This is a genomic window from Nocardioides sp. GCM10030259 (genome assembly GCF_042666375.1).
Classification (GTDB): Bacteria; Actinomycetota; Actinomycetes; order Propionibacteriales; family Nocardioidaceae; genus Nocardioides.
Genome location: NZ_JBHTDF010000008.1, coordinates 1 through 224,698 on the forward strand (window position 1 = coordinate 1; position 224,698 = coordinate 224,698).

The window sequence follows — 224,698 nt, forward strand, 5'->3', positions numbered from 1 at the left end:
TGACGGCGTCCGGGTTGGTCTTGGCGACCTCCTCGATCTCCACACCACCCTCGACCGACGCGATGCACAGGTAGCGGCGGTTGGCGCGGTCGAGCAGGAAGGAGAAGTAGTACTCCTCCTCCGGCGGCGTCGCCGGCGTGACCAGCACCCGGTTGACCGTGAGCCCCTTGATCTCCATGCCCAGGATGTTCGACGCGTACAGATGCGCCTCGTCGGCCGACCTGGCGAGCTTCACGCCACCGGCCTTGCCCCGGCCACCGGCCTTGACCTGCGCCTTCACGACCGTCACTCCGCCGAGCTTCTCGGCGGCCGAACGGGCGGCCTCCGGCGTCTCGACGACGACGCCCAGCGTCGTGGTCACACCATGCTTGGCGAAGAGCTCCTTCGCCTGGTACTCCATCAGGTCCACTGATTCAGTCCTCTAGTCGGAGCGATCGAGCGGGCACACCACTGCCAGTCTGGGGGCGCGCCACATGCTCGGGGGGTGTCCTTGGCACCTTAGACCGGCGCGACTGAGCACGGCGAGGGCGGGTCCACGTGACGTCCGGCACGGCGTACGACGCGCTCGTCCGCGACGGTCAGTCCGCGAAGTGCTCCGCGACCCAACCCGTGATCTCGGTCGTGGGCGCCCCCGGCGTGAACACCTTGGCGACGCCGATCTCCTCGAGGACGGGGATGTCCTCCTCCGGGATGATGCCGCCCCCGAAGACCACGATGTCCGACGCGTCGCGCTCGGCGAGCAGCTCGACGAGGCGCCGGAAGAGCGTCATGTGGGCGCCGGACAGCACCGAGAGGCCGATCAGGTCGGCGTCCTCCTGGATCGCGGTCTCCACGATCTGCTCGGGGGTCTGGTGCAGACCGGTGTAGACCACTTCGTGGCCGGCGTCGCGCAGCGCGCGGGCCACGATCTTCGCGCCCCGGTCGTGGCCGTCGAGACCCGGCTTGCCGACCACGATGCGGACCCGGCGGGCGACTGGGGAGCTCATGCGACGGAGGCTAGCCCAGGCGTGAGACGCGCCACGTGGCCGGGGCCACGGTAAAAACTTTCGACCGAAAGGTTTCAGGCGGGCCGAAGCAGCCGATGTCCCTTCTGGAACAAATCTGTGGGAGCGTGTGCCGACAGATTTCGTCCACAAACTTTCGGGGCGGTTTCCCCGCCCCGTGATCGGTCCGTTACAGTCGGGCCTCGCCGTCTGAACCCCGAGCAGCGGAGAAGCAAATTCATGGGTAACCACCGAGCGGAACGCCGCGGCCCCCGCCGCCGTCCCTCGGACCTCCCGACCCCGGTATCCGCTCCGGCCGCCGGCAAACGGCGGGCCGAGAAGCCCGGTCGCCGGTCCACCGACCGCTCCGTCGCTCCCGTCGCGCCGCTCGCGCCCGTCCTCCACGAGGACGAGGAGACGATCGTCCTCCCGGCCGCTCGCGACGTACCGGAGGTGCTCACCGAGCGCCCCGCCGTCTACCAGACCTCCCGCATCACCGGCGTACGCGCCGCACACACGCCGCGCACCGCGCCGTCCGCGGCCGGTGCCCGCCGCAGCTCCTCGCGCGCGCCGCTCTTCCGGGGCCTCCCGTCGGCCCCCGCCCTGCTCGGGCTCGCCGCCCTGGCCGTGTCGGTCGGCGGCGCCATGACCGCCACCGGCGGGCTCTCCGAGGACTCCGCCCGGTTCAGCCAGGCCAGCGCCCTGAGCGGTGCCAGCCAGGTCGCGAGCGCCAGCCTGCTCGACCGGCGCACCGTCAGCCGCGACTCCCGCCGCGACTCGCTCGCCGACACCGCGGACGCCAAGCTCGTCGACGAGGCCGAGGCACAGAACCGCGAGCGCAACGCCGCCCTCGCCAAGCTCGCCGAGAAGGCCGAGCAGCGGGCCGACGTCCTCCGGCTCAACCAGTGGGTGATCCCCGTCGAGGGCTACCACCTGACCGCCGAGTTCGGTGACTACGGCCTGTGGGCGCACTACCACACCGGCCTCGACTTCGCGGCGCCCAGCGGCACCGCCATCCGGGCCGTCGCCAACGGCGTGGTGACCTCCGTCGGCTACGACGGCGCCTACGGCAACAAGACCGTCATCACGCTCGATGACGGCACCGAGCTCTGGTACTGCCACCAGACCTCCTACGACGTCAACGTGGGCGACGAGGTCTCCGCCGGAGACACCATCGGCACCGTCGGCTCCACCGGCAACGTCACCGGCCCCCACCTCCACCTCGAGGTGCGCCCCGGTGGTGGCGACCCGGTCGACCCGTACGCCGCCATGGTGGTCCACGGCATCACGCCGTAGCGGCGGAGCCGCGACGGCGTGATATTGGTGGTCGAGCAAGCGCCCGGGGACGCGCCAGCGGACCCGACGGCGCGGGTCGAGACCCGGTGACGTACGCGGCTACGGGGATGTCGACATCTACGTCGACGGTCACCTCACCAGGCCTCGACACGCCGGACGCGACTTCGCAAGCTCAGTCGCGCGGCTCGCTCGACCACCATCAGAAGCTCTGACGCGCTCCGCTTGTCAGAGCTTCTCGACCGGCGCGTAGCGCAGCAGCAGCCGCTTGACGCCCTCGGACCCGAAGTCGATCGAGGCGACGGACTTCTCCCCCACGCCCTCCAGCGCCACCACGGTGCCCATGCCGAAGGAGTCGTGGAGCACCCGGTCGCCCGGCTCGAGGCTCGGGATCTCCCGGGCCGGCTTGGCGCGGGCAGCGGCATCGGCGCGCACGGCGGCGGCCGAGAAGTTGCGGCGGCCCGCGGCGGTCGGCGCGCCGAGCCCGGTCGAGCCGCCGCTGAGGTCGGGGCGGCTCCAGCGGGTCTGGGCGGCCTCGGTGCGCCGCCAGTCGACGAGGTCGACCGGGAGCTCGTCGAGGAAGCGCGAGCCGGGGTTGTGGGACGGCGCGCCCCACGCCGACCGCACCACGGCTCGCGAGATGTAGAGCCGCTCGCGGGCGCGGGTGAGGCCGACGTACGCGAGGCGGCGCTCCTCCTCGAGCTCCGGCTGGTCGCCGAGCGCCCGGGCGTGCGGGAAGACGCCGTCCTCGAGGCCGGTGAGGAAGACGACGGGGAACTCCAGGCCCTTCGCCGTGTGCAGCGTCATCAGCGTGACGACGCCCGACTCGTCGGGGTCGTCGTCGGGGATCTGGTCGGCGTCGGCGACCAGCGCCACCCGCTCCAGGAAGTCGGCCAGCCCGGGAGCCACGGTGCCCGCGTCGACGTCGGCCGGGTCGGCGGACGGCCCGGCGACCGGGTCGTCGGCGAACTCGCGGGCGACGGCGACCAGCTCGGCGAGGTTCTCGAGGCGGGTCTCGTCCTGCGGGTCGTCGCTCTCCTCCAGGGCCGTGATGTAGCCCGAGCGGGCGAGGGTGGTCTCCAGCACGACGTCGGGGCGCTCGCCCCCGTCGACCATCGACTGCAGCTCCTCGACCATCGCCACGAAGCCCTGGATCTGCGTGAGCGACCGGGTCGCCAGGCCGGGGGCGTCCTGCGCGCGGCGCAGCGCCTCCCAGAACGTGATCCGGTCGCGGTCGGCGAGCGCGTTGACGCACTCGACGGCCCGGTCGCCGATGCCGCGCTTCGGCGTGTTGAGGATCCGGCGCAGGGAGACCTGGTCGGCCGGGTTGACCAGCATCCGCAGGTAGGCCAGCGCGTCGCGCACCTCGCGCCGCTCGTAGAACCGCACGCCGCCCACGACCTTGTAGGGCATGCCGGTGCGGATGAAGATCTCCTCGAACACCCGCGACTGCGCGTTGGTGCGGTAGAAGACCGCCACGTCCCCGGGCCGGTAGGCGCCCTCGTCGGTGAGCTTGTCGATCTCCTCCGAGATGAAGCGCGCCTCGTCGTGCTCGTCGTCGGCGACGTACCCGACGATCCGCTCGCCGTCGCCGGCGTCGGACCACAGCCGCTTCTCCTTGCGGCCCTTGTTGTGGCCGATCACCGCGTTGGCGGCATTGAGGATCGTCTGGGTGGACCGGTAGTTCTGCTCCAGCAGGATCGAGGTCGCGTTCGGGAAGTCCTGCTCGAAGTCGAGGATGTTGCGGATGTTGGCTCCGCGGAAGGCGTAGATCGACTGGTCGGCGTCACCGACCACCATCAGCTCGGCCGGCTCGACGCGCTCGGCCTCCGGGTCCGGCATCTCCGGGTCGTCGGCGCAGAGCTGGTGGATGAGCGCGTACTGCGCGTGGTTGGTGTCCTGGTACTCGTCGACCAGCACGTGCCGGAACCGGCGCCGGTAGGTCTCCTTGACCTCCGGGAACTGCTGGAAGAGGTGCACCGTGCTCATGATGAGGTCGTCGAAGTCCCAGGCGTTGGCCTCGCGCAGGCGGCGCTGGTACGTCGTGTACGCCGCGGCGTACGTCTCCTCGAGGTGGTTGCGGGCGTCCTTGGTGGCGTCCTCGGGGTCGCGCAGCTCGTTCTTCTGGTTCGACACCCAGTGCAGCAGCGCCCCCGGCTGGTAGCGGCGGGGGTCGAGGTCGAGGTCGTTGCAGACCAGCGTCATCAGGCGCTTCTGGTCGGCCGCGTCGTAGATGGAGAAGTTGGACTTGTAGCCGAGCTTGTCGGACTCCTTGCGCAGGATGCGCACGCACGCCGAGTGGAAGGTCGACACCCACATGATGCGGGCGCGCCGGCCGACGAGCGCCTCGACGCGCTCCTTCATCTCGGCCGCGGCCTTGTTGGTGAAGGTGATCGCCAGGATCGAGCCGGGGTGGGCTCGGCGCTCGGAGATCAGCCAGGCGATCCGCCGGGTGAGCACCCGGGTCTTGCCCGAGCCGGCTCCGGCGACGACCAGCAGCGGGGCGCCCTCGTGGACCACGGCGGCGCGCTGCGGCTCGTTGAGGCCCTCCAGCAGCTCCTCGCGGCCCGGGCCGCGACGGGCGGGTGGGTCGGCGGGTGCGACGGACTCCAGGCCGGGCAGCGGGATCGACGTGCTCATCTCGCCGCCCAGCCTACGTGGGAGCTCCGTCAGTCCGCCCGACGGCTCGGCCGGTCTCGGCACGCCGGTCGCGGCTTCGCAGGCTCAGCCGCGCGGCTTGCTCGACCACCATCAGCGGATCCGCTGGCGCGTCTCCGCTCACACCTTCACGATGATCGACAGCTCGCCCGGTCCGTAGCCGGCGATGTCGAGCTTCACGTCCTCGCGCGCCGCGACCTGCGCCGCGACGTGCAGGACCTGCGCGGGGACCGAGTCGGACGGGGCGAACGACTCGGAGAGCCGCAGGTGCTCGCCCATCGCGTCGCCCATCGGAGCGGCGAGGATGTTGCAGATCTCGGAGGCGTTCTCGAAGAGGTTCGGCGGCAGCATCCGGTCCTCCTCGGCGACCTCGGCAGCGCCCTTGGGGATCAGCGCGATCGCCGCGCCCGAGCGAGCGGCGAGGCCGAAGGCCATCACCGCGACGGCGCGCAGGTTGTGGTGGTCGTCGATGTACGTCGCGATGACCGGCTTCGGGATGCCGATGTCGACGGGCTTGCCGTCGGTCAGGTCGACGTCGCGGCCGAGCAGGCCCTCGAAGAGGTCCTTGATGTCCTTGCGGTCGGGGAGCACGGCGGCCTCAGCCCAGCATTCCGGAGAGCTCGGACTCGAAGTGGTCGGCCGTGAAGGGCTTGGCGATGAGGAACATCGCGCCGGCGTCCTTCGCGGTCTGCCGCATGTCCTCGGAGCCCTCGGAGGTGACGAAACCGAACGGGATCGCGTTGCCCGCGCTCCGCAGCGCGCGGAGCAGCTCGATCCCGGTCTTGTTGGGCATGTTCCAGTCCGAGAGGACCAGGTCGGGAGACTCGCTCGCGACCTTGTCCAGGGCCTCGGCGCCATCCACAGCCTCCACGAAGTCGTGGTGACCGAAGCCGGCCTGGCGCAACGTGCGCAGCACGATCTGGCGCATGACCTTGCTGTCATCGGCGATGAGGATCTTCATGACCTTTCCTTACTTGCTTCTCGGGGGAGGTGGCCGGCGCCGCTCAGGCGGCGTCCGGGACGATCTGGACGTACACGGGCGCGTCGCCCCAGGAGACGACGAACGAGTCACCGCGGCTGGGCACCTCGGTGACCTCGGAGACGCCGGGGAGGCCGAGCGCCGAGGCGCCCGGCAGGGCACCCTTGACGCTGCCGCCGACGACGTTGAGCACCTCGCCCACGGCGTCGTGGACGTCGGGCTCGGCGAGCTCCTCCTCGGGGCCGAGGCCGAGCATCGCACCGGCGATCTCACCCGCGACGGCGCTGTCGCAGGTGAGCACCAGGCGGCCGTTCCAGTCGCCGCGGAGCTCGATCTGGGCCTGGAGGCCGGTGTCGAACTCGGCGGGCCGGTCGGCCGGCCAGGGCTGGGCGGACGCGAACAGCATCGAGCCCCACACCTGCTCGATGGCAGCGAGGACGAGCGCCTCGTCGGGCGCGCTGGAGATGGTCATGTCAGGCCCCCGTGGAGGTCGGGAGAAGGCCGAGCAGGTCGAGCTTCTCGAGCATGGCTTCACCCGTGAAGGGCTTGATGAGGTATTCGTGTGCGCCGGCCGCGAGGGCGCGGACGATACGGTCCTGCTCGCTCTCCGTGGTCACCATCATCAGCGTGATGGCGCGCCACTCGGGCCGCTTGCGGACCTCCGTGATGAACGTCAGTCCGTCCATCACCGGCATGTTCCAGTCGACGCAGGCGAGCTCGGGCGGGCCGTCGAGGCCCTCGAGCAGGGCGAGGGCCTCCTGGCCGTCGCCGGCCTCGAAGGTCTCGTAGCCCGCGTCCGCGAGGATGCGGCCGACGATCCGGCGCATCGCTCGGGAGTCATCGACAATCAGGGCGCGCATGTGCGTTGTTCCTCTCTGATCCGGTAGACCGAGGACCGACCCGCCGGCACCCGCTCCCATGCGTCATCGACGCCCATCGTCATCTCTGCCGCCCCCAGGAAGAGGTGGCCGTCGGGTGCCATCACCTGGCGCACCCGCTTGAGCACGTCCCGCTTGGTCGGCAGGTCGAAGTAGATGAGCACGTTGCGGAGGAACACCACGTCGAACTTCCCCATCGGCGGGAACGGCCGGGTCAGGTTCAGGTGACGGAACTCCACACGGTCCTTGATCGACTGGTTGATCCTCCAGTTGAGGCCTGCGCGCTCGAAGTGTCGGACCATGGTCGTCGCCGGGAGGCCGCGGTTGACCTCCAGCTGCGAGTACTCGCCCTTGCGGGCCCGCTCCAGCATCTCGTCGGAGAGGTCGGTGGCGACCAGGTCGACCTTCCAGCCGGCCAGCTCCGGGGTGTCGAGCGCGGTCATCACGATGCTGTACGGCTCCTGGCCGCTCGAGCACGCGCCGGCCCAGACCCGGAGGGTCCGGTTCGGGCGGGTCTTGGCGAGCGCGGGGAACACCGTCTGCCGGAGCGTGTTGAACGGGTCCGAGTCGCGGAACCACGACGTCTCGTTCGTGGTGAGCGCCTCGACGACCTGCTTGAGGCCGGCCGGGGTACGGCGCTGCGAGAGCTCGGCGACGTACGCGTCGACGTTGGGGTGCCCCCCCGCGCGAGCCAGCGGCACCAGCCGAGACTCGACGAGGTACTCCTTGCCCGTCTCGAGGACGATCGCGCTCTCGGCGCGGACCAGCTCGCGGACGAAGGAGAAGGCCTGGGGACTGATCGTCACCGGACGCCTCCTGTTGCAGTGATGGTGGTGCCGGCGGTGGTGTGCTGCACCACGCGGCGGGTGATCTCGAGGGGGATGTCGCCCAGCGGCAGCACCCGCTCGGCGAGCCCGGCGGTCGTGACCGCGCCCGGCATCCCCCAGACGACGGAGGTCGCCTGGTCCTGGGCGATGACGCTGCCGCCGCGGTCGACGATGGTCCGCGCTCCCTTGCATCCGTCGGACCCCATGCCCGTGAGCACGACGCCGAGGACGGCGGGGCCGGCGACCGCCGCAGCGCTGCGGAACAGCACGTCGACGGCGGGCCGGCAGTAGTTCTCCGGCGGCGCCTGGTTGAGCCGGGCGACGAAGGCGCGGCCGTCCGCGACGACCTCCAGGTGATAGTCGCCCGGGGCGATGCAGACCGTCCCCGGTCGAAGCACCTGGCCGTCGACGGCCTCGGTGACCTCGAACGGGAGCTGGCGGTCCAGGCGCGCCGCGAACTGGCGGGTGAAGACCGGCGGCATGTGCTGCACGATCGCGATCGGCACCGGCAGCGGCTGGAGGCCGGACAGCAGCGTGTTGAGGGCCTCGGGCCCGCCCGTGGACGACCCGATGACGAGGAGCTTGTGCCCCCCTGCGGGCAGCGGCGCGGGGGGACGCAGCGACGGTGCCGGCGCCGGCGCGGAGGCCGGCCCGGCCTGGGTCGGTCGGCCTCCGGCGCGCGGGACGAGCGACTTGATCCGCGGGATCAGCGCCTCGCGCACCTGCTCCATCGACCGGCCGACGCTGCCGACGTTCGCCGGCTTCGCGACGTAGTCGGAGGCGCCGGCGGCAAGGGCGTCGAGGGTGGCGGCCGCGCCGCGCTCGGTCAGCGTGCTGAACATGATGACCGGTACGCGGTTGCCGCTCGCGCGCAGCTGGCGGACGGCGCCGATGCCGTCGAGCTCCGGCATCTCGATGTCCATCGTGACGAGATCGGGCTTCAGGAGCGCGATCTTCTGCAGGCCCGCTTTGCCGTTGACGGCGGTGCCGACGACTTCGAGGTCGGGGTCCGCGGACAGCAGGTCCGAGACCAGCTTGCGGATCACCACCGAGTCATCGACCACGAGAACCCGGATCCGTGGCATGAAAGGCCCTTCGAGTTTCACCCTGCCCCGTTGACAGGTGAAGGGAAGATCGGCCGTGCTGCTTCGGACTTGAGAGACCGCGGCGCGCCGAGTGAGGTCAGTCCGCGGACTGCTCGCGCGCGGTGTGGACGGTCGTCCAGACCCGCATCAGGACGGCCGCGTCGTCGCCGGGGAGGAGGTCGTCCACGAGGGTCGCCTGCACAGTTCCGGACCAGGCGTTCCAGACGCCGTACGCCGCGTCGCGCGCGGTGAAGCCGGCGCTGGCGAAGGCCATCACGGCCGCGAGCTGGGCGTCGCAGGCGGGCCGCAGCCGATCGGAGAGCGAGAGCGCCCAGGTCGCCTGGTGCATCGCCGGCGCCCACTCCGCGGTGTGGACCCGATGCTGGTCGACGACCCGGCGCCAGGCGCACCGCGCGTCCTCGTCGGCGGAGGCGAACGTCGTCAGGATCTCGTCGAGCGCCGGCACCCCGGTCTCGAGGCCCGGTGCGCCCGCGAGCCCCGAGCGCACGAACGGGGCGGCCATCGCCCGGCGCAGCTCGGGCGTGAGCCGGTCGCGCAGGTAGGCGCTGGTGGCGGCGTCGGAGAGCACGTCGGCGGCGAGCGAGGCGGTGGGGTCCTGGACCGACACCGGGCCGCCGTGCAGCCAGGTCCAGTCGAGGACGTCGCGCCGGACCATCCGGTCCAGGGCGTGCACGTCGCCGAGCAGGCTGGTCTCGAGCCGGCGCAGCAGCGCGGTCTCCCCCGCTGCCGCCTCCTCGAGGGCGGCGCCGGCCAGCGGCAGCGTCGCGACCACCGAGTCGGTGTCGGCCGTGGGGACGTGGGCTCGGCGCCACTCCTCGCGGGCGCCCGCGCCCGGGTGGCACGCAGCGAGGCGGTCGAGCTCCTCGGGACCGGCGGCGAGGCCGACCCGCAGCACCGCCGCGACCTGGGCCCCGCCGGGCAGCCGCGCGAGGTCGAACCCGAGCGCCGGACCACCGACCACGGAGTACGCCACTGGCTCGCTCCCGTCCCGTTGACCGCCGGCACTCGTCCAGAGCGACCGACCCGCCCGGACATTGTCCGGACGGGGTCGATGCTAAACCCTCGCTCGGAGGGGCGGGGCTGCGTTGGCCCGGTCTTGTCCGGCCCTTGCTCAGGCCTTGAAGAAGCCGACGGCGCTGCGGAGCTCGGCCGACATGCGGGCCACCTCGCCGATCGCACCCGAGGCCTGCACCAGTGCCTGCGTCGTCGACTCGGCGGCCGCCGAGACGCCGGTGATGTTGTTCGCGATCTCGGCGGAGCCGGTCGAGGCGTCGGCGACGTTGCGCGACATCTCGTTCGTCGTGGCGGTCTGCTCCTCCACCGCCGAGGCGATGGTCAGCTGGTAGTCGTTGATGGAGGCGATGATCGTCGAGATCTCGCCCATCGCGTCGACCGCGCCGGTGGTGTCGCCCTGGATCGTCTCCACGCGCCGGGCGATGTCCTCGGTGGCCCGGGCAGTCTCCTGTGCGAGCTCCTTGACCTCGTTCGCGACGACGGCGAAGCCCTTGCCGGCCTCACCGGCGCGAGCGGCCTCGATGGTCGCGTTCAGCGCCAGCAGGTTGGTCTGCTCCGCGATGGAGGTGATCGTCTTGACCACGTTGCCGATCTCCTGGCTCGAGACACCGAGCTTGGCGACCGACTCGTTGGTCGTCTCCACGATCGCGACGGCCTGCGAGGCGACCCGGGCCGCGTCGTTCGCGGAGCTCGCGATCTCCCGGATCGACGCCCCCATCTGCTCGGCGCCGGCGGCAACTGTCTGCACGTTGCGCGAGACCTCGTCTGCGGCACCCGAGACCACGCCGGCCTGGACCGACGTCTCCTCGGCACCCGCCGAGATCTGCTGCGACGACGCCGACAGCTCCTCCGAGGCTGCCGCCACCGCGTCGGCCGAGCCGACCACGGTCCCGATCAGCTCGCGCAGGCGAGTGGTGGCGCGGTCGAGCGCGTCGCCCATCTGGCCGACCTCGTCCGCGGAGTTCAGCTCGGCCCGACGGGTGAGGTCACCCTCGGCCAGCGCCTCGACGATCTCCTTGACGGCGGTCACCCGGCGCGACGTCGCGGACGCGACCGCCCACCCGAGGAGCGCCGAGAGCCCGATGCCGACCACCAGGAGCGCGATGGCCGTGAACCGGTTGCCCTCGTAGCTGCTCCGGACGTCCTGCACGGCAGCCTCGGCCGCGGTGTCCTCCGCCTCGATGAGCGCGTCCACGTGCTCGGTCATGCCATCGGTGATGGGGGCGCCCTGAGCGGCGTTGGTCTTCCACCACTCGTCGGCCTTGCCCGCCATGGCGAGCGGGAGCAGGACGTCCTCCTGCAGGGCGAAGTAGTCGCCGACCCCGGCCGCCAGGGCGTCGAGGTGCCCCTGCTGGAAGTCGGTGACGCCGCCGGTAACGTAACGCTCGGCGGCCTCCTCGAACGCGAGGTGGTCGTCGTGCAGCTTGGTCGCCGCGCCCTGCTTGTCCGCCTGGCTCAGGCCGAGCACCGCGCTGCGGGCGTCGATCCGCATGTCCGCGATCGACGCGCGCATGTCGCCGACCGCGTCGACGCCCTCGACGTTCTCCGTGTAGATGCCCTCGGCGCTGTCGACCGAGCCGCTCAGCGACTGCAGGCCCATGATCCCGACCACGACGGCGACGAGCGCGGTGAGCCCGACGGCGGCGAGGATCTTGGTGCGGACGCCGAGGTCGCGGAACCACGCCAGCGGCGTACGGCTCGAGGTGCGGTCGGTGGTGATGGTGGTCATTCAGCTTCTCCGAGAGTGTGCGGATCGGGGTGGTCGGGGTCAGCCCACGCGGAACCGGGAGATCTCGCTCCGCAGGCTGGAGGCCATCTGGGCGAGCTCACCGATCGCGGACAGGGTCTGGTTGACGGCCTGGGTGGTGGTCGTCGACGCGGTCGCGACGCCGTTGATGTTGGTGGCGATCTCGTTGGAGCCGGTCGCGGCGTCGGTGACGTTGCGCGACATCTCGTTCGTCGTGGCGGTCTGCTCCTCCACCGCCGAGGCGATCGTGAGCTGGTAGTCGTTGATCGAGGCGATGATCGTCGAGATCTCGCCCATCGCGTTCACCGCGCCGGTGGTGTCGGCCTGGATGGCCTCGACTCGCTGGGCGATGTCCTCGGTCGCGCGAGCGGTCTCCTGCGCGAGCTCCTTGACCTCGTTGGCGACCACGGCGAAGCCCTTGCCGGCCTCGCCGGCGCGGGCGGCCTCGATGGTCGCGTTGAGGGCCAGGAGGTTGGTCTGCTCGGCGATCGAGGTGATCGTCTTGATGACGTTGCCGATCTCCTGGCTCGAGACACCGAGCTTGGCGACCGACTCGTTGGTGGTCTCGACGATGCCCACGGCCTGCGAGGCGACCCGTGCCGCGTCGTTGGCGGAGCTGGCGATCTCCCGGATCGAGGCACCCATCTGCTCGGCGCCTGCGGCGACGGTCTGCACGTTGCGCGACACCTCGTCGGCCGCACCCGAGACCACGCCGGCCTGGACCGAGGTCTCCTCGGCACCGGCGGCGATCTGCTGGGAGGACGCCGACAGCTCCTCGGACGCCGCGGCGACGGCGTCGGCCGAGCCCTGCACGGTCGTCACGATGCCCGCCACCGACTCGACCGAGCGGTTCAGCGCCCGCTCGAGGTCGCCCAGCTCGGCGGCCGACCTCTCCTCCAGGCGGGCGGTCAGGTCGCCGTCCGCGAAGTGGGTGAGCGCCTTGACGCTGGCCCGCAGGGGGCGGGTGATCGAGCGGGCGATCAGGTACGCCAGCACGGTCAGCGCCGCGAGACCGATCAGCGCCGCGAGCCCGAGAAGGAACAGCGCCTGCGAACGGGTGTCGGCCCGCTCGGCGATCGCCGCGTCCGCCTGGGCCTCGATCGACTCGATCGCACCCGAGAGCAGCTCGTCCATCTTGTCGTTGGCGGCCTGCACCTTCTCGACCTGGGCGCGTGCGGCCTCCTGGTCGGCGATGGCGCTGTCGACGTACTCCGCGATTGCCGCGATGTACGCCGTCCACGCCTGCTCGAACTGCGCGACCTGCTCCTCCGTCGCGTCCAGGTCGAGGGCGCCCAGCTCGGCCATCAGCTCCTCGACGGTGGCGGCGTCGTCGACGACGTCCTGCGCCAGCGAGGCGTTGTCCGGGTAGGTCGCCGCCTTCAGGCCGTCGACCTTGAGCTCGCTCGAACGGGTGTCGAGCGCGTGGAACAGCACGCGGGCGTCCTCGTACTTCTGCAGCTTCTCGGCGTCCGTCTCGAGGCCACGGAAGCCCGAGTAGGCGACGCCGGCGACGAGCACGGTGGTCACGGCACCGATGCCGGCCACCGCCGCGAGGCGACGACCCACGGTCCAGGAGATGGCGACAGGCATGGCGATTCCTTGGTTGCGTTGGTTGGGTGTGCGGTTGTCTCAGGCGGCCGCGGCGCGGTCGACGTCGAGGGCGAGGAGGAGCTGGTCCTCGAGCTTGTAGGCACCGAAGAGGAACTCGCGGGCCGGGCCGGCCAGCGTGTCCGGCGGCAGCTCGAACTGGTCGTCGTCGACGTCCATGACGGCGCCGATCGTGTCCACCAGCAGGGCGATGGTCTCGCCGGCGACCCGGACGACCACGAGCATCGGCTCCTGGTCCTCCTGCCGGTCGGGCAGGCCGAGGCGCGCCCGGAGCTCGACCGCGCTCATCACCTGGCCACGCAGGTTGATCAGGCCGGAGACGGTGTCGGGCGCGAGCGGGATCCGCGTCTGCGGCTGTCCGCGCAGCACCTCCTGCACCCCTGTGACGTCGACGCCGTACAGGCGCCCGTCGAGGGTGAAGGTGACAAGTCGGGCGCTCACATCGCCTCCAGGAGCTCGGGCATCTCGTGGTCGGTGTAGAAGGTCGGGTCGGCCGACATGATCGCGGCGCGTACGTCGAGCACCTCGACGATGCGGTCGCGGACCAGGGTCGAGCCGAGGACGCCGTGGTCGGTGACCTCGTCGTGGAACTCGGTGACCTCGTCGACGATGTCGACGATCTCGTCGACGACCAGCGCGACGCTGCGGTCGCCGACGGTGTAGATGACGACCACCAGCTCGTCGCTGTCGCGGTCGCTCATCACGCCGTAGTAGTTGTTCAGGCGGACGACCGGCAGGATGCTGCCGCGGTACTGGACCACCTCGCGGTTGCCGACGCGCTCGAGCGAGCTGCGGTCGAAGTTCTCGAGGCGGGTGACCGACGACAGCGGGATCGCGACCTTGCGGCCCTCGCCGAGGCCGGCGACCAGCAGCCGCAGGCTCTCGCCGGCGGCGGCGCGGGCGTCCTCGCCCCCGTCGTCGTCCTGGTCGAGCGCGTCCATGTTGAGGACGCGGCGGGCCAGGGCCTGGACGTCGAGGATCAGCGCGACGCGGCCGTCGCCGAGGATCGTGGCACCGGAGTAGGTGCCGATCGCCTTCAGCTGCGAGCCGAGCGGCTTGACCACGATCTCCTCGGTGGAGAGGACGCGGTCGATCACGAGGCCGAAGCGCTTGCCCTCCGCCTGGAGGACGGCGATCAGCACGTGGCCGTCGGAGCGGTCGGACTCGACGCCGAGGACGTCGGCGAGGCGGACCAGCGGAAGCAGGGAGCCACGCAGGCGGTAGACCGAGGCGCCGTTGACGTCCTCGACCGCGTTCGCGGCCCGGTCGGCGTCCAGCGCCACCAGCTCGAGCAGGCTCAGCTGCGGGATCGCGTAGCGGTCGCCGGCGCACTCCACGGTCAGGGCCGGGACGATCGCCAGCGTGAGGGGGATGCGCAGCCGGCAGGTGGTGCCGCGGCCGACGACGGACTCGATCTCGATCGTGCCGCCGATGCCCTCGATGTTGGTCTTCACGACGTCCATGCCGACGCCACGGCCGGACACGTTGGTCACGGCTGCCGCGGTCGAGAAGCCCGGGAGGAAGATCAGCTGGAGGATGTCGGTCTGCGTCATCTGGGCGAGCTGACCGGAGGTGCGCAGGCCGCGGTCGAGCGCCTTCGCGGCGATCGCGTCGGCGTCGATGCCGGCGCCGTCGTCGCTCACCTCGACGACCACCTGGCCGCCCTCGTGGTAGGCGCGCAGCGTGAGGACGCCCTCGGCGGACTTGCCGGCGGCCGCGCGGGCCTCGGGGGTCTCCAGGCCGTGGTCGACGGCGTTGCGGACCAGGTGGGTCAGCGGGTCCTTGACGGCCTCGAGGAGCGAGCGGTCGAGCTCGGTCTCCTTGCCGACCATCGACAGCTTGACCTGCTTGCCGCAGTGGGCGCCGAGGTCACGGACGACGCGGGGGAGCTTCGCCCACAGGTTGTCGATCGGCTGCATGCGGGTCTTCATGACCCCCTCCTGCAGCTCGGAGGCGATGAGGTTGAGGCGCTGGGCGGAGCGGGTCAGCTCGACGTCCTGCTGGTCGCCGGCCTGCCGGACGATCTGGTTGCGCGTCAGCACGAGCTCGCCGACCAGCTGCATGAGCGTGTCGAGCAGGTCCACGTCGACGCGGATCGAGGAGTCGGCGACGCTGCGGCGTGCGGCGGGCTCCTCCGGGTGGTCGGCGGCGGCCTCCACCACGGGGGCGGCCGCGCCCGGCGCTGCCTCGACGACGGGCTCGACGGCTTCGACGACGGGCTCGGCCACGGCGGCCTCGACGACGGCGGCGGGGACGACCTCCACGGCGGGCTCGTTGCCCTCGAGGAGCGCGGTGATCTGCTCGACCACAGCGCTGACGTCGGCGTCACCCTCGTTGCCCTGCTGCTCGATCGCCGAGAGCAGGTCACGGACGGTGTCCACCATCGCGAGCAGCACGTCGGTGGTGCGCGGCGTCATCGACATCTTGCCGTCGCGGAGCCGGGCGAGGAGGTTCTCGCCGACGTGGGTCACCGACTCCAGCTTGCCGAAGGCGAGGAAGCCGCTGGTGCCCTTGATCGTGTGGATCGTCCGGAAGATGCTGCCCAGCAGGTCGCGCGAGCCCGGCTCGCGTTCGAGCGCGACCAGGTCGCGGTCGAGCTGGTCGAGGTTCTCATGGCTCTCCACGAGAAACTCCTGGACGATCTCGTCCATCTCATCCACCGGCGTTGCCTTCCGTCGTCAAGGTCGTTCGACGGGGCATATCGGCCGCCGGTGGGGCGACCTGAGCAGTCGGCTCAGACGTGCACGGAGCTCCAGAAGACCGCCACGCACACGTTGGCCACGGTGAGGATCAACAGCAGCGCCCACAGGCCGGTGGCGATGCGCTCGCGGCGCAGGTTCGCCATCACCAGCACCAGGATCACGAGCCCGATGACGGCCTTCACGGCGATCTTCGTGTGGTCGGGCGACCCGTCGGCCTCGAGGACCCCGACCAGGAGCAGGCCCGCGACGAACGCCGTCCCGGCGCCGTCGCGCATCAGGGCGTTGACCGTCTTCTCCGGCGAGCGGGCCTGCACCAGCAGTCCGCCGAAGAGGGCGGCGAAGCCGAGCAGGTGGACGACGAGCAGCAGGTGCCGGACGAACTCCATGCCCGAAGCCTAGAAGGTCTAGGACTTCAGGCTGGGATCGCCCCGCTCCGCTCCCTCCGGGCGGTCCTGGGTCCCGAAGAGCAGCTCGATGACGAACAGCACGACGCCGACGCCGACGAGCGCGGCGCACCAGAGCAGCGACGTGGGGTCGTCGTACACCGACCAGCAGAAGATCGCGAGGTTGCCGAGCAGGCCGACGACCAGCAGCGGAGTGCTGGCGCGGAAGGTCCGCTCGTCCTCGTCCTGGCCCCGCAGCCGGAGGGCCGACACGATCACCAGGCCGTAGATGAAGAGGAGGAAGAGCACGGTGACGGTCGCCAGCCTGGCCACCAGGTCGAGGCCGGCGCCGGCCTGGGTGATCAGCGTGCCGACCACGAGCAGGGCGCCGACGACGATCGCGCTGAAGACGAGTCCGACCCAGGGGCTGCGCCGGTCCGGGTGCAGCCTGGCGAAGACCGACGGGACGACGTCCTCGTTGGCCATCCCGTAGAGGATGCGTGGCTGGGTGACGACGGCGACCAGCGTGGTGTTGGTGATCGCGACCATCGCGATCACCGCGAACAGGTGGGCCATGAAGTCGCTCGAGATCGGCAGGATCCCCGCCCGGACCACCTCGAGCAGCGCGGCGGACGAGCCGGCCAGGGTCTCGGTGTCGACGGTCAGCGCCGCCGCCACGGACACCAGCACGTAGACCACGCCGGCCACCACCATGCCGCCGATCAGCGCACGGGGGAACGACCGCTGCGGGTCGACGGTCTCCTCCGCGACGTTCGCGGTGTTCTCGAATCCGGTCATGGCGAAGAAGGACAGCGCGACGCCGGCGAGTACGGCGAGGGCCGGGTTGCCCTCGGCCGAGAAGTCGACGAGCGTGCCGAAGTGGGCGTTGCCCTCCAGGACGTACCAGAGGCCGATCACCATGATCAGCGCCAGGCCGGCGATCTCGACGAACGCCATCACCATGTTGATGACCACGGACTCGGTGATGCCCAGGAAGTTCACGACCGACAGGGCCGCGACGAAGAGCAGCATCACCAGCAGCGCCGGCGGTCCCGGCCAGAGCTCGGCGAAGTACTGCGCGAAGCCGCTCGCCAGCGAGCCGGCCGCCGCGAAGCTCGCCGACAGGAACGAGACGGTGACGAGGAAGCTGAGCGCCCTGCTGCCGAACGCCTTGTTCACGTAGAGGGCGGCGCCCGCGGCGCGCGGGTACTTCGTGACGAGCTCCGCGTAGGCGCTGCCCGTGATCGCCGCGATCGTGACGCCGACCGCGAAGGCGACCCAGAACGCGCCCCCGACCGCGGCCGCGACCAGTCCGATGAGGACGTAGATCCCCGATCCGAGGACGTCGCCCAGGGTGTAGAAGAAGAGCTGGCGCCCGGTGATGGTGCGCTTGAGCCCGTTGTCGGCGACGTCGGGTTGGCGTTCGGCTGCCGCGGTCATGGGTCGCGAGGTACCCGGACCCGCCTGCTCGAAACGACGTCGATCGCAGGTGCTCGGTCACGCCCCCGGCTGGACGAGCCCGGACTCGTACGCGACGACGACCAGCTGTGCCCGGTCCCGGGCGCCGAGCTTGGCCATCGCGTGGCTGACGTGGGTGCGCGCGGTGGCCGGGCTGAGGTGGAGCTCGGCGCCGATCTCGTCGTTGCTGAGCCCGCGCCCGACCAGGGCGAGCACCTGCCGCTCGCGCTCGGTGAGCACGGAGAGGAGCGCGTCGGCGTCGCGGTCCGCGGCACGACGTGCGGTGACCTGGGAGATCAGGCGGCGCGTCACGCGCGGCGCGAGCAGCGCCTCACCGGTCGCGATCACGCGGATCGCGTGCAGCAGCTCGGCGGGCCCGGCGTCCTTGAGCAGGAACCCACTGGCACCGGCCTCCAGCGCGTCGAAGACGTTCTCGTCGGTGTCGTAGGTGGTGAGGACCAGGACCCGGACCTGCTCGAGGCCGCGGGTGCTGGCGATCCGCGCCGTTGCGGTGATGCCGTCGACCTCCGGCATCCGGATGTCCATGAGCACGACGTCCGGGCGGCAGCGAAGGGCCTGCTGGATCGCCTCGTCCCCGTTGGCCGCCTCGCCGACGACGGAGATGCCCTCCTCGGTGTCGAGGAGCATCCGGAAGCCGGACCGGACCAGCCCCTCGTCGTCGACGAGGAGCACCTTCACCGGCGCGTCGGCCGGCGCCGCGGCGGTCATGCGCGCACCTCGGCCGTCGCCAGCGGCAGCGTCGCCGCGACCTGGAAGCCGCCGTCGGGGAGCGGCCCGGCATCGAGATCGCCCCCGAGCAGCCGGCAGCGCTCCCGCATGCCGGCGATCCCGTGGCCGGCGCGCTGGTCGTCCGCAGGGTCGGCGGACGGGACCGCGCCGCCGGCGTCGACCACGCGTACGACGAGCGCGGCGTCGTCGCAGGCCAGGGACACCCGGACCTGCGTGGACCCGGCATGCCGGATCACGTTGGTGAGCGACTCCTGGACGATCCGGTACGCCGCGCTGCCGACCGCTCCGGGAAGCGGTACGGCGGGAACGCCTCCCCCGTCGAGCTCGATGTCCAGGCCCGCCTGGCGCGCCTTGGCCGTCAGCTCGGCGATCTGGTCGAGCCCCGGCTGCGGGGCGCGGGGGTCGCCGTCCGATCGGAGGACGCCCAGCACGGTGCGCATCTCCTCGAGCGCATGGGAGCTGGTGCGCTCGATGGTCTCGAGGGCCTCACGGGCTCGCTCGGGACGCTTGTCGAGCACGTGGGCCGTGATGCCGGCCTGCACGTTGATGATCGCGATCGCGTGCGCGACCGTGTCGTGGACCTCCCGCGCGATCCGCAGCCGCTCCGCGTCGACCCGGGCCTGGGCCTCCATCTCCCGGGTGAGCTCGGCGCGCTCGGCGCGCTCGACGGCCTCGGCCGCGATCACCCGCCGGGAGCGGACCGACTCCCCGAGGGCGGCGCTCATGACGGACGCGCCGATGCGGAAGACGAGCCAGCCCAGCGCCTCCCGCGGCTCGACGTCGCCGCCGGTGAGGATCCAGACCACCGACAGGCCGAGGATCAGCCCGGCCGCGAGCTGGACCGAGCGGCGCCCGTCGCCGTACGCCGTCAGCGTGTAGAGCGCGACGAACAGCGACAGCCACACGGGGCCGTCGTGGAACTCCAGGCCGAAGTAGAGCGCGCTCGCCCCGGCCTCCACCAGCGCGACGGCGACCGGCCACCGGCGCCGGACGACGAGGGCCAGGCCGCTCACCAGCAGCAGGGCGAGGCCCAGGTACCCGAGGTCGTCGAGCGGTCGCCCGGCGACCTCGCTCGTCTCCGTCACCCGGCGGACGCCCAGCACCTGCACGACGGTGATGAACAGCGCCAGGGCGGCGTCCTGCGCGAGGACAGGCAGCCGGTTCGGCACCGCGTGCACGGACATGGAGCGATCCTAGGTCGCCGCGCGCCCGGGCGACTGCGTCGAGGAGCGCGGTCCACTACGTCGAGGAGCGCGGTCCGCGGCGCCCGTCGTACGCCGAGAACGGGTCCGGGCGCCGTCGCTCGCCCGACGCCGCGCGACCCGCCGGAGACCCACGATCGGTGACATCCCGACCACGGAGGAACCGATGACCGACCTGCTCGCACGCTCTCGCCCGGATGCCGCTGCCCCACCGCGTCCCGGCCCGCTCGGGCGGATCGCCCGGGCCTGCCACCGACGTCGCTGGCTGGTCGTCGTCGCCTGGCTGCTGGCCCTCGGCGCCGCGGTCGGGCTCACCAGCACCTTCGGCGGCGACCTCGCCAACGGCACCACCCTGGCGGGTTCGGACTCGGAGCGGGCGCAGGTCCTGCTCGAGGAGCGGTTCCCCGCCCGGTCCGGCGACCAGCTCGACGTCGTGGTGCGTGGCGACGACGTGAACACTCCCGAGGTGCGTGCCGCCGTCACCGACCTGCTCGACGAGCTGGCCGGAATGCCGCACGTCGCCGAGGTCGCCGACCCGTACGCGAGCCCCGGGGCGATCGCTCCCGACGGCCGGACGCTCCTGGCCCGGGTCAGCCTCGACGTCGTCAACCCGAACGACATCCCGGTCGAGGACACCGAGCGCCTGATGGACGCGGTGGCCGCCGCCGAGACCGACGGCCTCGAGACCGCGATCACCGGTGGTGCCGTGCAGATCGCCGAGATGCCCGCGCCCGGGGTCACCGAGGCCATCGGCCTGGCCGCTGCCGCGGTCATCCTCCTGCTCGTCTTCGGATCCGTGGTCGCCGCCGGCCTGCCGCTCGGTACGGCGATCGCCGGGTTGGCCGTGAGCTCGAGCCTGGTCGGCCTGGTGGCGGCGTTCCTCGACGTACCGGACTTCGCGGAGATCCTCGGCTCGATGATCGGCATCGCCGTGGGGATCGACTACGCGCTGCTGATGGTCACCCGCTTCCGCGAGTGGCGGGCCGTCGGCCTCGATCCGGAGGAGGCCACCGTCGCCACCCTCGACACCGCGGGACGCGCCGTGGTGGTGGCGGGCCTGACCGTGATGATCAGCATGGCCGGCCTGTTCGCCATGGGCATGTCGATCATGAACGGCACCGCCGTGGTGGCGATGGTCGCCGTTCTCGTCGTGATGATCGCCGCGCTCACGCTCTTCCCCGCGCTCCTCGGGTTCGCCGGGAGGTCCATCGACCGGCTCCGGATCCCGTTCCTGCGCCCGCGGACGGTCGAGCTCACGAGCGACGGGCACCTGGTGCCGGCGCCGGGCTGGCTGCGGTGGAGCCGGTTCGTCCAGCGGCACAGCGTGGCCGCGGCCGTCGGCGCCGGCGCCGTGCTGCTGCTCCTGGCGGCGCCCTTCCTGGGCGCGACGTTCGCCATCCCGGACGCCGGCAACGACCCGGAGGACTTCAACGGACGGCAGGGCCACGACATGGTCGCGGAGTCCTTCGGCCCCGGCCACAACGGCCCGCTGCTCGTCGTCGCCGACCTCGCGGCCGGCCCCGACGACCCCGACGCAGTGACGGAGCGCCTGCAGGCCGCGCTGGCGGGGACGCCCGGGGTCGCCACGGTCGCGCCGCCGCTGCTCAGCCCGGCCGGGGACGCGGCTCTCGTCACCGTGGTCCCGACGACCGGACCGCAGGACGGCGCCACGACCGACCTCACCCGCGACCTCCGCGACCGCGTCATCCCCGACGCACTGGCGGGCAGCGGTGTCGAGGCCTTCGTGGGCGGCCGGACGGCCACCGAGCTCGACATGAACGAGATCCTCATCGACCGGCTGCCGTACCTGATCGGCGGAGTCGTCGGCGTCTCGTTCCTGATCCTGCTGGTCGCGTTCCGCAGCGTCGTCATCGCCGCCACCGCGGCGCTGATGAACCTGCTGTCGGTCGCCGCGGCGTACGGCGTGACCGCGTTCTTCCTCGAGGGCGGGTGGGCCGGCGGCCTGATCGGGATCGACGAGGCCGCGCCGATCGCGGGCTACCTGCCGATGATCATGTTCGCGCTGCTGTTCGGGCTGTCGATGGACTACGAGGTGTTCCTCGTCAGCCGGATGCGGGAGGAGTGGGTCCGCACGGGCGACAACGAGCGTGCGGTGCTCGCCGGCCTGGCCGGCACCGGCCGGGTGATCACCGCGGCGGCGGCGATCATGATCGCCGTCTTCGCGGCGCTGATCGCGCTGCCCAACGTGATGATGAAGTCGTTCGGCATCGGCATGGTCGCCGCGATCCTCGTCGACGCCACCGTCGTCCGGATGCTGCTGGTGCCCGCCGTCATGCAGCTGCTCGGTCGCCGCAACTGGTGGCTGCCGAGCAGGCTCGACCGATGGCTGCCCCAGCTGCACGTCGAGGGGCGGAGCGACGTCTACCTGCCCGCGAAGGCCGAACCGGCCCCGGCACTCACAGGAGGCGGCGGTCCGACGCCCAGCGGGTGAGCTCGTGGCGCGAGGACAGCTGCAGCTTGCGCAGCACGCTCGACATGTGGGTCTCGACGGTCTTGATGGAGATGAAGAGCTCCTTCGCGACCTCCTTGTAGGCGTAGCCCCGCGCGATCAGCCGCATCACCTCGCGCTCCCGCTCGGTGAGCCGGTCGAGGTCCTCGTCGACGGCCGAGACGTCGATCGAGCCGGAGAACGCGTCGAGCACGAAGCCGGCGAGCCGCGGCGAGAACACCGCGTCGCCCTCCGCGACCCGGCCGATCGCCTGGACCAGCTCGGGCCCGGTGATCGTCTTGGTGACGTAGCCGCGGGCGCCGCCGCGGATCGTGCCGATGACGTCCTCGGCGGCGTCGCTCACCGACAGCGCGAGGTAGCGGGTGTCGGGCGCGCTGCCGGCGGCCGTCACGCGGCGCATGACCTCGGCTCCGCCGCCGCCCGGGAGGTGCACGTCGAGCAGCACGACGTCGGGGCGGTGGGCAGCGACCGCGGCGATCGCCTCGTCGACGTCCGCCGCCTCCGCGAGGATCGACACCCGGCCGCGACCGGCGCTCTCGAGCTCGGCACGGACACCGCGCCGGAACATCGCGTGGTCGTCCACGATGACGACGCTCACCTCAGCCATGGTGGTTCTCCTCCTGTCGGGCGGGTCGGGGCAGGTGCAGGCGGACCTCGGTGCCCTCCCCCGGTGTCGAGCGGATCTCGGACGACCCGCCGTGGCGCTGCATGCGGTCGACGATGCTGTGGCGTACGCCGTAGCGGTCGGTGCCGATGGTCTCGGGGTCGAAGCCGGCGCCGCGGTCGCGCACGAAGACGTCGACGGCCGCGTCGGTGATCTCGGCGTAGACGTCGACCTTGCCCGTGCCGGCGTGCTTCGCGGCGTTGGTGACGGCCTCGCCGGTCGCGTTGACGATCGGCCGGAGCAGCTCGTCGAAGTCGCCGTCGCCGACCGTGACGACGTCGACCGACACCGCGTACTCGTCCTCCACGCGCGCCGCGACCCCGCGCAGCGCGCTGGCGACGGTGCGCTCGTCGGTCGACTCGCCGGCGTACAGCCACGACCGGAGGTCGCGCTCCTGGGCGCGGGCGAGGCGGGCGACGGTGGTGGGATCGTCGGAGTTCTTCTGGATCAGCGCGAGCGTCTGGAGCACGGAGTCGTGGAGGTGCGCGGCGACGTCGGCCCGCTCCTGGGTGCGCACCCGCTCGGCGCGCTCGTCGGAGAGGTCGGTGGCCAGGCGGTGGACCCAGGGGCCGATCACGATCGCGAGGCCGACGATGGTCAGCAGGGCCGCGACGACGATGTCGCGGGCCATCGACAGCGAGCCGCCGTGGACGGAGTAGGTGACGAGCGCGATCACGATGAGGCCGAGGCCGGCGGCGACGCGGGCGTACGACGCCCAGCCGCCGCTGCCGAAGACGACCCGCATCGGGTTGATCCGGCCGGTGCTGTCGAGCCAGCGCTCGCGCTGCGCCTCGTCGGCCTGCCGCCACAGCAGGGCGATGCCGCCGAGGCCGATGAGCAGCGGCCAGAAGAACGCGCCCGCCCCGACCAGCGCCTCGAGGAGCAGGATCGCGCCGAGGCCGAGGGCGGCCAGCGCGATCGCCGGGCCGACGTCGCCCAGCCGGCGGATCCGGCCCGGGCGGCGCCCGCCCCGGGTCGCGCTCTCGATGCCGGGCGCCGCGGTCTCGAACTTCTGGTCCGACGGCAGCATCCACCACAGCGCGGCGTAGAAGATGACGCCGAAGCCGCCGAGGAACGCGGCCAGCACGAAGCCGGCCCGCACCCACAGCACCGGCACCGCGAGGTGCCGGGCCAGGCCGGAGGCGACGCCGCCGAGGATCGGCTCCTGCGTGTCGCGGGTGGCGCGGCGGGTCCCGTGCGCACCGTCGATCGCGGTGCCGTGTGTGGTGCTCATGTCGGGGTCAATCGTCACACAGCGGCAGGGCCGGGACCATGAGGGCGAACCCCGGCCCGACCCTGAGCGCCGCCCCCGCGGCGGGGGCGAGGTTCAGGGTCGTCCCCGATGGTTCCGGGGGCCCGGACGACGCAGGCTTGGTGCCATGAACACCACACCTCCCGAAGCACCACCCCCGCCGCAGCCCGGCCCGGCCGGCGGACCCCGCGTCTCCCACGAGGAGATGCGCAACCTGGGCCGCCTGCGCCGATCCATCACCGACCGCAAGGTCGCCGGCGTGGCGGGCGGCCTCGGACGCCACCTCGACGTCGACCCGCTCGTCCTGCGCGTCGCCTTCGTGGTGCTGGTGTTCTTCGGCGGTGCCGGTCTGATCCTGTACGGCGCCTGCTGGCTGCTCGTCCCCGAGGACGGCTCGGACCGCGCGCCGTTCAACCTGGACGAGAAGTCCCGCACCGTCGCGCTCGTCGTCGTCGGCGCCATCGCCGCGCTGGCCCTGGTCGGCGACAGCTGGGGCGCCTTCTGGTTCCCCTGGCCGCTCGCGATCGTCGCGCTGGTCGCGCTGTGGCTGCTGACCCGCAACAGCCCGTCACAGCAGCAAGGACCCGCGCCGACGTCGTACGCCGCGCCGTACGCGCCGACCGGGGCGCCGACGCAGACCAACCCGTACGACGTCCCAGCGACGTCCTCGTTCGCCGGGCCGGCCACCGGACCGGCGCTCGACCCGACGTACGCACCCGCCCCGCCGCCGTACGTGCCGCCGGCCGCTCCGATCACCTACCGCCCCAACCCGCGCAAGCGCGGCCCGATCCTCTTCTGGTTCACGCTCGCGCTGATCGTGCTCGCCGAAGGCGTCCTGGGCATCGTCGACCTCGCCGGCGGCAACGTCGCCGACCCGGCGTACCCCGCGCTGGCAGTGGCGATCAGCGGCGTGATGCTGCTGGTCGGCGCGTTCTACGGCCGGGCCGGCGGCATCATCCTGCTGGGGCTGCTCTCGACCATCGGCCTCGTCGGCGCGACCGCGGCCAGCGAGTGGGACGGCGACCAGGTCACCGTCCGACCGACGACCGCGGCGTCCGTCGACACCCGCTACTGGCTCGGCGCCGGCGAGCAGGTCATCGACCTGCGCGGCGTCACCGACCTCGAGGAGCTCGACGGCCGCCTCCTCGACGTGGAGGGCGGGATGGGCCGCATCGAGGTCATCATCCCCCGCGACCTCGCCGCCACGGTGACCGCCGACATCGACGGCCCCGGCCAGATCGACCTGTTCGGCGAGGGGCGCGGCGGGATCGACGTCAGCTTCTCCACGTCCCAGGGGTCCCCCACGGACCCGGAGATCATCATCCGCACCCAGCTGGGTGTCGGCCAGATCGAGGTGAACCAGCGATGAGCACGACCGACTTCGACACCAGCCGCCTCTCGGGGCGCCACCCCGTCAACGTCGGCCACCTGGTCATGGGGATCGCGTTCCTCGGCCTGGTCGGCGTGTGGGCCCTGATCCAGACCGACGTCGTCGGCGACGGCGACGTCCGGTGGCTGCTGCCGGTGCCCTGGGTGCTGGCCGGGCTCGCCGGCCTGCTCGCGCTGAGCCTGTCGTCGCGGCACAAGTGGTCGAACCGCCAGGTCGGCTGGGTCGAGCCGTCGCCGGCCCCCGAGCCCGTCGACATCTACACCTACGACACGTACGACGTCGACGACACCGACACCACCGTCGTCACCGACACCACCGACGACACCGACACTCCCGAGGAGAACCGATGAACGCCAGCACCACCCGCCGCCTGGTCCGCCGCAGCGACAACCGCATGGTCGCGGGCGTCTGCTCGGGAGTGGCCGAGTACACCGGCCTCGACCCGGCGCTGGTCCGGGTGCTGACCGTGGTCGCCGCGATCTTCAGCGCCGGCAGCGTCGCACTCGCCTACATCGCCGCGTGGATCCTGATGCCCGAGGCGTGAAGCCGCCTGGCCTCCAGGGTCGTGTCCGGCTGATCCGTGAAGAGCCCGTCCACCCCGGCGTCGAGGAACGCCTGCGTCTCCTCGATGGAGTCCCCGGGGTCGGACGGGCTCTCGCCACGTCGGTAGCCGGTCGGCAGGAAGGCGTTCTCGTCGCGCATCGTCCACACGTGGACCTTCAGGCCGGCCGCGTGCGCCGCCGCCACCAGGTCCGTCGGGTCGCCGATCGCGCCGGTCCCGGGGAGCCGCGGCAGCACGAGGTCCTTGTGCACGCCGATCGCGTCCGCCCAGGAGGCGATCCGCCGCAAGCCGGTCGAGGTCACCGGGTCGCCCAGCACACTGCTGGGACCGGTGGCCTCGACCAGCTGCACCAGCGGCAGACCGGTGCGTGACCGGAGCCACTGGAGAGTTGCCGGCTCGAAGCACTGGAGGAAGACCGGCGCGGTCGGCGCGTCGTACCCGTGGATCGACAGCGTCTCCAGCAGCAGCTCCTCCGTCGGGAGGCCTCGAGCGGTGAAGTACGACGGGTGCTTGAGCTCCGGGTAGACCCCCACCTCGCGCCCGAGCCGCTCGGACTCGGCGGCGACGAGCCCGAGGATCTCGTCGAAGGTCGGCACGTCATAGCGGCCGTCGAAGCGGGTGTTCTGCGGCCGCAGGTCCGGCAGCCGCTCGACGGCGCGCAGCGACTTGAGCTCGGCGAGCGTGAAGTCCTCGACGAACCAGCCCGTCACCCACCGGCCGTCCACCTCCCGGGTGGTGAGCCGGTCGGCGAACTCCCCGCGCCGCGCGACGTTCGTCGTCCGCCCGATCTCTGCCTCGTGCCGGGCGACGAGGACGCCGTCCCGGGTCGGCACCAGGTCGGGCTCGACGTAGTCGGCGCCCAGCGCGATCGCGAGGCGGTACGACGCGAGGGTGTGCTCGGGCCGGTAGCCCGACGCTCCGCGGTGTGCGATGACGATCGGCTCTCGCATGTGCCCAGCAGAGCCCGGCTCGGTGACGCCGCGGCGGGAGCGACGTGAACCGCCGGTGAAACCGGCAGGATGGAGACATGACCACTCCCACGCTCGGCCGCATCGAGACCGTCCCCGCACTGGACCGCCCCGACCTGCTCGCGCCGCCGGTGGAGGCGGCGCTGCGCGCGTGGCCGCACGCCGACCGCGTCGGCGTGGTGGAGATCGACCCGGAGGTCGCGGACACGGCCGCGATGGCCGCGGCGTACGACATCGGCATGGACACCGGCGCCAACTGCGTCGTGGTCGGCGGCGCCCGCGCGGGCGACGAGCGGATCGCGGCGTGCCTGGTGCGGGCCGACACCCGCGCCGACGTCAACAGCCGGGTCCGCAAGGAGCTCGACGTGCGGAAGGCGTCGTTCCTGCCGATGGATCGGGCGGTCGAGGAGACCGCGATGGAGTACGGCGGGATCACCCCGGTCGGCCTGCCGGACGGGTGGCGGCTGCTGGTGGACGCCCGGGTCGTCGAGATGGAGGTCGCGGTGATCGGGTCCGGCGTGCGCCGGTCCAAGCTGCTGCTGCCGGGCGCGCTGGTCGCCGATCTCCCGGGCGCCGAGGTGATCGAGCATCTTGCGGGTTGAGAAGGGGTAAGAATTCCGACATGAGTGAGGGAATGGGGAGCGGACGCGACGAGACCGAGGACGAGCGGCTCGACCGCAAGTTCAACGACCTGCTCCAGGAGCTGCGCGTGATGCAGACCGGGGCCCAGCTGACGGCGGGGTTCCTGCTGACCCTGCCCTTCCAGGACACGTTCGAGGACCTGGACGACTTCCAGGTCGGGCTCTACCTGGGTCTCGTGCTGCTGGCCGCCCTGAGCACCGCCCTGGTGATGGGCCCGGTCGCGGTCCACCGCCACCTCTCGGGCCGCAACGTCAAGGAGCGGGTGGTCGCCTCCGCCCACAAGATCGTCTACGGCGTCATCGCCTGCATCTCCTTCCTCGTCGCCGGCATGGTGCTGCTGATCTGGGACGTCGTCGCCGACCGGACGTGGGCCGTGATCGCCTCCGCCGCCATCGCCGTCGTGCTGCTCCTCCTGCTCGTGGTGCTGCCTCGTCGACTGGACGACGGTGCGGGCTAGCCTCGCGGGTCTGCTCCTCGCCGCACTGGCGGTGGCGGGCTGCTCCGGCGACGACGTACCGGTGGGCGCCCCCGAGCCGTCGCCGTCCCGCTCGATCCGCACGCTGACGCCGATCCCGCTGCCGCCCGAGCCGCCGCCCAGCGGCCGGCTGCGCGCTGATATGCGGCAGTCCTCGCGCGATGCGGCCGCCGGCCGCATGGAGGTCTGGATCGACAACGACACCGCCGGGCCGGTCCGGCCCGTCCGCATCACGTACGCCGATCCGCGCTACCGCGCCACGCTGTCCGGCAGCCGCCTGCGACCGATCCCGTCACAGTCGGAGCGCGGGTTCCCCCTCTACCTGCCCCGGCTGCCGGCCTGCGACCACCCGAGCGGCAGCGGCACCGTCACCGTGGAGTACGGCGACACGACGCGGACCCTGCGGGTCGCCGACTCGACCGACGTCGCCGGTCGCTACTCCCGGGCGCGCTGCCTCGAGATCGCGGTCGCTCGGGTCGCCGCGCTGTCCTGGGCCGACGACGTGCTGTCGTCGGGCGAGCGGGGCGACCCCGGCACGCTGACCCTCGTCGTACGACCGACGGGTCGGCCGGGTCCGACGCTCACCATCGACACCGTCTCCGGCACGCCCGTCCTCGCGCCCGTCGGCGCCGACGTGTGGCGACCCGAGGTGACGGTCCGCGGCACCGACGCGCCCTCGCGCGTCGACCTGCCGATCAAGCCGAACCGCTGCGACGCCCACGCGTTCGCGGAGTCCGGCGGCGCCACGGCGTTCAAGATCGGGCTGCACCTCGACGGGGAGCCCGGGCAGATCACGCTGCGGATGAGCGAGGCCGGCGCGAAGGCCGCGATCGACTTCGCCCGGGCCTCGTGCGGGATGCTCGAGGACATCACGAACCAGTAGCGCGTGAGCGCTGTCACCGCGAAAACAACTCGCTGACGAACGGGCCGGAAACCTAGCGTTGGCACAGTGCGCCAGCTGCCCCTCGACCACCCCGGCACCGCCGCCCACGGCACCCCGGGTCGGTTCCTGTGGTGGATGGCGCGCCAGCAGTGGCAGACGCTCGTCGGGGGCATGTGCTTCGGCATCGTCTGGATGAGCTGCCAGGCGGTGCTGCCCGCCGTGATCGGCCGCGCGATCGACGACGGCGTCGCCGCCAAGGACGGCACCCGCCTCCTCGAGTGGGCCGCCGTCCTCTTCGCGATCGGCCTGGTGCAGGCCGCCTCCGGCATCATGCGGCACCGCTTCGCGGTCACGAACTGGCTGACCGCGGCGTACCGCGTCGTCCAGCTCGTCACCCGCCAGACGGTCCGACTCGGCGGCACCCTGCCCCGCAAGGTCTCGACCGGAGAGGTCGTCGCGATCGGCACCAACGACCTCTCCCACATCGGCCACGTCATGGACGTCTCGGCGCGGTTCGCGGGCGCGGTCGTGTCGTTCTTCATCGTCGCGGCGATCCTGGTGCAGACGTCGGTGACGCTCGGCCTCGTCGTGCTCGTCGGCGTCCCGGTCCTGATGCTCGGCGTCGCCCCGCTCCTCGGCCCGCTGCAGCGCCGCAGCGCCCACCAGCGGCACCTGATGGGGCGACTCTCCAACACCGCCAGCGACATCGTCGGCGGGCTGCGGGTGCTACGCGGGATCGGCGGCGAGCAGGTCTTCTCCGACCGCTACCGCCGCGAGTCGCAGACCACCCGCGCCGCCGGCGTCCGGGTCGCGAGGCTCCAGTCGGTGCTCGACGCGCTCCAGGTCTTCCTGCCGGGCCTCTTCGTCGTCGTGGTGGTCTGGATCGGCGCGCGGTACGCCGTGGAGGGCACGATCACCGCCGGTGAGCTGGTCGCGTTCTACGGCTACTCGGCGTTCCTGATGATCCCGCTGCGCACGGCGACGGAGTTCGCCAACAAGGTGATCAGGGCCCGGGTCGCGGCGCACCGCATCTGCCGGGTGCTCGCGCTCGAGCCCGAGGTGGCCGCGCCGGCGCAGCCGGCACCGTCCCCGGCCGTCGGGTCCGACCTCGTCGACACCCGCACCGGGTTCGTCGCAGCCGCCGGACTGCTGACGGCGGTCGTCAGCGAGCAGCCCGACGACTCCGCCGACCTCGCCGACCGGCTCGGCATGAGCGCCGCGCCGGCCGACGACGAGGTGCGGCTCGGCGGCGTGCCCCTGACCTCGCTCGACCCGGCCGAGGTGCGCGACCGGATCGTCGTGTCCGACACCAGCGCTCTGTTCTTCTCCGGGCGGCTCGCCGACGGGCTCGACCTCACCGGCCACGGCGACGTGCGGCGCGCGCTCGAGACCGCGTCGGCCGGGGACATCCTCGAGGCGCTCGACGAGGGCCTCGACACCATGGTCGCCGAGCGCGGCCGCACCTTCTCGGGCGGCCAGCGGCAGCGACTGGTGCTCGCCCGTGCGCTCGCCCTCGACCCCGAGGTCCTCGTGCTCGTCGAGCCGACCTCGGCCGTCGACGCCCACACGGAGGCGCGCATCGCCGCACGGCTGCGCGACCACCGCGCCGGCCGGACCACGGTCGTCACCTCGTCGAGCCCGCTGATGCTCGACGCCGCCGACACGGTCGCGTTCCTCGACGGCGGCCGGGTCGTCGCGGTCGGCACCCATGCCGAGCTGCTCGACACGAGCCCGGCGTACCGCCGCGTCGTCACCCGCGAGACCGAGCCCGACCTCGCCGTCTCGGAGACGCGCCGATGATCACCCCACGGGGACCCCGATGAAGACACAGCTGCCCATCGCCGACGGCCGCGCCGTGCGCGGGTACGTCGGCTCGCTGGCCCGCCGGCACCCGCGCCTGCTGTACGGCGCGCTCGCCCTCCACCTCTCGGCGGCTCTCGCTGCGCTCGCCGCACCGCGCCTGCTGGGCGGGCTCGTCGAGGCCGTCGAGGACGGCACGACCGTCGGCCACGTCGACCGGATCGTCGCCCTGCTCGCGGCCTTCCTCGTGGCGCAGACCGTGCTGACCCGGTTCGCCCGCTACCTCAGCCAGGTGCTCGGCGAGCAGGTGCTGGCCGAGCTGCGCGAGGACTTCGTCGACAACGCGCTCGCGCTCCCGGTCGGGGTCGTCGAGGACGCCGGGTCCGGCGACCTGCTGACCCGCACCAGCCGCGACGTCGACCAGCTCGGCTGGTCGGTGCGGATGGCGCTGCCGGAGTGGACGATCGCGGTGATCACGGCGGTCGTCACGTTCATCGCGGCGCTCAGCATCGGCTGGTGGGTGGCGCTCCCCTGCCTGCTCGGCGTGCCGCCGCTGGTGATCGGCCTGCGCTGGTACCTCCGGCGCGCGAAGGACGGCTACCTGCGCGAGAGCGCGTCGTACTCACAGATCAACGCGACGCTCACCGAGACCGTCGAGGGCGCGCGCACCGTCGAGGCGCTCGGCATCGGGCAGCGGCGCATCGACGCGGTCGACGAGGACATCGCAGCGTCGTACCGCGCCGAGCGCTACACGCTGTTCCTGCGCACGGTGTTCTTCCCGAACATGGAGATCGCCTACCTGGTCCCGACGGTGCTGACGCTGCTCTTCGGCGGCTACCTCTACACGCAGGGCGAGGTCTCGCTGGGCGCGGTCACCGCGGCGACGCTCTACGTGCAGATGCTGATCGACCCCGTCGACCGGATCGTGTCGATCCTCGACGAGCTCCAGGTCGGCGCCGCGTCGCTCGCGCGCCTCCTCGGCGTCGCGCAGGTGCCCGACGACCGCTCGGTCAGCGGTCGCGAGCCCGACGGCGAGGCGATCGAGGCCGACGACGTGCGGTTCTCGTACGTCGACGGGCGCGACGTGCTCCACGGCGTCTCGCTCGACGTCGGCGTCGGCGAGCGGATCGCCATGGTCGGGCCGTCCGGCGCCGGCAAGTCGACGCTGGGCCGGCTGCTCGCGGGCATCCACCCGCCCCGCTCCGGCGACGTGACGGTGGGCGGGGTCGGCCTGGTCGAGCTGCCGCTCGACGACCTGCGCGGCCACGTCGCGCTGGTGACCCAGGAGCACCACGTCTTCGTCGGCACGGTGCGCGAGAACCTCGTCCTGGCCCGGCCCGGCTCGACCGACGACGACGTACGCAACGCGCTCGCCGCGGTCGACGCGCTCGACTGGGTCGACGCGCTGCCCGAGGGTCTCGACACCGAGGTCGGCTCGGGCGGACGAGCGGTCACCGCCGCGCAGGCCCAGCAGGTCGCCCTCGCCCGGCTCGTGCTCGCCGACCCGCACACGCTGGTGCTCGACGAGGCGACGTCGCTCATCGATCCCCGCGCCGCCCGCCACCTCGAGCGCTCGCTCGCCGCCGTCCTCGAGGGCCGCACGGTGATCGCGATCGCGCACCGCCTCTTCTCCGCCCACGACGCGGACCGGGTCGCCGTGGTCGAGGACGGCCGGATCTCCGAGCTCGGCTCCCACGACGAGCTCGTCGCCGCCGGCGGCTCCTACGCCGCGCTCTGGGACAGCTGGCACGGGCGCGGTTGAGCCGGTCCCTGCCAGATGGGGGTTGCGCACGCCGCGTGCGGCACTAGCGTGGCCTCTGTGGTGCGCGACGCCGACGTGGACGCCGGGACGATCACGGACTTCCTGGACCGTCTCGCCGCCCGCACACCGACCCCGGCAGGCGGCTCGGTCGCGGGCTTGTGCACCGCCCAGGCCGCGGCGCTCGTGGCGATGGTGGCGCGGTTCTGCGAGGCCCCGGCGCTCGTCGAGCGGGCCGAACGGCTCGTCACCCGGGCGCAGCAGGTGGTGGCCGACGACGAGCGCGCCTTCGCGGCGGTCGCCGATGCGTGGGCGCTGCCCCGAGGGGAGGGGACCGACCACGCGCAGCGGCGTGCGGCCATCGACAAGGCGCTCCTCGGAGCGTGCGAGCCGCAGGTGCAGGTCGTCGAGACCGCCATCGAGGTGCTGGTGCTGATCGACCAGCTGCGACCCTCCGCCAGGCCGGGGCTGCTGTCCGACCTGGTCGCGGCGGGGGAGGTCGCGCGGGCCGGGTGCGCCATCGCGCGGATGAACGTGGAGTCCAACGTGCGCACGGTCCCGGACTCCGAGGACCGCTCGCGGCTACTGCGGCGGATAGGCGTCGCGAAAGGGAGAACCTGAGTGCTGTCGGACATCGAGATCGCGAACGCTGCGGAGCTGTATCCCATCACCCGGGTCGCCCAGGAGGAGCTGGGGATCGAACCGGTCCACCTGGTGCCGTACGGCCACCACAAGGCGAAGGTCGACCTCGGCTACCTCCGGTCCCTCGAGGACCGGCCCCTCGGCAAGCTGATCCTGATGACGGCGATGTCGCCGACGCCGGCCGGCGAGGGCAAGACGACGACCACGGTCGGCCTGGCCGACGCGCTGCGGGGGCTGGGGCTGCGGACGATGGCCTGCCTGCGCGAGCCCTCGATGGGACCGGTCTTCGGCATGAAGGGCGGCGCGGCCGGCGGCGGCTGGGCGCAGGTGGTGCCGATGACCGACATCAACCTGCACTTCACCGGCGACTTCGCGGCGATCGCGGCGGCGAACAACCTCTTGGCAGCACTGGTGGACAACCACATCCAGCACGGCAACGCACTGGGCATCGACGTCCGGTCGGTGGACTGGAAGCGCGTGCTCGACCTCAACGACCGGGCGCTCCGCGACGTGGTGGTCGGCCTCGGCGGCATCTCGAACGGCTACCCGCGCGAGGAGGGCTTCGACATCGTGGTGGCCTCCGAGCTGATGGCCATCTTCTGCCTGACCGAGTCCTGGTCCGACCTCAAGAGCCGGATCGGTGACATCGTCGTCGGCTACACACGGGAGAAGAAGCCCGTCACCGCCCGCGAGCTAGAAGCGCACGGCGCGATGGCGGTGCTGCTGCGGGACGCCCTGGCGCCCAACCTGGTGCAGACACTGGAGCACACGCCAGCCTTCGTGCACGGCGGACCGTTCGCGAACATCGCGCACGGCTGCAGCTCGGTCGTCGCCACCCGGGCGGCGCTGCGGCTGGCCGACTACGTCGTCACGGAGGCCGGCTTCGGGGCCGACCTCGGGGCGGAGAAGTTCGTCGACATCAAGTGCCGCAAGTCCGGGCTCCGCCCGGACGCGGCGGTGGTCGTGGCGACGGTCCGGGCGCTCAAGTACCACGGCGGCGTGGACGTGCCGGATCTCGGGCGGGAGGACCTCGGCGCCGTCGAGCGGGGCATGGAGAACCTGGCGCGGCACCTGCGCAACGTCCGCGAGGTCTACGGGATCCCCTGCGTGGTCGCGCTGAACCGGTTCCCGACCGACACCGACGCCGAGGTGGCCCGGGTGGTCGAGCTGGTCGACGACCTCGGGGTCCGGACCGAGCCGGCCACGCACTTCGTCGACGGCGGGGCCGGCGCCACCGACCTCGCGAAGGGCGTGCTGGACCTCCTCGAGAGCTCCGACCCCACGACGTTCTCCTTCACCTATCCCGACGGGCTCCCGCTCAAGGAGAAGGCGGAGACGCTCGCCCACCGGCTGTACGGCGCCTCCAGCGTGACGTGGGACGGCAAGGCCAAGCGGCGGCTCGACCGACTCGAGGCCGACGGGTACGGCGGGCTGCCGGTCTGCGTCGCCAAGACGCAGTACTCGTTCTCGACCGATGCCACCCTCCGCGGCGCACCGACCGGCCACGACCTGCACGTGCGCGAGGTCCGGCTCTCCGCCGGCGCCGGCTTCGTCGTGCTCGTGTGCGGTGACGTGATGACGATGCCCGGGCTGCCGGCCACCCCGGCCGCCGCCCGGATCGATCTGCTCGACGACGGGACCATCGTCGGCCTGTCCTGACCCGGCGTCGACGCCTGGGGATCGCGGTAGCGTGCCGTCCGTGCGATTCGGACTGGTGGGCACCGGGCCCTGGGCGGACATGGCGCACGGGCCCGGGTTGCTGGCGGCCGAGGGCGTCGAGCTGGTCGGCGTCTGGGGCCGCAGCCCGGAGCGTGCCCGCGCCCTGGCGACTGGTCTCGGCGCCTCGGCCCACGATGACTACGAGGCCTTGCTCGCGGAGGTGGACGCCGTCGCCTTCGCCGTACCGCCCGAGGTCCAGGCCGAGCTCGCACTGGTGGCCGCGCGATCCGGGAAGCACCTGCTGCTGGACAAGCCGGTGGCCATGACCGTGGCCGCCGCACACGAGCTGCGGGACGCCGCCGCCTCGGCCGGCGTGGCGTCGGTGGTCTTCTTCACCGACCGCTTCGCGACCACGTCGCGGGCGTGGCTCCGGGAGGTCCGGGAGTCAGGGGGCTGGCAGGGCGGCTGGTTGCGGTTGTTCGGCTCGCTCCAGGAGCCGGGCAACCCGTTCGGCTCCTCGCCGTGGCGGCGGGAGAGCGGCGCGCTGTGGGACATCGGCCCGCACGCCCTCTCGACGTTGAGCGCCGCCCTCGGCCCGGTCCGGTCGCTCACGGCGGTCGGTGGCGAGGGCGACCTGGTGACGCTGGTGGTGCGGCACGATTCCGGCGCCACCAGCACGGCCACGCTGACCCTCTTCGCGCCCCCGGCGGCCGCGGGGTCCGAGGCCGCGGTGTGGGGCGACGCCGGCCTGTCCGCCATGCCCGCGCGCCCCGACCGCCCACCGTCGGAGCCGTTGGCGGTCGCGGCCGAGGAGCTCGTGCGGTCGGCCCGGACCGGCGAGCCGCACGAGATCGACGTCGCCTTCGGCGCCCGGATCGTGGAGCTGCTGGCCGACGCGCAGGCCCAGATCGACGCAGCCCGCCGCCGCTGACGCCACCTTCCGGTACGAACACCGGCGGCGGGTCAGGTGAGACCGTCGAAGAGGTCGGTCAACATCGGGGCGCCGGGGTCGCGCTCCGGCCACGCGAGCGCGTACCACTCCCGCCCGACGCGCCGTTCCCACTGGGCAGTGTTCGTGGGGTCGTCGGACATGACGTGCAGCTGGCTCTTGTGCTCACGGAGGCCGGCCACGATGCGGCTGACAGCGCGCCGGCAGTCGACGGTGATCGCGATGTCCTCGTCCGGGATTCCGCGCATGTGGTAGGTCCGGGTCGGGTCGAAGGTGAAGAGCCCGAGCTCGGCGCGCTGGCGGTTCCAGCGTTCGAACACCGACTGCGGGACAGCGCCGTGCGCGAGCCGCCGGAAGCCGGGCCCGGTGGCGGACCGCAGCAGGGCGAACGCCGCGTCGGTGGCGGCGCCGATCGCGATGTGGTCGGGGTGCCCGAAGATGCCGTCGGGGCCGAACGTGACGACCACAGCGGGTTCCTCCTCGTCGAGGACACGCGCCACAGCCGAGACGACGTCGTCGAACGGAACCTCCGCGACGCCACCATCGGGCAGGCCGAGCCACTCGTGCCGGTCGGGGACCCGGCCGAGGGCTCGCCACGCGGCTTCGTCCTCGCCCCGCCGGATCGCTCCGAGCGTCGCGCGGGTGGCCGGGAACCCGGGCCGAATGTCGCCGTTCCCACCATCGGTCGCGTGGACCAGGACGAATCTGAAGGCCGGGTCGTCGGCGTGGAGGGCGACGGTTCCCGCCACGCCGTACGCGTCGTCATCGGGGTGCGCGACGACGCAGGCGAGGGTCCTGGTCCGAGCCACGGGCAACACGCTATCCACGTGCGCAGCGCAGCGCCCGTGACCGGTGCGCTGCGGTGCCACCCCCCCAGGCTGGACGACCCCAGTCGGACGCCCCTCGCGTCCCGCACACCAAGGCAGGGGTCGGTGGGCAGTGACAAGATGGCTGCGTGGCATCGGATTCGCGGATGGTGGCGTTGGGCTTCGGCAAGTTCGCGCGGGCCGACCGCATCTTCGCCCTGGAGCGAATCGCCGGCGAGGAGCGTGGCGATGGTCGCCGCACCCGAGTCTGGATCGACGGGGTCACCGAGCCGCTGATCGCGTCCAGGACGGAGATGACCATTCTTCGCGACATGGGCCAGGAGTCCGCGGTCACTGCACCCGAGCTCGACGAGGCGATGGATCTTGCCGCGCGACTGGCTGCCGCCGCTGAGGAAGGTCGCGTCGACCTGAGCGACCTCGGTCGTCGAGCGCGACGCCTTCTCGCCACGACGACCTCGTCGTCGTAGGTTCGCGGAACGTTGACGGCCGGCCGCTCCGCTGGGCCGGCTGCCCGTCTCGCGGTGAGACGGCGCCCACTCTGCCTTGCGGCCACCACAACCGTGACAGTTATGCTGTCACAATGAAGCTCTCGACGCCGCTCATGTACTCGGGCAACCCACGCGAGGCCGCCGACCAGGTGGTCGGGCTGGAGAAGGCCGGGCTCGACACCGTGTGGATCGCGGAGGCCTACGGGTTCGACTCCCCCACGCTGATGGGCTACCTGGCCGCCAAGACCGAGACCGTCGAGATCGGCTCGGCGATCCTCAACGTCTTCTCGCGTACGCCGAGCGCGCTGCTCCAGACGGCGGCCGGGCTCGACAACGTGTCCGGCGGCCGCGCGGTCATCGGCCTCGGCGCGTCCGGCCCGCAGGTGATCGAGGGCTTCCACGGCCTGCCCTACGACAAGCCGCTCGGCCGCACCCGCGAGGTGATCTCGATCCTCCGTCAGGGCCTGCGCCGCGAGCGCCTCGAGCACAACGGCAAGATCTTCACCCTGCCCCTCCCCGCCGACCAGGGCCTCGGGCTCGGCAAGCCGCTCAAGCTCCTCACCAAGGTCGAGCGCAACAGCATCCCGATCTGGGTCGCCGCGCTCGGCGACGCCAACGTCGCGATGACGGCCGAGCTCGCCGACGGCTGGCTGCCCTTCCTCTTCCTGCCCGAGAAGGCCAACGACGTCTGGGGCGAGGCGCTCGCCAAGGGCGCCGCCAACCGGTCCGCCGACCTGGCCCCGCTGGAGATCTCCGCCGGCGGCATGGTCGCGATCGGCGAGGGCGAGGACACCAAGAAGCTGCTCGACTTCATGCGCCCGATGTACGCGCTCTACGTCGGCGGCATGGGCGCCCGCGGCAAGAACTTCTACAACGAGCTCGCCTGCCACTACGGCTACGAGAAGGAGGCCAAGCAGATCCAGGACCTCTACCTCGACGGCAACAAGCGCGACGCCGAGGCGATCGTGCCGACTGAGTGGCTCGAGGCGGGCAACCTGGTCGGCCCCGCGTCGTACGTGAAGGAACGCATCGCCGCCTTCCAGGAGGCCGGCGTCACCAACCTGCAGATCAGCCCGGTCACCGAGGACCCGGCTGCCACCGTCGCGCAGATCAAGGAGTGGGTCAGCTGATGACCGAGCGGCCGAGCATCTACGAGCAGGAGCACGAGGACTTCCGCGCCAGCGTGCGCGCCTTCATGGAGAAGGAGGTCGTCCCCCACCACGACCAGTGGGAGAAGGACGGCCAGGTCAGCAGGGAGGTCTGGCTCAAGGCCGGCGAGGCCGGGCTGCTGTGCTTCGACGTCGAGGAGGAGTACGGCGGCGCCGGGGTCAAGGACTTCCGCTACAACACGATCGTGGCCGAGGAGCTCGCCCGGGTCGGCGCGAGCGGCCCCGGCTTCCCGGTGCACAGCGACATCATCGTCCCCTACATCTCCTCGCTCGGGACGCCGGAGCAGAAGCAGCGCTGGCTGCCCGGGCTGGTCAGCGGCGAGCTGATCTCCGCGATCGCGATGACCGAGCCCGGCGCCGGCAGCGACCTGCAGGGCGTCCGCACCAGTGCGGTCGACAAGGGCGACCGCTACGTGCTCAACGGCTCCAAGACGTTCATCAGCAACGGCATCCTGTCCGACCTGGTGGTCGTGGTCTGCCGCACCGACCCCGACGCCGGCCACAAGGGCATCAGCCTGCTGGTCGTGGAGCGCGGGATGCAGGGCTTCGAGCGCGGCCGCAACCTCGACAAGGTCGGCATGAAGGCCCAGGACACCGCGGAGCTGTTCTTCGACAACGTCGAGGTGCCCAAGGAGAACCTGCTCGGCGAGGAGGGCTCCGGCTTCATCTCGCTGATGATGAACCTGCCGCAGGAGCGCATCTCCATCGCCGCCATGGCCGTCGCCGCCATCGAGCAGGTGCTGGACATGTCGCTCGCCTACGCCAAGGAGCGGCAGGCCTTCGGCAAGCCGATCGGCTCCTTCCAGCACAACCGGTTCGTGCTCGCCGAGATGGCCACCCACGCCCACGTGGCGCGGGTCTTCGTCAACGACTGCATCCTCAAGCTCAACGCCGGCGAGGTCGACACGACGCTCGCGTCGATGGCGAAGTGGTGGACGACCGAGCTCCAGAAGCAGGTCGTCGACGCCGGCGTCCAGCTGCACGGCGGCTACGGCTACATGATGGAGTACCCCATCGCCAAGGCCTTCACGGACAGCCGGATCCAGACGATCTATGGCGGCACCACCGAGATCCAGAAGGAGATCATCGGGCGCTCACTGGGCGTGTGAGCGTCCCCTCGGACGTGTCGAGGTCGGACCGGAAGCCGCACACGGTGCGCAGTGCGGCCCGAGCGCCGTCGGTGAGCTCGATCGACCACGGCTGCCTGGCCTGACCCGGGCAGGCGATCCGCTGGCTGTAGCCCGCGCCGGCGGGCAGGTCGGTCATCTCCTCCATCAGCCGTCGGCACGCCGGGGTGGTCCCGAAGTCGGCGTCGGCCTGCACCCCCCACGCGTCGACCTCGTCCGGGGCCTCGACGCCCATGGGCAGGCGGGTGACCGGGCCGACCAGGGCCCCGGTCAGCTGCTCGCTGGTCAGGTTGCGGACCTCCGACAGGTCGGCGCCGCGCAGGTTCGCGCCGGTGAGGTCAGTGCCGGCCAGGTCCGCCGTACCCAGGTCCGAGGTCTGCATGTTGGCGCAGGTGAAGAACGCGTTGCTGAGGTCTGCGGACGTGCCGGTGAGGTCCCAGCCGGTGGCGTTGACCGACCGGAAGTCGGCGCCGACGGCCACGAACGCCCCCAGGGGAACGACGTCGGCGACGTTGACCCCGTGGAAGTTCCCGCGACTGAGGTCGATGTTGACCGTCGCGAATCCGTCCTTCGTCAGCTGGACCAGCTGCCCGAGCGCTCGCGAGACGACGATCGGCTGCGGGTCGCGGTAGCTGGTGAGCCCCTCGTGGCCCGGCACCGTGCTCTCGTCGGTGATGAACGTCGACAGCGTCTGGGCGGCGTCCACGGCGGCGGCGCGCTGGGCGGCGCCGTCCTCGAAGTTGTCCTCGGTCGTGACGTAGCGGACCAGACGACGCAGCGAGCTGACCTGGACGCCGACGGAGTCGCTGGCCAGTCCGTCGACGATGTCCGAGTACTGGTTGGCCTTCAGGGTGCGCTCGAACTGGTCCGACGAGCTCTTCAGCTGCAGGGCGGAGAAGACGATCGTGGCGAGGATCGTCAGCGTGCTGACCGCGATCGCCGCCGGCGTCCGCCACTTCTCCCAGCGGTCGGTCGCCGCCTCGGCGCGGGCGTTCGCCTCGCCCTCGAGCGCCTCGACGAGACGTCGCAGCAGGGCGAGCTCCTCGGTCCCGAGCTCGGCACGTCCGGCCATGTCGACCACCTCCCGAGTCCGTCGGAGGCCGCGTCGCCGCTCACCACGGTCCGCTCACACCCGCCACCCGGCCATGGCACGGACGGGTCATCCGGGCCGCCTCTGGCGCCCGTGCGAATCTTCGGCGAGGCTGTGACCCTCGTTACTTCGACTCCGTCCCCGAGGAGCAGCCGAATGTTCGACGACGTACTCACCGAGCGCGCCCGCATCCAGTCCCAGGTCGAGGGGCGCACCCTCGTCGACGCCCTCGCCGACACCGTCCGCGAGCACGGCGACCAGCCGGCGTACTCCGACCGCCACCACGTGCCCGAGGGCGAGTCCTGGCGCACGCTGACCTGGACCGAGACCCGCGAGCGCGCGCTCGACGTCGCCGCGGCGCTGATGGAGATCGGCGTCGAGAAGGGCGACACGGTCGCGATCATGGCGACCAACCGGGTCGAGCACTTCGTCGCCGACATGGGTGCGATGCACGCCGGGGCGACGCCGATGTCGATCTACAACACGCTGTCGCCGGAGCAGGTGGCGTACGTCGCCGGGCACTCCCGGCCGACCGTCGCCTTCCTGGAGACCGCCGACCACCGGACCCGGTGGACGCGGGCGCTCGAGGAGGTCGACAGCGTCCGCAAGGTCGTCATGCTCGACGAGGACTGGGACGCGCTGGTGGCCGCGGGCGCGGCGTACCGCGTCGCCAACCCGGGCGCGGTCGAGGCCCGTGCCGCCGAGCTCACGCCCGACGACCCCGCGACGATCCTCTACACCTCCGGCACGACCGGGAACCCGAAGGGCGTGGTGCTCACGCACCACAACGTGCTCTACGAGGCGATCTCCACGCAGGAGAAGGCCGGGCTTGTCGACCCGCAGCGGGCAGTCAGCTACCTCCCGCTCGCACACATCGCGGAGCGGGTGCTCGGCCTCTACGGGCCACAGATCCAGGGCAGCCACCTGCACGCGATCGGCGACCCCGCGGAGCTGCTCGGCGCGCTCGGCGACGTGCACCCGACGGCGTTCTTCGGCGTCCCGCGCGTGTGGGAGAAGATCAAGACCGGCATCTCCGCCAAGCTCGCCGCCGACCCCGATCCGGCCAACCGCGAGATGGTCCAGAGGTCGATGGCCGCGGGTCTCGCCTGGGTGCAGGCCCAGGAGGTCGGCGGCACCATGACACCGGAGATCGAGGAGGCCTACCGCCAGGCCGACGAGCAGATCCTCGGCTTCCTCAAGCTGCTGCTCGGCCTCGACCAGGTCACCTGGGCGGGCTCGGCCGCGGCCCCGATGCCGCTGGACGTCGCGCAGTTCATGGCCGGGCTCGGCCTCAAGGTCTTCGACGTGTACGGCATGACCGAGACCTGCGGCGCCGTCACCGCCAACGGGCCGAGCGGCTTCAAGCTCGGCACGGTCGGCCGGGCCAACCCGGGCATGGAGGTCACGCTCGGCGAGGACGGCGAGATCCTGGTGCGCGGCCCCGTCAACACCCCCGGCTACCACCAACAGCAGGACGCGACCCGCGCGCTCATCGACGAGGACGGCTGGCTCCACACCGGCGACATCGGGACGCTCGACGACGACGGGTTCTTCGCGGTCGTCGACCGCAAGAAGGAGCTGATCATCACCTCGGCCGGCAAGAACGTCGCGCCGTCCAACATCGAGAACTACCTCAAGGAGTCGCCGCTCATCGGCCACGCGATGGCGATCGGCGACAACCGGCCGTACGTCGTCGCGATCCTCACCCTCGACGGCGAGATCGCCCCGCTGATGGCGCAGCAGATGGGCATCGAGTTCACCGACCTCGCCGACCTCGCGGAGAAGCCGCAGATCCGCGCGATCGTGCAGCAGGCCGTCGACACGGCCAACGAGCGCCTCTCGCGGCCGGAGCAGGTGAAGTCGTTCGAGCTGCTCCCCGTCGAGTGGACCGCCGAGTCCGAGGAGCTCACGCCCACGCTCAAGCTGAAGCGCCGGGTCGTGAACACCAAGTACTCCGACGTCGTGGACCGCCTCTACAGCTGAGCCGACCTGGCTGAACCGACGAGACGGGCAACGGGTGAGGCCGAGCGCGGAGGGGTACCCGGGCGCATCGGCCTCACCCGCCGTCATCAGCGGCGCTTGCGCTTGGGCAGCTGCGCCGGGTTGGTGCCCTCCCTGATCTCCCGCTTGTCACCGATCTTGCCCCGGTCGGTGTTCCAGTCCAGCGGGTTGGTGGGCATCTTCTTGAACTTCGCGTTCTTCTTGCCCGTCACCTCGGCGCGGTCGCGCAGGCCGTCGCGGTCGGAGTCCTTGCGGCGCGGGTTGCTCACGAGCTTGACGTCGTAGCGCTTGTTCTTGAACCCGCGGATCTCCTTGCGGTCCCGGATCCGGTCACGGTCGGAGTCGGCCCGCCGCGGGTCGGTGCGCACGAGGCCGATCCTGTGGACCTTCTTCCCGCGGACCACGACCTTCTTCCTGATCTTGGTCCCGCGGACCTCCTTGCGGTCCTTGATCCCGTCGCGGTCGGTGTCGGCGCGACGCGGGTTGGTCTTCACGACGCCCAGCGTCTTGACCTTGAACCCGTTGTACTCGCGGCCGTCGCCGATCTTGTCGCCGTCGGTGTCCTTCTTCAGCGCCTCGGTCCCGATCAGCACCTCGCGGCCGTCGCCGAGCTCGTCGCCGTCGGTGTCGGCCTTCAACGGGTCGGTGCCGTGCTTGCCCTCGTTGCCGTCGGAGAGCAGGTCGCCGTCCGTGTCGGGATTCAGCGGGTCGGTGCCGGCCTGGGCCTCCTGGCGGTCGCCCACGCCGTCGCCGTCCGTGTCCGCACCGGGCACGCCCGGGCCGGGCGATGCCGGGTCGAGCGGGTCGGAGCCGTTGACGACCTCGTAGCCGTCGCCGTACCCGTCGCCGTCGGTGTCGGCGTTGCCGGGATCGGTTCCGTGCTCGGCCTCCTCGTCCTTGGTCAGGCCGTCACCGTCGGCGTCGTCGGCGATGCCGCCACCGGCACCACCGCCGGCACCCTTGGCGCAGTCGACGCCGCCCGCCGGCGCGGAGGCGCTGGCACTGAGCGGGATCAGGTCGAGGCCGAGGACGGTGGTCCCGGACGTGCTGTCTCCGACCTTCAGGTGGAGCACGGTGGCCGCACCCTGGGCCGACGTGCCGTCGGCCGCGACGTTGTCGGTGCGCAGGCCGGGTGCGGACAGCTCCAGGACGAACGGCGCCGGGACGCCCGGGACTGCCAGCGGGGCGCCGGTAGCCGGCACCTCGAAGGTCTGCCCGTTGGCGAGGACCGTGACGGCCGGAGCGTCGTAGGTGACCGAGGCGTCACCGGGCTTGCCGCCCGCGACGGCAGTCAGCTTCGGGACCGAGGCGATCTTGACCTGCACCGCCCCGCCGAAGAGCCGGAGGTCGACGCCGGACGCCCAGCTGGTCGCTTGTACGGCGTCGCCACCGGCGCGGCCGACGAGCTCGGTGCGCTGGGCGGTCGCGGCGTTGCCCGGCAGGGTGATCAGGTCGCCCACGCCGGGGATCCCGTTCGGCAGGACCGCGGCGTCCGCGGTGTCCGCCACGGACGCCGCGGAGGGCTCCCCCTGCGGCAGGCACGAGCCGTTGGCCTTGGTGCCCGCCTGGGCGGTCGAGGTCGAGACGCCCAGGTCGAGGAGCGGTGCGGCGTTGCCCGGGATCGTCGTCTGCGTCGACAGCCCCGGGTCGGGTGCGGTCGGCGTCGCCTCGCTGTGAGCGACGGAGAGCAGGGGGCTCAGCGGTGTGTTGCCGATCCCGGAGCCCCCGAGGTTGCGGGCGTCGGCGACCGCGCGTGGGTTCGCGGTCGAGCCGGTGGCGCCCGTGACCGCGGCCAGGGCCAGGTCGGCCAGCGTGGGCCCGACCGGCCCGCCGACGGCGGTCACGTCGCGATCTCGCCGCCCGTCGCCGCGGAGTACGGGCCGGGATCCGCGGCCGCGGATCCGGCCACCGACGGCGTCGCGCTTCCGGCGCCGACCAGGAGCCCGGTACACCCGACCGCGAGTGCGGTCGTGACAGCGGTGGTCCTCTTCCTTGTCCTTCCAGTCATCGTCATCCCCATGTGTTCCGATGCCGGCACGGCAGCTCCGTGCCGTTGCAGGCCCGGTGACCGATGGATCCCAGCCGAAACGGGGGCGGCGCAAACCCGCACGTGACCGGCGACGACGCCGTACTCTCGCCGTCATGACGTCCGACGACCAGTGGCTCGCCCGGGCGGTCGAGCTCGCCGTCGAGAACGTGGCCGCGGGTGGTGGGCCGTTCGGCGCCGTGGTGGTCCGCGACGGCGTGATCGTCTCCACCGGGCAGAACCGGGTCACCCGCGACCTCGACCCCACTGCGCACGCCGAGGTGCAGGCGATCCGCGCCGCCTGCGCGACGCTCCGCGACTTCTCGCTGGCCGGCTGCGAGCTCTACACGTCGTGCGAGCCGTGCCCGTTGTGCGTCGCCGCCTGCCTGTGGGCGCGCATCGACCGGGTCGTGTACGCCGCCGACCGCAACGACGCCGCGCGCGGGGGCTTCGACGACCGTGAGTTCTACGAGATGTTCTCCCGCGATCCCGCCACGTGGCCGACCCCGGTCCGGCCCGGCGCCCATCCGACGCCGTTCGCGCCGTTCGACGCCTGGTTGAGCAAGGGCGACCGGCTCGAGTACTGACCGTCCGCGGTCATCGCGCGGCCAGCGCCTGGGCGGCCCGCGCGAGGTCGTCGACACCCCGGGCGAGCTCGTCCGGACGGTCGGTGGCGAGGTCGAGGTGGAAGCCGTAGAGCGCGGAGTCGACGAGCGTGACGATGCGCCGGGCGCGGCGGGCCGGGGCACCGCTGCGCACGAGGTACGCGCCCAGCGCCCTCGCCCAGCGCTCGTTGCTGGCCCGGGCCTCGCTGAGGTAGGGCTCGCCGCCGAAGAGACCGGTCGCCGCGGCCTGGACGTAGATGTGCATGCAGCCGGCGAGCGGCTCCTCGCCGTACGCCGCCCAGAGCCGGTTGACCGCCGCCCGGACCGTCGGCGCCGCGGGCAGGCCGTCGATCGCGGCGACGCTGCGCTCCCCCACCCGGGCGACCACCGCGGAGACCAGGCCGTCGCGGCTGCCGAAGTGGTAGATCAGCATCCGGTCGCTGGTACCGATCGCCGCCGCGACCGGGCGCAGCGTCAGCCCGACCAGTCCGTGCTCCAGCACGTGGTCGGTGACCTGGTCGAGCAGCTCCGCGCGACGACTCATGGGCTCAGCGTAGCGAGTGCTACAGTTTGTAGCGTTCGCTACACACGAAAGGATCGGTCATGCTCGCCGGGATCCTGTTGGCCCTCGCCATCGGCCTGGAGGTGGCGGCCAGCGCGCTGCTGCCGAAGGCAGACGGCTTCACCCACATCCCGTGGACGCTCGTGGTCGTCAGCGGGTACGCCGCAGCCATCTTCCTGCTCACCGTGATCGTCCGGACCGTCCCGGTGTCGGTCGCCTACGCCATCTGGGCCGGCGCCGGCACCGCCCTCGTCGCGGTGGTCGGCTACCTGTTCCTCGGCGAGTCGATGGACTGGGTCAAGTTCGCGTCACTGGCGATGATCGTCGCCGGCGTGGTCGGCCTGAACCTGACCGGCGCCCACTGACGCTGGCCCCTAGACCGAGCGCGCCGCGGCCCGGCCCGCCGTACGGCCGGAGAAGAGGCAGCCGCCGAGGAACGTGCCCTCGAGGGCGTTGTAGCCCATCATCCCGCCACCGCCGAAGCCGTTGACCTCGCCCGCGGCGTAGAGGCCGGGCAGTGGCTCGCCGGACGAGGTGAGGCACCGCCCGTACAGGTCGGTCTCGAGGCCGCCGAGCGTCTTGCGGGTCAGGATGTTGAGGCGTACGGCGATGAGCGGGCCGGCCTTCGGGTCGAGCAGCTTGTGCGGCGAGGCGACGCGGATCAGCTTGTCGCCGCGGTACTGCCGGGCGCCGCGGATCGCGGTGACCTGGGCGTCCTTGGTGAACGCGTTGTCCATCTCACGGTCGCGCTGCTCGATGAGCTCGCGGAGCTCGGCCTCGACGATCAGCGCTTCGTCCCCCACCCGGTTCATGCCGCGCACCAGCTCAGTGAGCGAGTCGGCGACGACGAAGTCCGCGCCGTGCTGTTTGAACGCCTCGATCGGGCCGGGCGCACCCTTCCTGACCCGCGACAGCAGCAGCTTGATGTCCTTGCCGGTCAGGTCGGGGTTCTGCTCGGACCCGGAGAGAGCGAACTCCTTCTCGATGATCTTCTGCGTGAGCACGAACCACGAGTAGTCGTAGCCGGTCTTCCGCAGGTGCGTGAGGGTGCCGAGGGTGTCGAAGCCCGGGAAGTACGGCGCGGGCAGCCGCTTGCCCGTCGCGTCGAGCCAGAGCGACGAGGGCCCGGGGAGGATGCGGATGCCGTGGTTGTCCCAGATCGGGTCCCAGTTGCGCAGACCCTCGACGTAGTGCCACATCCGGTCGGGGTTGATGACGTGGGCGCCGGCGTCCTGCGTGATCCCCAGCATCCGCCCGTCGACGTGTGCCGGCACCCCGGCCACCATCGTCTTCGGCGGCGCGCCCAGCCGGGCCGGCCAGGTCTTGCGCACCAGGTCGTGGTTGCCGCCGATGCCGCCGCTGGTCACGATCACGGCCTGCGCGCGCAGCTCGAACTCCCCCACCGAGGTCCGGCTGGACGCCGTGCCGCGCTCGGCCGCGCTGGGCTCGAGCACCGTGCCGCGGACGCCGACCACCGCGCCGCCCTCGACGAGCAGCTCGTCGACCTGGTGGCGGAAGGCGAACCGCAGCCGACCCGACGCCGCGTGCTCGCGGCAGCGCCGCTCGAAGGGCTCGACGACCCCGGGGCCGGTGCCCCACGTGATGTGGAACCGCGGCACCGAGTTGCCGTGCCCGTCGGCGCGGCCGTCGCCGCGCTCGGCCCAGCCGACGACCGGGAAGACCCGGTGGCCCATCTCGCGCAGCCAGGCCCGCTTCTCGCCGGCGGCGAAGTCGACGTACGCCTCCGCCCACCGCCGCGGCCAGCGGTCCTCCGCGCGGTCGAACTGGGCGCTGCCGAGCCAGTCCTGCATCGCGAGCTCGCGCGAGTCCTTGATGCCCATCCGCCGCTGCTCGGGGCTGTCCACGAGGAAGAGACCGCCGAGGCTCCAGAAGGCCTGCCCGCCGAGCGACTGCTCGGGCTCCTGGTCCAGGAGCACGACGCGCTTGCCGGCGTCGGCGACCTCGGCGGCAGCGGTCAGGCCGGCGAGGCCGGCACCCACGACGATGACGTCAGCGATCTCGTCCACGGCGGGATCCTCGCACGTCAGGCGATCCCGACGAGCCGGAGGTACGCCGTGGCGAGCGGCTGGCCCGCGACCAGGCCGAGCAGCGCGCCGCTGAGCAGGAACGGCCCGTGCGGCACCTTCGACCCGCGGCGCGCCACACCCGTGGCGATCAGGGCGACGCCGACGACCGCTCCGAGGACGAAGCCCGCGGCCAGGCCGACCAGCGACGTGCCCCAGCCGTGCCAGCCGAGCGCGAGGCCGAGCACGGGCGCGAGCGCCACGTCGCCCAGGCCCATCCCGCGGCCGCCGGTCACCATCCAGACGCCGCCGTAGACCGCCAGCCAGACGAGCACCGACAGCAGGGCGACGGGCACCGGGCCGGCGCCGTGGAGCACGACGTCGATCGCGAGCGCGACGACGGTGCCGACCGCCATCGCCCCGGTCACGGGGAAGGGCAGCCGCCGGTGGTCGAGGTCGATCATCGCCAGCGCGACTCCGGCGGCGACGACGACCAGCACGGCCGCGGCGTACGGCGTCGCGCCGAACCGCCAGCCCGCGACCACGAACAGCAGCCCGGTGGCGGCCTCCACGAGCGGGTAGCGCCCCGCGATCGGCGCCGCGCAGTCCCGGCAGCGGCCGCGCAGCAGCAGCCACGAGAGCACGGGCACGTTGTCGACCGGGCGCACCGGGTGCGCGCACGCCGGACACGCCGATCCCGGCGAGACGATCGACAGTCCCGCCGGCACGCGGTGGATGACCACGTTGAGGAACGACCCGACCAGCAGCCCGAGCAGGCCGAGGGCGGCGAGGTACGCCGGGGTCACCGCACCCCGCCCGGCAGGCGGCGCAGGAGCTGGTCGCGCTCGGCGGCGCCCACCACGGCCGTGAGCCGCTTGCGGCGCTCGGCGCCGGTCCGGTGCGTGCCGGCCACGAGCGCCCAGCGCAGGTCGACGGTGGCCAGCGACTCGTCGCCGGCGCGGGCGGCGGCGGTGCGCAGGTAGGACTCGAACGCCGCGGCGTCGGCCCGCGTCGAGAGCAGTTCGGCGCCCTCGGCGTCGCCGTCGGCGGCGAGGGCCGCGGCGGCCGCGGCGAAGTCGCCGGCCTCGACGGCCAGCCGCTGCGGGACTTCCAGGTCCGGCGCCTGCCGCGGGGCCGACGGCCGGGAGTCGAGGCCGTCCAGGTGGTCGAGGCTCGGCAGCCGGGCGGCGAGCAGGTCGTGGACCGATGCGTCGAAGGCGTGCACCAGCGCCCGCCGTGCGATCTCGACGACCTCGCGGGCTCCGGACCGGGCACCCGGCGGGAGGTCGCGGGCGACGTCCTCCAGGGAGCCGGCCACCGAGTCGCCGACCGCGGCGAGCTCGGCCGCCGGGTCGGGGGCCAGGTCGAGGCCGTTCTCCATCAGCAGGTCCTCGAGGGCGTGCACGTCGGCGAGCCACGCGGCGAGCTGCGCACGGCGTACGTCGCCCTGGTGCGCGCACGCCCGCGACAGCGCGGCGTACTCCTGGGACAGCGCCATCGCCGTGTTCATGCGGCACTCCCACGCAGCCGACGGCGGTGGCGCCGCGGCGCGGGGTCGGCCGGCGGCGGGACCGGCAGCACGACCTCGGGGCCGTCGACGGCCGCGAGCGTGGGCGCGGTCTCGGAGTCGACGACGACGAGTGTCGCGGCGACGTCCTCGAGCACCGGCGCCTCGGCCGGGGGCTCCTCGCCGGCCACGCGCGGCCGGGTCAGGCCGGGCGCGGCGGACAGCTGCTCCAGGCAGGCAACCACCCGCTCCGCCGCGAGGCGCGGGTCGTCGTCGGGCGCGACCCGCGCGGCGACGGCTCGCGCCACGAGCGCAGCCCGGCGCAGGCCGAGACCGGGATCGGCGACGGTCGTGGGCGCGGGCTCCGGCACGGGTGCGGGCTCGGGGGCCGGCGGGTCGATGACAGCGGCCAGCGCCTGCTCGAGCGCTCGCACGTGGGCGCGCAGCACCCGCGCCTGGGCCTCCGGGTCCAGGTCCGCGATCTGCTCCTCGGTCAGCTCGATCTGCTCCGGTGCCGGCTCGGCAGCCCGGGTACGGCGGGATCGCAGGCCCATCTCAGTCCTCCTCCGGGGTCGCGCTCACGAGGTCGACGACCTCGCCGGGATCCGGCACCGGCGGCATCACGAACATGTCGCCGGTCACGGTGGTCGTGTAGCTGCCGACCTCGGACGCCGCGAGGTCGAGCCCGGTGACGAGGTAGGCGCGGTCCATGTGCTCGAGGTTGTCGAGCAGCTTGCGGGTCTGGTCGTAGCTCCCCGTGACCGAGACCGTCACCGTCTGGCGGGCCAGCCCGGCCGGGACCGGTGTCGCGGGGTCCGACGTCGCCCCGTCGCCGAGGGCGGCGTCGCCGACGACCGGCGGGGTGGGCGTCAGGGTGGTGACCCCGTCGGGCCCGATGCCCGCGTCGACCGCGGCCGCGGTGACCTGCTGGAACAGGCCCGGCTGGTCGGCGGTGGCCGGGAACCTCTTCGCGAGCTTGCGCGCCACCTTCCGCGTCTCGTCGAGGTCGGCCTGCTGCCGGCGCAGCTGCGCGAGCTGCAGGCCGAGCAGGGCGTTCTGGTCCTGGGTGGTGGTGATCTGCTCACGGACCGCCGCGAGGTCGTCGGTCTTCGGGCCGACCGCCACGAGCCACCCGAGTGCCGCGAGCACGACCATCGCGAGGGCGCCGACGACCTTGGTCGCGGTGGGACTGCGCAGGTCCATCACTTGCCACCCTTCGTGAGGTCGGCGTAGCGCCCGCTGTAGAGGTGGTCGGAGAGCCCGACGGAGCCGCTGAACGTGACCTCGGACGTGTCCGCCGTCGTGGTCGTCGAGATGAAGGGCTCGACGAAGAGCTTCGACTCCCCGAGCGCGATGACGAGCTCGCCGACGTCGGCCCGGCTGGGCGCCGTGCCGGACAGCATCACGCAGCCGATCACCGGGTGCGTGGCGAACGGGTCGGGCCCGGGACAGCCGGTGGTGGTCGCGTCGGGCGTCGCGGGCGGCGTACCCGCGGCGGGGTCGGCGGCGACGACCGGCGGCGCGACGGTGACCGACACCGTGGTGAGCTGCGCACCGTCGGGAGCAGCCTCCAGGATGCCCCGGAGCAGGTCGGAGAGGTAGACGTCGCCCGCCATCGCGGCCGCGGCGAGCACCTGCTGCGCCGCGACGCCGTTCACGAACGTGCGCACGGGCGCCAGGCGCTCGGTCTCGACCGTCAGGCGGTCGGTCTCGGCCTGCTCGACCGCGAGCTCGTCCTCGGCGTTCTGCACGCGCAGGTGCTGCCCGCCCCAGGCGAGCCCGATGGCCAGCAGCACGGCGAGCCCGCCCGCCACGAACCACCGCCGGAGCCGGCGCGCGGCCAGGCGGGCGAACGCCGACTCGGAGAGCAGGTTGACCGACGGCAGCGTCGGGCGCGGAGCGGTGGTGCGCTTCATCGGGTCACCCCCAGGGCGAGGCCGGCGGCGACGGTCAGCGCGGGGCCGTCGGCCTCGGAGATCCGGAGCCGGCCCGGGATGCGCAGGCCCGGGCGTACGTCGAGGTGCTCGACGGGCAGGTCGAGCATCGACCCGAGGTGCTCGGCGAAGCCGCCGAGCCGCGACCCGGCGCCGGTGAGCACGATCCGCTCGATGCCGGCGGCACCGGCCTCGGCGCTCTCGCGGTAGAAGTCCAGGGTGGTGCCGATCTCGGCGAGCAGCCGGTCGACGGTGCCGGCGACGACCTGCTGGGCCGCGTGGTCGAGCCCGTCGCGGCGCTCGCCCAGGGCGCTGCGCTGCGAGTGGTCGAGCCGCGCGTGACCGGGGAGGCCGACGTACACCTTGGTCCGCTCGGCGTCCTCCCAGGCCCACTCGTACTTCTCCTGGATGGCGCGCGTGACGGACTCGCCGCCGACGCCCGGGATGATCCGGGCGTAGTGCGGGACGCCGTCGGTGTGCACGACCACGGCGATGACGTCGGACCCGACGTCGACGAGTGCCTCGGGCCGGTCGGCGGTCGGGCCGAGGTGGTGCCGGGCGCGCAGCGCGGCGAACGGCACCAGGTCGACCCCGCTGACCCGCAGCCCGGCGCTCTCGGCGACGGACACGAGCCCGTCGACCATGTCGCGGGACGCGGCGACCAGCAGGATCCGCGCCACCCGGCGGGTCGTGCCGTCCGCGCCGACGACCTCGCGCTCCGAGACCAGGTGGTAGTCGAGGTTCGCCTCGTCGACCGAGAACGGCAGCACGTCCTGCACCTGGTAGCGCAGGGCCTTGCGGAAGTCGGCGGGCGGCATCCAGTCGAGGTCGAGCTGGCGCACCAGCACGGCGCCGTTGGCGACGCCGAGGCGCACGTCCTTCGACGTGAGCTTGCCGCGGGACCACAGCTCCCGCATCGCGTCGGCGAGCGCTTCGGGGTCCCCCACGGTCCCTCCGCGCACGATCCCGGGCCGCAGCGGCACCTGCGCGAACCGGCGCAGCTGCGGGCGGCGACCGGCGGCCATCTCGGCGGCACGGACGCCGGAGCCACCGACGTCGAGACCGATCAGAGTCCGGCTCATGGATTCCTCGTGTTCCGGCCTTTCGGGCCGATGGGGGACACGTGACATCTCTCCTATCGCCCGCTCCGGTCCGGACCTGACCCGCCCCAGCGAGAAATCTGATGACCCTCCAGATCACCCCCCTGCTCCAGGCAGTCGTCACCCATGAGGGCTCCGACCTGCACCTGAAGGCCGGTGTCGCGCCGCGGGTCCGCATCTCGGGGACCCTCGTCCCGCTCCAGTGCGACCCGCTCGGCGCCGACCAGCTCGAGGCGCTCGTGCGGGAGACCATGCCGGCCGACGTCGCGGACGGCTTCGCCGCCACCAACGAGGCCGACTACGCCCTGCACGTCGACGGGGTGGGCCGGTTCCGGGTCAACGCGTTCCGGGCCCGGGGCGGCGTCGGGTGCGTGCTGCGCTCGGTCGGCAGCGAGCCGCGGACCCTGGCGGAGCTCGCGATGCCCGACGTCGTGCACCGGCTGGCCCTCGAGCACCGCGGCCTGGTGCTGGTCACCGGGCCCACCGGCTCCGGCAAGTCCACCACCCTCGCCGCGATGATCGACGCGGTCAACGAGACCCGCCCGGCGCACATCCTCACCGTCGAGGACCCCATCGAGGTCGTGCACCGGGACAAGCGGGCGAGCATCAGCCAGCGGGAGCTGGGCACGGACACGGCGAGCTGGTCGGTGGCGCTGCGCGCGGCGATGCGCCAGGACCCCGACGTGATCCTGATCGGCGAGATGCGCGACGCCGACACGGTCCGGGCGGCGGTCTCCGCCGCGGAGACCGGTCACCTGGTGCTGTCGACGCTGCACACGACCGACGCCCGGGAGACCGTCAGCCGCGTGGTCGACTTCTTCCCGCCGTACGAGCAGAAGCAGGTCCGCCTCGCCCTCGCCGCGTCGCTGCGGGGCATCGTCTGCCAGCGGCTCGTACGTCGTGCCGACGGCGCCGGCCGCGTGGCGACCCTGGAGATCGCGGTCAACACGCCGCGCCTGGCCGAGGCCATCGCGGCCCCCGACCTGACCGAGACCATCCCCACCCTCATCGCGGAGGGCGGCTACTCCGGGATGCAGACCTTCGACGAGCATCTGGTGCGCCTGGTGCTCGACGGCACGGTCACCATCCGGGACGCCAAGGCGGCGTCCTCCAACCCGCACGACTTCACCGTGCTGCTCAAGCGCGCCGGGGTGGACCCGACGCTCGTGGACCAGGAGTGACGAGGAGTGCTGCCATGACGATCCGCGCGAACCCGTCGGTCGACACCGTGCGCGCCCTGCTCGAGAACGGCCTGATCACGCAGGGGCAGCTGGAGCAGGCGGAGGCCCGGGCGTCCGAGCAGCGCCAGCCGGTGCTCGAGGTGCTGCTGGAGAGCGGCTGGGTGGACCGGGCGAGCGTGCTGGCCCTGGCCGCCGCGGCGGTGGGGCTCGACTACGTCGACCTGTCGGACTTCATCGTCGACATGGCCGCCGTGAGCCTGCTGCCGGCGGACTTCGCCCGGCGGGCCCGGGTGCTGCCGATCTCCCGCGAGGACGGCGAGCTCGTCGTGGCGGTCGGCATCCGGCAGGCCGGCGACATCGACCTCAAGGACGACCTGTCCCGGCTGACCCGCTGCCGGGTCCGCTTCGCGATCTCCACCCGCGCCGAGATCGACGCCCGGATCAACCAGGTCTACCGGGCCGAGGGCGAGCTCGACGACCTCACCTCCGACCTGACCCTCGAGGAGGAGGTCGACGACCTCTCGACGCTGACCCAGGTCTCCGACGAGGCGCCGGTGGTGCGGTTCGTGAACCTGCTGATCAGCCAGGCGATCAGCGATCGTGCCTCCGACATCCACATCGAGCCGACCGAGCGGGACATGCGGGTCCGCTACCGCATCGACGGGGTGCTCCACGACGCCCACCGCTCCCCCAAGAACATCCAGAACGGCGTGGTCTCCCGGCTGAAGATCATGGCCGACATGAACATCGCCGAGCGCCGGCTGCCCCAGGACGGGCGGCTCTCGGTCACCCACGAGGGCCGCCGCGTCGACCTCCGCGTGGCCACGCTGCCGACCGTGTGGGGCGAGAAGGTCGTGGCGCGGATCCTGGACACCGAGCACGCCCACCTCGGGCTCGACGACCTCGGCTTCAGCCAGGACAACTTCGAGCGCTACCAGGCGGCGTACACCAAGCCCTACGGGATGATCCTCGCCACCGGCCCCACCGGCTCGGGCAAGTCGACCACGCTCTACGCCACGCTGAACCTGCTCAACCGCTCCGACGTCAACGTCATCACGGTCGAGGACCCGGTCGAGTACCGGCTGCCCGGCGCCAACCAGGTGCAGACGAACACCAAGGCCGGCCTCACGTTCGCGTCGGCGCTGCGCTCGATCCTCCGCTCCGACCCCGACATCGTGCTGATCGGCGAGATCCGCGACCGCGAGACCGCGCAGATCGCCGTCGAGGCGGCGCTGACCGGCCACCTGGTGCTCTCCACGCTGCACACCAACGACGCGCCGTCGGCGCTGACGCGCCTCGTCGAGATGGGCATCGAGCCGTTCCTGGTCGGCTCGGCGCTCGACGCCGTACTCGCGCAGCGGCTGTGCCGCGCGCTGTGCGAGCGCTGCCGGGAGCCGTACCTGCCCGAGCCTGCCGAGCTGCTGCGCGTCGGCTACCCGTGGCTCGAGGGCCAGCCGCTGCCCACGCTCTACCGACCGGGCGCCTGCTCGGCCTGCTCGGGCACCGGCTACCGCGGGCGCATGGCACTCCACGAGGTGATGACCGTCAACGAGGAGATCTCCCGGCTCGCCGTCGCGCGGGTCTCGACCGACGAGGTCGCGCACGCGGCGCGGGCCCACGGGATGGCCACGCTCAAGCAGGACGGCTGGCTGAAGGTCGCCCAGGGCCGCACCTCGATCGAGGAGATCCTCCGGGTCGTCGCGTGACGCCTCAGGTGGGTGGGGTGCCCTGCCGATGAGGAGTACGAGCACTGCCGTCCTGCCCGGAGGAGACCCGTGACCGACCAGGCCCACAGCGGATTCGGACTCCCGCTCGCCGGCGCGCGCCGCGCCGAGCCGGCGCCTGCCGCCGCTCCCGTCACGACGGCTCCCCCGCTCGCCGTCGCCCCCGTCGCCCCTGTCGCGGCCACCGAGCGTCCGCTGGTCCTCGACGACCTGCTCGGACAGGTGCTCGACCTGGGTGCCTCCGACCTGCACCTCACCGTCGGCGTACCCCCGTCGGTGCGTCGCCTCGGCGAGATGGAGCCGCTCCCGGGCTACGCCCCGCTGGGCGCCGAGCAGCTGCGCAGCACGCTGTACGGCGTACTCACCGAGCGGCAGCGCAAGACCTTCGAGGAGGAGCTCGAGTTCGACCTGGCGTACGCCGTGCCGGGGCGGGCCCGCTTCCGCGTCAACCTCTTCCGCCAGCGTGAGGCGGTCGGCGCGGTGCTCCGCACGATCCCGTGGAAGATCGTGCCGCTCGAGGACCTCGGCATGCCCGACGTCGTCTCGTCGTTCGCCGCGCTGAAGCGCGGGCTGGTGCTCGTGACCGGGCCGACCGGCTCGGGCAAGTCCACGACCCTCGCGGCGGTCATCGACCAGATCAACCGGTCCCGGCGCGGCCACATCGTGACCATCGAGGACCCGATCGAGTTCCTGCACGAGCACCGTGGCTGCGTCGTCAACCAGCGCGAGATCGGCAGCGACACCCACGACTTCCGCGCCGCGCTCAAGCACGTGCTGCGCCAGGACCCCGACGTGATCCTGGTCGGCGAGCTGCGCGACCTCGACACGATCTCGGTGGCCCTCACAGCGGCCGAGACCGGCCACCTCGTGCTCGCGACGCTGCACACGCAGTCGGCGCAGGACACGGTCAGCCGTGTGGTCGACGTCTTCCCCGCCGACCAGCAGCAGCAGGTGCGCACCCAGCTCGCCGCGACCCTGCAGGGCGTCGTCTGCCAGACGCTGGTGCCCACCGTCGACGGCGCCGGCCGGGTCGCCGCCGTCGAGGTGATGGTGTGCAACCCCGGCATCCGCGCGATGATCCGCGACGACAAGCTGCAGCAGATCCAGGGCTCGCTCCAGGCCGGCGCCAAGGACGGCATGCAGACCCTCAACGCCCACCTCGCCGCCCTGGTCCGGGCCGGCCGGATCACCTTCGCCGCCGGCCTCGAGCACTGCTCGAACCGCGACGACTTCGAGACCCTCGTCGGGCCCGCCGTGACGCGGTCCCCGTCCTCCTGGGAGTGACCATGGCCGCCGCGACGACGTACAGCTACAAGGTCCGCGACGTCCACGGGCGATTCGTGGAGGGCAAGGTCGAGGCCGCCTCGGAGGCCGCGGTCGCGGACCGGCTGCGGTCGATGGGCTACGTGCCCCTCGAGGTGCGCCCGGCCAACGTCGGCCTCCAGCGCGAGATCCGCCTGGGGATGCGCAAGCGCATCAAGACCAAGGACCTCGCGATCTTCTCCCGGCAGTTCGCCACGATGATCGACGCCGGCCTGACGATGCTGCGGGCGCTGACGATCATGGCCGACCAGGTCGACAACCCGGAGCTGCGCCGCGTCCTGCGCGGCGTCAAGGAGGAGGTCGAGGCCGGGCACAGCCTGTCCTCCGCGCTCGCCCGCGAGCCCGTCTTCCCTCCGCTGATGGTGAGCATGGTGCGGGCCGGCGAGGCCGGCGGCTTCCTCGACAAGGCGCTGCGCCAGATCGCGGACAACTTCGAGGCCGAGGTGAAGCTCCGCGGCAAGATCAAGGCCGCGCTCACCTACCCCACGGTCGTGTTCGTCCTCGCGCTGCTGATGTGCGTCGGCCTGCTGGTCTTCGTCGTCCCGGTCTTCGAGGGGATGTTCGAGGACCTCGGCGGCGAGCTGCCGCTGCCGACCAAGATCCTGGTGCTGCTCTCCGAGGCGATGCGGTTCCTGCTGCCACTGGTGGCGGTCGCGATCGTCGCGACCGTCGCGTGGTGGCGCAAGTACGGCCGCACCCCGCGCGTGCGCAACGTCGTCGACCCGCTCAAGCTGCGGCTCCCGGTCTTCGGCAAGCTCGTGCACAAGCTCGCGCTCGCCCGCTTCGCGCGCAACCTGAGCACGCTGCTGTCCTCCGGCGTACCCATCCTCCAGTCGCTCGACATCGTCTCCGAGACCACCGGCTCCGTCGTGATCTCCCGGGCGCTCGACGAGGTCAAGGAGTCGGTACGCCGCGGCGAGTCCGTCGCCGGCCCGCTCGCGCAGCACGACGTCTTCCCGACGATGGTCGTGCAGATGATCGCCTCGGGCGAGGAGTCCGGCTCCGTCGACCAGATGCTCGCCAAGATCGCGGAGGCCTACGACCAGGAGGTCGAGGCCACCACCGAGGCCCTCACCGCCATGATCGAGCCGCTGATGATCGCGGTCCTCGGCGGGCTCGTCGGGTCGATGATCGTCGCGCTCTACATGCCGATGTTCAAGATCTTCGACATGATCGGCTGACCCGCCGCCTGGCCAGGTCGTCGGCGATCAGTTCAGCGCCCGGTCGGCCTCGTGGTAGACGCCGACCTCGAAGTCCAGCAGGTACGGACTGGGGTTGTTCACGAAGCAGTCGTCGAGCGAGAGGTTCGTGGTGCCGACGAGGTTGATCTTGTCGGCGTAGATCGTGCCGAGGTAGTCCGAGGTGCCGTTGGCCTTCACGACCTCCCCGTTCGGCGCGCGCGAGGTGAGGAACAGCGCCGCCGCCAGGTCCTGGTTGGAGTTGAGCTTGGCGTTGCCGCCCTCGATCACGACGACCAGCGACTTCGTGCAGGTCGTGGCTGACGTGAAGCCCTGGATGCTGTTGAGGGTGACCGTGTCACCCACGCTCGCACCGGTGAGGTCGAAGAACATCACCGCGTGGGCCTCGTCGGGGCTCCAGTCGGGCGGAGTCGTGGTGTTCGTGTAGTTGCCCTGCGCCCTCGCGACCGCCCGCAGCTGGTCGAGCTGGTCAGCGGTGAAGGGCTCGTCCCGGAAGCCGAACAGCTCCATGAGCGCCGCGTCGTCGGGGATGCGGGAGCCGACGACGCCGAGGGCGGGCACGTTGTAGTACTGCGGGTACGACGTCTGCACGCTCGCGCACCCCGTCGACGCGAGGCTGGCTCCGAGCCGGTCCTGGTCGTTCGGGTACGCCGTGTTGCACGGCCCGTCGTCGTGGATCAGCTTCTTCTCCGACGGTGTGCAGTGCGTGGAGTTCACGTTCTGCTCGGTGATGTAGTCGGAGGTGTGCACGCCGACCGGGATCTCGTAGGCGAGGTCGATCTCGGTCGGGATCATCTTGATCTGGTCGCGCCGTGCGACACATCCGGTCGAGAAGACGCTCTGGTGGGTCACGCTCGCGTTGCCGCCACCGCTGACGCTGCGCGCGAAGATCCCGCGCGGGTAGGTCGTCGCCGTGACGTCGACCTGGACGCTCACCGTACGGCGGGCCTCGCCGCCCGCGGTGCCGGTCGAGTGGACGACGTAGCGGCCCGGGTCGTGGTCGGGGTAGGCACGCACCTTCTCGATCCAGACGCGGTAGGTCTCCCCCGCCCCTCCGTCGTTGGCGACGTCGACGCTCATCGGTGCGCTGTCGTCGCCCCACGGGAGGGCCGATCCGCAGTCCGGGGAGCACTGGTTGAGGGCGCGCACGCCGTTCGAGCGCAGGTAGCCGATCGCCTGCGCGACGCCGGCGTCGGCGGCGTTGACCGCGGAACCCGCCTGCTGCGCGCGCAGGGAGCCACGCAGGTTGTCGATGGTGAGCACGGCGACGGTCGTCGACAGCACCAGGACCAGCGACATGACCATCAGGGTGATCACCATCGCCGAGCCACGGTCGTCGCGGCGCGCTCCGGCTGAGCGAGTCCAGCGCATCTCAGCTCCTGTTCCGCAGGTCGATCCGGGTGTGGTAGGTCTGCGTGCCGGCGCCGTCCTCGACGGTCATCGTCACGCCGAGCAGGTCGACGTGGGCGAGCTCGGGGGCGTTGGCGACGCCGTCGCCGTTGCCGACCGGCGCTCCGCGTGCGTCCAGCTCGCGCCAGGTCGTGACCCCGTCACCGTCGGTGTCGTAGGCCCACTGGCTGCTGTCGAAGTCGAGGACGAGGTCGGTCACCTTCGCGGCGAGCACCGGCTGCGCGGCGTCGCAGTCGGACTGCGCGCCGAGCGTGAGCCGGTCTGTGTCGGGGTTCCAGCAGTAGGTCAGCACCTCGGGGTCGGCCGCGCTGCTCGAGCGGTGGCCGTCGCCGTCGAAGTCCGCCCAGAAGGTGAACGCCGTCGCTCCGCCCCCGGGCGTGGCGGGCAGGGTCACCTGGTCGATCGCGGCCGCCTGCCGGAGCTCGCGGGTCAGCCGCTCCATCGCGGTGCGCGCCTCCTCGGCGACGCCGGCGCGGTCGCGGGTGTCCTCGGTGACGGCGTTGGTCGAGATGGCCAGGCCGAGCAGCAGCGTGGACAGCACGCCGAAGAGCACCATCCCCACCAGCACCTCGACCATCGAGACGCCCGCGTCGCGCTTCATCGGGCGTCCTGGGCGGAGCAGCCGACGAGGCCGGCGGTGAACGTGAACGCGGAGGTCGGGTCGACGGTCTCGACCGGCTCCACCGTGGGCGACGGGCTCTCCGTCGGCGACGGGCTCTCCGTCGGCGACGGGCTGGTCGTCGCGGACGGGCTCGTCGTCCCCGACGGGTCAGCGGTGGCCGAGGGATCCGCGGTCGGGCTCGGCGACGGGGTGGGAGTCGGAGTCGGGTCAGGGGTCGGCGTCGTCTCCGTGCCACGCATCGGCACGCTGGTCACGTGCACGACGCCCGGCAGCCGGACCGACGAGACGCCGCCGGTGCTGGTCCGCTCGATGTCGTCGCTGTCGAGGTTGGACCACGAAGCGACGTAGTCGCCGAGGGTCCGGTCGCCCGCCGTGCCGTCGACGTCCACCGACAGGGGCGCCGCGGCCAGCAGGTCGGTCGCCGTCGCCGACGTGATCGTCGCGGCCGTCTGGTAGGTGTTGGGGTCGGTCCCGACGTGGTAGCGCACGACCGCCTGGTAGTCGACGACCGGTGCCTGCGCGGTGTGCCCGACGCCGCTCACCACGCAGCGGGCGGAGGCGCGCACGAGGTCGACCTGCACCACGCCGTTCGGCGCGAACGTCGTCGGGAAGAGCGCCATCGTCGTCGCGCTGCTCAGGGCGCACGCCTCGACCGTCGAGGCCGCGGTCGTGGTGAGGTAACCCGTCGAGCGCACGTACGCCGACCCGCCGCTGCCCGGCGTGCACGTGGACGTGACGCCGGAGGCCGCCGGGGTCGCCGTGCCGGCGACCCGGACCAGCGGTCCGTCGATGCCGAGCTTCGGCCGGTAGTCGGAGGGGGCTCCGTTGTGGAAGCTGAGCTCCGCGCTCGTCAGCCGCGCCTGCACCGGGGTGGTCGGCGACCCGACGGTCGGCAGGCCCCCGGACGCCGACGTTGGGCCGTGGTCGACCTGGGTGTTGCCCCAGCACGCGAGGGCGAGGAGGCACCCGGGGCTACCGAGCGCGGTCCCCGCGGCCGAGGGCGCGGTGAGGGTCGTGGCGGCGCCCGCGTCCTGCTCGCCGGTCGCGAGCCCGGCCGACACGGCGGCGACGTCGGCGCCCGCCTCGCTGGCGAAGGCCAGCGACCCACTGAGGTCGAGCAGGCCCGCCTCGAGCGAGACGGCGCCCTGCGCGTCGAGCACCGAGCCGATCTCGACCGCCCGGGCGTCGGCCGTCACCTTGACCCGGCTGACCTCCTCCGGGAGGTCCGCGATCTGGGTGTACGTCGTGACCGGCCGGAGCGAGCCGTGGCGGCTGTAGAGCACCGTGACGGTGACGCCGATCTGCGACGCGGGCGGCCGGTCCGAGCCGGCGGTCTGGGTGTTGTAGCCACTCGGCGCCGGGACCGGCGCCGGCGGCGTGGCGCCGTCGAGGAACTGGGTGTCGACGACGACCTGGAACCCCTCGTTCGGGTCGGTCCCGCTCGACGGGTGCGGCACGACGTACCGGTAGAACGCGCCGGTCGCCGGCTCGTAGTCGCACCGTGCGGCGCCGTCGACGTAGCCGCTCCAGGCCGTCGTGGGCGCGACGTACTTGGCGCCCTGCTTGCAGGTGATCGCCCCCGGTGCCGTGCGGTCGGTGTAGTACCGGTCGAGGACGTCGAGGTAGGGCCCGGACTGGCGCGCCACGTGGTAGGGCATGTTGCGCATGCGCTCGAGCTGGCCCTGCGCGACGCCCTTCGCGCGGGTGATCCCGGCCGCGGTGTCGCTGGAGCGGATGCCGATGACGAGCTGCGGCAGCATCGCGACCATCACGACCATGAGGATGCCGAGGGCGACCATGATCTCGATCAGGGCGAAGCCCTCGTCCTCGTGATTCCGCCGGCGGCGGTCAGCTGAGAGAGACACGGCCGGTCAGCCCTTCCACGGCGACGGTGTAGACCTTCGTCGACCCGGCCCGCGTGACCCGGACGCTGCCGGGGGTGGCGGTGCCGCGCGCGTAGAACGTGACGCCGTCGGAGCCGCCGAACGACGGCGCGTCCAGCTCGACCAGGTCGTCGGTGTCGTGGAACGGGCCCTCGACCGTGCCCCCCGGGCTCGCGCAGGTGCCGGCCAGCACCGTGTAGGTGTCGGCCGCGGTGTCGAACCGCACGCACAGCGCGTTGCCCTCGGTGACCGCGCGCTGGTGGGTGATCCGGAGCAGGGACTGGAGCTCGCGGGCGGTGCCCCGGTGCTCGCTCGCCCGGTTCCAGCGCTGGTAGCCGGCCACGGTGATCGCCATGAGCACGCAGAGGAGACCGATGGTGACGATCACCTCGGTCAGTGTCACTCCCTCGTCGCGGGGTGGCGACACCGGCGCTCCTCCGGCAGTCGTGGCGGACCGCCCACGGGCGTCCCTGTACACCCGTCACATCGGCCGTGTGCGCGATGCCCTGAGGAAGACCGGCCGGACGCGGTGCAATTTTCTTGCAGGGAAATTCCTCAGCCCCGCAGCGCGCGTCGCCGATAGGGCCTTCAAGCGCCAACCCCCGGGTGGACCGGAGGTGCGACACCCCCAGGAGAAACAATGCTTGCACGGATGCAGAAGTCCCAGGAGGAGAAGGACCAGGGGTTCACCCTGATCGAGCTCCTCGTCGTCGTCGTGATCATCGGCATCCTCGCCGCGATCGCGATCCCCCTCTTCCTCAACCAGCAGAAGAAGGGCGTCGACGCCAGCCTCAAGACCGACCTGAAGAACGCGGCCACCACGGTCGAGACCTGGGTTGTCGACAACCCGACGACCGCGATCACGGGCGAGACCGTCAGCGACACCACCGCGGGCACGACGGAGCTCAAGGACTTCAGCGTGAGCGACGGCAACACCGTTGTGCTGCTCAAGTCGACCGCGACCGCCGGGGGCTACTGCCTGTACGCCTACAACACCAAGGCGTCGAAGGCGACGACCAGCTCGATGGCCTACATCTACAACTCGCTCGAGGGCGGACTGCAGGACGCTCCTGCCGCTCCTTCCTGCCCCTGATGCCAGTACCCGGCCCGGGGCCCGTTCGCGGGTCCCGGGCCGGACCCATCCCAGGAGCTCACATGACCGACGACGCCCGCACCCGCCTGATGGAGCTGGCCGCGGTGGCGCGCACCGTGTTCGCCGTACCCGCGCCGACCCCGGTCGAGCCCGCACTCGCGACACCCGCGCCGGTGCCCGTGGCACCGGTCGAGGCGGCCATCCCGCTCGCCACTCCGCTCGCCGCTCCACTCACGGCGGAGCCGCCGCCGCTGGCGCTGCTCCAGGAGATCGCCTTCCTCGACGACTGACCCCGCGTTCAGCCGAGCGCGGCCCGCTGCGACGCGACGACCGCGGCCATCGCGGGGCGCGCGGCGTGGGAGAAGTACGGGAAGCTCAGGAACCCGTGCGGCATCTGGTGGAAGTCCTCCACCCGCACGGTGTTCCCCGCGTCGGCGAGCGCCTGCGCGTAGCGCACCCCGCTGTCGTGCAGCGGGTCCAGCCCGGCCACGACCACGACCGCCGGTGGCAGGTCCGCGAGGTCCGCGCGGATCGGCGACAGCCGCGTGTCCGCGCGGTCGTCGTCGACGCCGAGGTAGTGGTCGCGGAAGATCTCGATGTCCTCGTTGCTGAGCACGATGCCGCGCGTGTTGGCGGCGTACGACGCGTCCTCCAGCGCCGCGTCGGTCATGTCGGTCGCCGGGTAGATCAGCGTCTGGTGGCGGATCGCCGGGCCGTGCTCGTCGCGCGCGATGATCGAGACCACCGCGGCGAGGTTGCCCCCCGCGCTGTCGCCCATCACGCCGATGCGGCCGGGGTCCCCACCGAGGTCGCCCGCGTGGGCGGCGGTCCACAGCAGCGCGTCGTAGCAGTCCTCGACGGCGGCGGGGTACTTGTACGCCGGCGCCAGCCGGTAGTCGACCGACACCACGATCGCGTCGAGATCGGCGGCGACCGTGCTGCAGATCCAGTCGCCCTGGCGGGCGCTGCCGAGCACGAACCCGCCCCCGTGGAAGTTGAGCACGACCGGGCGCGGCGTCCTCGACCACGCCCGGGGCGTGTAGATCCGCAGCGGCAGGTCGCCGTGCCGAGCCGGGAAGCCGCCCATCCGGATCTCGACTCCGGCGCGCGGGCGACCGAGCAGGAGCGCGGCCGGCCCGCCGTCGGGGATGACGGTGCTCTGCACCTTCGCCAGCCGCTCCGGTGTCATCCGGGCGACGGACATCGAAGGAATCGACTTCATCAGCCGATCTAGGAAGCGGATGCCCGGACGAAGCGCGGGCTCGGACGTGCTGATCACACGTCGATGCTAGAAGGTGACCGACGCTGCGTCGGCCGTTCCCCGAGGGAGAGAGCGTGACGATGACGCGGCGGGCTTCGGCGCTTCCGGCGCTCCTGCTCCTGGCCGCCCTGCTGGCCCTCGTGCTGGTCCACGTCCGGTCGGCGACCGGTCCCGTCGCCGACGCGACGTACCTCCTCGGCATCTGGGCCGGCCCCGTCCTCGCCTGGTGCGGCACGAGCCGCGCCGCGCCGGAGCGACGACTCGTGCCCGGCCTGGTCGCGACCGGCCTCACCCTGTCGGCGGTCGGCGACGTGGGGTGGCTCGCCTACTCCTGGGCCGGACTGGAGCCCGACGTCGCCCTGCCGGACGTCCCCTTCCTCCTGAGCTATCCGTTCCTGGCCGCCGCGCTGCTGGTCGCCACCGTCCGACGAGGCGACGGCACCCGCGCCACCCGGATCGACCCCGACCCGCTCATCGACGCGTTCACCATCGTCGTGGTGTGCCTCCTGGTCTTCTGGAGCTTCTCGATCGGCGCCCTGATGGCGGACCAGTCGGTCGCCACCTCCACCCGCGTCGTCCTCGCCGCCTATCCGGTCGCGGATGCCGTGCTGCTCGCGCTGGTCCTCCGCCTGGCCGCCGTACGACGTGCGCGGGGCAAGCTGGGGCTCGGGTTCCTGCTCGGCGTCTGCTGCTGGCTGGCGGCGGACCTGGCGTACTACGTGCTGACCCTGGAGGGCGTGGTCGCGCCGGTCATGGACGCCGGCTGGATGATCGGCTCGGTGCTGATGGGTGCCGCGACGCTGCGCCCGTTGACGACGCCGGTGCTGCAGCCCGTCGCCCCTCGCGACATCGGCGCGGCGTACCGCAGGCTCGGCCTCGCCCTGCTGCCCCTCCTCGCCCCGCCCGGCCTGCTGCTCCTCGACTCCGTGATCGGCCAACCGGCCCGCCCCACCGCGGCCCTGGTCGGCATGGTCGCCCTCGTCGCCCTGACCTTCGCCCGGATGGCTCGCCTGCTGCGGTCCGAGAGCCGGACCCGCGCCGAGCTGGCGACCGCGCGAGACGCTGCGCTCGCGGCATCGCGCGCCAAGTCCGAGTTCCTCGCGATGATGAGCCACGAGATCCGCACGCCGATGAACGGCGTCGTCGGCCTCACCGAGCTGCTGCTCGCGACGGACCTCGACCGGCGGCAGCGCGAGTACGCCGAAGGCCTCCGCACCGCAGGCTCCGCCCTGCTCACCGTGATCACCGACGTCCTCGACTTCTCCAAGATCGAGGCCGGCCACCTCGAGCTCGAGACGATCGACTTCGACCCGGAGCAGGTGCTGGAGGAGGTCGTCGGGCTCACCTCCGAGACCGCGCAGGAGAAGCACCTGCTGCTGCGGGTCGACTGCTCGCGCGACGTCCCCGCCGCGCTCCGCGGCGACCCGGCCCGGCTGCGGCAGGTGCTGCTCAACCTCGCCGTGAACGCGGTGAAGTTCACCGAGTCCGGCGAGGTGGTCGTGCGCGCCCGGCTCGAGTCGCGCTCGCCCGACCGGGTCGTGGTCCGCTTCGAGGTCTCCGACACCGGCATCGGGATCGACCACGAGACCCGTGGCCGCCTCTTCGAGCCGTTCTCCCAGGCCGACTCGTCGACGACCCGCCGCTTCGGAGGCACCGGTCTCGGGCTCGCCATCTGCCGCCAGCTGATCGACGCGATGGGCGGGACGATCGGGGTCGAGAGCGAGCCGGGCAGCGGCAGCACCTTCTGGTTCGCGGTGCCCTTCCAGGTGGCCGCCGGTGCCGGCGCACGGCCCGAGCCGCCGCCGGCGGTCGACCCGCCGGCTCCCCCGGCCGACGACGTGACGCCGCGACGCGGGCGGGTGCTCGTCGTCGAGGACGGCGAGATCAACCAGATCGTCGCGGAGGGCGTCCTGACCCGGCTCGGGTTCGAGGTGGACCTCGCCGACGACGGGCTCGCCGGGCTCGAGGCGCTGGAGCGCACGACGTACGACGCGGTGCTGATGGACGTGCAGATGCCGGTGATGGACGGCTACGAGGCCACGCGAGAGCTGCGGAAGCGGGAGGGCGCGCTGCGGCACACCCCCGTGATCGCGATGACGGCCGGCGCGCTCCCGGGCGACCGCGAGCGCAGCCTCGACGCGGGGATGGACGACTACGTCACCAAGCCGATCTCGCCGAGCGGGCTTGCCGATACGCTCGACCGATGGCTGCCCGTGCGCTGACGACCGGTGTCGTCTTCCGGCCCCAGTCGCCGCCCGAGGACCTGCGGGCGGTCGTCGAGGCGATCGACGCCTCCGGGGTCGACGAGCTGTGGCTCTGGGAGGACTGCTTCCTCGAGGGCGGTCTGACCACGGCCGCGGCGGCCCTCGCCTGGTCGTCGCGCGTGCACGTCGGCGTCGGGCTGCTGCCGGTGCCGTTGCGCAACCCGGCCGTCGCCGCGATGGAGATCGCCACCCTGGCCCGGTTGTTCCCGGGACGGCTCACGATCGCGCTCGGCCACGGCGTCCAGCGCTGGATGGCGCAGGTCGGTGCCCGGGCCGACTCGCCGATGACGCTGCTCCGCGAGCACACCGAGGCGGTCCGCGACCTGCTGCGCGGCGAGACCGTGTCGGTGTCCGGGCGCTACGTCGACCTCGACGCCGTCGCGCTCGACTGGCCGCCGGTGGAGCCGCCGCGGCTCCTCGTGGGCGCCCGCGGACCGCGCACCGTCACCCTCGCCGGCGAGGTCGCCGACGGCGTGCTGCTCGACTCGGTGACCGACCCCGACGTCGTACGTCGTGCGCGCGACGCGATCGGGCCGGCCGCCCACCTCGCGGCCTACACCGAGGTGGCTCCGGACGCCGACGACGTGCCCGGCTGGATCGAGCGGCTCGGCGCCGCCGGAGCCGACGCCGTGGTGCTGCAGGCGCCCGGCGACGCCCCCGACCCGCGGCCGCTGCTCGACCTGCTCGGCTGAGCCGGATCAAGGCCGGTCGATGTCGGTGGTCGGTCGTACGGTCTTCCCATGACTGAGACGAGGACGGGCAAGAAGACGGCGTTCCTGGTGGTCGACCTCCAGCGCGGGGTGCTGGCCGACGACGGCACCTGGGACGCCGAGGGCGTGGTCACGCGGACGGCCGGGCTGGTCGACAAGGCGCGCGCGGCCGAGGTGCCGATCGTGTGGGTGCAGCACAACAGCGAGGAGCTCCAGAGCGGCGCCGAGCCGTGGCAGCTCGCCACCGGGCTGGAGCCGGCCGGCGAGGAGCCGGTCGTGCAGAAGCGCTACGGCGACTCCTTCGAGGAGACCGACCTCACGGACGTGCTGACCCGGCTCGGCGTCGAGCACCTGGTGGTCGCCGGAGCGCAGACCGATGCGTGCATCCGGTCGACGATCCACGGGGCGGTGACGCGGGGCTACGACGTGACCCTGGTGTCCGACTGCCACACGACCGGCGAGTTCCCGGCGGAGTACACCGGCGGCGAGCTGATCTCGGCGCGCACCAAGATCAACTTCACCAACTCCTACGCCGCGTGGGGGCTCCGGACGGCGCGCGCGTCGGGCTCGGCCGAGGCATCGGACGCGATCGAGTTCTGAACGCTCAAGCAGGCGCGGAAGTCGCCGATGGGTGATGCATGACCATCTCCGTCGAGACCCAGACCTCGATCGCCGCCTGGCTCGACGACTTCCGCGCCTGCCTCACCGGCACCCACGGTGCCGCTTGGCGCGCCCGCGCCGAGCAGGAGCTCCGCTCGACCAGCACCGCCCTCGCCAGCGACGTCCAGCGCGCCGCCTCCTGGCGGCGTACCCGCGAGGAGATCCTCGGGTCCACCGCGGCCTGAAGTCACCGCCGGGCGAGCAGTGCGAACGCCGGGCCGTTCGGGTGGTCAGGCTGGTCGAAGGCGGTCTCGCACTCGTACCCGAGCGCACCCAGGAAGCCCAGGATGTCGTCGCGCTCGATCCAGTTCGCGTACGGCGCACCGCCGCCGCAGAAGCCGCCCCAGCCCAGCGCCTCCAGGTAGTCCCGGCGATGGAGCAGGTAGGTCCGCCCGCCACGCACCACCGGTTCGGGGTCCCGGGTGAACATCCGCGCGAAGGGCTCGACCGCAAGCACCTCGGCGTCGAAGTAGTGCGTCCACAGCATCAGCGTGTCGGCGGCTGACGCCATCAGCTCCAGCAGGCGGAACGGGTCGAGCATGTGGTAGAGCACCCCGCTCGCCACGACGAGGTCGTACGACGGTCGCTCGCGCTCGAGGTAGGCGATGAAGTCGCCGCGCAGGAAGGTGCTCCGCCGCAGGCCCATGACCTCCTTGCTGACCAGGCACTTGAGGTAGGCCCTGCTGTTGGACTCGACCGCCGTGACGGTCGCACCGGCGCGCTCGAGCATCGTCGTGTGGCCGCCTTCGAGCGGTCCCAGCTCCAGGACCGACGCGCCCTCGACGCCACCGATTCGCTCGACCAGCCAGGTGATCCGTTGGTCCTCGAAGAGCGGGACCTTCCCGCCCGAGTCGCCGTACCCGGCAGGGAACGTCGACGACCACTCGCCGGCGAAGACGTCGATCGCGAGCTGGGCCGAGGGTGCCTCGGTGGTGTAGCCGTCCAGGATCGGAGGCACCCCGGGCGGCGCGGCGACCGGCGCGGCGACCGTCTTGGGGGCCGGCGGCAGCGGTGGGGCGGCAGCAGTCGTCGATCGCGGCGCACTCCGCGCCATCCGCCGGACCCGCCGTGCTCTGGGCATCCTCAACCCTCCCCGTGCGCCTGATCGTGGCACACCGGATGCCGACCGGCAACGAACGACGGCGGCGCGCGAGTCGCTCAGGAGCCGGTGGACGCCGCATCCGAGGTCGCCCTAGCGTGGCGCCGTGAGGCGGGACTTCGTCAGCTCCCGGGGGCTCGCGGGCTGGGTCACGGGATCCGGGCCGGAGGTGCTCCTCCTGCACGGCGGGCCGGGCATGACCGACTACATGGAGAGCCTGCTCCCGGAGCTCGACGGCCACCGGGTGGCGTCGTTCCAGCAGCGGGGCGTGGCCCCGTCGACGCTGGCCGGGCCGCTCGACGTACCGACGCTGCGCGACGACGTCCTCGACGTCCTCGACACGCTCGGTTGGCGGGCGCCGGCGATCATCGGCCACTCGTGGGGCGGCCACCTCGTGCTCCACCTGCTGGCGGAGGCCCCGGCCCGGGTCGGGGCCGCCCTCCTCGTGGACGCGCTGGGTGCGTACGGCGACGGCGGCGTCGGCGCCCTCGAGGCCGAGATGTTCCGGCGGCTCCCGGGTCCGTCGGCGGCCCGCCTGCACGAGCTCGGCGCGCTCGAGGAGAAGCGGCCGCTGACGCACGAGGAGGCGCTCGAGTCGATGGAGCTCGCGTGGCCGGCGTACTTCTCCAGCCTGGACGCCGCGCAGCCCATCCCCCAGACCGACCACGCGCAGAGTGCCGAGACCTGGGCCTCGATCCGCACCGAGATGCCCGCACTCCCCGGCCGGCTCCGTGGCTGCGCCGTCCCGGCCCGCCTCGTGCACGGCGCCCGCGACCCGCTGCCGGTGTCCGTCAGCGAGGAGCTCGCCGAGCTCCTGGGCGCAGCCGTGGACGTCCTCCCGGACAACGGTCACTTCCCCTGGCTCGAGGACCCCGGCTGCGTACGCCGCAGCCTCGACCGGCTGCTACGGCTCCAGGGTGTAGCCCAGCCCGGGTGAGGTGACGAGGTGGCGGGGGTGCGCCGGGTCCGCCTCGAGCTTGCGCCGCAGCTGGGCGGCGTACACGCGGAGGTAGTGGGACTCGTGCTCGTACCCCGGGCCCCACACCTCCCTCAGGATCTGCTCCCGGTTGACCAGCCGCCCGACGTTGCGGGCGAGCAGCTCCAGGAACGCCCACTCGGTGGGGGTGAGGCGCACCTCGGTGCCGGCACGGGTGACCTTCTTGCGCGCCAGGTCGACGACCAGGTCACCGGCCTCGACGACGGCCCCGTCGGGCGGCACCACCTGACCGCGGCGGACGGCCGCGCGCAGCCGGGCCATGAGCTCGTTCATCGCGAACGGCTTCGTCACGTAGTCGTCGGCCCCGAGGTCGAGGGCCTCCACCTTGTCCTCGCCGTGCTGGCGGGCTGAGAGCACGACGATCGGCACCGAGGTCCAGCCGCGCAGGCCGGCGATGACCTCGGTGCCGTCGAGGTCCGGCAGTCCGAGGTCCAGCACGACGACGTCCGGGTGCTCGGAGGCGGCGGCCTCGAGCGCGGACCTGCCGTCGGCGGCGGTGACCACCTCCCAGCCGTGCGCGCGCAGGTTGATCGCGAGCGCCCGCGCCAGGGCGGGCTCGTCGTCGACCACCAGGACCTTGCTCATGCCCTCGGCACCGCCAGCACCATCGTCAGCCCGCCTCCCGGCGTGTCCTCCGCGGACAGCGTCCCACCCAGCGCCGCCGTCAGTCCCCGGGCGACCGCAAGGCCGAGGCCCAGCCCACCGGTCGAGGTGTCGTCGAGGCGCTGGAACGGCTCGAACATCCGCTCGCGCTGCTCGGGAGGTACGCCGGGGCCGCGGTCGACGACGAGCACCTCCACGACATCCGGCAGGACATGGGCGAGCACCCGCACCGGCGCGCCACCGGACACCCGGACTGCGTTGCCGACCAGGTTGGCGACGACGCGCTCGAGGAGCCCCGCGTCGGTCCGCACCATCGGCAGCGACTCGTCCACCTCCAGCGCGACCGCGCCCGGGGCGTGGCCGGCCACGGCGAGGGGCAGCACCTCCTCGAGGCTGCGCTCGTGCAGCACGGGGTGGAGCAGCCCGGACTCGATCCGGGAGAGGTCGAGCAGGTTGTCGATGAGCCGCTCGAGCTGGTCGGTCGACGACTCGACCGCCGCGACCAGCTCCTTCTGGTCGGCGGGCTCGAGTGCCCCGGAGACGAGCCCGTCGACGGCGGTGCGCATCGTCGCGAGCGGCGTGCGCAGGTCGTGGGAGACCGCGCGCAGGATCGCGGTGCTCGTGGCCTCGGCCTGCTCCAGGGTCGCCGCGCGTTCGTCGCGCTCGCGGAGGCGGCGGTACTCCATCACCAGCCCGGTCTGCACGGCGAACGCCTCCAGCACGCGCTGGTCCGAGGCGCGAAGGGGCTCGCCGCACAGCACGATCACGTGGTCGTCGTCGACCTGCACCCGGGTGTCGGCCTCCTCCGGTGCGCACGCGGGCGCGGCGCCGCTGGACGCGATCACGGTCCAGCCGGTGGGCCCCCGCTCCAGCAGCGACGCGGACCGCTGCGCGAACGTCTCCCGCAGCCGAGACACCACGGCGTCGGCCGTGTCCTGCCCGGTCAGCACCGACCGCGACAGCGCGCCCATCGTGGCCGCCTCGGTCCGGGCGCGTACGGCGTCCGACGCCCGCCGCGACGCCCGGTCGACGACGCTCGCGACGCCGATGGCGACCGCGACGAAGACCACGAGCGCCACGAGGTTCGCCGGCTCGGAGACCGTGAACCGGTTGAGGGGCGGCGTGAAGAACCAGTTCATCAGCAGGAAGCCGCCGAGGGCGGCCACCAGCGCCGGGAGCATCCCGCCGACCAGGGCGACCAGCACGGTGACGGCCAGGAACAGCAGCACGTCGAGCGGCAGCTGGTCGGGGTCGGACGAGAGCTGCAGGACGGAGGTCAGCAGCACCGGCAGCAGCACGGACAGCGCGAGCCCCGCGACCTGCCGGCGGCGGCTCAGCGGGGAGGCGTACCAGCGCGGCCGGCCGACCGCCGCCCCCTGCTCGTGCGTGACGAGGTGGACGTCGATCGTGCCGGCGAGCGACGCGATCCGCTCACCGGTCGTCCCGGTGAAGAGGCGCCGCAGCCGGCCGTGGCGGGAGATGCCGACGATGATCATCGTGGCGTTGGCGCCGGTGGCGAAGTCGACCACCGCCTGCGAGACGTCCTCGCCCGAGACCGAGTGGAAGCTGCTGCCGAGCGACGCGGCGAGCTGCTGCGCGCGGCCGATCCGGTCCTCGTCGCGGTTGGCGATGCCGTCGTCGGAGATCACGTGCAGCGTGAGCAGCTCCGACCCGGCCGCGCGCTGGGCCAGCCGGGCGCCGCGGCGGAGCAGGGTCTCGCTCTCGGGGCCGCCGGTGACCGCGACGACGATCCGCTCCTTGGCCGGCCAGGGCTGCTCGATCCGGTGGGCGCGGCGGTAGTCGTCGAGCGCGTCGTCGACCCGGTCGGCCAGCCAGAGCAGCGCCAGCTCGCGCAGCGCGGTCAGGTTGCCGACCCGGAAGTACGACGTGAGCGACGCGTCGATCTGGTCTGCCCGGTAGATGTTGCCGTGCGCCATCCGGCGCCGCAGCGCGTCGGGTGACATGTCGACGAGCTGGATCTGGTCGGCGGTGCGGACCACCTCGTCGGGCACGGTCTCGCGCTGGCGGACGCCGGTGATCCCCTCGACCGCGTCGTTGAGCGACTCCAGGTGCTGGATGTTGACCGTCGTGATCACGTCGATGCCGGCCCGCCGGATCAGCTCGACGTCCTCGGCCCGCTTCTGACGCGGGCTCCCCGGCACGTTGGTGTGGGCGAGCTCGTCGACGCAGACCACCGCGGGGCGCCGCGCGATCACCGCGTCGGTGTCCATCTCGGTGAACGTGGCGCCGCGGTAGGAGAGCTCCGCCCGCGGGACCACCTCGAGTCCCTCGATCATCTCGGCCGTGTGCTCGCGCCCGTGCGTCTCGACGTACCCGACCACCACGTCGGTGCCCCGGTCGTGGCGCCGGCGGGCCTCGCCGAGCATGGCGTACGTCTTCCCGACACCGGGTGCGGCGCCGAGGTAGACGGTGAGCCGTCCCCGGCGGGGTTCTTCCACGATCACGAGTCTGCCAGTCCCCTCACGGCGATGTTGAGCGCCAGCACGTTGACCCGCGGCTCGCCCAGCACACCCACGGTGCGACCCGAGGTGTGCTCGTCGACCAGGTCGCGCACCTCGTCCTCGGAGAGGCCGTTGGCGGCCGCCACCCGCGGCACCTGGAGCTCGGCGTACGCCGGCGAGATGTCCGGGTCGATGCCCGAGGCCGAGGCCGTGACCGCGTCCGGCGGCACCTCGGAGGGATCGACACCCTCGCGGTCGGCGATCTCGGCCCGGCGCTCCTCGATCGAGGCGACGAGGCCGGCGTTGTTCGGTCCCAGGTTGGAGCCGTAGGTGCTGAGCATGTCGTAGCCGTCACCGGCCGCGGACGGGCGGTTCTGGAAGAGGTCGTCGCTGTCGACGGCCTGGCCCACGATCGCCGAGCCGACGGCCTCGTCCGCGTCGCTGGTGTGCGCGCCGGTCGACGTGACCAGCGAACCGTCGGCCTGCCACGGGAAGACCGCCTGGGCGATGCCGGTGACCACCAGCGGGTAGGCGAGTCCGAGCAGCAGCGTCATCGCGACGAGCATCCGGAGCCCCGCGAGGCTGTGGCGGAAGAGTGCGTGGATGTCCTTCATGTCAGATCCCCGGAATCAGTGAGATGACGAGGTCGAGCAGCTTGATGCCCAGGAAGGGGGCCACCAGGCCGCCGACGCCGTAGATGAGGAGGTTGCGGCGCAGCAGGTCCGTGGCCGACGACGGCCGATAGCGCACGCCGCGCAGCGACAGCGGGATCAGCGCCACGATGATCAGTGCGTTGAAGACCACCGCGGAGACGATCGCCGACTCGGGCGACGACAGCCGCATCACGTTGAGCACGTCCAGGTCCGGGAAGGCCACGACGAACATCGCCGGCAGGATCGCGAAGTACTTCGCGACGTCGTTGGCGACCGAGAACGTCGTGAGTGCACCCCGCGTGATCAGCAGCTGCTTGCCGATCTCGACGACGTCGATGAGCTTCGTCGGGTCGGAGTCGAGGTCGACCATGTTGCCGGCCTCCTTCGCCGCGGACGTGCCGGTGTTCATCGCGACGCCGACGTCGGCCTGGGCGAGCGCCGGGGCGTCGTTCGTCCCGTCCCCGCACATCGCGACCATCCGGCCGCCCTCCTGCTCCCGCCGGATCAGCGCCATCTTGTCCTCGGGCGTGGCCTCGGCGAGGAAGTCGTCGACACCTGCCTCCCGCGCAATGGCGGCCGCGGTGACCGCGTTGTCGCCGGTGATCATCACGGTCCGGATGCCCATCGCCCGCAGCTCGTCGAACCGCTCGCGGATGCCGTCCTTCACGACGTCCTTGAGGTGGATGACCCCGAGGAGGCGACCGTTCTCGGCGACCACGAGAGGCGTGCCACCGGTGGTGCTCACCTGCTCGACCAGCCGCTCCAGCTCGGGGCTGTTGCGTCCGGCCCACTTCGTGACCGCCGACGCCGCGCCCTTGCGGACCTCACGGCCGTCGATGTCGATGCCGCTCATCCGCGTGCTCGCGCTGAACGTCACCAGCTCGGCGCCGGCCGGCACCTGCCGGTCCCCGTCGACCAGCGCGACGATCGAGCGCCCTTCGGGCGTCTCGTCGGCGAGGGAGGACAGCAGGGACGCCTCGGCCAGCTCCTGGGGCGAGACACCGGGCAGCGGCAGCAGCTCGGAGGCCTGCCGGTTCCCATGCGTGATGGTGCCGGTCTTGTCCAGGAGGAGTACGTCGACGTCGCCCGCTGCCTCGACCGCGCGGCCGGACATCGCCAGCACGTTGCGGCGTACCAGCCGGTCCATGCCCGCGATGCCGATCGCGGAGAGCAGCGCACCGATCGTGGTCGGGATCAGGCAGACCAGCAGCGCGGTCAGCACGATCAGCGACTGGCGGGCGTCGCTGTAGTCGGCCACGAAGTGGAGCGACCCGACCACGACCACGAAGATCACCGTGAGCGTGGAGAGCAGCACGTTGAGCGCGATCTCGTTCGGCGTGCGCTGCCGCTCGGAGCCCTCGACCAGCGCGATCATCCGGTCCACGAATGACTGCCCCGGGTCGGAGGTGATGCGCACGACGATCCGGTCGGAGAGCACCACGGTGCCGCCGGTGACGGCCGACCGGTCGCCGCCCGACTCGCGGATCACCGGCGCGGACTCGCCGGTCACGGCCGACTCGTCGACCGAGGCGACGCCCTCGATCACGTCGCCGTCGCCCGGGATCCGCTCCCCCGCCGCCACGAGGACGACGTCCCCGACCCGCAGCGCGGTGCTCGGCACCTCGTCGTACCCACCGTCGGAGCGGCGGCGTCGGGCGGTGGTCTCCTGCTGGAGTGCCCGCAGGCTGGCCGCCTGGGCCTTGCCGCGGCCCTCGGCGACGGACTCGGCGAGGGTGCCGAAGAGGACGGTCAGCCAGAGCCAGACCGTGACGATCCAGCCCATGGTGCTCGGCTCGAGCGCCGCCAGCACCGTCGTCGCGACCGCGCCGATCTCGACGACGAGCATGACTGGGGTCTTCCAGAGCTCGCGCGGGTCGAGCTTGCGTACGGCGCCGGGTAGCGCCTGTCGGATCTTCAGGTTCACGAGAGGGACTCCGCGATCGGGCCGAGGGCGAGCACGGGCACGTAGGTCAGACCGACCACGACCAGGGCGACGCCCGAGAGGAGCGCCACGAACAGTGGCTTGGTGGTGGGGAGGGTGCCGGCGCTCGGCGGCAGCTGCTGCTGGGCGGCGAACCGCCCGGCGAGGGCGAGGACGAGGACCATCGGCAGGAAGCGGCCGATCAGCATCAGCAGCCCGAGCAGCGTGTTCCAGAACGGCGTACCCGAGGTCAGTCCGCCGAACGCCGAGCCGTTGTTGTTCGCAGCCGACGTGACGGCGTACAACGCCTCGGAGAGCCCGTGTGGTCCGCTCTCCTGGAGGCCGGCGAGTCCGTCCTGCGCCGTGATCGCGACCGCGATGCCGGTCAGCACGAGCACGGGCGTGGCCAGCACGTAGAGGGCGACGAGCACGATCTCGCGCTGGCCGATCTTCTTGCCGAGGTACTCCGGCGTGCGCCCGACCATCAGACCGGACAGGAAGACCGTGACGATCGCCAGCATCAGCATGCCGTAGAGGCCGGAGCCCACGCCGCCGGGCGCGATCTCGCCCAGCATCATGTTGAACATCGCGACGCCGCCTCCGGGTGCCGTCAGCGAGTCGTGCATGGAGTTCACCGCGCCCGTCGAGGTGCCGGTGGTCGCCGCGGCGTACAACGCCGATGCGGCGGTGCCGAAGCGGACCTCCTTGCCCTCCATCGCGCCGCCGGCGGCGGCCGGTGCGAGCCCGGGTCCGGCCATCTCCGCCCAGGTCAGCAGCGAGATCGCGACGCCGAGCAGCAGCGCCATCACCGACAGCACGGCGATGCCCTGCCGGCGGTCCCTGACGATGAGGCCGAACGCCCACGCCATCGCGAACGGGATCACCAGCATCAGGAAGATCTGGAGGAGATCGGTGAACGGCGTCGGGTTCTTGAACGGGTGGGCGGCGTTGACGTTGTAGAAGCCGCCGCCGTTGGTGCCGAGCTGCTTGATCACCTCCTGGCTCGCGACCGGCCCGCCGGTGATCTGCTGGGTCCCGCCGGTGAGCGCCTCGACGGTGCGGGTGCCCATCAGGTTCTGGATCGCACCGCACGCGACCAGCAGCACCGCCGAGACGACCGCGATCGGCAGCAGCACCCGGATCACGCCGCGGACCAGGTCCGCCCAGAAGTTGCCGACCCGTCCCCCGGCCAGGTTGCGGGCGAGGCCTCGAGCGAAGGCCGCCGCGACGGCCATGCCGACGGCCGCCGAGACGAAGTTCTGCACGGTCAGGCCGGACATCTGGAAGAGGTGGCCGACGGTCGACTCGCCGGAGTACCACTGCCAGTTCGTGTTCGTGACGAAGGAGACCGCGGTGTTCCACGCGCCGTCGGCCGGCAGCGCGGCGTACCCGAGGCTCAGCGGCAGGTGGGCCTGGAGCCGACCGAGCGCGTAGAGCACCAGGAGGCTCGCGAGCGAAAACCCCAGCACCGACATGGCGTAGGCCTTCCAGTGCTGGTCGGCGTCGGGGTCGACGCGCAGCAGCCGGTACGACGCGCGCTCGACCGTGAGGTGCCTGCGCGAGGTGTAGACGTGGGCGAGGTACCGCCCGAGGAATGGGACCGCGACGGCGAGCGCGATGACGAGCACCGCGATCTGGCCGAGGGCGGGAGCGAGGCTGCTCACTTCGAGAGCCTCCGATCCAGGACGCCCACCGAGACGGCGAGCAGCCCGAAGACCAGGAGGGTCAGCAGCACGTAGATGACATCGGACACGCCTCAGTCATAGGTCTGCCGATGGCGCTGATCCCGCTCTCTTGCCGACTTCTTGATGCCCGGGCGACCAGCCTTGACGGAACCCTGACGCCGCCCGGCCCGGATCAGGCCGGTCGCTCCAGGCGGCCGAAGCCGCTGCGGTGGAAGACGAGCGGCGTGGTGGCGCTCTCGTGGTCGACGTGCTCGACCGCGTGCAGCTCGAGGAGGACGAGGAGGTGGTCGCCGGCGTCGACCTCCCGGTAGATCGTGCAGTCGAATCGGGCGAGGCCCTCGTCGAGGGTGACCGCGCCCTCCTCGCTCACCACGTGGGCAACGCCGGCGAAGCGGTCGTCGACCGGACCGGCGAGCTGCCGGCAGACCACGTCCTGGCTGTCGGCGAGCACGGTCACCCCCAGGTGCCGGGCCCGGCGCAGGTCCGGCCAGGTCCGCGAGGTGCGCGCCAGGTTCACCGAGATCAGCGGCGGGTCGAGGCTGACCGAGGTGAACGAGCTCGCGGCCAGGCCGACCAGCGAGCCGTCGACCTCGGCGGCGACCGCGACCACCCCCGTCGGGAAGATCCCGAACGCCGCGCGCAGGCGGGTCGGGTCGAGGTCCTGGTTGGTGGTCAGGTGGGTGCTCGACGCGGTCACGCATTCCTGCCCTTCAGGTTGAATGCCATTTGTCGATCAACTTAGTTGACAAAGGACGCGGACTCCAACCGGGCTCGCCCGGAGCGCGTCAGGCGCGGATGATCCGGCGCTCGATCGCGGCGGCGACCGCGCCAGCGCGGGTGTCGACGCCGAGCTTCGTGTAGATGTGCGAGAGGTGGGACTTCACGGTCGCCTCGGAGACGAACAGCTCGCGGGCCATCTCCTTGTTGCCGAGCCCGCGGGAGAGGAGCTCGAGGACCTCGACCTCGCGGTCCGTGATGCTGCTCGCACCGGGCCTCGAACGGCGTACCAGGGTCGCGGCCACCGACGGCGCGAGCACGGTCTCGCCCCGCGCGGTCGCCCGGATGCCGCCGAACAGCTCCTCGGGCGGGGAGTCCTTGAGCAGGTAGCCGCGCGCTCCCGCCTCGAGCGCCCGCAGGATGTCGGACTCGGTGTCGTACGTCGTGAGCACGAGCACCTCCGGCGGCGCGTCGAGGGCACGCAGGGCGGCAGTCACCTCCGCGCCGCCGGGGCGTCCCGCGCCGAGACTGAGGTCCATCAGGACGACGTCCGGCGGGTCCGCGGCCACCACGGCCACGGCCTGGTCGAGCCCGTCGGCCTCGCCGACCACGGTCAGGTCGTCCTGTCCGTCGACCAGCGCGCGGAGCCCGGCGCGCACCACCGGGTGGTCGTCGACCAGCACGATGCGGATCACGGCGTCACCTCCACGGGGAAGCGCACCGAGATCGTGGTGCCCTCCCCCGGCGCGCTCTCGACGTCGGCGCGGCCGCCGAGCGCCTGCGCGCGGTCCCGGATGCCGGCCAGGCCGCGGCCCCGCGAGCCGCGCGGCCGGACCTCGCCGGGCTCGAACCCGCGCCCGTCGTCGCGCACGTCCAGCACCACGACGTCGCCCTGGTAGGTCAGCGTCATCACCACCCTCTCGGCAGCCGCGTGCTCGACCACGTTGGCCAGCGCACCCCGCGCAGTGCGGACGAGGGCCTCGGCGACGTCGGGCGGTACGGCGACCGGGTCGCCGTCGACACGCACCTCCACGCCGATGCCCGGTGCGGCCCGCTCGGCCACTCGGCGCAGCGCGGCGGAGAGGTCGACGAGGTCCGCGGGCGCCAGGTCGCGCACGACGCGTCGTACCTCCTCGAGGCCGTCGCGGGCCGTCGCAGCGGCGGTGCGGACGTGCCCGCGGGCGGCGTCCGGCCGGGCGTCCCACACCTGCTCGGCCGCCTGGAGGAGCAGGTTGATGCTGGACAGCCCCTGCCCGACGGAGTCGTGGATCTCGCGGGACAGCCGCGTGCGCTCGGCGAGGGCACCGGTGCGCTGCTGTTCGTCCGCCAGCCGGTCGAGGAGGTCCTGGCGGGCCTGCGACTCCAGGTCGAGCGCGCGGTAGGCGAGCACCGTCACCAGGGCGATCGCGATCGGCCCGGCCACCTGCACCGGGTCGACGCCGTCGGTGATCCGCAGCCAGGAGGCAGTGACCACGACGGTCATCGCGACCACCGTGGCGACCGCCCAGCCGAACGGCAGCACCCGCAGCACCGCGAACGCCACGGGCACCGCGCACCACGCGAACGACGGGGCGACGATCGTGAGCGTCGCCCAGAGCAGCACCATCGCGGTGACCCAGACCGTCGGCCACCAGGACCGGCCGGGCAGCAGCCCGCGCGTCGCATGGGCGAGCCCGAGCAGCAGGGCGCCGAGGAGCACGGCGATCCCGGTCGCGTCGAGGCCGTGGCGGTCGACGTACCGAGCGGCGCTGGTGATCAGCAGGACCACGAGCACGGCGAGCAGCCAGCGGTCGAGTCGAGCCGCGGGAGCGAGGATCCCGCGGACGCCGGTCGTGGTCATGGTCGGTCCAGCGTAGGGAAACGAGGTCCGGGCGGCATCAACCGATCGGCTATTCAGGCATGGCCGACTGCCTGACGTCCGGAGCGATCGAAGCGCGAACGATGGAGCCATGAACCGCATCGCACCGATCACCAGCACCCTGCTCGCCGCCGCCGTCCTCGGCACGACGCTGGGCGCCGTCCCAGCCGTCGCCGACGGCCGACCGGCGACCTACCAGCTCACCGGCGACGCCTCCGGCTCGAAGTTCGAGGGCATCGGAGCCGACGAGCGCCGCGGCCTGTTCTACGTCAGCGAGGTGACCGGCGGCGAGATCCACCGTGGCTCCGCCGGCGACGCCGCGACCGAGCAGTGGCTCGCCGGCGACGGCACCGACGGCCGCTTCACGGCGCGCGGAATCACCGTCGACGACGCCGGGCGCGTGTACGTCGCCGGCGGCCCGAACGGCATCGGCACCGGTCGACCCGACCTCTGGGTCTACGCCGCCGACGGCACCCTGCTCGCGGCGCTGCGGGCGCCCGGCACCGACGTCTTCCTCAACGACGTCGCGATCGGACCTGACGGCGCGGCGTACTTCACCAACTCCAACGACGCCCAGGTGTTCCGGGTCGCGGACGACGGCGCCGGCTGGCAGGCGTCCCTCTGGGCCGACGCGACCGGCACGATCGTGCGCCAGGAGGGCTTCAACCTCGGTGGCATCGTGCTCACCGCCGACCGTCGCGCCTTCGTCGTCGCGCAGGGCAACACCGGCCGGCTCTGGCGCTTCTCGACCCGCACCGGCTCGGTGAGCCCGGTCGACACCGGCGACGCCGACCTGGTCAACGCCGACGGCCTGGTCCGCCAGGGCAACCGGCTCTCCGTCGTCCGCAACTTCAGCCGGATGATCGCGACGCTGCGCCTGGCCGACGACGGCCGCCGGACCGTGCTCCTCGACCAGCGGGCGAGCTCGGCGGACCGCGTGCTCACCACCGCCAAGGTGCTGCGCGGCCGGGTCCTGTACGTCGACAGCAAGTTCGACGAGGCCGTGGCGTCCGGTCCGTACGAGGTCGTCACCGACCCGACCCGATGAGACGCGTGATCCTCGCGGCGCTGCCGCTCGCGCTCGTCGCGTGCGCGGGCAGCGACCGGAACAGCGACCCCGGCCCGACGCCCGCGCCGACGAGCAGCCCGTCGCAGGCGGTGCGGACCCCGGCGGCGATGAAGCAGGAAGTGCTCGACCGCAGGCTGCGCGACGCCGCGTGGGCGAACGACGTCGCCCGGGCCCGTCGGCTCGTCCGGCACGGTGCGGACGTCAATGCCAAGGACGAGACCCAGCAGTCGGCGTACCTGGTCGCGACCAGCGAGGGCTACCTCGACCTGCTGCGGCTCACGCTCCGCGCCGGCGCGAGGATCGACGACAAGGACAGCTGGAACGGCACCGGCCTCATCCGCGCCGCCGAGCGCGGCCACGGCCTCGTGGTCGGCGAGCTGCTGCGCGCCGGGATCGACCGCGACCACGTCAACCGGATCGGCTACCAGGCGATCCACGAGGCGGTGTGGCTCGGCCAGGACACGGCGCCGTACGCCACCACCGTCCGGGTGCTGGCCGCCGGTGGCGTCCGGCTCGCGGACCGGTCGCCGTCGGCCGGGCTGACCCCACTGGAGATGGCCCGCGAGCGCGGGTACGACGGGCTGGAGAGGATCCTGACCACCATGACGACAACCGATCGACCCGCCGACCCCGACGCCGCGCTGCTGCGCGCGGCCGCCGACGGAGACGCCGACGCCGTGGCCCTCGCCCTGCGGTTGGGCGCCGACATCGAGACCCGGGACGACCACGACCGCACGGCGTTGCTGCTCGCCGCGACGTACGACCGCGTGCCGGTCGCCGAGGTGCTGGTGGCGATGGGCGCGAACCCCGACGCCCTCGACGACCGTCACGACACCCCGTGGCTGGTCACCGGCGTCACCGGCAGCGTCGCGATGCTCGAGGCGCTGCTGCCGGCCGACCCGGACCTCACCATCCGCAACCGCTTCGGCGGGCTGTCGCCGATCCCCGCCAGCGAGCGCGGCCACGTCGACTACGTGCGTCGGGTCGTGCAGACCGACGTCGACATCGACCACGTCAACGACCTCGGCTGGACGGCACTGCTGGAGGCGGTCATCCTCGGCGACGGCGGACCGGCCCACCAGGACGTCGTACGGATCCTGCTGGCCGCCGGCGCCGACCGGGCCATCGCCGACAAGGACGGCGTCACGCCGTTGGCGCACGCCGAGCAGCGGGGGTTCGACGAGATCGCGACCCTGCTGCGCCGCGAGCCGTAGCCCGAAGGGACGGTCACCCGGTCTGTGTGGCGGGGAGGCATTTCCTCGACGCGACGAACGCCGGTCACCGTGCTGCGTAGACGGGAGCACCTTCCCATTCGCTGTCACGATGAGCGACACTGCCGAGGTCGCCATGTCGAGGAGGCACGATGACCGCCGCGGCCGCGCCGTCCGGACTGGCGGTCCCTCCTCCCGCGGGCCCGGTCACCCTCGAGGGGCGGGCCCGGATCCTCGCCTTCGCGACGATCGCGCTCGGCATGCTGCTGGCCGCCCTCGACGGCACCATCGTCTCGACGGCCCTGCCCACCATCGTCGGCGACCTGGGCGGTGGCAACCACGTCTCCTGGGTCGTCACGTCCTACCTGTTGGCGCAGACCGCCATCACCGCGGTCGTCGGCAAGTTCGGCGACCAGTTCGGCCGGAAGCGCATCTTCCAGATCAGCGTCACCGTCTTCATCGTCGGGTCGATGCTGTGCGGGCTCGCCGAGGGGATGACCTGGCTGATCGTCTCGCGCGCCATCCAGGGCCTCGGCGCCGGAGGCCTGACGGTCACCGCGACGGCACTGATCGCCGACATCATCCCGCTGCGCGAACGTGGGAAGTTCCAAGGATCGTTGGGCGCGGTCTTCGGTGTCGCCACCGTGATCGGTCCCCTCCTGGGCGGCTTGCTGACCGACAACGCGAGCTGGCGCTGGTGCTTCTACATCAACGTCCCGATCGCCGCGATCGTCATCGTCGCCGCCCGGTTCACCATCCCTCAGGTGCCCGGGGGCGCGAAGCCGCGCATCGACTACGCGGGCATGGTCGCGGTCGCGCTCGGGGCATCCATGCTGGTGCTCGCGACCAGCTTCGGCGGCACGACGTATGCATGGGGGTCGTGGCAGATCATCGGCCTGCTGGTGGGCGGAGTCACGGTCCTCGGAGCCTTCGTGCTGATCGAGTCCCGGGCGACCGAACCGATCCTGCCGCTCCGGCTGTTCAGGTCGAGGGTCTTCGCCGACTGCTGCGCGCTCAGCTTCGTGGTCGGCTTCACGATGCTGGGCGCGATGACCTTCCTGCCGACGTTCTTCCAGTACGTCGAAGGCGTGACCGCGACGAACTCCGGCTTCCGGATGCTGCCCCTGGTCATCGGGCTCCTGATCACGGCGACCACCAGCGGAAACATCGTCAGCAAGACCGGCCGCTACAAGGTCTTCCCCGTCGTCGGCGGGTTGGTGATGGCGCTCGGCCTCTTCCTCCTGTCGCTGATGGACCCGTCGACCTCGGTCTGGGAGTCCTCGCTGTTCCTGTTCGTGCTCGGCCTGGGCATCGGGCTCAGCATGCAGGTGCTGACGATCATCGTGCAGAGCTCGGAGCCCTATTCCGACCTCGGCGTCGCGACCTCCGGTGTGACCTTCTTCCGCACCATGGGCAGCGCGTTCGGTGCCTCGATCTTCGGAACGCTCTACGCCAACTTCCTCAGCGACCGGCTGCCGGCGGCCGTCGCGCAGTCCCCCGGGGTCACGCCCGCGGACCTGCAGACCCCGGCCACCCTCCACGCGCTCGACGACGCCGTCATCGCACCGATCGTCAACGCGTACTCCGAGTCGCTGAGCCAGGTGTTCCTGTGGGCGGTGCCGGTCGCACTCGTGGCGTTCGTGCTCGCGCTGATGCTCCCCCAGGTGCAGCTGGGCGATGGTCTCGCTCCGGCAGCGAGCGACCTGGGCGGTGGTTTCGGTGCGCCGGAGTCGCTCTCCAACGACGAGGTGCTGGCGCGACGCATCGCCAACCTGCTCTACGGCCGCCGTCGCGACCTGGTGCTCGACCTGCTCGGCGACGACACCGACGGGCTGGACGCGGCCCGCATCTGGGCGCTGGTCCAGGTCCACGGCCTGACCGTCGCGGAACGGAAGGCGGACGTCACACAGATCGCCCACGCTCGGGCACTCCCGTCGGCCGTCCTCGAGCCGGTCTTCGCGGACCTGGTCGTGGACGGCTACGCGGAGGGGTCGCTGCACGACCTGGGGCTGACCCCGGCGGGACACGCGGCGATCGCGGTGCTCCGGGTCAAGCTCCGCGACTGGGTGCTCGAGCACATCGAGATGGACGAGCCCGATCCCGAGGCCGTCTCGGCGGCCATCAGTCGCGTGGTGCGGCGCATCGTGATCGAGCGGGCCGACAGCAAGGAGCCGCTGCCGAGCATCCTGCCGAGCGCCTAGACGTACTCGGTCAGGACTCCATCGCCTCGGGAAGGCTGACGGCGACCTCGTCGCCGAGCAAGGTCAGATAGGTGAGTCCCGCGATGAGTCCGCCCGCGATCGGGGCGACGATGAAGAGCCACAGCTGGGCGATCGCATCTCCACCGGCGAACAGCCCGACCCCGATCGAGCGCGCGGGATTCACCGAGGTGTTGGTGACCGGGATGCTGATCAGGTGGATCAGCGTGAGCGACAGGCCGATGGCCAGCGGCGCGAGACCCTTGGGCGCACGGCTGTCGGTGGCGCCGAGGATGACCCAGAGGAAGACGGCGGTGAGCAGGACCTCGATGACCAGGCAGGCCAGCAGGTTGTAGCCCATCGGCGAGCGGTCGCCGTAGCCGTTCGAGGCGAACCCGCTGTCCGTGGCGGAGAAGCCGTCCAGGCCGTTGGCGACGACGAGCAGGACCGCGCCCGCGGCGATGCCGGCCACGACCTGGGTGGCTATGTAGCCCGGTACGTCCTTCCACGCGATCCTTCCGCCGGCCGCGGCCCCGAGGGTGACCGCGGGGTTGAAGTGACCACCGGAGATGTGGCCGACGGCGTAGGCCATGGTGAGGACGGTCAGGCCGAACGCGAGCGCGACGCCGAGCCATCCGACGCCGACGTCCGGGTTGGTCGTGGCCATGACCGCCGTACCGCATCCTCCGAAGACGAGCACGAAGGTGCCGAGGAACTCCGCGGCGAGACGCTTGCTGGTGCTTGGTAGGACTGCCATGACGAACCTCCCGAGCGGCTGACGGACACCCAGCACACCCTGCCTGCGTCGGCCAACGCCTCACCCGTGATGGGTGAGGTCAGGCGCCACGTCGATCATCTGTTCCGGAGAGGCTGTCGGTGCCTGGTGCCACGATCCACGGGTGACGATCACCGTTGACGAGCTCCGCAGACACTTCCTCGCCGCGTGGGGCCCCGACACCTGCTACCCCCACATGAGTGCGGAATGGACCCCCGAGAGCCCTTCCCGTGACCAGTGCGGCATGACGGCTCTCGTCGTGCAGGACATCCTCGGCGGTGACCTGATCCTCGCCGAGGTCCACGTCGAGGGAGCCCAGATCGGCCACCACTACTGGAACCGACTGCCCGACGGCTCGGAGGTCGACCTCACCGGGGACCAGTTCCGGCCGGAGGAGACGGTCGTCGGCGGCACGGTCATCGTCCGTCCGCCGGACGCGCCCCGTTACCACCGCGAGCAGTACGAGCTCCTCCGCGAGCGCGTCCTCGAAGCGCTGGCCGCAGACGCGGGGCACGCACACGTCCGAGACGACGGCGAGCCCCTTCCGACCTGATCTCGACCCCGATGCTCGGATCGCTACGCGATCCGCCTGCGGTTGACAGCGGCAAGACTCGGGGACGTCGTGCCATCGGGCCGCGGGAACGACAATCGATTGCGACTCCCATTGCAACCCTCTTGACGTCGAACGAGCAGGACGCTTAGCGTAGGATCCTGCAAAGGATTGCAGTCGTCAGGAGGAGCAAGTCGTGACTCATCAGCGCATCCAGCCGGCAGACGTGTTCGAACCGGTGACCGGGCTGTACAGCCAGGTGATCGCCATCGCCGACGGCCCCCGCTTCGAGATCGCCGGGACACTGCCGTACCACTCGGACGGCTCGCTCGACGAGGACCTGTCAACCCAGGCCGCGGTCGTCATGGACAACCTCGGCCGCTCCCTCGACGCCGCCGACCTGCGCCGCACCGACGTGGTGCGGATCCAGATCTACACGACCCGCATGGACGAGTTCCTCCGCACCGCCCTCGAGACCGTCTTCGGCTGGTTCGGCGACGAGCGGCCGACCTCGACCCTGCTGGAGGTGTCTCGGCTGGCGAACCCGAAGGTGCTGGTCGAGATCGACGCGAGCGCCGTCCGCGCGACCGGGAACCTCTGAGCATGGGGTCGCTCCTCGTCCGCGGCGGTCGCCTGCTGGTGTCCGACGTGTCGGAGGCGATCGTCGCGGACGTCCTGGTCCGCGACGGCATCGTCGCCGCCATCGGGGAGTCCGTCGATCCCGACGGCGCCGAAGCAGTCGAGGTGGTCGACGCCACCGGATGCTTGGTCACACCGGGTCTCGTCGATACCCATCTGCACCTGTGGCAGACGCCGCTTCGTGGCATGACCGCCGACCTGTGGGCGCGCGAGTACTTCCACACGGTGCACCCCATGTCGGAGTACTACACGCCCGACGACATCTACTGGGCGACGTACGGCGGCGCGCTCGAGGCCCTCTCGCACGGAGTGACCCAGGTCTTCGACTACTGCCACAGTGCGAACTCCCCCGAGCATGTCGACGCCTCGCTCCGCGGACTGCGCGACGCCGGGATCCGCGCCACCTTCGGATGCGGACTCTTCGAGCGCGACGGGGCGACCTACGACAGTCGCAGCCACCGGCTCGACGACCTCGGCCGGATCGCCGCCGAGCACGCCGGCCACCCGCTGGTCGGCGTGGCCCTCGCCCTCGATCACGCCTACGACGAGACCGCCGTACGAACCGCCCGCGACCTGGGCCTCGGCATCTCCGTGCACGGCAACCCGGTCGGCCTGCTCGAGCAGTTCGGAGCAGCCGACGCGCTCGGCTCCGACGTGCTGTGGGTGCACGGCAACTACGCATCCGAGCGCGAGCTCGCCGCGCTCGCCGCGTCGGGCGGCTGGCTGTCCCTGACTCCGGACATCGAGATGGGGATGGGCAAGCCGACGGCGATCTTCGACCGCGCCGTTCGCGCAGGCATCCCGATCACCCTCGGCGTGGACGTGGTCTCCTACGCCTGCGCCGACCTGATCACCCAGATGCGGCTGGCCTACGCGCTGCATCGGGTCATCGACGGCGAGAAGGAGCGCGCACGCGGCCACGTGCCACCGCACCGCGACTCCGATGTCCCGCTGGTGTCCACGCGCGACGTGGTCCGATGGGCCACCGACAACGGCGCCCGGGCCCTGGGCGCCACCACGGCGGGCCTTCGGGTCGGCGCCCCCGGCGACCTGGTCCTCGTGCAGACCGAGCCGTTCGGGCTGTCCATGGGCGATCCCGCCGGCCACCTCGTCCTGCAGACCACCTCCCGCGACATCGCCACGGTCATCGTCGCCGGCGAGGTCCGGTACGCCGACGGCCGACTCGTCGGTGTCGACACGACCGAGCTGTCCGCCCGTCTCGCCGAGACCCGGCAGCGGCTCCTCGCGACCCGCGACCGCGGCCTCGAGACCACCTGACCACCCACTACCGCGACCGCCAGCGACCAAGGAGCCACCGTGCGCATCGACGTCCACGCCCACTACTTCCCCACCGAGTACCTCGACCTGCTGCAGCGCTACGGCAGTGGCGACACCGACGTCGCCCGTGGGCTGTGCGCCGGCAACGACGAGGGCGACATCGACAAGCGGCTGGCGATGATGGACGCCGCCGGCGTGGACATGCAGGTCCTCTCCGCGACGCCTCAGCTGCCGACCTTCGACAACGAGAGCCACGCGGTGGAGGCCGCCCAGCTCGCGAACAACCTCTACGCCGAGATCATCGAGCAGCACCCGGACCGGTTCGCGGGCTTCGCGGCGACCCCGCTGCCGCATGGCGAGGCCGCGGCCAAGGAGATCGCGCGCGCCATGGACGACCTCGGGCTGCTCGGCGCGACCATCGGCACCTCGGTCCTCGACCGCACCTTGGCGGACCCCGAGTTCGAGCCGCTCTGGGCGGCCCTCGACGAGCGCTCGGCACCGCTGTTCATCCACGCGTCTGGCAAGGATGCGCACTCGCCGCTGATCTCCGAGCACGGCCTCACGTGGATCGTCGGGGCGCCGTTCGAGGACACCATCGGCGTCCTGCACTTCGTCCGGGCCGGGATCACCGCGCGCTACCCCAACATCAAGGTCGTGGTCGCCCACCTCGGCGGCCCGATCCCGTTCCTGGCCCAGCGCATCGACGACAACTTCACGCACTGGAAGCAAGGCTTCCCCGAGCTGCCGAGCGACACCTGGAAGAAGATGTGGTGGGACACGGCGAACTTCCACGCGCCCTCGCTCCGGTGCAGCGTCGACACCTTCGGCGCCGACCGCATCGTCCTCGGCAGCGACTTCCCGTACTTCCAGAACGACCTCTACACCCGGGCCGTGACCTACGTCGAGGGCAGCGACCTCGGCGACGGCGTGGTCGCCCAGGTCCTCGACGAGAACGCGCCTCACCTGCTCGGGATCGATCCGGCCTGACCGGCCGGGCAACCGCCCACGCCTCCACGGCAGACCCACTCTCCACAGCCACCACCCACGACCGGTCCCGAACCTGGCCCACCGGATCGACCCCTCACACCCAGTACAGCAAACGATTGCGAGAGATCGATGACTGAGCTCACCACCACCACCGTCGGATGGATCGGCTGCGGCCGGATGGGCGCGGCGATGGCCGGCCGCCTGGCCAGGGCCGGGGTCCCGCTCACCGCCTGGAACCGCACGCGCAGCAAGGCCGAGGCGCTCGCACCGCTGGGCGCATCCGTGGCTGACACGATCTCCGACCTGCGGGACCGGCAGGTGGTCTTCACCATGGTGTCCACCCCGGCCGACCTGGTGGAGGTGCTGCTCGGCGAGGCCGGTCTGCTCAGCGGGAACGGCCCGCTGCCGGAGGTCGTGGTCGACTGCTCCACGGTCTCGATGGAGGCTTCGGCAGAGGTGCGTGCGGCGTGCAGCAAGCTCGGTGTCCAGTTCCTCGCCGCTCCCGTCAGCGGCAACGGCAAGGTGGCCGAGACCGGCGGTCTCACCCTCGTCGCGTCCGGCCCCGCTGAGACCTACGACCGCGTGGAGCCGCTGCTCGCGGCCATCGGCAAGCACGTGACCTACGCCGGCGAGGGCGAGACGGCCCGGCTGGTGAAGATCGCCCACAACCTCTTCCTGGGCGTCGTGACGCAGTCGCTCGCCGAGATCGTGGTGCTGGCCGAGAAGGGTGGTGTCCGGCGCTCGGCGTTCCTGGACTTCCTCAACTCCAGCGTCATGGGCTCGGTGTTCACCCGCTACAAGTCGCCGGCCCTCATCAACCTGGACTACACGCCGACCTTCACCCCCATCCTGCTCCGCAAGGACTTCGACCTCGGCCTGGCCGCTGCCCGCCAGCTGGACGTCCCCATGCCGCTGGCGGCAGCGACCGCGCAGCTGGTGCAGTCGTCGGTGGGCACCGGCCGTACCGACGAGGACTTCGCGATCCTGCTCGATCTGCAGGCCGCCGCCTCCGGCCTGCAGATGGAGCCCGAGGACGTCGTCGTCGACGACGGCCTCGGCGCGCCGGCCGAGTGACGCGCCATGACCATCGGGCAACTCTCCGCCCCGGGGCACATGGGGGTCGACTACGAGGAGCGCGTCGACTTCGACCGGCTGCGCCGGTACCGCCTCGACCGGGCCGAGGCCGCGCTGGAGAGCAGTGAGTGCGGGGCGTTCCTGCTCTTCGACTTCTACAACATCCGGTACACGACGCAGACCTGGATCGGCGGCGCCCTCGGCGACAAGATGATCCGCTACGCGCTGTTCGCGCGTGGCAAGGAACCCGTGCTCTGGGACTTCGGGTCCGCCGTGAAGCATCACCAGAAGCACAGCCGGTGGGTCCCGGAGGAGAACTACCGACCCGGCTTCCTCGGCTTCCGCGGCGCCGTTGCGCCGTCCGTCGGACTCATGGCCGACGCCGTCGCGGAGATCAAGTCGCTGCTCGTCGAGGCGGGTGTCGCTGACCTCCCGGTCGGCATGGACCTCGTCGAGCCGCCGTTCCTCTTCGAGATGGAGCGTCAAGGGTTGCGTGTCGTCGACGCGCAACAGCTGATGCTCGACGCCCGCTGCATCAAGAACCAGGACGAGATCACCCTCCTCAACCAGGCGGCCGCGATGGTCGACGGCGTCTACCAGGACATCGTCGAGGCGCTCAAGCCCGGCATCCGGGAGAACCAGATCGTGGCGCTGGCCAACAAGCGCCTCTACGAGATGGGGTCCGACCAGGTCGAGGCCGTCAACGCGATCTCCGGTGAGCGCTGCAACCCGCACCCCCACAACTTCACCGATCGCCTGATCCGCCCGGGCGACCAGGCCTTCTTCGACATCATCCACTCGTTCAACGGCTACCGGACCTGCTACTACCGCACCTTCGCGGTCGGTAGCTCCACGCCCGCCCAGCGCGATGCGTACACGAAGGCGCGCGAGTGGATGGACCGCGGCATCGAGGGCATCAGGGCCGGCGTCGGCACCGACGAGGTCGCCGCGTTGCTGCCGGCTGCCGAGGAGTTCGGGTTCGGCAGCGAGATGGAGGCGTTCGGCCTCCAGTTCGCCCACGGCCTCGGCCTCGGCCTGCACGAGCGACCGATCATCTCCCGGCTCAACTCGATGAAGGAGCCGGTCGAGCTCCAGGTCGGCATGGTCTTCGCCCTCGAGACCTATTGCCCTGCTGCTGATGGGATCTCGGCCGCACGCATCGAGGAAGAGATCGTCGTCACCGAGGACGGTCCCCGCATCCTCACGCTGTTCCCCGCCCAGGAACTCGTCGTCGCCAACCCGTACTGACCATCACCGAGACCACGGAGCACCATGAGCACGCCCACTGACCTCTTCATCGACGGACGCTTCGTCACTGCCGCTTCCGGCAGTCGGTTCGAGGTGCGCGATCCCGCCACCGGTGCGGTCATCACCACCGTCGCCGACGCTGACATCTCGGACGCGCTGGCCGCCGTCGACGCTGCGGACAAGGCAGCCGTCGCCTGGGCAGGGACCTCCCCCCGCGAGCGCAGCCGGATCCTGCTGCGCGCCTTCGACCTGATGACCGCCCGCTCCGAGGAGCTGGCCCGATTCGTCTCCCAGGAGAACGGCAAGGCCATGGCCGACGCTCGCGGCGAGGTCGCGTACGCCGCCGAGTTCCTGCGCTGGTACGGCGAGGAGGCGGTCCGCGTGCAGGGCTCCGTGGGGACCGCGCCCGGTGGCGGCAACCAGATCATGGTCCTTCAACAGCCTGTCGGGATCTGCGTACTGGTCACGCCGTGGAACTTCCCCGCCGCAATGGCGACGCGGAAGATCGGTCCCGCGCTCGCGGCCGGGTGCACCGTCGTACTGAAGCCGGCGAGCGACACTCCCCTGACAGCGCTGGTGATGGCGGAGATCTTCGCCGAGGCCGGCGTGCCCGCCGGCGTGGTGAACGTCGTGACCAGCCGGCGCTCCGGCGCCGTCGTCTCGGCCATGCTGCATGACGCCAGGGTCCGCAAGCTCTCCTTCACCGGTTCGACCGAGGTCGGCCGGGTGCTGCTGCACGAGGCGGCGGACCAGGTCGTCAACACGTCGATGGAGCTCGGAGGGAACGCGCCGTTCCTGGTCTTCGCCGATGCCGACCTCGACGCCGCCGTCGAAGGCGCCATGGTCGCGAAGATGCGCAACGGCGGCTCGGCCTGCACTGCGGCCAACCGGTTCTACGTCGAGGCGCCGGTCGCGGCAGAGTTCGCGGCCCGCCTGGCCGAACGGATGGCTGCCCTGGTCGTCGGACCCGGGACCGATCCCGAGACGCAGGTCGGACCTCTGGTCAACGAGGACACGGTCGGGAAGGTGGCCGAGCTCGTCACCGCGGCCGTCGCCGACGGTGCGACCGTGCGCACCGGCGGGCGCCGGCCGGACCGGGCAGGCTGCTACTACGAGCCGACCGTGCTGGTCGACGTACCTGCCGATGCCCCGATCCTGCGTGAGGAGATCTTCGGTCCGGTCGCGCCCATCGTCACCTTCACCTCGGAGGCGGAGGCGATCGCTGCCGCGAACGACACGGAGCTCGGTCTGGTGTCCTACGTGTACACGGGAGATCTCGCCCGCGGGCTGCGCATCAGCGAGGCCCTCGAGTCCGGGATGGTCGGACTCAACCGCGGCATCGTGAGCGACCCCGCCGCCCCGTTCGGCGGGATGAAGCAGAGCGGCATCGGTCGTGAAGGAGGCCACGAGGGGATCCTCGACTACCTCGAGTCGAAGTACGTGGCGGTGACGTGGTGAGCGGGCTGCCCGGCCTCCGCGGGGTCGACCACGTCGGGATCACGGTCCCCGACCTCGAGGCAGCGCGCCGCTGGCTGATCGACGTGCTCGGGTGCGAGTACATGTACACACTCGGGCCGTACCGCGACGACGACGGCACGTGGATGACCGACCACCTCAACGTCGACCGTCGCGCGGTCATGGAGCAGCTGCACTTCCTGCGCTGCGGGAACGTGACTCTCGAGGTCTTCCAGTACGCCGCCCCCGAGCAGAGGACCGCCGTTCCCCGCAACAGCGACGTCGGCGGCCACCACGTGGCCCTGTACGTCGACGACCTCGATGACGCGCTGGCCCATCTGCGCAAGCACGACGTCGTGGTGCTCGGCGAGCCGACCGCGAGCTCGGGTCCGAGCTCCGGGCAGCGCTGGGTCTACTTCCTCGCCCCCTGGGGGATGCAGTTCGAGCTCGTGTCCTACCCGGACGGCAAGGCCTTCGACCGCAACCGGACCGAGGAGAAGCGATGAGCACCGAGGCGCAGCTCACCCCCGCCGCCCCGTGGCGCCAGATCCAGACCACTGACGAGGACTGGGACGCCGCGGATCCTGCTCTGCTGCGCACGATGCTCGACCAGATGGTGCTGATCCGCACCTTCGAGGAGTACGTCCTCGAGCTCGCCGGCGCCGGGCTGGTCCACGGGCCCGCGCACTCGAGCATCGGCCAGGAGGCGGGCGCCGTCGGCAGCGTGCTCGCCCTGACGAGCATCGACACGGTCAACGGATCGCACCGCGGTCACCATCAGTTCCTCGCCAAGGCCCTGCACCACATCGCTCCCGACCTGGACCTGCTCGCTCCCGTCGGCCGCGACGTCCGGGACACCCTGCTGAGAACGCTCGCCGAGATCTGCGGTCTCGCCCGCGGGTTCAGCGGCGGACGTGGCGGTTCGATGCACCTCCAGTGGCTCGAGGCCGGTGCGACCGGCACCAACGCCATCGTCGGCGGTGGTGTCCCGGTCGCCGCCGGCTACGCCTGGGCACATCGAGCCGCCGGCACGGACGCGGTAGGGGTGACCTACTTCGGCGACGGCGCCGTCAACATCGGCTCCACGCTGGAGACCATGAACCTGGCGGGGGCCTGGTCCGTGCCGCTCTGCTTCTTCATCGAGAACAACCAGTACGCCGTCTCGACCCACGTCGCGGAGGTGACGGCCGAGCCTCGGCTGTCGGCCCGCGGACTGGCCTTCAACATCGCCAGCTGGAAGGTCGACGGCATGGACCCGCTCGCCGTCTACCTGACCATGCAGGCAGCGGTCGCCCACATGCGTGGGGGCGGCGGCCCGACCGTGGTCGAGGCCGACGTCTACCGCTACTTCCACCAGAACGGCGGCTTCCCGGGGAGCGCATTCGGCTACCGCTCCAAGGACGAGGAGGCGCACTGGCGCGCGCGTGACCCGATCGCCCAGGTCGCCAGCCACCTGGTCCGTCGCGGCATCCTCGCCGAGGACCAGGTCGCTGCGGTGACCACCGCCGCGAAGGAGCTGCTCGCCGACATCGGCGCAGAGCTGCTCGAGCCCGTGGCCGGAGGCAAGCCGGGCGAGCGGCGGATCCGTCCCGAGGAGTGGCCGGACGAGGCCAGGGTCGACGCCGGAGTACGCGGCGACCTGACCGAGTTCGCGGACGCACGAACCACCGACGTCGACACCTTCGACGGCAAGCTCGAGAGCCAGAAGTTCATCAACGCGGTCGCCGGCGTCATGCTGCGCCGGATGGAGACGGATCCGACCATCGTCGTCATGGGCGAGGACGTGCACCAGCTCAACGGCGGGACCAACGGAGCCACCCGCGGGATCAAGGCGAGGTTCCCCGACCGCCTGCTCGGGACACCGATCAGCGAGAACGCGTTCGCCGGGCTCGCCGGCGGCATCGCTCTGGACGGACGTTTCACCCCGGTCATCGAGTTCATGTACGCCGACTTCATGTGGGTGGCCGCCGACCAGCTGTTCAACCAGATCGGCAAGGCACGCCACATGTTCGGCGGGCACTCCCCCGTGCCGCTCGTGCTTCGCAGCAAGGTCGCGATGGGCACTGGCTACGGATCGCAGCACTCGATGGATCCCGCGGGGGTCCTTGCGACCGCACCCGGCTGGCGGATCGTCGCCCCGTCGACGCCGTTCGACTACGTGGGGCTGATGAACGCCGCGCTGCGCTGCCAGGATCCGGTCGTCGTGCTCGAGCACGTCGACCTCTACACGAGCGAGGGGCCGGCCCCGACCGAAGACCTCGACTACTGCCTGCCGGTAGGCAAGGCTGCGGTGCGACGCACCGGTGCCGACCTCACGGTGATCAGCTACCTGCACGGCACCAACCTCGCGCTCGCCGCGCTCGAGGAGGTGCCCGGCGTTGATGCGGAGATCGTCGACCTGCGCTGGCTCGACCGAGCCAGCCTCGACTGGGAGACGATCAGCGCGAGCGTCCGCAAGACCGGCAACGTCCTGATCGTCGAGCAAGGCGCGCGCGGCACGTCGTACGGCGGCTGGCTCGCCGACGAGATCCAGCGCGAGCTCTTCGACTGGCTGGACTCCCCGGTCATGCGGGTCACCGGCGCCGAGGCATCCCCCAGCATCAGCAAGGTCCTCGAGCGCGCGGCCATCGCGCACACCGACGAGATCGTCGCCGCGCTCACGCGCTTCGAGGCCGAGCATGGCTGAGGTGCTCCGGATGCCGGAGGTCCTCGCCAACTCGGTCGAGGCCATCCTCCAGAGCTGGGCCGTCCCGGCAGGTGCCGCCTTCCGTTCCGGCGAGGTCATCGCGACCGTCGAGACCGAGAAGGCCGTCGTCGACGTGGAGGCCGAGCGCGACGGCGTGCTGCTGACCGCGCTGGTCGCCGATGGCGGCACCGTTGCGGTCGGCACCCCGATCGCCGTGATCGGCGACCCCGGGGAGCAGGTCGAGGCAGCCGAGGCCCTGTTGCGCGACCTGGGGGTGGACGCCGAGCCCGCCGTCGAGTCACCGACTCCCTCGGCAGCGGCCGCGTCGCCGCCGACCGAGGATCCGTCCGGCCCGCCGCCCGCCCGGGTGTTCGCGAGCCCGCTCGCTCGCAGGATCGCGCGCGAGAACGACGTCCGGCTCGAGGAGCTCGGCGGGACCGGCCCGCACGGCAGGATCCGCCGGCGTGACGTCGAGGAGGCGATCGCGCGACGCCGCGACGCCGCCTCGGAGCCTGCCCCTGCACCCGCCCCCGTGCTGGTTGACGCGCCGGGTGACGAGCAGCGAGCTGCGTACGTCGACGAGCCCCACTCCCGACTGCGCCGAGCGATCGCGCGGCGGCTGACCGAGAGCAAGCAGGAGGTGCCGCACTTCTACCTGCGCGCCACCTGTCACGTGGACCGCCTGCTCGAGCTGCGCGCGGAGGTGAACCGGAGCGCGGAACGCCGGGTCTCGGTCAACGACCTCGTGGTCAAGGCCGCCGCCCGGGCGCTGCGGGACGTGCCGGACCTCAACGTGACCTGGACCGAGGACGCCGTGCGGCACCACGAGTCCGTCGACGTCGCCGTCGCCATGGCGAGCGACCGAGGCCTGGTGACGCCGGTGCTACGGTCCGTCGACCGGCTTCCCGTCGGCGAGGTCGCTGCCCACCTGAAGGACCTGCGTGGACGCGCCGACGACGGCCGGCTGCGCCAGGACGAGCTCGAGGGAGGCACGCTGACCATCACCAACCTCGGGATGTTCGGCACGGAGGAGTTCGCCGCGATCATCAACCCGCCCCACGCGGCGATCCTCGCCGTCGGCGCGGCCCGGGAGGAGCCGGTCGCCCGTGACGGTGAGGTCGTGGTTGCCCGCGTCCTGCGGGTCACGCTCTCTGTCGACCACCGGTCGGTCGACGGCGCGGCCGCTGCGCGCTGGCTGACTGCGTTCGTCGCCGCCGTGGAGGACCCGATCCGACTCCTCGTGTGAGGCTCGTACGAGGACCGCACGACCAGCCCCTGTCACCACAAGGTAGGAGAAACCAGCAATGACCGAGAGCACCCAGGTCGCGGACCTGGCCCGCCGAGTCGACGTCCTCGAGGCCGAGGCGGCCATCGTCAAGACGCTCTACCGGCTCGCCGTCACGCTCGACTACGGCGACCACGACGGGTGGCTCGCCTGCATCGCCGACGACATCGTCTTCGAGATGGTCGAGGTCACCGAGACGGAGCGGACCGTGCGGGTGCGCCACGAGGGCAAGGATGCCCTGGCCGCCTTCATCCCGGGGCACACCCACGCACCCGCGTACTTCCACAAGCACCTCGTGGCCGACCCGATGGTCGAGGTCGACGGCGACACCGCCGAGGCAACGGCGTACCTCACCCGGGTCGACAAGGGCGAGCAAGGCCCCTTCCTGTGGTCGTTCGGCCGGTACCTCGACTCCTTCGCGCGTGGCACGGATGGCCGGTGGCGGCTCGCCCGCCGGACCATCGAGGTCGAGTCCCGCGCCGTACCGGTGAAGTCCAGCGACATCGGCGCCAAGCACTGACGAGACCCTCGACGGACGAGGAAGGGGCCCCGGCATCCTGCCGGGGCCCTTTCTCGTCCGTCAGTGGTCAGCGCGCTGCGGCGATCCCAGCCACCTCGTGGACGAGCTCGCCATCTCGGTAGACCCGACGGATCCGGCCGGCGACCGTGTCCAGGTCGGCCAGACCGCCGGACACGACGACGAGGTCTGCGGCCTTCCCGACGGCGAGCGTGCCGCGCTCGTCGGCGACACCCATCAGCGCGGCGGCGGAGGACGTGGCGGCGACCAGGGCCTGCTCCGGCGACATGCCGCCGAGCACCATTGCCGAGAGCTCCGAGAGGTTCTCGCCCGCTCGGTTCCCGAAGTCGGTGCCCATCGCGATCCGCACTCCTGCCTCGTGCGCGCGCCGGAACGACGCGAAGGCGGTCTCAGCCTTCGCCCTCGGATCCACCCTCGCGTCGACCTGGTGCCCGATCCGGTCGCGGTGCTCGGCCGGCCCGCTTCCGTCGAGATGTGGCCGATAGAGACTCAGGGTCGGCACCAGCCAGGCGCCGGTCTCCAGGAACAGCTCGATCGCCTCGTCGTCGAGGTCGGCGACGTGCTCGATCGAGCGTGAACCGGTCCGGAGCGCGTCCTTGACGGGACCGGAGCCGTAGGCGTGCGTCGCAACCGGCACCCCTTGGGCGGCGGCCTCCTCTCCGATCGCCTGCAGCTCCGCCAGGTTGAACCGGGTCTTCTCCGACCGGGCCGAGCCCGAGTGGGTGGCAAGCACCTTGATGAAGTCCGCGCCGGCGCGGAGCGACTGCCGCACCGCCCTGCGCACGTTGGTCACGCCGTCCGCGATGGAGTCCGGGCGTCCCGGATGCGGCACGTAGTAGGGCACCACCCAGTTGGTGCTGGGAGTCATGCCGTCCATGTGGCCACCGGTCTGCGAGAGCGCGGTGATCGAGATCTGCAGGTGAGGGCCGGGGATCACGCCGTCGGCGACCGCCTGCTTCACACCGAGGTCTGCTCCCGCGCAGTCACGAGCGCTGGTGATGCCACATTCGAGCAGACGCCGCAGGTTGGCTGCGGCGTTGTAGAACTGGTAGCTGAACGGCTCATTGAGCCGGTCGAGCAGCCGCGGCTCGATGCCGAGGACGTGCACGTGGCAGTCGAACATCCCGGGGAGCAGCGTGCACCCGGCCACGTCGACGACGTCGTCGCGGTCGTCGATCTCGAGAGCGGCGGCGATGGCAACGACCCGCCCGGCCTCGACGGCCACGTCGGCCGGGAACGGCTCAGCACCGGTGCCGTCGAACACCCTGCCTCCGCGGAGCACGAGCCTCGTCCGGTCGGTCATCTCGCAATCCCCTCTTGCGGCTCGGCGCCGCTCGTCACTTCACCGTCTTGGTAGACCGTCACGATCCGATCGCGCAGGCCGCGGAACGGCACCGCCTCGCCCGCCAGGACGACGAGGTCGGCGCGCAGTCCCGGCCGGACGGACCCGATCTCGTCCGCCAGGCCGAGCAGCTCGGCCGCGACCGAGGTCGAGGCCGCGATCACCTGCTCCGCCGACAGGCCCCCGTCGTGCATGTAGTGCAGCTCGTCCAGCAGCTCACCTCCGTGCATGTCGGTGCCCATGGCGATCCGCACTCCCGCCTCGACCGCGCGCTGGAACGACGTCATGTTCGCTTCCGCGATCCGCTTGGCGTGCTCCAACCGCTCCGCGCCGATCCTGGCGGCGGCAGCGGGGTTGTCCAACGGCCCGAACGATCGGGACAGCGTGGGTACCAGGTACGTCCCGCGGTCCGCCATCATCGCCACCGCCTCGTCGTCGAGGTAGGTGCCGTGCTCGATGGAGTCGACCCCGGCCCGGACCGCGTTCTTCACTCCCTCGACCCCGTGCGCGTGGGAGGCAACCGGCCGCCCGGCGTTGCGCGCTTCCTCCATCACGGCGGCGAGCTCGTCGTCCCGGAAGTGCGCCGGGAGGTAGTCCTTGCGGGGGTAGAGCCCCCCGTTGGTGGTGCAGATCTTGATGACGTCGGCACCGGCTCGGGTCAGCTCACGGACGGCGACGCGGATCTCGTCCGGGCCGTCGACGACGCCGTGCGGCCGCCCCGGGTGTGCGATGTAGTACTCGAACGCATCGACGCCGCTGGGGAGCCACGCGTCGATGTGTCCCCCCGTCGGCGACAGGCACTGGACGGCGATCTGCAGCCGGGGCCCAGGAAGCAGACCGCGCTCGACGGCCCGCTTCACGCCGAGGTCGGCCCCCGCGAGGTCACGAACGGTGGTGAAGCCACACCGGAGCAGGTTCTCCATGATGGGAATGGCGGCGAAGAACTGCGCAGAGAACGGCGTACGGAGCCGGTCCTCCAGGATCGGGCTGGTACCGACGACGTGGACGTGGGTGTTGATCAACCCGGGGATCAAGGTGTGGCCGGAGAGGTCGACACGGACGGTGCCGGTCAGTCCGTCACCGACCGCGACGATGCGTCCCTCCTCGATCGCGACGTCGGTGACCCGCGGTGGTGCCTCCGTGCCGTCGAACACCGTGGCGTTCGCCAGGACTCTTCTCATGACAGATGCTCCTCACGTGCGTCGGCGCCGTAGCCGTGGCGCGCATGGGAGTCCGCCAGCACGCGCGGGCGGGGTCGTTCGGGTTCGTCCTCCACGACGTCGCTCCGACCGTCCTCCGGCAGGTGGTGGCACGCGGCGCGGGTCCGGCCGTCCTGCAGCGCCGGGCGATGCTCGACGCAGAGCTCCCGGCCTGCCGGGTCGAGGGTCGCGAAGACGGGACACCGAGTCCGGAACCGGCAACCACTCGGTGGGTCCTGGGCCGAGGGCACCTCACCGTTCAGGCGAACCCTGGTCCGGGTGCGCTCCGCCGCCGGATCCGGCAGCGGCACGGCGGAGACGAGCGCGCGGGTGTAGGGATGGCGAGGCGCCGACAGCACCTCGTCGACCGTTCCGGTCTCGACGATCCGGCCGAGGTACATGACCGCGACCCGGTCGGCGACGTGCCGGACCACACCCAGGTCGTGGGTGACGAAGACGTAGGCGACGCCCAGCCGTCGCTGGAGGTCCCGGAGCAGCGCCAGGATGTCGGCCTGTACCGAGACGTCGAGGGCCGAGACGGGCTCGTCGAGGACCAGGACGTCGGGCTCGACGGCGAGACCGCGGGCGATCGCGACCCGCTGCCGCTGACCGCCGGACAACTCACCGGGGAAGCGGTCCGCCACCGACTCCGGCAGGTTGACCAGGCGGAGCAGCTCGGCCACGCGCCCCGGTGTGCGGCGCCGGTGGATGACGAGCGGCTCGGCGATCAGCGCGCCGACCGTGAGCTTCGGGTTGAGCGCGGCCGTCGAGTCCTGGAGCACCATCTGGAGGCGGCGCCGGTGCTCGCGCATCCGACGGGTGGACAGATCGGTGATGTCGACACCGTCGATGCTCACCGACCCCGACGTCGGCCGCTCCGCCCGCACCAGCGTGCGCATCAGCGTCGTCTTGCCGCTGCCCGACTCACCGACGATCGCCAGAGTCTCCCCCGGGCTCACCTGGAGCGAGATGTCGCAGACAGCGTGGATCACGTCTCCCCGCCGGGTCCGGAAGTGCTTGACGAGGTCTTCGACCACCAGCACGGAACCACGGTCCGGGTCCACCTCCGGCTGCGGGACATCACTGGCCGTGCTCTCGAAGAGATCCGCAGCATCCCGGCCCGCGAGCTCGTCGAGCCGCAGGCACGCTGCCGCGTGCTCGTCGCCGACGTCGACCAGCACCGGGTCGGTCGTGAGGCAGGAATCCTCGGCGACCGGGCAGCGCTCCGCGAAGGCGCACCCGTCGGTCACAGTCCGGACCGGGACGGGCGACATCCTGATCAGGGGCGCGTCGCCGGCGACGTCCAGGCGGGGGATCCCGCCGAGCAGACCGAGCGTGTAGGGCATGCGCGGCCGGCTGAACACGTCGTCCGTCGTTCCGGACTCGACGCACCGGCCCGCGTACATCACGAGCACCTTGTCCGCGCAGCGCGCGACCACGCCCATGTCATGGGTGATCAGGATGAGGCTGGCGCCCGAGAGCTCACGGGCCCGCTCGAGGGCCTCGAGGACCTGCTCCTGGACGGTGACGTCCAGCGCGCTGGTCGGCTCGTCGGCGATGATGAGCGAGGGCCGGTTGGCCAGGGCCATGGCGATCACGATCCGCTGCCGCATGCCGCCCGAGAGCTGGTGCGGGTACGCGTCGTACCGCGCCACCGGGTTGTCGATGCCGACCGCCTCGATCAGCGTCAGCGCCTCGTTGCGAGCGTCCTGCTTCGACACCTCGGGCCGGTGGGCGCGGATCGCCTCGACGATCTGGACGCCGACGCTGTAGACGGGATCCAGCGAGCCGAACGGGTTCTGAGGCACATAGGCGATCCGGCCGCCACGGACCTTCTGCATCCGTCGGTCCGAGCGGCCGATCAGCTCCTCCCCCTCGAACACCGCGCTGCCGGTCACGGCGGCGTGCTCCGGCAGCAGGCCGAGCAGGGCCAGGCCGGAGGTCGACTTGCCCGACCCGGACTCGCCGACGATCGCGACGGTCTCGCCGCGGGCGACCTCGAAGCCGAGCCCGCGGACGGCCGGCACCCGGGCGCCCGTGGAGGCAAACGACACCTCGAGATCGCGAACCACGAGCAGGGGGCCGTCCGTGGCCCCGGCGGTCAGCTGGGCGTCAGTCATGGGTCATCCTGGGGTCGAGGATCCGGTGGGCGACGTCGGCCGCCAGGTTGAGGATCGTGATCAGCACGGCGGACAGCAGCAGGAAGGCGAGCACCGTGTTGGTGTCCTGCTGCTGGACTCCCTCCACGAGCATCGTGCCGAGGCCACGCCAGCCGAAGATCGACTCGACGACGACCAGACCTCCGATCACCCACGGCAGCCGGAGCGCGATCATCGTGATCAGAGGCATCAGCGCGTTGCGCAGCCCGTGCTTGACCATCACCCGCCTGCGCGAGAGGCCCTTGGCGCGCGCCATCGTCACGTAGTCGGTGTCGATGACCTCGAGCATCGCGGAGCGCTGGTAGAGCGCCCACACGGGGAAGATGGCGAGCACCAGCACGATCGTCGGCAGCACCAGGTGGGCGGCGTAGTCGCTGATCCGGGTCGGCCACGGCATCTCGGCGACCCCGGGGGTCGAGTCGCCCACCGTGGCGATCACCGTGGAGCCGGCGGTCTCGTTGACCTTGATCGCGGCCTGCTTGGACACGACCGCGATCCAGAACTCCGGAGCGGTCAGGAGCAGGACGGTCACGATGGTGAGCAACCGGTCGAGGGGGCGGCCGCGGTTGACGGCGCTGAGGAACCCGACGACGACCGCGATCACGACCGCCAGGACGATCGCCAGCGCTACGAGACGGAAGGAGACGATCGCGCGGTCCAGCAGCTCCTGGCTGACGGGGACTCCCCGCACGTTCAGCCCGAAGTCTCCCTGGAAGGCGCCGGTGACCCACGTCCAGTAGCGCTCGATCAGAGGCTGGTCGAGACCGAGCTCGTGAGCCTTGGCGTCGAGCGTGGACTGCGGGACGTTGGGCTGCCGGTAGCGGTCGAGCGGGTCGCCGGCCACCGACACCGCGAGGAAGATCAGGATCGTCGAGGCGAACACCAGCGGGATCGCGACGAGCAGTCGGTTCCGGATCATCCGGCCCATCAGTGCGCCGCCTTCGAGCTGCGGTTGAAGGCGGCCTGGAGACCGTCGCCGATCAGGTGGACCAGGAGGACGATCGCGATGATGAAGGCACCTGGGATGTAGAACAGCCACCAGGCCGTCGTCGCGAAGCCGACGCCGTCGCCGACCAGCAGTCCGAGCGAGGTGTCGGGTGGCTGCACCCCGAGGCCGAGGAAGGACAGGGTCGACTCGAGCGCGATCGCGGCGGCGACGTACGTCGTCGTGACGACAGCGATCGGACCCACCAGGTGCGGCAGGAGGTGCTTGCCCAGGATGCGCGGCGTGCCCGCCCCGACCAGGCGCGCCGACTCGACGAAGTCGGAGTGTCGCAGCATCTGGACCTGGGTGCGGATCACCCGGGCGGTCGGCGTCCAGTAGAGCAACGAGATCGCGACGGCGACGACGAGCCAGCCACGATCTGTTCCCCCGACCCGGACGGCCACGAGGCCCAGCACCGCCAGCAGCGGCATCATCAGGATCAGGTCGACGCCGCGCATGAGGATGTTGTCGACGGACCCGCCGGCGTAGCCGGCGACCATGCCGACCAGGGTGCCGAGCAGGGTGGAGAGGACGGCGACGATGATCGCCACCGCGAGGGAACGCTGCGCACCTCGCATGACGAGCGCCAGCATGTCGTGACCGACGGGATCGGTGCCGAACGGGTGCTGGCCGCTGGGAGCACTCATGGCGTCCCTGGTGACCTCGGTGTAGTCGTAGCGCCACAGGTGCGGTCCGACGAGGACGAGCGCCACCAGGGCAAGCAGCAGCACCAGCGCGACGACCGCGACCCGGTTCCGCAGGAACCTGCGCGCGACCACCCAGCGGCGTCCGTCCCTCACCGGGGCAGCCACCGTCTCAGTCTGCAAGGACAGCTCAGCCATCGTCCGCCTCTCCCATCTGCTTGTTCACCATCTCGGCGGGATGTCCCAGGGTGCTGGTGCTGCCGCGCCGGACAGCACCAGCACCCACTCACGTCGTGCCTAGCCGATGCTCCACGTGCTTGCCGCGAGGAGCTGGTACTCCTTCGGCAGGTACGCGTCGACACCCTCCAGGTCCGGTGCGTGCACGACCAGCTGCGGCACCTCGAACAACGGGATGTTGGCGAGGTCATCCCACAGGATCGCGTCGGCCTGGTTGACCAGCTCCCCGCGCTTGTCCTCGTCGAGCTCGCCGTACGCCTGGTAGTACAGCGCGTCGAAGTCCTCGTTGCAGTAGCGAGCGAAGTTGTACCCCGCCTTGCACGGGTAGAGGCCGCCGTACCACGAGACCGGGAACGCCGATGCGGGGTAGTTGCCGAGCCCGATGTCATAGCCCGCCTGGCCGAGCGTCGGGAACCAGTCTGCGCTGGTCACGGTGTTCAGCTTCACGGCGATGCCGATCTTCTTGAGCTCGTCCTGCGCGATCACGCCGACCTGGCGAGCGAGGTCGTCCTCGGCACGAACGATGTAGTTCAGCTCGAGCCTGGTGTCGCCCTTGGCGTAGACGCCGTCGGAGCCGAGTGCGTAGCCGGCGTCGTCGAGGATCTGCTTGGCGGCGTCGACATCGCCGCTGGCGTAGCCGTCCGGCCGGTTGTCGGCGTACCACGGAGAGCTGGGCGCGAAGATGTGGTTCGTCGTGAGCAGCTCGCCGACCTCACCACCGAACGCCTTGTCCGCGATCTGCTCGGGAACCAGCACGGTGGCGATGGCCTGCCGCACCGCCAGGTCACCGACGGTCGTGCTCTCGAACTGTGTGTTGAGGAACTGCTGGTTCGTGGTCGGCACGACCTGGGAGACCAGGTCGTCGAGGCCGGCGGACTGGCTGATCATCGCTCGCGTGGCCTTGAGGTCGAGCGAGAAGTCGACCTCGCCACTGGCGAGCGCCTGGAGAACGGCCTGGTCGTCTCCGAAGAACCGAAGGGTCACCTCGTCGATGGAAGGAACCTCGCCGTACCACTCGGGGTTCGCCTCGAGCTGCAGGTACTCGCCGGTCTGGTTGTCGGCGATCGCGTACGGCCCCCCGCTGACGGGAGAGTCCTCCACCAGCCCGGTGTTCCAGGCGGCTGCGTCCTCACCGAGGGACTCCATGTGGTGCGCCGGCAGCAGCGGCGAGAACAGTGACTTCCAGTCCGCGAACTGCGACTCGAACTCGACCTTCACCTTGCTCGGGTCGCCATCGGCGGCCACGGACTTGATCTGGCTGTAGCCGATCGCGCTGGTCACCTGGAGGTCCTTCTTGCTGCCGTTCAAGTGCTCCCAGAGATAGATGAAGTCATCGGCGGTGATCGGCGTCCCGTCGGACCACTGCGCGCCTGGCTGGAGGGTGTACTCGATGATCTCGGGGTCCTCGGAGACGATCTCCGCGCTCTCGAGGAGGTCGGTGTTCAGCTCGACGGTCTGGTCGGACTGCACGTGGAAGGTCGACGGGTAGATCGCGTTGGCGATGTTGATGCCGATCGAGGTGCCCTGGTCGGGGACGTAGGGGTTGAAGCCTGCCCACGCCTGGACGGCCGCGACGGTCAGCTGACCCCCGCCTCCCCCGCCGGTGCCGCCGCTCCCCTCGCTGGTGTCGGCACTGCAGGCGGTGACGGCGGACATGCCCAGGAAGGCGGTGACCGCCAGCGCCAGACGTCGTCTGTTCATCTCTGGTCCCTTCGGTGAGGTGGTCGGGCCAGTCAACCCCAAGAGGCCGCAACCGATTGCAGTCATCCTGAGTCCCTTCTTGAGCGCAGTCAAGACCCATGTGCGAACAAACTTCGAACGAATGCGACAAACGGTTGCGTTGGCATCGCCGGACTGTCAGAGTGGAGCACCATCGCTCCGATGCCCCAGACTGGAGACCGCCATGACCGCCACCTTGCGAGACGTCGCCGACGCCGCTGCGGTCCATCCTGCGACAGCCTCACGGGCGCTCAACCCCGAGACGGCCCACCTCGTCAACTCCGTGACCGCCAAGCGGGTTCGTGAGGCGGCCACCCGCCTCGGGTACACCCCGAACCCGCTGGCTCGTAGCCTGAAGACCAACCGAACCCACTCCCTCGGCGCGGTCGTTCCCGACATCACCAACCCGCTGTTCCCGCCGATCCTGCGCGGGATCGAGGACATCGCCGAAGCGGCAGGCTTCAACGTGCTGATCGCCAACACCGACAACGAGGCCGCCCGAGAGCACTCCCAAGTCGCCTCTCTGCGAGCCCGACAGGTGGACGGCCTGATCCTCGCCTCGGCCCGGCTCGACGATCCGGTGGTCTCCTCCCTGGTGGCCGACTCCGTCCCCATCGTGCTGGTCAATCGGGCCGAGCCCGATCTCCCGGTCTCGAGCGTCGTCGGCGACGACGCGACCGGCATCCGCCAGCTGGTCCAGCACCTCGTCGGCCTGGGCCACCGCCGCATCGCTCACATCTCGGGACCCCTGACGACCTCGACCGGCGTGGTGCGCCTGCGGGCCTTTCGCCAGGAGGTGGCGGAGGCGGGCCTCGACCCGGCCGCCTGCCCGACGATCGCGGCCGAGGGCTATCACGTCGACGAGGGTGGGCGCTGCCTGACGGAGCTGCTGGACACGAACCCCGAGATCACTGCCGTGGTGGCCGCGAACGACCTCCTCGCCGTCGGCTGCTACGACGCGCTGAAGGCTCGCGGCCTCAGCTGTCCCACTGACCTGAGCGTCGTCGGCTTCAACGACATGCCGTTCGTCGATCGAGTGGCCCCGCCGCTCACGACTGTCCGGGTGCATCTCTACGACACCGGCGCCGAGGCGGCTCGACAGCTGCTGGCGCTGCTTGGCGACCGTACGCTGCCGGCGCGCTCGGTCGTCCTACCGGTCACGCTCGTCGTGCGGGGCTCGACCGCACCACCGCGCTGACAGTCATCCGAGCCTCCCGATCGAGAAGGTCGTCCGATGTCCCCTGCCCCTGCCCGCGTCCAGAAGGACCTGGAGCTCCGGCTCTCCGACGGGACCGTCCTGCGCGCTGACGTCTACCGCCCCGCGGACGACGCTCCCTCACCGGTCCTGCTCCAGCGGACGCCGTACGACAAGGCGCTCTACGGGCAGCTCGGCGCCTTCTACACCGATGCCGGCTACACGTTCGCGATCCAGGACGTCCGCGGCCAGCACTCCTCGGAAGGCACCTTCGAGCCGTTCGTGCACGAGGGGTCCGACGGCGTCGAGGCCGTCGCCTGGGCCGCCGCGCTCCCCGGTACGACCGGGCGAGTGGGGATGGTCGGCACGTCGTACCAGGCCACCTGCGCCTGGCAGGCTGCCGTCCGGCAGCCGCCGGCGCTGGCGGCGCTGGCCTGCGCCGTGACCCCCGTGGACTACCACGCCGACTGGTTCTTCCCCGGCGGCGCCTTCGCGCTGGCGTTCGCGACCACGTGGCTGCTCCACAACGTGGCCAACACCGCCGCCGCCCGCCTGTCGGACGGCCCAGCCCTCTCTGAAGGCATGAACGCCGCCTACGACTCCCTCAGCGAGCGCTGGTACTCGTACCTCCCCCTGCGCGACTTCCCGCCGCTGCTCCCCGACCGGACCGACGTGGCGCCGTACTTCTTCTCGTGGATCAACGAGCACCCGCTGCGCGACAGCTACTGGCAAGAGCTCTCGCTGCGCCCACGAATCGCCGACGTGACGATCCCCGTCCTCAACGTCGCCGGTTGGTACGACGTGTTCGTCGGCGCCGGAGCCGACGCCTTTGAACGACTCCGCTCCGCCGGCAACACCGCCTCGCGGCTGGTCGTCGGGCCATGGGGTCACAACACGTGGGCGACCTCGCTCGGTGACGTCGACTTCGGACCCGATGCGGGCTTCTCCTTCCCCGGCGCGGTGGTCGCCTGGATGGACGAGCACCTGCGGACGCCGGCCCGGAGCGTCGGGACATCCGAGCCCGTCCGCTACTTCAGCATGGGTGACCGGTCGTGGCGCACCGCCACTCAGTGGCCGCCCGCGGACTCGGCGCCCACGTCCCTGCACCTCGCCCCCGCGGGAAGGCTGAACACGGTGACGGCGGCACCGGATGTCGACGAGTTCGTCTACGACCCCGCGAACCCGGTCCCGAGCGTCGGCGGGCACAGCTGCTGCTTCGCGCCCACCTCGCCCATCGGGCCCTACGACCAGCGCGAGGTCGAGCGCAGACCGGACGTGCTGGTCTACAGCACCGGGCTCCTCACCGCGCCGGTCGAGATCGCCGGACCGGTCCGGGTCGAGCTGTACGCCGCGAGCACGGCGACCGACACCGACTTCACCGCCAAGCTCGTCGACGTCCATCCCGACGGGCGCGCGATCAACCTCGGCGAAGGAATCGTCCGCGCCCGCCACCGCGGCGGCACCGACCGCGCCGAGCCGCTCGTGCCGGGCGAGGTCACCCGGTTCGACATCGAGCTGCACCCGACCGCGAACGTCTTCGGGGCCGGCCACCGGATCCGGCTGGAGATCTCGAGCAGCAACTTCCCGGCGTACGACCGCAACCCGAACACCGGGGCGGCGTTCGGCCAGGACACCCGGCTGCGGTCGGCGCGGCAGACCGTCCATCTCGGCGGCGAGCATGCGTCCCGCTTGGTGCTTCCCGTGCTCGGCGACCTCAACGGTCTCGGCTGATCGAGGACGCCCGCACGTCCAGGCGTGCGGACTCCGCCCGGAGCCGGTCGTGCAGCGCGTTGGCGCCGGCGGACGCGGGCCTGTCGGTGGCCCAGGTGAGCCCGACCGCCTGCCGGATCGAGCTGAGGGGTGTGGCGATGAGCTCCAGGCGCTCGTCGTTGCCCGCGATCGACATCGGCACCGCTGCCAGGCAGTCGGTGCTCAGGAGCAGCTCTCGCAGCGTCGGCATCGACGTGCACTCGATCCGGTTCTCGGGCAGGCCCAGGCCGGCCCGGGCGAGGAGGTTCTCGAGCTCCGCACGCAGCGCGGTCTGTTCCACGGGAAGGATCCACGGGAACGACATCAGCCGCTCCAGGCCCGGCGACCGCATCCGGTGCACAGGGTGACCGGCCCGCGCGACCAGCCGCACCGGTTCGCGGTAGAGGAGCTCCTGGGTCAACCCGCGTGGGACCCGGGCACTCAGCCTGCCGACGACGAGGTCGCACTCCCCCGACAGGAGCGCGGTCTGGAGCACGTCGGGCGTCGCCTCCCTGACCACGACCGTGAGGCCGGGGTGCTCGTCCTTGAGCGCGGCGATCGCCCTCGGGAGCAGGAGGTTCGATCCGGCGAGGTGGATGCCCACCGTCACCGTGCCGAGGTCGGCCCGGCTCAGCAGCTGGATCTGGTCACCGGCCCGCCTGAGCTGGGCCAGCACGGCGCGAGCGTGCTCGAGGAAGCTCTCGCCGTACACCGTCGGTGCGACTCCCCGCGGCCCCCGATCGAACAGGGCGACCCCGACGATCTCCTCCAGCTCACGCAGCCCGCGGGTCACCACGGGCTGGGTGACGTGCAGCGCAGCAGCGGCCGCAACGATGCTGCCCTCCTCGGCGATCGTCGTGACGAGGTTCAGGTGTCGCAGCTTCAGCCGACCGTCGAGGAGGTGGTCACTCATCGAGTCATCCTATGCCTTTTTGGGCATAGCCCGTGAGCGAATCGGCATTGGACGGGCATGGCTTGGGTTCCTACCCTCGATGCCATGCCCAGTGCTCGACCTGACGTCGCCGTCACAACGACCGAAGCGGACCCCATCGAGGTCCGGAACATGGTCGGCGGGCGCCCGGTCGACGGGGTGAGGTCCTTCGGCAAGCTGAGCCCCGTGGACGGGACGCTCGTCGCCCGGGTCCACGAGGCCGGCGCTGAGGTCGTCGACGCCGCCGTCGCCGCGGCCCGCCGCGCCCTCGACGGGCCCTGGGGCCGCTCCAGCGTCGCCGAGCGTGCCCAGCTCCTCCGCCGCATCGCCGACCGGATCGAGGAGCGGTTCGAGGAGTTCGTCACCGCCGAGGTCCGCGACACCGGGAAGCCGGTCCGCCAGGCCCGCGAGCTCGACGTCGCCCGAGCCGTGGTCAACTTCCGCTCCTTCGCCGACACCGTCAGCTCGGCCGGGCTGGACTCGTTCCTGACCGAGCTCCCAAACGGGCGTCGGGCGCTCAACTACGCCGTCGCCAAGCCGCTCGGCGTGGTCGCGGTCGTGGTCCCGTGGAACCTCCCGCTGCTGCTGCTCACCTGGAAGGTCGCACCGGCGCTCGCGTGCGGCAACGCGGTCGTCGTGAAGCCGTCGGAGCAGACCCCGAGCACCGCGACCCTGCTCGCCGAGGTGATCGCCGAGGTCGGGGCGCCCGACGGCGTCTACAACGTCGTGCACGGCTTCGGCCCCGGCTCCGCCGGCGAGCTCCTCACCACGCACGACGGCGTCGACGGAGTCACGTTCACCGGCGAGTCCAGCACCGGCTCCGCGATCATGCGTGCCGTCGCGCCCGCCGTACGCCCGGTGTCCTTCGAGCTCGGCGGCAAGAACGCCGCACTCGTCTTCGCGGACGCCGACCTGGAACGGACCGTCGACGGCCTCGCCCGCTCCGTCTTCACCAACACCGGACAGGTGTGCCTGTGCACCGAGCGGGTCTACGTGCAGCGAGCCGTGTACGACGAGGTCGTCGCCAGCCTCGTCGAGCGGGCGGCGGGCCTGCGGCTGGGTCGTCCGGAGGACCTCGCCACGACCACCGGCCCGCTGATCTCGACCCAGCACCGCGCGAAGGTGGCCGGCTACCTGGACCTCGCCGTCGCCGAGGGCGCCGAGGTCCTGACCGGGGGCGGCGTTCCCGACCTCGGACCCGACCTCGACGGGGGCGCCTGGATCGAGCCGACGCTCTGGACCGGACTCGACCACTCCGCACGGGTGCTGCGGGAGGAGGTCTTCGGTCCAGTGGCGGCACTGGTCCCCTTCGACACCGAGGACGAAGCCGTCCGACTCGCCAACGACACGCGGTACGGGCTGGCCGCGGCCGTGTGGACCAGCGATCTCGAGCGTGGCCACCGCGTGGCGCAGCAGATGCGGGTCGGCATGGCCTGGGTGAACACGTGGTACCTGCGCGACCTTCGCTCGCCGTTCGGAGGGGTCGGGCTCTCCGGCATCGGCCGCGAGGGCGGCACCCACTCCCTCCACTTCTACACCGAACCGACGAATGTGTGCGTGCAGCTGTGAACGACTCGACCTCTCCTGCCATCCGCGCCGTCGCCGTACGCCTCGACGATGCGGTCCGCGCTGCCACCACCACCGACCGTCCCTCGCAGACCACGCCCCTCACGCTGACCGAGGCGTACGCCGTACAGCGAGCGGGCGTCGCGCTGCGAGCCGCGCGCGGGGACGTCCAGGCCGGGGTGAAGCTGGGGTTCACCAGCAGGGCCAAGGCCGAGCAGATGGGCGTCGCCGACGTGATCGCCGGCGTCATCACCAGGTCCATGCAGGTCGCCGATGGCGGCACGCTCGACGTCGACCGGCTGATCCACGCTCGCGTCGAACCGGAGGTCGCGTTCCGGCTCGGGAGCGACCTCGACCCGCATGCGGGCGGAGACCCGCTCGACGCCGTCGCCGAGATCGCCCCGGCACTCGAGGTCATCGACAGCCGCTACCAGGCCTTCCGCTTCTCGCTGGAGGACGTCGTCGCCGACAACACCTCAGCGAGCCGATTCGTGGTCGGTCCATGGACGCCGTTCGACGATGCCCGCGCCAGGCTCGACCTGGCCGACCTCGACGTCTCCCTCGAGATCGATGGTGCCGTTGCGGCCGCCGGCTCGACCGCTGCCATCCTGGGCGACCCGCTCGAGGCGATGGCCGCGATCCGCCGGATGGCCGCCGAGCACGGCCTGGTGATGCCTGCTGGGACGATCGTGCTGGCCGGAGCGGCCACCGAGGCGGTGCCGCTGCCGACGACGCCCGGCGCCGCGGTCTCGGCCACCGTCGTCGGCCTGGGCACCGTCTCGCTCTCGATCGCCGCAGGCGGTGGGTCGTGAGTGGCGGCAGGATCGTGGCCGGCAAGGCCAGGCCACGCGGTCGCTTCCCACACGTCAAGGAGGTCGGCGACCTCATCTTCGTCTCCGGCACGAGCAGCCGGCGGCCTGACAACACCTTCGCGGGCGCCGAGGCCGACGAGCTCGGCGTGGTCGAGCTCGACATCCGCGAGCAGACCCGAGCGGTGATCGAGAACATCCGCGACATCCTCGAGGCCGTCGACGCCTCCCTCGACGACCTGGTCCAGGTCACGACGTACCTCGTCAGCATGAACGACTTCGGCGGGTACAACGAGATCTGGTCGGAGTACTTCAACGAGTCCGGGCCGACTCGCACGACCGTCGCCGTCCACCAGCTCCCCCACCCGCACCTGCTCGTCGAGATCCAGGCCGTGGCGCACCGCTGAGCGCGGTCCGCCGGCACGTCAGGTCACGTCACAGAAGGAGAAGTCGATGTCCGTCCCGCCCGTGGTGAACTTCGAGAAGTGGGTCGCCGAGCACGAGCACCTGCTCAAGCCGCCGGTCAACAACAAGCAGATGTGGGAGCCGATGGGCGACTTCATCGTGCAGGTCGTCGGCGGCCCCAACCAGCGCACCGACTTCCACCTCGACCCGTACGAGGAGTGGTTCTACCAGGTCAAGGGCAGCATGCACGTCAACCTGATGACCGACGACGGGCCGCAGCGCATCGACATCGGCGAAGGCGAGATGTGGATGCTGCCTCGGAACGTCTACCACTCGCCGCAGCGCCCCGAGGCCGGCTCGATCGGCATCGTCATCGAGCGGATCCGCGAGGAGGGCACGCTCGAGAAGTTCAACTGGTTCTGCCTCGAGTGCAACGCACTCGTGCATGAGGTCGAGCTGCAGGTGCGCGACATCGTGGCCGACCTCCCACCGGTCTTCGAGCTGTTCTACAACTCGGTCGAGGCGCGCACGTGCGGCAGCTGCGGCGCCCTGCACCCGGGCAAGGGCTGACGTGGAGCAACCTGGCCCGGGCAGCATCGACGTGCACACGCACCTGGTCCCCCGCGGCTGGCCGGACCTGGGTCCCGGCCGACCTTGGCTCCGGATCGACTCCGAGCGTGAGGCGATGATCATGGTCGGCGAGGAGCAGTTCCGGCCGATCGACTCGACGTGCTGGGACCCGGCTGCCCGGGTGGCCGACATGGACTCCGACGGTGTCGATGTCCAGGTCGTCTCGCCGACACCGGTCTTCTTCGGCTATGACCTCAGCGGCGGCGAGGCCGCCAAGATCTCTCGGATCTTCAACGAGCTGACGCTGGAGATCACCGACAGCAGCGGCGGACGTCTGGTCCCGTTCTGCCAGGTTCCGTTGCAGGACACCGATGCCGCGTGCCAGGAGCTCGATCGAGCCGTCGCCGACGGGCACCGTGGCGTGGAGATCGGAAACCACGTCGGCGACCGCGACCTCGACGACGACGGCGTCGTGACCTTTCTGCAGCACGCGGCGAGCCTCGACGTACCGGTGTTCGTGCACCCGTGGGACATGCCGACCTCGCCGCGTCTGGACCGCTGGATGGCCCGGTGGTTGACCGGGATGCCGGCCGAGACCCACCTGTCGATCATCGCGATGGTCCTCGGCGGTGCGTTCGATCGGCTCCCCGAGTCGCTGCGGATCTGCTTCGCCCACGGTGGCGGTTCGTTCGCCTACTGGCTGGGACGTCTCGAAAACGCGTGGCACCGGAGGCCGGACCTGATCCGCACGTCCGACGTACCGCCGTCGGCGTACGTCGGCCGCTTCAGCGTCGACACCGTCGTCTTCGAGTCGGCGCCGCTGCGCCTCCTCGTCGAGACCCTCGGTGCCGAGCAGGTGATGCTCGGCAGCGACTACCCCTACCCACTCGGCGAACGGCCCGTCGGGACGGTGCTCGAGCGCGCCGACTTCCTCGACGACGGGCAGCGCGACCTGATCCGCAGGGGCAACGCCGAGCGGTTCCTGGCGGCCTCCGGGCGGGGGCGACCGCGTGAGCACCAGTGACCAGACGCCGCGTGCTGCGAGCGACGCCGCCGTGACGGCAGCGGCCGACCGGCTCTTCCTCGCCTTCGAGACCGCGAAGCCCTGTGCACCCGTCCGCGACCTGATCGGGCCCGACGATGCGTCAGCCGCCTATCGGGTGCAGGAGCGCCTGGTCGCTCGCAGGCTCGCGGCGGGCGCCGAGATCGTCGGCCGGAAGATCGGAGCGACGTCCGAGGCGGTCCAGGCTCAACCGGGTGTCGGCCGACCCACCTTCGGCGTGCTCCTCGATGACATGGCCCACGCATCGGGCGACGTGATCCCGCTCGACCGCTTGATCCAGCCCAAGGTGCAGGCTGAGGTTGCTTTCGTGCTGGCCGAGGACCTCGCTGACGGCCCGCTCGATGACGCCCAGGTGCGGGCGTCGATCGCGTACGCCGTAGCGGCCCTCGAGATCGTCGACAGCCGCATCCTCAACTGGGACATCAGCTTCGCGGACACGGTCGCAGACAACGCATCCTGCGGGCTCTTCGTGCTCGGCGACGAGCCGTGCACGCTCGCCGAGGTCGACCCGGCGGCGGTGCGGATGTCGATGATGATCGACGGCGAGGAGGCGTCGACCGGCGCGGGTGCCGACTGCCTCGGCGACCCGGTCCATGCGGCCGCCTTGCTGGCTCGTGAGGCCCACCGCTTCGGACGGCCCTTGCGCTCCGGGCAGGTGGTGCTGTCGGGAGCGCTGGGTCCCGTGCGAATGGCGCACGCCGGAGCCCATGTGGAGGCCACCATCACCGGCCTGGGCTCGGTGAGCGCCCACCTCGGCGCGCGGCTTCGGGCGGTCCGGTGAACCCCGGACCAAGGTCGCCCGACGGCCGGGCGTCCCCGTCACGCACCGAGGCAGCGCCGGCCTGCTCGAGCCGGAGCATTTCGACGACGTTCGGACTGAGCGAGCCACACCCGCGCTGACCTGCGCACTGTCGGCGGCGACGGTTGGCACTGATATCCCTACCTGCGGTTATTCGTCTCACGACGTTGACCGTCGTTGGTAATCCTCTGATCTGACGGGGGGCATTTCCGGGGCAACCCGCAAGTCGGCAGGTCCGGAGCCGAGGGCGGCCTGGGTGGTGGTAGCGACACGGCAACCTCTCCTCACGCGGGTCGCTCCAGGCGGCCGAAGGCGCTGCGGTGGAAGACGAGCGGCGTGGTGGCGCTCTCGTGGTCGACGTGCTCGACCGCGTGCAGCTCGAGCAGGACCAGGAGGTGGTCGCCGGCGTCGACCTCCCGGTAGATCGTGCAGTCGAACCGGGCCAGGCCCTCGTCGAGGGTGACCGCGCCCTCCTCGCTCACCACGTGGGCGACACCGGTGAAGCGGTCGTCGACCGGACCGGCGAGCTGCCGGCAGACGACGTCCTGGCTGTCGGCGAGCACGGTCACCCCCAGGTGCCGGGCGCGGCGCAGGTCCGGCCAGGTCCTCGAGGTGCGCGCCAGGTTCACCGAGATGAGCGGCGGGTCGAGGCTGACCGAGGTGAAGGAGCTCGCGGCCAGGCCGACCAGCGAGCCGTCGACCTCGGCGGCGACCGCGACCACCCCCGTCGGGAAGATCCCGAACGCCGCGCGCAGGCGGGACGGGTCGAGATCCTGGTTGGTGGTCAGCGGGGTGCTCGAGGTGGTGACGGGGGCGGTCACGCAGTCCTGCCTTTCCGGTTGGCTTGCAGGTGGGTGGTCACGATCGGCTTGGTGGCGGCCAGCCAGGCGGCGTACGCCGCGGGGTCGTCGTGCTGGGAGTCGAGGACGAAGAGGCCGCGACCGGGGACGGTGGCACCGATCTCGGTGAGCACGGGCCGCAGGGTCAGCTCGGGCGCCAGCGCGTGGGCGGGGCCGCCACCGAGCATCAGCGGGATCGCGAGGCCCGTGAGTCCGCTGCCGCCCGCGAACCGGTCGAGGAACAGCTTGAGCAGTCCCGTGTAGGTCCCCTTGTACGTCGGGCTGCCGACCACGACCAGGTCGGCCGCACCGACCTCCTCGACGAGCGCGGCCACGCCGGCGTCCGACCAGTCGAGGACCGCCGGGCCGAGCTCGGCGAGGTCGACGACCAGGTCCGGCTCGCCGGCGAGCTCGCGGGCGAGGTACGCCGCGGACGCGAGCGTGCGGCTGGCGGGCTTCGGGTTGCCGACGACGACCGCGACGCCGCTCAACTGGCTGCGCTCCAGTCGGCGCTGACGACGTCGGGCAGGTCAGGCCCGAGCTTGAGGGACTCGAGGAAGAGCACGATCGTCGCCGCGACCGAGCGGTGCGAGGCGTCGTTGAGCACGTCGTGCCGGCCGCCGTTGACGAGGCGTACCCGCACACCGCGGGCACCGGCATACGGCGCCAGTGCGGCACCGGCGGGCGTGATCGGGTCGGCCGACCCGTGCAGCAGGAGCGTCGGGCGGTCGGCCGGACGCAGCTCGAGCGAGTCCCACGGCAGCGGCGCGTTGAGGCCGCCCCGGCCGAAGGCGTCGTCCTGAGAGATGACCTTGCGGTGCACGGGACACGCCGTGCGTGCCTCCACCTCCTCCTCCCAGGTCTCCACGCCGCCCGACTCGGGCAGCGCGAGGCCGGCGAGCACCACGGCATCCACCGGGAGCTCCGGGGCGAGTAGTGCGGCGAGCGTGGCTCCGCTGTCGGCGCCGACCAACACCTTCGGTCCGGGGAGCTCCTCGTCGGCCAGCAGCTTCTCGACGCCGACGCGGGCGGCGTCGAGGTCGTCGAGGTCGATCGGCAGCAGGCGCACCCGGTAGGCGTCGGCCGAGAGCCGGCGCCCGAACCGCTCGTACGACGCGGCGGTCTCACCGCGTCCGGGCAGCACGACGAGGGTGCCGCGCGGCGTACCACCGGCGGGTTCGTTCCAGGCGGTGACAGTCATCGTCGTTCTCCTTCTCAGTGAGCCCAGTGGGACACGAACCAATGCACGGCACCCGTGTCGGGGTCGTAGGAACGGCGTGGCAGCGTGCCGATGTCGGCGCCGTAGACGTGGATGCCGACGACGGGCACGTCGCCGCCGCATCGCACCTGGTGCACGTCGTCGTCAGTGGTGCAGCAGACGGTGACCTCGCCGGCACCCCACTCGTGGACACCCTCCTGGACCAGCGGGACGTCGGGCTGAGTGGGCTTGGCGTACTGGGTCTCCACCTCGACGCCGCTGTAGATGCCGACGACGCCCCAGGTCTCGTGGCCGTGGACCGGCGTGCCCTGGCCGACGTTCCAGACGGCGCTGGCAATCGAGCAGGAGCCGTCGGCCGCGACGTGTAGCGGGTACATCACGTAGCGCTCCGGGTCGGGCTGCACCTTGTCGACGGGCAGCTCGAAGCCGGCGGCGAGGGTGGCCGTCAGCTCCGCCTGGATGGCCGCGGTCAGCGCCTGCTCGTCGAGGCCCTGCGCGATGAGCTCCTCGACGTTGCGCGCGAAGGCCGCGAGCTCGGGGACGTCACTGCTGACGGGGACGATCTGGTCGGTGCTCATGCGGGCTCCTTCGTGAGGACGGGGGCGGCGTACGCCGCGATGCGGTCGCGCAGGCCCGGTACGGCGAGCGAGCGGGCCAGGGCGGCCAGCTCCGCGTTGGAGTCGTGGGCCGGGCGCAGGGGTAGGCCAGCGGCGAGGGCGGCCTCGAGGTCGGTCGGGGTGCCGGTGGTCAGGGGGCCGCCGAGCTCGGCCCGCCGTACGCCGCCAAGCGCGACGCCGAACGCGGCGCCGGGGAATCGGAGGGTCACCCGCCGGTCGACCAGTCGGTGGTCGCAGGCGAGCACGAGGTCGGCGCCCGCACCGATTGCGGCGCCCTGGGCGAGGGCGACGGTGACGTACGGCGCCGCCAGCAGCCGCTCGAGCAGGACGCCGATGCGCAGGAAGCGGAGCGCCAGCGAGGCGTCGGTCTCGTCGGCCAGGCCGCCGAGGTCGAAGCCGGCCGCGAAGTGCCGCTCGTTGCCCTGGAGCACCAGCACCCGGGGACGGGCGGCCTCGGCCTCGTCGAGCACGCCGTGCAGAGCCTCGACCAGGTCTGCCGACAGGGCATTGGCCCGGGCCGGCCGGTCGAGCGTCACGGTCCACACGGGTCCGCGGTCGACGACGACGCTCATGACGCCACCCACTCGTCGTACACGTCCACGTCGGCGCCGAGCACCGGCGCACCCCGGTCCAGCCGGGGCTGCTGGCCCTCGATGCGCACGGGGAAGACCACGGTCGGGGTCGGCCCGGCGACGGGGACGTCGATGTCGGCGACCAGGCCGGTCGACGCGACGTGCGGGTCGGCGAGGACCTCGCCGAACGTGTTGACCGGACCGCACGGCACACCGCGGGCGCGCAGCTCGGTGAGCCACTCCTCCCGCTTGCGCCCCGCGAAGCGTTCCTGCAGCAGCGCCTCGAGCTCGTGCTGGTGGGCGACCCGGTCGAGCTGGGTGACGAAGCGCGGGTCGTCGACCAACTCGGGGCGTCCGACGACGTCGGCGACCGCGGCCCAGAGCCGGTCGTTGCCGGCCGCGACGGTGAAGTCGCCGTCGGCGGCCGAGAACCCCTGGTACGGCGCGTTGCGCGGGTGGGCGGTGCCGAGCCGCTGCGGCTCGCGGCCGGATCCCCAGTACTCACTGGTCTGCAGCGCCGAGACGCCGAGCAGGCAGTCGAGCATCGGGGCGTCCACGCGCACGGACGACCCACTCCCCCTGACCTGCGGGAGCAGCGCGGCGATCGTGTAGGCGGCGTAGAGGCCGGCGGTGAAGTCGCCGACGGGCACGCCGGCCTTCACCGGGCCGCCATCGGGCGGTCCGGTGACGCTCATCAGCCCGGACATCCCCTGGATCACGACGTCGTAGGCGCCGTCGTTGACGTAGGGGCTGGTCAGTCCGTAGCCCGAGATCGAGCAGTAGACGAGCCCGCGGTGGCGCTCGCTCACCGTGTCGTAGCCGAGGCCGAGCCGGTCGAGCACGCCCGGCCGGTAGTTCTCGACGACGACGTCGGCGGCCGCGACGAGGTCACGCACCCGCGCCAGGTCTTCCGTGTCCTTCAGGTCGGCCACGATCGACCGCTTGTTGCGGTTGACCGAGGCGAAGTTGTGGCTGAACCGCCCGCCCTCGCCGTCGTCGGCGAAGGGCGGCCAGCCCCGCATCTGGTCGCCGGTGGGCGGCTCGACCTTGAGCACGTCCGCGCCGAGGTCGGCGAGCAGCATGCCGGCGAAAGGGCCGGCGGCCACGTGGGCCAGCTCGACGACCCGCACTCCTTCCAGTGGTCGCATCGGCAGCCTCAGACCGCCGCGGCTTCGGCCGGGTTGCCGCGGGTTGTGGCGCGGTGCGCGAGCTCCTGGCGGACCAGCGGGAGCAGGTCGCGACCGTAGTCGATCGCGTCCTGCAGGGGCTCGTAGCCACGGATCAGGACGGTGTCGACGCCGATCTCGACGTAGTCGAGGATCGCGGCGGCGACCGTCTCGGGCGAGCCGACCAGTGCGGTCGAGTTGCCGCCGCCGCCGACTGCCTGGGTGGTGGGCGTCCACAGGCACCGGTCGTGCAGGTCGCCCTTCTCGGCGACCGCGAGGAGCCGCTGCGACCCGGAGTTCTCCGGGCCTTTGCCGGCCGGGTGCAGCTGGCTGTGCTTGGCCTTGAACTGCGCGCCGACGTTGCCGTTGATGGTGTCGAGGATCGAGTGCGCGCGCTCCCAGGCCTCGGCGTCGGTGCGGCCGAGGATGGGCCGGAAGGAGACCGAGATGCGAGGGTTTCGCGTGCGGCCGGCCGCGCGGGCCTTCTCCCCGACGGTCGCGATCTGGCCCGAGGTCTCGGCGAGCGGCTCGCCCCAGAGCATGTAGGTGTCCGCGTGCTTCGAGCCCACGACGTACGCCGCCGGCGAGCTGCCGCCGAAGAAGAGGTCGATGTGGCGCCCGTCGACCGGCTTCACGTGCGGGGTGAAGTCCTCGAACCTGTAGTAGGCGCCGTCGAAGCTGTGCGGGCCGGGGGTGTCCCAGGCAGCGCGCAGGATCGTGAGGTACTCGTCGGTGCGGGCGTAGCGCTCGTCCTTGGGCAGGTAGTCGCCCTCGCGGCGCTGCTCGGCGTCGGTGCTGCCGGTGACGATGTTGAGGGCGACCCGGCCGCCGCTGAACTGGTCGAGCGTCGTGAACGTGCGCGCCGCCAGCGTCGGGTGGACGACTCCGGGGCGGTGGGCGACCAGGAGACCGAGGCGCTCGGTGTGCGCCGCGGCGTACGCCGCCACCTGGGTGCCCTCCGCCCATCCGGAGCCGTAGCCGATGAGCACGCGGTCGAACCCGCCTGCCTCATGGGCCTTGGCGAAGCGCGCGGTGTAGTCGGGGTCGACCAGGCGGCCGTCACCGGGCCGGATCTCCGAGGCGTCGGCCGTGCCGATCATGCCGAGGATCTCGACGTCGTCGTACGTCATGTCTCTGCCTTCCTGAAGCGTGGAGAGGGTCAGCCGGCCAGGGCCGGACGCTGCTGGGCACCCGCGCGGACCAGCTCGATCACGCGGGCGTACTTCTTCGCGTCCTCCAGCGGGTCGAAGCCGCGGATGAGGAGGGTCGTGACGCCGAGGTCGACGTAGTCGAGGAGGCCCTCGGCGACCTGCTCGTAGGTGCCGACGAGTGAGGTGGAGTTGCCGGCGCCGCCGGTGACCTTGGCCAGCGCGGTCCAGAGCCGCTTGTCGTGGACGTCGCCCTGCTCGGCGGCGGCGACGAGCCGCTGGGAGCCGACGGCGTTCTTGCCGAAGCCGCTCAGCGGCCCGGCGTCCCCGGCCTTCGCCTGCGCCGCCGCCAGCACCGCCTCGGCCTGCGCCCACGCCTCGTCCTCGGTCTCGGCGACGATCGGCCGCAGGCTCACCGAGTAGCGCGGGCTGCGGCTGTACGGCGCCGCGGCCGCCTTGACCTCGGCGATCCGCTGGCGGATGCCGTCGAGCGGCTCACCCCAGAAGGCGTAGGCGTCGGCGTGCTTGCCGCCCACCCGGATCGCGTCCTCGGAGGCGCCGCCGAAGTAGATCGGGATCTCGCCGGGCTCCGGGCGGACCGAGGCGTGGGCACCGGTGACCCGGTAGAACTCGCCCTCGTGGTCGAACGGGACCTCGGACTCCCACTCCTGGCGGAGCACGGTCAGGAAGTTGTCGGTGCGTCGGTAGCGCTCCTCCTTGGTGAGGTAGTCGCCGTCGCGCTGCTGGTCCGTGTCGTCCCCGCCGGTGATCACGTGCATCGCCACCCGGCCGGGGTGGAACGCGTTGAGCGTGGCGTAGGCGCGGGCGGCGATGGTCGGCGCCCAGAAGCCCGGCCGGTGTGCAAGCAGGACCTTGAGCTTCTCGGTCGCCTCGAGCGTCTGGTCGGCGAGCACGAAGCCGTCGATGGAGGACGACGAGTGGGCGATCAGGACCCGGTCGAAGCCGGCCGCCTCGTGGGCACGTGCCAGCTCGGCGGCGAACTCCTTGTCGACCGGCGGGCCCACCGGCACGCCGATCTCGGTGTGCGTGGCCATCCCACCGACGGTCGCGGTGGTGCCGGTCGTGTCGACGCGCTGCGTCGCGGTGATGCCGATGAACTCGAGGTCGATGGAGCGGCTCATGCTGACTCCCTCTCGGGGCTCTGGTCCTGCTGGTGGTCGTGGAGGCGGTCGCGCCAGGCGGCGGCGACGTGGCAGGCGGCCTGGCGGCCGGGCGCCCGCGGCACCGGGGCCAGTGCGGGCTGCTCGACGCAGGCGTCATGGGCGAAGGGGCAGCGCTGCGCGAAGACGCAGACGCCGTCGACGGGCCAGGGCCGGGTGCCCTCGGCCGGCACCAGCTGCTCGGGGCGCAACCGGTCCTCGTCCGTCGCGACCTCCACGCTCGGCGCGGACGCGGTCAGCAGACCCGTGTAGGGGTGGGCGGGCTGCTCGAGCACCTGGCGGATCGGGCCCTGCTCGACGATCCGGCCGCGGTAGAAGACGGCGACCCGGTCGGCGATGCCGGCCAGCGAGCTGAGGTCGTGGGCGATGATCACGACGGCGAGCCCGAGCTCGGTGCGCAGCTGGTCGAGCAGGTTGAGCACCAGGTTGCGGTTGGAGACGTCGAGCGCGGAGACCGGCTCGTCGCAGAAGAGCAGCCGCGGCCGGGTCGAGATGGCGCGGGCGATCGAGACCCGCTGGCGCTGGCCGCCCGAGAGGGCGCGCGGGCGCCGGTCACGCATGGTCTCGGGCTCGAGGCCGACGAGGCGCAGGGACTCGTCGACCCGCTCCTCGCGCTCCCGGCGGGACAGCGCGCCCACGATGTCGAGTGGCTCGCGGACGAGCTCGGCGACGGTGAGGTCCGGGTCGAGCGAGCGCAGCGGGTCCTGGAACACCAGCTGCACCTGGCCGGAGCGACGGAAGCCGCGCAGGGCGCGGCCACGGAGGCTGCCGACGTCCTGGCCGCCGAACTCGATGCTCCCGGCGACCGGCGCCACCAGGCCGACCGTCGCGCGGGCCAACGTCGTCTTGCCGGAGCCGGTCTCGCCGACGATGCCGACGACCTCGCCGGCGCCGACGTCGAGGTCCGCCTCGGAGAGCGCGGCACCGGTGCCGAGGCCGGTCGCCTTCTTCGGCGGCGCGTAGGAGACCGACAGGCCGCGCACCTGCAGAAGCGGGGCGGGGGTCGTGCTCATGCGGGCACCTCCTGCTGGGTCCGGACGGTCGGGTCCTCAACGAGGACGCAGCGCGCGGCCCGCTGGGGGCCGAGGTCGGTCAGCGCCACCGGTCCGTCGAGGCACTGCGAGCTGGCGTAGGGGCAGCGTGGGGCGAAGCGGCAGCCGGGCATCTGCTCGCCGGCGGCCGGCGGCTGGCCGGGGATCACGTCGAGCTTGCGGCGCTGCCAGCTGCCGATGGTCGCGACGCCCATGAGGGCCTGCGTGTAAGGGTGCCTCGGATTGCTCAGCACGTCGGCGGTCGGGCCGCTCTCGACGATCTGACCGCCGTACATGACGAGGATCCGCTCGCAGGTCTCGGCGACCACGGCCAGGTCGTGGGTGACGAGGAGCAGGGACAGCCGGTGGCTCTCGCGGAGCCGGCGCAGCAAGCCGAGGATCTCCGCCTGGATGACCACGTCGAGGGCGGTGGTCGCCTCATCGGCGATCAGCAGCTCGGGCTCGCAGGACACCGCGATCGCGATGAGGACGCGCTGGAGCATGCCGCCCGAGAGCTGGAAGGGGTACTGGTGGAAGACCGACTCGGGGTCATGCAGGCCGACCTCGGCGAAGAGCTCGACCGTGCGGCGGTGGGCGTCCGAGCGGGACAGGCCGCGCTTGACCCGCAGCTGCTCGGCGAGCTGGTGACCAACGGTCAGCGACGGGTTGAGGTAGGACGCCGGGTCCTGGAAGACCGCGCCGACTCGCGTTCCGCGCACCTGGTTCCACGTCGCACGGCGGGCGCCGGTGAGCTCCACCTCGTCGCTGCCCGAGCCGAGCACGATGGCGCCGGCGTCGACCTGACCGGTCGCGGGCAGCAGCCCGAGGACCGCGCGACAGGTCAGGGTCTTGCCACTGCCGGACTCGCCGACCAGGCCGACGGACTCGCCGCGGCCGATCGTGAACGACACGTCCTGCACGGCGACGAGGTCGTTGCCCACGGACACCTGGAGGTCGCGGACCTCCAGCACCTGCTCATGCGCTGACATCGGCGGTCTCCTTCCGCGAGGTGGCATGGGCGGTGGCCGGGCTCGGGCTCGCAGCCGTCCGCACGCGCCGCTTGCGACGGCGGGGCGCCGCGCCGGTCGCCTCGCGGATGGCGTCGGCGAGCAGGTTGAGCGAGCCGACGGTGGCCATCATCAGCAGGCCCGGGAAGATCGGGGCGTAGGACTGCTGGGCGAGGTAGCCGAGGTCGGAGGCGAGCATCCCGCCCCAGGTCGGCGCCGGCGGGGTGACGCCGAGGCCGAGGAACGACAGGGACGCGACGACGAGCAGCGCGGCGCCGGTCGCCTGGGCGGAGGTGACGGCGACGTTGGGCAGCACCTTGGTCCAGATGTGCTTGCGCAGCGTCCACCACTCCGAGGCGCCCATTAGCTCCGCGGCCTCGACGTACTGCTGCTTGCGCAGGCCCATCGCCGCCGACCGGGTGACCCGGAAGAAGATCGGGCTGATCAGCACGCCGATCGCGAACATCGCCTGCTGGAGGCCGTTGCCGAGCGTGCCGGCGACGGCGATCGCGAACACCGTGAACGGCAGGATCACGAGGGTGTCGCTGATCCGGAGGGTCAGCCACTCGAGCTTCGGACCGAGCCAGGCGGAGGCCAGGCCGGTCGGGATGCCGAGCGCGCCACCGATGAGCACCGCCTCGGCGGCGCCGGCGACCGAGAGCCGGGTGCCGGCCATCAGGCGGCTGAGCACGTCGCGGCCGACGTAGTCGGTGCCGAGCAGGTGGTCGGCGCTCGGTCCCTGGAGTATCGAGTCGGTGTACTGGTGGAGCGGGTCGTGCGGGGCGAGTGCCTCGCCGAAGGCCGCCAGGAAGGCGACGCCGACGAGCACGACCAGCGCGAGCCGGGCGCTCGGGATGGCCCACAGGTTGCGGAGCGTGGTCATCGGCGCACCCCCTCGCGCCGGGCCATCGGGTTGAGGGCCGTCTGCAGGACGTTGATGACCAGGCTGGCCACCACCACGATCACCGCGGTGACGAGGAGCGTGCCGAGCACGACGGGCACGTCGCCCTTCTCGGCCGACTGCAGCGCCAGCTGGGCGATGCCCGGCAGCCCGAAGAGCTGCTCGGTGATCACCGCGCCGCCCACGATGAGCGGTACGGCGAGGCCGATGACCGCCAGCGTCGGGCCGGCGGCGTTGCGGAGCACGTGCCCGAAGAGCACCCGGGACCGGCCGAAGCCGCGCATCTCCGCGCCGACGGCGTAGTTCTCGGCGAGCGACCCGACCAGCGAGGTCCGCAGCTGCCGGGCGATGGACGCGGCGACGTCGAGGCTGAGCGCCAGCGACGGCAGGATCGCGAACCGCAGCCACTCGACCGGGTCGTCCCCGAGCGCGACGTACCCACCGGCCGGCAGCCACTGGAGCTTGACCGCGAAGACGACGATCAGCGCCATGCCGATGACGAACGGCGGCAGCGTGGCGAGCACCGAGCAGACGAGCGTGACCGCCCGGTCGAAGAGACCGCCGTTGCTGAGCGCGGCGCCGATGCCGGCGCCGCCGCCGATCAGTATGGCCAGCACCAGGGCGAGGACCGCGATCGAGAGGTCGACGGGCAGCGCTTGGCGAATGCTGTCGGTGACCGGGATGGTCGTGAACCAGGAGCGTCCCAGGTCGCCCTGCAGCGCGTTGCCGAGCCAGGAGACGTACTGCACCGGCAGCGGTCGGTCGAGGCCGAACTCGTGGTTGAGCCGGTCGATGTCCGCCTGGGTCGCGGTCTCCCCCAGCGCCGCGGCGGCGGGGTTGCTGTCGCTCAGCGCGCCGAGGCCGAAGGTGATGACCGAGGCCAGCAGCAGCACGGTGACGGTGATGACGAGGGTGCTCGCCACCGACCACAGGAGCGGTACGACGCGGCGCGCTCGCCCCGGCGCCACCACCGCCGCCGGGGTGGGGGCCGGCGCCGCGGGCGCTGGTGCCTGGGTGACGGTCAGGGTCACGACACGGTCACTCCCTCGAAGCGACGCAGGCTGGGCAGGTCGGGGATCTCCGAGACGCCCTTGCGGATCACCGCTGCGGGTGCGGTCACGAGGAAGGTGTTCGGGAAGGTGGTGACCGCGATCTTGGTCGCCTCCTGCAGCAACCCCGCGTACGCCGGGTCGTCGGTCGGGGTCTGCTTGACCTTCGTCAGCTGAGCCTCGAGCTTCGCGTTGGTCTGCCGGGCCGGGTTCATCAGGCCCTCGGCGCCGAAGAGCACCTGGAACGCCTGCACGGGCGACTCCCGGCCGGCGAACCCGTCGAAGGCAAGCGCCTTGGAGTGCTCGATGTAGACCAACTGCGTGTGCTGGGTCTGCGGAATCGTGTCGATGGTGACCTCGAAGCCGACCTCGTTGAGTTGCGCCTGGATCAGCTCCACCGCAGAGGTGGAGAAGCCAGAGCTGGTGAACTTCACCGGGACCGGGTCGGTGTACCCGGCCCCCCGGAGCAGGGAACGGGCCTTGTCGGGGTCGTAGGCGAAGGCTTCGCCCAGGTCGTCGTTGTAGCCGACGTAGCCGGGCGGGAAGGGCTGGTAGTCGGGCTCCCCTACCCCGAAGAAGACGACCTCGACGAGCTTGTCCCGGTCGATGGCGTACTTCAGCGCCTCGACGACCGCCGGGTCGTCGAACGGCGCCATCTCGGCGTGCACGTCGAGGCAGTACACGAACATCGAGTCGATGATCTGCACGTCGAGGCCCGCTGCCTTCGCCTGCTCGATCTGTGCGCCGAGGATCCGGGCGAGGTTGTACTGGCCGGACTGGACCGACGCGACGACGGTCGACGGGTCGGCCTGTGGGTAGAGCTCGAAGGCCGACACCGTGATCTCGTCGGCGGCGAAGAAGTTGTCGTTCTTGGTCATCGAGGCGTGGTCGTTCTGGACGTACTTGGTCACCGAGAACGGTCCGGATCCGGCTGGTTGCGTGGCCAGGGAGTCCGGGTCCTTCTCGAAGACCGCCGGGTTGACGACCATGCCGGTCTTGCCCGCGAAGAGCAGCGGGTACTGGTAGTCGACCTCGGTGAGCTCGATGACGACGTCGAGGTCGCCTGAGGCCTGGACCGACTTGATGGTGGCCATCTGCGGCGCGATCAGCGAGCCGTCCTGGCTGCGGCCGCGCTCGATCGACTTGGCGACCGCCTCGGCGTTCAGCGGGCTGCCGTCGCTGAACTTCAGGCCCTTGCGGAGGGTGAAGGTGACCTGCTTTCCGGACTTGTCGTACTGCCAGGACTCGGCGAGCCACGGGACCGCGTTGCCCTGCTCGTCGAGCGCCGTGATCGGGTCGTAGGTGAGGGCGAGCATCTGCACGTCCGAGCCGGCCGACGACGTGACCGGGTCCCAGGTGGTCGGCAGCTGCCAGGCCCACGTGATCGTGCCGCCGCCGGAGCCGGAGGACGATCCGGCGCCGTTCGAGGTGCCGCCGCAGGCCTGGAGAGCCATGATCAGGCCGGCGCCGAGGCTGGCGCCGAGGAAGGTGCGGCGGTTGAGGTCGACGGCGGGTCGTCGGGAGTGGGAGGGCGTCGGCATCAGGCGTCTGCCTTTCGTACGTGCGGAGACGGGGGTCTCGGGATGGATGGGTCGGTGCTCGTCTGGTGCTGGTCGGACAGGTGGCACCGGGCGCCCGGCGGGTGCGGCCGGGCGCCCGGATCTCAGACCGCCTGCTCCGCGGCCGCACGGGCCGCGGTGTGGCGGTTGGTCGGAACGGGGAGCCCGAGATGTCCCCGCAAGGTGGTCGCGTCGTAGTCGGCGCGGAAGACACCGCGCTCCTGGAGGATCGGCACGACGTCCTCGACGACGCGCCGGAAGTTGGCGGGGTGGTCGACCCCGATGTTGAAGCCGTCGCAGGCGCCGGCCTCCCACCACTCGACGAGCTTGTCGGCCACGGTCGTGGGCGACCCGACGAACTCGCTCTTGCGGAAGTAGCGGGTGGCCTCAACGGTCTGGCGCAGCGTCCAGCCGCTCTCGACCGCACGCTCGGTGATGGCCTTGGCCTGCGTGTAGAAGGAGCGGCGGCCGTGCTCGAGGGTCTCGGCCGGGAACGGCGCATCGAGGTCGTACACCGTGAAGTCGTGCCAGCCGAACGGCCGGCCGAACTCGGCCAGCGCTGCCTGGAAGGTGTGGTCGCGGTCGTTGTTGAACGCCTCGATCTCCCGGGCCTCCTCGTCGGTGTCGCCGACGACGACCTTGATGCCCGGCATGATCACGAGGTGGTCGGGGTTGCGCCCGAACCGGTCCCGGGCGCGGCCCTTGATGTCCTGGTAGAACGCCTGCCCGGCGGGGATGTCGGGGGCGTGGGTGAAGATGCCCTCGCCGACGCTGGCGCCGAGGTCGCGGCCCTGGTCGGAGTCGCCGGCCTGGAAGACCACCGGGTGTCCCTGCCGCGAGCGCACCAGGTTGAGCGGACCCCGGACCTTGAAGTAGGTGCCCTCGTGGTCGAGCACGTGCTGCTTGGTGCGGTCGAGGAAGACGCCGCTCTCCCGGTCGCGGACGAAGGCGTCGTCCTCGTAGGAGTCCCAGAGCGCTCGCGCCAGCTCGACGTACTCCTGCGCGCGGCGGTAGCGGGTGTCGTAGTCGTAGTGGTCGTCGAGCCCGTAGTTGCCGGCCGTCCCGGCGTCGCCGGTCGTGACGACGTTCCAGCCCGCCCGGCCGCGGCTGATCAGGTCGAGCGAGCCCAGGCGACGCACCAGGTTGAACGGGCTGTTGAAGCTCGTGGTCGCCGTGCCCACCAGGCCGATCCGCTCGGTGCGTGCGGCGAGCGCACTCAGCAGCGTCAGGGGCTCGAGCCGATTGAGGTAGTGGGGCGGCGAGTACGGCGTGATGAACTGGCTGTCGACGATGAAGACCAGGTCGAAGCGACCCTGCTCGGCGAGCTGGGCGATGCCGGTGAACCAGTCGACGTCGACGCTGGCGTCGCCGGGGATGTCGGGGTCGAGCCACAGGGTGTGGCTCCCCGGGCCACCGGTGCCGTACGGCACGGCCCCCAGGTGGATCTGGCGCTTCGCGACCATCGTCGTGCTCCCACCCTCCGCGGTATTGCTCATTTGTCTACCAACTTAATGGACAAAGGGTCGGCGACTCCAACGCGGCTTCGTGATGTGGACCGATCACGCCGAGTGATGAGTGCGTGGGCTACGCTTCAAATATGAGTGGAACACTCGACATTTCTCCGTTGCGGAGTCTTGTCGCCATCGCCGACTGCGGCGGATTCCAGCGGGCGGCGGCGTCCCTGCACCTGAGCCAGGGCGCGGTCAGCCAGCACGTCCGTCGGCTCGAGTCCGCCGTCGGGAGGCCGCTCGTCGAGCGGCACGGTCGCGGCTCGCGGTTCACCGCCGCCGGCGAGCAGCTCCTGGACCAGGCGCGGCAGATCCTGGGCCTGCACGACGACGCGCTGCGCGGGTTCGGCATCGAGGTCGAGGAGACGATCACGATCGGCTCCACCGAGCACGCAGCGGCCCGGCTGCTGCCGGTCCTGGCCGAGGCGTTGGCCGTGTCCGCCCCGGGCCATCGGGTCCGCTTCCGGATCGACCGGGGAGCGCGGCTGCGCGAGGACGTGGTCACGGGCCGGGTCGACCTCGCGCTGCTGCTGGGCGCCGAGGGCCCGCGGGCGCAGCTGGTCGGTGACCTCGAGCTGGCCTGGTACGCCTCGCCTTCCTGGCGACGACCCGAGCTCCCGGCGCCGGTCCCCGTCGTCGCCTTCGACAGCCCCTGCTCGCTGCGCACCCGGGCGCTCGAGACGCTTTCGGCGCACGACATCCCCGCCGTCGTCGGCGCCGAGGCGATCCAGCTCGCGGGCGTGCAGGCCGCCGTCAGCGCCGGGCTCGGTGTGGCGCTGATGGCGACCCTCGGCCACACCCCCGAGGGTCTGGTCGCCTGCCATGACCTGCCGGTCCCGGAGCCGCTCCAGCTCTACGTGTGCTCGAGGCCGGGACTGCAGGGACCGATCGGCGAGCTCACCGTCGATGCAGTCCGACCCGTGCTCGGTCGTCAGGTGATGAGCTCGTCGAGCCGGGAGTAGGCGTCGGCGTACGCAGCTGGGCATCAACCAGGTCGACCACCAGCGCCTCCCCCGCACTTCCTTCCGAAACCCTTGCCCCGACGCTTCCTACTCTATGTCTAGTCTCTTACTCTGATTAACAGGAGGGGAGATGACTCGAGCGATGCAACCCGACTTCTTGATCATCGGGGCACCCAAGGCGGGTACGACGGCGCTGCATGCAGCGCTGGCGCAACACCCCGACGTCTTCATGACGAGCCCGAAGGAGCCCAAGTACTGGTTGTGCGACGACGCCCCACCTCCCGCATGGCGTGGCCCCGGAGATGCTCACTCCCAGCGGGAGTGGATCTGGCGCCGCGACGACTACCGAGCGCTGTTCGAACCGGCCGCCGCGCACCAGGTCCGCGGCGAGAGCACGCCGTTCTACCTCTGGAGCCGAGGGGCGCACCGCCGGATCGCGGAGGCGCTGCCGGGCGTGCGAGTGATCGCCGTCGTGCGCGACCCCATCGATCGTGCCTACTCCAACTGGATGCACCTGTGGTGCGACGGGCTGGAGCCGATCCCGGACTTCGCTGCGGCATTCGCCCGCGAGCCGTCGCGGGTACGGGCCGGCTGGGCGCCCTTCTGGCGATACCGGGAGCTCGGCCTGTACGGCGAACAGCTGGCCCACCTGCAGCAGTACGTCGACCCGGAGCGGGTGCTGGTGCTCCGCTATCGCGACATCGTCGACGACCCGCCGGCCGCGGTGAACCGGACCTGCCGGTTCCTCGGCATCCGCACCGGCCAGGTCGCAACGATCCCGCGGGACAACGCACGCAGCTACGTCGGTCCCGGATGGCGGTCCGCCACCCTCGGCCCGGTCATCCGGAGCGGGGCCTGGCTCGGACAGTTCGCGCGTCCCGAGACGTGGCGCGCCGCCAGCCGGCCCCTGGTCGCGGGTCTGCGAGGAGCCGACGGCGCACACCGGCCGCATCTGACGCCGGAGCAGCGGGAGTGCCTGCTGCCGGCGTTCGCCGACGACATCACGGCCCTGTCGCGACTGACCGGCGAGGACTTCTCGGACTGGCTGTCGACCACGAGTCGCGGGTCCTTCGACCAGCGCTCCGGACAGCTCAGCGCACAAGCGTGACCAGGTCGTGCGCCCCGTCGGGGCGCGCCGCCTCGAGGTAGAAGCGGGTGCGCCCGTCCGGCAGCGGGACCGCCGTTGCGTAGCGCCACGCCCCGTCCGAGTACGGCGAGGCCACCGGATCCTCGTCGTCGGCGACCAGCCGCGCGCCGTCCCACCGGGCGACACCGGTCGTCTCGTGCCAGTTCGAGGCGGCGTCCGGCCGGCCGTCGTACAGCACGACGAGCGGTCGCTGGCTGATGATGGTCGTCACCCGGGCCCCGCGGGCGTCCCATCGCCCCGGCCGGCCGGCCAGCACCTGCCCCTGGTCGGCCCAGACGAGGCCGTCGGCACTGGTGAGCAGCCGCGTGGTCATCCGGTCCTCCGAGCCGGTCTCGGTCAGGGGGTGGCAGCACAACCACATCTCCCAACCGTCTCGGACGCGCACCACGACCGGGTCCTTGACCGCCGTCCGGTCGTCGCCGGGCAGGATCACCCGGCGCCGCCCGCTGGACAGCTGCGCCGGCGTCGGCGCGGTCAGGCTGTCGACCCACCAGTGCTTCGATCCCGGCGTGGCGCACGACAGGTAGAGCCGCCATTCGCCGTTCGGAAGCGGCACCAGGACGGGACGCTCGAACGACTCGCAGCCGAAGGTCTCGCGCTGCACGGACGCGACCTGCGTGAACGCCACTCCGTCGTCCGAGCGGGCCACCACCACCGAGACGCCGCGCCCTTCGGCGAGCGGCCGCCGAACCCGGTACGTCAGCCAGAACGTGTCGTCGACCAGGACCGCGCTCGCCGCACCCGCCCAGTTGCCCGGCCCCGCATCCGGCGCCGGAACGACCACCTCGACGGCGTCGTCGTACGTCGGGGCGAGCAACGGCGTCTCCAGTGGCATGCACGCCAGCATAGTCGACTTATTTGATCGACTATCGGTGCAACGCCCGTCAGTCCCCAGGCGGGACCTCCGCCGACGGTGTGGTGACCCGTCCTGACCAGGGTCGCGCGCCGTCAGCCGCCGACGATGTGCTCGACCTGGGTCGAGCCGGGAACGGTTGGCAGTCCGGCCTGCCGCCAGCCATGGATGCCACCGATGATGTCGGTCGCATCGAGTCCGAGCGAGACCAGCGTGGCCGCGGCCAACGAGGACGTGTAGCCCTCGGTGCAGTAGATGACCCAGCGCCTGCCCTGCGTCGCCAGCGAGAGCCGGGCGTCGGAGTCGTGGTGCACCCGCCACTCGAGGTGGTTGCGCTCGATCACGATGGCACCGGGGATCTCCCCGTCCGCCCGGCGCTGCCACTCCGGCCTGATGTCGACCAGCTGCGCGCCGTCGCGTGCGGCCCGCTCGGCCTGCTCAGGCGTCAGGCGGTCAAGCGTCCCCCGGGCCGCCGCCAGCATCTCCTCGATGCTCGCGAAGGCCGCCTCTCGTGCCGGCGCGGGCTGTTCCGGGTCGTCGGTCCAGCTCGCCGCCCAACGCAGCAGGCTGCCGTCGCTGCTGTCGTAGTAGCGCATCAGGCGGATCGGCGGCGAGTACGCGTGCACGCTCACGGCCGGTTGCTCGCGACGGTTGCACACGTCGTGGACGTAGTGCGCGTCGAACACGACCGTCTCCTGCTCGTGGCGCACACGTCTGACCAGCATCCCCGGGGCGTCGTGCGTCGAGCCGCTCCACACGTACTCGTCGAGCACGCCGTCGACCACGCTGAAGGCACCCGAGGAGCCCCCGTGGTCGTGCAGCTGCGTGCCCTGCTCCGTCGTCCAGCTGATCAGCCAGACGTCGACGTCGGCGTCTTGATGGATGCGCACATGCCAGCGCCGGTCGCTGTCGAACTCGGCGACATACCTGCCGGCGCGCACGTCGTGCGCATACCGTTCGACGGTCTCACGCACCTCCGCCGACGAGAGCTGGCGCCCTCCTCGGGTGGCGGGCCTCGGACCGAGTGTCGTGCTCATCTCCTACTTGTAGCACAAATATGAGCATGTTCATCAACTTACAAGAGTGTGTCGGATTGCGGCCTCGTGCTTCAACGCCTCTGTGCAGGAGTGAGTCGTGGTCAGTGCCACCCACCCGGTTGCGCCTGCAACGATCGGAACCAATCGGACACTCCGCCCGCCAATGCATCACTTGATCGGCGTCTCGGACCGGAAGGATGGCCTGAGGACGGGGGCAAGAACGGGACAAGGAGGGGTCAATCAGGCCGCTGACCTGGGCCCTTTACACATTGAAGCGGAACGATCACGCGTGGTTTCGGTGGTCGTTGGCGATCGTCGAATGACACCAGAAAACATGGCCTGACCTGCAGAAACACGCTCGCGAGGGCGCCGGGCGCCGTTGGTGGTCGTCGGTCTCGGCTGAACTTCTTGCGGACTGTTTGCGGACCGGGAGGACCATCGAAGCGCCTCGACTTCTGGTCACATCGGCGGCCACGGACCATCTGCGGACAGCTGAGCTTGGGCACGGACTCTGAGAAAGGGCGGAGTCGTCCGGTCGGCGCGAGCCCGTGAGGGCCGATAGGACCACCACGCACCGTGATCAGCGCGACTGACTGAACCGGCGCCAAGCCTCACAGCGCATAGATCAGCGCAAGTAGCAGGACGAGCGTGAGGGCGACGAGCGCGACCAGCACACCCAGCATTCCCCGGGACGCCGCTTGAGGGCTGCTGTCATGGCGGCCAGCCATCCAGATCATCGCTCCGACTCCCAGGGCGGCGAAGCATGCTGCGATCGAGAACCCGAGCACGTACCGCGCGGCCTCGGTAACCATCGGTGTTGCAACATTCAGCATTCTGGTTGCCTCCTCAAGAGTGCCCTGTTCATTCGGTTCGATTGAGCTCGAAGACCAGGCCGTCCCCGGCGCGACTCAGGGTCAGAATCCGGTCGTGTGCCTCGACGTGGTCGGTTCGTCCTTGGTCGACGATCGCCAGCATCGCCTGTTCGATCTCGCGGGCCGGCTTTTCGCACGATCGACGTGTGGTGGTGGCGTGGCCGAAGACGAGCTGGTCGCCGTCGACCCGCACCGTCGTGCGGCCGACGTTGCAGCCTGTGTTGAGTCGGGCAAGGCCATCGGCGCGGACGGACAGGAACGGGCGGTTGACTCCGCGGGGCAGCCGCGAAACGGTCTCGCCATCGATGGTGCCCACCAGCGTCCAGGTCCTGCCGAGTAGCTCGTCGAGGTTGGTGGACGACTCCGACGCCATCTCGACGACGACCGCGCCGTCGGTCAGCGTGAGGGCTGGGCTCTCGGAGGTCGCTGTCACGCCCTCGGTGAACAGCGTCGTCAGCCACTGGTCCTGGTCGGCCAGGTCGTCGGAGCAGCCGATCAGCGTCGAGGCCGGCGGCCCGGCCCATCTGAGAGTGCCCGACGCGTCGACCTCGTAGGCGCCGAACATCGTGTTGCAACCAGCAGAGACGGACATGGCGCCGTCCTTGAAGGACAGCGTGATCTCGGTGCCATCGACCAGGTCACGTCCCTGCACCGAGGTCGACACGTACGTCGTGCCCTCCAGTTCGTCTGCGTCCACGGCACTCCCCTCCGCGACGGTCTCCTGCGGGCTCGGCGACACGTCGCCACCCTCGTCACCGGCGGTGTCGTCGGCGCACCCAGTGAGGGCGAGCGGGACAGCGACGATCAGTGCGACGAGCTGCCACACCAGACCGGCGGTGCGCATCAGAACTCCACGGGGTCCCGGATGATCGGGCAGGTCATGCAGTGCCCGCCGCCCCGGCCCCGACCGAGCTCGGCGCCCACGATCGTGATCACCTCGACACCTGCCTTGCGCAGCAGCGTATTGGTGAGCGTGTTGCGGTCGTAGGTGAAGACCACGCCGGGCTCGAGAGCCACGGCGTTGTTGCCGCTGTCCCACTGCTGGCGCTCGGACTGGTAGACGTCGCCACCGGTGTCGATGACCTGGATCGACGGCAGGCCCAGCTCCCGGGCCACGACGTCGACGAACTTGGCGGAGCCCTCGTCGCGCACTTCGACGCCAGGCGCCGTGTCCGACGGCGTGAGGGTGAACGTGTGCACGGCGCCCATGATGGTCGGGTAGAGCGTGACGACGTCGCGATCGACGAACGTGAACACGGTGTCGAGATGCATCGCCGCGCGCAGCTTCGGCATCCCGGCCACGATCACCCGGGTCGCCGCACCCTGCTCGAAGAGGGCCTTCGCCACCTGGGTGATCGCCTGCCGCGACGTGCGCTCACTCATGCCGACGAGCACGACGCCGTTGCCGGCGGGCATCACGTCGCCGCCCTCGAAGCTGGCCTGGCCCCAGTCCTGCTCGGGGTCGCCCCACCAGACGGTCGAGCCGACGTAGTCGGGGTGGAACTGGTAGATCGCCTTGTAGAGGAGGGTCTCCTCCTTGCGGGCCGGCCAGTAGAGCGGGTTCATGGTGAGACCGCCGTAGAGCCAGCAGGTGGTGTCGCGGGTGTAGAGCGTGTTGGGCAGCGGCGGCAGGAGGTACTCGCGTGCGCCGAGTGACTCTCGCGCGAGGGCGACGTAGTCGGAGCGGAAGTCGTCGGGCAGGTCGTTGGTCGCGAGCCCTCCGATGAGGAACTCGGCCAGTTGTCTCTCTGACACGCTCTCGAGGTAGCCGCGGGTGTCGTCGATGAGCCCGAGCCCGGCCTGGTTGGCCGTGATCTTGCGGTCCAGGATCCAGTCCGTCGCGCCAGGCACGCCGAGCGTCTGCGCGAGCAGCTCGTGGAGCTCGACGACCTCGACGCCCCGCTGCGTGAGCTTGTTGACGAAGTCGGCGTGGTCGCGCTGGGCGTTCTCCACCCACATCACGTCGTCGAAGAGCAGCTCGTCGTTGTTGCTCGGCGTGAGCCGGCGGTGGGCGAGCCCCGGAGCGCAGACCAGCACCTTGCGGAGCCTGCCGACCTCGGAATGCACGCCGTACGTCGAAGAGACACTCATGTTTCCTGCCTTTCAATGGGAGGTCAAAGAGCGATGCGTCCGGTCCAGAGACCGATGGCTCCGATGACTCCTGCGCCCACGATGATCGCGCACAGCGCCACTTCGGTCGGGCTGAACAGGCGCCGACCGTGCTCGCTGCGGGCCTTGACGTATAGAAGCGTCGCTGGCGCAAGGATGACGGTGGAGAGCAGCAGGAACTGCAGGCCGGCGGCGTCAAAGAGGAACATCGTGTACGCCACCGCGATGCCCGCGATGATCGTCTCCTTGCGTCGCGCCGACGCGGACTCGCTCTCGTAGGACTCGCCGGTCAGACCGATCTTGAGCGCGTAGGCGGCCGCCAGGAAGTACGGGATCAGCGCCAGGCTGGTGCACAGGTCGAGCATGAAGTTGAGGGCGTCGGTGAGCACGAGGGTGGCTGCGAGCAGGCCTTGCACGGCCAGCGACGACACCACGAGCGCGGTGATCGGGGTCCCCTTGTCGTTCTCCCGACCGAGGAACTCTGGGAAGTCGTCTTGCCGGGCGGGGATGAACATGACCTCGGCGGCCATCAGGGTCCAGGCGAGATACGCGCCGAGCACTGAGATGATTACCGCGGCGCTGATGAAGTGGCTGCCCCAGTCACCGACGACGGATTCGAACAGGCCGATCATCGAGGGCTGGCGGGTGGCGGCGATCTCGGGCTGCGGCATCACAGCGTACGACGACAGCGTGACCAGCGCGAAGATCGACAGCACGCTCAGGAAGCCCATGACAGTCGCCTTGCCGACGTCCTCACGCTTCTTCGCGTAGCGGGAGTAGACGGTCGCGCCCTCGATGCCGAGGAAGACGAAGGTCGTGATGATCATTGTGTTGCGCACCTGGTCACCGATGTTGCCGAGGTCGCCGTACCCGTAGGCGGTCCAGTTGTCGGCAAAAATCCCGGTGTCGATCGAGATCAGTAGCACGACGATGAACACCAGGATCGGGATGATCTTGCAGATCGTCACGATCCGGTTGATGATCGCGGCGTCGCGCACCCCGCGCGCGATCAGGACGTGGAAGAACCACACCCCCACGGTCCCGAGCGCAACCGCCAAGATCGTGTCGCCCTCGCCGAACCCGTCGAACCAGGTACTCATCGTGGCGCCGATGAAGACCCAGTAGAAGGTGTTGCCCGCAACCGCGCTGGCCCAGAACCCGATCGCGGAGTTGAAGCCGACGTAGTCGCCGAACCCGGCCTTCGCGTAGATGAAGACACCGGAGTCCAGATCCGGCTTGCGGATCGCGAGGTTCTGGAAGACGAACGCGAGCATCAGCATGCCCGCGCCCGCGACCGCCCAGGCGATCAACGATCCCAGGATGCCTGTCGCGACGCCGAACCGTGCCGGCAGCGAGAACACCCCCGCCCCGACCATGCTGCCGACCACCATCATCGTCAGCGTCGGCACGCTCATCTTCCCGACGGCGGCCGGGGTCTCCACCTCTGTGGTCATGAGGACTCCTCGAGCTCGGAGGGTTCGGTCTTCTCGATCCTGAATCCGGTGAAGCCGTACAGGACGCTCAGCGCTGGGCTGGCGTAGCAGAACACCGCGTACGGGAGGTAGAGCAGAGTGCCGACCCCCAGCGTCGCCCCCATGAAGGCACCGCAGGAGTTCCACGGCACCAGTGGAGAGGTGACCGTCCCGCTGTCGGCGGCCAGCCGAGACAGGTTGGTCGCCGCGAGGCCCCGTTGAGCGAACTCGGCGCGGAAGACCCGGCTCGGCAGGACCAAGGCGATGTACTGATCGCCTGCGACGACGTTCAGCCCGAAGCCGCACGCGAAGACCGTCAGGAACAGCCGGCCGGTGCTCTTGGCGCTCGCGATCATCGGGTCGACCAGCCGGCTGATCAGGCCGAACTCCTCGAGTAACGCGCCGAAGGTGACCGCCCCGAGGATCAGCCAGATCGTGAGCAGCATGCTGTCCATGCCGCCGCGGGAGAGCAGCCGGTCCACGTCGGAGATCCCGGAGTCGATCGAGAAGCCGGTGGCCATGGCCGACCAGACCGCCTTCACCGACTCCACGACGACGTTGCCGGTGCCTGCGACGAAGTCGGCGTACACGTCGGGCTGGAGGAACGCGCCGAGGATGCCGGCGAACAGCGTCGACGCGAGCAGCGCCAAGGACGCCGGGACCCGTTTGACCGAGAGCACGACCAGCAGCACCAGCGGCAGCAGCGCGAGCGGGGTGATCCAGTAGATCTGGTTGAGCTTGTCGAGGTCCGAGGTCGTCTCGGCGGTGGTGACCGTGTCGGGGCCCGTGACGCCCAGCACGAAGAACACCACGAGCGCGATGACGAACGCCGGAGCCGACGTCCAGACCTGCCGCTTGATGTGCTCGTGGACGTCGACCTGGACCACCTGCGCGGTCAGGATCGTGGTCTCCGACAGCGGCGAGGTCTTGTCGCCGAGATAGGCCCCGGAGATGACGGCACCGGCGGTGATCTCCGGTGAAACTCCGATCAGCCCGGCGATGCCAACCAGGCCGACACCGATCGTCGCCGCGGTCGACCATGAGCTGCCGATGCTCAGCGCGACGACACCGCAGATGATCGCCGCGGCGGCGTAGTACCACCCCGGGGAGAGGATCTGGATGCCGTAGTAGACGAGCGTCGGGATCGTGCCGGAGAGGTTCCAGACACCAATGAGCGCGCCAACGGCGAGCAGGATGAAGATCGCGCTCGTGACCGACGCGACGGCCCCCTTGCCGGCCTCTTGGATCGCGGGGAAGTCGTGACCGTTCTTCATCGCGATCAGCGCCGCGACCGCGCAGCACAACACCAGGGCGACCTGGATCGGCCCGTCCAGCGCGTCGAGACCGAACAGGGCCAGCGACCCCGCGATCAGCCCAGCGAGCGCTGCCAGCGGGATGAGAGCATCCGCGAGGGACGGTGCACGTACGCCCTCGGACTCCGCCATCGGATCCTCGCTCACCGCACGTGCAGCAGAGGGGCCCTGTGACACCGGAGCGGGCCGGTCGGCGGCAGACCGGGGCAGTCCCGGCTAACGGCCTAGACTAGTCCAAATTGCGGAGAGACGACCTCACCTGATTCAGGCGGCCTAACCGGAACTGTCACCAGTTCGTGCAGCAGACCCGACCGGGGTTATCGGGCGTCGTTGGCCACCGCCGGGCTGATCGACTCCCGCAAACCTAGGTCGATGAGCGCGTGGCCGCGATCGCCTCATGGTCGCCTGGAAGAACAGTCCGGGTCAGCCCTTGAAGATGCAGGTCGGGTCGTCGTCGTACTCAGCGAGCAACCGCTCGATCGGCTGATCCGGCTCGAGCAGGTCGTAGGCATGTGCTCGGGAGTTCCGGTCGAACCAGTACAGGGTCCAGCCCTTGGTCTGCTCGTCGTACTTCATCCGAGCCTGCGGAGTGTCGGTCCACTCGGGGCCGAACTCCGGATTCCACGGCGGCCGGTGCTCGACGATCGTGACGGTCCGACCGCGCACGCGGTGCTCCACCCGCAACTGGTCCCGCAGTTCGGGTGGGACCTGCTTCTCGCAGAACCGCCGAATGCGCGCGAGGTCGGTCTCCGGGACAGCCATGGGCGCCATCATCAGACAAGCCTCACCGCCACCGCCACCACGCCCCCACCTTCCCTTCCCAGCACCCCCTCTTCCACCGACAACCGTTGACCCCCACCGGCCCCCAAAATCCTCCCCCGATTCCTCCCCTCCTGCCGCCTTCTCCTCTCCCTCTCAGGCGGCACGCATGCTACGAAGGGACGTAGATGGGTCGCCCATGGTTGGGCGGCCCACGAGTCATTTCTAAGCGTTCGTTGGTTGTCGACGGTCGTCGTGGAGGGGGTCGGGGTGCACGGTGGGGTGAAGTTCTATCGCGGCGCCGCGAAGGCTGCGCGCGCCTATGTAGAGCGGGATCGGTCGCGTGCGGATGACTACTACCTCGGCGAGGGCACCGGCGTCGCGCAGCGGTTCGTGGCAACGCCCGACGGGATCGAGGATGCCGGCCCGATGACCGGCGACACCTACGAGCGGTGGGTCGCCGGGATCGACGTCGACACCGGGAAGCCGAAGGGTCGGCTGCGGACCGACGAGCACGGCCTGCGGTTCGTCGAGGTCGTCGTGAACGGCCCGAAGACCTGGTCCCTGGCCGCCGCGCTGCACCCGGAGATCTCCGCGGCGCTCGATGCCGCCCAGGACCGGGCCGCGGAAGAGATCGTCGGCTGGATCGCCGGCCACGCGACCACCCGGGTCGGGCCGCGGGGCCGGCAGGTACAGGTGCCGGTGGAGCGGGTCGAGGCGGCGGTGATCCGGCATCACACCTCGCGCGCCGGTGACCCGCACCGCCATCTCCACATGCAGATCAACGCCCGCGTGTTCGCGGCCAGGGCCTGGCGGGGACTGCACTCGGTCGGTGTGCGCGACATGATCGGGGCGATCAACGGCATCGGCCACGCCGCCGTGATGACCGACCCGGAGTTCCGTGCCGTGCTCGCCGAGCACGGGTACACCCTCGACCCGGAGACCGGGGAGATCCTCGAGCTCGCGCCGTACGCGGGGGCGTTCAGCGCCCGGGCTGCACAGATCGGCCGCAACATCGACCGCTATGAAGCTCAATGGCGGCGCGAGCATCCCGGCGAGGAGCCCGGACCGAGCCTCCGGGAGGCGTGGGACCGCCGGGCGTGGGCCGAGGCCCGACCCGACAAGGTCGTACCGACCAACGGCGCCGAGCTGGTCGAGCGGTGGAACGACGAGCTCCGGGCGCTGGGCTACCGCGACCCAGCCGCACCGGCGGCGCTCAAGGCGACGCCGGTGGGCTGGATCGACCGCGACGCCGCGGCGGACTGGGTGATCTCCCAGCTCGAGGCGCAGCGGTCGGCGTGGAACACCGCCGACATCCGCGGCAAGGTCGAGGTGCTGCTGGCCCAGGCCAACCTGGTCGCCGAGCCCGCCGCGCGGGTCGAGCTGGCCGAGGACATCACCGCCCGCGCCGCCGGCCGTTGTGTCCGGCTGGTGGCCTCACCCGATGTGCCCGAGCACGTCCGGTCACTGACCTCACCGCGGGTCATCGAGGTGGAGTCCGACCTCGTGCACCGCCTCGCCGCCCGCGCCGAACAACCCGCCCGCCGGCTCCGACTCCAGGGCCGGGGGCTGGTGCGGATCGACCCCGGCCAGGCCGCGGTGGTCGGGACGCTGGCCGGCGACGGACAGCTGGTGGTCGTGGAGGGCGCGGCCGGCGCGGGCAAGACCACCGCGTTGAGGTCGGCACGATCACTGCTGACCAGGCAGGGACACCGGCTGATGGTGGTTACACCGACGTTGAAGGCGGCCGAGGTCGCCGCTGCCGAGACCGGCGCGGACGGGCATTCGGTCGCGTGGCTGATCCACCAACACGGCTGGCGGTGGGACGACGAGGGCCACTGGAACCGGAGCCCCGACACCGCACCGGTACCGGCGGCGCAGCTACGCCGCGGCGACGCCCTGGTGGTCGACGAGGCGGGGATGCTCGACCAGGACACCGCCCTCGCCCTCCTGGCCGTCGCCGACGAGGCCGGGGCACGGGTCGTGCTCGTCGGCGATCGGCACCAGCTCCCGGCCGTCGGGCGTGGCGGCGTCCTGGACCGCGCCCTCGCGTGGGCCCACTCGACCGCGGTGGTGTCCCTGGAGATGGTGCACCGGTTCTCCGACCCCGCCTACGCCGACCTCAGCCTGCAGATGCGCACCGGGGACGACCCCGCCGGTGTCTTCGAGGCCCTTCGCCGCCGAGGAGAGCTCGTCATCCACCCCACCGAGGTCGAGCGCAGCGCCGCGCTGGCCGAAGCGGGCGCGACCGGCGACCTCGTCATCGCCGACACCCGCGAGGAGGTCGCCGCCCTCAACGCCGCCGTCCGCGACCGCCGCCGGTGCGACGGTGACTCGGATGGGCGCATGCTGACCACCGCCCGGGGCGAGCGGATCGGGATCGGGGACCGGGTCGCCACCCGTCGCAACAATCCCGACCTCGGGGTCACGAACCGGCAGACCTGGACCGTCACCGGCATCGGCGACGACGGCCACCTAACCCTCCTCCCGGACAGATACGGGTGCGGTCGCGGGCGTGATCGGGATGTCCCCCCGGCGTACGCGGTCCGGTTCGTCGAGCTCGCGTACTCCACCACCGTTCACGGCGCCCAGGGCGAGACCGTCGACTCCGCGCATGTCTCCATCAGCGACACCACGGGCGCCGCGGCGGCGTACGTCGCGATGACCCGCGGCCGGCAGTCCAACATCGCCCACCTGGTCGCCGAGAACATCGACGACGCCCGGCAGCAGTGGACCGAGGTCTTCGGCCGCGACCTCGCGGACCTCGGCCCCGAGCACGCGCGCGGCCAGGCCATCGACGCGATCAACCTGTACGGACCTCAGCTCCGTCCGCAGGGTGGACCGCGGCTGGCTCCGGAGCCACCACGCGCGCCGTCACCGGCTCCCGGTGGCGTCCCCAGCGTCCCCAGCATCTGAGCCGGGTCGGGCCTTGACGGGCACCGGCCAAGTCATGTCCATCTCGGCGGCGAGCCGGGCGCTGACGCCGCCGGGGTCGCGCGGCGGACCCTCCCCATTGGCAGTTCCCTGCGCCGCGTCGACCAGCGGCTGCCATGCGTCCCGGACCGCGTCCGGGAGGTTCATGCTCGGCCAGGCCTCGACCAGCAGGGCGGCGTCGACGGTCTCGAGCAGCAGCTCCTCCACGCCGTGACACAGCGCCAGCTCGTAGAACTCGCTGCGCTGCTCCGGGTCGGACAGATCCCAGACGTCGTAGCCGGTGATCGCGCGGAAGTAGAAGACGTGGACCCGGGAGAAGCACGCGGGCACCGGGACAGGCCAGAGCCGATCTGGCACCGGGAACCACCCCGCCTCCGGGTCCTCGCGGCGGCCGAACCTCACGGATGGCTTCACCGCGAGCTCCGCGCCCGCAGCCGCAAGGAGACGCTCGACCACGTCCAGCGTCGGTGACTTGCGCCGCGACTCGTACTCCGAGATCGACGACTGCTGTGTCCTCGCCAGTTGCGCCAGCCGGCGCTGGGACAGACCCGCCGATCGGCGGGCGGACTCGATCACCGTCATCGACTCCACCCGACCATGATCGCCGATCATCGATCGGAGTCGATCGCCGATCATCGATTGGCAGGGCCTGCGCACCTCCTCGATGAGGCCGGACCCGCCGGCCCGCGACTACCCGTGTCGAATCATCGAGGAGCACCACCATGACCGCATCGCCGATCAACCCCGACGAGCACGACCGCACGGCCAGGAACGCCAGGGACGAGATGCTCACCCTCCAGGAAGCCTGCCGCTTCCTCCGCGTCCCCGAAGGAACCCTGCGCTACTGGCGCCACCTCGGCGCCGGACCGCGCAGCTTCAAGATCGGCCGCCACGTCCGCTACTGGCGAGCCGACCTCATCCTCTGGCTCGCCGAGCAGACCAACCGCCCACGGAACCACCGCTGACATCCGTCGCTGTCGGATCACAGAGAGACGATGGAGCGATCCCGGAAGGAGCATCTCCATGGCAGGAAGCATCGCCAAGCGAGCCAACGGCAAATGGCGGGCGCGGTACCGCGACGAGGCCGGCAAGGAGCACTCGCGGCACTTCGATCGCAAGATCGACGCCCAGCAGTGGCTGGATCAGGTCACGTCGGCCGTGGTCACCGGAACGTACGCCGATCCCAAGGCCGGACAGATCACGTTCGCGGCGTTCTTCGGCGAGTGGTCGGCCCGCCAGGTCTGGGCCCCCGGCACCGTGCTCGCCATGTCGCTGGCGGCGAGATCGGTGCCATTCGCGGGCAAGCCGATGAAGCGGGTCCGGCGCTCGGAAATCGAGACCTGGATCAAGCAGATGGACGCCGCCGGCCTCGCCCCCGGCACGATCAAGACCCGGTACGTCAACGTGAGATCGGTCTTCCGCGCGGCGGTGACGGACAGAGTGATCGGCTCCGACCCCACCGACGGCGTACGCCTCCCCCGTGGCCGACGCGCGGACGTGGCGATGTCGATCCCCACGCCCGAGGAGGTCGGGCAGCTCATTGCCGGGGCCGACGAACGATTCCAGCCGTTCATCGCGCTCTGCGCCTTCGCCGGTCTTCGACTCGGCGAAGCCGCCGGCGTTCAGCTCGGCGACGTCGACTTCCTTCGCAAGTCGCTCAAGGTCTCCCGCCAGGTCCAGCGCGTCACCGGCGGGGCGATTGACGTACGAGCTCCGAAATACGGCTCGGAGCGCACCGTCTACCTTGCCGAGAGCCTCGTCAACGTGCTCGCCAAGCACGTCACCGTCCACGGCACCAGCGGTGAGCATCGGTGGCTGTTCGCCGGCGAGGGTGACGACCCACCGCACCAGAACACGGTTGGCTACTGGTGGCGCAAGGCGCTGGGCGACGCCGGCCTCTCCGGCATCAAGCTCCACGACCTTCGGCACTTCTACGCCTCCGGCCTGATCGCGGCAGGGTGCGACGTGGTGACCGTCCAGCGGTCGCTCGGACATGCGAAGGCGACCACGACCCTCAACACCTACGCCCACCTGTGGCCGACCGCCGAGGACCGCACGAGGAAGGCAGCGGAAACGATCATGTCCGCGGCGCTCGCCCCCCGCCTGACCGTTACCGAGTTGGCAGCGAACACGGGCGAGTGAGCCGCACCCGGCTCGCACCTGCACTTCGCTGAGCGTCGCCCCTGGTTCATGAACCCACGACGGTCAAAGCCCAGAATGACGCCCGTCGATCGGCACGAATCGATCCCAGACGATGACCTGCGAGGTGGAGGCGTGCGGTCGCTGACGCTCGTCCAGATCGTTACCCCGAGGGCGACGAATGCTCGTCGAGCAGCCGAAAGCCGGTCTCCAAGAGTTGCAGCGAGATGAAGATGCCGTCGGCGTGCTCAGCCAATGAGGCGTGGGTTGCGGTCGTCTTCACACCGCCACCCACCGACAGCACGTCCTGGTAGGGCCTCGCGGTCATCTCCCAGGGGAGGGCATGCGCCACGGACGAGGTCGTCCGATAGACGGCCTTTGCGCGGACAACCACGTCGGGCGGGATGAGCGGAGGGTTCGCGGGCTCTGCGAAGGCATGCCCAACGGCCTCAGCAAGCATCGATTCCATGCCAAGATGCTTGGCGCGCTTCAGCGACTCGGTCCTCTCCAACGTGTGAGCCAAGTCCTTCTGGAGCCGCCCGCGGTCGCCAGGATCCTCTGTGGCTGCTGCCCAGTCATTCAGCCACTTCAGGCGATAGCCCCAGGATGTGCGGGCCATCCGTTCCGCTCGCTCAAGTCGAGTTGCCTGATCAGGGGGAGCTGTAGCCAGACACCCTGAGCGCCACCGACGAGAGCTGTTCGGAGTTGTGGCGCGAACGCGAACAACGCGGGGCCCCGGTCGAGCATGCTGCGCACTGCGTGACCAAGGCAGTCGACTCCAATCAGCAGACTTAGACGGATGACGTGCGAGGGGCCCTCAGGGTGGAGCGCTCGGTCGTCGGCGGCCTGTCTGCTCGTCGGATCGCATTGCCACCGCACAGCGCTGCGCGCGTGCATCGCGACAATGCGGGGCCAGACATCTTGGAGTTGTGCACGGGTGTCCTGCTCCGGGTCAGCGGTCACTGGCTGATCGTATGGGCCGCCGTGGATCGTAGAGGCGGCAGGCCGCATCACAGTAGGCGGCACCGCGCAACGGCAAGCACGCCGATTCACGCGTCCTACCGCCGCCAACCGGCGCATGCGAACGGCAGGCGATGAGCATGCCTCCCCCGACGACGCATCAGAGCGCGTCTTGTTGGCGGGTCAGGTGCCGCGATGCTGCGCCTGGGTCGGGCGGTGGGAAGGGATCAGGCCGAGGCCATTCGCAGGGAATCTGGGGTTGCTCCCGTCCAGGACTTGAAGGCGCGGTAGAACGAGTTGGTGTCCTCGTAGCCGAGCAGGTAGGCGATCTCGGGCGTTCGCAGATCGCCGGTCTGCAGGTAGTGGCGGGCAAGAGACTCACGGGTATCGGCGAGCACTGCCTGGAACGTCGTGCCTTCGGCTTTCAGCTGTCGCTGGAGTGTCCGGGCGCTGACGGCCAAGCTTCCGGTCACCGAGTCGATAGAGGGATCTCCGGCCGGAAGTGCCTCCAGCAACGCGGCGCGAACACGGTCGGCGACGGTGACGTCGGCCTGCAGGTTGTGCAGGCGGCGGCGCAGCTCGGGCGCGAAGAACCGCCACATCTGGTCGTTCTCGGTCAGGAACCTGCGTGCGGCGTCGACGGCATTGAAGGTCAGGGAGAGGTCGGCCCCTTTGCTGACCGGCACGCCGAGGTAGTCCCGCAGCGCTGCCGTTCTGCGGATCCCGTCCGGGGCGGTCACCCGGACAGGCCTGACCGGCTCACGGGTCCCTATCCTGGCGAGCGCGACCCAAAACGTGAGCTCAGCAGTGGCCAGCAGTCCGGGCGGGCTCGCGCCGGGCGGCCAACGGAAGGTGATGGCGAGCCGACCGACGTTATCGGTGTCGATGTCGACCCGCAGCGGGCCGACGAGCGGCTTGTGGGCTGCGATCCGGGTGGCGGCCGTCTGCAAGGTCGGGCTACAGAGCGCCGCGAAGATCGGGGGCGAGAACATCTCGGGGGAGATCGCATGGCCGATGTCGACCGCCACGTCGGGCCGGCCGGCTCCGACCGCCTCGGCGTCGACTGCATCCCAGAATCGGTAGTACTCCTCGACGGTGAGCTCGAGCGGGCGATGCGTGAACAGGTCGGCTGGCAGCTGGGCGCGCCGCAGCACTCGGACCGTCGAGAGTCCGAGGTCGCGCAGCAATGCCTTCATGCTCGGCTCGAGGTCGAAGCGGTCGCCTGCCATGGCGCCATCGTACGGACACACAACCGGCGAAGCCCTTGCCCGGGACGCCAACCCACTTGCCGTTGGCGACACACGCTCCGTGGCGGGAACTGCAAGTGGAACGGCGCTCGACGCTAGTGAACCAAGCCCCTCCCGCTCGTAGCGTCGAGACAGCCGAGCAGCGAAAACCTGCCCCTCCCGCAATCGAGATCCGTCGATCGCAGGACAACAGACCGGAAGGCACCATCATGACCATCACACAGACCGCACTCGTCACCGGGGCCTCATCCGGCATCGGCGAAGCTACCGCACTCGAGCTCGCCGCGGCCGGCTACACCGTCTACGCCGCCGCCCGCCGCGTCGAGCGGATGGAGCACCTCAAAGCCGCCGGGATCCACCCCCTCGGGATGGACGTCACCGACGACACCAGCCTCATCACCGGAGTTGACCAGATCATCGCCGAGACCGGGCGCATCGACGTCCTGGTCAACAACGCCGGCTACGGCTCCTACGGCGCCCTCGAGGACGTGCCCATGGAGGAGGCTCGCTACCAGTTCGACGTCAACGTCTTCGGCGCGGCACGGCTCACCCAGCTCGTCCTCCCGCACATGCGCGCTCAGCGATCCGGCAAGATCGTCAACATCACCTCGATGGGCGGCAAGATCCACACCCCGCTCGGCGGCTGGTACCACGCCACCAAGTTCGCGCTCGAAGCCCTCAGCGACTGCCTGCGGATGGAGCTCAAGCCGTTCGATATCGACGTCATCATCATCGAGCCAGGAGGCATCAGGACCGAGTGGTCGGGCATCGCCGCAGAGAAGGTGCGCGCCGTTTCGTCGAACGGGCCCTACGCCCCACAGGGCAACGCCGTCGCCAGCTCGCTCACCGCCGACTCGACCCAGAAGCGCTCGTCACCGCCCGACCTCATCGGCCGGACCATCCGCAAGGCGGTCCAGGCCCGCAAGCCCAGGACCCGATACGCCGTTGGCTTCGGAGCCAAGCCGCTGATCCTCATGCACGACGTCCTGCCCGACCGCGCCTTCGACACCGTGATCCGGCGCGCCACCGGTGTACCCACCGAATGACGCCCACTCCCAAACCGCGTCTATCCGTCTGGTCTACCAACACCTGCTCTTGAGCACCGGGCCATATCGGGCGCCGCTGTCGCCGATCTCACCGCTGCGGCTACGGGAAGAAGGCGGACCAGACGGTGGCGGCGGTGAACGCGCCCGCGCCCAGGACGCCCGCAAGCAAGCTCCCCGGGGTCAGCCTGCCGGCTCGGCGACGGCGTTCGGCAGCCAACCCCAACGCCGTCGCACCGAAGATGTTGGGCCATCCAGACCACGGCGCGATGACCACGACCAGTGACGCGACCGACAGCGACACCGCCACCGCTGCGCATCGTCGAGACGACCCGGACCAACCCCACGTGCCGATCGCGCAGGCGATGAGGTACCCGAACAGCGCGATCATCACGAGCGTGACCCAGTTGCCCAGGGTGAGCCCCTCTTCTCCGGGCTCGGCGAGGTCGGGATGGGCGAAGGCGGTGGCTGCGGCCCACACGAACAAGCCGACCAACCCGCTCAGAGCGGGGTGAGCAAGGCGGAGGCCGATCATGCCGGCGGTCGTGCTGGTCATGGCGGAGAACCACTGTGATGCGAGGGACTGTGACGCCAGAGTAGGAGCTCCGCGCGCTGCGACGGCAGACCCGACCCGGCCCGCTGGGACCACCCGGCGTGCATCGCGCGTCTGTCCGGCGCGAGCCGGACGCGCGGAGCAGTCGATGAGTGCGACCTGGCCGGAGTGCAGGCGTCGGTGGCGCCGATGAGGTCGCGCACAGGTGGTCGGCACGCGGTTTCGTGCGCCTCGAGCTGTGTCGCGGCAGCCTTGAGGCCCCTTCGTCTAGGCCCGGTCGGTCGCGGGCAGCTCGGTGTAGGGCAGCGCGCAGATCGTCAGGACGCGCGCGGCAATGCCACCCTCGCGGGCCCGCACCTCGATCTCGGCGTCGGCCTCCAGGCTCTGCCGCATCGCGATGGCCAGCACGCCGACGGCGAGGCTCGGGAAGAACTCGACCCCGGAGAGGTCGACGGTGAGCGGCTTCGTGTGCTGCTCGGTGTGCTTGACCAGGTCCTCCCGGAACACCGCTCCGGCGATCTCGTCCACCGAGCCGGTCACATAGAGCACGTGCTGGCTGGCGTCGTACGCCGAGGCGTAGGGCTTCTCTTCCACGCAGACAGCGTAGGTCCGCCGGGCCGGAACGACCCATCAGCAGAAGCACGTTCTCGCGCGTTTCGGATGTCGAGCGGGCGACCTTCGTCCATGCGTAGGCCGCGTTCTCGCGCTTCATCGACGCATCCCTTGCCTGCGCCCTTCGGGCCGCACGGACTGGGTCGGCGATCGCCTGGTACTTGGGCGAGTACTCGGCGTACTCCGCTCGTCGATGGTCCCGAGCGCCTGGGTCTCGACGAGCACCCTTGCGAACGATGTGTTTGCCGAGTTGCACCCGATCCAACCGGACCTGCCGCGATCAGCATCCCTCTGGACTCGCACGCAACCGCCGCGATGGGGTCACCCGCCCGTGGAGCATCGACCAGGGCCGATCTCGGCCCAGCAGCCGGCTTCGAACCAGCCTCGATCAGCCCATAGTGCTGAAATTCTTGCGGACTGTGTGCGGACTGGGAGGGGTCACACCCCCTCTGACCTGCACAAACGCGTCGATTCACACGTTGAAGCGGAACTCCACGACGTCGCCGTCCTGCATGACGTAGTCCTTGCCCTCCATGCGGACCTTGCCGGCCTCCTTGGCCTTGGCCATCGAGCCGAGCTCGACCAGGTCGGCGAAGGAGACGATCTCGGCCTTGATGAAGCCGCGCTGGAAGTCGGTGTGGATCACGCCGGCGGCCTCCGGGGCGGTGGCGCCCTTCGGGATCGTCCAGGCCCGGGTCTCCTTGGGGCCGGCCGTGAGGTAGGTCTGCAGGCCGAGGGTGTCGAAGCCGACCCGGGCGAGCACCTCGAGGCCGGGCTCGTCGACGCCCATCTCGTGCAGCATCTCGCGCGCCTCGTCGTCGTCGCCCAGCTCGACGAGCTCGGCCTCGAACTTCGCGTCGAGGAAGATCGCCTCGGACGGCGCGACGAGGGCGCGCATCTTGTCCTTGAGCGGCTCGTCGGTGAGCTCGTCGGCGTCGCAGTTGAAGACGTAGATGAAGGGCTTGGAGGTCAGCAGCGACAGCTCACGGATCAGGGCCCGGTCGATCTTGGTCGCGATGATCGGCGTACCGGCCTCCAGGGCGGCGAGCGCCTCCTTGGCGGCGGCGAGGTTGGCGGCCAGCTCCTTCTTGCCGCGCGCCTCCTTCTCCAGCCGCGGGATCGCCTTCTCCACCGTCTGCAGGTCGGCGAGGATCAGCTCGGTCTGGATCGTGGAGATGTCGTTGGCGGGGTTGACCTCGCCGTCGACGTGGGTGACGTCCTCGTCGCGGAAGACGCGCGTCACCTGGCAGATCGCCGCCGACTCGCGGATGTGCGCGAGGAACTTGTTGCCCAGGCCCTCACCCTCGGACGCGCCGCGGACGATGCCGGCGATGTCGACGAACTCGACGGTCGCGGGCAGCATCCGCGCCGAGCCGAAGATCTCGGCCAGCTGCGGCAGCCGGTCGTCCGGGACACCCACCACGCCGACGTTGGGCTCGATGGTGGCGAACGGGTAGTTCGCCGCGAGTACGTCGTTCTTGGTCAGCGCGTTGAAGAGGGTGGACTTGCCCGCGTTGGGGAGTCCGACGATGCCGATGGTGAGTGCCACGGGCGGCGAGTCTACGGCGCGGCGGAGGAGCGGCCCGAATCAGCGGGTGGGCCGGATCGGCCCGGCACCGGGCGACACGTCCTCGAGCACCTCGACCTCGTCGCCGACCCGGATCGTCGCCCCCGGGGTGTCGGGCACCAGGTTGATCCCGAACCACACCGCGCCGTCCCAGCGCCGGATCCGCGCCAGGGACCGGATCGGCTCCTTCTCCCGCTCCGCGGTGTCGGGGTCGACCGTGGTGAGCACGCAGCGGGCGCACCCCTTGACCGCGCGGAACACGGCGTCGCCGATGCGGATGCGTCGCCAGTCGTCCTCCGCCCACGGCTCGAAGCCCGCGACCACGACGCTGGGCCGGAACCGGGTCATCGGCAGCGGCTCGCGTCCGGTTTCCGAGGCGGCCAGCACCTCGTCGTTCAGCGCGGCGAGCGACTCCTCGGTGGTCAGCAGCAGCGGGTATCCGTCGGCGAACGCCACCCGGTCGCCGGGCAAGCTGAACGTCGGGCTGGTCGGCCGGCGCGTCGGGTCGTCGAGGTGCACCAGCCGGGCCGTGCTCCCGATCGCCTTGCTGAACCACGCGTCGGCCTCCGGGCCGACCGCGGCCGCCGTGAGGTCGGACGACCAGATCCGGACCGGGACCTGCGTCGCGGGGTCGGGGGTCCGGACCTCCAGCGGCGGGAGGTCCGGCGCGGTGCAACGCAGCCCGGTCGCCGTCAGCTCGGGCGTGACGAGGACCAGCCGGTTGACCTCGCGGGCGGTGATGAAGACGCCCTCCTCGTCCACGAGCATCCAGCGCCGGTCGCCGGCCAGCCCCCACGGCTCGACGACCGCGGACTCCACGGCCTCGCCGCGGCAGGACTTGACGGGGAAGCGATTGATCGCGGAGAGCCGGGGCACGGGGAGCAGGATAGGCGGCCCCTTGGGATAGTCCGGCACGTTCTGGCCGCCCCGTGAGCGATCCCTGCCGGCCAGAACGTGCCGGACTATCCCGATGTGGCGGCTGCCTCAGTGCTGGAGCGTGACCACGCCGCCGTCCTTGCCGCTGGCCCAGCAGGCGCCGCCCACGCACTGCACGGCGTCGAGGTCGAGCGTCGAGAAGGTCTTCCACGTCTTCCCGCCGTCCCTGCTCACGTCGCTGCCCGACGGCCCGACGGCGATGGCCGTGTCCCGGCGCCACCACGTCACGCCGGAGCGGTAGCCACCGAGGTCGCCGGCGTTCTTCCACGTGTTGCCGCGGTTGCGGGAGTACGCCGCGGCGTCGGTGCCGACGTCCTCCTGCTCGAAGTCGCCGCCGACCGCGACGCCGCGCTTCCCGTCGTACGCCATCGAGAAGACGCCGCCCGCCGCGGACGGAGCGATGGTCGACTCGCGCACGGTCCAGGTCTTGCCGAAGTCGGAGCTGACGAAGATGCGCGCGGCTCCCCCGCCCGACGCGAGGTAGGCGCGCTTGCCGCTCGTGACGAGGCAGGTGCCGCTCGCCGCGAACCCGAACTCGCCCTCGACCGCGGCGGGCATGCCGGCCGGGTCGACGACCTTCCAGGTCTCACCGGCGTCGCGGGTGCGCAGGATCCGGAACTTCCCGTCGACCGGGTCGCTCATCGCCAGGCCGCGCCGGCCGTCGTCGTACATCGCCATGCAGTCGTAGAACGCCGACTCGTCCTTGTTGACGAAGGCCTTCTGCCAGGTCCGCCCGCCGTTGGTGGTCCGGTAGATCCGGCTGTCGCGGCCCTCGCCGATGCTCATGGCCAGCGCGGTGCGGTGGTCCTCGGCCTCGATGTCGCGGAAGAGCAGGCCCTTCGCGCCCTTCGGCGAGACGTCGTCCCACGTCTCGCCGCCGTCCCTGGTGCGCCAGACGCCGCCGCCGCTGCCGCCGACCCACGCGGTGTCGGCGTCCACGGCGTCGAGGCCGCGGAGCTGCTGGTCGGTGTCGACGTCGACGTGGTGCCAGGACAGCCGGGGCGCGCGGTCGGGCGCAGCGGAGGTCGGAGCCGCGGTGGCGGCTAGTGGGGCCGCGAGCGCGGCGATGGCCAGGATCCCGAGAGTCTTTCGCATCCTCGCAATCTAGGGTGTGCGTCGTGCGCATCGCCACGTGGAACGTCAACTCACTTCGCTCCCGCATCGACCGCGTCGAGGCGTTCCTCGACCGACACGAGGTCGACGTGCTGGCGGTCCAGGAGACGAAGGCGCGCGAGGACCAGCTGCCGCTGATGGGCCTCCAGGCGCGGGGGTACGACGTCGCGGCGGCGGGCGTCAACCAGTGGAACGGCGTCGCGATCATCAGCCGGGTCGGGCTCGAGGACGTCGAGAGCGGGTTCCCGGGGCAGCCGGGCTGGGGCGAACCCGCGGAGCCCGAGTCGCGCGCGATCGGCGCGACCTGCGGCGGCGTACGCATCTGGTCGCTCTACGTGCCCAACGGCCGCAAGCCCGACGACCCGCACTACGTCTACAAGCTCGACTGGCTGGCGCGGCTGCACGAGGCGGCGTCCGAGTGGCGCGACCAGCCCACCGCGCTCGTCGGCGACTGGAACATCGCCCCGACCGACGACGACGTCTTCGACATCGCACAGTTCGCGAAGTCGACGCACGTGACCCCGCCCGAGCGCGCGGCGTTCCAGGCGTTCCTCGACGACGGGTACGTCGACGTCGTCCGTCCGCACGCACCGGAGCCCGACACCTACACCTATTGGGACTACTACCGGCAGCGCTTCGAGCGCAACCGCGGCATGCGCATCGACTTCGTCCTCGGCTCCGCCCCGTTCGCCGCCCGCGTCACCGGTGGCTTCGTCGACCGCGAGGAGCGCGCCGGCCAGGGCGCGTCCGACCACGCCCCGGTGATCGTCGACCTCGACTGACGGCTAGCCCCGCTGCCCCGTCGAGTCGCGCAGCACCAGCTGGGTGGGCAGCGCGATCCGCGGGGCGTCCTCGGGGCCGCGCGACTCAGCGGTCAGCAGCAGCTCGACCGCGGCGCGGCCGACGTCCACGTGGGCGCCGCCGAGCGTGGTCAATCGCGGCGTGCATACGTCGGCGGCGAAGATGTCGTCGAAGCCGACCACGCTCACGTCCTCCGGCACCCGGACCCCGCGCCGGGCCAGGCGCTGCATGACACCGATCGCGAGCAGGTCGTTGTGGGCGACGATCGCCGTGGCGCCGTCGTTCACCGCGGCGTCGGCCGCGGCCCCGCCCTGCGCGACCTTGGGCGTGAACGGCCCCGCCCGGCGCGCCGCCATCCCCTCCTGCCGCGCGGCGCTGCGCAGCGCGCTCCACCGCGAGTGGGCCATCCAGGAGTTGGGCGGGCCGGCGAGGTAGACCAGCTCGCGGTGGCCGAGCGAGGCGAGGTGGGCCACGATCTGACGGCAGCCCTCGCCGTGGTCGAGCACCACGCTGGTGAGCCCGGCCAGCTCGCGGCTCATCAGTACGACGGGCCGTTGGGCTGCGACCTGCTGGAGGTTCTCGTCCGGCAGCCGGCTCGCCGCGAGCACGAAGCCGTCGACGGCCGGGGACAGGCGCTGGATCTGCTCCCACTCGACCCGCGGTGACTCCTCGGCGTTGACGAGCAGCAGCGTGTACTCCGAGACCCGGGCCCGCATCTCGGCGCCCCGGATCAGCTCGAAGTAGTGGGGGTTGGTGATGTCGGAGACGACCATCGCGACCGTGTGGTGCCGGCCGGACAGCAGCGCCCGTGCGTGCGGGTTGGGCCGGTACCCGAGCTCGGTCGCCACGGCGAGGACCCGGTCGCGCGTCGCCACGGAGACCCGGCCCGGGTTGCTGAACGCGCGCGAGACGGTCGAGGTGGCGACGCCGGCGGCGGTCGCGACGTCGTAGATGGTGGGTCCGGCCACGGGCACAGGAAAGCCGAGCTGGCAACAAGTTGGCAACCCCTTGCCGTCAGTTGCCGCGCCTCCGTACTTTCTGCCGCTGTGACGGTCAACACGCCAACCACCGCGGACCCACCGGAGCGGCACCTGCCGGCCTGGCTGCGCCGCGTCGTGCGCGTCCTCACCGCCATCGAGCTGTCGATCGGGGTCGCCGCGCTGCTGCTGATCTTCGGACTGGTTCTGCTCCAGGCGGCCCAGCGGTACCTCCCGATCGACGGGTGGCCGTGGACCGGCGAGCTCGCCCGGTTCTGCCTGGTCTGGCTGACGTTCGTGGTGGCCGGCGTGCTCGTCACCACCGACTCCCACATCTCCATCGAGATGATCGACATGGTGCCGGGCGACCTGCTGCGCCGGGTCGTGCGGGTCGTCTCCTGCCTCATCGTGGCGCTGATCGGCGTGGGCCTGTGCGCCGAGGCGTGGGAGCTCGTCCAGACCCAGGACATGCTGAAGTCGCCGGGCCTGCGGATGCCGATGTCGTGGCTCTACGCCATCTCGCTGATCGGCTTCGTCAGCGTGGTCCTGCGATCACTCGTCGCCGCCGGGCAGTACGCCGTTCTGGGCGTGCCCGAGCCGACGTACGACGACATCCTCGAGCGGGAGATGCGCACCGAATGAGCATCCTCGTCCTCGGACTCCTGATCACCGCGCTGCTGGTGATCCGCGTCCCCGTCGCGTTCGCGTTCTTCGGGCCCTGCCTGGTCTACATGATGACCAACGACCAGTCCGTCGGGCTGGCGCTGCGCCTGGTGGCCAACTCGACCGCGAGCTTCCCGCTGCTCGCCGTGCCGCTCTTCGTCCTGCTCGGCTCCATCGCCAACCAGGCGGGCATCGCCGACCGGCTCTTCGACTTCGCGCTCGCGCTGCTCGGCCGGGTCCGCGGCAGCCTCGGCTACGTCAGCGTGGGCGTCAGCCTCGGGTTCTCCTGGATGAGCGGCTCGGCCGTGGCCGACGCCGCAGCACTCGGCAAGGTGGAGATCCCGGCGATGCTGCGAGCCGGCTACCCGCGACCGTTCGCGCTCGGCGTCGTGGGCTCCAGCGCACTGATCGCGCCGGTGATGCCGCCCAGCATCCCGGCCGTCATCTACGCGGGCCTGGCGGGCGTGTCGACGGGGGCGCTCTTCGCCGCCTCCGTCGTACCCGCCCTGCTCATGGCCGTCGGCCTGTGCCTGGTCGTCTTCCTGTGGGTACGACGGATGCCGAACCTCGAGCGGACCGAGTTCAGCTGGCGGCGGGTCGGCATCACCGGTCGCCGGGTGCTCGCCCCGCTCGGCGCCCCGGTGATCATCCTCGGCGGCATCCTCGGCGGCATCGTCACGCCCACCGAGGCCGCCGCCGTCGGCGCGCTCTACATGCTGCTGCTCGGCTTCGCCTACCGCACCCTGCACGTGCGGGACCTGCCGAAGGTCCTCGTCGAGGCGACGCTGACCACGGGCAGCATCATGCTGATCGTCGCCTCGGCCAACCTGCTCGGCTACGTGCTCGCCCGCGAGCGGGTCCCCCAGGAGATCTCGGAGTGGATGCTCGGGCTCACGAGCAACCCGACCGTCTTCCTGCTGCTGGTCTTCCTGCTCTCGATGGTGCTCGGCACCGCGCTCGACGCCATCGCCGTGCTGACGCTCACCGTCCCGATCCTGCTGCCGGTCGCGCTGCTGTACGACGTCGACCCGATCGCGCTCGGCGTGCTGATGATCGTGTCGCAGATGATCGGCCTGCTGACCCCGCCCGTGGGCACGGTCATCTTCGTCCTGCAGGCGATCGCGAGGGCGCGGATGTCCGAGGTCTTCTGGGGCTCGCTGCCCTTCCTCGTGCCCCTCTCGCTGCTGTGCCTCGCGATCATCTTCTGGCCCGACGCGATCCTCTACCTGCCCGAGAGGCTCGGACTGTGAGCGCGCCCGGACAGCGCTCCTGGCTCACCGGCCTGATCGGGCACGGGGTCGGCCCCTCGCTCACCCCGGAGATGCACGAGCGCGAGGCCGCGCGACAGGGACTCCGCTACGTCTACAAGGTCATCGAGCTGCCCGACGGCCGGGTCGAGCCGCGCCGGCTCGAGGTGCTCCTGGCGGGTGCGCGGGCGCTCGGGTTCGACGGGCTCAACGTCACCCACCCCGTCAAGCAGGCCATGGTGCCGCTGGTCGACGAGCTGGCACCGGGCGCGACCGCCATCGGCGCCCTCAACACGGTGCTGATCCGGGACGGCCGCACCATCGGCCACAACACGGACGTCACCGGCTTCCGGCGCTCCTTCGCCGACGGGCTGCCCGACGTCGACCGGGACCGCGTGGTGCTGCTCGGCGCCGGCGGGGCCGGCACGGCCGTGGCGCATGCCCTGGCCGATCTCGGCGCACGCCGCCTGGCCGTCGTCGACCCCGACACCTCCCGGGCGCAGGCGCTCGCCGACACGATGCGACGTACGCCGATCGAGCTCGACCTCGTCGCCGCGACCCGCGACGGCGTGGCGGACGCGGTCCGCGGGGCCGCCGGACTGGTCAACGCGACCCCCGTGGGCATGGCCGCCCACCCCGGCACGCCGGTCGCCACCGACCTCCTGCGACCCGGGCTCTGGGTCGCCGACATCGTCTACCGCCCGCTGGACACGACACTCCTCGGCGCCGCGCGCGCCGCGGGCTGCACCGTCCTGGCCGGCGCCGGGATGGCGGTGCACCAGGCGGCCGATGCGTTCGAGCTGATCACCGGCCGGCCGGCCGATCGCGCCGCGATGCAGCGCGACTTCGACGAGCTCGTGGCCGCGGAGAAGAAGACGTCGGGGGACACAACTCGCGACACTGGAGAAAGGAAAGGCTGATGGCACAGCGCAATCTCAGGACGGGACTCGCGGCAAGCCTGCTCGCACTTCCCCTGGCCCTGGCCGCCTGCGGCGACGACGAGGAGGGCGGCGGTGGCGAGGAGTCCGGAGGGGACGTCACCCTCCAGCTCGCCCACAGCTACACCGAGGACCAGCCGCAGCACCGCTGCGGCGCCCAGGTGATCGCGGACGAGGTCGCGAACGCCGACGTCGGGCTGACGGTCGAGATCTTCCCGGCCAGCCAGCTCGGGGCGGACGCCGACCGGATCGCGTCGGTGGTGTCCGGCGACATCGACATGGACATCCAGGGCGCGTCCGCGCTCGGCGCGGTCTACGAGCCCGTGGCGGTGCTCGACGCGGCGTACGCCTTCGACGACAGCGAGCACCTCGCCCGCTTCTTCGACGGCGACGCCTCCGACGAGGTGCTCCAGGGCTTCGAGGACGAGACCGGCGTGCACACGCTGGGCGCGTGGTCGGCCGGCATGCGCCAGTTCACCGCCAACGACCCGATCCGGGAGCCGGGCGACCTCGACGGGCTGCGGATGCGCTTCCCGAACTCCCCGCAGTTCCTCATGAACGCCGAGGCGCTCGGCGCCGACGCGACCGAGGTCGCCTACGAGGAGCTCTTCCTGGCGCTCCAGCAGGGCACGGTCGACGGGCAGGAGAACCCGATCACCAACATCGCGGCCAGCAGCCTCCAGGACGTCCAGGACTACATCTCGATGTCCAACCACCAGGCGAACTCCAACCTGGTGATCATCGGCGGCGACTCGTGGTCCGGCCTCGATGCGGAGCAGCAGGACGCCCTGACCGCCGCCGTCGACGCGGCCGAGCAGCAAGTCCCCGACTGCGTGGCCGAGGACGAGGAGGCGACGCTCGCCGAGTGGAAGGAGAGCGGCGACATGGAGGTCGTCGAGGACGTCGACGTCGAGGCGTTCCGCAGCCAGGCCGACGCCTACCTCCGCGAGAACTTCAACGAGGAGCAGCTCGCCGTCTACGACGCGATCCGCGGGGAGGCCCAGTGACCCTCGCCGGAGCACGCGGGTGAGCACGCCGGAGGTGCAGACCTTCCGGGGCCCGGTAGGTCCCGGAGACCTCGGCACGACGCTCATCCACGAGCACGTGTTCGTCCACCAGCCGGAGCTGGATCTCGACCTCCCCCATCCCGAGTGGAGCGAGGACGTCGCGATCGAGACCGCGGTCGGAGGACTCGAGCGGCTGTGGGACCTCGGGGTCCGCACGGTCGTCGACCTCACGGTCCTCGGCATCGGTCGCGACGTCGGCCGGGTCGCCCGCGTGGCCGAGCGGGTGCGCGTGCAGCTGGTCGCGTCGACCGGCTACTACACGGCCAACGCGCTCCCGTCGTACTTCTCGACCCACGGTCCGGGCCGGCTGCTCGGCGGCCCGGACCCGCTGGTCGAGCTCTTCGTCCGGGACATCGAGGTGGGCATCGCGAGCACCGCGGTGCGGGCGGGCATGCTCAAGGTCGTCACCGACCTGCCCGGCATCACGCCCGACGTGCAGCGGGTGATGGAGGCCGCGACGGCCGCGCACCTGCGCACCGGCGTGCCGATCACGACCCACACCCATGCCCCGTCGCGCAACGGCCGCGACCAGCTGACGTTCTTCCGCGACCGCGGGGTCGCGCCCGACCGGCTGGTGATCGGCCACTGCGGGGACAGCGAGGACCTCGACTACCTGCGCGAGCTGATGGACGCCGGCGCGACGATCGGGATGGACCGGTTCGGGATGGAGCACGTGCTGACCGACGAGGCGCGGGTGCGAACCGTGCTCACCCTGCTGCGCGAGGGGTACGCCGACCGGATGGTGCTGTCGCACGACGCGGCGTACTTCAGCCGCGTGACGCCGCCGTCGTGGCGCGCGGAGCACGTGCCGCACTGGAACCACGAGAACATCTCGCGCCGGATCCTCCCCCGCCTGCTCGAGGGCGGCGCGACCGACGAGCAGGTCCACCAGCTGATGGTGCTCAACCCCGCACGGGTCCTGACGCCGTCGGCACCCACGGAGCAGTGATGCGCACCTCGATCGCGACGGTCTGCCTCAGCGGCACCCTGACCGAGAAGCTGCACGCCGCCGCCGAGGCCGGCTTCGACGGCGTGGAGATCTTCGAGCCCGACCTGGTCGCGTCGCCGGCCAGCCCGGAGGAGGTCGTCGCGCTCGCGGACCGGCTCGGCCTCTCGCTCGACCTCTACCAGCCGTTCCGCGACGCCGAGGGCGTCAGCGAGGACGAGTTCGCGGCCGTGCTGCGCCGGGCCCGCGCGAAGTTCGCCCTGATGCAGCGGCTCGGCATCGACACCATGCTGGTGTGCAGCAACGTCGGCGCCGCCACGATCGACGACGACGAGGTGTCGGCCGACCAGCTGCGCCGGCTCGGCGACGCCGCCGCCGAGCACGGCGTCCGGATCGCCTACGAGGCGCTCGCCTGGGGCCGGTACGTCGACGACTACCGCCGCGCCTGGCGCATCGTCGAGCTCGCCGACCACGACGCCGTCGGCGTCTGCCTCGACAGCTTCCACATCCTGTCCCGCGACCACGATCCCGCGGCGATCGAGGACATCCCCGGGTCGAAGATCTTCTACCTCCAGCTCGCCGACGCCCCGGCGCTCACCATGGACGTGCTGTCGTGGTCGCGCCACCACCGCCTCTTCCCCGGCGAGGGCGCCTTCGACCTCGGCGCCTTCGTCACCCACGTCCTGCGCGCGGGGTACGACGGACCGCTGTCGCTCGAGGTCTTCAACGACGTCTTCCGGCAGACCGACGTCGTGCGGACCGCCCGCCAGGCCCGCCGTTCGCTCACCTGGCTGGCGGACCTGGTCGGCGCCCAGCCGCTGCCCGCCGTCGCCGAACCCGCCGGCTTCGACTTCGTCGAGGTGCGGGCCGAGGACACCGGGGAGGCCGACGTGCTCCTGCAGCAGCTCGGGTTCACGTTCCGGGGGCGCCACCGCAGCAAGGACGCCCGGCTGTGGAGCGAGGGACCGGCCCGCGTGGTCTGCAACGAGCACTCCCGCGACCGCACCCCGACGCTCGCCGCCGTCGGCTTCGAGGTCGAGCGGCCGCCCGTCTCGGCCGAACGGGCCCGGGCGCTGCGCGCGCCGACGGTCTACCGCCGCACGCTCGCGAACGAGCAGGAGCTCCCCGCCTTCCGCGCCCCGGACGGCACCGAGGTCTTCCTCGGCCCGGTCTCCGCCGGTGACGACGCACCCTGGGTGCCGGAGTTCGAGGGCGGGCACCAGCCCGGCCCGGCCCTGCTGACCGGCATCGACCACGTCAACCTCGCCGAGTCGTGGCAGTGCTTCGACGAGGCGGTCCTCTTCTACAGCAGCGTCCTGGGTCTCGCCGCCGACCCGAGCCAGGAGGTCCCGGCCCCCAACGGCCTGGTCCGCAGCCAGGTCGTCCGGTCCACGACGGGCGCCTGCCGCCTCGCCCTCAACGTCGCCCCGCTCGCCTGGGACCGGTCGTCGGGCTTCCCCCAGCACGTCGCCTTCGCGACCGACGACGTCGTCGCCGTCGCCCGCCGCGCGATCGAGCGGGGGCTGGTGCCGCTGGCCGTCCCGCGCAACTACTACGACGACCTCCAGGCCCGGTTCGGGCTGTCGACCGAGCAGGTGCGGGAGATGGCCGAGCTCGGCCTGCTGCACGACCGCGACCCGAGCGGGGACTTCACGCACTTCTACACCGAGACCGTCGGCGGGGTGTTCTTCGAGGTCGTGCAGCGACGCGGCGGCTACGACGGCTACGGCGCGCCGAACGCCGGCGTACGCCTCGCCGCCCAGCACCTCCGCGCGGGCGCCGAGGGTCAGCGCACCACGCGGTAGCGCACGTGGGTCGCGTACGGCGAGTGCTCGGCCTCGACGATCTCCAGCCGCGGCGCGATCGACCCGTCGAAGATCCGCTCACCGCCGCCGAGCACGTCCGGCGCGACGTCGAGGACCAGCTCGTCGAGCTCGCCCGCCGCCAGCGCCTGGCGCAAGGCCGAGGCGCCGCCGGCGATCAGCACGTCACCGTCGCCGACCTCGCGGGCGCGGGCCAGCGCGGCCTCGAACCCGTCGGTCACGAAGTGGAAGGTCGTGCCGCCGGCCATCTCGATCGGGTCGTGCGCGTGGTGGGTGAGCACGAAGACCGGTGCGTGGTACGGCGGCTCGTCGCCCCACCAGCCGCGCCACTCCCCGTCGTACGTCTCCCACCCGCCCCGCACCGGGCCGAACATGTTGCGGCCCATCACGTAGGCGTCGCGCGGCCGCGCGAGATCCTCGCGCCACCGGCGGTCGACCTCGGTGGCGTCGTCCGCGAACATCCACCGGTGCAGCTCCTCGCCGCCCCGGCCGAGCGGCTGCTCCAGCGTCTGGTCGGGGCCGGCCATGCAGCCGTCCAGGGACACGGTGACGTGCGCGGACGTGAAGGTCATGCCACTCCGACCCGCCGGGCGCGTCGGACTCATCGGCCTCCGACGGACTGTCGGTGGTCGCCCCCATGCTGGGGTGCATGGAGATCCTGACGCTCTTCCTCACGCTCCTGGTGGGCCTCGCCCTGGGAGTGGTCGTCGGGCTGCTCTGGTCGCGCTCGCGCCCCGCGGCGATGCAGCGGTACGCCGCCGGCGTCGTCGACCAGGCCGAGGTGATGCAGGGCCTCGACCGGCTCAGCGACCAGATGCACCACCTCGACCGCGCGCGGGCGAGTTGGCAGGGCCAGTTCGACGCCCAGGTGTCGCAGCTCCAGCGCGAGACCCGGTCGCTGTCGACCGCGCTCCGCAAGCCGCAGGTCCGCGGCCGCTGGGGCGAGCTCCACCTGCGTCGCGCGGTCGAGCTCGCCGGACTCGTCGACCGCTGCGACTTCGCCGAGCAGGTGCGGCTCGACGACGGCCTCCGACGGCCCGACCTGGTCGTCCGCCTGGTCGGCGGTCGCAGCGTGGTGGTCGACGCCAAGGTGCCGCTCGACGCCTACCTCGACGCGACGTCCACCGACGAGCCCGAGGAGCACCGCCGCCACCTGGCCCGCCACGCCGCGCAGCTGCGCACCCACGTCGACGCGCTGGGCGGCAAGCGCTACTGGCGGTCGCTGCCCGAGAGCCCCGAGTTCGTGGTGCTCTTCGTGCCGGCCGAGTCCTTCCTCGCCGCGGCGCTCGAGGCCGAGCCGTCGCTGATCGAGTACGCCGCGGAGCGGGAGGTCGTGCTCGCGACGCCGACCACCCTCATCGCGCTGCTGCGCACGATCGCGCACGGCTGGAGCCACGAGGCGCTCGCCGACCAGGCCCGCGACATCCACCGCCTCGGCCGGGAGCTCCACGAGCGCCTGACCAGCATGAACGGCCACCTCGACCAGCTCGGCCGCTCGCTCAACGCGGCCGTCGGCCACTACAACCAGACCGTCGGCTCGCTCGAGTCGCGGGTGCTGGTCTCGGCCCGCCGCTTCGGCGACCTGCCCGCGCCGCGGCAGGTCGAGGTCACCACCCGCTCCGTCGGGATCGCCTCCCTGCGCGCGGTCGACCGGCGCGCCGCCGATGACGACGACGCCGCGGACCCTAGCGTGGCCTTGTGAGCCAGCGGACCCTCTGGGAGGAGGGGCACGAGTCCGGTCGCCAGGTGGCCGTCCTCGGGGTGGCGGTCACGCTGACCGTCGCCCTGCTCGACCTGCTCGCGTTCGGCGAGCTGACCGTGCTGTTCGACATCTGCTTCGTGCTGATCTGCCTGACCCTCGCGCTGCTGGTCCGGCCGCGCGACTTCTTCACGGTCGGCGTGATGCCGCCCCTGCTCATGGTCGGCGTCTTCACGTTCCTCGGCGTGATCCGGCCCGCCGCCATCGCCGACAGCGGCGACGGCGTGGTGCAGGCCGTCGTGAGCGGCCTCGGCCACCACGCGGGCGCGCTGATCATCGGCTACTCGCTGAGCCTGGGCGTGCTCGCCGTACGCCACCGGGTGATCAACCGGCACCGGCTCCAGCGGGCCTAGGAGCCTGCTAGGCCGCGAACCGGCTCGGATCGCCGGCGCCGACGCGCACCACCTCGGGGTAGCCCTCCGACCAGTCGATCACCGTCGTCGGCTCGGGCCGGGTCTCCCCCGCCTCGACCACGATGTCGACCTCGTGGTCGAGCTCCTCCTTGATCTCCCAGCCCTGGTCGCGCGGCTCGGACTCCCCCGGCAGGATCAGCGTGCTCGTGAGCAGCGGCTCCCCGAGCTCGGCGAGCAGGGCCTGCACGAAGACGTGGTCGGGGATCCGGACGCCGACCGTCCGCTTCTTCGGGTGCATCAGCCGCCGCGGGACCTCCGGCGTCGCCGGGAGGATGAACGTGTACGCCCCGGGGGTCGCGGCCTTGATCGCCCGGAAGGCCGCGTTGTCGATGTGCACGAACTGGCCGAGCTGGGCGAAGTCCTTGCACATCAGCGTGAAGTGGTGCCGGTCGTCGAGGCCGCGGATGCGCAGGATCCGGTCGCGGCCGTCGCGGTTGCCGGGCCGGCAGCCGAGCGCGTAGCCCGAGTCGGTCGGGTAGGCGATCAGCTGGTCGTCACGCAACGCGTCGGCGATCTGGCCGAGCAGCCGGGGCTGGGGGTTGTCCGGGTGGACGTCGAGATAGCGGGCCATCTGCTCAGGCGCGGCCGGCGGCCTTGAGGTCGCGGCGCAGCTCCTTCGGCAGCGCGAAGATCAGCGACTCCTCGGCGCTGTGCACGGCCTGCGCGTCCGGGTAGCCGCGCTCGGCGAGGTAGGCGAGCACGCCCTGCACCAGCGCCTCCGGCACGCTCGCGCCGGAGGTCACGCTGACCGTGCGGACGCCGTCGAGCCAGGCGTCGTCGATCTCGGAGGCGTCGTCGACGCGGTAAGACGAGCCGGCGCCGGCCTCGAGCGCGACCTCGACCAGGCGCACGGAGTTCGAGGAGTTGCCGGAGCCGACCACGATGACGAGGTCGGACTCCTTCGCGATCTCCTTGACCGCGAGCTGGCGGTTCTGGGTCGCGTAGCAGATGTCGTCGCTCGGCGGGTCCAGCAGGTCGGGGAACCGCTCGCGGATCGCGGCGACGGTCTCGAGGGTCTCGTCGACCGAGAGCGTGGTCTGCGAGAGCCAGGCGACCCGCTTCGGGTCGCGGACGACGATGCCGGGCACGTCGGCGGGGCTCTGGACCAGCTGGATGTGGTCGGGCGCCTCGCCCGCCGTACCCTCGACCTCCTCGTGGCCGGCGTGGCCGATGAGCAGGATGTCGTAGTCCTCGTTGGCGAACCGCCGCGCCTCGTGGTGCACCTTGGTCACCAGCGGGCAGGTCGCGTCGATGGTCTTGAGGGACCGGTCCTCGGCCTGCCGGTGCACCTCCGGCGAGACGCCGTGGGCGGAGAACACCACGGTCTCCCCGGCCGGGACCTCCTCGAGCTCCTCGACGAAGATCGCGCCGCGCGACTCGAGGTCGGCGACGACGTGCTTGTTGTGGACGATCTGCTTGCGCACGTAGACGGGGGCGCCGTACAGGTCGAGCGCCTTCTCCACCGTGATGACCGCCCGGTCGACGCCGGCGCAGTAGCCCCGGGGCGCCGCCAGCAGGACGGCCTTGTCGGCCTCCTCCGGCGACAGGATCGGCGGCATGCCCATGTCGGTCGTCATGTGTCCCAGTCTAGGGAGGTCGGCGGTATCCCCTAATCTCCCGGGCATGGCCCTCGACACGTCTCCCGAGTCGCCGGCGCCGGTCCGCCAGATCGCCAACGCGATCGCGGGCTGGGTCGACCGGCTCGGCGCGGTGTGGGTCGAGGGGCAGGTCGCACAGGTCAGCCGGCGCCCCGGCATGAACACCGTCTTCATGACGCTGCGCGACGCGGTCGCCGACATCTCGCTGACCGTCACCTGCTCGCGCACCCTCTTCGACGGGCTCAACCCACCGCTGGTCGAGGGCGCCTCGATCGTCGTCCACGCGAAGCCCTCCTACTACGCCAACCGCGGCACGATCTCGCTCTACGCCCGCGACATCCGGATGGTCGGCCTCGGCGAGCTGCTCGCCCGGCTCGAGCGACGCCGTCAGCTGCTGGCCGCGGAGGGGCTGTTCGCGGCGGAGCTCAAACGGTCGCTGCCGTTCCTGCCCGGCACGGTCGGGCTGGTCACGGCGCCCAACAGCGCGGCCGAGCGCGACGTGCTCGACAACGCGAAGCGGCGCTGGCCCGCCGTCCGCTTCGAGGTCGCGTACGCCGCGATGCAGGGCCCGCGCTCGGCGGCCGAGGTGATCGAGGCGGTCGAGCGCCTCGACCGCAACGCCGCCGTCGAGGTCATCGTGGTGGCCCGTGGCGGCGGCTCGGTCGAGGACCTGCTGCCGTTCTCCGACGAGGCCCTGATCCGCGCGGTCGCCAAGGTGCGGACGCCGGTCGTCTCGGCGATCGGCCACGAGCCCGACCAGCCGCTCCTCGACCTGGTCGCCGACGTCCGCGCCTCCACGCCGACCGACGCCGCGAAGCTCGTCGTACCCGACGTCGCCGAGGAGGTCCGCAACGTCGTCCACGCGAGCGAGCGCATGCGGGGCGCCCTGGCCGGGTGGATCGCGCGCGAGCAGACGGCCCTCGACGCGCTGCGGTCGCGCCCGGCGCTGGCCGACCCGCGCACCCTGCTCGACGCCCGGCTCGACGAGGTCCACCAGCTGCGCGACCGGGCCCGCCGCACGTTCGAGCACCGCCTCGACCGCGCCGCCGACGACATCGACCACCAGCGCGCCCGCGCCCGGGCGCTGTCGCCGCTCGCGACGCTGCAGCGCGGGTACGCCGTACTCCAGGACGCCGACGGCCACGTCGTCACCTCGGTCGCCGGCGTCGCCGCGAAGCAGAGGATCAGCGTCCGGGTCGCCGACGGCCGCGTGCACGCCACCACCACGAGCACCGAGACGATCGATGGGGAGACCGATGGCCCAGAAGAAGAGTGACGAGACGCCCTCCTACGAGGAGGCTCGCCAGGAGCTGATCGAGGTGGTCCGTGCGCTCGAGGCCGGCGGCACCACCCTCGAGGAGTCCCTCGCCCTCTGGGAGCGCGGCGAGCACCTCGCCACGGTCTGCCAGGACTGGCTCGACGGCGCCCGCCAGCGCCTCGACGCCGCGATCGAGTCCGACGACACCGACGCCGACTGATCTCAGGGCTCGAGCTTCTCCGTCGTCAGCGACTCGACGAAGGTCCGGAGCGTGTCGGGGTCACCGGAACTGTAGACGAGCACGGTGTCGTCGCCGATCTCGGTGGTCCAGGCGTGGTCGTCGTCGGTGTCCTCCCAGCCCGCCCAGGTGCCGAGCTCGGTGGTGAGCGTCTGGTCGGTCTCGGTCACGCCATCGCCGACGTAGGTGCCGAGCAGGTCCCGCTCGGAGTCGTCCGCCTGGTGGATCCCGGCCGTGCGCTCGTCGTCGGTGGTGAAGACCATGTCGACGACCGGCCGGTCACCGGACTGGAACGACGCGTCCTTCACCGACCAGCCCTCCGGGAGCTCGGGCGGGTAGACCGGCTCCAGCCCGAGCTGCTGGATGCTGACGACCATCTCGCGGTAGTCGATGTCCGCCGGCTCGTACTCGGGGGTGTCGCGGAACGTGCCGCGGAAGACGATGATCCCGAAGACGACCAGCACCAGCACGATCATCGAGCCGACGAGGCCGCCGAACGACCGCTGGTAGCGACCGGGCTTGCCCGTCGGCGCCGTCTCACTCACCCCCACATCCTCACAGGTGGGTGCACCCAGCCGTGTCCTAGGGTGCGTCTCCTCATCCGGCGCCGTCGCGAGCGGGGTTTCGCGCCGTATCTGGCAAGGCGGAGGTGCGAAGGCGGGACGGAGTCCCGACGAGTCGCCGACAACGCCGCCAGATCGGATGCGAAGGCCCGCGCAGCAGGCGCTCTCGGATGAGGAGTCGTGCCCTAGGGTCTGCCCGTGCCCGGCGTCGACGTGATCCCCGTCGCGGCGCTCGCGGCCCTGCTGGTCACGGCGTACGTCCACCCGCGCGGCCGCGTCGAGGCGCTCGTAGGGCTCGCGGCGGCGGCGGTGACGCTCGCGACCGGCCTCCTGGCGTGGTCGGACGTCGAGGACACCGTGCGCCACCTCGGCCCGGTCGTGCTGTTCCTCGTCACGATCCTCGTCGTCGCCGACGTCTGCGGGCGGGCCGGCCTGTTCCGCGCCGCCGCTGCCCGTGTCCGCGAAGTGGCCCACGGTCGACCGCTGGCGATCTTCACCGGGATCTTCCTGCTCGCGGCCGCGGTCACCGCCGTGCTCAGCCTCGACGCCACGGTCGTGCTGCTGACCCCGGTAGCCGTCGCGGTCGCCACCAGCACCGGTACGTCCTACCGCCCGGCCGCGCACGCCTGCCTGCGGATGGCGAACTCGGCGTCCCTGCTGCTCCCGGTCTCGAACCTGACCAATCTGCTGGCGATGCCGCACCTCGACCTCACGTTCGGGCGGTTCGCCCTGGTGATGGCGCCGGTGCTCGCGGTCGTGCTCGTGGTCGAGTACGTCGGGCTGCGGCTGCTCTTCCGGCGCGACCTCGCCCAGCGGCCGGTGTCCGCACCCGGGACCGGGCGAGAGCCCCTGCCGACCGTCCCGCTGGCGGTCGTCGCGCTGATGCTGGTGGGCTTCGGGGCCGGGTCCCCCTTCGGCGTCGAGCCCTTCTGGATCTCCGGCCTCGCCGCCGTCGTCCTGGTCGCCTGGGCCCGGCGGCAGGGCCTGCTGGTGGTCCGCGACGCCGTCAACGCCGCGCACCCGGCGTTCGCGCTGTTCGTCCTCTGCCTCGGCATCGTGGTCGCCGCGATCTCGACCGGCTTCCTCGGCGACCGGGTGGCCGACCTGCTGCCGGCCGGCACCGGCTTCGGCGCGCTCCTGGCCATCGCGCTGCTCGCCACCGTGCTCGCCAACCTGCTCACCAACCTGTCTGCCACGCTCCTGCTCGTCCCCCTGCTCGCGCCGCTGGGTGACACGGCGGTGCTCGCCGCGCTCCTCGGGCTGAACATCGGGTCCGGCCTCAGCTACACGGGGTCGCTGGCCAACCTCCTGTGGCGCCGCGGCATGGTGCGCCTGGGCCACCCACCGTCGCTGCGCGAGTTCCACCGGGTCTCCCTCGCGATCACCCCAGTCAGCCTGATCTCCGCAGTTGCGGCGTTGTCACTGGTCAGATGACCGCAGATGCGGCATGATCCCCGCGTGACGACGTACCGGATCGCGGAGGCCGCCGAGCTGCTCGGCGTCAGCGACGACACCATGCGCCGCTGGGTCGAGGCCGGCCGGGTCGCCAGCACGAAGGAGGACGGCCGCACGGTCGTCCCGGGCGCCGACCTGGCGACGCTCGCGGAGTCGCTGGCCGACCACCCCGACCGGGAGGCCACCCGCGCGGCCGCCGTGAGCGCGCGCAACCGGCTCTCGGGGATCGTCACCAAGGTCGTCAAGGACCGGGTGATGGCCCAGGTCGAGCTGGTCTGCGGCCCCTACCGGATGGTCTCGCTGATGAGCACCGAGGCGGCCGAGGAGCTCGGCCTCGAGCCCGGCGTGCGAGCCATCGCGTCCGTCAAGTCGACCAACGTCGTCGTGGAGCGCCCGTGAAGAAGATCCTCCTGCCCGCCGTCCTCGCCCTGGCTCTCCCCCTCGTCGCCTGCGGGGGTGACGACGAGGGGGACGAGGGCGGGTCGACCACGTTGACCGTGTACGCCGCGGCGTCGCTGACGTCGACGTTCGAGCAGATCGGCGACGAGTTCGAGGCGGAGCACGACGGCGTCGAGGTCGAGTCCAGCTTCGGCGGCTCCTCCGACCTGGTCACCCAGATCCAGGAGGGCGCCCCCGCCGACGTCTTCGCGTCCGCCGACACCGCGAACATGGACAAGCTCGTCGACGCCGACCTGGCCGGCGAGGACCCGCAGGACTTCGCGACCAACGTCCTCGAGATCGCAACTCCGCCGGACAACCCCGCCGGGGTGGAGAGCTTCCAGGACCTCGGCGAGCAGGGCCTCCAGCTCGTCGTCTGCGCCCCCGAGGTGCCGTGCGGCGCGGCCACCCAGACCATGGCCGACGACCTCGGCGTGACGCTGAGCCCGGTCAGCGAGGAGGAGTCGGTCACCGACGTGCTCGCCAAGGTGACCTCCGGCGAGGCCGACGCCGGCGTGGTCTACGTGACCGACGTGACCGCCGCCGGCGACGACGTGCACGGCGTGCCGTTCCCGGAGTCCGCGGACGTCGTGAACACCTACCCGATCGCGCCGGTCGCGGACAGCGAGAACGCCGACCTCGCGGCGGACTTCATCGAGTTCGTGCTCGGCGACACGGGCCAGCATGTCCTCCAGGACGCCGGCTTCGGGCAGCCTTAGGCGCGTGACTCGCCGCGAACGGCACGTCGGGCTCCCCGGCTGGATCTTCGTCCCCGCCGCCCTCGGTGCGGCGCTGGTGCTGCTCCCGCTCGCCGGGATGGTCTCCCGGGTCGACTGGACCAGCTTCTGGTCGCTGGTCACGTCCGACGCCGCGCTGACCGCACTGTGGCTGAGCCTGCGTACGTCGGCCGCCGCGACCCTGCTCTGCCTCGCCCTGGGCGTCCCGATGGCCGTGGTGCTCGCGCGCACCCGCTTCCGCGGCCAGGGCGTCGTCCGGTCGCTGGTGCTGCTCCCACTCGTGCTGCCACCCGTGGTCGGCGGCATCGCGCTGCTCTACACGTTCGGCCGGCGCGGTCTCATCGGTGAGCAGCTGGACGCGCTCGGCGTCCAGGTCGCGTTCTCGACGATCGCGGTCGTGCTCGCCCAGACCTTCGTCGCGCTGCCGTTCCTGGTCGTCAGCCTGGAGGGCGCGCTGCGCACCGCGGGCGAGCGCTACGAGGTCGTCGCCGCCTCCCTCGGCGCCCGGCCGACGACCGTCTTCCGGCGGGTGACGCTGCCGCTGGTCCTGCCCGGCCTGGTGTCGGGTGCGGTGCTGTCGTTCGCCCGGGCGCTCGGCGAGTTCGGTGCCACGATCACCTTCGCCGGCAGCCTGGAGGGCACGACCCGCACCCTGCCGCTCTACGTCTACAACCTACGGGTCACCGACCCGGACGCCGCCGTCGCGATGTCGCTGGTGCTGGTGCTGGTCGCCGTGCTGGTGATCGCGTTCGCCCGTCCCGGACGGAGCGTCGCATGAGCACGGGCCTCGAGCTGGCAGCGACCGTCGCCGCCCGCGGTGTCGACGTGGCGCTCGACGTCGCCGAGGGCGAGACCGTCGCGGTCCTGGGACCCAACGGCGCCGGCAAGTCGACCCTGCTCGCGGTCGCGGCCGGACTGCTGCGGCCGGACTCGGGACGGGTCGTCCTCGACGGCACCCCGCTCACCGACCCGCGCACCTGGGTGCCGCCGCACGCGCGCCGGATCGCCCTGCTGGCCCAGGACCCGCTGCTGTTCCCGCACCTGAGCGTGCTGGAGAACGTCGCCTTCGGCCCGCGCAGCTCCGGAGTCCATCGCCGGGACGCACGCGAGCGCGCCCACCGGTGGCTCGACGAGGTCGGGATCGCCGACCTGGCCGGCCGCCGCCCCGGCCAGCTCTCCGGGGGCCAGGCCCAGCGGGTCGCGATCGCCCGGGCCCTCGCCGCCGAGCCCCGGCTGCTGCTGCTCGACGAGCCGATGGCCGCGCTCGACGTCGCCGTACGCCCCGCGCTCCGGCAGACCCTGCGGCGGGTGCTCGCCGAGCGGTCCGTCGTGCTGGTCTCCCACGACGCCCTCGACGCGCTGCTCCTCGCCGACCGCGTCGTGGTGGTCGAGGGCGGCCGGGTGGTCGAGGAGGGCCTCACCCAGGCGGTGCTGACCCGGCCGCGCAGCACGTTCGCCGCCCGGATCGCGGGCCTGAACGCCGTCCGCGGCACCTGGCGGGAGGACGCCGTCCACGGCCCCGGCGGCACCGAGGTCAAGGGACTGACGACCGGCCCGGCGCCGGACGCCGGCGATCCCGTGGTCGCGGTCTTCCGGCCCAGCGCGGTCTCGGTCTACCGCGACCTCCCGGCGGGCAGCCCCCGCAACGTCGTCACGACCACGGTCACCGACCTGGAGCCCCTGGGGGACCGGGTGCGGGTGCACGCGGGAGAGCTGGCGGCCGACGTCACCCCGCTCGCGGCGGCCGAGCTCGACCTGGTGCCGGGACTTCGCGTGGTGTTCAGCGTCAAGGCGACGGAGGTCTCTGTGTACCGCGTCTGAGCACCGATAGAGTCGCCGCCATGACCGAAAGCCTGTCCGTCGATCCGCAGCGGCCCGATCGCAACCTCGCCCTCGAGCTGGTCCGGGTGACCGAGGCGGCCGCCATGGCCGCCGGCCGGTGGGTGGGCCGGGGCGACAAGAACGGCGCCGACGGCGTCGCGGTCAACGCGATGCGGGTGATGATCTCGACGATCGGCATGGACGGCGTCGTCGTCATCGGCGAGGGCGAGAAGGACAACGCCCCGATGCTCTACAACGGCGAGAGCGTCGGCGACGGCTCCGGTCCGGAGTGCGACGTCGCGGTCGACCCCATCGACGGCACCACGCTGACCGCGAAGGGCATGACCAACGCGGTGTCGGTGCTGGCGGTCTCCCCGCGCGGCTCGATGTACGACCCGTCCGCGGTCTTCTACATGGAGAAGCTGGTCACCGGTCCCGAGGCGGCCGACGTCGTCGACATCCGCCTCCCGGTCGCCGAGAACATCCACCAGGTCGCCAAGGCCAAGGGCAAGGACCCCCGCGACGTCACGGTCGTCCTGCTCGACCGCCCGCGGCACGCCGCCCTGGTCGAGGAGATCCGCGCGACCGGCGCGATGATCAAGTTCATCACCGACGGCGACGTCGCGGGCGCGATCATGGCCGCGCGCCCCGAGACCGGCATCGACCTGCTGATGGGCATCGGCGGCACCCCCGAGGGCATCATCAGCGCCTGCGCCATGAAGTCGCTCGGTGGCACGATCCAGGGCCGGCTGTGGCCCCAGGACGACGACGAGCGGCAGAAGGCGATCGACGCCGGCCACGTGCTCGACCCCGACCACGTCCTGACCACCGACATGCTGGTCACCGGCGACGACTGCTTCTTCGTGGCCACCGGCATCACCGACGGCGAGCTGCTCCGCGGCGTCCGCTACCGGGCCGGCGGGGTGACCACGCACTCGCTGGTGATGCGCTCGCGCAGCGGCACGATCCGGTCGATCACCTCGGAGCACCAGCTCCAGAAGCTACGCGCTTTTGCCGCGATCGACTTCGACGGCTGAGGACGACGTACCGAGCAGGCTGTCGCACACCACGTCGACGACGCGGGGGTCCCACGCCATGCCCAGGTGGGACGCGGCCACCTCGACGGCGTGGGCGAGCGGGTCGACGCAGGCCCGCCAGTCGACGATGCCGTCGCGCCGGGAGTAGATCGCGGTGAAGCCGACGCCGGGCGGCACCGGCACGCGGCTCTCCTCGAAGCTCCGCCGGGCACACGACCCGGCCACGCACTCCTCCGCCATCAGGCCGGGTACGCCGGCCCGGCTGAGCCGCACCAGCAGGTCGACGCTCGCGCTGAGAGAGCGGTGGTGGGCGCCCGGCGCGAGCATCGGGCTCCCCATCGTCACGATGTTGGACACCAGGTCGGGGCGGCGTACGGCGATCCCGCGGGCGAGCATGCCGCCGAGGCTGTGCCCGACGATCTGCACCCGCGAGTCGCGCCGCATCGCGATCGACTCCAGCCGCGCCTCGAGCTGGTCTGCGGCCGTGCGGGTGCAGCCGACGTTGGCGTGGATGTGGGACCGGTAGGTGCGGAACCCCCGCGCGCGCAGCGCCCGCGACATCAGTCCGAGCGTGCCGTCGCCGGCGAGGAACCCCGGCACGAGCAGCACCGGGTCGCCCAGGCGCGACGTCACGCGGGCGGCGTACGGCGTGTCGCGGCGGGTGCGCCGGTCGCCGGCCGCGCGGAGCGCGAACCGGCCGATCTCGACCACCGCGCTCCCCTCGCGCAGCACCGCTGCTGCACCGGGAGCGGCGAAGCCGTCCGGCAGCAGGAAGTCCGCGAGAGCGGTCGCGTGCATGTGAGCCACGTTACGTCCGGTACCCCCTGACCGGATGCGAATGCGGGCGCGTCGTGTCGGTTTTTCCCTCAACTGGTTGAATTCGAGCATGCAGTCCCCCGTCGAGGTCGCGGTGTCCGAGGAGCTCTTCGCCCCGGTCGCGAGCGGCGCCGAGCTCTGCTACCAGACCTTCGGCAGCCCCGACGGCGACCCGTTGCTGCTGGTGATGGGGCTCGGGGCGCCGATGACCTGGTGGAACCCGGAGCTGTGCTCCGAGCTGGCCCGGGCCGGCTTCTACGTCGTGCGCTTCGACAACCGCGACGCGGGCCGCTCGACGGTGCTCGACGGCCGGGTCTCGCGGGCGGCCCTGGTGCGGGCGTTCGCCGGCGGTCGGGTGCGCGCGCCGTACCTGCTCACGGACCTGGCCGACGACGCCTTCGGGCTGCTCGACCACCTCGGACTGGACTCCGCGCACGTCGTGGGCGTGTCGATGGGCGGGATGATCGCGCAGACGATGGCGATCGCGCGACCCGAGCGGGTCGACTCCCTGACCAGCATCATGTCGACGACCGGGAAGCGGAGCGTCGGCTGGCAGCACCCGTCGCTGCTCCCCCGGATGATCGCACCGCGCCGCGCCGGCCGGGAGGCGTACGTCGCGGGCAGCATGGTCTTCGCGCGACTGACCGGCTCCCCGGCCTACCCCGAGCCGGCGGACGCGATGCGCCTTCGCTTCGAGGAGACCTGGGACCGCGGCGTGCACCCCGAGGGCGTCCTGCGCCAGATGCTGGCCGTGGTGACCCAGCCCAACCGGGGCGCCCGGCTGCGCGGCGTACGCGTGCCCACCCTCGTGGTCCACGGCCTCGCCGACCGGATGGTCCACGTCTCCGGCGGCCGGGCGACGGCCGCCGCGATCCCCGGCGCCGAGCTGCTGCTCATCGACGGCATGGGCCACGACCTGCCCGTGCCCCTCCACGAGACCTTCGTCAACGCCATCCGGCGTACGGCTGACCGCACCTGACGCTGCCTCGCGGTGGTTGAGGTGCGAAGGCGCCCTGGCGCCTGAGCCTCGAAACCCCGGAAACGCGAACAGGGCGGTGACCACGGGGATCACCGCCCTGCGCGAGCTCCGGCGTTTCGAGACGGGCCTGGCGGCCCTCCTCAACCACCGGAGCGTTGAGCTGATCAGTCCGAGAGACGCTCGCCGGTGTCCGTGTCGAAGACGTGGACGTTGTGCGGGTCGGTCGTGACGTACATCGTCTCGCCCTTCTGCGGGTGGCTGCGCCCGCTGACCCGGATGATGATGTTGTTGGGCGTGCCCTCGACACCGCTGGTGCCGTAGACGTAGGCGTCGGCGCCGAGGTCCTCGACCACGGTCACCTGGACGGGCATGCCGTCCTCGCTGTTGCCGACCACGCGCCACGCCTCGGGGCGCACACCGACGGTGATGTTGCCCTCCATCTTCTTCGACGCGGTCGGGTCGACCGGCACGAGGTACTCGCCGATCTTGGCCTGGCCGTTGTCGGCCTTCGCCTCCATGAGGTTCATCTGCGGCGAGCCGATGAAGCCGGCGACGAAGAGGTTGACGGGCTTGTCGTAGAGCGCCAGCGGGGTGTCGACCTGCTGGAGGTAGCCGTCCTTCATCACGGCGACCCGGTCGCCCATCGTCATCGCCTCGACCTGGTCGTGGGTGACGTAGACGGTGGTGACACCGAGGTCGGCCTGGAGCTTCGCGATGTCGGTGCGGGTCTGCACGCGCATCTTGGCGTCGAGGTTCGACAGCGGCTCGTCCATGCAGAAGACCTGCGGCTGGCGGACGATCGCGCGGCCCATCGCGACGCGCTGGCGTTGGCCACCGGAGAGCGCCTTCGGCTTGCGGTCGAGGTACTCGGTCAGGCCGAGGATCTTCGCCGCGTCCTGGACACGCTTGTTGCGCTCCTCGGTCGGCACCTTCGCCATCTTCAGCGCGAACGCCATGTTGTCGGCGACCGACATGTGGGGGTAGAGCGCGTAGTTCTGGAACACCATCGCGATGTCCCGGTCCTTCGGCGGGGTGTGGGTGATCTCCCGGTCCCCGATGTAGATCTTCCCCTCGTTGACCTCCTCGAGCCCCGCGAGCATCCGCAGGGTCGTGGACTTGCCGCAACCGGAGGGACCGACGAGGACCATGAACTCCCCGTCACCGATCTCGAGACTGATGCCCGGGACTGCGGGCTTGTCGGCGCCGGGATACCAGCGCTGTGCCTCTTCGAAACGCACAGTGGCCATGCTTCAACAACTCCTCCACCGGCAGGTACGTGCCGGACGATCCGTAGTAAAGGTGAGCGCGCTCACAGTAGCCGGTCCCGGCCCGCCGCGCCGCAGGAGGGTTTACAAGTCGTCCCCGCAGGGCTACATGTGAGGTAGCCCACTAGAGGGGAGGGGTCGAATGTCTCGGGTACGCCGTGGCCTCGCCGCAGGAGCCGCCCTGGTGTCCGCCGCCGGTCTGCTCGCCGCCTGCTCGGCCGACGCCAGCTCCGCCGACACGTTGGTCTGGTACATCAACCCGGACTCCGGAGGCCAGGCCAAGGTCGCCGAGAACTGCAGCACCGACGACTACACGATCAAGACGCAGGTCCTGCCGCAGGACGCCAACGAGCAGCGCATCCAGCTGGCCCGGCGCCTCGCCGCCGAGGACTCCGGCATCGACATCATGAGCATCGACCCGCCGTTCACCGCGGAGTTCTCCAACGCCGGCTTCCTGGCCCCGCTGCCGCAGGAGCTCCAGGACAAGCTGACGGACCAGTCCTTCCAGGGCGCCACGGACGCCGCCACCTGGGACGGCCAGATGGTCGTAGCGCCGTTCTGGTCGAACACGCAGGTGCTCTGGTACCGCAAGTCGTTCGTCGAGAAGGCCGGCATCGACATGAGCCAGCCGGTCACCTGGGACCAGATCATCGACTCCGCCGCCGACAACGGCGGGAAGGTCTCGGTCCAGTCGAACAAGTACGAGGGGTACGTCGTCTGGATCAACGCGCTGATCTCGGGCGCCGGCGGACAGATCGCCACCGACACCGACAAGGGCCTCGACATGACGCTCGAGATCGACTCCCCGGCCGGCGAGGAGGCCGCTGCGGTCATCCGGAAGCTCGCCCGCTCCCCCGCCGCACCGGCGGACCTGTCGGTCGCCCAGGAGGGCCAGGCGGCCAGCACGTTCGGGGGTGACCAGGGCGCGTTCATGGTCAACTGGACCTACATCTTCAACAGCTACGAGGCGACCAACGAGGGCTTCAACAAGGACATCGGCTACACCCGCTACCCCACCACCGTCGAGGGAGAGGAGTCGCGCCCGCCGTACGGCGGCATCGGGCTCGGCGTGAGCGCCTACTCCAACAACACCGACAAGGCGATGGAGGCGGTCGAGTGCCTGACCAGCCCGGAGAACCAGGAGGTCAACGCCGAGATCACCGGCAACATGCCGGCCAGCGAGGCGGGCTACGCGGCCAACGACAACGCGCTCGAGGAGACCTACCCGGCTGACCTCCTCCAGCTCTTCCAGGACAGCCTCAACGCCGCGGCTCCGCGCACCGTCACGCCGTACTGGAGCGACATCTCGGGCGGCCTCCAGTCGACCTGGCATCCACCGGCGAGCGTCACGTCGTCGACACCCGCGACGTCGCAGACGTTCATCGACGACGTCCTCCACGGAAGGAGCCTGCTGTGACCACCACCGTCGCCACGCCGGCGGCCTCGGCGGGCAAGAAGCGGACGAGGATGACGGACCGCTCGAGAGCCGAGAACCGCCTCGGCCAGCGGCTCGTGCTGCCCGCCGTCATCGTGATGCTGGTCGTCACGGCGTGGCCCATGATCCAGGCGCTCTACCTGTCGCTGTACCGATACCGGCTGACCAACCCGGACGACAAGGAGTTCGTCGGGCTGAGCAACTACGGGACGGTGCTGACCGACTCGCTGTTCTGGCAGGACACCCTCAACACCGTGATCATCATGGTGGTCACCGTGGCCATCGAGCTCGTCATCGGGTTCGCGTTCGCGATGGTGATGCACCGGATCGTCTTCGCGCGCGGGGCGATCAGGACCTCGATCCTGATCCCCTACGGGATCATCACGGTGGTCTCGGCGTACGCCTGGCAGTTCGCGTTCAGCCTCAACAACGGCTGGGTGAACAGCTGGTTCGAGTGGCTGCCGTGGATCACGGCGGACACCAACTGGTTCGGCAGCCACTGGCCGGCGATGTTCGCGATCATGGTGTCCGAGATCTGGAAGACCACGCCGTTCATGGCGCTGCTCCTGCTCGCCGGCCTGTCGCAGGTGTCGGAGGACATGATCGAGGCCGCGAAGGTCGACGGCGCCACGTGGTGGCAGCGGCTGTGGAAGGTGATCATCCCGAACATGCGGGCCGCGATCATGGTCGCGGTGCTGTTCCGGGCACTCGACGCGTTCCGGATCTTCGACAACATCTACGTGATGACCCGCGGCGCACAGGACACCGAGTCCTCGTCGTTCCTGACCTATCGGCAGGTCATCCAGCAGTTCCAGCTGGGCCTCGGCTCGGCGCTCTCGGTCCTGCTGTTCCTCACCGTGCTGCTGCTGGCGTGGCTGATCGTCAAGACGTTCCGCGTCGACCTGGCGCAGGCGAGGGGTGAGGCGTGATGCACGAGACGCGCAACAAGATCGGCACCTGGGTGGGCTTCATCATCATCCTGGTCTGGTGCCTGCTCCCGGTGGTCTGGATCCTCTCGCTGTCCTTCAAGGGCCCCGGCGAGACCCAGGTCGGGAGCCCGCAGTTCCTGCCGAAGGAATGGACCATCCAGAACTACCGCGACATCCTCGGCTTCGGCAGCGTGACGCCCGGCCAGGAGACGACCCACGACGACTTCCTCGACGCGCTGCGCAACTCCTTCGGGATCGCGGCGATCGCGACCTTCCTGTCGGTGATCTTCGCGACCCTGGCGGCGTACGCGATCGCCCGCCTGGAGTTCAAGGGCAAGCGGCTCGTGCTCTCGCTCGCACTGGCCATCGCGATGTTCCCGGTGGTCGCGCTGGTCGGGCCGCTGTTCGACCTGTGGCGGACGCTCGGCCTCTTCAACACCTGGCCCGGGCTGATCATCCCGTACATGTCGTTCACGCTGCCGCTGGCGATCTGGACGCTGTCGGCGTTCTTCCGGGAGATCCCGTGGGAGATGGAGCAGGCGGCCCAGGTCGACGGCGCGACGTCGTGGCAGGCGTTCCGCAAGGTGATCGTGCCGCTGGCGGCGCCGGGCGTCTTCACCGCCGCGATCCTGACGTTCTTCTTCGCGTGGAACGAGTTCGTGCTCGCGATCTCGCTGACGTCGACGACCGACTCCCGCACCGTGCCGGCACAGCTCTCGTTCTTCGTCGGACCCGACCCGTTCAACCCGCCGTACGGACTGCTGGCCACCGCCTCGGTCGTGGTCACCGTCCCGATCATCATCATCGTCCTGCTGTTCCAGCGAAAGATCGTCGCCGGCCTCACGTCCGGCGCGGTGAAGGGGTGACCCGATGGCCTCCATCGACATGAAGAACATCGTCAAGCAGTACGGCGACGGGTTCCCCGCCGTGAACGACGTGAGCATCGACGTCCAGGACGGCGAGTTCATGATCCTGGTCGGCCCGTCCGGCTGCGGGAAGTCCACGCTGCTGCGGATGATCGTCGGCCTGGAGGACATCACGTCCGGCGAGATGGTCATCGGCGACAAGGTGGTGAACGACCTGGCCCCGCGCGAGCGCAACCTCGCCATGGTGTTCCAGAACTACGCGCTCTACCCGCACCTGAGCGTCTACGAGAACATCGCCTTCCCGCTGCGGCTCGCGAAGGCACCCGACACCGAGGTGGACGAGAAGGTGCGGAAGGCCGCGAAGACCCTCGAGCTCGAGGAGCACCTCGAGCGCAAGCCGGGCAACCTCTCCGGCGGCCAGCGGCAGCGCGTGGCCATGGGACGTGCGATCGTCCGCGAGGCCGACGCGTTCCTCTTCGACGAGCCGCTGTCGAACCTCGACGCGAAGCTCCGCGGCCAGATGCGCACGGAGATCGCGCGGCTGCAGAAGCGGCTCGGCATCACCACCGTCTACGTCACCCACGACCAGACCGAGGCGATGACGCTCGGGCACCGGGTCGCCGTGCTCAAGCGCGGGGTGCTCCAGCAGCTCGCCACGCCGCGGGAGCTCTACGAGCAGCCCGGCAACCTGTTCGTCGCCGGCTTCATCGGCTCGCCGCCGATGAACTTCCTGCCGGCGACGGTGGAGGGTACGTCGGTGAAGCTGCCGTTCGGCACGGTGGAGATGCCCCGCGAGAAGGCAGAGAAGGCCGCGGGCAAGGGCCTGCTGATGGCGGGCATCCGGCCCGAGCACTTCGAGGACGCGTCGGTGAAGACCGACCGGTCCGCCGGCTCGACGTTCCGCGCGACGGTCGAGGTCGTGGAGTGGCTGGGCAACGAGACCTACGCCTACATCCCGTTCGAGGCGCCGCCGGAGGTCGAGGAGCAGCTGCGCCAGCTCGAGCGCGACCTCGACGGCGAGTCGCTGCACACGCAGCTCGTCGTCTCGCTCGACGGCGCCAGCCGGATCTCGGAGGGCGAGGAGGCGGAGATCTGGGTCGACGGCTCGAAGATCCACCTCTTCGACCCCTCGACCGGCGAGAACCTCACCGTCGACCGCGAGCGGGCCGGCCGGATCCCGTCGGACGCCATGGAGGACGCCGCCGCGCAGCCGAGCGCGGCCGGCTGACCGTCAGTGAGGGTTGTGCAGGCTCTTCGGGCGCCGTCCCCGGGGAGGCCCCTTGCGCACCACGGTGACCGCACCCATGATCGCGGCGCCGCGGACCCGCACGACCGGTGAGTCGTCGCTCAGCTGCGGCTCGACCTTGTCGCGGGCCTGCTCGAACGCGCCCATGATGCCCATGCCCTCGACGACCACCTTGGTGCGCTCGTTGACGATCACGTCGACGCCCCCCATGAGGGTGTTGGCGGTGATCACCACCTCCGGGCCGGTGAACACCGCCTCGCGCAGGTCGATGTCGGCGCCGCCCATGAGCGAGAACACCGTGTGCGTCGGTCCGACCTCCCACACGCCCTTGCGGGTGACTCCACTCATCACGGCGACCGACGAGTCGTAGCGGACGGCCGCGCCGACGGCCGGGCGCGGCGCCGGCGCCTGCGCCGGCCGGTGGGCGGGCAGGTCGCTGGTGATCGGCACCAGGTCGGCGTAGGTGCGCGCGGCGTACGTCGCCTCCAGCCGCTCGTCCAGCTCGTCGAGGTCCAGGCGACCCTCGCCCGCCGCCTCGCGGAGGATCTCCGCCACGCGGTGGCGGTCGGCGTCGGAGATGCGCAGCCGTGCCGGATCGGAGCCGGGCCGCGGCTCGAGGTCACCCATGCCGGTCAGCGTAATGGGCGGGGTCCGGGATACCCTCGACGTTCGTGGCGACTCCTCCCCCGAACCAAGCAGAGTTCCTGTACTCCGACCTGCTGCCCACCGGCCGGGACGACACGCCGTACCGGCTGATCACGACCGACGGCGTCTCGACCTTCGAGGCGGACGGCCAGACGTTCCTGCGCGTGGCGCCGGAGGCGATCCAGCTACTGACCGCCGAGGCGATGCACGACATCTCCCACTACCTGCGGCCGGCCCACCTCGCCCAGCTGCGCAAGATCATCGACGACCCCGAGGCGTCCGGCAACGACCGCTTCGTCGCGCTCGACCTGCTCAAGAACGTCAACATCTCCGCCGGCGGCGTGCTGCCGATGTGCCAGGACACCGGCACGGCGATCGTGATGGGCAAGAAGTCCGAGGGCGTGCTGACCGGCGCCGACGACGGCGAGGCGATCTCGCGCGGGGTGTACGACGCCTACACGAAGCTCAACCTGCGCTACAGCCAGCTCGCGCCGCTCACGACGTACGACGAGAAGAACACCGGCACCAACCTGCCCGCACAGATCGAGCTCTACTCGACGCCTCAGACCAGCGGGAAGCCGGAGTACAAGTTCCTCTTCATGGCCAAGGGCGGCGGCTCGGCCAACAAGTCGTTCCTGTTCCAGGAGACGAAGGCGATCCTGAACCCGCAGCGGCTGCTGAAGTTCCTCGACGAGAAGATCCGCTCGCTCGGCACGGCCGCCTGCCCGCCGTACCACCTCGCGGTCGTGATCGGCGGCACCTCGGCGGAGTTCGCCCTCAAGACCGCGAAGTACGCCTCGGCGCACTACCTCGACAACCTGCCGACCGAGGGCTCGATGGCGGCGCACGGCTTCCGCGACGTCGAGCTCGAGGAGGAGGTCTTCAAGCTGACCCAGTCCTTCGGGATCGGCGCGCAGTTCGGCGGCAAGTACTTCTGCCACGACGTCCGCGTGGTGCGGCTCCCGCGGCACGGCGCTTCGTGCCCGGTCGCGATCGCGGTGTCGTGCTCGGCCGACCGGCAGGCGCTGGGCAAGATCACGCCCGAGGGCGTCTTCCTCGAGCAACTCGAGACGGACCCCGCCCACTACATGCCCGAGGCGGGTGTCGCCGAGGACATCTCCGGCGGCGAGGTGGTCTCGATCGATCTCAACCGCCCGATGCCTGAGATCCTCGCCGAGCTCTCGAAGCACCCGGTCAAGACCCGGCTCTCCCTCACCGGCCCGCTCGTCGTCGCCCGCGACATCGCGCACGCGAAGATCAAGGAGCGGCTCGGCGCGGGCGAGGAGATGCCCGCCTATCTGAAGAACCACCCGGTCTACTACGCCGGCCCCGCGAAGACGCCCGAGGGCATGGCGTCCGGCTCCTTCGGCCCGACCACCGCCGGCCGGATGGACTCGTACGTCGAGCAGTTCCAGGCCGCCGGTGGCTCGATGGTGATGCTCGCCAAGGGCAACCGCTCGAAGCAGGTCACCGAGGCGTGCGGCACCCACGGCGGCTTCTACCTCGGCTCGATCGGCGGCCCCGCCGCCCGGCTCGCCCAGGACTGCATCAGGAGCCAGGAGGTCATCGAGTACCCCGAGCTCGGCATGGAGGCGGTCTGGAAGATCGAGGTCGAGGACTTCCCGGCGTTCATCGTCGTCGACGACAAGGGCAACGACTTCTTCACCGACCCCTCCGGCGAGGTCACCGTGCCGCTCAGCGGCATCCGGGTGCGCTCGGCGGAGTAGCGGCTCCGGCGGCTCAGCCGGTGGTCTCGGGGTCGCCCTTGCCGGGGTGGCGGCGCTGCTTCTCGGCGAACGTGACGGCGTCGGGGCCGGTCGGGCCCTCGTCGGCACCGTCGGGCTGCCCGGCGACCGCGTCGCCGTCCGAGATCGGCTCTCCCGGGTCGCGCAACCCGCTGACCTCGGAGACCTGTCCCTCGTCCTGCTTCTTGTCAGCCATGGTGCTTCCGTACCCGGAACCCTCCGCGGGACTCGTCCGTTCGACCAGATGAGCTACGAGAGGACACCGACATGCAGTGCCCCACCGACGGCACCACCCTGGTCATGAGTGAGCGCAGCGGCATCGAGATCGACTACTGCCCGACCTGTCGCGGCGTGTGGCTCGACCGGGGCGAGCTGGACAAGATCATCGACCGCTCGCTCGGCCAGCAGGCTCCGCCGGCCGCGCCGCCGCCCCAGCAGCAGCAACAGCAACAGCCGCACTACCAGCAGCAACAGCAGTACCAGCAGCCCTACCAGCAGGGCGGCTACTACAAGAAGAAGCGCAAGGAGAGCTGGCTCAGCGAGATCTTCGACTGAGCCCCTCCTAGGCTCGGGTCCGTGGAGTACGTCGAGATCGCGCGGGCCGAGACCGAGCGCGGGGAGCTGGTGCTGCGCGAGCGGCGCGACGACACCGCCCCGAGCGTGATCGAGCTGCGCGCCAACGGCGTGTTCGTGATGGACACCCTCGAGACCAGCACCGAGCAGGCACTGGCCGAGGCGGCGCTGGCGCAGGTGGCGGACCCCAAGGCCGTCGCGGTTGGCGGGCTCGGCCTCGGCTTCACCATGCACGCGGTGCTCGCCGACAGCCGGGTCGAGAAGTGCGCGGTCGTCGAGATCGAGCAGGCGCTGGCCGACTGGATGCGCGACGGCACCATCCCGCACGGGCCGGCGATGCTGGCCGACGAGCGCGTCAGGATCGTCGTGGCCGACATCGCGGTCGCGATCGACGAGGCCCCGCCCGCGTCGTACGACCTGGTGCTCCTCGATGTCGACAACGGCCCCGGCTACCTGGTCCACGAGGCCAACGCGGCGCTCTACCGCGAGCCGTTCCTCCGCGCGGCCCGGGCGGTGCTGCGACCCGGCGGCGCGCTGGCGATCTGGTCCGCGGCCGAGGCGCCGGAGCTCGTCGAGACGCTGGACGCGGTCTTCGACAGCGCGGAGGGCCACCGGCACGACGTGCTGCTCCAGGACCGCGACGAGGAGTACTGGCTCTACGTCGCGCGGGTAACGTCCGAGACATGAGCGACACCGGGCAGTTCAGGGTCGAGCACGACAGCATGGGCGAGGTCCGCGTGCCCGCCGAGGCACTGTGGCGGGCGCAGACGCAGCGCGCCCTGGAGAACTTCCCGATCAGCGGCACCCCGATCGAGCCCGCTCTGATCCACGCGATCGGCCGCGTCAAGGCCGCGGCGGCGCGCGTCAACGGCGAGCTCGGCATCCTCGAGCCGGCGCACGCGGCGGCCATCGTCGAGGCGGCGAACGCCGTGGTCGAGGGCCGGCACGACGGCGACTTCCCGATCGACGTCTTCCAGACCGGCTCGGGCACGAGCTCGAACATGAACGCCAACGAGGTCATCGCCACGCTCGCCCAGCGCGCCGGCACCGAGGTGCACCCCAACGACCACGTCAACGCGAGCCAGTCGAGCAACGACACGTTCCCGACCGCGATCCACGTCGCCGCCACGCTCGCCGTCGTCGGCGACCTGCTGCCCGCGCTCGACGTGCTCGCGAGCAGCCTCGAGCGCAAGGCCGAGGACTACGCCGGGCTGGTGAAGTCCGGACGCACCCACCTGATGGACGCCACCCCGGTCATGCTCGGCCAGGAGCTGGGCGGCTACGCCGCGACGGTGCGGTACGCCGCGGAGCGGCTCGAGTCCGTGCTCCCCCGCGTCCGCGAGCTCCCGCTGGGCGGCACCGCGGTCGGCACCGGGATCAACACGCCGCCCGGCTTCGCCGAGCGCGTGATCGCCGTGCTGTCGGAGACCAGCGCCCAGCCCTTCGCCGAGGCGCGCAACCACTTCGAGGCGCAGGGCACCCGCGACTCGCTGGTCGAGCTCAGCGGGGTGCTGCGCACCTACGCGGTCGGCCTCACCAAGATCTGCAACGACCTGCGCTGGATGTCATCGGGTCCCACGACCGGCCTCGCCGAGATCCACCTCCCCGACCTGCAGCCGGGGTCGAGCATCATGCCGGGCAAGGTCAACCCGGTGCTGCCGGAGGCCACGCTCATGGTCTGCTTCCAGGTGATCGGCAACGACGCCGCGGTCACCGCCGCCGGCGCCAGCGGCAGCTTCGAGCTCAACGTCGCGATGCCGGTCATGGCCCGCAACGTCCTCGAGTCCGTCCGCCTGCTCGCCGCGTCGTCCCGACTGCTGGCCGAGCGCTGCGTCGACGGCATCACGGCGAACGCCGACCGGATGCGGCAGTACGCCGAGTCCTCGCCCTCCGTCGTCACGCCGCTCAACAAGCACATCGGCTACGAGGCTGCGGCGAAGGTCGCCAAGCAGGCGCTCGCCGACGGCGCGACGATCCGCGAGACCGTCATCCGGCTCGGGTACGTCGAGCGCGGCGGGCTCACCGAGGCCCAGCTCGACGAGGCGCTCGACGTGGAGTCGATGACGTCACGCCCTCGCGAGTGAGCCTGCGAGCTCGCGGCCCCGATCAGTACCAGCCGTTGGACTCCGAGTGCGCCCAGGCGCCGCAGGGGCTGCCGTAGCGATCCTGGATGTAGCCGAGACCCCAGGTGATCTGGGTGACGGGGTTGGACTCCCAGTCGGAGCCGGCGGTGGCCATCTTCGAGCCGGGGAGCGCCTGCGGGATGCCGTGCGCGCCGGAGGAGGGGTTGTGGGCGGCGGGGTCCCAGTTGCTCTCGCGCGTCCACAGGGAGTCGAGGCAGCCGAACTGGTCGGAGGAGAAGCCGAAGCTCGGCATCAGCGCCGCGGCGATGTCGCGCGGGTCGCCGTCCGAGACGCTGACGGACGCCGTGCGGGCGGGCCCGCTGTCGACGGAGAGGGCGCTGACCTTGGTGGGGTCGGCGCGGCGGTCGCGGTCGGCCGAGCGCGAGACGACGTCGCGGTCGAGGTCCGCAGCGGCCGCCGACCCGCCGGACCGGGCGTCGTCGTCGATGCTCCCGCTCAGGTCCCGTGCGGTCGTGGCCACCTGCGCCGGCGACGAGCCGAGGACGCCGCCCGCGACCGAGACACCGGTGACGGCAGCGGCGACCGAGGTCATCACCAGGCCGGTCCGCAGCGCCTTCCGGGGCGCCTCACGCAGGGTCGAGTCGGGGGCATGGCGGTGCTTCGGGACGTACTTGGCGTGCTTCGACAAGGGCTCTCGGGAGGGGTAGACGGCTCGGACAGACTCGCGCCACCCTGCCTGACGGGGGAGGTCGGCGCAAAACCGGACGGCGGCCGACCGCCTCCCCCGCCACAGCAGTCACAGGGGGCTCAGGGGTCCCGGATCAGAGGGTGACGTTCTCCAGCATCTCGGTCACCAGCGCCGCGATCGGCGAGCGCTCGGAGCGGGTCAGCGTCACGTGGGCGAAGAGCGGGTGGCCCTTGAGCTTCTCGACCACCGCCACCACCCCGTCGTGCCGGCCGACCCGCAGGTTGTCGCGCTGGGCGACGTCGTGGGTCAGCACGACCTTGGAGTTCGCGCCGATCCGCGACAGCACGGTGAGCAGCACGTTGCGCTCCAGCGACTGCGCCTCGTCGACGATGACGAACGCGTCGTGCAGCGACCGGCCGCGGATGTGGGTCAGCGGGAGCACCTCGAGCATGCCGCGGTCGAGCACCTCGTCGATGACGTCGCGCGTCGTGATCGCGCCGAGGGTGTCGAAGACCGCCTGCGCCCAGGGCGACATCTTCTCCGACTCCGAGCCCGGCAGGTAGCCGAGCTCCTGGCCGCCGACCGCGAACAGGGGCCGGAAGACGACGACCCGCTTGTGCTGGCGCCGCTCCATCACCGCCTCGAGCCCGGCGCACAGGGCGAGCGCGGACTTGCCGGTGCCGGCGCGGCCGCCGAGGGAGACGATCCCGACCTCCGGGTCGAGCAGCATCTCCAAGGCGATCCGCTGCTCGGCGGAGCGGCCGTGGATGCCGAACGCCTCGCGGTCGCCGCGCACCAGGTGCACGTGCTTGTCGGGGCCGACCCGGCCGAGCGCCGTGCCGCGCTCGGAGAGCAGCACGAGCCCGTGGTGGCACGGCAGCTCGCGCGCCGCCTCGAGGTCGAGCACGCCGTCGTCGTACAGCTCGTCGAGGTCCGCGGCGGCGACCTCGAGCTCGGCCATGCCGGAGTAGCCGGTGTCGGAGTCGCTCACGGCCTCGGCGCGGTACTCCTCGGCATCCAGCCCGACCGCGGACGCCTTGATGCGCAGCGGCAGGTCCTTGGACACGAGCGTGACCGCGTGGCCCTCGTTGGCGAGGTTGCGCGCGACCGCCAGGATGCGGGTGTCGTTGTCGCCGAGGCGGAAGCCGGACGGCAGCGACTCCGGGTCGGTGTGGTTGAGCTCGACGCGGACGGAGCCGCCCTCGTCACCGACCGGGACGGGCTCGTCGAGCCGCCCGTGGGTGATCCGGAGCTCGTCGAGCATCCGCAGGGCCGTCCGGGCGAAGAAGCCCAGCTCGGGGTGGTGCCGTTTCCCCTCCAGCTCGGTGATCACCACGACCGGGAGCACGACCTCGTGCTCAGCGAAGCGCCGGAGCGCGCCCGGGTCGGCGAGCAGGACGCTGGTGTCCAGGACGTAGGTGCGTACGGCGGGCGGCGTCGCGGGGTCCTCGGTGGAGGCGGAGCGCTGTGACTTCTGGGCCTGGGTCGGCACGGATGACACCCCTTCGGCAGGCCGGCGGGCACTCCACGCCCGGCCATCTGCTCACACTGATGGACCGGAACGGACCCGAGCGCCGGAGTGCCGGCTCCCGGACACGCGCCATCGAGGTACTTCCCCCCGGTGGTGCGTGGTGCAGTCGTGAATTCTCACGAACGGGCCTCCCGATACGAAGAGCTTCCCCACTCCCCGATACCCGCGAAAGTACGCCGCCACACCACGCGTCCGCGGACGACACGCCCGAACGGAGGGTGAAGGCTCGGTTACCAGACCTACGAACCGCCCTTCGAGACAGTCGCTTCGCGACTTCCTCAGGAACCGAACCGCCGGTCGCGCTGCGCGTAGGCCCGGATGGCGCGCAGGAAGTCGACCCGGCGGAAGTCGGGCCAGTAGGCCTCGCAGAAGTAGAACTCCGACTTCGCCGACTGCCAGAGCAGGAAGCCGCCGAGGCGCTGCTCCCCCGAGGTGCGGATCACCAGGTCCGGGTCGGGCTGGCCCTTGGTGTAGAGGTGCTCGGCGATGTGCTCGACGTCGATCACCGTCGCGAGGTCCTCGAGCGACATGCCCTTCGCGGCGGACTCGTGCAGCAGCGAGCGGACGGCGTCGGCGATCTCGCGGCGGCCGCCGTACCCGACGGCGACGTTGACCAGCATGCCGTCGACGTCGCGGGTCGCCTCCTCGACGGCCTTCAGCTTCTCCGCGACGGGCGCCGGCAGCAGGTCGAGCGCGCCGACGGGGTGGATCCGCCACTTGCGCTGGTCGGCCAGCGACGCGACCGCCTCGCCGATGATCTCCAGCAGCGGCAGCAGCTCGCGCTCGGGCCGGTTGAGGTTGTCGGTCGACAGCAGCCAGAGCGTGACGACCTCGATGCCGACCTCGTCGCACCAGCCGAGCAGCGGCTCGATGTTGGCGGCACCGACGCGGTGCCCGTGAGCCGTGTCACGACCCACCGCCTTGGCCCAGCGGCGGTTGCCGTCGAGCATGACGCCGACGTGCTTCGGGATGCTCTCCGGCATCCGGCGCAGCATGCGGGCCTCGTACGCCGGATAGAGCACCCGTCGCAGGCCTCGCTTCCAGTCCACCTGTCGATGGTAGCGAGCGCAGGGGTCCTGGCGTGGACGGATGCGTGAACCCCGGTTTGTGGTGACGTTCACCGCTCGTGCCGTTTCCGTGCACGTACGCCGGGTACGGTCTCGGTCATGAACCAGGCCATGAACCACGCGATGCGCAGCGGGCTCGACCACGCCCGCGATGCCGTCGCGGACTTCAAGGCCGAGATCAAGCCGAAGATGCGCGGCTGGCTGCACCTCGCGACCGCCCCGCTCACGCTCGCGGCGGGCGTCGTGCTCATCTGCCTCTCCCCGACCGCGATGACCCGTATCGGCTCGGCGCTGTTCACCGGTTCGGCGCTCGTGCTCTTCACCGTGTCGGCGATCTACCACACCGGCACGTGGTCGCCGCGGGTCTGGGCGTTCCTGCGCCGCTTCGACCACTCGAACATCTTCCTGCTGATCGCGGGCTCCTACACGCCGTTCAGCCTGCTCCTGCTCGACGGCACCGCCCAGGTCGTGCTGCTGGCGACCGTGTGGAGCGGGGCGGTGCTCGGCGTCGCCTTCCGCGTCTTCTGGACCGACGCGCCGCGGTGGCTCTACGTGCCGATCTACATCGCGCTCGGGTGGGCGGCGATCTTCTTCATCCCGTCCTTCTTCGACGGCGCGACCCGGCTCGGACTGGGCATCGGCGTCGCGACGTTCGTGATGATCATCGTCGGCGGCGCGCTCTACACGTTCGGCGGCGTCGTCTACGGCTTCAAGCGGCCCAACCCGTGGCCGCGGTGGTTCGGCTTCCACGAGGTGTTCCACACCTTCACGATCCTCGCGTTCGTCTCGCACTACGTCGGCGTCTCGCTCGCGACGTACTCGCTGCGCTGAGCAGGCCCCTAGGCAAGAAGTAGAACCTGTTCCTATTCTGGCGGGCATGACCGTCTCGGGCACCTGCCATCCGTCGTTCGAGCCGCTGCGGGACCTCCTCGAGCGCGGCCTCTCCGACGGGAGCGAGGTCGGCGCCTCCCTCGCCGTCGTCCACGACGGGGAGGTCGTCGCCGACCTGTGGGGCGGCGAGGCGTCGCCGGGGCGGCCGTGGGAGGCGGACACGCTCGTCCACACGTGGTCGGTCACGAAGACGATGTCGGCGCTCACCCTGCTCGTGCTCGCCGACCGCGGCGAGGTCGACCTGGACGCGCCCGTCGCGACGTACTGGCCGGAGTTCTCGCGCCGCGACGTCCTCGTCCGGCACGTCCTCGGGCACACGTCGGGGTACGCCGGCTGGAGCGACACCCTCGACCCGGCCGGCCTGATGGACCTGCCGTACGCCGCGGGGCTGCTCGCCGCGCAGGAGCCGTGGTGGGAGCCGGGCACGGCGTCCGGCTACCACATGCTCAGCTACGGCCACCTGCTCGACGGGATCGTCCGCGGCGCCACCGGGTCGACGCTCGCGGACCGGTTCCGCACGCTGGTCGCGGAGCCGCTCGGCGCCGACTTCCACCTCGGCGTGCCCGGTGACGCCCTCGAGCGATGCGCCGACCTCGTCCCCCCACCCCCGGGCGGTCTCGACCTCGCGGCGCTGCCGGAGGGCAACCTGCTCGTCCCGACGCTCGTGAACCCTGCCCTCGACATCGGGGGCTTCTGCAACACCGCTCCCTGGCGGCAGGTGTCGGTCGCGGCGGCCAACGGGCACGGCAACGCCCGGTCGATCGCCCGGGTGCAGTCGGTGGTCTCGCACGGCGGCGAGGTCGACGGCGTGCGCCTGCTGTCGAAGGAGACGATCGACCGGATCTTCGAGGTGCAGGCCGAGGGTCCCGACCTGGTGCTGCTGGTGCCGCTGCGCTGGGGCATCGGCTACGGGCTCCCCCACCCGACCGCACCCGCGGTGCCCGCGGGCCGGGTCTGCTGGTGGACGGGGTACGGCGGCTCGATCGTCGTCAACGACCTCGACCGGCGCACCACCGTCGCCTACGCGATGAACCGGATGATCCCCCACTTCACGTCGTCACCGCGCACGGATGCCTATCTGCGCACCGCTTTCACCTGCATCGAGGAGGTCCTGGCATGACCGAGGGAACCCGCGTCTGCATCATCGGCGCCGGCTGCTCCGGCATCACGACGGCCAAGCGGCTCAAGGAGCACGGCATCGACTACGACCAGTTCGAGATGTCCGACGACGTCGGCGGCAACTGGTACTTCCGCAACCCGAACGGGCGGTCGGCGGTCTACGAGTCGCTGCACATCGACACGTCGACGACCCGGCTGCAGTTCGAGGAGTACCCGGCTCCCGCGGACTGGCCGCACTTCCCGCACCACACGCTGATCCACCAGTACTTCCGCGACTACGTCGACCACTTCGGCCTGCGCGACGCGATCACGTTCCACACGGGCGTCGAGCGCGCACGTCGTACCTCCGAGGGCTGGGAGGTCACGCTCTCCACCGGCGAGACGCGCTCCTACACCGACCTCGTCGTCGCCAACGGTCACCACTGGTCCCCGCGGCTGCCCGCCTGGGCGACCGCGCACGCTGACTCGTTCGACGGCGTCGTCCTGCACAGCCACGCCTACGTCTCGCCGTTCGAGCCGATGGAGATGCGCGGCAAGCGCGTCATCGTCGTCGGGATGGGCAACTCGGCGATGGACATCGCCAGCGAGCTGTCCGCGCCGTGGATGGCGTCGAAGCTCTACGTCTCCGCACGGCGGGGCGTGTGGGTGCTGCCGAAGTACCGCAACGGACAGCCGGCCGACAAGGTGATGGCGCCGCCCGACATCCCCAAGGAGCAGGCGCTGGCGGCGTCGCGGGCGCTGATCCGGGAGCTGGTCGGCTCGATGAGCACCTACGGCCTGCCCGAGCCCGACCACGAGCCGCTGGCGGCGCACCCGTCGGTGAGCGCGGACTTCCTCACCAAGGCGGGGTCCGGGGACATCCACATGCTCCCGGAGATCGTCCGCCTCGACGGGTCGACCGTGCACCTGGCCGACGGGTCCTCGGTCGAGGCCGACGTGATCGTCTGCGCGACCGGCTACAACATGGAGTTCCCGTTCTTCGACGAGGACGAGGCCGACCTGCATCCCGACTCCGAGCACCGCTACCCGCTCTTCAAGCGGATGATCAGGCCGGGCGTCGACCACCTCTTCTTCCTGGGCCTGGCGCAGTCGTCACCGACGATCGTCAACCTCGCCGAGCAGCAGTCCAAGCTGCTGGCGCGCCTGCTCGACGGCTCCTACGTGCTGCCCTCGGTCGAGGAGCAGGAGCGCATCCTGCGCGCCGACGAGGCGGCGCACCTCGAGCAGTACTACTCGGCGCCGCGGCACACGATCCAGATCGACTTCGGCCGCTACTGCCTCGACCTGCACGCCGAGATCGAGGCGGGCATGGAGCGCGCGGGGGTCGGCGCCAACCAGCGCTGACGACGTCCGCGACGCCCGGATGTCCCCAGGAGATGCCGTGGTCGTCCGGCCTGGTGGGCTCGTCGTCGCTGCGACGCCCAGGCCCTCGGCCTGAACCACCCAACCTCCCGCCCATGAGATCAAGTTCACAACGACCTCTCAGGCCCTCGCGGTAGCGGCCGATGCCTCGAGCATGAGAAACCTCCGCTGGACGGTCGGTCGTCGCATCGCCGCCATCACTGCCATCGGCCTCGCGTCGACCCTGCTCGTCGCGGCCGTGGCGTGGACGTCGGCCGGCGCCGTGCAGCACGACTCCCACCGCGTCCGCACGCACGACGACGCGCGCTCGCTCTACCAGTCCCTCGACACCCGCTCCAGTGAGCTCAAGGTCGACGGGTTCAAGGCGCTGACGTTCGAGGACCCGACCATCGCGCAGGCGGACGTCGCCGACGACACCGCCCAGGTCGCCGACCTGATCGCGCAGCTGCGCGAGCTGGACCTCGACGACCACGACAAGGAGAAGATCGACCAGGTCGAGGCGGCGTTCGCGACGTACGTCGCCCGGATCAGCGACTTCGTCGACGCCGCCGTCGCCGGCGACGCGCAGCGGGTCGAGGAGATCCAGAAGGCGAACGAGGCGATGGACGAGGTCCTGGGTGCCGCCGTCGAGCTGCTCGCCGAGGACGTCGTCGAGGCCGCCGGCGCGCTCGACGACGAGGTGACCGGCACCCGGACCAAGGTGCTCGTGTTCGGCGCCCTCGGCATGCTGCTGGCCGGGCTCCTCGGGTGGGCGATCACCCGCAGCCTGGTCCGCCCGCTCACCGGTGCGGTGGCCGCCCTCCAGCGCTTCGCAGGTGGCGACCTCACCCACCGGCTCGAGGAGAAGACGTCGGGCGACGTCGGCGACCTCGAGATCGCGTTCAACCAGACCATCGAGTCCGTCGCGGGCATCGTGGCGACCGTGCAGGGGTCGGCCGACGCCGTCGCCGCGGCGTCCGAGGAGCTGTCGGCGTCCGCCCGTCAGATCTCGGCCGGCGCCGAGGAGACCTCGGCCCAGGCCGGGGTGGTGTCCGGTGCCGCGGACGAGGTCTCGCGCAACGTGCAGGTCGTCGCCGCCGGCGCCGAGGAGATGGGCGCGTCGATCCGCGAGATCTCGCAGTCGGCCAACGAGGCCGCCCGCGTCGCCTCGCAGGCGGTCGGCATCGTGGAGACCACCAACGAGTCGGTCGCCAAGCTCGGTGCGTCCAGCCAGGAGATCGGCAACGTGGTCAAGACGATCACCTCGATCGCCGAGCAGACCAACCTCCTCGCCCTCAACGCGACCATCGAGGCCGCTCGCGCCGGTGAGGCCGGCAAGGGCTTCGCCGTCGTCGCCAACGAGGTCAAGGAGCTCGCCCAGGAGACCGCCCGCGCCACCGAGGACATCGCGAGCCGGGTCGAGGCCATCCAGGCCGACACGACCGGCGCCGTCGACGCCATCGGCGAGATCTCGACGATCATCGCCTCCATCAACGACTACCAGCTCACCATCGCCTCCGCGGTGGAGGAGCAGACCGCTACGACCAACGAGATGTCCCGCAACGTCGGCGACGCCTCGGCCGGCTCCGGCGAGATCGCCACCAACATCTCCACAGTGGCGAGCGTGGCCACGTCGACGAGGCAGGCCGTGGACCAGACCCTGTCCGCGGTGGACGAGCTGGCCCGGATGGCGCAGGGCCTGCGCACCGAGGTCGGCCGCTTCACGATCGGCTGATCAGGCGACCAGCTCCACCTCCGACGTACGACGGACCGAGGCCCCGCGGGCGATCACTGCCACGCCCGCGCCGGCACCGGCGAACACGACGGCCAGGAAGAGCCAGCCCGGCAGCCCGTGGTCGACCGCGGTCGCCGTGACGAGCGCCGGAGCGATCATGCTGGCCACGGCGTACCCGGTCTGGTTCAGGCCCTGGTAGCGCCCGGCGCTCGCGGGGTCGGCGAGCTCGAACGCCAGGCCCCACGCGCCCGCCTCGCACCAGACCTCCGCCCAGGAGCCGAGCACCTCGCCGAGGACGAGGAGCACGACGGCCAGGACGGCCCCGGTGCTCCCGGCGGCGCCGTAGAGGAGGCAGCCGGCGGCCAGCAGCAGGCTGCCCCGGCGGATGGTCTGGCCGGCCACCAGCACGTCGTGGGTGCCGCGCGCGGCGCGGACCTGGAACAGCGCGACGATCGCCGTGTTGAGCACCAGCAGCAGGGAGACCACCACCTCCGGCGCCTCCGTGCGAGTCACGATCCACAGCGGCACGCCGACCGAGGTCATGCCGAACTGCATGGCGATCACCGAGTTGAGCGCGACCACGCCGAGGTAGGTGCGGTCCCGCAGCGGCGACGGGCCGACGACCCGGTCGACGGCCAGGTGCGCGTCCATGCAGCGCCCGAAGCCCTCGGCCCGGCCCCGCAGGCCGCGCAGCGGCACCGTCGCGAGGAGCGCGAAGGCGCCGACCGCGAGCATCGTCAGCTGGTACGCCGTGGCGGTGTCGGCGACGAGCGCGGCGCCGGCGAGCACCGTGCCGAGGCCGATGAACACGTTGGTGATCACGCGCAGCCGGGCCCGGATCTCGACCCGCTCCGCGCCGGTGAACCAGCGCGCCTGGACGGTCGCCTTGGCCGTTCCCTGGAGGCTCCGGCTGCCGACCGCGACGCACGCCACGAGTACGAAGCTCAGCACGCCGTCGGCCGCGACGTACGCCAGGAACGCCAGGCCCTGTACGGCGTTCGCCCACACCTGGAGGCGGTCGGCGCCGACCCGGTCGGCGGCGTACCCGCCCGCGAAGGACATCAGCACGCCGACGGCGCCCGCGATCGTGAGGCCGACCCCGACCGTGGTCGCCTCGAGCCCGATCACGCGCGTGAAGTACAGCGCGCTGACGCTGTAGAAGAGGCCGGTCGCGAGCGCCCCGGCCATGGTCGCGGCGGCGAGGGCACGCTCGACGGGGTCGGACGGGAGCAGCAGGCGGTGGAGGCGATCGAGCACGGGAGAGTTCTCCCACGGCCGTCCGGGCGCCCACCAACGATGTAGCGTCCTGCTTCATGGTCGGGCGCATCGAGTACGAGCTGGGCGGCGGGGACCTCGGCGAGGTCCGCTTCGCCCTCTCTCCCATGAACGAGGTCGCGCTGTCGCTGCGCACCTGGCGCGAGCCGGGCCGCTACCCGCTCCAGCTGCCCTGGCTCCAGCTCACCGCGTCGGCACGCGCCGACCTCGACGGAGAGATGCTGCTCGCGCTCACCAACGAGCGCATGTGGACCCCGGACTTCCTCACGCCGAGGCCGTGGTCGCCGCTGACCCGCTTCGGCGACGAGCTCGCCGCGCTCGCCGAGACACCGCTCGACGTGGTGCGCGACGACATCGCCGAGGTGCACCCCGATCCGGCGACCCGGCCGGCCGTGCTCACCGGCCGCCGCGACCGGATCCGGCGCCGCATCACGAACGCGCTCGCGGCGTACTGGACCGCCTGCTTCGAGCCGTGGTGGCCGCGGATGCGGGCGGTGCTCGAGGCCGACATCGTCTTCCGCGGCCGCACGATCGCGCGTGAGGGGCTGGCGGCGATGTTCGCCGACCTGTCCCCGCGCATCCGCTTGATCGACGACGTCGTGCACGTCCACATGTCGTCGAAGGTCGGCTTCCGTCGCTCGACGGCGGGCGAGGGCCTGACGCTCGCGCCGTCGATGTTCACCATCAACGCGACGGCGCCGATCTCGCCGGACGAGCCACCGCTGATCCTGTACGGAGCACGCGGCGGCGGCACGCTCTGGCAGAGCGACCGGCCCACGGCGCCGCGAGCACTGGCCGGCCTGGTCGGCGACGTCCGGGCCCGGCTGCTGGCACTGCTCGACTCCCCCGCGTCGTCGACCGAGCTCGCGATCCGGCTCGGCGTGACGACCAGCGCGGTCAACCAGCACCTGCGGGCGATGCGCGACGCCGGCCTGCTCACCTCGGCCCGCCACGGCCGGTCGGTGCTCTACCTGCGCTCGGGGCTCGGCGACGAGCTGGTGCGCGCGGCCTCCTGAGCGGAATCAGGTGACCGCGTCGATGTCGCCGATCAGCGCGAGGAGGGCGAAGACCCCCAGCGCGCCGAACCCCGCCCGCAGCAGCCACGCGACGACGCTCCTCGCCGTCGCCGACAACTCTGCGGCGAAGGTGTGCACGCCGTAGGCCAGGCCGAGCCCGACGATCGGCAGCACGAGGAGAGGGCCGGAGAAGATCCAGACGGCCAGGAGCGGAGCGACCTTCTCGATCTTCGCCGTCTGGAACCAGCTGGTCGGTCGCAGCCAGCGCTCGATCAGCAACGCCACGGCCGGGATGAAGACCAGCGGGATGGCGAGGAAGAGGACGACCGGCAGCCAGTCCGGGTCGAGGAGGGTGAAGTCGACGCCGTCCTGGTGGATGAGCGCGGCACCGAGGACCACGGTGCCTCCCGCGGTCAGGCAGGCGATCCGGAACCAGGACGGCCCGATCGCGAGCGTGCGCAGGGCGAGGTAGATGAGCCCGCCGACCAGACCGAGCTGGAGCGTGGAGAAGAGGAGCTGCGCGGTCCCGCCCGCGCTGATGCGACCCATCTCGAACCCGTCGTCGGAGATGACTCCGGCGTCCTCGGGGTTCTGGGACGCCAGGACTCCCATCGCGACGCGGCCGCCGATGCCGCCGACGACGAGACCGAGGACGGCACCGGCCGCGGTCGCCGCCGACAGCGCCCGGACCGCCGGTTGGAGACGCCAGTCCGCCACGCGCGCACCGTACTGCGCGCCCGGCCGGAGGCGCGTCGCCAGATTGAGGTGCGGCTCAGCGCCTCTTGCCGCGGCCGTGCAGCAGCCCGAGCACCTTGGCGAACTGCTGCTCGGCCTTCGCCGTGCGCTCGAACGACGTCACGTTGATCATCGGCTTGAACCGCTGGCGCGCGATCGCCTTGGAGTAGGTGAACTCCTTGAGCCCCTCGGCGCCGTGGATGCGGCCGAAGCCGGAGTCGCCGACGCCGCCGAAGGGCAGGCTCGGGATGCCGGCGAAGCTGATGACGCCGTTGACGGCCGACATCCCCGAGCGGATGCGCTCGGCGATCGCCATGCCGTTGGCCTTGCTGAAGACCGTGTTGCCCAGACCGTAGCGGGTCGCGTTGGTGAGCTCGACCGCCTCGTCCATGTCGCGCACCTTCGCGATCGTCATCGTCGGGCCGAAGGTCTCCTCCTGCACCGCGAGCGAGTCCTCCGGCACGTCGACCAGGATCGTCGGCTGCACGAACCGGTCGCCCACGGCGTCGGCGCCGCCGACGACCGCCCGGCCGCCGCGCGCCAGCGCGTCCTCGACATGGCTGCGGATCACCCCGACCTGGCTGGGCATCGTGATCGGGCCGATCTTGCCGTCGCCGGAGGCCTCGAGGCCGCGCGCCTTCTCGGTGATCGTCGAGACGAACTCGTCGTACACCTTCTCGTGCACGTAGACGCGCTCGACGCCGATGCAGGTCTGGCCGGCGTTGGCGCAGGCGCCCCACAGCGCGGCGTCGGCGGCGGCCGCGACGTCGGCATCCGCATCGACGATGACCGAGTCCTTGCCGCCCGCCTCGATGACCACGGGCGTGAGCGTCTCGGCGCAGGCCGCCATCACCTTCTTGCCGGTCGCGGTCGACCCGGTGAACGCCAGCTTGTCGACGCCCGCGCGGCACAGCGCCGCGCCGGTCTTGCCGAGACCGGTGACCAGCTGCAGAACCGGGCGCCCGACGACCTCCTGGAAGACCTGCACCATCCACGCGCCGACGCCGGGCGTGAACTCGCTGGGCTTGAAGACGACCGCATTGCCGGCCGCGAGCGCGTAGGCGATCGAGCCGAGCGGCGTGAAGACGGGGTAGTTCCACGGGCCGATGACGCCGACGACACCCAGCGGCCTGAACTCGACCGTCGCCGCCTGGTTGACCATCAGCATCCCGGAGGAGACCCGGCGCCGGCCGAGCACCTTCTTCGCGTGCCCGGCTGCCCAGGCGATGTGCTCGATCGCCAGCCCCGCCTCGAGGATCGCGTCGGACTCGGGCTTGCCCATCTCGCGGTGCACGAGGTCGGCGAGCTCGGGGAGCCGCTGCGTCATCGCGGTCTTCCAGGCGTTGAGGTGCTGCTTGCGCTGGTCGAAGGTCAGCGCCGCCCACCACACGGCCTCGTCGCGGGCCCGGCCGACGGCGGCGCGCACCTCGTCGTCGGTCTGCACCGGGTGGGTGCCGACGACCTCGCCGGTGGCCGGGTTCAGCGACTCGAAGGTCGAGCCGGACTGCTGTCGTGCGGGCGCCTGGGTCATGACCGTCACAGTAGTGCTGTCAGCGTCAGCGCGACAGGGCTCCGTCCAGCTGGTCCACCGTGGTCACCGGACGCTCGCAGACGAGGTCGCGGCAGACGTACGCCGCGGGTGCGCCGTCGACCGCGGTCCGGCCGGTCAGCAGCGGGATGTCGTCGGTCGGCCCGTCGGCCACGACCACCACCGCTCCAGGGTGCCGCCGCGCGCGCCGCTCGAGCGCGTCGCGCTCCTCGGACTCCGCACCGACGACCGCGACCTCGAGCGGTCCGCCGCTCATCGCGACGGCGGCGGCGAGCGACCAGCCCGCGAACCGCGGGGCCTTCTCGGCGATCACCGACACCGTCGTCAGCGCGGCGTCGGCAGCGTCGCGGTGCCGGCCCGAGCCGGTGATCGCGGCGTACGTCGACAGCGCGTGCACCATCGACGACAGCCCCGACGGCGAGGCGTTGTCGGACGGGTCACGCGGCCGCGCGACCAGCGCCTCGGCGTCGTCCGCGGTGTCGAAGAAGCCGCCGTCGGCGGCGGCGAATCGCTCGAGCGCGGTGTCGAGCAGGTGGCGGGCGCGCTCGAGCCAGACCGGGTCGCCCGTGACCTGGAGCAGGTCGAGGAAGCCCGCGGCCACGCAGCCGTGGTCCTCGAGGACGCCGGCCGGAGAACCGACCTCGCCGTCGCGGGAGACGCGACGAAGCCGGCCGTCGACCAGGTGCACCCGCCACAGCAGGTCGGCCGCGGCGAGGGCCTCGTCGACGTACCCGGCCCGGCAGAGGCCGCTGATGGCGAGGCCGTTCCAGGCGGCGACGACCTTGTCGTCACGCGCGGGCCGCTCCCGGAGCGACCGGGCGTCGAGCAGCCGGCGTCGCACGTCGGCCCACCGGTCCTCGTCGTCCGGGTCGCGCAGCAGCTGCAGGGTCGAGGCGCCGCGCTCGAACGTGCCGGCGTCGGTGACGGTCAGCAGCCGCGCCGCCCACGCGCCGTCGTCGGGGCCGAGCACCTCGACGAGCTGGGCCGGCGTCCAGACGTAAAACGTGCCCTCCTCCCCCTCGGAGTCGGCGTCGAGGGCCGAGGCGAAGCCGCCCTCGGCCGTGCGCAGCTCGGCGAGCAGGAACCCGGCGACGTCCTGCGCGACCCGGTCGCCGAGCGGCGTGCCCCAGTCGGCGTAGACCCGCAGCAGCAGCGCGTTGTCGTAGAGCATCTTCTCGAAGTGCGGGACCACCCACGAGCGGTCAACCGAGTAGCGCGCGAAGCCGCCGCCGAGCTGGTCGTGGATGCCGCCGCGCGCCATCGCCTCGAGCGTCGCGCCGAGCATGTCGCGCTCGCCGTGCCGCCACAGGAACTCCAGCACCATCGACGGCGGGAACTTCGGCGCGCCACCGAAGCCCGCGTGCACCTGGTCGAACTCCGCCGCGAGCCCGCGCACCGCCGCGTCCAGCACCTCGCGGGTGATCGGGGCGCCGGCGGTGGCGAGGGCCTGCGAGGACAGGTGGTCGCGCAGCGTGGCCGCGACGTCGGCGACCTCGGCACTCCGATTGGTCCAGGCGTCGTGGAGCGCCTCCAGCACCTGCCGGAACGACGGCTGCCCGTGCCGCGGCTGGTCCGGGAAGTAGGTGCCGGCGAAGAACGGGTTGCCGTCGTGGTCGAGCACGACGGTCATCGGCCAGCCCCCGTGGCCGGTCATCGAGGTGGTCGCCTGCATGTAGACCGCGTCGACGTCGGGCCGCTCCTCGCGGTCGACCTTGATGCTCACGAAGTGCTCGTTGAGGTACGCCGCCGTCGCCTCGTCCTCGAACGACTCGTGCGCCATCACGTGGCACCAGTGGCAGGCGGCGTACCCGACGCTGAGCAGCACCGGCACGTTGCGCCGCCGCGCCTCCTCGAACGCCGCCGGCTCCCACTCCCACCAGGCGACGGGGTTGTCGGCGTGCTGGAGCAGATATGGGCTGGTCGCGGACGCCAGTCGGTTGGCCATCAGGCAGTGCTCCGATCCAGTGACAGCTGCACTCTTGTGGACGAGCCGCGCAGGAGGTGCTCGTTCCCCAGCGTAGGAGGACTCACCACGCCGCACGGGACACGCCCGGTCAGGCGAGGATGAAGTAGCGCAGGTAGACGTAGACCCAGGCGACGAGAAGCGTGGCGACGGTCGTGACGACGCCGTACCTGGTGAACTGCCAGAAGCTGATCGGCTCTCCGGCCCTGGCCGCGATGCCGAGCACGACGACGTTGGCCCCGGCGGCGACCGCCGTCGCGTTGCCACCGAGGTCGGCGCCGAAGACGAACGACCACCACAGCGGGCTGTCGGCCCCGGAGGTCGGTGTCGCGGCGACCATGTCCTCGACGATCGGCACCGTCGCCGTGGTGTAGGGGATGTTGTCGACGAACGCGCCGACGACGCCTGAGCCGAAGAGGAGCACGGTGGCGGCCAACAGCTCGTGGTCCCCCATCGCCTCCGCGGCGGCCTCGCCGATCCTGCCGATCACGCCCACCTGCACCAGCGAGCCCACGAGCACGAACAGCGCCATGAAGAAGGCGAGCGTGCCCCACTCGACCTCCTCGAGGAACTCCTCGGGCTCGGTCCGGGAGACGAGGACCGTCACGCCGGCGCCCATCATGGCGACCACCGAAGGGTCCAGGTGGAGCACGGTGTGCAGGCTGAACGCCACCATGACGAGCGCCAGCACGACCAGGCAGCGCACGAGCATCCGCATGTTCGTGATCGCGTCACGCGGGCGCAGGTCCCCCAGGACGTCCCCGACGTCGATCGCCGTCTCGAAGTAGCGACGGAACATCCACCGAGCGAGGAGCAGGAACCCGGCCAGGAGGATGACGGTCAGCGGCAGCGAGTGGACGAGGAAGTCCACGAAGCTCAGCCCCGCGCGGCTGCCGATGATGATGTTCGGCGGGTCCCCGATCAGGGTGGCCGTGCCACCGATGTTCGAGGCGAGGATGAGGGCGATCAGGTACGGCGCGGACGGGAGCCCGAGCTGTCGACAGACGGCGAGCGTGACCGGCGCGACCAGCAGGACACAGGTGACGTTGTCGAGGATCGGCGCCACGGCGGCGCTGATCAGGACGAGCAGGACGAGCAGTCGGTAGGGCCGACCGCCGGACGTGCGGGCCGCCCAGAGCGCGAGGAACTCGAACAGGCCGGTCTGCTTGAGCACGCCGACGATCACCATCATCCCGAACAGCAGGAAGATGACGTTCCAGTCGATGCCGGTCTCGTGGTCGAAGAACGCAGACTCCGCGTCGACCAGGCCGATCACCGTCATCCCGGCCACGCCACCGAGGGCCGCCGCGACCCGATGGACCCGTTCGGTGGCGATCAGGGCATAGCTGACGATGAAGACGGAGATGGCGGCGGAGACCAGGATCACGCCGCGCCCCTCCGCGCGCCCAGTGCGACCGCGGACCTCCGGAGGTCGAGCGACTCGTACCAGCCGGCGAGCCGGCCGTACCTGCTGACCGAACGCAGTCGGTCCTCGACCTGGGCCACCTGACCGCGGGCGGCCACCGCCAGCACCTGGTCACCGGTGCGCAGCACGGTGCGCTCGTCGGGCACGAAGACGGTCGGACCCCGGGCGATCAGCGAGACGACGGACCCCGTGGGCAGCCGCAGCTCGGAGACCTCGACCCCGGCCAGCTTCGAGTCCGGCTCGACCTCGAAGCGGAGGAGCACGCCGTCCAGGCGGTCCAGGACGGCGAAGCCGATGGACACCTTGTGCACGAAGCTGCCCTTCTCGGCCCAACGCGGCTGCCTGCCTCGACCGATCGCCAGGCCCACCGCGAACCCGATGGCGGCGCACAGCATCCCCGCAGAGACCGCGAGCTCCATCTCAGCTGCCCCCCGGCACGGTGCGTGGTGCGCCCGCCCCGGCCACGGTGGCGCCGCCGCGCCTGCGCCCGCCGAGCCCCCGGACGGCGGGCCGTCCGGGCACTCGGAGCAGCAGGTTTCGGGACGGGGCGGGCACGTCATCGAGTCAACCGGGCCGGGCGCGGCGTACGAATGGGGTCTGCCACCCATTTCCGGCATCGGCAGGCGGTACGACGGCGCAGCGCCATCATTCGGGCACGGTTCGCCGGCCATGTGCGGCCGCGTACGGTCGGGCCATGCGCAGCAGCGACCTCCACCCGTGGACACCGGTGCTCGTGGGCGTCGGCCAGTGCGCCGAGCGCATCGACGACCCCGGCTACGAGGGGCTCTCGGCGGCCGACCTCGCGGGGCGCGCTGCGTCGTACGCCCTGGCCGACGCGGGTGCCTCGGCACTCGCCGAGCACGTCGACACGATCGCCGGCATCCGCCAGTTCGAGACGTCCACGCCGATCGCGGAGGCGCCGCTCGGCCGCGCCGACAACTTCCCGCGCGCCGTCGCCCGGCGCATCGGCGCCGACCCGAAGCACGCGATCCTCGAGGTCGCGGGCGGGCAGGGCCCGCAACGGCTGGTCACCGAGATGGCCGGCGACATCGCCACCGGGGCGCGCGAGGTCGTGCTGCTCGCCGGGTCCGAGGCGATCTCGACCACGCGTCACCTCGCCGAGCGCGACGACCGCCCCGACTTCACCGAGGAGGTCGGCGGAACGCTCGAGGACCGCGGCGCCGGGCTGCGCGGCCTGGTCACCTGGCAGACGGTCATCCACGGGCTGACCGACGCCGCGCTGCAGTACTCGCTGTTCGAGGCCGCGCGACGCGCCCGGCTCGGCCTCAGCCGCGAGGAGTATGCCGCCGGGATGGGCGAGCTGTTCGCGCCGTTCACCCGAGTGGCCGCCGCTCACCCGCTGGCGGCGGCGCCGACCGAGCGCACCGCGCAGGAGCTCGTGACCCCGACCGAGCGCAACCGGCCGATCACCGACCCCTACCCGCGCTTCCTGGTCGCCCGCGACCAGGTCAACCAGGGCGCTGCCGTGTTGCTGATGTCGGTCGACGCGGCGCGGCGGCTCGGCGTACCCGAGGAGAGGTGGGTGTTCCTGCACGGGCACGCCGACCTGCGGGAGCGCGACCTCCTCGACCGCCAGGACCTGAGCCGCTACCCCGCCGGCGTGCTGGCCGTGGAGCACGCGCTCGAGGTCGCGGGCCTCGGCCTCGACGACGTCGACTTCCTCGACCTCTACTCCTGCTTCCCGGTCGCGGTCTCCAGCATCCTCGACGGCCTGGGCCTCGCCGCCGACGACCCGCGCGGCTTCACGCTCACCGGCGGCCTGCCGTTCTTCGGCGGCCCCGGCAACAACTACTCGATGCACGCGATCGCGGAGACGGTCGAGCGCTGCCGGGCGGACCGCGACGCCGTCGGCCTCGTCGGCGCCAACGGCGGGATGCTCTCGAAGTACTCCGTCGGCATCTACTCCGCGGCACCGACGCCCTGGCGCACCGATCGCAGCGAAGAGCTCCAGGGCGAGATCGAGTCGTGGCCGACCGCGCCCTTCGCGGCGCGGCCGGAGGGCTGGGCCACGGTGGAGGCGTACGCCGTGCGCTTCGGCCGCGGCGACCGGCGCAGCGGGGTGGTCATCGGGCGGCTGGAGGAGACCGGCGAGCGCTTCCTCGCGAAGCCGGTGAGCGAGGACGCCGGCATGTTCGACGTGCTCGCCGGCCCGGAGCCCGTCGGTCAGCGGATCTACGCCCGCGCCTTCCCCTACGCCAACCGGGTCGCGACGACGCAGGAGCGGATGGACGAGCTGCGTCCCCGCGACGCCGAGCCCGACTGGGCCGAGCACGAGCGGTTGGCCGCGGAGTTCGAGGCCGTCCTCTGACCCGTTGCGATAGTCCGGCACGTTCTGGCCGTCGTTCCGCGCGAGCGGGCGGCCAGATCGTGCCGGACTATCGGAGTCGCTGACCGCCTCCGACCGCGGTTGTCGGGGGTCAGAGGCCCTCGGCGAGGCGCCGGTACGCCGCGCTCCAGCGCAGCTCCTGCTGGAACCGGCGCGTCGTCGTGTCCGCGTCGATGACCAGCGCCTCGACGCCGGTCATCTCGGCGAAGTCCTCCCAGACCTCGCGGCCGACCGCCTTCGACAGCACGGTGTGGTGCGGCGCCCCGGCCATCAGCCAGGCCTCCGCGGAGACCGACAGCGACGGGCGCGGCTCCCAGACGGCGCAGGCGACGGGCAGCCTCGGCAGCTCTTCATCGGGCTCGACGACGTCGATCTCGTTGAGGGTCAACCGCAGCCGGTCGCCGAGGTCGGAGAGACCGGCGACGACCGCCTCGCCCGGCGCCGCCGTGAACCGCAGCCGCACCGGGTCCTCCCGCCCGCCGATCGACAGCGGGTGGATCTCCAGCGTCGGCCGGGCCGCCGCGATCGACGGGCAGACCTCGAGCATGTGGGCGCCGAGCACCTTCTCCGCCCCCGGCACCAGGTGGTACGTGTAGTCCTCCATGAAGGAGCTGCCGCCCGGCTCGTCCCCCTCCATCACCTTGGCCGCCCGCAGCAGCACCGACGTCTTCCAGTCGCCCTCGCCGCCGAACCCGACGCCGTCCGCCATCAGCCGCTGCACCGCCAACCCGGGCAGCTGGCGCAGGCCGCCGAGGTCCTCGAAGTTCGTCGTGAACGCGGCGTACCCGCCGTCGGCGAGGAACGCCCGCAGCCCCAGTTCGATGCGCGCCCCGTAGCGCAGCGACTCGTGCCGGTCGCCGCCGCGCAGCAGCTCGGGGGCGACGGTGTAGCTGTCGGCGTACTCCGTCACGAGCTTGTCGACGTCGGCGTCGGCCACCTGGTCGACCACCGCGACGAGGTCGTTGACGCCGTGGGTGTTGACGGCCACGCCGAATCGCCGCTGGGCCTCGACCTTGTCGCCCTCGGTGACGGCGACCTCACGCATGTTGTCACCGAACCGCACCAGCCTCAGGCTGCGCAGCTCGTGGCGCCCCATGGCCGCGCGCGCCCACAGCGCCGTACGCCGTGCGACCTCCGGCGAGCGCACGTGGCCGGCGACGGTCTTGCGCGCGACGCCCAGCCGGGTCTGGATGTAGCCGTGCTCGCGGTCGCCGTGCGCGGCCTGGTTGAGGTTCATGAAGTCCATGTCGATCGTCGACCAGGGCAGCTCCATGCCCGCCTGCGTGTGCAGGTGCAGCAGCGGCTTCTGGAGCGCGTCGAGGCCCGCGATCCACATCTTCGCCGGCGAGAACGTGTGCATCCACGTGATCACGCCGACGCACTGCGGCGCGCTGTTGGCGTCGAGCATCTGCCGGTGGATCGCCGCGGCGTCGAGGAGCACCGGCTTCCAGACCACATCGAGCGGCATGCTCGAACCGAGCTCGCGGGCGACCTGCTGGGACTGCTCGGCCACCTGGGCGAGCGTCTCCGGCCCGTACATGCCCTGGCTCCCGGTGAGGAACCAGACCTCGGGCGTCGGCGTGGTCGTCATGTCACTCCTTCGTGGACCGGCGCCTCAGCGCTGGCCGTAGACGTTCTGGTAGCGGTCGAAGAGTCGGTCGACGTCGCCGGGTGCGATCGGCATCGGCGCGCCGAGCTGGCGGGAGACGTGGACGGTGCGTGCGACGTCCTCGCACATCACGGCGGCCTTGACCGCCGCCCGGGCGGTCGGCCCGACCGAGAAGACGCCGTGGTTCTGCATGAGCACGGCCGGCGACCGGCTCTCGGCCAGCGTCTCGACGATGCCGCGCCCGATGGAGTCGTCGCCGATGATCGCGAACGGCCCGACCGGGACCGCGCCGCCGAACTCGTCGGCGATCATCGTCAGCACGCACGGGATCGGCTCGCCGCGCGCCGCCCAGGCGGTGGCGTACGTCGAGTGCGTGTGCACGACTCCGCCGACGTGCGGCAGGTGCCGGTAGACGTAGGCCTGGGCGTCGGTGTCGGAGGACGGTGCGTGCTCGCCGTCCACGACCCGGCCGCGGAGGTCGCAGACGACCATGTTGTCGGGCGTCAGGTCGTCGTACGAGACGCCACTGGGCTTGATCACCATCAGGTCCTGGCCGGGCACGCGCGCCGAGACGTTGCCGGCGGTCCACACGACGAGCTGGTAGCGCACGAGCTCGGCGTGCAGCGCCGCGACGTCGCGGCGGATCGCCGCGATCGCGTCGCGCACATCGGCGACCGCGGTCATCCGGCACCTCCCGCGCGGCGCCGGGCGACCGCCGCGCGCCGGATGCCCTTGAGCCGTCGCATCGTGCGGGTGTGCCGGCCGAAGTGGTCGTGGAGCGCGAGGTACTCCTCGAAGAGCTCGTCGTAGACCCGGGCCCGGTCCTCGTCGGGCAGGTAGGCGTCGCGCTCGACCTTGCCCATGCTCTTCGCGGCCGTGGTGACGTCGGGGTAGGCGCCGGCCGCGACGGCGGCGTGGATGGCGGAGCCGAGCGCCGGCCCCTGCTCCGAGCCGATCACCGACAGCGGCAGCCGGGTGACGTCGGCGTAGACCTGCATCAGCAGCGGGTTCTTCGCCAGCCCACCCGCGACGACGAACTCCTCGACGGGCACGCCGCTGTCGCGGAAGGTCTCCACGATCACCCGGGTCCCGTACGCCGTGGCCTCGAGCAGCGCCCGGTAGACGTCCTCGGGCCGGGTGGCGAGCGTCTGGCCGACGACGAGACCCGAGAGCTCGTGGTCGACCAGCACGGAGCGGTTGCCGCTGTGCCAGTCGAGGGCGACCAGGCCGTGCTCCCCGACCTCCTGCGCGGCGGCGAGGTCGGTGAGCAGCTCGTGCAGCGTCTGGCCGTTCGCGGCCGCGCGCTCGGCGTACGACGCTGGCACCGAGGTCTCGGTGAACCAGCCGAAGATGTCGCCGACCCCGCTCTGCCCGGCCTCGTAGCCCCACGAGCCCGCGACCACGCCGCCGTCGACGACGCCGCACATGCCGGGCAACTCGCGCAGCACGTCGGCGCTCATGATGTGGCAGGTCGAGGTGCCCATGATCGCGACCATCTGGCCGGGCCCGACGGCCTGCGCGGCGGGCGCGGTGACGTGGGCATCGACGTTGCCGACGGCAACGGCGATGCCGACCGGGAGCCCAGTCCACTCGGCCGCCTCGGCGGTGAGCGTGCCGGCGACGTCGCCGAGCTGGCCGATCAGGTGTTCGAGCTTGTCGGCGACGAAGCCGCCGAAGCCGGGCGCGAGCTCCTCGAGGAAGGCCGGGTCCGGGTAGCGCCCGTCCTGCAGGATGCCCTTGTAGCCGGCGGTGCACGCGTTGCGCACGTAGCGGCCGCAGAGCTGCCACACGATCCAGTCGGCCGCCTCGACCCAGCGCTCGGTGCGGTCGTAGAGGTCGCGGTCCTCCTCGAAGAGCTGGAGCCCCTTGGCGAACTCCCACTCCGAGGAGATCAGCCCGCCGTACCGCGGCAGCCACGACTCCTCCCGGTCGGCGGCGAGCCGGTTGATCCGGTCGGCCTGCGGCTGGGCGGCGTGGTGCTTCCACAGCTTCACGTAGGCGTGCGGGCGGTCCGCCAGCCCGGGGAGCTCCGAGAGCGGCGTGCCGTCGGCGAGGGTCGGCACCATCGTGCAGGCGGTGAAGTCGGTGCCGATGCCGATGACCTGCGCCGGGTCGATCCCGGCGGCCGCGACCGCGGCCGGCACGGCGGTGCGCAGCACCTCGCGGTAGTCCTCGGGCACCTGGAGCGCCCAGTCCGGGGCGAGCGGCGTGCCGTCGGGCAGCGCGTCCTCGAGCACCGCGTGCGGGTAGGCGTGCGTGGCCGTGCCGACCTCGGCGCCGTCCGCGGCGCGCACGACGACCGCGCGGCCGGACAGGGTGCCGAAGTCGACGCCGACGACATACTGCTCGGTGCTCATCGGGTCCTCTCGCTCGTGCTGGCCCGCACCACCAGGTCGGGATCGATGAGGCGCTCCGGCAGCGGCCGGTCCCCGGCGATGGCGGCCTGGAGGATCTCGATCGCGCGGGTGCCGACCGCGGCGAAGTCCTGCCGGACGGTGGTGAGGGGCGGGATCAGGTACGCCGCCTCCGGGATGTCGTCGAAGCCGACGACGCTCACGTCGCCGGGCACCGAGCGGCCCGCCTCGGCCAGCGCGCGGAGCAGCCCCAGCGCCATCTGGTCGTTGGCGGCGAAGACGGCCGTGACGTCCGTACGTCGCGCGATCGCGACGCCGGCCTCGTAGCCGCTGGCGGCGGTCCAGTCGCCGGCGACGCACGGCTGCGGCCGGAGGTGGGCGGCGTGCATCGCCCGCTGCCAGCCCTGGAGCCGGGCCCGCGCCTCGGTCCACGGCAGCGGGCCGGCGAGATGCAGGATCTCGGTGTGCCCGAGGTCGATGAGGTGGCGCGTGGCGAGCTCGGCGCCGTGCACCTGGTCGACGCCGACGGTGAGCCGGGTGGTCGCCTCGTCACCCTCGACGACGACGATCGGTACGCCGCGGACCTCCTGCGCCCGCGCGACCTCCAGCGCCTCGTCGTTGGCGGCGATGAGCACGATGCCCTCGACCCGCTGGTCGTGCAGGTGGTCGATCGCGTCGACGACCTCCGCCCGGGTCATCGTCGGCAGGTTGACCGAGCTGACGAAGTAGCCGGCGTCGCGGCCGGCCGACTGGATCGTCCGGTGCACGGTGCTCGGCCCCCAGAAGCCGGCGCGCGACCCGATGACGCCGACGGTCGCCGATCGCTTGGTGACCAGCGCCCGCGCGGCCTTGTTGGGCCGGTAGCCGAGCTGGCGGATCGCGCGCTCCACCCGCTCACGGGTCTCGGGGCGGAGGTTCTCCTGCCCGTTGATCACCCGGGACACCGTCTGGTGGGAGACGCCGGCGAGCCGCGCGACGTCGGCCATCACCGGCACCTTCCCGGGACGGGCGGGGAGCGAGGTCGTCATGGCTGCCGCCGGGTGACGAACCGCTGGACGACGACGAAGACGAGCAGCAGGACCCCGGTGATGATGCGGATCCAGTAGGAGCTCAGGGTGCCGTCGAAGGAGATGAGCACCCGGATCAGGCCCAGCACGAGCACGCCGAGCAGCGACCCCACGACGTACCCGCGACCACCGGTCAGCAGAGTGCCGCCGATGACCACCGCGGCGATGGCGTCCAGCTCGGTGCCGATGGCGTGCAGGCTGTTGCCCGACAGGATGTAGAAGGAGAAGAGCAGCCCGCCGAGCGAGGCGCAGAAGCCGCTGATGACGTAGACGCCGACCTTCGTGAACGCGACGCGCAGGCCCATCAGCATCGCCGAGCTCTCGTTGCCGCCGATCGCGTAGACCGTGCGGCCGAACCGGGTCCGGGCCAGCACGTACGCCGCGATCGCCACCGTCGCCAGCGCGATGATCGCGGTCCACCGCAGGTAGTAGTCGCCGAAGTTGACGGTCCGGAAGGCCAGCTCCGTGAACGTCGGGTCGTTGATCGAGATGGACTCGACGCTGATCAGGTAGGTCAGTCCGCGGGCCAGGAACAGCCCGGCCAGGGTGGCGATGAAGGGCTGGATGTCGAAGTAGTGGATGAGCAGCCCCATCAACAGCCCGAGCAGGGTGCCGGTGATCAGCACCGCCGCCATGGAGAGGTACGCCGGCCAGCCCAGCTCCAGGGTCCTCGCCGCGATCATCGTGGACAGCGCGACCACCGAGCCGACCGAGAGGTCGATGCCGCCGGTGAGGATCACGAACGTCATGCCGACGGCGAGCACGATCAGGAAGGCGTTGTCGATGAGCAGGCTGAGCAGGACCTGCGGGTCGGAGAAGCCCTCGTAGCGCATGCCGCCGATCGAGAACAACCCGACGAAGAGGGCGAACGTCGCGATCACCGGCAGGAAGCGCGACGGCGGCGAGTAGCGCCGTACGCGGTCCCACGTCGAGGCCGACGCGGGGACGGTGGTGGCGCTCATGCGGCGGACCCCTTCGCGAGCACGGGGGCTGGCCTGCGGACCCGGAAGAGGGCGCGGACCTGCGGCGACTGGAGGAGGCAGACGGCGATGACGACCACGGCCTTGAAGAGGTAGTTGAGGTTCGAGGGGATGCCGATGTTGGGGATCGTGCGGGCCAGGGTCGCGATGAACAGCGCACCGATGAGCGTGCCGGTCAGGGAGAAGCGCCCGCCGGCGAGCGACGTACCGCCGATGACGACGGCGAGGATCGCGTCGAGCTCGATCCAGAGGCCGAGGCTGTTGGCGTTGACGGAGTTGGTGTTCGCCGCGATGACGAGGCCGGCGATGCCGGCGCAGAGACCCGAGAAGGCGTAGACGGTCCAGATGATCGTGCGCGACCGGACGCCGGCCAGCCGGCTCGCCTCCGGGTTGATCCCGACGGCCTCGATCAGCATGCCGAGCGCGGTGCGCCGCGTCAGAAGCGCGGTGAGGGCGAACACGCCGAGGGCGATGATGAAGGCCAGCGGCAGCGTGAGCACGTAGCCCGAGGCGAGGTCGCTGAACCAGTCGTTGTTCACCGTGGTGATCTGGCCGTCGGTGATGGCCATCGAGATGCCGCGGCCGGCGACCATCAGGATCAGCGTCGCGATGATCGGCTGGATGCCGACGACCGAGACCAGGAAGCCGTTCCACGCGCCGAGCACGAGGCAGACGGCGAGCGCGTAGGTGCAGGCCATGATGGCGGTGGTGGTCGCGCCCTCGTTGCCGGCGCCGACGATCCGGGTGCAGGCGACGCCGGCCGAGATCGCGGCGATCGCGCCTACGGAGAGGTCGATGCCGCGGGTGGCGATGACCAGCGTCATGCCCAGGGCGACCAGCAGCACGGGCGCGCTGTTGCGCACGATGTCGACGAGGTTGCCGTAGAGGTGCCCGTCCTGCATGCGGATCTTGGCGAACCCCGGCTCGGCGATGACGTTGACGACCAGCAGCACGAGCAGGGCGAGCGCCGGCCACAGGAGCTGGTGGCGCAGGACCCGCTGGGCGAGGGTGGTGGTCTCAGGCACTGCGGCCCTCCTCCTGCTCGGCGCGGGCCTCGCCCGCGATGGTCTCGAGGACGTCGCTGACACTGACGTCGTGGTTGGGCCGCTCGTCGATCTTGCGGCGGTCGCGCATCACCACGAGCCGGTCGGAGAGGCGGAGCACCTCCTCGAGCTCGGCGGAGATGAAGACGATCGCCATCCCCTGCCTGGCGAGGTCGGCCACCACCTGCTGGATCTGGGCCTTGGCGCCGATGTCGATGCCGCGGGTGGGCTCGTCGAGGATCAGGATCTCCGGCTGGGTGATCAGCCACCGGGCGAGCAGCACCTTCTGCTGGTTGCCGCCGCTGAGGTTGCGCATCAGCGTCGTCGGGTCGGGCGGGCGGATGTCGAGCTTGTCGACGTACTCCTGCACGAGCCGGGTCCGGGTCGCCTGGGGGATCGGGCGCAGCCAGCCGCGGGAGGCCTGGAGCGCGAGGAGCATGTTGTCGGCGACCGTCAGGTCACCGACGACGCCCTCGGCCTTGCGGTCCTCGCTCGAGAAGGCGACGTTGCGGTCGATGGCGTGCCGCGGGCTGCGCAGCTTGCGGCGGTGTGAGCCGATCGCGACCTCGCCGGTGTCGGCGGTGTCGGCCCCGAAGAGCAGCCGGGCCAGCTCGGTGCGACCCGAGCCCAGCAGGCCCGCGAGGCCGATGACCTCGCCCTCGTAGAGCTCGAGGTCGGTCGCCTCCAGCGAGCCCTTGCGCCCGAGGCCGACGGCCTTGAGCACCGGGGTGCCGGACTCGTCCGCGCTCGTGGCCGAGACCTCGCGGTCGATCCGGTCGAGCACCTCGAGCTCGCGGCCGATCATCAGTCGCACCAGCTCGAGCTGGCTGGTCTCGGCGACCATCCGCTCCTCCACCAGCCGGCCGTTGCGCAGGATGGTCATCCGGTCGGCGACCTCGTAGACCTGGTCGAGGAAGTGCGAGACGAAGACGATCGCGACGCCCTGGTCGCGCAGTCGGCGCATCACCTGGAAGAGCTTCGCCACCTCGTCGGCGTCGAGGCTGGAGGTGGGCTCGTCGAGGATCAGCACCTGCGCCTCGACGTCGACGGCACGGGCGATGGCGACCAGCTGCTGGATCGCGATCGGGTGCTCACCGAGGTCGGAGGTGGGGTCGATGTCGATGCCCAGGCTCTCCAGCCGCTCGCGGGCCCGGCGGTTCATCGCGCGGACGTTGATGCCGCCGAAGCGCCGCGGCTCGCGGCCGAGCAGCATGTTCTCGGCGACCGTGAGGTTGGGGAGCAGGTTCACCTCCTGGTAGACCGTGCTGATCCCGGCCGCCTGCGACGCCGCGGGCGAGGTGAAGACGTGCTCCTCACCGCGGACCAGGACCGTGCCCGAGTCGATGCTGTAGACGCCGGTGAGCGCCTTGATCAGCGTCGACTTGCCGGCGCCGTTCTCGCCCATCAGGGCGTGCACCTCGCCCGGGAAGAGCCGCAGGCCCACCCCGTCGAGCGCCCGGACGGCGCCGAACGCGATCGAGATGTCACGCATCTCGATCACTGGTGCGGCGGCGTCCGGCGCGGCCACCGGGCCGGGGTCGGGCTGCACGTCCATCTGGGTCATCTCGCTCCTCTCATCGCGCCCGGGACGAGGGCGGCGACGCTGCGGCGCCGGGTCCGACCTGAGGTCGAGGGTCGGACCCGGCGCCGATGCGCTGGCTGTGGCCGGTGATCAGTGCCGGTGATCAGTACTGCCGGTCCGGCAGCGCTTCCTTGGCCTGCTCCTGCGTGAACGTCGTCTCCTCGGTGAGGATCCGCGGCTCGACCTCCTCGCCGGCCAGGACCTGCTCGGCGAGGTCCATCAGCTGGGGGCCGAGGAGCGGGCTGCACTCGACGATGAAGTTGATCTTGCCGTCGGCGAGGGCCTGCATGCCGTCGTGGACGGCGTCGACGGTGATGATCTTGATGTCCTTGCCGGGCGTGAGGCCGGCGGCCTCGATGGCCTCGATGGCGCCCAGGCCCATGTCGTCGTTGTGGGCGTAGACGACGTCGATGGTGTCGTCGGACTGGAGGAACGACTCCATGACCTGCTTGCCACCGTCGCGGGTGAAGTCGCCGGTCTGGGTGGCGGTCACCTCGATCGACGGCTCGGCCTTGACCACCTCGGCGAAGCCCTCGGCACGGTCGATCGCGGGCGCGGCTCCGGTGGTGCCCTCGAGCTGGACCACGTTGATCGTGCCGTCGCCGTTGACGTCCGAGTCGGCGGCGTTGTCGACCAGCCACTGGCCCGCCTTCTCGCCCTCGACGACGAAGTCGGAGCCGAGGAACGTCTTGTAGAGGGAGGTGTCCTCGGAGTCGACCGCCCGGTCCGTCAGGATCACCGGGATGTTGGCGGCCTTCGCCTCCTGGAGCACCGCGTCCCAGCCGGTCTCCACGACGGGGCTGAAGGCGATGATGTCGACCTTCTGCTGGATGTAGGAGCGGATCGCCTGGATCTGGTTCTCCTGCTTGCCCTGGGCGTCGTTGAACTTCAGGTCGATGCCGGCCTCCTCGGCCGACTCCTGGATCGACTTCGTGTTGGCGGTCCGCCAGCCGCTCTCGGCACCGACCTGGGCGAAGCCCATCGTGATCGTGTCGTCACCCGAGCCGCTGTCGGTGCCGGCGCTGGACTCGTCACTGCCGCAGGCGGTGAACGCGAACGCGCTCAGTGAGATCGCGCTCGCCGCGATCAGGGTCTTCTTCAGCACTTGCTTTCCTCCGCATCGTCGGGCTCTCCGCCCTGTGACCGGTGTCACTGAGCCCTGAGTGTGAGCGCTAACATTCGGAGCCGTCAAGGGGTTCGTCCACAAAATGTGAGCGCTCACTTGGCACAGCGCCGATTGGCACGATCCAAGCGTGCCGGAGCGCCTCAGCGGCCGATGTGAACGGTCACACCTGACGGGGTCGGCCGGTCGAGCGGCGGACGACCAGGGTCGGCTCGACCAGGTCGGCGGTCGGCGCCTCCTCGCCCTCGATCGCCCGCACCGCGAGCTCGAGCGCGCGGGTGCCGAGCACCGAGAAGGCCTGGTTGACCGTGGTCAGCGCCGGCCAGAAGTACGCCGCCTCCGGGACGTCGTCGAACCCGACCACGCTGATCTCGCCGGGCACGTCACGGCCACGCTCGTGCAGCGCCCGCAGCACCCCGAGCGCCATGGCGTCGTTGGCTGCGAACACCGCCGTGACAGCGGGGTTCTCGGCGAGCGCCAGGCCGGCGCGGTAGCCGCTCTCCGCGGTCCAGTCGCCGACCTCCGCCGGACCGGGCACGAGCCCGCGCTCGAGGTGGGCCGCCTGCCAGCCGGCGCGGCGCTCCCCGCCCTCGACCCACTCCAGCGGCCCGGTCACGTGGGCGACCGAGGTGTGGCCGAGGTCGAGCAGGTGCCGCACCGCGATCACCGCTCCGTGCTCCTGGTCGACGCCCGCGGCCAGCGGCTCCCCCCGCTCGACGCCCTGGGCGATCACGACCGGGATCGGCAGGTGCAGGGCCCGCGTCGTTGCGAGCGCGGCGCGGTTGGCGACCGCGACGACGAGCGCCTCGACGGACTGGTCGAGCAGCCGGTCGACGGCCTGCTGCAATGACTCCGGCGAGATCTCGTCGAGCGCCGACATCGAGACGTCGTACCCGAGCCGGTTCGCGGCACCGTGCACCGCCGCACTGATCATCGTGGGGCCGTGCAGCGAGAGGTGCGCGGAGACCATCCCGATCCGGCCCGACCGGCGGGTGGCGAGCGAGCGCGCCGCCGAGTTGCGGCGGTAGCCCAGCTGCCGGATCGCTTCGAGCACCCGCTCCCGGGTCTCGGGCTTGACGAGCGACGCGTCGTTCAGGACCCGTGAGACGGTCTGGTGCGAGACACCGGCGAGCGCCGCGACGTCCGCCATGCTCGGCGGCCGGTCCTGCACTCGTCCCTCCGGCATGCTCGCATCGTAGGACGCGGCGGCTGCCTCAGGAGCCGTTGTCGGCGGTGTCGTCCTTGCGCTCGGGCTCGGCCTCGGTCTCGGCCTGCTGGGTGAGCTGCGGCCTCGGCTTCTTGTCCGACGGGTCGTAGAGGCCGGCCTCCTCGGCGGCGTCCGCCTTGCGCAGCTGCTTGACCAGGCTGAAGCCCAAGAAGGCCACGGCGAGGATCAGGCCGATGAAGATGGCGAACGCAAGCCATCCGGCTGTCACGTCCTCGTCCTTCGGCGCCGGGTCGGTGGCGGCGACGACGAACGAGACCAGCTGCGGGACGGCGGTCAGCACCTGCATGGGACCAGTCTCTCAGGAGGGGTCGGTGATGCCGGCGAAGAGGTCGTCCTCGGGGTTCTGCGTGGTGACGCGGCTCTCCACGAGCTCGTAGTCCTCGGTCGGCCAGACCTCGGCCTGGAGCTCGCGCGGGATCGCGAACCAGAAGCCGTCGGGGTCGATCTGGGTCGCGTGCGCCAGCAGCGCCTGGTCGCGGACGCCGAAGTACTCGGCGCACGGCACGCGGGTGGTGATCCGGGCGTCCCACTCCGGCTCGGGCTTCCACTCCTCCAGCCGCTCGGTGTACGGCGACTCCAGGCCGTGCTCGAGCATCGCCTCGTGAAGGGCGATCATCTTCGGCCGGTTGAACGAGTGGTGGTAGTAGAGCTTGGAGACCGCCCAGGGCTCACCCAGGTCCGGGTAGCGCTCGGGGTCGGCGGCGGCGTGGAACGCCTCGACGCTGATCTCGTGGCACTTGATGTGGTCGGGGTGCGGGTAGCCGCCGCGCTCGTCGTACGTCGTCATCACGTGCGGCCGGAACTCGCGGATCAGCCGCACCAGCGGCGCCGTCGCCTCCTCCAGCGGCACCAGCCCGAAGCAGCCCTCGGGCAGCGGCGGCTTCGGGTCGCCCTCCGGCCACCCGGAGTCGACGAAGCCGAGCCAGTCCTGCCGGACGCCGAGGATGTCGCGGGCCCGCTCCATCTCCTGGCGGCGGATCTCGGTGATGTTCTCGAGGATGTCGGGCCGGTCCATCTTCGGGTTGAGGATCGAGCCACGCTCGCCGCCGGTGCAGGTGGCCACGTGGACGTCGACGCCCTGCGCGACGTACATCGCCGTGCTCGCCGCACCCTTGCTCGACTCGTCGTCGGGGTGGGCGTGGACGTGCATCAGCCGGAAACCGGCTCGGGGGCGCTGAGTCACCGGGCAATCGTAGGGGGTGCCGCGCGCACACCGGCCGTCGCGAGCGGGCCGGTGGGCGAGTGTCACCCCCTCAATGGGACCATCTGCGGGTGATCGTGCCGACCGACCTCACCGACCGGTACGGCGCGCCGTCGCCCCGTCGGCGACAGCTGGTCGTCGGGATCGCCGTGCTCCTGTCCGCGGCGTTCCTCGGCTGGCTCGGCTGGACGATCTGGGAGCAGTCGACTCCCGACGTGCGGTCGGACCTGGTCGGCTACGACGTGGTCGACGAGCACCGCGCGACCGCGACCGTCGAGGTGCGGCTCGCCGACGACGACGTCGAGGCGTCGTGCACGCTGCGCGCGTTCGCGGAGGACCACAGCGTGGTCGGCGAGCTGGTGTTCACCCCGGAGGACGGGACGAGCGAGCACGACGTGCGCACCGAGCGGCGCGCGACCTCCGTCGAGCTGCTCGGCTGCACCACGGCGGACCAGAAGCGGCCACGGTGACCCACGTCACCGGTCGGCCTGCGCGGCGAACCGTCGGTTGTTAGACTCGAATTTCTGACGCTCCCCGCTGGGCCGTCGTCCGAACGGCCAGGCGCAGTCGCGCAATGCCGTTTGGCGGCATGCGGGGCAGCACCGACGAATGGCGGACCCGGATCCGTCGTACCTCGAAGCAAGCAGGAGTTACCCGATGACGCAGGCAGCAGAGCAGGGCAAGATCTGGCTCACCCAGGACGCCTTCGACAAGCTCACCCAGGAGCTGGAGGACCTCAAGGGTCCGATGCGCCAGGAGGTCATCGCCCGCATCAGCGCCGCCCGCGACGAGGGTGATCTCAAGGAGAACGGTGGCTACCACGCCGCTCGCGAGGAGCAGGGCAAGCTCGAGGGCCGCATCCGCCAGCTCGAGGACATGCTCCGTCGCGCCGAGGTCGGCGAGACCCCCGCGGACGACGGCGTCGTCGAGCCCGGCATGAAGGTCACCTACAAGTTCGTCGGCGATGACGACGACGAGACCGAGACCTTCCTCCTCGGCGCCCGCGAGATGGAGGACGTCGCCGGCGGGCTCAAGGTCTACTCCCCCCAGTCCCCGCTCGGCGCGGCCATCATCGGCGCCAACAAGGGCGACACCGTCGCCTACGAGGCACCCAACGGCAAGACCCTCGAGGTCGTGATCGTCGACGCGGTGCCCTTCACCAGCTGAGCGGAGACGCGCCAGCGGACCCGACGGCGCGTGTCGAGACCCAGTGAGCTGAAGCAGGGCGGTGACCTCCGTGGTCACCGCCCTGTTGGTTGCCTATTCGTAGACGCGGTAGCCGTGCTCGCGCAGCCGGCTGAGCAGCTGCTCGGTGTGTGGGGCGCCGCGGGTCTCGAGCTGCAGGCGCACCTCGACCTCGTCGACGTGCAGCGTCGGCGAGATCCGCTCGTGGGCGACCTCGAGCACGTTGGCGCCGACGGCGCTGACCTCACCGAGCAGCTGCGCGAGGCCACCCGGTACGTCGGGGATCAGCACGCGCAGGTTGAGGTAGCGCCCGCCGGCGGCCATGCCGTGCCGGATCACCTTGCCGAGCAGCAGCGGGTCGACGTTGCCGCCGGAGAGCACCGCCACGGCCGGCGTACGGAAGGCCGTCGGGTGCTCGAGCAGCGCAGCGACTGCGGCGGCGCCGGCCGGCTCGACGAGGAGCTTCGCGCGCTCGAGCGTCGCCAGCACGGCCCGGGCCAGGGCGTCCTCGCTCACGGTGACGATCTCGTCGACGTGGTCGCGCACGCACGCGAACGTGATGTCGCCCGGCCGGCCGACGGCGATGCCGTCTGCCATCGTGCTCATCGACTCCAGCGGCACCGGGGCGCCGTGCTCCAGGGAGCCGGGGTACGCCGCGGCGCCCGCGGCCTGCACGCCCACGACCCGGACGCCGGGCTTCAGTGCCTTGACCGCCAGCGCGATGCCGGCGAGCAGCCCACCGCCGCCGGTCGGCACGAGCACGGTCTCGACCTCGGGGCACTGCTCGAGGATCTCCAGGCCGGCCGTGCCCTGGCCGGCGACGATGTCCACGTGGTCGAAGGGGTGGATCAGCACCGCCCCGGTGCGCTCGGCGAAGGCCTGCGCCTCGGCCAGCGCGTCCTCGAGGTAGCGGCCGTGGAAGACGACGTCGGCGCCGTACCCCCGGGTGGCCTTCTCCTTGGGGATCGGCGCGCCCTCCGGCATGAAAACCGTGGCCTTGATGCCGAGCAGCTGGGCGGCGAGCGCGACGCCCTGCGCGTGGTTGCCGGCCGAGGCGGCGACCACGCCGTGCGCGCGCTCCTCGGCGGAGAGCCGCGAGATGCGCACGTAGGCGCCGCGGGCCTTGAACGAGCCGGTGCGCTGGAGGTTCTCGCACTTGAGGGACACCGGGCCGCCGGCGAGCGCGGAGAGCCAGCGCGACTCCTCCATCGGGGTCTCGATCGCGACCCCGGCCAGCACCTTCCTGGCCGCGCGGATGTCCTCCAGGCCGACGCTCTCGACCTCACTCATCGCGAGCCTCCTCGGGCACGTCCACGGTCTCGCCCGTCTCCTCGTAGTCCTCGTCGAGCTCCTCGACCGGATCGTCCCCCGGATCGGTGTTGGCGGCGAGGTGCTGGACGACGGCGTTGAGCGCGGCGGCGATGGGTACGGCGACCAGCGCCCCGGCGATGCCCGCGACGAGCACGCCGGTCGCGATGGCGAGGATCACCGCGAGCGGGTGCACCGAGACCCACCGGCCCATCAGGAACGGCTGGAGCACGTGCGCCTCGAGCTGCTGGACGCCGATGATGATCGCCAGCATCAGCAGCGCCGTGATCGGTCCGTTGGCGACCAGCGCCACGAGCACCGCGACGGCGCCGGCGACCGTCGCACCGACCAGCGGGATGAAGGCGCCGAGGAAGACCAGGACGCCGATCGCCAGCACGAACGGCACGCCGAGGATCGCGGCGCCGACCGCGATGCCGATCGCGTCGACGAGCGCGACGATCACGGTCGCCCGGACGAACTGGGTCAGCGAGATCCACGCGACCCGGCCCGAGCTGTCGACGCGGGCGCGGGCCGCGCGCGGGGAGAGCCGGACCAGCCAGGCCCAGATCCGCTCGCCGTCGGCGAGGAAGAAGTACGTCGAGAACAGCACGATGAAGAAGCCCGCGAAGACGTGGCCGACCGCGGTGCCCACCTCGCTGATCCGGCCGACGATCTCGCCGTCCTGCGACTGCTCGGTGATCGCCTCCTGGGCGCGGGCGATGTAGTCGTTGATCTGGGAGTCGCTGGCGTTCAGCGGCCCGTCCTTGAGCCACGTCCGGATCTCGTCGAGGCCCGCGACGGTCTGGTCGGCGAGGTCGTTGGCGCCGTTCGCGATCTGTTGTCCCGCGAGGCTGAGGAGCAGGCCGACGAGGGCGATACCGGCGATGACCACGGCGAGCGCCGACAGCCCGCGCGGCAGCCCGAGGCGGACCATGGCGTCGACCATCGGGATGACGAGCGCGGTGATCAGCACGGCGATCACGACCGGGAGCACGACGACCGACAGGTAGCCGATGCCGAGGAACAGGACTCCGGCCGCCGCGACGATCACCAGGAAGCGCCACGCCCAGGCCGCGGCGAGGTCGACGCCCTTGGGCACCTGGGCATGGGGGAAGCCCGGTGTCGTCGCGATCGCCACCGGCATCTCGAGCTGGGCCTGCCGCTCCTCCCGCCGCAGCGCGAACTGGTGGGCCAGGCGGGCGGCGATGCCCTCCTCGCCGTCGGGCTGCTCCTCCTCGGTGCGGTGGCGCAGGTTGATCAGCGGGAGCCGGCGGCGACCGGCGTCGTCGGGCTCGTCAGCGTCGTTGCTCACGGCGACAACCTATCTCCGGGCCGGCTCAGTCGAGGGCCCGCTCCAGGTCGGCCACGAGGTCGTCGGCGGTCTCGATGCCGACGCTGATCCGCACCAGGTCTGCCGGCACCTCGAGGTCGGTGCCCGCGACGCTGGCGTGGGTCATCCGGCCGGGGTGCTCGATGAGCGACTCGACGCCACCCAGCGACTCGCCGAGCGTGAAGACCTCGGTGCGCTCGCACACCTGAAGGGCGTGCTGCTCACCTCCGGTCACGCGGAAGGACACCATCCCGCCGTACCTCTTCATCTGGCGCTGCGCGACCTCGTGGCCGGGGTGCGTCTCGAGGCCGGGGTAGATGACCTCGCCGACCTTCGGGTGGCTGGTCAGGAAGTCGACGACCCGCTCGGCGTTGTCGCAGTGGCGGTCCATGCGCACCGCGAGCGTCTTGAGGCCGCGCAGGGTGAGCCACGAGTCGAACGGCCCGGCGACCGCGCCCATGGCGTTCTGGTGGAAGCCGACCTTCTCGGCGAGCTCGAGGTCCTTGACGACGAGCGCGCCGCCGACGACGTCGGAGTGGCCGCCGCAGTACTTGGTCGTCGAGTGCACGACGACGTCGGCCCCGAGGGTGAGCGGCTGCTGGAGGTACGGCGAGGCGAACGTGTTGTCGACGACCAGCAGCGCGCCGGCGTCGTGGGCGACGGTCGCGAGCGCCGCGATGTCGCCGATGTTGAGCAGCGGGTTGGTCGGCGTCTCGACCCAGACCACCTTCGTCTCGCCCGGGCGGATCGCCGCGGCCACCTTCTCGACGTCGGACACCGGCGCCGGGCTGTGCTCGAGGCCCCAGACCTTCTCGACCTTGTCGAAGAGCCGGAACGTGCCGCCGTACGCGTCGTCGGGGATCACCACGTGGTCGCCCGGCCGGCAGACGCTACGCACCAGCGTGTCCTCGGCGGCCAGCCCGGAGGCGAACGCGAAGCCGCGCTCCCCCTCCTCCAGCGCCGCGATGTTGCCCTCGAGCGCGGTGCGGGTCGGGTTGGCCGAGCGGCTGTACTCGTAGCCGCCGCGCAGTCCCCCGACGCCGTCCTGCTTGTAGGTGCTCGTCGCGTAGATCGGCGGGATCACCGCGCCGGTGGTCGGATCGGGCTCGTAGCCGGCGTGGATCGCACGCGTCTCGAAGCCCGACTTGTTCCGATGCTGCTGCTCGCTCATCCTCCGAGGCTAGCGGGGCGGCGAGTTTCACCGGGTACCCGGTGAAACACGTGCTTCCGTCGTGCAGTTGCTCGACAGGAGCACGAGTTCCTGCCGGGAGATGGGGCCCGAGTGACAGGAGAGACCCGGGGAACGAGCGGACCACCGCCGGTGTTACAGACTGTGCCTCATCACTCCGAACGAAGGAGACCCCGTGTTCCTCTCCCGCAAGGCCGAGATGGTCGCCCCCGAGCAGACGCTCGCCGGCCGCGCCGAGCGCACCTTCCCCATCGCGGACCGGCACCGCGTGCTCGACGCCCCGGTCGTCACCGACGAGATCCCCGAGGGCTTCGAGGTCGCGCTGTTCGGGCTCGGCTGCTTCTGGGGCGCCGAGGAGATCTACTGGCAGCGCGACGGCGTCTGGTCGACGTCGGTCGGGTACGCCGGCGGCACCACGCCGAACCCGTCGTACGAGGAGGTGTGCTCGGGCCGCACCAACCACACCGAGGCCGTGCGCATCGTGTTCGACCCCGCGAAGGTGTCGTACGCCGACCTCGTGAAGACGTTCTTCGAGGTCCACGACCCCACCCAGGGCTACCGCCAGGGCAACGACGTCGGCACCCAGTACCGCTCCGCGATCTACTGGACCACGCCCGAGCAGGAGCAGGTCGCCCGCGAGCTGACGAAGGTCTACGGCGACGAGCTGAGTCGCCGCCGCCTCGGTGACATCACCACCGAGATCCGGCCGGCGGCGGACACGCCGTACTACTACGCCGAGGATCTCCACCAGCAGTACCTCGCGAAGAACCCGCACGGTTACCGCTGCCACGCCAACACCGGCGTTCGGTTCCCCGCTACGGCCTGAACCGCCCTGCATCGCCACGATGGGCCTCGCGTCACGGACGCGGGGCCCATCTTCTTCGCGCGGGGCTGTCGTATCGGCCGCACCGTGTTCGTAGCCTTCGTGGCGGCGGACAGCGGGTCCGCCCGAGTCGAGGGAGCAGAGATGCCTCAGTACCTCATCTACTTCAACCAGCAGTGGGTGGGCGACCACTCCGAGGAGTGGTTCCGCGGACGGGGGCCGCTAGCCAGCGCGGTCGTGGACGAGATCAAGGCTGCGGGGGCGTACGTCTTCGCGGGTGGCCTCGACGAGGAGGTCGACGAGACGTTCAGCGCCGACGCGACGAGCGGCGAGGTGATCTTCACCGACGGACCCTTCGTCGAGACGAAGGAGTGGCTCGGCGGGCTCACGGTGGTCGACGTCGCCGATGAGGAGGCGGCCCGGATGTGGGCGGGCAGGATCGCGGTGGCCTGCGGCTGGCCGCAGGAGGTACGCCGGTTCAAGGGCCTACCCCGGTCGTCGTGAGTCCACCTGGACTGACCGCCGGGCAGCCGGCCGCCGGACGGCGGCTGGGGTCGTTTGGGACAATCGGGGCATGACCGAGCTGCCCCGCAAGGCCGTGGCACGGACGGCGAGGCTCGCCGCCCTGCCGATCGGGTACGCCGGGCGCAGCGCGCTCGGGCTCGGCAAGCGGATCGGCGGCGCGCCCGCCGAGGTCGTGATGACCGAGATCCAGCAGCGGACCGCCGAGCAGCTCTTCCGGACCCTGGGCGAGCTCAAGGGCGGCGCGATGAAGTTCGGCCAGATGCTGTCGGTGCTGGAGTCGGCGTTCCCCGAGCAGCTGGTCGGCCCCTACCGCGAGCAGCTGACCCGGCTCCAGGACGCCGCTCCCCCGATGCCGACGGCCACCGTGCGCGAGATCCTGGCGCACGACCTCGGCGCGGACTGGAAGGACCGGCTGGTCTGGCTCGACGGCGGTCCGACCGCCGCGGCGTCCATCGGCCAGGTGCACCGGGGGCGCTGGCACGACGGCCGCGACGTCGCGGTGAAGGTGCAGTACCCCGGCGCCGGCGACGCGTTGCGCTCCGACCTGCGCGCGATCTCGCGCGTGGCGCGGACGGCCGCGCCGCTCGTGCCCGGCCTCGACCTGAAGCCGCTCGTCGAGGAGCTGCAGGCCCGCGCCGCCGACGAGCTCGACTACCAGCTCGAGGCCGAGGCGCAGCGCACGTTCGCGGCGGCCTTCCGCGACAACGCGGAGATCGTGGTGCCCGACGTCGTCGACGTCGGGCCGACCACGCTGGTGACCGAGTGGCTCGACAGTCCCGCGTCCCTGGCGTCGATCATCGCCGGCGGCTCCCAGGACGAGCGCGACCACTACGGCGAGCTCTTCGTGCGCTTCCTCTTCTCCGGCCCGGTGCGCACCGGGATGCTCCACGCCGACCCGCATCCCGGCAACTACCGGATCCTGCCGCACGCCGACGGCACGCCCGGCGGGCTGGGCGTGCTCGACTTCGGGGCGGTGGCCCGGCTGCCCGAGCGCGGCCTGCCCGAGGTGATGGGCCGGCTGCTGCGCATCGCGGCCCAGGAGGACGAGGCCGGGCTCGTCGAGGGGCTGCGCGCCGAGGGCTTCATCAAGGAGCGCATCTCGGTCGACGCGCGCCAGGTCCTCGACTACCTCGCGCCGTTCGTCGAGCCCACCCGAGTCGAGAAGTTCCGGTTCAGCCGCGCCTGGATGCGCAAGCAGTTCGCCCGCATCAACGACCCGCGCGACCCGGCGTACACCGTCGGCATGAAGCTCAACCTGCCTCCGTCGTACCTGCTCATCCACCGCACCTGGATCGCCGGCCTGGGCGTGCTGTGCCAGCTCGAGTGCGAGGCGCCGTTCCGGCAGATCCTCACCGAGTCGCTGCCGGGGTTCGCCGACCCCAGCGCCGAGCCCGGCCCGAGCTGACTCCTACAGCTTGAGGTGCATGACGTGCAGGCCGACCAGGCCGTGCGCGCGGGAGTCGAACGCCTCGGGCACGGTGCCGACGACCTCGAAGCCCAGCGACTCCCAGAGGCGTACGGCGCCGGTGTTGGTCTCCACGACGGCGTTGAACTGGATCGCGCGGAAGCCGTGGTCGCGGTGCCACTGCACGACATACTCGCCCAGCGCGCGTCCCACGCCGCGGCCACGCGCCTCCGGGGCGACCATGAACGACGCGGTGCCGACATGGCTGCCGCGGCCCGGCCGGTTCGGCCCCATCAGGGCGCTGCCGAGGATCCGGTCGGGGCCCTCGTACACGACGGTCTGTGCGGGCGCCGGGGGCGTCCAGAGGGCGTGCGCCTGCTCGGAGGTGAGGTCGAGCGGGTAGGCGTAGGTCTCGCCGGCGCGCACGATCTCGTCGAAGAACTCCCACACCTGCGGCCAGTCGGCCGCCGTCATCGCACGGATCACTTGTGCCCGACCTTCCCGTCGATCGACTCTCGGATCAGGTCGGCGTGGCCGTCGTGGCGGGCGTACTCCTCGATCAGGTGCAGCAGGATCCAGCGCAGGCTGGCCCGCTCGCCGTTCCGGCCGGCGCGCGCCGCGAGGTCGTCGAGGTCGGCCGCGGCGTAGACCCGGTCGGCCGCGGCCACCTCCGCCTCGAACATCGCGCGCAGCTCCTTCGGGTCGTCGCCGACGGCGGAGTGCCACTCCCAGTCGCTGTCCGCCTTCCAGTCCGCCGAGTCCCACGGCTCGCCCTGCGGCTGGTCGAGGAAGATCGCCCGGCTCCACCAGCTCTCGACCCACGCTAGGTGCTTGAGCATGCCGCCCAGGGTCATCGTCGACGGCGCGAGCGGCTGGTTCAGCTGCTCGGCCGTCAGGCCGCGACACTTGCGGCGCAGCACGTCGCGGTTGTGGTCGACGAATCCCTGGATCATGGCGCGCTCGCCACTCGTGGGTCGAGTCATCGGGGCTCCCTCCTGGTGATGCAGTACGTCGTGCCGACGGGGTCGGTCAGCACCGTCCACCAGTCGTGCCGGTCGCCGACCGTCGCGCCGAGGTCGACGTGGCGGGCGATCTCGGCTTCGCGGTCCTCCGCCGACAGGTCGAAGTGGGCGGTCACCGCCGGTTGCTCGTCGTCGAGGCGCTGGACCAGCCAGCGCAGCGGCATCGTGTCGGGCGGCTCGAGGCGCGCGAACTCCCGGTCGACGTCCGGGTCGTGCTCCCAGCCGGTCAGCTTCTGCCAGAACTCCACCTCGCCGTCGTACGCCGAGGGCGGGATGTCGAGGCAGACCTGGTCGACCTGGGAACGGCCGCCGGGCCAGCTCGCGGGGCGCGGGCGGACCCGCGCCGGGTGGCTCACGAAGCAGAACACGAAGCCGCCGGGCGACCGCACGACGACGTACCCCTGCTCGTGCCGCATCAGCACATGCCCGCCGAGCTCGATCGCGGCCTCGGCGGCGATGGCGGGGTGCTCGACGTGGAGGTCGAGGTGGAGGCGGGCCGGGCCCTCGGCGAGGTGCTGGACGCGCAGGTAGTCGTCGCCGTCCGGCGGCACCAGCGTCACGAAGTGGTCGCGCTCGCCGCGCGGGTCGGAGATGGCGTACCCGGTGACGTCGCGCCAGAACTCCACGCCGCGGTCGAAGTCGCCGGGGGCGAGGTCCAGGAAGGCGCTCACCCAGAAGGGAGTGGTGGTCATGAGACGGGCTTGTGCAGGACGGCGCCGGTCGGCGTGACGCGGACGTCGTCGCCGTCGGCCGCGGCGGTGCCGTCGACGAGGAGCGTCATGCCGGGGTTGTCCAACGGCGGGAAGAGCAGCGTCACCGACGGGTTGGCGCCGACGTTGGCGACCGAGCCGCGGCCCGGGGCCGGCACGCGCAGCGCGCCGTCCTCGGCGACCGCGCGGACGGAGACCGCCTTGACCAGCCCGTCCTTCGCGGTCAGCAGGTAGCCGCGGTCGAACGCCTTCAGCTGCTCGGGGAGGTCGGCGAGGTCGACGACAACACTCATGTGGTGAGGCTATCGACCCAGCGCTCGCCCGCCACCCGGGTTTCACCGGAGCCGGCGGTCAGCTCGGCGACGAGCGCGGCCAGGCGCTGCTCCTGCTCCGGAGGTACGCCGAGGCGCAGCGTCACCCGCGCGGCCCGGCGATGGTCAGGTGGCTCAGCCCCACAGCCCCAGCACCTCGCCGCCGATCCGCACGATGAACGCCGAGACCACGACGATGAAGAAGACCCGCACGAAGCGGGACCCGCGGGCGACGGCCGTGCGCGCCCCGACGTACCCGCCCACGATGTTGCAGGCGCCCATCACGAGCGCGACCTGCCAGACGATCGCGCCCTGCGGCGCGAAGACCAGGATCGCCGCGAGGTTGGTCGCCCAGTTCGCGAGCCGCGCCTGGGCCGACG

General features: G+C 71.5%; 217 protein-coding genes (1 of these 217 cut by a window edge). 95 read left to right on the plus strand and 122 right to left on the minus strand.

Annotation, left to right across the window (positions count from 1 at the left end; genetic code table 11):
• Both ACFQQI_RS08600 and ACFQQI_RS08605 read right to left on the minus strand, forming a co-directional pair.
• Nucleotides 1-409 (minus strand): ATP-grasp domain-containing protein (locus ACFQQI_RS08600; RefSeq protein ID WP_378560915.1); only part of this gene is annotated, 409 nt, incomplete at its 3' end.
• A gap of 169 nt (nt 410-578) precedes the next feature.
• A complete protein-coding gene (locus tag ACFQQI_RS08605; RefSeq protein ID WP_378560918.1) occupies nt 579-986 on the minus strand; it encodes a cobalamin B12-binding domain-containing protein in 408 nt (135 codons plus the stop codon).
• A 237-nt stretch (nt 987-1,223) separates the two neighbouring features.
• Between ACFQQI_RS08605 and ACFQQI_RS08610 the strand changes: the two genes are divergently transcribed.
• The gene (locus ACFQQI_RS08610) at nt 1,224-2,279 is read left to right on the plus strand and encodes a M23 family metallopeptidase (protein WP_378560921.1); all 1,056 of its coding nucleotides are present in this window, start codon (nt 1,224-1,226) and stop codon (nt 2,277-2,279) included.
• A gap of 225 nt (nt 2,280-2,504) precedes the next feature.
• Here ACFQQI_RS08610 and pcrA read toward each other — a convergent pair whose 3' ends face one another.
• From pcrA to ACFQQI_RS08690, 16 genes are all read right to left on the minus strand, one after another.
• Complete coding sequence (gene pcrA, locus ACFQQI_RS08615; protein ID WP_378560924.1) at nt 2,505-4,916, minus strand: DNA helicase PcrA; 2,412 nt, start codon at nt 4,914-4,916, stop codon at nt 2,505-2,507.
• A 138-nt stretch (nt 4,917-5,054) separates the two neighbouring features.
• Nucleotides 5,055-5,525, minus strand: a complete 471-nt coding sequence (locus ACFQQI_RS08620; RefSeq protein WP_378560927.1) for a hypothetical protein — start codon at nt 5,523-5,525, stop codon at nt 5,055-5,057.
• 7 nt (nt 5,526-5,532) lie between these two features.
• On the minus strand, nt 5,533-5,895 hold the full coding sequence (locus ACFQQI_RS08625) for a response regulator (protein WP_378560930.1): 363 nt from the start codon (nt 5,893-5,895) through the stop codon (nt 5,533-5,535).
• 43 nt (nt 5,896-5,938) lie between these two features.
• Entirely contained in the window at nt 5,939-6,385 is a 447-nt protein-coding gene (locus ACFQQI_RS08630) for a chemotaxis protein CheX (RefSeq protein WP_378560933.1), read from the minus strand.
• 1 nt (nt 6,386) lies between these two features.
• Nucleotides 6,387-6,773 (minus strand): PleD family two-component system response regulator, encoded by a 387-nt coding sequence (locus ACFQQI_RS08635; RefSeq protein ID WP_378560936.1) that lies wholly within the window; start codon nt 6,771-6,773, stop codon nt 6,387-6,389.
• Nucleotides 6,761-7,597, minus strand: a complete 837-nt coding sequence (locus ACFQQI_RS08640) for a CheR family methyltransferase (protein ID WP_378560939.1) — start codon at nt 7,595-7,597, stop codon at nt 6,761-6,763. Before ACFQQI_RS08640 ends, ACFQQI_RS08635 begins: the two co-directional genes overlap by 13 nt.
• Complete coding sequence (locus ACFQQI_RS08645) at nt 7,594-8,703, minus strand: chemotaxis response regulator protein-glutamate methylesterase (protein WP_378560942.1); 1,110 nt, start codon at nt 8,701-8,703, stop codon at nt 7,594-7,596. The genes ACFQQI_RS08640 and ACFQQI_RS08645 overlap by 4 nt, the downstream gene beginning before the upstream one ends.
• A 97-nt stretch (nt 8,704-8,800) precedes the next feature.
• Nucleotides 8,801-9,697, minus strand: coding sequence for a hypothetical protein (locus ACFQQI_RS08650; protein ID WP_378560945.1), 897 nt, complete (start codon nt 9,695-9,697; stop codon nt 8,801-8,803).
• A 138-nt stretch (nt 9,698-9,835) separates the two neighbouring features.
• Nucleotides 9,836-11,467, minus strand: coding sequence for a methyl-accepting chemotaxis protein (locus ACFQQI_RS08655; RefSeq protein ID WP_378560948.1), 1,632 nt, complete (start codon nt 11,465-11,467; stop codon nt 9,836-9,838).
• 39 nt (nt 11,468-11,506) lie between these two features.
• Nucleotides 11,507-13,075 (minus strand): methyl-accepting chemotaxis protein, encoded by a 1,569-nt coding sequence (locus ACFQQI_RS08660; protein ID WP_378560951.1) that lies wholly within the window; start codon nt 13,073-13,075, stop codon nt 11,507-11,509.
• A 39-nt stretch (nt 13,076-13,114) separates the two neighbouring features.
• The gene (locus ACFQQI_RS08665) at nt 13,115-13,534 is read right to left on the minus strand and encodes a chemotaxis protein CheW (RefSeq protein ID WP_378560954.1); all 420 of its coding nucleotides are present in this window, start codon (nt 13,532-13,534) and stop codon (nt 13,115-13,117) included.
• A complete protein-coding gene (locus tag ACFQQI_RS08670; protein ID WP_378562286.1) occupies nt 13,531-15,744 on the minus strand; it encodes a chemotaxis protein CheA in 2,214 nt (737 codons plus the stop codon). The genes ACFQQI_RS08665 and ACFQQI_RS08670 overlap by 4 nt, the downstream gene beginning before the upstream one ends.
• An 83-nt stretch (nt 15,745-15,827) precedes the next feature.
• Nucleotides 15,828-16,181 (minus strand): hypothetical protein, encoded by a 354-nt coding sequence (locus ACFQQI_RS08675; protein WP_378560957.1) that lies wholly within the window; start codon nt 16,179-16,181, stop codon nt 15,828-15,830.
• Between the two features lie 18 nt (nt 16,182-16,199).
• Complete coding sequence (locus ACFQQI_RS08680) at nt 16,200-17,618, minus strand: APC family permease (protein ID WP_378560960.1); 1,419 nt, start codon at nt 17,616-17,618, stop codon at nt 16,200-16,202.
• A 57-nt stretch (nt 17,619-17,675) separates the two neighbouring features.
• Nucleotides 17,676-18,365, minus strand: a complete 690-nt coding sequence (locus ACFQQI_RS08685) for a response regulator (protein ID WP_378560963.1) — start codon at nt 18,363-18,365, stop codon at nt 17,676-17,678.
• Nucleotides 18,362-19,570 (minus strand): sensor histidine kinase, encoded by a 1,209-nt coding sequence (locus ACFQQI_RS08690; protein WP_378560966.1) that lies wholly within the window; start codon nt 19,568-19,570, stop codon nt 18,362-18,364. Before ACFQQI_RS08690 ends, ACFQQI_RS08685 begins: the two co-directional genes overlap by 4 nt.
• Nucleotides 19,571-19,754: 184 nt before the next feature.
• Between ACFQQI_RS08690 and ACFQQI_RS08695 the strand changes: the two genes are divergently transcribed.
• Nucleotides 19,755-22,040, plus strand: a complete 2,286-nt coding sequence (locus ACFQQI_RS08695) for an MMPL family transporter (RefSeq protein WP_378560969.1) — start codon at nt 19,755-19,757, stop codon at nt 22,038-22,040.
• Here ACFQQI_RS08695 and ACFQQI_RS08700 read toward each other — a convergent pair.
• Together ACFQQI_RS08700 and ACFQQI_RS08705 are read right to left on the minus strand one after the other, a co-directional pair.
• The gene (locus ACFQQI_RS08700) at nt 22,006-22,665 is read right to left on the minus strand and encodes a response regulator (RefSeq protein ID WP_378560972.1); all 660 of its coding nucleotides are present in this window, start codon (nt 22,663-22,665) and stop codon (nt 22,006-22,008) included. The two genes, ACFQQI_RS08695 and ACFQQI_RS08700, sit on opposite strands and share 35 nt — an antisense overlap.
• The gene (locus tag ACFQQI_RS08705; RefSeq protein WP_378560975.1) at nt 22,658-23,956 is read right to left on the minus strand and encodes a PspC domain-containing protein; all 1,299 of its coding nucleotides are present in this window, start codon (nt 23,954-23,956) and stop codon (nt 22,658-22,660) included. Before ACFQQI_RS08705 ends, ACFQQI_RS08700 begins: the two co-directional genes overlap by 8 nt.
• Nucleotides 23,957-24,101: 145 nt before the next feature.
• Between ACFQQI_RS08705 and ACFQQI_RS08710 the strand changes: the two genes are divergently transcribed.
• The 3 genes from ACFQQI_RS08710 to ACFQQI_RS08720 are packed head-to-tail and all read left to right on the plus strand — an operon-like array spanning nt 24,102 to nt 25,908.
• A complete protein-coding gene (locus tag ACFQQI_RS08710) occupies nt 24,102-25,343 on the plus strand; it encodes a PspC domain-containing protein (RefSeq protein ID WP_378560978.1) in 1,242 nt (413 codons plus the stop codon).
• A complete protein-coding gene (locus ACFQQI_RS08715; protein ID WP_378560981.1) occupies nt 25,340-25,714 on the plus strand; it encodes a hypothetical protein in 375 nt (124 codons plus the stop codon). The genes ACFQQI_RS08710 and ACFQQI_RS08715 overlap by 4 nt, the downstream gene beginning before the upstream one ends.
• Nucleotides 25,711-25,908, plus strand: a complete 198-nt coding sequence (locus ACFQQI_RS08720) for a PspC domain-containing protein (RefSeq protein ID WP_378560984.1) — start codon at nt 25,711-25,713, stop codon at nt 25,906-25,908. The genes ACFQQI_RS08715 and ACFQQI_RS08720 overlap by 4 nt, the downstream gene beginning before the upstream one ends.
• Here the strand turns inward: ACFQQI_RS08720 and ACFQQI_RS08725 are convergent.
• Nucleotides 25,872-26,876, minus strand: coding sequence for a glycerophosphodiester phosphodiesterase (locus tag ACFQQI_RS08725; protein WP_378560987.1), 1,005 nt, complete (start codon nt 26,874-26,876; stop codon nt 25,872-25,874). The two genes, ACFQQI_RS08720 and ACFQQI_RS08725, sit on opposite strands and share 37 nt — an antisense overlap.
• 77 nt (nt 26,877-26,953) lie before the next feature.
• Here ACFQQI_RS08725 and ACFQQI_RS08730 point away from each other — a divergent pair, with 77 nt between their 5' ends.
• The 8 genes from ACFQQI_RS08730 to ACFQQI_RS08765 all read left to right on the plus strand — a co-directional run bounded on the left by ACFQQI_RS08730 (nt 26,954) and on the right by ACFQQI_RS08765 (nt 35,685).
• Nucleotides 26,954-27,496, plus strand: coding sequence for a YbaK/EbsC family protein (locus ACFQQI_RS08730; RefSeq protein ID WP_378560990.1), 543 nt, complete (start codon nt 26,954-26,956; stop codon nt 27,494-27,496).
• 20 nt (nt 27,497-27,516) lie between these two features.
• The gene (locus ACFQQI_RS08735) at nt 27,517-27,993 is read left to right on the plus strand and encodes a DUF6328 family protein (RefSeq protein WP_378560993.1); all 477 of its coding nucleotides are present in this window, start codon (nt 27,517-27,519) and stop codon (nt 27,991-27,993) included.
• On the plus strand, nt 27,983-28,894 hold the full coding sequence (locus ACFQQI_RS08740; RefSeq protein ID WP_378560996.1) for a hypothetical protein: 912 nt from the start codon (nt 27,983-27,985) through the stop codon (nt 28,892-28,894). The genes ACFQQI_RS08735 and ACFQQI_RS08740 overlap by 11 nt, the downstream gene beginning before the upstream one ends.
• A gap of 66 nt (nt 28,895-28,960) precedes the next feature.
• Nucleotides 28,961-30,694, plus strand: a complete 1,734-nt coding sequence (locus ACFQQI_RS08745; RefSeq protein WP_378560999.1) for an ABC transporter ATP-binding protein — start codon at nt 28,961-28,963, stop codon at nt 30,692-30,694.
• 19 nt (nt 30,695-30,713) lie between these two features.
• Nucleotides 30,714-32,456, plus strand: a complete 1,743-nt coding sequence (locus ACFQQI_RS08750) for an ABC transporter ATP-binding protein (RefSeq protein ID WP_378561002.1) — start codon at nt 30,714-30,716, stop codon at nt 32,454-32,456.
• Between the two features lie 57 nt (nt 32,457-32,513).
• Nucleotides 32,514-33,074 carry a cyclodeaminase/cyclohydrolase family protein gene (locus ACFQQI_RS08755; RefSeq protein ID WP_378561005.1) on the plus strand — a complete coding sequence of 187 codons (561 nt, stop codon included), beginning with the start codon at nt 32,514-32,516 and terminating at the stop codon, nt 33,072-33,074.
• Nucleotides 33,075-34,754, plus strand: a complete 1,680-nt coding sequence (locus tag ACFQQI_RS08760; protein ID WP_378561008.1) for a formate--tetrahydrofolate ligase — start codon at nt 33,075-33,077, stop codon at nt 34,752-34,754.
• A gap of 40 nt (nt 34,755-34,794) precedes the next feature.
• Entirely contained in the window at nt 34,795-35,685 is an 891-nt protein-coding gene (locus ACFQQI_RS08765) for a Gfo/Idh/MocA family protein (RefSeq protein ID WP_378561011.1), read from the plus strand.
• A 32-nt stretch (nt 35,686-35,717) separates the two neighbouring features.
• On the opposite strand, the gene ACFQQI_RS08770 is transcribed toward ACFQQI_RS08765, so the two are convergent.
• Nucleotides 35,718-36,512 carry a PIG-L deacetylase family protein gene (locus ACFQQI_RS08770; protein ID WP_378561014.1) on the minus strand — a complete coding sequence of 265 codons (795 nt, stop codon included), beginning with the start codon at nt 36,510-36,512 and terminating at the stop codon, nt 35,718-35,720.
• A 146-nt stretch (nt 36,513-36,658) separates the two neighbouring features.
• Between ACFQQI_RS08770 and ACFQQI_RS08775 the strand changes: the two genes are divergently transcribed.
• The 3 genes from ACFQQI_RS08775 (at nt 36,659) to ACFQQI_RS08785 (ending at nt 39,296) form a co-directional block, all read left to right on the plus strand.
• Nucleotides 36,659-36,997, plus strand: coding sequence for a hypothetical protein (locus ACFQQI_RS08775; protein WP_378561017.1), 339 nt, complete (start codon nt 36,659-36,661; stop codon nt 36,995-36,997).
• A gap of 113 nt (nt 36,998-37,110) precedes the next feature.
• Nucleotides 37,111-38,148, plus strand: coding sequence for an LLM class F420-dependent oxidoreductase (locus tag ACFQQI_RS08780; RefSeq protein WP_378561020.1), 1,038 nt, complete (start codon nt 37,111-37,113; stop codon nt 38,146-38,148).
• Nucleotides 38,148-39,296, plus strand: a complete 1,149-nt coding sequence (locus tag ACFQQI_RS08785) for an acyl-CoA dehydrogenase family protein (RefSeq protein ID WP_378561023.1) — start codon at nt 38,148-38,150, stop codon at nt 39,294-39,296. Before ACFQQI_RS08780 ends, ACFQQI_RS08785 begins: the two co-directional genes overlap by 1 nt.
• On the opposite strand, the gene ACFQQI_RS08790 is transcribed toward ACFQQI_RS08785, so the two are convergent.
• On the minus strand, nt 39,271-40,386 hold the full coding sequence (locus tag ACFQQI_RS08790; protein ID WP_378561026.1) for a pentapeptide repeat-containing protein: 1,116 nt from the start codon (nt 40,384-40,386) through the stop codon (nt 39,271-39,273). The two genes, ACFQQI_RS08785 and ACFQQI_RS08790, sit on opposite strands and share 26 nt — an antisense overlap.
• Before the next feature lie 174 nt (nt 40,387-40,560).
• On the opposite strand from ACFQQI_RS08790, the gene ACFQQI_RS08795 reads away from it, so the two are divergent.
• Nucleotides 40,561-42,387, plus strand: coding sequence for an AMP-dependent synthetase/ligase (locus ACFQQI_RS08795; protein WP_378561029.1), 1,827 nt, complete (start codon nt 40,561-40,563; stop codon nt 42,385-42,387).
• Between the two features lie 86 nt (nt 42,388-42,473).
• Here the strand turns inward: ACFQQI_RS08795 and ACFQQI_RS08800 are convergent, their stop codons facing one another.
• Nucleotides 42,474-44,249 carry a binary toxin-like calcium binding domain-containing protein gene (locus ACFQQI_RS08800; protein ID WP_378561032.1) on the minus strand — a complete coding sequence of 592 codons (1,776 nt, stop codon included), beginning with the start codon at nt 44,247-44,249 and terminating at the stop codon, nt 42,474-42,476.
• 298 nt (nt 44,250-44,547) lie between these two features.
• Here ACFQQI_RS08800 and ACFQQI_RS08805 point away from each other — a divergent pair, with 298 nt between their 5' ends.
• Entirely contained in the window at nt 44,548-45,018 is a 471-nt protein-coding gene (locus ACFQQI_RS08805) for a nucleoside deaminase (RefSeq protein WP_378561035.1), read from the plus strand.
• A gap of 10 nt (nt 45,019-45,028) precedes the next feature.
• Here ACFQQI_RS08805 and ACFQQI_RS08810 read toward each other — a convergent pair whose 3' ends face one another.
• A complete protein-coding gene (locus tag ACFQQI_RS08810; protein WP_378561038.1) occupies nt 45,029-45,580 on the minus strand; it encodes a TetR/AcrR family transcriptional regulator in 552 nt (183 codons plus the stop codon).
• A gap of 59 nt (nt 45,581-45,639) precedes the next feature.
• Between ACFQQI_RS08810 and ACFQQI_RS08815 the strand changes: the two genes are divergently transcribed.
• Complete coding sequence (locus tag ACFQQI_RS08815) at nt 45,640-45,963, plus strand: DMT family transporter (RefSeq protein ID WP_378561041.1); 324 nt, start codon at nt 45,640-45,642, stop codon at nt 45,961-45,963.
• Nucleotides 45,964-45,972: 9 nt separating this feature from the next.
• On the opposite strand, the gene ACFQQI_RS08820 is transcribed toward ACFQQI_RS08815, so the two are convergent.
• From ACFQQI_RS08820 to pilM, 7 genes are read right to left on the minus strand one after another with little or no spacing between them, the layout of a single operon-like run.
• Complete coding sequence (locus ACFQQI_RS08820; RefSeq protein ID WP_378561044.1) at nt 45,973-47,625, minus strand: FAD-binding dehydrogenase; 1,653 nt, start codon at nt 47,623-47,625, stop codon at nt 45,973-45,975.
• Between the two features lie 17 nt (nt 47,626-47,642).
• A complete protein-coding gene (locus ACFQQI_RS08825) occupies nt 47,643-48,428 on the minus strand; it encodes a prepilin peptidase (protein WP_378561047.1) in 786 nt (261 codons plus the stop codon).
• The gene (locus ACFQQI_RS08830; RefSeq protein ID WP_378561050.1) at nt 48,425-49,132 is read right to left on the minus strand and encodes a hypothetical protein; all 708 of its coding nucleotides are present in this window, start codon (nt 49,130-49,132) and stop codon (nt 48,425-48,427) included. Before ACFQQI_RS08830 ends, ACFQQI_RS08825 begins: the two co-directional genes overlap by 4 nt.
• The gene (locus ACFQQI_RS08835; protein ID WP_378561053.1) at nt 49,129-49,683 is read right to left on the minus strand and encodes a hypothetical protein; all 555 of its coding nucleotides are present in this window, start codon (nt 49,681-49,683) and stop codon (nt 49,129-49,131) included. The genes ACFQQI_RS08830 and ACFQQI_RS08835 overlap by 4 nt, the downstream gene beginning before the upstream one ends.
• A gap of 1 nt (nt 49,684) precedes the next feature.
• Entirely contained in the window at nt 49,685-50,332 is a 648-nt protein-coding gene (locus ACFQQI_RS08840) for a type 4a pilus biogenesis protein PilO (protein WP_378561056.1), read from the minus strand.
• Nucleotides 50,332-51,045: a hypothetical protein gene (locus ACFQQI_RS08845; RefSeq protein WP_378561059.1), complete on the minus strand. Its 714-nt coding sequence runs from the start codon at nt 51,043-51,045 to the stop codon at nt 50,332-50,334. Before ACFQQI_RS08845 ends, ACFQQI_RS08840 begins: the two co-directional genes overlap by 1 nt.
• Entirely contained in the window at nt 51,042-52,145 is a 1,104-nt protein-coding gene (pilM, locus tag ACFQQI_RS08850) for a type IV pilus assembly protein PilM (RefSeq protein ID WP_378561062.1), read from the minus strand. The genes ACFQQI_RS08845 and pilM overlap by 4 nt, the downstream gene beginning before the upstream one ends.
• Nucleotides 52,146-52,246: 101 nt before the next feature.
• On the opposite strand from pilM, the gene ACFQQI_RS08855 reads away from it, so the two are divergent.
• The 4 genes from ACFQQI_RS08855 to ACFQQI_RS08870 all read left to right on the plus strand — a co-directional run bounded on the left by ACFQQI_RS08855 (nt 52,247) and on the right by ACFQQI_RS08870 (nt 57,572).
• Entirely contained in the window at nt 52,247-53,344 is a 1,098-nt protein-coding gene (locus ACFQQI_RS08855) for a type IV pilus twitching motility protein PilT (RefSeq protein ID WP_378561065.1), read from the plus strand.
• 14 nt (nt 53,345-53,358) lie between these two features.
• Nucleotides 53,359-55,050, plus strand: a complete 1,692-nt coding sequence (locus ACFQQI_RS08860; protein ID WP_378561068.1) for a GspE/PulE family protein — start codon at nt 53,359-53,361, stop codon at nt 55,048-55,050.
• Nucleotides 55,051-55,119: 69 nt separating this feature from the next.
• On the plus strand, nt 55,120-56,352 hold the full coding sequence (locus ACFQQI_RS08865) for a type IV pilus twitching motility protein PilT (protein ID WP_378561071.1): 1,233 nt from the start codon (nt 55,120-55,122) through the stop codon (nt 56,350-56,352).
• A gap of 2 nt (nt 56,353-56,354) precedes the next feature.
• A complete protein-coding gene (locus ACFQQI_RS08870; protein WP_378561074.1) occupies nt 56,355-57,572 on the plus strand; it encodes a type II secretion system F family protein in 1,218 nt (405 codons plus the stop codon).
• 27 nt (nt 57,573-57,599) lie between these two features.
• Here the strand turns inward: ACFQQI_RS08870 and ACFQQI_RS08875 are convergent, their stop codons facing one another.
• Genes ACFQQI_RS08875 through ACFQQI_RS08890 form a run of 4 tightly spaced genes read right to left on the minus strand, consistent with a single transcriptional unit; the run spans nt 57,600 to nt 61,932 of the window.
• Nucleotides 57,600-58,961 carry a hypothetical protein gene (locus ACFQQI_RS08875; protein ID WP_378561077.1) on the minus strand — a complete coding sequence of 454 codons (1,362 nt, stop codon included), beginning with the start codon at nt 58,959-58,961 and terminating at the stop codon, nt 57,600-57,602.
• A 1-nt stretch (nt 58,962) separates the two neighbouring features.
• Nucleotides 58,963-59,601, minus strand: a complete 639-nt coding sequence (locus tag ACFQQI_RS08880) for a PilW family protein (protein WP_378561080.1) — start codon at nt 59,599-59,601, stop codon at nt 58,963-58,965.
• Entirely contained in the window at nt 59,598-61,487 is a 1,890-nt protein-coding gene (locus ACFQQI_RS08885; protein WP_378561083.1) for a hypothetical protein, read from the minus strand. The genes ACFQQI_RS08880 and ACFQQI_RS08885 overlap by 4 nt, the downstream gene beginning before the upstream one ends.
• A complete protein-coding gene (locus ACFQQI_RS08890) occupies nt 61,471-61,932 on the minus strand; it encodes a GspH/FimT family pseudopilin (protein WP_378561086.1) in 462 nt (153 codons plus the stop codon). The genes ACFQQI_RS08885 and ACFQQI_RS08890 overlap by 17 nt, the downstream gene beginning before the upstream one ends.
• Nucleotides 61,933-62,157: 225 nt before the next feature.
• Between ACFQQI_RS08890 and ACFQQI_RS08895 the strand changes: the two genes are divergently transcribed.
• Nucleotides 62,158-62,598: a type IV pilin protein gene (locus ACFQQI_RS08895; RefSeq protein ID WP_378561089.1), complete on the plus strand. Its 441-nt coding sequence runs from the start codon at nt 62,158-62,160 to the stop codon at nt 62,596-62,598.
• Nucleotides 62,599-62,660: 62 nt separating this feature from the next.
• Complete coding sequence (locus tag ACFQQI_RS08900; protein ID WP_378561092.1) at nt 62,661-62,888, plus strand: hypothetical protein; 228 nt, start codon at nt 62,661-62,663, stop codon at nt 62,886-62,888.
• Nucleotides 62,889-62,896: 8 nt separating this feature from the next.
• On the opposite strand, the gene ACFQQI_RS08905 is transcribed toward ACFQQI_RS08900, so the two are convergent.
• Nucleotides 62,897-63,877 carry an alpha/beta hydrolase gene (locus ACFQQI_RS08905; RefSeq protein WP_378561095.1) on the minus strand — a complete coding sequence of 327 codons (981 nt, stop codon included), beginning with the start codon at nt 63,875-63,877 and terminating at the stop codon, nt 62,897-62,899.
• A gap of 62 nt (nt 63,878-63,939) precedes the next feature.
• Here ACFQQI_RS08905 and ACFQQI_RS08910 point away from each other — a divergent pair, with 62 nt between their 5' ends.
• The 4 genes from ACFQQI_RS08910 to ACFQQI_RS08925 are packed head-to-tail and all read left to right on the plus strand — an operon-like array spanning nt 63,940 to nt 67,678.
• Nucleotides 63,940-66,081, plus strand: coding sequence for an ATP-binding protein (locus ACFQQI_RS08910; protein WP_378562289.1), 2,142 nt, complete (start codon nt 63,940-63,942; stop codon nt 66,079-66,081).
• Nucleotides 66,063-66,815: an LLM class flavin-dependent oxidoreductase gene (locus ACFQQI_RS08915; RefSeq protein WP_378561098.1), complete on the plus strand. Its 753-nt coding sequence runs from the start codon at nt 66,063-66,065 to the stop codon at nt 66,813-66,815. Before ACFQQI_RS08910 ends, ACFQQI_RS08915 begins: the two co-directional genes overlap by 19 nt.
• 48 nt (nt 66,816-66,863) lie before the next feature.
• Entirely contained in the window at nt 66,864-67,433 is a 570-nt protein-coding gene (locus ACFQQI_RS08920) for an isochorismatase family protein (RefSeq protein ID WP_378561100.1), read from the plus strand.
• A gap of 38 nt (nt 67,434-67,471) precedes the next feature.
• Nucleotides 67,472-67,678, plus strand: a complete 207-nt coding sequence (locus ACFQQI_RS08925; protein ID WP_378561102.1) for a hypothetical protein — start codon at nt 67,472-67,474, stop codon at nt 67,676-67,678.
• 2 nt (nt 67,679-67,680) lie between these two features.
• On the opposite strand, the gene ACFQQI_RS08930 is transcribed toward ACFQQI_RS08925, so the two are convergent.
• A complete protein-coding gene (locus ACFQQI_RS08930) occupies nt 67,681-68,574 on the minus strand; it encodes a class I SAM-dependent methyltransferase (protein WP_378561105.1) in 894 nt (297 codons plus the stop codon).
• 124 nt (nt 68,575-68,698) lie between these two features.
• Here ACFQQI_RS08930 and ACFQQI_RS08935 point away from each other — a divergent pair, with 124 nt between their 5' ends.
• Complete coding sequence (locus tag ACFQQI_RS08935; RefSeq protein ID WP_378561108.1) at nt 68,699-69,529, plus strand: alpha/beta fold hydrolase; 831 nt, start codon at nt 68,699-68,701, stop codon at nt 69,527-69,529.
• On the opposite strand, the gene ACFQQI_RS08940 is transcribed toward ACFQQI_RS08935, so the two are convergent.
• The 8 genes from ACFQQI_RS08940 to ACFQQI_RS08975 form a co-directional block, all read right to left on the minus strand.
• The gene (locus ACFQQI_RS08940) at nt 69,497-70,174 is read right to left on the minus strand and encodes a response regulator (protein WP_378561111.1); all 678 of its coding nucleotides are present in this window, start codon (nt 70,172-70,174) and stop codon (nt 69,497-69,499) included. The genes ACFQQI_RS08935 and ACFQQI_RS08940 overlap by 33 nt on opposite strands.
• Nucleotides 70,171-72,651 carry a DUF4118 domain-containing protein gene (locus ACFQQI_RS08945; RefSeq protein ID WP_378561114.1) on the minus strand — a complete coding sequence of 827 codons (2,481 nt, stop codon included), beginning with the start codon at nt 72,649-72,651 and terminating at the stop codon, nt 70,171-70,173. The genes ACFQQI_RS08940 and ACFQQI_RS08945 overlap by 4 nt, the downstream gene beginning before the upstream one ends.
• Nucleotides 72,652-72,653: 2 nt before the next feature.
• Nucleotides 72,654-73,268, minus strand: a complete 615-nt coding sequence (gene kdpC, locus ACFQQI_RS08950; RefSeq protein ID WP_378561117.1) for a potassium-transporting ATPase subunit KdpC — start codon at nt 73,266-73,268, stop codon at nt 72,654-72,656.
• Between the two features lies 1 nt (nt 73,269).
• A complete protein-coding gene (kdpB, locus tag ACFQQI_RS08955) occupies nt 73,270-75,231 on the minus strand; it encodes a potassium-transporting ATPase subunit KdpB (protein WP_378561120.1) in 1,962 nt (653 codons plus the stop codon).
• Nucleotides 75,228-76,892, minus strand: coding sequence for a potassium-transporting ATPase subunit KdpA (gene kdpA, locus ACFQQI_RS08960; protein WP_378561125.1), 1,665 nt, complete (start codon nt 76,890-76,892; stop codon nt 75,228-75,230). Before kdpA ends, kdpB begins: the two co-directional genes overlap by 4 nt.
• A 193-nt stretch (nt 76,893-77,085) precedes the next feature.
• Complete coding sequence (locus tag ACFQQI_RS08965; RefSeq protein WP_378561128.1) at nt 77,086-77,610, minus strand: flavin reductase family protein; 525 nt, start codon at nt 77,608-77,610, stop codon at nt 77,086-77,088.
• An 88-nt stretch (nt 77,611-77,698) separates the two neighbouring features.
• On the minus strand, nt 77,699-78,325 hold the full coding sequence (locus ACFQQI_RS08970; protein ID WP_378561131.1) for a response regulator: 627 nt from the start codon (nt 78,323-78,325) through the stop codon (nt 77,699-77,701).
• Nucleotides 78,322-79,470: a sensor histidine kinase gene (locus ACFQQI_RS08975; protein WP_378561134.1), complete on the minus strand. Its 1,149-nt coding sequence runs from the start codon at nt 79,468-79,470 to the stop codon at nt 78,322-78,324. Before ACFQQI_RS08975 ends, ACFQQI_RS08970 begins: the two co-directional genes overlap by 4 nt.
• Nucleotides 79,471-79,579: 109 nt before the next feature.
• Between ACFQQI_RS08975 and ACFQQI_RS08980 the strand changes: the two genes are divergently transcribed.
• From ACFQQI_RS08980 to ACFQQI_RS08990, 3 genes are all read left to right on the plus strand, one after another.
• Nucleotides 79,580-80,536, plus strand: a complete 957-nt coding sequence (locus tag ACFQQI_RS08980) for an SMP-30/gluconolactonase/LRE family protein (RefSeq protein ID WP_378561137.1) — start codon at nt 79,580-79,582, stop codon at nt 80,534-80,536.
• Nucleotides 80,533-81,771 (plus strand): ankyrin repeat domain-containing protein, encoded by a 1,239-nt coding sequence (locus ACFQQI_RS08985; protein ID WP_378561139.1) that lies wholly within the window; start codon nt 80,533-80,535, stop codon nt 81,769-81,771. Before ACFQQI_RS08980 ends, ACFQQI_RS08985 begins: the two co-directional genes overlap by 4 nt.
• Nucleotides 81,772-81,920: 149 nt before the next feature.
• Nucleotides 81,921-83,969, plus strand: coding sequence for an MDR family MFS transporter (locus ACFQQI_RS08990; RefSeq protein ID WP_378561141.1), 2,049 nt, complete (start codon nt 81,921-81,923; stop codon nt 83,967-83,969).
• 10 nt (nt 83,970-83,979) lie between these two features.
• On the opposite strand, the gene aqpZ is transcribed toward ACFQQI_RS08990, so the two are convergent.
• Nucleotides 83,980-84,723 (minus strand): aquaporin Z, encoded by a 744-nt coding sequence (aqpZ, locus tag ACFQQI_RS08995; RefSeq protein ID WP_378561144.1) that lies wholly within the window; start codon nt 84,721-84,723, stop codon nt 83,980-83,982.
• 142 nt (nt 84,724-84,865) lie between these two features.
• Between aqpZ and ACFQQI_RS09000 the strand changes: the two genes are divergently transcribed.
• The 11 genes from ACFQQI_RS09000 to ACFQQI_RS09050 all read left to right on the plus strand — a co-directional run bounded on the left by ACFQQI_RS09000 (nt 84,866) and on the right by ACFQQI_RS09050 (nt 96,463).
• Nucleotides 84,866-85,294: a hypothetical protein gene (locus tag ACFQQI_RS09000; RefSeq protein ID WP_378561147.1), complete on the plus strand. Its 429-nt coding sequence runs from the start codon at nt 84,866-84,868 to the stop codon at nt 85,292-85,294.
• 193 nt (nt 85,295-85,487) lie between these two features.
• Nucleotides 85,488-85,892 carry a RidA family protein gene (locus ACFQQI_RS09005; protein ID WP_378561150.1) on the plus strand — a complete coding sequence of 135 codons (405 nt, stop codon included), beginning with the start codon at nt 85,488-85,490 and terminating at the stop codon, nt 85,890-85,892.
• 2 nt (nt 85,893-85,894) lie between these two features.
• Nucleotides 85,895-87,208 (plus strand): amidohydrolase family protein, encoded by a 1,314-nt coding sequence (locus ACFQQI_RS09010; RefSeq protein ID WP_378561153.1) that lies wholly within the window; start codon nt 85,895-85,897, stop codon nt 87,206-87,208.
• A 39-nt stretch (nt 87,209-87,247) separates the two neighbouring features.
• Nucleotides 87,248-88,195: an amidohydrolase family protein gene (locus ACFQQI_RS09015; protein WP_378561156.1), complete on the plus strand. Its 948-nt coding sequence runs from the start codon at nt 87,248-87,250 to the stop codon at nt 88,193-88,195.
• Nucleotides 88,196-88,324: 129 nt separating this feature from the next.
• Nucleotides 88,325-89,269: an NAD(P)-dependent oxidoreductase gene (locus ACFQQI_RS09020; protein ID WP_378561159.1), complete on the plus strand. Its 945-nt coding sequence runs from the start codon at nt 88,325-88,327 to the stop codon at nt 89,267-89,269.
• 6 nt (nt 89,270-89,275) lie between these two features.
• Nucleotides 89,276-90,517 (plus strand): M24 family metallopeptidase, encoded by a 1,242-nt coding sequence (locus ACFQQI_RS09025; RefSeq protein WP_378561162.1) that lies wholly within the window; start codon nt 89,276-89,278, stop codon nt 90,515-90,517.
• A 24-nt stretch (nt 90,518-90,541) separates the two neighbouring features.
• Complete coding sequence (locus ACFQQI_RS09030) at nt 90,542-91,975, plus strand: NAD-dependent succinate-semialdehyde dehydrogenase (protein ID WP_378561165.1); 1,434 nt, start codon at nt 90,542-90,544, stop codon at nt 91,973-91,975.
• Complete coding sequence (locus ACFQQI_RS09035; protein ID WP_378561168.1) at nt 91,972-92,478, plus strand: VOC family protein; 507 nt, start codon at nt 91,972-91,974, stop codon at nt 92,476-92,478. The genes ACFQQI_RS09030 and ACFQQI_RS09035 overlap by 4 nt, the downstream gene beginning before the upstream one ends.
• Nucleotides 92,475-94,658: a thiamine pyrophosphate-dependent enzyme gene (locus ACFQQI_RS09040; protein ID WP_378561171.1), complete on the plus strand. Its 2,184-nt coding sequence runs from the start codon at nt 92,475-92,477 to the stop codon at nt 94,656-94,658. The genes ACFQQI_RS09035 and ACFQQI_RS09040 overlap by 4 nt, the downstream gene beginning before the upstream one ends.
• Complete coding sequence (locus ACFQQI_RS09045) at nt 94,651-95,904, plus strand: dihydrolipoamide acetyltransferase family protein (protein ID WP_378561173.1); 1,254 nt, start codon at nt 94,651-94,653, stop codon at nt 95,902-95,904. Before ACFQQI_RS09040 ends, ACFQQI_RS09045 begins: the two co-directional genes overlap by 8 nt.
• A 58-nt stretch (nt 95,905-95,962) precedes the next feature.
• Complete coding sequence (locus tag ACFQQI_RS09050) at nt 95,963-96,463, plus strand: nuclear transport factor 2 family protein (RefSeq protein ID WP_378561176.1); 501 nt, start codon at nt 95,963-95,965, stop codon at nt 96,461-96,463.
• Between the two features lie 67 nt (nt 96,464-96,530).
• Here ACFQQI_RS09050 and ACFQQI_RS09055 read toward each other — a convergent pair whose 3' ends face one another.
• The 6 genes from ACFQQI_RS09055 to ACFQQI_RS09080 all read right to left on the minus strand — a co-directional run bounded on the left by ACFQQI_RS09055 (nt 96,531) and on the right by ACFQQI_RS09080 (nt 104,748).
• Nucleotides 96,531-97,784, minus strand: a complete 1,254-nt coding sequence (locus ACFQQI_RS09055; RefSeq protein ID WP_378561179.1) for an amidohydrolase family protein — start codon at nt 97,782-97,784, stop codon at nt 96,531-96,533.
• Complete coding sequence (locus ACFQQI_RS09060) at nt 97,781-99,004, minus strand: amidohydrolase family protein (RefSeq protein ID WP_378561182.1); 1,224 nt, start codon at nt 99,002-99,004, stop codon at nt 97,781-97,783. The genes ACFQQI_RS09055 and ACFQQI_RS09060 overlap by 4 nt, the downstream gene beginning before the upstream one ends.
• A complete protein-coding gene (locus ACFQQI_RS09065; RefSeq protein ID WP_378561185.1) occupies nt 99,001-101,142 on the minus strand; it encodes a dipeptide ABC transporter ATP-binding protein in 2,142 nt (713 codons plus the stop codon). Before ACFQQI_RS09065 ends, ACFQQI_RS09060 begins: the two co-directional genes overlap by 4 nt.
• The gene (locus ACFQQI_RS09070) at nt 101,135-102,100 is read right to left on the minus strand and encodes an ABC transporter permease (RefSeq protein ID WP_378561188.1); all 966 of its coding nucleotides are present in this window, start codon (nt 102,098-102,100) and stop codon (nt 101,135-101,137) included. The genes ACFQQI_RS09065 and ACFQQI_RS09070 overlap by 8 nt, the downstream gene beginning before the upstream one ends.
• 8 nt (nt 102,101-102,108) lie before the next feature.
• Nucleotides 102,109-102,978 carry an ABC transporter permease gene (locus ACFQQI_RS09075; RefSeq protein WP_378561191.1) on the minus strand — a complete coding sequence of 290 codons (870 nt, stop codon included), beginning with the start codon at nt 102,976-102,978 and terminating at the stop codon, nt 102,109-102,111.
• Nucleotides 102,979-103,107: 129 nt separating this feature from the next.
• Complete coding sequence (locus ACFQQI_RS09080) at nt 103,108-104,748, minus strand: ABC transporter family substrate-binding protein (RefSeq protein WP_378561194.1); 1,641 nt, start codon at nt 104,746-104,748, stop codon at nt 103,108-103,110.
• Nucleotides 104,749-104,827: 79 nt separating this feature from the next.
• Between ACFQQI_RS09080 and ACFQQI_RS09085 the strand changes: the two genes are divergently transcribed.
• Nucleotides 104,828-105,964: a LacI family DNA-binding transcriptional regulator gene (locus tag ACFQQI_RS09085; RefSeq protein ID WP_378561197.1), complete on the plus strand. Its 1,137-nt coding sequence runs from the start codon at nt 104,828-104,830 to the stop codon at nt 105,962-105,964.
• A gap of 36 nt (nt 105,965-106,000) precedes the next feature.
• Nucleotides 106,001-107,692, plus strand: coding sequence for a CocE/NonD family hydrolase (locus ACFQQI_RS09090; protein WP_378561200.1), 1,692 nt, complete (start codon nt 106,001-106,003; stop codon nt 107,690-107,692).
• Here ACFQQI_RS09090 and ACFQQI_RS09095 read toward each other — a convergent pair.
• Nucleotides 107,676-108,623 carry a LysR substrate-binding domain-containing protein gene (locus ACFQQI_RS09095; RefSeq protein WP_378561203.1) on the minus strand — a complete coding sequence of 316 codons (948 nt, stop codon included), beginning with the start codon at nt 108,621-108,623 and terminating at the stop codon, nt 107,676-107,678. The genes ACFQQI_RS09090 and ACFQQI_RS09095 overlap by 17 nt on opposite strands.
• Before the next feature lie 84 nt (nt 108,624-108,707).
• Here ACFQQI_RS09095 and ACFQQI_RS09100 point away from each other — a divergent pair, with 84 nt between their 5' ends.
• From ACFQQI_RS09100 to ACFQQI_RS09125, 6 genes are read left to right on the plus strand one after another with little or no spacing between them, the layout of a single operon-like run.
• The gene (locus ACFQQI_RS09100) at nt 108,708-110,210 is read left to right on the plus strand and encodes a 2-hydroxymuconic semialdehyde dehydrogenase (protein ID WP_378561206.1); all 1,503 of its coding nucleotides are present in this window, start codon (nt 108,708-108,710) and stop codon (nt 110,208-110,210) included.
• The gene (locus ACFQQI_RS09105) at nt 110,207-111,019 is read left to right on the plus strand and encodes a 2-keto-4-pentenoate hydratase (protein WP_378561209.1); all 813 of its coding nucleotides are present in this window, start codon (nt 110,207-110,209) and stop codon (nt 111,017-111,019) included. The genes ACFQQI_RS09100 and ACFQQI_RS09105 overlap by 4 nt, the downstream gene beginning before the upstream one ends.
• On the plus strand, nt 111,016-111,423 hold the full coding sequence (locus ACFQQI_RS09110; protein WP_378561212.1) for a RidA family protein: 408 nt from the start codon (nt 111,016-111,018) through the stop codon (nt 111,421-111,423). Before ACFQQI_RS09105 ends, ACFQQI_RS09110 begins: the two co-directional genes overlap by 4 nt.
• A gap of 46 nt (nt 111,424-111,469) precedes the next feature.
• Nucleotides 111,470-111,991 carry a 3-hydroxyanthranilate 3,4-dioxygenase gene (locus ACFQQI_RS09115; protein ID WP_378561215.1) on the plus strand — a complete coding sequence of 174 codons (522 nt, stop codon included), beginning with the start codon at nt 111,470-111,472 and terminating at the stop codon, nt 111,989-111,991.
• 1 nt (nt 111,992) lies between these two features.
• Nucleotides 111,993-113,015: an amidohydrolase family protein gene (locus ACFQQI_RS09120; protein ID WP_378561218.1), complete on the plus strand. Its 1,023-nt coding sequence runs from the start codon at nt 111,993-111,995 to the stop codon at nt 113,013-113,015.
• Entirely contained in the window at nt 113,002-113,835 is an 834-nt protein-coding gene (locus tag ACFQQI_RS09125; RefSeq protein WP_378561221.1) for a 2-keto-4-pentenoate hydratase, read from the plus strand. The genes ACFQQI_RS09120 and ACFQQI_RS09125 overlap by 14 nt, the downstream gene beginning before the upstream one ends.
• 302 nt (nt 113,836-114,137) lie before the next feature.
• On the opposite strand, the gene ACFQQI_RS09130 is transcribed toward ACFQQI_RS09125, so the two are convergent.
• The 14 genes from ACFQQI_RS09130 to ACFQQI_RS09195 form a co-directional block, all read right to left on the minus strand.
• A complete protein-coding gene (locus ACFQQI_RS09130) occupies nt 114,138-114,674 on the minus strand; it encodes a flavin reductase family protein (RefSeq protein WP_378561224.1) in 537 nt (178 codons plus the stop codon).
• Nucleotides 114,671-115,183 (minus strand): NAD(P)H-dependent oxidoreductase, encoded by a 513-nt coding sequence (locus ACFQQI_RS09135; protein ID WP_378561232.1) that lies wholly within the window; start codon nt 115,181-115,183, stop codon nt 114,671-114,673. Before ACFQQI_RS09135 ends, ACFQQI_RS09130 begins: the two co-directional genes overlap by 4 nt.
• Nucleotides 115,180-115,893, minus strand: coding sequence for an alpha/beta hydrolase (locus ACFQQI_RS09140; RefSeq protein ID WP_378561249.1), 714 nt, complete (start codon nt 115,891-115,893; stop codon nt 115,180-115,182). Before ACFQQI_RS09140 ends, ACFQQI_RS09135 begins: the two co-directional genes overlap by 4 nt.
• Before the next feature lie 14 nt (nt 115,894-115,907).
• Nucleotides 115,908-116,489: a hypothetical protein gene (locus ACFQQI_RS09145; protein ID WP_378561252.1), complete on the minus strand. Its 582-nt coding sequence runs from the start codon at nt 116,487-116,489 to the stop codon at nt 115,908-115,910.
• Nucleotides 116,486-117,100, minus strand: a complete 615-nt coding sequence (locus ACFQQI_RS09150; protein WP_378561255.1) for an enoyl-CoA hydratase/isomerase family protein — start codon at nt 117,098-117,100, stop codon at nt 116,486-116,488. Before ACFQQI_RS09150 ends, ACFQQI_RS09145 begins: the two co-directional genes overlap by 4 nt.
• Nucleotides 117,097-118,248 (minus strand): CaiB/BaiF CoA transferase family protein, encoded by a 1,152-nt coding sequence (locus ACFQQI_RS09155; protein ID WP_378561258.1) that lies wholly within the window; start codon nt 118,246-118,248, stop codon nt 117,097-117,099. Before ACFQQI_RS09155 ends, ACFQQI_RS09150 begins: the two co-directional genes overlap by 4 nt.
• An 8-nt stretch (nt 118,249-118,256) precedes the next feature.
• A complete protein-coding gene (locus tag ACFQQI_RS09160) occupies nt 118,257-119,396 on the minus strand; it encodes an LLM class flavin-dependent oxidoreductase (protein WP_378561261.1) in 1,140 nt (379 codons plus the stop codon).
• Between the two features lie 29 nt (nt 119,397-119,425).
• Entirely contained in the window at nt 119,426-120,556 is a 1,131-nt protein-coding gene (locus ACFQQI_RS09165; RefSeq protein WP_378561263.1) for an LLM class flavin-dependent oxidoreductase, read from the minus strand.
• The gene (locus ACFQQI_RS09170) at nt 120,553-121,608 is read right to left on the minus strand and encodes an ABC transporter ATP-binding protein (protein ID WP_378561266.1); all 1,056 of its coding nucleotides are present in this window, start codon (nt 121,606-121,608) and stop codon (nt 120,553-120,555) included. Before ACFQQI_RS09170 ends, ACFQQI_RS09165 begins: the two co-directional genes overlap by 4 nt.
• Nucleotides 121,605-122,615: an ABC transporter ATP-binding protein gene (locus ACFQQI_RS09175; protein WP_378561269.1), complete on the minus strand. Its 1,011-nt coding sequence runs from the start codon at nt 122,613-122,615 to the stop codon at nt 121,605-121,607. The genes ACFQQI_RS09170 and ACFQQI_RS09175 overlap by 4 nt, the downstream gene beginning before the upstream one ends.
• Entirely contained in the window at nt 122,602-123,516 is a 915-nt protein-coding gene (locus ACFQQI_RS09180) for an ABC transporter permease (protein WP_378561272.1), read from the minus strand. Before ACFQQI_RS09180 ends, ACFQQI_RS09175 begins: the two co-directional genes overlap by 14 nt.
• Nucleotides 123,513-124,565 (minus strand): ABC transporter permease, encoded by a 1,053-nt coding sequence (locus ACFQQI_RS09185; protein WP_378561275.1) that lies wholly within the window; start codon nt 124,563-124,565, stop codon nt 123,513-123,515. Before ACFQQI_RS09185 ends, ACFQQI_RS09180 begins: the two co-directional genes overlap by 4 nt.
• Nucleotides 124,562-126,124: an ABC transporter substrate-binding protein gene (locus ACFQQI_RS09190; RefSeq protein ID WP_378561278.1), complete on the minus strand. Its 1,563-nt coding sequence runs from the start codon at nt 126,122-126,124 to the stop codon at nt 124,562-124,564. Before ACFQQI_RS09190 ends, ACFQQI_RS09185 begins: the two co-directional genes overlap by 4 nt.
• Before the next feature lie 122 nt (nt 126,125-126,246).
• On the minus strand, nt 126,247-127,638 hold the full coding sequence (locus ACFQQI_RS09195; protein ID WP_378561281.1) for an LLM class flavin-dependent oxidoreductase: 1,392 nt from the start codon (nt 127,636-127,638) through the stop codon (nt 126,247-126,249).
• A 101-nt stretch (nt 127,639-127,739) separates the two neighbouring features.
• Between ACFQQI_RS09195 and ACFQQI_RS09200 the strand changes: the two genes are divergently transcribed.
• Nucleotides 127,740-128,612, plus strand: coding sequence for a LysR family transcriptional regulator (locus ACFQQI_RS09200; protein ID WP_378561284.1), 873 nt, complete (start codon nt 127,740-127,742; stop codon nt 128,610-128,612).
• A 130-nt stretch (nt 128,613-128,742) separates the two neighbouring features.
• A complete protein-coding gene (locus tag ACFQQI_RS09205; RefSeq protein WP_378561287.1) occupies nt 128,743-129,720 on the plus strand; it encodes a sulfotransferase family protein in 978 nt (325 codons plus the stop codon).
• On the opposite strand, the gene ACFQQI_RS09210 is transcribed toward ACFQQI_RS09205, so the two are convergent.
• The 8 genes from ACFQQI_RS09210 to ACFQQI_RS09245 all read right to left on the minus strand — a co-directional run bounded on the left by ACFQQI_RS09210 (nt 129,704) and on the right by ACFQQI_RS09245 (nt 138,177).
• The gene (locus ACFQQI_RS09210) at nt 129,704-130,594 is read right to left on the minus strand and encodes a hypothetical protein (RefSeq protein ID WP_378561290.1); all 891 of its coding nucleotides are present in this window, start codon (nt 130,592-130,594) and stop codon (nt 129,704-129,706) included. The genes ACFQQI_RS09205 and ACFQQI_RS09210 overlap by 17 nt on opposite strands.
• 113 nt (nt 130,595-130,707) lie before the next feature.
• Entirely contained in the window at nt 130,708-131,649 is a 942-nt protein-coding gene (locus ACFQQI_RS09215; RefSeq protein ID WP_378561293.1) for a rhodanese-like domain-containing protein, read from the minus strand.
• A gap of 611 nt (nt 131,650-132,260) precedes the next feature.
• Complete coding sequence (locus ACFQQI_RS09220; protein ID WP_378561296.1) at nt 132,261-132,482, minus strand: hypothetical protein; 222 nt, start codon at nt 132,480-132,482, stop codon at nt 132,261-132,263.
• Between the two features lie 28 nt (nt 132,483-132,510).
• On the minus strand, nt 132,511-133,365 hold the full coding sequence (locus ACFQQI_RS09225; RefSeq protein ID WP_378561299.1) for an META domain-containing protein: 855 nt from the start codon (nt 133,363-133,365) through the stop codon (nt 132,511-132,513).
• On the minus strand, nt 133,365-134,612 hold the full coding sequence (locus ACFQQI_RS09230; protein WP_378561302.1) for an arginine deiminase: 1,248 nt from the start codon (nt 134,610-134,612) through the stop codon (nt 133,365-133,367). Before ACFQQI_RS09230 ends, ACFQQI_RS09225 begins: the two co-directional genes overlap by 1 nt.
• Nucleotides 134,613-134,635: 23 nt before the next feature.
• Entirely contained in the window at nt 134,636-136,084 is a 1,449-nt protein-coding gene (locus ACFQQI_RS09235; RefSeq protein ID WP_378561305.1) for a basic amino acid/polyamine antiporter, read from the minus strand.
• On the minus strand, nt 136,081-137,547 hold the full coding sequence (gene nhaC, locus ACFQQI_RS09240; protein WP_378561308.1) for a Na+/H+ antiporter NhaC: 1,467 nt from the start codon (nt 137,545-137,547) through the stop codon (nt 136,081-136,083). The genes ACFQQI_RS09235 and nhaC overlap by 4 nt, the downstream gene beginning before the upstream one ends.
• A 291-nt stretch (nt 137,548-137,838) precedes the next feature.
• Nucleotides 137,839-138,177 (minus strand): DUF3024 domain-containing protein, encoded by a 339-nt coding sequence (locus ACFQQI_RS09245; RefSeq protein ID WP_378561311.1) that lies wholly within the window; start codon nt 138,175-138,177, stop codon nt 137,839-137,841.
• Between the two features lie 237 nt (nt 138,178-138,414).
• On the opposite strand from ACFQQI_RS09245, the gene mobF reads away from it, so the two are divergent.
• The gene (gene mobF / locus ACFQQI_RS09250; RefSeq protein ID WP_378561314.1) at nt 138,415-141,090 is read left to right on the plus strand and encodes a MobF family relaxase; all 2,676 of its coding nucleotides are present in this window, start codon (nt 138,415-138,417) and stop codon (nt 141,088-141,090) included.
• Here mobF and ACFQQI_RS09255 read toward each other — a convergent pair.
• The gene (locus tag ACFQQI_RS09255; protein ID WP_378562292.1) at nt 141,049-141,690 is read right to left on the minus strand and encodes a multiprotein-bridging factor 1 family protein; all 642 of its coding nucleotides are present in this window, start codon (nt 141,688-141,690) and stop codon (nt 141,049-141,051) included. The genes mobF and ACFQQI_RS09255 overlap by 42 nt on opposite strands.
• Before the next feature lie 140 nt (nt 141,691-141,830).
• Here ACFQQI_RS09255 and ACFQQI_RS09260 point away from each other — a divergent pair, with 140 nt between their 5' ends.
• Both ACFQQI_RS09260 and ACFQQI_RS09265 read left to right on the plus strand, forming a co-directional pair.
• Complete coding sequence (locus ACFQQI_RS09260; RefSeq protein ID WP_378561317.1) at nt 141,831-142,073, plus strand: helix-turn-helix transcriptional regulator; 243 nt, start codon at nt 141,831-141,833, stop codon at nt 142,071-142,073.
• A gap of 58 nt (nt 142,074-142,131) precedes the next feature.
• On the plus strand, nt 142,132-143,250 hold the full coding sequence (locus ACFQQI_RS09265; RefSeq protein WP_378561320.1) for a tyrosine-type recombinase/integrase: 1,119 nt from the start codon (nt 142,132-142,134) through the stop codon (nt 143,248-143,250).
• Between the two features lie 160 nt (nt 143,251-143,410).
• Here the strand turns inward: ACFQQI_RS09265 and ACFQQI_RS09270 are convergent, their stop codons facing one another.
• Both ACFQQI_RS09270 and ACFQQI_RS09275 read right to left on the minus strand, forming a co-directional pair.
• Nucleotides 143,411-143,866 carry a hypothetical protein gene (locus ACFQQI_RS09270; RefSeq protein WP_378561322.1) on the minus strand — a complete coding sequence of 152 codons (456 nt, stop codon included), beginning with the start codon at nt 143,864-143,866 and terminating at the stop codon, nt 143,411-143,413.
• Nucleotides 143,867-144,434: 568 nt separating this feature from the next.
• The gene (locus ACFQQI_RS09275; protein WP_378561325.1) at nt 144,435-145,436 is read right to left on the minus strand and encodes an AraC family transcriptional regulator ligand-binding domain-containing protein; all 1,002 of its coding nucleotides are present in this window, start codon (nt 145,434-145,436) and stop codon (nt 144,435-144,437) included.
• Between the two features lie 95 nt (nt 145,437-145,531).
• Here ACFQQI_RS09275 and ACFQQI_RS09280 point away from each other — a divergent pair, with 95 nt between their 5' ends.
• Nucleotides 145,532-146,500, plus strand: a complete 969-nt coding sequence (locus ACFQQI_RS09280; RefSeq protein ID WP_378561328.1) for an oxidoreductase — start codon at nt 145,532-145,534, stop codon at nt 146,498-146,500.
• 100 nt (nt 146,501-146,600) lie between these two features.
• Here ACFQQI_RS09280 and ACFQQI_RS09285 read toward each other — a convergent pair whose 3' ends face one another.
• The 5 genes from ACFQQI_RS09285 to ACFQQI_RS09305 form a co-directional block, all read right to left on the minus strand.
• A complete protein-coding gene (locus tag ACFQQI_RS09285; RefSeq protein ID WP_378561331.1) occupies nt 146,601-147,053 on the minus strand; it encodes a hypothetical protein in 453 nt (150 codons plus the stop codon).
• Between the two features lie 264 nt (nt 147,054-147,317).
• Nucleotides 147,318-147,644, minus strand: coding sequence for an STAS domain-containing protein (locus ACFQQI_RS09290; RefSeq protein ID WP_378561334.1), 327 nt, complete (start codon nt 147,642-147,644; stop codon nt 147,318-147,320).
• 490 nt (nt 147,645-148,134) lie between these two features.
• Nucleotides 148,135-149,211: a redox-regulated ATPase YchF gene (gene ychF / locus ACFQQI_RS09295; protein WP_378561337.1), complete on the minus strand. Its 1,077-nt coding sequence runs from the start codon at nt 149,209-149,211 to the stop codon at nt 148,135-148,137.
• Nucleotides 149,212-149,250: 39 nt separating this feature from the next.
• Entirely contained in the window at nt 149,251-150,105 is an 855-nt protein-coding gene (locus ACFQQI_RS09300) for an MOSC domain-containing protein (protein WP_378561340.1), read from the minus strand.
• A gap of 108 nt (nt 150,106-150,213) precedes the next feature.
• Nucleotides 150,214-151,260, minus strand: coding sequence for a WD40/YVTN/BNR-like repeat-containing protein (locus ACFQQI_RS09305; protein WP_378561343.1), 1,047 nt, complete (start codon nt 151,258-151,260; stop codon nt 150,214-150,216).
• Between the two features lie 23 nt (nt 151,261-151,283).
• On the opposite strand from ACFQQI_RS09305, the gene ACFQQI_RS09310 reads away from it, so the two are divergent.
• Nucleotides 151,284-152,060, plus strand: a complete 777-nt coding sequence (locus ACFQQI_RS09310; RefSeq protein WP_378561346.1) for an exodeoxyribonuclease III — start codon at nt 151,284-151,286, stop codon at nt 152,058-152,060.
• Between the two features lie 3 nt (nt 152,061-152,063).
• On the opposite strand, the gene ACFQQI_RS09315 is transcribed toward ACFQQI_RS09310, so the two are convergent.
• Nucleotides 152,064-153,047, minus strand: a complete 984-nt coding sequence (locus ACFQQI_RS09315) for a LacI family DNA-binding transcriptional regulator (protein ID WP_378561349.1) — start codon at nt 153,045-153,047, stop codon at nt 152,064-152,066.
• 78 nt (nt 153,048-153,125) lie between these two features.
• Between ACFQQI_RS09315 and ACFQQI_RS09320 the strand changes: the two genes are divergently transcribed.
• The 6 genes from ACFQQI_RS09320 to ACFQQI_RS09345 are packed head-to-tail and all read left to right on the plus strand — an operon-like array spanning nt 153,126 to nt 159,722.
• Nucleotides 153,126-153,698: a TRAP transporter small permease gene (locus ACFQQI_RS09320; protein ID WP_378561352.1), complete on the plus strand. Its 573-nt coding sequence runs from the start codon at nt 153,126-153,128 to the stop codon at nt 153,696-153,698.
• Complete coding sequence (locus tag ACFQQI_RS09325) at nt 153,695-154,969, plus strand: TRAP transporter large permease (RefSeq protein WP_378561355.1); 1,275 nt, start codon at nt 153,695-153,697, stop codon at nt 154,967-154,969. The genes ACFQQI_RS09320 and ACFQQI_RS09325 overlap by 4 nt, the downstream gene beginning before the upstream one ends.
• Entirely contained in the window at nt 154,966-155,886 is a 921-nt protein-coding gene (locus ACFQQI_RS09330; RefSeq protein WP_378561358.1) for a shikimate dehydrogenase, read from the plus strand. Before ACFQQI_RS09325 ends, ACFQQI_RS09330 begins: the two co-directional genes overlap by 4 nt.
• Nucleotides 155,886-156,911, plus strand: a complete 1,026-nt coding sequence (locus ACFQQI_RS09335) for a DctP family TRAP transporter solute-binding subunit (protein ID WP_378561361.1) — start codon at nt 155,886-155,888, stop codon at nt 156,909-156,911. The genes ACFQQI_RS09330 and ACFQQI_RS09335 overlap by 1 nt, the downstream gene beginning before the upstream one ends.
• Before the next feature lie 19 nt (nt 156,912-156,930).
• On the plus strand, nt 156,931-157,920 hold the full coding sequence (locus ACFQQI_RS09340) for a phosphotriesterase (RefSeq protein WP_378561364.1): 990 nt from the start codon (nt 156,931-156,933) through the stop codon (nt 157,918-157,920).
• Nucleotides 157,920-159,722, plus strand: coding sequence for a bifunctional sugar phosphate isomerase/epimerase/4-hydroxyphenylpyruvate dioxygenase family protein (locus ACFQQI_RS09345; protein ID WP_378561367.1), 1,803 nt, complete (start codon nt 157,920-157,922; stop codon nt 159,720-159,722). Before ACFQQI_RS09340 ends, ACFQQI_RS09345 begins: the two co-directional genes overlap by 1 nt.
• Here the strand turns inward: ACFQQI_RS09345 and ACFQQI_RS09350 are convergent.
• Nucleotides 159,704-160,312, minus strand: coding sequence for a dihydrofolate reductase family protein (locus tag ACFQQI_RS09350; protein ID WP_378561370.1), 609 nt, complete (start codon nt 160,310-160,312; stop codon nt 159,704-159,706). The genes ACFQQI_RS09345 and ACFQQI_RS09350 overlap by 19 nt on opposite strands.
• A gap of 77 nt (nt 160,313-160,389) precedes the next feature.
• Here ACFQQI_RS09350 and ACFQQI_RS09355 point away from each other — a divergent pair, with 77 nt between their 5' ends.
• Both ACFQQI_RS09355 and ACFQQI_RS09360 read left to right on the plus strand, forming a co-directional pair.
• Nucleotides 160,390-161,442 (plus strand): DNA recombination protein RmuC, encoded by a 1,053-nt coding sequence (locus ACFQQI_RS09355; RefSeq protein ID WP_378561373.1) that lies wholly within the window; start codon nt 160,390-160,392, stop codon nt 161,440-161,442.
• Nucleotides 161,439-161,852 (plus strand): DUF6542 domain-containing protein, encoded by a 414-nt coding sequence (locus ACFQQI_RS09360; protein ID WP_378561377.1) that lies wholly within the window; start codon nt 161,439-161,441, stop codon nt 161,850-161,852. The genes ACFQQI_RS09355 and ACFQQI_RS09360 overlap by 4 nt, the downstream gene beginning before the upstream one ends.
• A gap of 7 nt (nt 161,853-161,859) precedes the next feature.
• Here ACFQQI_RS09360 and ACFQQI_RS09365 read toward each other — a convergent pair whose 3' ends face one another.
• Nucleotides 161,860-162,483, minus strand: coding sequence for an L-threonylcarbamoyladenylate synthase (locus ACFQQI_RS09365; RefSeq protein ID WP_378561380.1), 624 nt, complete (start codon nt 162,481-162,483; stop codon nt 161,860-161,862).
• Between the two features lie 4 nt (nt 162,484-162,487).
• Entirely contained in the window at nt 162,488-163,489 is a 1,002-nt protein-coding gene (locus ACFQQI_RS09370; protein ID WP_378561383.1) for a 4-hydroxy-3-methylbut-2-enyl diphosphate reductase, read from the minus strand.
• A gap of 46 nt (nt 163,490-163,535) precedes the next feature.
• Here ACFQQI_RS09370 and xseA point away from each other — a divergent pair, with 46 nt between their 5' ends.
• Both xseA and ACFQQI_RS09380 read left to right on the plus strand, forming a co-directional pair.
• Nucleotides 163,536-164,786, plus strand: a complete 1,251-nt coding sequence (gene xseA / locus ACFQQI_RS09375; RefSeq protein ID WP_378561386.1) for an exodeoxyribonuclease VII large subunit — start codon at nt 163,536-163,538, stop codon at nt 164,784-164,786.
• Nucleotides 164,767-164,988: an exodeoxyribonuclease VII small subunit gene (locus ACFQQI_RS09380; RefSeq protein WP_378561389.1), complete on the plus strand. Its 222-nt coding sequence runs from the start codon at nt 164,767-164,769 to the stop codon at nt 164,986-164,988. The genes xseA and ACFQQI_RS09380 overlap by 20 nt, the downstream gene beginning before the upstream one ends.
• A 2-nt stretch (nt 164,989-164,990) precedes the next feature.
• Here ACFQQI_RS09380 and ACFQQI_RS09385 read toward each other — a convergent pair whose 3' ends face one another.
• A complete protein-coding gene (locus tag ACFQQI_RS09385; RefSeq protein ID WP_378561392.1) occupies nt 164,991-165,551 on the minus strand; it encodes a DUF4245 family protein in 561 nt (186 codons plus the stop codon).
• A gap of 216 nt (nt 165,552-165,767) precedes the next feature.
• On the opposite strand from ACFQQI_RS09385, the gene ACFQQI_RS09390 reads away from it, so the two are divergent.
• Genes ACFQQI_RS09390 through glpX form a run of 6 tightly spaced genes read left to right on the plus strand, consistent with a single transcriptional unit; the run spans nt 165,768 to nt 171,057 of the window.
• Nucleotides 165,768-167,003 (plus strand): SLC13 family permease, encoded by a 1,236-nt coding sequence (locus ACFQQI_RS09390; protein ID WP_378561395.1) that lies wholly within the window; start codon nt 165,768-165,770, stop codon nt 167,001-167,003.
• A gap of 6 nt (nt 167,004-167,009) precedes the next feature.
• Entirely contained in the window at nt 167,010-167,423 is a 414-nt protein-coding gene (locus tag ACFQQI_RS09395) for a molybdopterin-binding protein (protein ID WP_378561398.1), read from the plus strand.
• Complete coding sequence (gene modA, locus ACFQQI_RS09400; RefSeq protein WP_378561401.1) at nt 167,420-168,181, plus strand: molybdate ABC transporter substrate-binding protein; 762 nt, start codon at nt 167,420-167,422, stop codon at nt 168,179-168,181. Before ACFQQI_RS09395 ends, modA begins: the two co-directional genes overlap by 4 nt.
• 4 nt (nt 168,182-168,185) lie before the next feature.
• On the plus strand, nt 168,186-168,977 hold the full coding sequence (locus ACFQQI_RS09405) for an ABC transporter permease (RefSeq protein ID WP_378561404.1): 792 nt from the start codon (nt 168,186-168,188) through the stop codon (nt 168,975-168,977).
• Nucleotides 168,974-170,020, plus strand: a complete 1,047-nt coding sequence (locus ACFQQI_RS09410) for a sulfate/molybdate ABC transporter ATP-binding protein (protein ID WP_378561407.1) — start codon at nt 168,974-168,976, stop codon at nt 170,018-170,020. The genes ACFQQI_RS09405 and ACFQQI_RS09410 overlap by 4 nt, the downstream gene beginning before the upstream one ends.
• Before the next feature lie 20 nt (nt 170,021-170,040).
• A complete protein-coding gene (glpX, locus tag ACFQQI_RS09415) occupies nt 170,041-171,057 on the plus strand; it encodes a class II fructose-bisphosphatase (RefSeq protein ID WP_378561410.1) in 1,017 nt (338 codons plus the stop codon).
• On the opposite strand, the gene ACFQQI_RS09420 is transcribed toward glpX, so the two are convergent.
• The gene (locus tag ACFQQI_RS09420) at nt 171,022-171,855 is read right to left on the minus strand and encodes an esterase/lipase family protein (protein ID WP_378561413.1); all 834 of its coding nucleotides are present in this window, start codon (nt 171,853-171,855) and stop codon (nt 171,022-171,024) included. The two genes, glpX and ACFQQI_RS09420, sit on opposite strands and share 36 nt — an antisense overlap.
• An 88-nt stretch (nt 171,856-171,943) precedes the next feature.
• Between ACFQQI_RS09420 and ACFQQI_RS09425 the strand changes: the two genes are divergently transcribed.
• Nucleotides 171,944-172,852 (plus strand): alpha/beta fold hydrolase, encoded by a 909-nt coding sequence (locus ACFQQI_RS09425; protein WP_378561416.1) that lies wholly within the window; start codon nt 171,944-171,946, stop codon nt 172,850-172,852.
• A 164-nt stretch (nt 172,853-173,016) separates the two neighbouring features.
• Here the strand turns inward: ACFQQI_RS09425 and ACFQQI_RS09430 are convergent, their stop codons facing one another.
• Nucleotides 173,017-174,099, minus strand: a complete 1,083-nt coding sequence (locus ACFQQI_RS09430; RefSeq protein WP_378561419.1) for an ABC transporter ATP-binding protein — start codon at nt 174,097-174,099, stop codon at nt 173,017-173,019.
• 202 nt (nt 174,100-174,301) lie between these two features.
• Here ACFQQI_RS09430 and ACFQQI_RS09435 point away from each other — a divergent pair, with 202 nt between their 5' ends.
• The 4 genes from ACFQQI_RS09435 to ACFQQI_RS09450 are packed head-to-tail and all read left to right on the plus strand — an operon-like array spanning nt 174,302 to nt 178,575.
• Nucleotides 174,302-175,534, plus strand: a complete 1,233-nt coding sequence (locus tag ACFQQI_RS09435; RefSeq protein WP_378561422.1) for an extracellular solute-binding protein — start codon at nt 174,302-174,304, stop codon at nt 175,532-175,534.
• Entirely contained in the window at nt 175,531-176,481 is a 951-nt protein-coding gene (locus ACFQQI_RS09440) for a carbohydrate ABC transporter permease (protein WP_378561425.1), read from the plus strand. Before ACFQQI_RS09435 ends, ACFQQI_RS09440 begins: the two co-directional genes overlap by 4 nt.
• The gene (locus ACFQQI_RS09445) at nt 176,481-177,347 is read left to right on the plus strand and encodes a carbohydrate ABC transporter permease (RefSeq protein ID WP_378562295.1); all 867 of its coding nucleotides are present in this window, start codon (nt 176,481-176,483) and stop codon (nt 177,345-177,347) included. The genes ACFQQI_RS09440 and ACFQQI_RS09445 overlap by 1 nt, the downstream gene beginning before the upstream one ends.
• Nucleotides 177,348-177,351: 4 nt before the next feature.
• A complete protein-coding gene (locus ACFQQI_RS09450; RefSeq protein ID WP_378561428.1) occupies nt 177,352-178,575 on the plus strand; it encodes an ABC transporter ATP-binding protein in 1,224 nt (407 codons plus the stop codon).
• A gap of 3 nt (nt 178,576-178,578) precedes the next feature.
• On the opposite strand, the gene ACFQQI_RS09455 is transcribed toward ACFQQI_RS09450, so the two are convergent.
• Nucleotides 178,579-179,220 (minus strand): DUF1707 domain-containing protein, encoded by a 642-nt coding sequence (locus ACFQQI_RS09455; RefSeq protein WP_378561431.1) that lies wholly within the window; start codon nt 179,218-179,220, stop codon nt 178,579-178,581.
• Between the two features lie 44 nt (nt 179,221-179,264).
• Between ACFQQI_RS09455 and ACFQQI_RS09460 the strand changes: the two genes are divergently transcribed.
• Complete coding sequence (locus tag ACFQQI_RS09460) at nt 179,265-180,965, plus strand: fumarate hydratase (RefSeq protein ID WP_378561434.1); 1,701 nt, start codon at nt 179,265-179,267, stop codon at nt 180,963-180,965.
• A 13-nt stretch (nt 180,966-180,978) separates the two neighbouring features.
• Here ACFQQI_RS09460 and ACFQQI_RS09465 read toward each other — a convergent pair whose 3' ends face one another.
• Nucleotides 180,979-181,179 (minus strand): hypothetical protein, encoded by a 201-nt coding sequence (locus tag ACFQQI_RS09465; RefSeq protein ID WP_378561437.1) that lies wholly within the window; start codon nt 181,177-181,179, stop codon nt 180,979-180,981.
• A 71-nt stretch (nt 181,180-181,250) separates the two neighbouring features.
• Between ACFQQI_RS09465 and ACFQQI_RS09470 the strand changes: the two genes are divergently transcribed.
• From ACFQQI_RS09470 to ACFQQI_RS09480, 3 genes are read left to right on the plus strand one after another with little or no spacing between them, the layout of a single operon-like run.
• Nucleotides 181,251-181,538, plus strand: a complete 288-nt coding sequence (locus tag ACFQQI_RS09470; protein WP_378561440.1) for a zf-TFIIB domain-containing protein — start codon at nt 181,251-181,253, stop codon at nt 181,536-181,538.
• A 21-nt stretch (nt 181,539-181,559) separates the two neighbouring features.
• Nucleotides 181,560-182,243 (plus strand): spermidine synthase, encoded by a 684-nt coding sequence (locus tag ACFQQI_RS09475; protein ID WP_378561442.1) that lies wholly within the window; start codon nt 181,560-181,562, stop codon nt 182,241-182,243.
• Complete coding sequence (locus ACFQQI_RS09480) at nt 182,240-183,640, plus strand: class II fumarate hydratase (RefSeq protein WP_378561445.1); 1,401 nt, start codon at nt 182,240-182,242, stop codon at nt 183,638-183,640. Before ACFQQI_RS09475 ends, ACFQQI_RS09480 begins: the two co-directional genes overlap by 4 nt.
• Nucleotides 183,641-183,662: 22 nt before the next feature.
• Here the strand turns inward: ACFQQI_RS09480 and ACFQQI_RS09485 are convergent, their stop codons facing one another.
• The 3 genes from ACFQQI_RS09485 to ACFQQI_RS09495 form a co-directional block, all read right to left on the minus strand.
• Complete coding sequence (locus ACFQQI_RS09485) at nt 183,663-184,328, minus strand: lytic transglycosylase domain-containing protein (RefSeq protein ID WP_378561448.1); 666 nt, start codon at nt 184,326-184,328, stop codon at nt 183,663-183,665.
• A gap of 133 nt (nt 184,329-184,461) precedes the next feature.
• Nucleotides 184,462-185,820, minus strand: a complete 1,359-nt coding sequence (locus tag ACFQQI_RS09490) for a PhoH family protein (protein WP_378561451.1) — start codon at nt 185,818-185,820, stop codon at nt 184,462-184,464.
• A 317-nt stretch (nt 185,821-186,137) separates the two neighbouring features.
• On the minus strand, nt 186,138-186,908 hold the full coding sequence (locus ACFQQI_RS09495; RefSeq protein WP_378561454.1) for an isoprenyl transferase: 771 nt from the start codon (nt 186,906-186,908) through the stop codon (nt 186,138-186,140).
• 117 nt (nt 186,909-187,025) lie between these two features.
• On the opposite strand from ACFQQI_RS09495, the gene ACFQQI_RS09500 reads away from it, so the two are divergent.
• The 4 genes from ACFQQI_RS09500 to ACFQQI_RS09515 all read left to right on the plus strand — a co-directional run bounded on the left by ACFQQI_RS09500 (nt 187,026) and on the right by ACFQQI_RS09515 (nt 192,012).
• Entirely contained in the window at nt 187,026-187,757 is a 732-nt protein-coding gene (locus ACFQQI_RS09500) for a hemolysin III family protein (RefSeq protein ID WP_378561457.1), read from the plus strand.
• A 46-nt stretch (nt 187,758-187,803) separates the two neighbouring features.
• Nucleotides 187,804-188,937 (plus strand): serine hydrolase domain-containing protein, encoded by a 1,134-nt coding sequence (locus tag ACFQQI_RS09505; RefSeq protein WP_378561460.1) that lies wholly within the window; start codon nt 187,804-187,806, stop codon nt 188,935-188,937.
• On the plus strand, nt 188,934-190,280 hold the full coding sequence (locus tag ACFQQI_RS09510) for a flavin-containing monooxygenase (protein WP_378561463.1): 1,347 nt from the start codon (nt 188,934-188,936) through the stop codon (nt 190,278-190,280). Before ACFQQI_RS09505 ends, ACFQQI_RS09510 begins: the two co-directional genes overlap by 4 nt.
• 172 nt (nt 190,281-190,452) lie before the next feature.
• The gene (locus ACFQQI_RS09515; RefSeq protein WP_378561466.1) at nt 190,453-192,012 is read left to right on the plus strand and encodes a methyl-accepting chemotaxis protein; all 1,560 of its coding nucleotides are present in this window, start codon (nt 190,453-190,455) and stop codon (nt 192,010-192,012) included.
• Here ACFQQI_RS09515 and ACFQQI_RS09520 read toward each other — a convergent pair whose 3' ends face one another.
• On the minus strand, nt 192,013-193,269 hold the full coding sequence (locus tag ACFQQI_RS09520) for an MFS transporter (RefSeq protein ID WP_378561469.1): 1,257 nt from the start codon (nt 193,267-193,269) through the stop codon (nt 192,013-192,015).
• A gap of 56 nt (nt 193,270-193,325) precedes the next feature.
• Between ACFQQI_RS09520 and ACFQQI_RS09525 the strand changes: the two genes are divergently transcribed.
• Nucleotides 193,326-194,303 carry a DUF5937 family protein gene (locus tag ACFQQI_RS09525; protein WP_378561472.1) on the plus strand — a complete coding sequence of 326 codons (978 nt, stop codon included), beginning with the start codon at nt 193,326-193,328 and terminating at the stop codon, nt 194,301-194,303.
• Nucleotides 194,304-194,309: 6 nt separating this feature from the next.
• Here ACFQQI_RS09525 and ACFQQI_RS09530 read toward each other — a convergent pair whose 3' ends face one another.
• The 5 genes from ACFQQI_RS09530 to ACFQQI_RS09550 form a co-directional block, all read right to left on the minus strand.
• Entirely contained in the window at nt 194,310-195,020 is a 711-nt protein-coding gene (locus ACFQQI_RS09530) for a hypothetical protein (protein ID WP_378561475.1), read from the minus strand.
• Between the two features lie 55 nt (nt 195,021-195,075).
• Nucleotides 195,076-196,569, minus strand: coding sequence for an aldehyde dehydrogenase family protein (locus ACFQQI_RS09535; RefSeq protein ID WP_378561478.1), 1,494 nt, complete (start codon nt 196,567-196,569; stop codon nt 195,076-195,078).
• A gap of 25 nt (nt 196,570-196,594) precedes the next feature.
• Complete coding sequence (locus ACFQQI_RS09540; RefSeq protein ID WP_378561482.1) at nt 196,595-198,532, minus strand: thioredoxin domain-containing protein; 1,938 nt, start codon at nt 198,530-198,532, stop codon at nt 196,595-196,597.
• A 109-nt stretch (nt 198,533-198,641) separates the two neighbouring features.
• Nucleotides 198,642-199,937 (minus strand): SLC13 family permease, encoded by a 1,296-nt coding sequence (locus tag ACFQQI_RS09545; protein ID WP_378561485.1) that lies wholly within the window; start codon nt 199,935-199,937, stop codon nt 198,642-198,644.
• Nucleotides 199,934-200,395, minus strand: coding sequence for a TrkA C-terminal domain-containing protein (locus tag ACFQQI_RS09550; protein ID WP_378561488.1), 462 nt, complete (start codon nt 200,393-200,395; stop codon nt 199,934-199,936). The genes ACFQQI_RS09545 and ACFQQI_RS09550 overlap by 4 nt, the downstream gene beginning before the upstream one ends.
• A gap of 275 nt (nt 200,396-200,670) precedes the next feature.
• Here ACFQQI_RS09550 and ACFQQI_RS09555 point away from each other — a divergent pair, with 275 nt between their 5' ends.
• Nucleotides 200,671-202,305, plus strand: coding sequence for an acetyl-CoA acetyltransferase (locus ACFQQI_RS09555; RefSeq protein WP_378561492.1), 1,635 nt, complete (start codon nt 200,671-200,673; stop codon nt 202,303-202,305).
• Between the two features lie 109 nt (nt 202,306-202,414).
• Here ACFQQI_RS09555 and araA read toward each other — a convergent pair whose 3' ends face one another.
• The 11 genes from araA to mca all read right to left on the minus strand — a co-directional run bounded on the left by araA (nt 202,415) and on the right by mca (nt 214,459).
• Nucleotides 202,415-203,914 carry an L-arabinose isomerase gene (gene araA, locus ACFQQI_RS09560; RefSeq protein ID WP_378561495.1) on the minus strand — a complete coding sequence of 500 codons (1,500 nt, stop codon included), beginning with the start codon at nt 203,912-203,914 and terminating at the stop codon, nt 202,415-202,417.
• Nucleotides 203,915-203,938: 24 nt separating this feature from the next.
• Nucleotides 203,939-204,616: an L-ribulose-5-phosphate 4-epimerase gene (locus ACFQQI_RS09565; RefSeq protein WP_378561498.1), complete on the minus strand. Its 678-nt coding sequence runs from the start codon at nt 204,614-204,616 to the stop codon at nt 203,939-203,941.
• Nucleotides 204,613-206,289 (minus strand): ribulokinase, encoded by a 1,677-nt coding sequence (araB, locus tag ACFQQI_RS09570; RefSeq protein ID WP_378561500.1) that lies wholly within the window; start codon nt 206,287-206,289, stop codon nt 204,613-204,615. The genes ACFQQI_RS09565 and araB overlap by 4 nt, the downstream gene beginning before the upstream one ends.
• On the minus strand, nt 206,286-207,314 hold the full coding sequence (locus tag ACFQQI_RS09575) for a LacI family DNA-binding transcriptional regulator (RefSeq protein ID WP_378561502.1): 1,029 nt from the start codon (nt 207,312-207,314) through the stop codon (nt 206,286-206,288). Before ACFQQI_RS09575 ends, araB begins: the two co-directional genes overlap by 4 nt.
• Nucleotides 207,311-208,315 carry a galactofuranose ABC transporter, permease protein YjfF gene (gene yjfF / locus ACFQQI_RS09580; RefSeq protein ID WP_378561504.1) on the minus strand — a complete coding sequence of 335 codons (1,005 nt, stop codon included), beginning with the start codon at nt 208,313-208,315 and terminating at the stop codon, nt 207,311-207,313. Before yjfF ends, ACFQQI_RS09575 begins: the two co-directional genes overlap by 4 nt.
• Entirely contained in the window at nt 208,312-209,358 is a 1,047-nt protein-coding gene (locus ACFQQI_RS09585) for an ABC transporter permease (protein WP_378561506.1), read from the minus strand. The genes yjfF and ACFQQI_RS09585 overlap by 4 nt, the downstream gene beginning before the upstream one ends.
• Nucleotides 209,351-210,940 carry a sugar ABC transporter ATP-binding protein gene (locus tag ACFQQI_RS09590; protein ID WP_378561509.1) on the minus strand — a complete coding sequence of 530 codons (1,590 nt, stop codon included), beginning with the start codon at nt 210,938-210,940 and terminating at the stop codon, nt 209,351-209,353. The genes ACFQQI_RS09585 and ACFQQI_RS09590 overlap by 8 nt, the downstream gene beginning before the upstream one ends.
• Before the next feature lie 121 nt (nt 210,941-211,061).
• Complete coding sequence (locus tag ACFQQI_RS09595; RefSeq protein WP_378561512.1) at nt 211,062-212,063, minus strand: ABC transporter substrate-binding protein; 1,002 nt, start codon at nt 212,061-212,063, stop codon at nt 211,062-211,064.
• Between the two features lie 181 nt (nt 212,064-212,244).
• Nucleotides 212,245-213,267 (minus strand): LacI family DNA-binding transcriptional regulator, encoded by a 1,023-nt coding sequence (locus ACFQQI_RS09600; protein WP_378561515.1) that lies wholly within the window; start codon nt 213,265-213,267, stop codon nt 212,245-212,247.
• A gap of 28 nt (nt 213,268-213,295) precedes the next feature.
• Nucleotides 213,296-213,595, minus strand: coding sequence for a hypothetical protein (locus tag ACFQQI_RS09605; RefSeq protein WP_378561518.1), 300 nt, complete (start codon nt 213,593-213,595; stop codon nt 213,296-213,298).
• Nucleotides 213,596-213,607: 12 nt separating this feature from the next.
• Nucleotides 213,608-214,459 (minus strand): mycothiol conjugate amidase Mca, encoded by an 852-nt coding sequence (mca, locus tag ACFQQI_RS09610; RefSeq protein WP_378562297.1) that lies wholly within the window; start codon nt 214,457-214,459, stop codon nt 213,608-213,610.
• A gap of 122 nt (nt 214,460-214,581) precedes the next feature.
• Here mca and ACFQQI_RS09615 point away from each other — a divergent pair, with 122 nt between their 5' ends.
• A complete protein-coding gene (locus ACFQQI_RS09615; protein WP_378561521.1) occupies nt 214,582-214,980 on the plus strand; it encodes a DUF4307 domain-containing protein in 399 nt (132 codons plus the stop codon).
• Nucleotides 214,981-215,167: 187 nt separating this feature from the next.
• Nucleotides 215,168-215,677 carry a transcription elongation factor GreA gene (gene greA, locus ACFQQI_RS09620; RefSeq protein ID WP_378561524.1) on the plus strand — a complete coding sequence of 170 codons (510 nt, stop codon included), beginning with the start codon at nt 215,168-215,170 and terminating at the stop codon, nt 215,675-215,677.
• A gap of 93 nt (nt 215,678-215,770) precedes the next feature.
• Here greA and ilvA read toward each other — a convergent pair whose 3' ends face one another.
• The 3 genes from ilvA to ACFQQI_RS09635 are packed head-to-tail and all read right to left on the minus strand — an operon-like array spanning nt 215,771 to nt 219,504.
• Nucleotides 215,771-216,985 carry a threonine ammonia-lyase gene (gene ilvA / locus ACFQQI_RS09625; RefSeq protein ID WP_378561527.1) on the minus strand — a complete coding sequence of 405 codons (1,215 nt, stop codon included), beginning with the start codon at nt 216,983-216,985 and terminating at the stop codon, nt 215,771-215,773.
• Nucleotides 216,978-218,315 (minus strand): AI-2E family transporter, encoded by a 1,338-nt coding sequence (locus tag ACFQQI_RS09630; RefSeq protein WP_378561530.1) that lies wholly within the window; start codon nt 218,313-218,315, stop codon nt 216,978-216,980. Before ACFQQI_RS09630 ends, ilvA begins: the two co-directional genes overlap by 8 nt.
• Before the next feature lie 25 nt (nt 218,316-218,340).
• Nucleotides 218,341-219,504: a cystathionine gamma-synthase gene (locus ACFQQI_RS09635; RefSeq protein ID WP_378561533.1), complete on the minus strand. Its 1,164-nt coding sequence runs from the start codon at nt 219,502-219,504 to the stop codon at nt 218,341-218,343.
• Between the two features lie 193 nt (nt 219,505-219,697).
• Between ACFQQI_RS09635 and msrA the strand changes: the two genes are divergently transcribed.
• From msrA to ACFQQI_RS09650, 3 genes are all read left to right on the plus strand, one after another.
• Nucleotides 219,698-220,348, plus strand: a complete 651-nt coding sequence (gene msrA / locus ACFQQI_RS09640; protein WP_378561536.1) for a peptide-methionine (S)-S-oxide reductase MsrA — start codon at nt 219,698-219,700, stop codon at nt 220,346-220,348.
• 141 nt (nt 220,349-220,489) lie between these two features.
• Nucleotides 220,490-220,849, plus strand: a complete 360-nt coding sequence (locus tag ACFQQI_RS09645; RefSeq protein ID WP_378561540.1) for a YciI family protein — start codon at nt 220,490-220,492, stop codon at nt 220,847-220,849.
• Nucleotides 220,850-220,919: 70 nt separating this feature from the next.
• Nucleotides 220,920-222,275 (plus strand): ABC1 kinase family protein, encoded by a 1,356-nt coding sequence (locus ACFQQI_RS09650; RefSeq protein WP_378561543.1) that lies wholly within the window; start codon nt 220,920-220,922, stop codon nt 222,273-222,275.
• 3 nt (nt 222,276-222,278) lie between these two features.
• On the opposite strand, the gene ACFQQI_RS09655 is transcribed toward ACFQQI_RS09650, so the two are convergent.
• The 6 genes in view from ACFQQI_RS09655 to ACFQQI_RS09680 are tightly spaced (at most 28 nt apart) and all read right to left on the minus strand, a layout consistent with a single transcriptional unit that may run on beyond the window.
• On the minus strand, nt 222,279-222,761 hold the full coding sequence (locus ACFQQI_RS09655) for a GNAT family N-acetyltransferase (RefSeq protein WP_378561546.1): 483 nt from the start codon (nt 222,759-222,761) through the stop codon (nt 222,279-222,281).
• Entirely contained in the window at nt 222,758-223,258 is a 501-nt protein-coding gene (locus tag ACFQQI_RS09660) for a DinB family protein (RefSeq protein ID WP_378561549.1), read from the minus strand. Before ACFQQI_RS09660 ends, ACFQQI_RS09655 begins: the two co-directional genes overlap by 4 nt.
• Nucleotides 223,255-223,989 carry a VOC family protein gene (locus ACFQQI_RS09665; RefSeq protein ID WP_378561552.1) on the minus strand — a complete coding sequence of 245 codons (735 nt, stop codon included), beginning with the start codon at nt 223,987-223,989 and terminating at the stop codon, nt 223,255-223,257. Before ACFQQI_RS09665 ends, ACFQQI_RS09660 begins: the two co-directional genes overlap by 4 nt.
• A complete protein-coding gene (locus ACFQQI_RS09670; RefSeq protein WP_378561555.1) occupies nt 223,986-224,300 on the minus strand; it encodes a pyridoxamine 5'-phosphate oxidase in 315 nt (104 codons plus the stop codon). Before ACFQQI_RS09670 ends, ACFQQI_RS09665 begins: the two co-directional genes overlap by 4 nt.
• Nucleotides 224,297-224,425 carry a hypothetical protein gene (locus tag ACFQQI_RS09675; protein WP_378561558.1) on the minus strand — a complete coding sequence of 43 codons (129 nt, stop codon included), beginning with the start codon at nt 224,423-224,425 and terminating at the stop codon, nt 224,297-224,299. Before ACFQQI_RS09675 ends, ACFQQI_RS09670 begins: the two co-directional genes overlap by 4 nt.
• Nucleotides 224,426-224,453: 28 nt before the next feature.
• Nucleotides 224,454-224,698 carry the end of a sulfite exporter TauE/SafE family protein gene (locus ACFQQI_RS09680; protein ID WP_378561561.1) on the minus strand. Its footprint extends 538 nt past the window's final position, so 245 of the gene's 783 nt are visible here — the last part of the coding sequence; its start codon lies off the right edge, out of view; the stop codon is at nt 224,454-224,456.

Bases quoted from the DNA above. Each gene is read 5' to 3' on its own strand.
- ACFQQI_RS08605 (WP_378560918.1), bottom strand. From the start codon at position 986: ATGAGCTCCCCAGTCGCCCGCCGGGTCCGCATCGTGGTCGGCAAGCCG.
- ACFQQI_RS08610 (WP_378560921.1), top strand. From the start codon at position 1,224: ATGGGTAACCACCGAGCGGAACGCCGCGGCCCCCGCCGCCGTCCCTCG.
- pcrA (WP_378560924.1), bottom strand. From the start codon at position 4,916: ATGAGCACGTCGATCCCGCTGCCCGGCCTGGAGTCCGTCGCACCCGCC.
- ACFQQI_RS08625 (WP_378560930.1), bottom strand. From the start codon at position 5,895: ATGAAGATCCTCATCGCCGATGACAGCAAGGTCATGCGCCAGATCGTG.
- ACFQQI_RS08630 (WP_378560933.1), bottom strand. From the start codon at position 6,385: ATGACCATCTCCAGCGCGCCCGACGAGGCGCTCGTCCTCGCTGCCATC.
- ACFQQI_RS08635 (WP_378560936.1), bottom strand. From the start codon at position 6,773: ATGCGCGCCCTGATTGTCGATGACTCCCGAGCGATGCGCCGGATCGTC.
- ACFQQI_RS08645 (WP_378560942.1), bottom strand. From the start codon at position 8,703: ATGCCACGGATCCGGGTTCTCGTGGTCGATGACTCGGTGGTGATCCGC.
- ACFQQI_RS08655 (WP_378560948.1), bottom strand. From the start codon at position 11,467: ATGACCACCATCACCACCGACCGCACCTCGAGCCGTACGCCGCTGGCG.
- ACFQQI_RS08660 (WP_378560951.1), bottom strand. From the start codon at position 13,075: ATGCCTGTCGCCATCTCCTGGACCGTGGGTCGTCGCCTCGCGGCGGTG.
- ACFQQI_RS08670 (WP_378562286.1), bottom strand. From the start codon at position 15,744: ATGGACGAGATCGTCCAGGAGTTTCTCGTGGAGAGCCATGAGAACCTC.
- ACFQQI_RS08675 (WP_378560957.1), bottom strand. From the start codon at position 16,181: ATGGAGTTCGTCCGGCACCTGCTGCTCGTCGTCCACCTGCTCGGCTTC.
- ACFQQI_RS08680 (WP_378560960.1), bottom strand. From the start codon at position 17,618: ATGACCGCGGCAGCCGAACGCCAACCCGACGTCGCCGACAACGGGCTC.
- ACFQQI_RS08685 (WP_378560963.1), bottom strand. From the start codon at position 18,365: ATGACCGCCGCGGCGCCGGCCGACGCGCCGGTGAAGGTGCTCCTCGTC.
- ACFQQI_RS08690 (WP_378560966.1), bottom strand. From the start codon at position 19,570: ATGTCCGTGCACGCGGTGCCGAACCGGCTGCCTGTCCTCGCGCAGGAC.
- ACFQQI_RS08695 (WP_378560969.1), top strand. From the start codon at position 19,755: ATGACCGACCTGCTCGCACGCTCTCGCCCGGATGCCGCTGCCCCACCG.
- ACFQQI_RS08700 (WP_378560972.1), bottom strand. From the start codon at position 22,665: ATGGCTGAGGTGAGCGTCGTCATCGTGGACGACCACGCGATGTTCCGG.
- ACFQQI_RS08705 (WP_378560975.1), bottom strand. From the start codon at position 23,956: ATGAGCACCACACACGGCACCGCGATCGACGGTGCGCACGGGACCCGC.
- ACFQQI_RS08710 (WP_378560978.1), top strand. From the start codon at position 24,102: ATGAACACCACACCTCCCGAAGCACCACCCCCGCCGCAGCCCGGCCCG.
- ACFQQI_RS08715 (WP_378560981.1), top strand. From the start codon at position 25,340: ATGAGCACGACCGACTTCGACACCAGCCGCCTCTCGGGGCGCCACCCC.
- ACFQQI_RS08720 (WP_378560984.1), top strand. From the start codon at position 25,711: ATGAACGCCAGCACCACCCGCCGCCTGGTCCGCCGCAGCGACAACCGC.
- ACFQQI_RS08725 (WP_378560987.1), bottom strand. From the start codon at position 26,876: ATGCGAGAGCCGATCGTCATCGCACACCGCGGAGCGTCGGGCTACCGG.
- ACFQQI_RS08730 (WP_378560990.1), top strand. From the start codon at position 26,954: ATGACCACTCCCACGCTCGGCCGCATCGAGACCGTCCCCGCACTGGAC.
- ACFQQI_RS08735 (WP_378560993.1), top strand. From the start codon at position 27,517: ATGAGTGAGGGAATGGGGAGCGGACGCGACGAGACCGAGGACGAGCGG.
- ACFQQI_RS08750 (WP_378561002.1), top strand. From the start codon at position 30,714: ATGAAGACACAGCTGCCCATCGCCGACGGCCGCGCCGTGCGCGGGTAC.
- ACFQQI_RS08780 (WP_378561020.1), top strand. From the start codon at position 37,111: ATGAAGCTCTCGACGCCGCTCATGTACTCGGGCAACCCACGCGAGGCC.
- ACFQQI_RS08785 (WP_378561023.1), top strand. From the start codon at position 38,148: ATGACCGAGCGGCCGAGCATCTACGAGCAGGAGCACGAGGACTTCCGC.
- ACFQQI_RS08790 (WP_378561026.1), bottom strand. From the start codon at position 40,386: ATGGCCGGACGTGCCGAGCTCGGGACCGAGGAGCTCGCCCTGCTGCGA.
- ACFQQI_RS08795 (WP_378561029.1), top strand. From the start codon at position 40,561: ATGTTCGACGACGTACTCACCGAGCGCGCCCGCATCCAGTCCCAGGTC.
- ACFQQI_RS08805 (WP_378561035.1), top strand. From the start codon at position 44,548: ATGACGTCCGACGACCAGTGGCTCGCCCGGGCGGTCGAGCTCGCCGTC.
- ACFQQI_RS08810 (WP_378561038.1), bottom strand. From the start codon at position 45,580: ATGAGTCGTCGCGCGGAGCTGCTCGACCAGGTCACCGACCACGTGCTG.
- ACFQQI_RS08815 (WP_378561041.1), top strand. From the start codon at position 45,640: ATGCTCGCCGGGATCCTGTTGGCCCTCGCCATCGGCCTGGAGGTGGCG.
- ACFQQI_RS08830 (WP_378561050.1), bottom strand. From the start codon at position 49,132: ATGAACACGGCGATGGCGCTGTCCCAGGAGTACGCCGCGCTGTCGCGG.
- ACFQQI_RS08835 (WP_378561053.1), bottom strand. From the start codon at position 49,683: ATGGGCCTGCGATCCCGCCGTACCCGGGCTGCCGAGCCGGCACCGGAG.
- ACFQQI_RS08840 (WP_378561056.1), bottom strand. From the start codon at position 50,332: ATGGACCTGCGCAGTCCCACCGCGACCAAGGTCGTCGGCGCCCTCGCG.
- ACFQQI_RS08845 (WP_378561059.1), bottom strand. From the start codon at position 51,045: ATGAAGCGCACCACCGCTCCGCGCCCGACGCTGCCGTCGGTCAACCTG.
- pilM (WP_378561062.1), bottom strand. From the start codon at position 52,145: ATGAGCCGGACTCTGATCGGTCTCGACGTCGGTGGCTCCGGCGTCCGT.
- ACFQQI_RS08855 (WP_378561065.1), top strand. From the start codon at position 52,247: ATGACCCTCCAGATCACCCCCCTGCTCCAGGCAGTCGTCACCCATGAG.
- ACFQQI_RS08860 (WP_378561068.1), top strand. From the start codon at position 53,359: ATGACGATCCGCGCGAACCCGTCGGTCGACACCGTGCGCGCCCTGCTC.
- ACFQQI_RS08870 (WP_378561074.1), top strand. From the start codon at position 56,355: ATGGCCGCCGCGACGACGTACAGCTACAAGGTCCGCGACGTCCACGGG.
- ACFQQI_RS08875 (WP_378561077.1), bottom strand. From the start codon at position 58,961: ATGCGCTGGACTCGCTCAGCCGGAGCGCGCCGCGACGACCGTGGCTCG.
- ACFQQI_RS08880 (WP_378561080.1), bottom strand. From the start codon at position 59,601: ATGAAGCGCGACGCGGGCGTCTCGATGGTCGAGGTGCTGGTGGGGATG.
- ACFQQI_RS08895 (WP_378561089.1), top strand. From the start codon at position 62,158: ATGCAGAAGTCCCAGGAGGAGAAGGACCAGGGGTTCACCCTGATCGAG.
- ACFQQI_RS08900 (WP_378561092.1), top strand. From the start codon at position 62,661: ATGACCGACGACGCCCGCACCCGCCTGATGGAGCTGGCCGCGGTGGCG.
- ACFQQI_RS08910 (WP_378562289.1), top strand. From the start codon at position 63,940: ATGACGCGGCGGGCTTCGGCGCTTCCGGCGCTCCTGCTCCTGGCCGCC.
- ACFQQI_RS08915 (WP_378561098.1), top strand. From the start codon at position 66,063: ATGGCTGCCCGTGCGCTGACGACCGGTGTCGTCTTCCGGCCCCAGTCG.
- ACFQQI_RS08920 (WP_378561100.1), top strand. From the start codon at position 66,864: ATGACTGAGACGAGGACGGGCAAGAAGACGGCGTTCCTGGTGGTCGAC.
- ACFQQI_RS08925 (WP_378561102.1), top strand. From the start codon at position 67,472: ATGACCATCTCCGTCGAGACCCAGACCTCGATCGCCGCCTGGCTCGAC.
- ACFQQI_RS08930 (WP_378561105.1), bottom strand. From the start codon at position 68,574: ATGCCCAGAGCACGGCGGGTCCGGCGGATGGCGCGGAGTGCGCCGCGA.
- ACFQQI_RS08940 (WP_378561111.1), bottom strand. From the start codon at position 70,174: ATGAGCAAGGTCCTGGTGGTCGACGACGAGCCCGCCCTGGCGCGGGCG.
- kdpC (WP_378561117.1), bottom strand. From the start codon at position 73,268: ATGAAGGACATCCACGCACTCTTCCGCCACAGCCTCGCGGGGCTCCGG.
- ACFQQI_RS08975 (WP_378561134.1), bottom strand. From the start codon at position 79,470: ATGACCACGACCGGCGTCCGCGGGATCCTCGCTCCCGCGGCTCGACTC.
- ACFQQI_RS08980 (WP_378561137.1), top strand. From the start codon at position 79,580: ATGAACCGCATCGCACCGATCACCAGCACCCTGCTCGCCGCCGCCGTC.
- ACFQQI_RS08985 (WP_378561139.1), top strand. From the start codon at position 80,533: ATGAGACGCGTGATCCTCGCGGCGCTGCCGCTCGCGCTCGTCGCGTGC.
- ACFQQI_RS08990 (WP_378561141.1), top strand. From the start codon at position 81,921: ATGACCGCCGCGGCCGCGCCGTCCGGACTGGCGGTCCCTCCTCCCGCG.
- aqpZ (WP_378561144.1), bottom strand. From the start codon at position 84,723: ATGGCAGTCCTACCAAGCACCAGCAAGCGTCTCGCCGCGGAGTTCCTC.
- ACFQQI_RS09010 (WP_378561153.1), top strand. From the start codon at position 85,895: ATGGGGTCGCTCCTCGTCCGCGGCGGTCGCCTGCTGGTGTCCGACGTG.
- ACFQQI_RS09020 (WP_378561159.1), top strand. From the start codon at position 88,325: ATGACTGAGCTCACCACCACCACCGTCGGATGGATCGGCTGCGGCCGG.
- ACFQQI_RS09025 (WP_378561162.1), top strand. From the start codon at position 89,276: ATGACCATCGGGCAACTCTCCGCCCCGGGGCACATGGGGGTCGACTAC.
- ACFQQI_RS09030 (WP_378561165.1), top strand. From the start codon at position 90,542: ATGAGCACGCCCACTGACCTCTTCATCGACGGACGCTTCGTCACTGCC.
- ACFQQI_RS09040 (WP_378561171.1), top strand. From the start codon at position 92,475: ATGAGCACCGAGGCGCAGCTCACCCCCGCCGCCCCGTGGCGCCAGATC.
- ACFQQI_RS09045 (WP_378561173.1), top strand. From the start codon at position 94,651: ATGGCTGAGGTGCTCCGGATGCCGGAGGTCCTCGCCAACTCGGTCGAG.
- ACFQQI_RS09050 (WP_378561176.1), top strand. From the start codon at position 95,963: ATGACCGAGAGCACCCAGGTCGCGGACCTGGCCCGCCGAGTCGACGTC.
- ACFQQI_RS09055 (WP_378561179.1), bottom strand. From the start codon at position 97,784: ATGACCGACCGGACGAGGCTCGTGCTCCGCGGAGGCAGGGTGTTCGAC.
- ACFQQI_RS09060 (WP_378561182.1), bottom strand. From the start codon at position 99,004: ATGAGAAGAGTCCTGGCGAACGCCACGGTGTTCGACGGCACGGAGGCA.
- ACFQQI_RS09065 (WP_378561185.1), bottom strand. From the start codon at position 101,142: ATGACTGACGCCCAGCTGACCGCCGGGGCCACGGACGGCCCCCTGCTC.
- ACFQQI_RS09070 (WP_378561188.1), bottom strand. From the start codon at position 102,100: ATGATCCGGAACCGACTGCTCGTCGCGATCCCGCTGGTGTTCGCCTCG.
- ACFQQI_RS09080 (WP_378561194.1), bottom strand. From the start codon at position 104,748: ATGAACAGACGACGTCTGGCGCTGGCGGTCACCGCCTTCCTGGGCATG.
- ACFQQI_RS09090 (WP_378561200.1), top strand. From the start codon at position 106,001: ATGTCCCCTGCCCCTGCCCGCGTCCAGAAGGACCTGGAGCTCCGGCTC.
- ACFQQI_RS09095 (WP_378561203.1), bottom strand. From the start codon at position 108,623: ATGAGTGACCACCTCCTCGACGGTCGGCTGAAGCTGCGACACCTGAAC.
- ACFQQI_RS09100 (WP_378561206.1), top strand. From the start codon at position 108,708: ATGCCCAGTGCTCGACCTGACGTCGCCGTCACAACGACCGAAGCGGAC.
- ACFQQI_RS09115 (WP_378561215.1), top strand. From the start codon at position 111,470: ATGTCCGTCCCGCCCGTGGTGAACTTCGAGAAGTGGGTCGCCGAGCAC.
- ACFQQI_RS09140 (WP_378561249.1), bottom strand. From the start codon at position 115,893: ATGACTGTCACCGCCTGGAACGAACCCGCCGGTGGTACGCCGCGCGGC.
- ACFQQI_RS09145 (WP_378561252.1), bottom strand. From the start codon at position 116,489: ATGAGCACCGACCAGATCGTCCCCGTCAGCAGTGACGTCCCCGAGCTC.
- ACFQQI_RS09150 (WP_378561255.1), bottom strand. From the start codon at position 117,100: ATGAGCGTCGTCGTCGACCGCGGACCCGTGTGGACCGTGACGCTCGAC.
- ACFQQI_RS09155 (WP_378561258.1), bottom strand. From the start codon at position 118,248: ATGCGACCACTGGAAGGAGTGCGGGTCGTCGAGCTGGCCCACGTGGCC.
- ACFQQI_RS09160 (WP_378561261.1), bottom strand. From the start codon at position 119,396: ATGACGTACGACGACGTCGAGATCCTCGGCATGATCGGCACGGCCGAC.
- ACFQQI_RS09165 (WP_378561263.1), bottom strand. From the start codon at position 120,556: ATGAGCCGCTCCATCGACCTCGAGTTCATCGGCATCACCGCGACGCAG.
- ACFQQI_RS09170 (WP_378561266.1), bottom strand. From the start codon at position 121,608: ATGAGCACGACCCCCGCCCCGCTTCTGCAGGTGCGCGGCCTGTCGGTC.
- ACFQQI_RS09175 (WP_378561269.1), bottom strand. From the start codon at position 122,615: ATGTCAGCGCATGAGCAGGTGCTGGAGGTCCGCGACCTCCAGGTGTCC.
- ACFQQI_RS09180 (WP_378561272.1), bottom strand. From the start codon at position 123,516: ATGACCACGCTCCGCAACCTGTGGGCCATCCCGAGCGCCCGGCTCGCG.
- ACFQQI_RS09190 (WP_378561278.1), bottom strand. From the start codon at position 126,124: ATGCCGACGCCCTCCCACTCCCGACGACCCGCCGTCGACCTCAACCGC.
- ACFQQI_RS09195 (WP_378561281.1), bottom strand. From the start codon at position 127,638: ATGAGCAATACCGCGGAGGGTGGGAGCACGACGATGGTCGCGAAGCGC.
- ACFQQI_RS09200 (WP_378561284.1), top strand. From the start codon at position 127,740: ATGAGTGGAACACTCGACATTTCTCCGTTGCGGAGTCTTGTCGCCATC.
- ACFQQI_RS09205 (WP_378561287.1), top strand. From the start codon at position 128,743: ATGACTCGAGCGATGCAACCCGACTTCTTGATCATCGGGGCACCCAAG.
- ACFQQI_RS09210 (WP_378561290.1), bottom strand. From the start codon at position 130,594: ATGCCACTGGAGACGCCGTTGCTCGCCCCGACGTACGACGACGCCGTC.
- ACFQQI_RS09215 (WP_378561293.1), bottom strand. From the start codon at position 131,649: ATGAGCACGACACTCGGTCCGAGGCCCGCCACCCGAGGAGGGCGCCAG.
- ACFQQI_RS09220 (WP_378561296.1), bottom strand. From the start codon at position 132,482: ATGCTGAATGTTGCAACACCGATGGTTACCGAGGCCGCGCGGTACGTG.
- ACFQQI_RS09225 (WP_378561299.1), bottom strand. From the start codon at position 133,365: ATGCGCACCGCCGGTCTGGTGTGGCAGCTCGTCGCACTGATCGTCGCT.
- ACFQQI_RS09230 (WP_378561302.1), bottom strand. From the start codon at position 134,612: ATGAGTGTCTCTTCGACGTACGGCGTGCATTCCGAGGTCGGCAGGCTC.
- ACFQQI_RS09235 (WP_378561305.1), bottom strand. From the start codon at position 136,084: ATGACCACAGAGGTGGAGACCCCGGCCGCCGTCGGGAAGATGAGCGTG.
- nhaC (WP_378561308.1), bottom strand. From the start codon at position 137,547: ATGGCGGAGTCCGAGGGCGTACGTGCACCGTCCCTCGCGGATGCTCTC.
- ACFQQI_RS09245 (WP_378561311.1), bottom strand. From the start codon at position 138,177: ATGGCTGTCCCGGAGACCGACCTCGCGCGCATTCGGCGGTTCTGCGAG.
- ACFQQI_RS09255 (WP_378562292.1), bottom strand. From the start codon at position 141,690: ATGACGGTGATCGAGTCCGCCCGCCGATCGGCGGGTCTGTCCCAGCGC.
- ACFQQI_RS09260 (WP_378561317.1), top strand. From the start codon at position 141,831: ATGACCGCATCGCCGATCAACCCCGACGAGCACGACCGCACGGCCAGG.
- ACFQQI_RS09265 (WP_378561320.1), top strand. From the start codon at position 142,132: ATGGCAGGAAGCATCGCCAAGCGAGCCAACGGCAAATGGCGGGCGCGG.
- ACFQQI_RS09270 (WP_378561322.1), bottom strand. From the start codon at position 143,866: ATGGCCCGCACATCCTGGGGCTATCGCCTGAAGTGGCTGAATGACTGG.
- ACFQQI_RS09275 (WP_378561325.1), bottom strand. From the start codon at position 145,436: ATGGCAGGCGACCGCTTCGACCTCGAGCCGAGCATGAAGGCATTGCTG.
- ACFQQI_RS09285 (WP_378561331.1), bottom strand. From the start codon at position 147,053: ATGACCAGCACGACCGCCGGCATGATCGGCCTCCGCCTTGCTCACCCC.
- ACFQQI_RS09305 (WP_378561343.1), bottom strand. From the start codon at position 151,260: ATGCGAAAGACTCTCGGGATCCTGGCCATCGCCGCGCTCGCGGCCCCA.
- ACFQQI_RS09325 (WP_378561355.1), top strand. From the start codon at position 153,695: ATGAGCATCCTCGTCCTCGGACTCCTGATCACCGCGCTGCTGGTGATC.
- ACFQQI_RS09335 (WP_378561361.1), top strand. From the start codon at position 155,886: ATGGCACAGCGCAATCTCAGGACGGGACTCGCGGCAAGCCTGCTCGCA.
- ACFQQI_RS09345 (WP_378561367.1), top strand. From the start codon at position 157,920: ATGCGCACCTCGATCGCGACGGTCTGCCTCAGCGGCACCCTGACCGAG.
- ACFQQI_RS09350 (WP_378561370.1), bottom strand. From the start codon at position 160,312: ATGACCTTCACGTCCGCGCACGTCACCGTGTCCCTGGACGGCTGCATG.
- ACFQQI_RS09355 (WP_378561373.1), top strand. From the start codon at position 160,390: ATGGAGATCCTGACGCTCTTCCTCACGCTCCTGGTGGGCCTCGCCCTG.
- ACFQQI_RS09365 (WP_378561380.1), bottom strand. From the start codon at position 162,483: ATGGCCCGCTATCTCGACGTCCACCCGGACAACCCCCAGCCCCGGCTG.
- ACFQQI_RS09370 (WP_378561383.1), bottom strand. From the start codon at position 163,489: ATGACGACCGACATGGGCATGCCGCCGATCCTGTCGCCGGAGGAGGCC.
- xseA (WP_378561386.1), top strand. From the start codon at position 163,536: ATGGCCCTCGACACGTCTCCCGAGTCGCCGGCGCCGGTCCGCCAGATC.
- ACFQQI_RS09380 (WP_378561389.1), top strand. From the start codon at position 164,767: ATGGCCCAGAAGAAGAGTGACGAGACGCCCTCCTACGAGGAGGCTCGC.
- ACFQQI_RS09395 (WP_378561398.1), top strand. From the start codon at position 167,010: ATGCGGCATGATCCCCGCGTGACGACGTACCGGATCGCGGAGGCCGCC.
- ACFQQI_RS09410 (WP_378561407.1), top strand. From the start codon at position 168,974: ATGAGCACGGGCCTCGAGCTGGCAGCGACCGTCGCCGCCCGCGGTGTC.
- glpX (WP_378561410.1), top strand. From the start codon at position 170,041: ATGACCGAAAGCCTGTCCGTCGATCCGCAGCGGCCCGATCGCAACCTC.
- ACFQQI_RS09420 (WP_378561413.1), bottom strand. From the start codon at position 171,855: ATGCACGCGACCGCTCTCGCGGACTTCCTGCTGCCGGACGGCTTCGCC.
- ACFQQI_RS09425 (WP_378561416.1), top strand. From the start codon at position 171,944: ATGCAGTCCCCCGTCGAGGTCGCGGTGTCCGAGGAGCTCTTCGCCCCG.
- ACFQQI_RS09430 (WP_378561419.1), bottom strand. From the start codon at position 174,099: ATGGCCACTGTGCGTTTCGAAGAGGCACAGCGCTGGTATCCCGGCGCC.
- ACFQQI_RS09445 (WP_378562295.1), top strand. From the start codon at position 176,481: ATGCACGAGACGCGCAACAAGATCGGCACCTGGGTGGGCTTCATCATC.
- ACFQQI_RS09450 (WP_378561428.1), top strand. From the start codon at position 177,352: ATGGCCTCCATCGACATGAAGAACATCGTCAAGCAGTACGGCGACGGG.
- ACFQQI_RS09455 (WP_378561431.1), bottom strand. From the start codon at position 179,220: ATGGGTGACCTCGAGCCGCGGCCCGGCTCCGATCCGGCACGGCTGCGC.
- ACFQQI_RS09465 (WP_378561437.1), bottom strand. From the start codon at position 181,179: ATGGCTGACAAGAAGCAGGACGAGGGACAGGTCTCCGAGGTCAGCGGG.
- ACFQQI_RS09470 (WP_378561440.1), top strand. From the start codon at position 181,251: ATGCAGTGCCCCACCGACGGCACCACCCTGGTCATGAGTGAGCGCAGC.
- ACFQQI_RS09480 (WP_378561445.1), top strand. From the start codon at position 182,240: ATGAGCGACACCGGGCAGTTCAGGGTCGAGCACGACAGCATGGGCGAG.
- ACFQQI_RS09500 (WP_378561457.1), top strand. From the start codon at position 187,026: ATGAACCAGGCCATGAACCACGCGATGCGCAGCGGGCTCGACCACGCC.
- ACFQQI_RS09505 (WP_378561460.1), top strand. From the start codon at position 187,804: ATGACCGTCTCGGGCACCTGCCATCCGTCGTTCGAGCCGCTGCGGGAC.
- ACFQQI_RS09510 (WP_378561463.1), top strand. From the start codon at position 188,934: ATGACCGAGGGAACCCGCGTCTGCATCATCGGCGCCGGCTGCTCCGGC.
- ACFQQI_RS09515 (WP_378561466.1), top strand. From the start codon at position 190,453: ATGAGAAACCTCCGCTGGACGGTCGGTCGTCGCATCGCCGCCATCACT.
- ACFQQI_RS09525 (WP_378561472.1), top strand. From the start codon at position 193,326: ATGGTCGGGCGCATCGAGTACGAGCTGGGCGGCGGGGACCTCGGCGAG.
- ACFQQI_RS09535 (WP_378561478.1), bottom strand. From the start codon at position 196,569: ATGACCCAGGCGCCCGCACGACAGCAGTCCGGCTCGACCTTCGAGTCG.
- ACFQQI_RS09540 (WP_378561482.1), bottom strand. From the start codon at position 198,532: ATGGCCAACCGACTGGCGTCCGCGACCAGCCCATATCTGCTCCAGCAC.
- ACFQQI_RS09550 (WP_378561488.1), bottom strand. From the start codon at position 200,395: ATGGAGCTCGCGGTCTCTGCGGGGATGCTGTGCGCCGCCATCGGGTTC.
- ACFQQI_RS09555 (WP_378561492.1), top strand. From the start codon at position 200,671: ATGCGCAGCAGCGACCTCCACCCGTGGACACCGGTGCTCGTGGGCGTC.
- araA (WP_378561495.1), bottom strand. From the start codon at position 203,914: ATGACGACCACGCCGACGCCCGAGGTCTGGTTCCTCACCGGGAGCCAG.
- ACFQQI_RS09565 (WP_378561498.1), bottom strand. From the start codon at position 204,616: ATGACCGCGGTCGCCGATGTGCGCGACGCGATCGCGGCGATCCGCCGC.
- araB (WP_378561500.1), bottom strand. From the start codon at position 206,289: ATGAGCACCGAGCAGTATGTCGTCGGCGTCGACTTCGGCACCCTGTCC.
- ACFQQI_RS09575 (WP_378561502.1), bottom strand. From the start codon at position 207,314: ATGACGACCTCGCTCCCCGCCCGTCCCGGGAAGGTGCCGGTGATGGCC.
- yjfF (WP_378561504.1), bottom strand. From the start codon at position 208,315: ATGAGCGCCACCACCGTCCCCGCGTCGGCCTCGACGTGGGACCGCGTA.
- ACFQQI_RS09590 (WP_378561509.1), bottom strand. From the start codon at position 210,940: ATGACCCAGATGGACGTGCAGCCCGACCCCGGCCCGGTGGCCGCGCCG.
- ACFQQI_RS09600 (WP_378561515.1), bottom strand. From the start codon at position 213,267: ATGCCGGAGGGACGAGTGCAGGACCGGCCGCCGAGCATGGCGGACGTC.
- ACFQQI_RS09605 (WP_378561518.1), bottom strand. From the start codon at position 213,595: ATGCAGGTGCTGACCGCCGTCCCGCAGCTGGTCTCGTTCGTCGTCGCC.
- mca (WP_378562297.1), bottom strand. From the start codon at position 214,459: ATGCACGTCCACGCCCACCCCGACGACGAGTCGAGCAAGGGTGCGGCG.
- greA (WP_378561524.1), top strand. From the start codon at position 215,168: ATGACGCAGGCAGCAGAGCAGGGCAAGATCTGGCTCACCCAGGACGCC.
- ilvA (WP_378561527.1), bottom strand. From the start codon at position 216,985: ATGAGTGAGGTCGAGAGCGTCGGCCTGGAGGACATCCGCGCGGCCAGG.
- ACFQQI_RS09635 (WP_378561533.1), bottom strand. From the start codon at position 219,504: ATGAGCGAGCAGCAGCATCGGAACAAGTCGGGCTTCGAGACGCGTGCG.
- ACFQQI_RS09645 (WP_378561540.1), top strand. From the start codon at position 220,490: ATGCCTCAGTACCTCATCTACTTCAACCAGCAGTGGGTGGGCGACCAC.
- ACFQQI_RS09650 (WP_378561543.1), top strand. From the start codon at position 220,920: ATGACCGAGCTGCCCCGCAAGGCCGTGGCACGGACGGCGAGGCTCGCC.
- ACFQQI_RS09660 (WP_378561549.1), bottom strand. From the start codon at position 223,258: ATGACTCGACCCACGAGTGGCGAGCGCGCCATGATCCAGGGATTCGTC.
- ACFQQI_RS09665 (WP_378561552.1), bottom strand. From the start codon at position 223,989: ATGACCACCACTCCCTTCTGGGTGAGCGCCTTCCTGGACCTCGCCCCC.
- ACFQQI_RS09670 (WP_378561555.1), bottom strand. From the start codon at position 224,300: ATGAGTGTTGTCGTCGACCTCGCCGACCTCCCCGAGCAGCTGAAGGCG.